We start from the raw sequence: 218,147 nt of genomic DNA, 5'->3' as shown, positions 1-218,147 counted from the left end.
CAATAAAGTATTTCCCGTTCGACTTGCATGTGTTAAGCACGCCGCCAGCGTTCATCCTGAGCCAGGATCAAACTCTCTGATAAAATGTTTGATTCACTCAAGACAACCAACTAGCTTAGTTATCTCTCGTCATTACTGTTCTAAAAAGTTCATTCTCTTCGAATGATGTTTGTAAAAGAAATTTTCGAGAATCGTATGTGTTTCACTGTTTAGTTATCAAGGTTATTTGCTGTTGTTTTCAAAACAGCTTGTTCATATTATCATATGTTCAAATGTTTGTCAACAACTTTTTTAAATTTCTTTTTCAAAGAAATTCAAAGCGGAGAAGGAGGGATTTGAACCCTCGCGCCGCTATTAACGACCTACTCCCTTTCCAGGGGAGCCCCTTCGGCCAGCTTGGGTACTTCTCCAAATTGTCCTACTTACTAAGTAGTTCTCTGTGTTGTTGTTTGCTCTCTTACGAAAGCTTGTTTAGTATAACCGATGTTTCTTAATTTGTCAAGAACTTTTTTTAATTATTTTTCAAAGTTCTTAACAAGCGGAGAGAGTGGGATTCGAACCCACGCGCCCTTGCGGACAAACGGTTTTCAAGACCGCCTCGTTATGACCACTTCGATATCTCTCCATAAATGATCAAATAAAACCGTTTCGCACATCAGGAGTTGTCCTTCACTCAAGAGGTTGTCTCTGTCAGTGCAAAACGTATTTTATCATCAAATCCTTTTGGTGTCAACAAGATTTTTTATTTTTTTCAAAAATTCGTTCAATATCGCAAAAAAGCCTCCGCAACCGCCAGATCTTCCGGGGTTGTGATCTTAATATTCTGATAAGATCCCTCCACCAGAAGGATCTTCGTTCCCGTCTCCTGCTCTACTACCATGGCGTCATCTGTCACATTACTCATGTCTTTCTTACGGATGCTTTCATAGGCTCCGCGAATCAGATCATAAGAAAATATCTGAGGAGTCTGAATATTCCATACATTTTTGCGGTCCGGGGTCTCTTTAATATAGCCTGACGGATCTGCAAGCTTCACGGTATCCTTGGATGGCATGCCCATAGCGCACGCATTTGTCCTTTTCACAGCCTCATAGCCTCTCTGGATCATCTCCTCTGTGACAAAGGGTCTGGCTCCATCATGAATATACACATAATCGGTATCCTGACAGCACAAAAGTCCCGCATACACGGAATCATAGCGCTCTTTTCCGCCTGCAGTCACTTTGCAAACCTTGGTAAAGCCATATTTCTCCACAATTTCACTCTGGCAATAGGAAATCATATCTTCTCCCGTCACCAGAATTATATCCTGGATCAGCGGGCTCTTCTGAAAACACTCCATAGAATAATACAGAATGGGTTTCCCTCCTATTTCCAGAAACTGTTTCTGTATTTTGCTGTGCATTCTTTTGCCCTGTCCTGCTGCCAGAACAATGGCTGTACATCTGCCCTGCTCCATTATCTTTCTCCCAGCTTCAGATTTGGAACCGCATTCAGATCCCAGCCGTGACGGGTTCCTTTTATATACTCATAGTAAGCCGCAACGCCGATCATTGCCGCATTGTCTGTACAGAAGATCGGGGACGGACGGTAGAATTTGTATCCTCTTTTTTCACATGCTCTGGTCATAGCCTCACGAAGGGCACCGTTGGATGCAACGCCGCCTGCAATGGCAATTTTATCCATATGATAGTCCTTGGCTGCAAGCATGGTATGCTCCACCAGTACGTCTACCACAGATTTCTGGAAGGAAGCGGCAAGATCTGCGCGGTTGATCTCCTCCCCTTTCATCTGGGCATTGTTGATATAGTTCAAAACTGCAGACTTCACGCCGCTGAAGCTGAAATCGTATGGGCAGTCCCCCAGCTTTCCTTTTGGGAAAACAATGGCATCCGGATTTCCCTCACGGGCCAGTTTATCCACCTTAGGTCCTCCCGGATAACCAAGTCCAATGGCACGGGCAACCTTGTCAAAGGCCTCTCCCGCTGCATCATCCCTGGTGCGTCCCAGAATCTCAAACTCGCCGTAGTCCTTTACGATTACAAGATGGGTATGTCCGCCAGATACGATCAGACACAGAAACGGCGGTTCCAGGTCAGGATGCTCAATATAGTTGGCGGAAACGTGTCCCTCGATGTGATGAACGCCTACAAGGGGAAGCTTCTTTGCATATGCAATTGCCTTGGCCTCTGCTACGCCTACAAGAAGGGCACCTACAAGTCCGGGACCGTAGGTAACACCGATTGCATCCAGATCATCCAGGGTGACACCCGCCTCTTTCAGTGCCTCCTTGATCACCTGGTTTATTTTCTCAATATGCTTGCGTGACGCGATTTCCGGCACAACGCCTCCATATAAGGTATGAAGTGCGATCTGGGAAGAGATCACGTTTGATAAAATGGTCCTGCCGTTTTTTACTACGGAAGCTGCAGTTTCGTCACAGGAGCTCTCTATTGCAAGAATTAATGTATCTTTCATTCTTTAATCCTCTTCAAAATTTAATTCCATTGTTTTTCCATCTTTGCCTGGATAAGCATTGGGGAAAATTCCTCTTACCATATCCATATATTCATCCGGGCGGATCAGTGACGGGCTGTAATGGGTCAGCCACATTTCCTTCACTCCGGCGTCTCTTGCAAGGGCGGCAGCCTCGCGGAAGGTCATATGCTTATAACCCTTTGCCTTCTCCAGCTTGTCATCCTCCCCGTACATTCCCTCGCAGATAAAAAGATCAGAACCCGGGGCATGCTTCACAATGGATTCTGTTGGGCGGGTATCTGTGGTGTAAGTAACCTTCAGGCCTTTTCTAGCAGGTCCTAACACCATATCCGGTGTGTATGTCACGCCGTCTGCCTCGATTACATTTCCCTTCTGCAGCGGATTCCAGTATTCCAGAGGAATTCCCTGCTCACGGGCACGCTCCGGGGAAAATTTCCCCTGACGAAGAATCTCCAGAGTATATCCGTAGCAAAGTACATTGTGGTTTACGCGAAATGCCGTGATCCGGTAGCCATTAATCTCAAAAACCTGTTCCGGACCGTTGATCTCAATAAATTTCAGTTCAAAAGGAAGCTCAGGCGCGATCACCCGAAGAGCATTTACCACTCTCTCAAGGCCTTTCGGGCCAATCAAAGTCAATGGCTCTGTGCGCTCCGCATTTCCCATTGTAAGAAGAAGTCCCGGAAGGCCGCTGATGTGGTCGCCGTGAAAATGGGTGAAGCAGATCACGTCAATGGGCTTGAAGCTCCAGCCTTTTTCCTTAATGGCAACCTGGGTTCCCTCACCGCAGTCAATGAGAAGACTGCTTCCTTTATACCGGGTCATCAGGGCAGTCAGCCACCTTCTTGGAAGTGGCATCATTCCTCCGGTTCCAACCAGACAAACATCTAACATATATTAAAATATCCTCTTTTCATTTAACATTCTCTGGGAAAGTTTAACACAAGCGGTTTACTAAAACAAGTGGCTGGACTTGTGAATCGGGAAAATATTCAGAAATTCTTCAGATTTTCCCGCCTTTTCTCTTAAGCTTTTCCCTGTAAAATCAGGCACTGTAACTTGACAAACGGCATACAATGTGTTTTGATATCAAAATTACAGTTAACAACCTGCCACAACAGCTTTAGGACTCAAGAAAGGACTTACTATGATTTTCTGCAGCAGACCTCAAAAATTCACCCGGAGAAATTTTGTTATTTTATTGCTTCTTCTATCTGCGGGAAGCTTTCTCATCTGGAGACTGATTCCGGAGGGATCCTGGTTTGGTTCCCAGACAGACTGGTACTCCCAGCATATGACCATTGCGGATTATATGAGAAAAAATTTCTATGCTACCGGACAGCTTTTTCCAGATTTCACAGGGCTCGGCGGAGGAACCAACTTCTTTTCCCTGTCCTATTACGGTTTCATGCGGCCGGATGTGCTGATTTCCTACCTTTTCCCAGGTATTGCAATGGCCTATTTCATTCAGGGATACGCCATACTGGAAATTCTTTTGGGCGGAGGACTTATTTATTACTGGCTTCACAGAAAGGGATTTTCTGATTTTACCAGCTTTGCATGCGGATTTTTTTATCTCACTGCAAACTGCTTTTTCCAGGCGCACAGACAGATTATGTTTGTAAATTATATGCCATTTCTGATCCTGGCCTTTATGTTTCTGGATCAGATCCTGGATGTGCGAAAAGCCGCAAAATACCGTTTTCGTCCCCATGTAGGGCTGGTGATTTCCCTGTTTTTCTGCATTTTGCACAGCTTTTATTTTTTCCCGTCCTGCTTTACGGCGTGCATTCTTTACATATTTCATCTGCTGCCGGATTTCCTCCAGAATGCAGAGGAAACCATCCGTAAAAAATTAAAGCATAAAATCTGGTGGAACTATATTCTCGACGTGTCCATTGCGGTATCCATGAACATGTTTCTCCTTCTGCCAACCGGACTTGCTATTTTGGGGAACAAAAAAGACACTGGAAACAGCACCTCCCTTTTAAAGATCCTGGGTGTGAACCCAACCCTTGACAGCATCCTTTACAGTCCTTACGGCTGCGGCCTTACGGTAATCTGCCTCTATGCCCTGTTTCTCTGTATCCGGGAAAAAAGGACCCGCAAGCTTGCCATTGCTATTTTTGCACTGCTGTTTTTTGACATTTTTTACTGGATCTTAAATGCAACTTTATACGTGCGGCCCAAAAGCCTGATTCCTTTCCTTCCCCTGATCCTGTATCTCACAGCCCAGGCGCTGGAAGGCCTTCATTTGAAAAAAATACGCCACAGCCTGCCCCTGACGCTGCTTTGTGCCATTCCGGTGATCGTGCAGCTTGTTTTCCTGCTTCGCAATGACCAGGTGCGTCACCTTACTATGGCTGACCTGATTTTGCTTCTTTTGGTGGTGACGATTTCCCTTTTCCTGGAAAAGAAGGAGTTTTCTCTTCCATGCAGGCCGCTTTTTGCAAACATCTGCGGACTGGTTCTTCTTTGCGCGGTCCCGGCTATGCTTTATCTTGCCAAGGGTCAGGAAGAACGGTACGCCTCCCGCTCTGATGAATCCAGGGATTATTTTTCCCAGGAGGATCTGGAAGGTTACTGTGAAAATACGCAGTCACGTTTTGACATTATTGAGCATCCTTCCAACAATACCAATTATGTGATCACCGGAGATCAGAACAAGAGTACCCTGTATTCTTCTATTACCAACAGTACCTACAACAATCTGATTTATGACATTCTGAAAATGCCCATCAGCATCCGCAACCGTGTGGCAATGACTGCCGATGAAAATCCTTTCCAGGAATACCTGATGGGCGTGCGCTACATTCAGACCAAGGCAGATAAGGTTCCTGCCGGATACACGGTGCTTCAGGAAAAAGAGGGACATGTGCTTGCGGAAAATGAAAATGTTCTGCCCTTTGCCTATGGAAGCACGGCGCTGATGACAGAGGACGATTACGACCAGCTTTCCTACCCGGAAAACCTGGATACCCTTGCAAACCGTACGATTGTTTCTGGTGCCAGTGATGATACGGCATTAAAATCCACGCCCTATGTTTCCCAGATGAAGAACTACACGCTTCCCGGAGATTTCTTCTCCAGGGAAACTTCCAAAAAGAACATCACAGTGGAGAAAAAGCTGCCCGAAACGCTGACAGCTTCCACTATTTTGCTGATTTCCTTTGATGTAGAATACGACGGGGAACGGGACGTTTCTATTATTATTGATGGCGTCCGCAACCGGCTTTCCGGTTCCCTGGCTCCTTATCCAAACAACAATCATACCTTCAGCTATATGTTATCCAGTGACCAGGATCGGGATTCCCTGAAAATCACATTTTCCAAGGGGGATTATGAAATAAAAAATGTTTCCGCTTACACCATTCCTTTGTCTGCCCTTTCCCATCCGGGAGTGGTAACGTTTCAAGAACATGACACCGCTGGAAAACAGATTGTAAACGGCACCATTACCATGCCAGAGGATGGCTATTTCGTTACCTCCTATACCTATTCTAATGGCTATAAAGCTTATGTGGACGGCACTGAAGTGACCCCGGTTCAGGTTAACAAAGCCTTCGTTGGATTTCCTTTACAAAAAGGGGCACATGAAATCGTACTTGAATTCCATGCGCCCGGTAAGTCCCTTGGTCTTATATTCAGCTGTCTTGCAGCCTTGTTCTTAATTTTGTGGAACCTTCTGTGCCTGCCTCGTCATAAGTAAAGCATCTTCCACGGGATCCGTATAATATTTTTTGCGGATCCCGTCTCTTGTAAATCCCATTCTTTCGTAAAGACGGATTGCCGTCCTGTTTCCAACACGAACCTCAAGATGGATGGTGGTAATCCCCTGCTGTTCCGCAAGGCGGATCAGGCTGTCCATGAGAAAATGCCCAATTCCCTCTCTCTGTCTGTCCGGACGCACTGCCACATTGGTAATGTCCCCTTCATCCAGAACCATAAGAAGCCCGCAGTAAGCCAGGATTTCCCCTTTCTCTTCCACCACCAGGAACATGGCGTCCTTACGTGTGAGATAGGTAAAAAATCCCTCCTTGGTCCAGGGCGGTGAAAAAAGCTCTGTCTCGATCTTCATTACCTGTTCCAGGTCATCCACCAGCATTTCCCGAAGGATCATGGCTGCACCTCGTTCTTTGCAGCCTCGCCTGCAGCTTCCTGCTCCTTCAGCTTCTGCGCACGTTCCCGTTCAGCCTGGGAAACCCTTAAATATTCCGGCACATGCTCCATGGCCGTTACCACCTTGCCCTCTTTCGCGTAGAGTGCGCCAAGAGCTGCGACTGCTGCGGCTCTCTGCTTGTTCACATGTGCAGGTGCGAAGGAATAGGGCACCTTCAGATTCTCCTGGATCATTTTCGCAAAAACAGGAACACCGTCTCCAAGGAAGATTACCTCTTCCCCTCTCTCATTCAGCTTGTCGATCATTTCCATCATAGGCACTGCCATCTGTGCTTCCACCGTCACCAGCTTATGGTCCTCAAAGCGGTAGATTCCCGTATAAACCTGGCTTCTTCTTGCATCCATGATCGGGCAGATCAAAGCCTTCGCATCATATAAATTGTACGCCAGAGCGTCCACTGTGGGGATCTCCACAAGAGGCTTCTTCAACGCAAGACCAAGTCCCTTGGCTGTGGCAGATCCGATACGAAGTCCGGTGAAGGAGCCCGGTCCTGCTGCTACTGCGATAGCATCAATGGTGTCCATGTCCAGTTCTGTCATCTTCGCCAGCTCATCCAGCATGGGAAGAAGTGTCTGGGAATGTGTCTTTTTGTAATTCACTGTATATTCGGCGATCAGGTTGTCCTCCTCCACTATGGCTACGGAAGCGACGATTCCTGAGCTGTCTAATCCTAAAATCTTCATATTTTCTCCTTGTCTGCCCCGCTTTTGGCTTTTTTCTCTGAAGCCGGAAGTCTTGTCCGGGGACTTTTATTCCGGAAGTCCGGTTACCGTGATCTTACGGTAGTCGAAACCTTTCTCCAGATTTTTCTCAATGGTGATCTCAATGATGTGTTCCGGCAGGATTTCCTCGATCAGGTTCGCCCACTCGATGAGGCAGATTCCGTTTCCGTAGAAGTAATCATCGTAGCCGATTTCCTCCATCTCTTCAATGTCCCCGATCCGGTATACATCAAAGTGGTAAAAGGGCATGCGCCCTGTCTCATATTCCTGAATAATGGTAAAGGTGGGACTGTTCACAGGCTCTGTGATGCCAAGCCCTGCGGCCACTCCCTGGGTGAAAACCGTCTTGCCTACCCCTAAATCTCCAACCAGGGTATATACCTGACCGGGAAGGGCATTTTCCCCGATCCATTTTCCAAATGAAAAGGTCTCCTCGGGGCTGAATGTTTCTTTTATCATAGCTTTGTAAAGCTCCTTTTTAACCGTTTTTCCTTGCAGAATTGTTCTTTGCATATTATAATAGAACGAATAACGAAATACAATACTTTTTGAAAAAGGAGATTAAACTATGGCAAATCCAGTTGTTACCATCACCATGGAGAATGGCGATGTGATGAAAGCAGAATTATATCCGGAAATCGCACCGAATACTGTAAATAACTTTATCAGCCTTGTGAAGAGGGGCTTTTATGACGGACTGATCTTCCACCGCGTTATCTGCGGATTTATGATCCAGGGTGGATGCCCGGACGGAACCGGAATGGGCGGCCCGGGATACAGCATTAAGGGTGAGTTCGCACAGAACGGCGTGAAGAATGACTTAAGACATACTGAGGGCGTTCTTTCCATGGCAAGAGCCATGCATCCGGATTCAGCAGGAAGCCAGTTCTTCATCATGCACAAGAATGCTCCGCATCTTGACGGCGCATACGCTGCTTTCGGCAAAGTGATCGAGGGAATGGATGTTGTGAACAAGATTGCCGAGACCGATACCGACTACAGCGACAGACCTCTTGACGAACAGAAGATCAAATCCATGACAGTGGATACCTTCGGCGTAGATTATCCGGAACCAGAGAAATGCTGATCATAAATCACATATGAGTGCACAAATGCTCAGGGAAATTCGCAGCTGCCGAATATTCCCTGAGCATTTTTATTTTTAATGGTCAAATACTATGATCTCGCCGTCCACATCCGCAAAATACAACTCTTTTTCCTTCTCCATCTTCACTCTTCCGCTGGTGGCTTCTGTGATGGTTTTCTCAATTCTTCCTGCCTGGTCATTTGGCACAAGAAGGTGCATAATCACTCTGTCCGTATATTCTGTGTCAAGAATGGGCAGCTGATTTTCCCCGGCAATGTACTGCAGCTTGCCGATGGCTGTATAATCCGCTGTAAGCGCCAGGGAAATGCCGTGATGCTTCTCAATTACCTTGCTTGCCCCAAGGCCTGCCTGCACGGCTCCGGAATAAGCCCTCACAAGACCGCCTGTGCCAAGAAGCACGCCTCCGAAGTATCTGGTGACAACCACGGCTACATTGTAGATGTCCTCTCCGAGAATCACATCCAGCATAGGCCTGCCTGCAGTTCCTGAGGGCTCGCCGTCATCACTGCATCTTGTAAATTCCCGGTGTTCCCCGATGGAATAGGCGTAACAGTTATGTCTGGCGTCCCAGTATTTCTTCTTCATTTCTTCTATAAAAGCAAGAGCGTCCTCTTCTTTTTCTACCAGACGGACAGTGGCAATAAAACGGGATTTTTTCTCTGTGATCTCTCCCTCACCGCCAGCATAGATGGTCTTATAATTTTCCAGCATACCGGAACCTCCAAGCTTGTTTCTCCACAGATGTCCATTTCCTGCCTGGACATCCGTTTTCCTATAGTTTAACATGAATTCTCCCTGGTTTCCACCCCAGGAAAATGCATTTTTCAAAAGAGCAGCCCACCATCTGCTATAATAAAGCATAGAAATTCTTTTTTCTGGAAAAAATGCCTTAAGATGGGAACGAATTTGGTAAAGAGTTCACAGAAATATTCGATTTTAGGGTTTATTTACGAATTGAGATTTGATATAATAGAACGGATTATAAAGGAGGTTTATCATGAACTACGGAAAAAAATCGGCCTCTAAGAAGCGGAATTCTCTTATTTCCCGCTCGTCCATGATGGGGAAAAGAGCTCATGTTTCGTTTATCAGAGTCCTTTTCATCGGTCTGATTGCCCTTTGCGTCGGGGTATCCAGTCTTGGAATCGGTTCCATCCGCGGAATCCTTGCCAATACACCGAATGTAGATGAAGTGGACATCATGCCCCTTGGCTATGCTACTTTCCTCTACGACTGCAATGGAAACCAGATCCGTAAGCTGGCAGCACCTAATGCCAACCGTCTTCCGGTATCCATCGACCAGATTCCCGAGGATCTGCAGCATGCAGTCGTTGCCATTGAGGATGAGCGTTTTTACGAGCATAACGGAATCGATGTGAGAGGTATTCTCCGTGCCGGTGTGAAAGCACTTACCAGCGGAGGCTTTTCAGAGGGTGCAAGTACCATTACCCAGCAGCTTCTGAAGAACAATGTCTTCACCAACTGGACCAACGAGTCCACCCAAGTTGAAAGATTTACGCGTAAGCTTCAGGAGCAGTACCTTGCCATTGAGATTGAGAAGAAGATCAATGATAAAAATGTAATCCTTGAGAATTACCTGAATACCATCAACCTTGGTGCAGGCGCTTACGGTGTGCAGGCAGCAGCCCGCCAGTATTTCAATAAGGATGTATGGGATCTGAACCTTTCTGAGTGTGCTACCATCGCAGGTATCACCCAGGCTCCTACCAAATACAATCCCATTGAGAACCCGAAAGAGAATGCCAAGAGACGTAAGGAAGTTCTGGATCACATGCTGGATCAGGGATATATCACCCAGGAGCAGTATGACGAAGCCATTAATGATGATGTCTATACCCGCATTCAGGAAGCACAGGCTTACAATACACAGTCTCAAAGCAAGACTTACTCCTATTTCGAGGATGAGCTTACCCAGCAGGTTGTCAATGACCTGATGAATATCAAGGGATATACCAAGACCCAGGCACAGAACCTTCTGTACAGCGGCGGTCTGAAGATCATGACCACCCAGGATCCTGACATTCAGAATATTCTGAATGAAGAATACGCAGATCCGTCCAACTATCCGGATTATGTGCAGTATTCCCTGGAATATGCCCTTACTGTGAAGAAGCCTGACGGCACAGAGGTCAACTACAGCAAGGAAATGCTGAAGCTCTACTTCCAGAACGAGGATTCATCCTTTGACCTTTTGTTTGACTCTCAGGATGAGGCACAGACCTATGTAGACCGTTACAAAGCGGATATCCTTTCTGACGGAAGCACAGTTGTGGCAGAGCGTGTGAATTTCATACCTCAGCCGCAGTCAGCAATGACCGTCATTGACCAGCATACCGGATATGTGAAAGCGATCATCGGAGGACGCGGTGAGAAGACAGCCAGCCTGACGCTGAACCGTGCTACAGACAGTACCCGTCAGCCTGGATCTACTTTCAAGATCGTATCCACTTATGCACCTGCTCTGAATGAGAAGGGCATGACTCTGGCTACCACTTATGAGGATGAGCCTATCACTTATGAAAATGGCGCTCCGGTCAACAACGCCAGCGGTTCCTTCAATGGTACCACTACCATCCGCACCGCGATCCGTAATTCTGTCAATACCGTTGCAGTCCAGTGTTTCGAGGATGTTACCCCGGAGCTTGGTCTGAAATATCTGGATAACTTTGGTTTCACCACTCTTGCCCATGGCACAGAGGCTGACACAGATGCCAACGGCAATGTGTTTACAGATGCCAACCTTCCTACAGCACTTGGCGGTCTGACCTACGGTGTTACCAACGTAGAGCTTTGTGCAGCATATGCAGCCATTGCAAATAACGGCAATTATATCAAGCCGGTTTACTACACCAAGATCCTTGACCACAATGGAAACGTACTCATTGAGAACAATTCAGCAGGACGTTCCGTAATCAAGGAGACCACTGCTTATCTTCTTACCAGTGCTATGGAGGACGTTGTACAGAACGGTACCGGTACTGCATGCCAGCTTGACAATATGGCAGTTGCAGGTAAGACAGGTACTACAGAGGATTACAATGATCTCTGGTTCGTAGGCTACACCCCATATTACACCTGTGCAGTATGGTCCGGTTACGACGGCAACCAGAAGATGCCGGAAGGCGATGCCCGCAACTTCCACAAGACCCTGTGGCGCAAGGTTATGAACCGTATCCATCAGGGAATGGAATACAAGGAATTCGAACAGCCGTCCGGTATTGAGCAGATCAGCATCTGTTCTGAGACAGGACTTCTTCCAAGAGCCGGCTGCCCGGTTACAGAGGAATATTTCGATGTGGGAACCATACCAACCGATTACTGTGATCAGCACTTCTATGATTATGATGAAGATGAAGAAGAAATGGAGATTTTTGACGAACAGCTCACTCCAACTCCTGATCCGGAGAACCCGGACGGTACCACTGAGAATCCGGATGACGGAGTAATCGATGTTCCGGATGACGGAAGCGGCGACGGCGGTGATAACGGCGGTGAAGATGCCGGAGCTGATAACGGTGATGATAATATTTACTATTACGATTAAGCAGAATGTCAGATCAAAACTTTTATATTTGAAATCTTAAATGCAAAATAAAATGCCCAGCGAGGAAATGTTCAGATGAACAGATCTTCGCCGGGCGTTTTTTATGTATTACATGTACAGTTAAAAGTGAGCAGCCAAATGCTTCGCACCTGCTGATTTTTGGAGCATCAGTCCTTGATCACCATACGTGCTGCACCGTAGATACCAGCATCATTTCCAAGGCTTGCAAGAATGATCGGTGTGCTCTTGCAGGACGGGAATGCATATTTCTGATAGTATTTCTGGATGCAGTCTGTAAGAGCTTTACCAGCCTTGGATACACCGCCGCCGATTACGATGGCCTCCGGGTCCGTTACGCAGGCAAACATAGCAAGTGTGCTTCCCAGAATATCTCCAACCTTCTCCATTGTCTTAACAGCCAGTGCATCTCCTTCTTTGTAGAAGTCAAGCACGTTCTTTGCGGAAAGCTTCTCCACATGACGCATTTTGCTGTCTTCCTGGCTCTCCTCCAGAATGTCATTGGCTACGCGTACAATACCGGTAGCGGACGCATACTGCTCCAGACATCCGTGATTGCCGCAGTTGCATGGACGAACCTCGTTATGATTTACACATGCATGTCCAATCTCACCGCCGGCACCATGATGGCCTGCAATAATCTTGCTGTCAATGATGATACCGCCTCCAACACCGGTTCCAAGAGTTACCATGATCACATTCTTAGAGCCTTCTGCAGCACCCTTCCATGCCTCTCCAAGAGCTGCAATATTAGCGTCATTAGCTGCCTTTGCAGGAAGTCCTGTCAGTGCGCTTAATTCGCTTGCAACGGCCTTAAAGCCCCAGTGAAGGTTTACTGCCATAGGAACCTCTCCATTCTCATTGACAGGTCCTGGAATGCCGATACCTACACCATCTACATTATCCTTGGTAATTCCTCGCTCATCCAGCTTTACCTTAATTGTGTCTGCAACATCCGGAAGAATCGAAGAACCGTTATTCTCCAATCTGGTAGGGATCTCCCACTGCTCAACCAGAGTTCCATTGGTCAGGAATAATCCGCATTTTACGGAAGTTCCGCCCACATCAATTCCAAAACAATACATACCCATTGTAAATTTCCATCCTTTCTAACTCTATGCAATTAACTGCCCGAAAAAAGCGCCGCAGGCTTCCTGGTTCCCTCTCCCTGCCGGGAAAGTCCCTGTATAAAGCTTACTCCTCACGCTTTCTGGCAATATTTGCCTGAACACGCTTGTACAGCTCCTCAGCTGCATTGTAGCCCATCTTCTTCTGTCTGTGGTTGACTGCCGCAGACTCAACGATAACCGCCAGATTACGTCCCGGACGAATAGGAAGGGAATGACACACGATCTTATTTCCAAGATACTCTGTATATTCCTCGTGAAGTCCCAGACGGTCATATTCCTTGTCGCGGTCCCACTCCTCAAGCTTGATGACCAGGTCAACAGACTGGGTATCCTTAACGCTCTCAACACCGAACAGGGTCTTCACATCAATGATGCCGATACCGCGAAGCTCAATAAAATGACGGGTGATATCCGGTGCGGAACCAACCAGTGTTACATCACTTACCTTGCGCAGCTCTACCACGTCATCACTTACAAGACGGTGACCACGCTTGATCAGCTCAAGGGCTGCCTCGCTCTTGCCGATTCCGCTCTCGCCTGTAATAAGGACACCCTCACCATAAACATCCACAAGCACACCGTGAATGGAAATGCAGGGAGCCAGCTGAACGCCAAGCCAACGGATGATCTCCGCCATAAGGCTGGATGTGGTTCTCTCTGTAACGAAGGTCGGTACATTGTACTTATAGGCAAGATCGATCATATCCTGGGACGGTCTTGTCATGGTGCTGAAGATTACGCAGGGAATCTTGCTGGAGATAAAACGCTCGTACTTAAATGCCCGCTCCTCATCACTTAACTGCATCAGATAAGTATACTCTACATATCCGATGATCTGAACACGCTCGTTTGCAAAATGCTCCAGGTATCCTGTAAGCTGCAAAGCCGGACGATTTATTTCTGCTGTCTTCACATAAATTTCTGTAAGGTCAATATCAGGCGTCAGGTTGGTCAGATTCAGTTCCTGCGCCAGCTTGGTAAGCTGTACACCTTTCATGCTTTTATCTCCTTTTTATTTGATGTTTTGACGGAAAACCGCACTCTTTTTTATTATACACAATTCTTCTTATAACTTCAATGTTGAATCTTGTGAAAAAATGCATATACAGATTCTGCACTTTGCATATTCATGGATTCTGTCTGGCTTAATTCTTCCACGGAAGCATCCCGGATATTCTCAATAGAGCGGAACCTGCGCATCAGGGCCTTGCGCCTTGTTTCCCCGATTCCAGGGATATCATCCAGAACAGAGTGCACCTGCTCCTTGCTTCTGAGGGAACGGTGATATTCGATGGCAAAACGATGAGCTTCATCCTGAATCCTTGTGACCAGATGAAAGCCCTCACTGGATGTGTCGATAGGAATCTCCACATTGTTGAAATACACCCCTCTTGTGCGGTGGTTGTCATCCTTTACCATGCCGCATACCGGAATGTCAATTCCAAGCTCGCCAAGAACCTTCAGGGCAATGTTTACCTGGCCCCGGCCTCCATCCATCAGGATCAGATCCGGAAATCTGGAAAAGCTGTCGAATTCCCCCTTGGATTCATGGGTAAAACGCCTTGTAAGCACCTCTTCCATGCTTGCGTAATCATTTGGTCCCTGCACCCATTTGATCTTGAATTTGCGGTAATCACTGCGCTTGGGCTTGCCTTTTTCATAAACCACCATGGAGCCTACTGATTCAAATCCGCTGATATTGGAAATGTCGTAGGCTTCCATACGCACAAGGTTCTTCAGTCCAAGCCATCCCTCAATTTCCTTAACTGCACCGATGGTACGGCCTTCCTCTCTTTTGATCCGCTCTCTGTCCTTGGAAAGAACCATCCAGGCATTTTCTTTGGCCAGCTCTACCAGCTTCTCCTTGGTGCCTTTCTTTGGCACCCGGATATGAACACGCTGCTTTCTTCGGGAGGACAGCCAGTCCTCAATAATATCCGCATCTTCGATTTCTTTCTGCAGCATGATTTCCGCAGGAATAAATGGGGTACCCGCATAAAACTGCTTCAGGAAACTGGACAGCACCTGTTCCTTGGTATCTCCTCTTGCAACCCGCAAAAAGAAATGGTCTCTTCCGATCAGCTTGCCGCCGCGCATGAAAAATACCTGCACCACTGCGTCCTGCTCCCGCAGATCCTCGCTTTCGTCCATGGCCACTGCAATAATGTCCCTGTCCTCTTCCCCGTAGGTGGTGATCTTCTGCCGCTCTCCAATCCGTTTGATGCTGTTGATCAGGTCACGGTATCCAGCTGCGTCCTCAAAGCGCATATCCTCTGAGGCTGCCATCATTTTCTCCGTCAGCTGGTCAATGGTTTCCTGGAAATTTCCGTTGAGAAAGTGGAGCACCTGAGCAATGTTTTTCTTATATTCTTCCTCGCTTACATTTCCCTGGCAGGGGGCTGTGCACTGCTTCATGTGATAATACAGGCAGGGGCGGTCTTTGCCGCAGTCTCTTGGCAGCGTGCGGTTGCAGGAACGGACCATGTAAATCTTCCGCACCAGCTCAATGACATCTTTGACTGCGGTGGAACTTGTGTAGGGACCGAAATATTTCGCCTTGTCCTTTTTCATAGTTCTGGAAAAAAGAACTCTGGGGTAGGGTTCATTTACAGTTACTTTGATAAAGGGGTAGGTTTTGTCATCCTTTAGCATGGTATTGTATTTTGGACGGTGCTCCTTGATCAGGTTGCACTCCAGCACCAGTGCTTCTAACTCGGAATCGGTGACAATATATTCAAACCTTGTGATGTGGGTGACCATCTGCTCAATTTTGGCACCTTTGTTGCGGCTGCTCTGGAAATACTGGCGGACGCGGTTCTTCAGGCTGACAGCCTTGCCTACATAAATAATCTCGTCCTTCTCCCCGTGCATAATGTAAACTCCCGGCTTACCGGGAAGCTTTTTTAATTCTTCTTCGATCAGGAACATACTATTTCTCCTTCTGAAAAGAACCGGGAATGCTCCCGGTTCTTATTCTGTCCTATATTGTCATCTGTATGTGAAAATTCTGAAATTTACAGATTCTGGGGGTCGGCTGAGTCTGCCGGGTTCTCGGAAGAAGCTGTAGCTTCCGCTGTATCCACTGTGGCAGCAGTCTCAGAAACAGCTTTTGCTTCATTGCTCTCTGACTCTGCACTGCCTTTCTGCTCCGCCTGACCGTCTTCGCCAGACATCTTTGCATCTGTATTGTTTTCAGCCTGCTCTTTTTTCTCTGTCAGTGCCTTCACAGCCTCATCCAGAGCCTTCAGCCCTTCTTTATCCAGCTCGTCAGAAACCTCCAGACCATGTTCTACAGCGCGGAAAATGATCATAAACTCTTTGCCGGTGATGGTCTCCTTGCGGATCAGATATGCAGCGATCTTGTCAAGAGCTTCTCTGTGGCTGCTAATCAGGCGCTTGGCTTCCTCATAAGAAACCCGAAGCAGTTCCATTACCTCATGGTCAACCTCTGTGGCTGTATCGTCGCCGCAGTTCAGCACTGCGCGGCCATTGAGGTACTGGTTCTCCTGAGTGGCAAGTCCCATAAGGCCGAATTTCTTGGACATACCATACTGGGTGATCATGGCACGGGCAACCTTGGTCGCCTGCTCAATATCATTGGACGCACCTGTGGTCACACTGTCGAATACGATTTCCTCTGCAGCGCGACCGCCCAGATAGCCTACCAGCATGGCTTCCAGCTCCTTCTGGGTATTCAGGTACTTCTCTTCCTCCGGAACCTGCATTACGTAGCCAAGTGCGCCCATAGTACGGGGCACAATGGTAATCTTCTGAACCGGCTCTGCGTCCTTCTGAAGAGCGCTTACTAACGCATGTCCAACCTCATGATAAGAAACAATGCGGCGCTCCTGTGCGCTCAGAATGCGGTCTTTCTTCTCTTTACCAACAAGCACCACCTCTACAGACTCCTGCAGGTCCTTCTGGGAAACTGCATGCCTGCCGTTCTTAACTGCCAGGATGGCTGCTTCATTAACCATATTTGCAAGGTCAGAACCAACAGCACCGGATGTGGCAAGGGCAATGGCCTCGAAATCAACGGTATCGTCAAGACGCACGTTCTTGGCGTGAACCTTCAGAATATCAATACGGCCTCTCAGATCCGGACGGTCAACGATCACACGGCGGTCAAAACGGCCTGGACGAAGAAGTGCCGGGTCCAGAACCTCCGGACGGTTGGTTGCAGCCAGGATCAGAAGACCCTTGGAAGTATCAAATCCATCCATCTCTGCAAGCAGCTGGTTCAGAGTCTGCTCACGCTCATCATTCCCGCCGCCGTAATGAGAATCACGGCTTTTACCGATGGCATCAATCTCGTCAATAAACACAATACAAGGAGCATTCTTCTTGGCTTCCTCGAAAAGATCACGGACACGGGATGCACCTACACCTACGAACATCTCCACAAATTCAGATCCTGAAAGGGAGAAGAACGGGACATGTGCTTCCCCTGCAACTGCCTTGGCAAGAAGGGTCTTACCGGTACCTGGAGGTCCTACAAGCAGAGCTCCCTTGGGAAGCTTGGCTCCGATTTCCACGTATTTGCCTGGATTATGGAGAAACTCCACAACCTCCTGCAGGGATTCCTTGGCCTCGTCCTGACCTGCCACATCCTTGAATGTGATTCCGGTCTCCTTCTGGACATAAGCCTTGGCGCGGCTTTTCCCAACGCCCATGACGCCACCGCCGCCTTTGTTCATGCGGCGCATGAAGAACATCAGAAGCACAAACAGCAGCACAGACGGCAGAAGCACGCTGAGCATCATTGCCATAAATTCGCCGAATGCATCCGGCGGCTCGGATTTGAAAATGATTCCGGTACCTTCCAGACGCTTGGTAAGTGCAGTCTCATCTTCTGTCAGATTGGTGTAATAGCTGATCTCCTGATAAGGGCTTACCTGCTTCTTCGGCACGATGGTCAGGGTATCAGACTGAAGTGTAACGGATTTCACTTCATCATTGTTCACCATGTCAATAAACTTATCATACGTAATCTCACTGGAATTATCCTGCAGCATATTGGTAAACAGGCTGAAACACACCAGAGTAACCAAAAGACATATCAGAAAAGCCAGAATGGACTGATGATTTTTCTTATTGCGGTTCGGATCCTGATTTCTTCTCGGATCCCCTTTATCAGGGCGGCGTCCGCCTTGATTGTTATCCAGATTATTATCCATTTCGTTCCTCCTTATTATCCTTTTTATTATAAAGAGAAAACCCGGATAAATCAACTGCGATATTGTGAAAACCCTCTGAATTTTTGAGAAAAAAGATGCAAAAAAATTTACATTTCCAAATCAAATAGATACTTTTTTTAACGGGAAAACTGTAGTATACTAGGAACGTGGTTTTTTTGACTTATATCACACCGCAAACTGTCTGCTTTTTGCAGGCATCATTTTATTTTAAATACAATGGATGAGGAACCAGAGAAAGAGAGAGGAAAAGCAGAATGAAAAAAATTGGATTCGATAATGACAAGTATCTGAAAATGCAGTCCGAACACATTCGTGAGCGTATCAGCAAATTTGACAACAAACTTTATCTGGAATTCGGAGGCAAATTATTTGACGACTATCACGCATCCCGTGTTCTTCCGGGATTTGAGCCGGACAGCAAACTGCGTATGCTTATGCAGCTTTCCGACCAGGCAGAGATCGTAATCGTCATCAGTGCGCCTGATATTGAGAAAAATAAGGTCCGCGGCGATCTTGGCATCACCTATGATGAGGATGTGCTCCGCCTGATGCATGAATTTACCAGCAGAGGCCTTTATGTAGGAAGCGTATGCATCACACGCTATTCCGGACAGGAAGGGGCAGATGCATTTAAGAAGCGTCTGGAGAAGCTTGGCATTAAGGTTTATGTTCTTTATAATATTCCGGGATATCCAAGCAATACTTCCCTGATCGTAAGCGATGAAGGATACGGAAAGAACGACTATATCGAAACCACCCGCCCCCTCGTTGTGATCACAGCACCAGGACCTGGAAGCGGAAAAATGGCCACCTGTCTTTCCCAGCTTTATCATGAATATAAGAGAGGCGTCAGCGCAGGCTACGCCAAATTCGAGACTTTCCCAATCTGGAATATCCCGCTGAAGCATCCGGTGAACCTTGCTTATGAGGCTGCTACAGCTGACTTAAATGACGTAAATATGATCGATCCTTTCCATCTGGATGCCTATGGCGTTACCACAGTTAACTATAACCGTGATGTTGAGATTTTCCCGGTTGTACAGGCTATGTTTGAGAAAATTATGGGTGAGTGCCCGTACAAATCACCTACAGATATGGGTGTAAATATGGCAGGAAACTGCATTATAGACGATGAAGTCTGCCAGGAGGCATCCCGTCAGGAAATTATCCGCAGATATTACAAAGGCATGGATGCTCTGATTGCAGGCACCGGCACTGAGGAGGAGGTTTACAAGATTGAGCTTCTTCTGAAGCAGGCTCATGCTGCATTGGAAGACCGCAAGGTTGTTCCGGCTTCGCTTGAACTGGAGAAGGCTGCTGGTGCTCCGGCTGCTGCTATGGAGCTTGATGACGGAAGAGTGATCACAGGAAAGACTTCTGATCTTCTTGGCGCATCTTCTGCTCTTCTTCTGAATGCTCTGAAGGAGCTTGCAGGAATCGACCATGCAGTGCATGTAATCTCTCCGGATGCCATTCATCCGATCCAGGAGCTGAAGACAAACTACCTTGGAAGCAAGAACCCAAGACTGCATATGGATGAGACTATGATCGCCCTTTCCATCAGCGCAGCTACCAACCCGGATGCCCGCCTTGCCCTCGAGCAGATTCCGAAGCTGAAAGGCTGCCAGGCACATACCTCCGTTATGCTTTCCTCCGTGGATATCCTCTCCTTCCGCAAGCTTGGCATCGAACTCACCTGCGAACCGAAATTCGAGCAGGGGAAGAAACTGCAGTAAGGCAGAGCCGCTGGCTGAGTGTAATATAGAATCAGCTTTAGAATTTTTCTTATAGAATAGTTCGTAAAAATAGAACCAGGAAACAACAGTTTTGGACTGTCATTTTCTGGTTCTATTTTTGATCGCCTTTTTATAATCTTCTCAAAATTCTTTCCGCAGCGCCTCTTCCATAACTTCCACCGGAGCTTCCTCTCCGGTCCAGAGGGTGAAGTTGAGGGCGGCTTGCTGCACCAGCATGCCAAGGCCGTTTACGGTTTTGGCGCCGTTCTTTTGGGCTGCCTTAAGGAACAGGGTATCACATGGGTTGAAAATTACATCGCATACGCACATGTTGGGGCGAATGGATGTATAATCAACATCTGGTTTCTCGGTTACATTCGGTGAAAAACCGATGGAAGTACCATTGATTAAAATGTCCGTATCTTCCGGGATTACTATATTTCTGGTCCAGGGAATATAGGCGGAATCACTTTTGGTTCTGCTCCTGATCAGGGCGGCAAGCTCCATTCCTTTTTCCTGGCTTCTGTTGATAATATGAATCTGTCTTGCCCCATTTAACGCACACTCTACCGCAATTGCTCTGGCTGCGCCTCCGGCTCCCAGTATGGTGACCGTCTTATTCTCAAGCGTTTCTCCGAATGCTTTGAGTGCTGTTACAAAACCCTTGCCGTCTGTATTTTCTCCATATAATCTGCCGTCCTTCTGAATGACAGTATTTACAGCACCAATAATCTCAGCTGCGGGACTCAGCTCGTCCAGATAGGGAATCACCTTAATCTTGTGAGGCATTGTAAGGTTAATTCCTCTCATATCAAAAATACGGACACTGTTCATTGCCGTCTCAAGGTCTTCCGGCCGCACCTTAATAGTCAGATATCTGTAATTCAGGTTCTTTGCCGCAAAAGCAGCTTCTTCCACTACGCCAGTTGGATTGTCATCCACAGGATCACCAAATACGCCAGTCAGTTCCGCTCTGTAATTTTTCATTTTCCCAATCCCTCGATTCTTTTGAACTTTCCCGTATACTATGATGTTAGGGTCAAAAATTCTTTTGCCCCTAACATGATATCCACGAATTGCTCCGCTGCAAAGCAGCTCCCGCAATTCTACTTCTTCATAAAATGTTTGATAAACAAATACATCAAAATCACAAGTGCTCCAAAATATCCCAACACGCCCAGCGCCGGAATTCCAAACATCTTCGGCATCATATCCGTAGTACAGATAATACTGGAACTGATCAGCAGCGCCATAACCCAAAGCCCCAGCACAATATTCCGGATCAGCCGGCGCATCAGCCATGCCAGATCATCGGAGGCATGCAGATCCAGATTGATCTTCGTCTCCCCCTTCATACAGCCCTGGAGAAAATCTGCTGCAAGTGTGGGAATATCAATCGCCCGAAGCACAGAACGATACAGCTTCTTGCCAGTCCCCTTCAGCTGCTTCTTCCAGTTTTCTTTCTCCAGAAGATTTCCTTTCATACGCGCAGCTGCAATCTGCACCATATTGATCTCAGGACTGATGTCGGCAAGTACACCCTCCATATGAGTCAGTCCCCTGGCAAGCATGGTAAGACCGTGGGGCATAACAATTTTGTTTTCCTTCATCACATCCATTAGGTCTGTAAAAATTTCCACAATGTCAATCTGACCCAGATCAGCGGTACCGTATTTTGCCATAAGATCCCGGATATCCGTGTAAAGACGGCTCTGATCCGGCTTGCCCTTAAACTCCCCAAGCGCCAGCACTGCATCCTGGATTTTCCCGATGTCATTCAGCGCCACGCCTTCAATTGCCTCCCCGATCAGTTCCCGGTCGCGGTCACTCAGCCGTCCCATCATTCCCATATCGATCCACACAATCTTGCCGCCCTGGATCATCACATTTCCAGGATGGGGATCTGCATGGAAAAATCCATCGTCCATTACCTGCTTAATAAAATTATCAACAAATTTGCTTCCGATCTCGTCCAGATCATAGCCTCCTGCCAGCAAAGTCTCCTTGTCGTCAATGGGAATGCCGTCAATGTATTCCATCACAAGCACGCTGGCAGTGGTGTATTCCCGATAAAGGATAGGCGTTTTCACAAATGCAACGTTCTTGTTTTTCCTGGAAAATTCCTCCATGTTGGCAGCTTCGGTAAGGAAATTCATCTCCTCCTGGGTAACCCGCCACAGCTCTTCCAGAACCAGATTCAGATCCACGGCCTCCTTAATACTCACTGGCGGCAGCAGCTTCACCGCCTTTTTCATAAGACCGATATCACGGGCCATGACCTCATAGATGCCCTTTCGCTGAACCTTCACCACCACTTCTTCCCCTGTTTTCAGGACGGCGCGGTGCACCTGGGCGATGGAGGCTGAGCCAAGGGGCTTCCTCTGGATTTCCTGAAATTCTTCCTGCCACGGACATCCGAAAGCTTCCTGCAGCACTTCTTCCACCTCGGAAAAAGGCATGGGCTCTACATCTGAGCACAGCTTCATCAGTTCGTCGCAGTAGCGTTTGGGCAAAATATCAGAACGCATGGACATGACCTGTCCCAACTTGATAAACGTAGGGCCAAGATCTGTAAGGATCAGACGCAGTTTCTCCGGGGAAACGCCTCTTGTGATGGCATGCTTGTGAAGAACCGCTGTAATCTCTTTCAGCCGTTCCTTGTAGCCGTTTTTGTCTTTGTCTGATGAATTTTTTCCAGATTCAAGAACAATTTTCTCTTTCGGGACAGTCCCGGCTTCTTTTCCGGTATTTTCTTTGTTGTGTGTCAGCTTCTCATTGGCTGTGTTTTTTGCCTCTGTCGGTTCCATATCTGTCCACCTGCTTCAAGGGCAGGACTTGGAAGATGCTGCACCGCTTTCCAACGGGCTGCAGCAAAACGCCTGGTCCTGCCCTTATTGTTTCCTTTACTTAGTTTTCTTCTGGCTCTTCTGCAGGAGCTTCTTCTGCCTCAGCTTCCTTCGCTTCTTCCGGCTCTTCTTTTGCTCCCTCTGCATCCACGTCCTTCGCCTGCATCTGTGAGATCTGCTCCTTCAGGGCTGCTAGCTGGTCTGGTGTCATTTTATTCAGCACATCTTTCAGTTCATCCGGATTGGATGGCTTCAGAGTAACGTTCACATTTTTCTTAACGCTTTCTTTGATGTTGTGCTTCAGTTCCTGATTCAGGACCTTGCCCTGTTCTACAGTGAGCTCGCCTTTCTTCACAAGTTCGTCCAGAACCTCTTTGGATTTCTCAGCGGTCACTGCTGCTGTACCGATTCCTGCAAGTAATAATTTTTTGATGCCTTCTCCAAGTTCCATAATATATGCTCCTTTCTGCTCTGTGAAAAATGCCGGACAGTTTCCGGTGTTCTGGCATAAAACTCACAGGCATCATTGCCTGTAAATCTGGAATTCTCACAAAATTCCCAGAAATGCCAGTCCTTTGGGAACGAAAATGATCAGACCTGCAATCGCCGCCATAATCGCTGCGATAAGAACTGCCCCTGCTGCCGTATCCTTGGCAATTTTCGCCAGTGGCCTGTACTCACTGGTCACAAGATCCACCACTGATTCTACCGCTGTATTCACCAGTTCCAGCGCCATCACCAGCCCGAAAAGAGCCAGACAGATACACCATTCAATGGGGGAAAGTCCCAGGATCAGTCCTGCAATCACCACAAGCACAGCCATCACGCAGTGAATCTTCATGTTCCGCTCCCTGCGGATACAGGTAAAAATTCCCTCAAATGCATAGCCAAAGCTTTTGGTAATAGGCGGTTTCTTAGGTTCTGTCATTGCGTCCACTTCCTGTCCTTTTATTTGGCACAAGTATAGCAGATTTTGTTATTAATTACTATATTTTTCTAATAATTTATATTTTTTTTAACATTTATGTCATTCTTTATAGAAATCACATTTTCTTTTTTTGCCTGCCGCTCCTGTATTTTCTTCATAACAGTGGGATAGCGCTGGAAATCCGTATGAGGCAATGCCTGTGCAGCTACCATCAGCTCCAGGAAATCTTCCACCTCCGCAAACTGGATATACACCATTTCTTCCAGAATCTGGTCAATATCTTTAAGAAGTGCCCGGTTCAAAAGCAGCTTTGCCGCTCCTTCCAGGGAAGAGTTTCCTGCATTTATAATGTGGTCCCGGTCCATATCCGGATACATGCCGATGGTAATGGCAGACTCCTTGGATACATGCTTTCCAAAAGCCCCTGCCACATAGAACCGTTCTGCCTGGTCAAGTTCCAGCCCGGATTCCCGAAGCATGATTTCCACCATGGTGTGCGCAGCAGATTTGGTACGGATAAATTCGTCAATATCCTTCTGGTAAAAATGCAGGCCAGGCGCATACTCCACGCACCACTGCCCCTCCTTTTTCTGGATCAGCGGACTTTTCTCCGGGGAAAATTTCCCTCGGATGTCAATCCAGCCCTCCAGGAAAAGCTCCGCAATCAAGTCAATAATACCGGACCCGCAGATTCCCTTTGCCTCTATTTGCAGAGGTTTTCCGCCATTCTTTAATGCCTCTTGCTTATCAGATTTATTGCCAAAATCCATTTTCTGAAATTCCCCGTCTTCATTTCCAATCACATGCACCAGGATTTTTCCGTCCCGTATTTTTACCTCATCTACAGCGCCTGTGTCTGCCCGCATTCCGGTGCTCACCACGCCGCCCTCCAGTGCAGGACCTGCTGCCCCCGCGCCGCAGAGAAGGAACTCCTTATTTCCGATTACCAGCTCTCCGTTGGTGCCGATATCAAAGAAAACGCTGATTTCCTCCTTCTTGTACAGTTCGGTATCGATCATGCCGCTGATAATATCACCGCCAAGGTAATTGGATTTGGATGGATAGCAATAGACGTACCCCTTTATCGGAATTCCCAAATCCTTCGCAGGCTGGAAGCCAGGCCTGTCCCCATGAACTGCATGAGGAGTGTAAAATACGCAGAAAGCATCCATTCCAAGGAGAAAATGAATCATGGTAGTGTTTCCCGCAACTACCATAGAAACGCAGCTGCGAGTAATACTCTCGGCATCAGAATCTTCTCGGCACGAAGCACCGCCTCGCCTTGCTCCATCCACTTCTGTATTATCGCATTCTTCTGTCTTTCTTTGTACTTTTCTATCTGCTTCTTTTGCCCTGCATTCATCCAACCACTGCGCGTCTAGCTTATCCATGCATTCCACAATGGAGTCCACCGTAGCCTGCCGCACTTCTTCCAGCTTCCTGGGATTATCCTTACAGTAAAAAATCCTGGAAAGGATATCCGTTCCCCACTGGATCTGGCGGTTAAAGCAGCTGACTTCCTTCACTACCCTGCCGGAAACACAGTCCAGAAGTCTTGCCACCACGGTAGTGCTTCCAAGATCTACCGCCAGTCCATAATGATGCCCGGTCTGATTTCCAGCCTCTATGTCTAGTATTTCCCAGTTTTCCCCATTCCAGCCAAGAGATACTGTGATTTTCCACTTTGCATTTTCAACCAGTGGGTATATCATTCGCAAAATGTGGACAGGCATATGAACCTGCTCCTCTATCCCTTCCGCACTCAATGCTTCCAGAATGCGCTGCTGGTCAGAACGGGAATCCTCTTCCGTCGGCGCGGATAACTCAAGATATATTTTTTTGCTGAGACCTTCCATATAAATTTCTCTCCTAAAAACAAACAATACAATGACAAACACGCTCTAACTGTGAAAATCCCCACCAGTTCATTCTGATGGGGATTTTTCTGCACTACTTATATAACAGCTTTTATAACTTGGCAGCGTGATTATTTCGCAACAAAGTTTACAATCTTATTCGGTACATAAATCTCTTTTACAAGAGTTTTGCCCTCTAAGAAGGAAGCAACTCTCTCATCCTTCTTAGCCAGCTCAAGAGCTTCCTCTTTGGCGCATCCGTTCGGGATTACGATGGTTCCGCGGACTTTACCGTTAACCTGTACACCAATCTCTACGGAAGCCTCTACAGTCTTGCTCTCCTCGTACTCCGGCCACTGGGAAAGGGAAAGCAATCCTTCTCCGCCGATGGTCTCCCAGATTTCCTCGCAAAGGTGAGGTGCAAATGGGCAAAGAAGCTTGATGAAGATTACAAGGTCATCTCTGCTGATCTTGCCAACTGCATAGATCTCGTTAATCAGAGTCATGAGGCACGCAATTGCAGTATTGAACTTCATAGCCTCGATATCGGAAGATACCTTCTTGATTGCCTTGTGGATCTTAACCTCCATATCCTTGGAAGCAGGCTCATCAGTCATAATATCGGTAAGTCCAGCAACTCTCTCAAGGAAACGCTTGCAGCCTCTTACAGAGCTGTCATTCCACGGAGCAGCAGCGCCGTAATCCCCCATGAACAGTACATAGGTACGAAGTGCGTCTGCACCATACTCGTCTACAATATCCAGCGGATCTACTACGTTGCCCTTGGATTTACTCATCTTATCTCCGTCAGAACCAAGGATCATACCCTGTGCAGAACGCTTCGCATATGGCTCAGGAGTATTGACGATTCCCATGTCATACAGGAAATGATGCCAGAATCTGGAGTAGATCATATGTCTGGTTACGTGCTCCATACCGCCGTTGTACCAGTCAACCGGCATCCAGTATTCCATCTTCTTGCGGTCTGCAAGAGCTTCTGTATTGTGCGGATCCACATAGCGAAGGAAATACCAGGAAGATCCAGCCCACTGAGGCATGGTATCAGTCTCTCTCTTGGCATCGCCGCCGCACTTCGGGCATTTGCAGTTTACAAAGGATTCAATTCTTGCAAGAGGTGACTGTCCATCCTCTCCTGGCTGGAAGTCCTCAATCTTCGGCAGACGAAGCGGAAGCTCCTCATATGGAACCGCTACATCACCGCATTTCGGACAGTGAACGATCGGGATTGGCTCGCCCCAGTATCTCTGGCGGTTGAATGCCCAGTCCTTCATCTTGTACTGAACACCAGCCTTGCCGATGCCCTTCTTCTCCAGTTCCTCAAGCATACGCTCGATGGAGTCCTTCTTATTGGTATATCCGTTCAGGAAATCAGAGTTGATCATCTCGCCGTCGCCTGTGTAGGCTTCCTTCTCGATGTCGCCGCCCTTGATAACCTGGATAATGTCAATGCCAAATTTCTTTGCAAAATCATAGTCTCTCTGGTCATGTGCCGGTACTGCCATAATAGCTCCGGTACCATATCCCATCATTACATAGTCTGCAATGTAAATCGGGATCTTCTTGCCGTTTACAGGGTTTACGCCCTCAAGACCCTGGATGCATACACCAGTTTTTTCTTTTACAAGCTGGGTTCTCTCGAACTCTGTCTTCTTGGCACACTCTTCACGATATGCCTTGATCTCATCCATGTTTGTGATGCGTTCAGCATATTTGTCGATCAGAGGATGCTCCGGTGCGATAACCATAAAGGTTACACCGAACAGGGTATCCGGTCTGGTGGTATAAATCTGAAGTGTCTCATCAATTCCGTCAACTGCGAAGTTCACGAAAGCACCTGTAGATTTACCGATCCAGTTCACCTGCTGCTGCTTGATGTTTGCAGGATAATCTACATCCTTCAGGCCCTCAAGAAGCTTGTCTGCATACTGGGTAATGCGCAGATACCATACGTCCTTGGATTTCTGGATAACATCACTGTGGCAGATATCGCATTTGCCTCCCTGGCTGTCCTCGTTGGAAAGAACGACCTTACAGGACGGGCAGTAGTTAACCAGTGTCTTATCACGGAAAACAAGTCCGTTCTCAAACATTTTCAGGAAGATCCACTGTGTCCATTTGTAGAAATCCTCCTGTGTGGTATCGATCACACGGCTCCAGTCAAAGGAGAATCCAACGCTCTTCAGCTGATTGGTGAATTTCTCAATGTTCTGGTCTGTGATCACACGGGGATGTGTGTTTGTCTTGATCGCATAGTTCTCAGTCGGAAGTCCGAAAGCATCGAATCCAATTGGGAACAGTACATTGTATCCCTGCATTCTTCTCTTTCTGGAAAGTACCTCGATACTGGAGTATGCTTTGATATGGCCAACGTGCATTCCGGCACCGCTTGGGTACGGGAACTCTACAAGGCCGTAAAATTTCGGTTTATCACTTCCGTCAACAGCTTTAAAAGCCTGCTGCTCTTCCCATTTTTTCTGCCATTTCGGCTCGATTTTTTTAAAATTGTGTTTCATCTATGGTTCCTCCACATTAAATCTTTTATCATTCTAATCCAACACAGTCCTTTTGTCAACGAGAAACCGCCTGTATTGCCGCCTGAAGCTGATTATCTTCCTCATGGCTAATCTCTGTCTTATTCAAAAGGCTGGCATCCAGCTTCACTTCCACATCCGGCGTGATTCCCACCTTATGGATGTCATTGCCCTTTGGAGTAAAATATTTGGCTGTGGTCAGCTTCACCGCACTTCCGTCTGACAGCTGGCGGATACTCTGGACGATTCCTTTTCCATAGGTGGTTGTTCCCACAATGGTGCCGATTTCGTAATCCTTCACCGCTCCTGCAAAAATCTCGGAAGCACTGGCGCTGTTCTCATTTACCAGCACGGCAAGAGGAATGTCGATTGGCGTATCCCCGTCACACTTCATCTCATTTCTTTCCCCGTATTTGTCCTCTGTATACACGATCAGTCCCTCGGGCAAAATCTGGCGAAGCACATCGCACACAGAAGAAAGCACACCGCCCGGATTGTCGCGAAGATCCACAATCAGCTTCTCCATGCCTTTTGCCTGAAAATCCTGGTAGGCATCCTCAAACTGCTGGGGCGTCACAAGGGTAAACTCCGTAATGCGAAGATATCCGATAGAGTCCTCCAGCATCTCATAAGAAACCGTGGGCAGCTCCACATTGCTGATGGTAACCGTAATCTCTTCCGGCTCATCTGCTTCCTGGTGATAAACCGTCAGCACAGAGGTTCCGTCCTCTTTGTTTCGGATCATTTCGGAAACCTCTGAAGGAGTCATTTCTGTCACATCTGTTCCATCCACTGCTGTAATTACGTCATTTACCTTAATTCCCGCAAGATCAGCCGGACCGCCCTCATAACAGTCCACTACCAGAATTCCGCCTTCCGAATTCTGGGTGATGCTCACGCCGATTCCGGAGTAAGAGCCTTCCGTATCGCGCATTTCCTCCTCATATTCTTCCTCTGTGTAATACCGGGAATAGGGATCTCCAATGCCATACAGAAGACCTGTATAGAGTCCCTCCTTCAGGGAATCCTCATCTACCTCATCCAGATAATTCTGATCAATGATATCCTCCAGGTATTTGATTTTCTGGGGCACTGCCACATCGGACAAAACCGTGCTTCCCGCACGCCCTGCTTTCTGCAGACCCACGTAGCCGCCTCCCAGCGCTAAAGATGCACACAGCACACCGGTTATGGCTCCCTTTATAAATTGTTTATCTGCCATTTATCGTTCTCCTCATTTTCGCTATCTAAGTTCTATTCATATACTATCATTTGCCTAAATGTATCCACCCCGAGCACACACTCTTTTTTATACAAAAGGGCTGCCGGATTTCTCCAGCAGCCCCCATATCTTTTCTCATATTCTCTGGCGGAATGCGAATAACCGCCTTTATTGTAAAACAGATTTCTCACACCTTCAAGTGTTTTCTTGTAGTAATAAAACTTCCCACAAGACCGATTCCAAGTCCTAATGCCAGCGCAATGGGAACCAGTGTCTGGTAGATCTGTCCTACCGGAATGAAATCCACAACGCCCATCAGCACGCTGAACTTGGTGTACACATAAGTTACCACACTGTTGTAGCAGAAATACAGGATCACCAGCGGAATGCCTGCACCAATCAGGCCAAGCACCATACCTTCCAGAAGAAACGGCGCACGGACAAATCCATCTGTAGCACCTATGTATTTCATGATTCCAATCTCTTCCTTACGAACTGTAATACCAACAGAAATGGTATTGCTGATCAGAAAAATGGAAATGATCAGCAGGATCACAATGACTGCCACAGATACATAGGAAACAATACGGTTGATCGAGCCAAGGGTTTTGGCCGCCTGCTCAGATTGATTGACCTCACGGACATTGTCCAGGGTCTTAATGTATGCAACCAACTCAGACTGTTTCTCAATATTGTTCATGTATACACGGTAGTTGGAAGAGTTTGCAAGAGGATTGTCATCCTTAAATCCGTCTGCTGCCTCCGCATCGTCTCCGAAGTATTCCTTCTTCATCTTCTCCCATGCTTCATCCGCAGACTCGAACTCAATCTTGGACACCTCAGGGCGCGCCTTGATCAGCTCGCCTACCGCATCCATCTGTTCCTGAGTGGTTCCTTCATTAAAAAGCACCGTGATCGGCACATCTTCCTCAACCTTATGTGCCAGGGTATTTACATTATTTACAATGGAAAAGAAAATTCCAAAAAGAAAAATACATGCTGCCATAGTGATAACAGAAGCAATGGAAAACATGAAATTCCTCTTAATGTTCTTGACACCCTGCTTCAGGGTATACCAGATCGTACTAGGCCTCATAATATTCTCCCTCTTTCTCGTCGCTGATGATCACTCCATTGTGCATGGTCAGGACACGCTTCTTCATGGAATTGACGATCTCTTTGTTGTGGGTTACTACCAGAACGGTGGTACCGCGCTCATTGATCTCCTCAAGCAGCTTCATGATTTCCTCTGAGGTCTTCGGATCCAGGTTGCCGGTAGGCTCATCTGCCAGCAGAATATCCGGGCGGTTTACAATGGCTCTGGCAAGGGCAACTCTCTGCTGCTCGCCTCCGGAGAGCTCATCCGGGTATGCCTTATATTTGCCTGCAAGTCCAACCTCCTGCAAAACCTCAGGAACACGCTTGCGGATCACTCTTGTCGGGCGGTTCACCACACGCTGTGCAAATGCCACATTCTCATAGACATCCCGGTCCTTCAGAAGACGGAAATCCTGGAATACAACCCCCAGCTTACGGCGGTACTTGGCAACACGGCGGTGCTTCATTCCCTCAAGCTTCTCACCGCTTACGATCGTAGTACCGGATGTGGAATCCAGTTCCTTGAGAAGAAGCTTGATCAAAGTGGATTTGCCGGAACCGCTGCTTCCTACTATAAACACGAATTCCCCTTTATCTACATGGAGATTGGCGTGATTCACTGCCGGCAGGCCCTGTCCATAGGACTTGCTCACATCTATCAGATCAATCATGATATCCTCCTTCATTTTTCTTCAAATAAGCATTTTGTTATTTTCTTAATTTTTATGTAACAATATTGTAATATATATCAGGTGAAAATGCAACCTTATTTTTTCACCTGCCTGTAAGCAGTAATTTATTAGTTACTATTCACTGGTAATGTTCCGCGAGGTGTTTTTTGTGAACAAAGTTCACAGAAAACCTGAGAATTAAGTTTTCGCAGCAAACGCTACTTCTTGTGCAATGCACAAGAAGGTTCGTCTTTCTGGGCATCGCGAAGCGTGTTACTAGTGTGCCGACAAGTTGATTCTTGTAACAATCTTGCAGGATAAATTTTTTATTTCAAGGCGGAGGAAGGAGGCGTAGCGGTGGCTACGGCGACCGACGACAACGCAGAAATAAGAAATTTAGACGCAAGATTGTTCTAGAAATCAACTTGTCGGTACACTAGGCACGGAGTGAACAGTAACATTTATTATACCAAAGAATAAGGAGAACGCAAGGGATTTCACAAAGGAAACACATAAAAAATGCCTGCCGCTTTCTTCAAACGACAGGCACATAAAATACTGTTGTAAAAACCAGATGCAGTCATCAAAATGCCCTGGCTGTGCATTTGGAATCCGTCTCTTAGTATTCCAGAGTCTCCATATATTTCATATAGCGTACAACCATCAGCGCAATCTTAAATGTGATGGCATCCTCGAATACGCGAAGATCCAGTCCGGTACTCTTCTGGAGTTTATCCAGACGATATACCAGAGTATTACGATGAATATAAAGCTGTCTGGATGTCTCGGATACATTCAGGCTGTTCTCAAAGAACTTGTCGATTGTGACCAGAGTCTCCTCATCAAAGTCATCCGGGGACTTGCCGCCGAAAATCTCCTTGATAAACATCTTGCACAGCGGGATCGGAAGCTGATAGATCAGACGGCCGATTCCAAGAGAACTGTAAGCGATCACATCCTTCTCCGGTGAGAAGATCTTGCCTACATCAAGAGCCATTCTGGCTTCCTTATAGGAACGGGAAACCTCCTTCAGCTCACTGACAATGGTTCCATATGCAATATGAGTATCATTCTCCCTGTCAAGTCCAAGAGTATCCAGAATGGTCTGGGCCAGCTTGTCCATCTCCTCATAGCCCTCATTCTCCTCAAGCTCCTTGACAATAATAATGCTCTTCTCGTCAACTGCTGTGATAAAGTCCTTGCTCTTGCCTCCGAACAGGCTCTTCACGCTCTCCATAGAGCTGTGCTCTCTCTCCTGCTCAAGCTCCAGGATCATAACCACGCGGCGCACATCTGCCTCAATATGAAGCTTCTTCGCACGATTATAAATATCTACCAGAAGCAGATTGTCAAGCAGCAGGTTCTTGATAAAGCTGTCCTTGTCAAAACGCTCTTTATATGCCACGATCAGGCTCTGGATCTGGAAAGCAGCAAGCTTTCCTACCATATAAGTATCTTCATCTTCTCCGTGGGCAACCAGAATGTATTCCAACTGATAATCATCACAGACCTTGAAATACTGGTAACCTTTCACAAGCTGGCTGGCAGCCTGGGATTCTACAAATGCCTGGACATCTTGCGGCTGAATCTCAAAATCACTGTAGGTGGACGCCAGTGTCTTGCCATCTGTATCAATAATGCAAAACTCCGTCCTGGATATCTCCTTGAGCCCCTCAAGTGTATTCTGCAGTACCTGATTCGATATCATTACCCTTCCATCCCTTCTTGTAAAATATATGTGTGCCGGATAAACCAGCCTAAACGGACATGCCGCATTGCGGCAATATCACCATGAATAAAAGTCATTCCGATATTCATGGAACTATTTTAATACAAATTCACCAAAAAAGAAAGAGGAAATCAGAAAAAATTTACAAATTTTTGATGTATTTTCTATTTTCTTTCTATAAAGCCTTCTCCAAGAACTTCTCTGACATCCGATACGATCACAAAAGCATCCGGATCAATGGAATCCACCAACTCCTTTAATGCAACGATCTCCTTGCGGCCAACTACACAGTAAAGCAGCAGCTTGTCCTGATCAGAATACATTCCTTTTCCATGGATTCCGGTAACGCCGCGATCCAGCTTTTCCATGATCTCACTGGAAATCTCCTGGGGCTTGCTGGTAATGATATACGCCTGCTTGGAAAATTTCAGACCCTCGATCATACTGTCCGATACCTTGGTCACGAGAAATACAGCGATGATAGCGTACAATGCCTTTTGCACGCCAAACACGTACATACCAACAAGGACAATGGCGCCGTCAATAAACTGCATGATCTGCGCGATGGAATAATGTCTTAATTTTCTCTGAAGCAGTGCCGCCATCATATCGGTACCGCCTGTGGTTCCTCTTCCCAGAAATACAAGGCCGATTCCGATTCCCTGGATCACGCCGCCGTATACGGCTGCCAGCAGCAGGTCATTTCCTGCAAGATCAAAAGCAGGCAGCACAGCCAGCCAGAAGGACAGACAGACCTCTCCCACCAGGGCTTTTTTTACAAACTGAAATCCGCCGATTTTCATTCCGATCAAAAACAGGGGAATATTCAGACTCATATTGGTGATCCACAGCGGTATTCCTCCCGGGATCACGCCCTGTGTCCACTCCTTTACCAGAATGGCGATACCGGAAAATCCTCCGGTTACCATTCCGGACATATCGAAAACACTGTTTATGGCAACTGCCATCAGCGCAGTTCCCACAATGATCATCAGATAATCCAGATACGCTGCTCTTTTGTTGTTCTGAAACATAGTCACACTCCTTCTTTTATAGTGATTCCCTCCCGCAGGAGGGTCTATCCGTTTATTCGTCATCCTCCAGCTGTTTGGTCAGATAACGTCCTACGATCTTGGAAAAGCCTGTAATATTGCGGATGTATGCAAAATCCTTTCCAAAAATCTTCTTCTCCGTTGCAAGATCCTTCTCCTCCCCTGCAAAAACACCCAGAACGCTTACGCCCTGGCTTCGCAGCTTCCGGATCTGGGCTGCAGTATCCGTGATGGCATATTTTCCATGGTAAGGCTGGGGATTTCTGGCATTTGGACGGTTTACCACCACATCATAAGGACGTCCGTCACTTAAAATGATCAGGATCTTTTTCTCCTCTTCCCGCATCAGAAGTCCATAGCCAGCTGCCCGGATGGCAAGTCCGTCCCGGTTGTTGGAAGAGGTCACATAATTAAAGATATTTTCATTGGCACTTCTTGGATCGTCATATTCCCGGAAACGATGGAGAATGGTGTAATCCCAGAAGGTGCAGTAGCTCATCACCCTGTGGGGAAGTCCTGCGTTGCTTAAGGATTCGCTGATGATATAGGCCTGCAGCGCCACCTCGCCCTGACGGCTCATCTGGGAACCGCTGGCATCGATCAGCACATCCACCACGAAATCTGAGGAATCTCCTTTTAATTCCCGCTTGAAAACCTTTGCATCGCCGCTTCTTCCAAGACGCCACAGTCTGGACGGCACAATGGTTCCACGGTCCGAAAGGATCTCCTGGCTTTCACTTTTGATCACCAGAGACTTCTTCAGCATTTCTGTGAGAAGGGCAATATTTCGCTTCACGATCCGGTGTTTGTCATGGTACAGCCAGATATTCTTATTTTTCAGCCTTTTTGCATATTCATACTGGTAATTTCGCCTTACCGGATTTTTCAGGATTCCTTCCGTAAAATACAGGCTGCAGTCACCATGGATATCACGGCACATCAGCTGGTTCATCCGCTTCTCTTCCATCTCATTCAGATAGGTTTTGCCAAAATTCAGTTCTACATAAGTATGGGCTTTTTCCAGTGCTTCCGGCGGCACCACCTTAATCTTGTGCTTTGTCTGCCGTTCTTCCTCCATCTCCTGGGTCACATTGGCATTCTCCATGCCTGCCGCGTTGGAGGTCAGCTGCTCCATGTAGCTTTCCAGAGCATCCTCGTACATTTCCTCGGAAAGATAATCCCGCCAGTCAAATTCTGTCAGATCCTCTACGGTGACAGCAAGAACCTGCTCAAGGGTTGTCTTTTGGGAAAAATCAGGATCCGCCACTTCATTATATACGGTGTCGATCATGCGGATTAAGGACATGGTGTCCTTTACATCAGCCGCACCAGCTATCATATTTATATAATGATAGATTCCTTTGGAACGGTCTGAAGCGCTTAAGGAAGCACTGTCTTCTGCAACTTTTTTCGAAACAGCAGCACCTTGTTTTCCTCTGTCAATCCTTCTTCGCAGCATATTCACCCTCAGGTATCCAAGCTTGTCTGCTGCCGACGGCATCCGCTCATATTCCTGGTCCAGAATATCCTCACAGGCTCTTCTTTGCATTTCCCAGATTCCAGGGCGCTCCTGGCAGATCCGGTCTCCAATGGCTTCCTCAATACAAAGCTGGGAGACAAAGGTAAGAGCCGTCTCATCTGCACCCATAAAAATCTTCTTCACCAGATACATTCCCAGGAAATCCTTATCAAAAAACTTCGCCAGTGCTCCCTGCTTGATCCCGTCGTAAAGGGCAATGTCCTTAGAGCGCAGAAAAAGAGAAACATCTGGCTTCATCTGCTGGGTATAGTCCCCGCTGATGGTCCACAGAAGATTTCGGATCCGGTTTTCCAGTTCTAACTGATAATCCTGAATTCTAAGTTCTTCCTTGTCATTCCACTTGGCCTGAAATTCTTCTGCATCCTCAAGATCAACTACTTTTGCCAAAAGCTTCTCAGACTCACCATCTGCCCTTTTTCCTGTGGAAGGCTTCATTTCCAGGGAAACTTTTTTCGCCTTATCTTCCATAAACATCTTCCCATGTCCAGCTTAGAGGAATTCTGGTTCTCACCACATCCTCCACGATTTCCTTTTCAAACACATCGAATGTCTTATTCACAATTCCCATGCGCACAGCCTGCCATGGGGAAAGTCCGGTGCGCACGATCTTCATGGCTGCCAGAAGTCCGCGAAGATCCAGAGGCTTTGTGGAAATCTCACTGTTCATGGATTTTTGCTGCAGGTCCATAAACACGCCGATAAACTGCTCTACAGCTTCCTTCTTTGCATCCGGGAACATCCTGTGAAAAATAAATCCAAGGGTCTCCTCGTTCTGTGCAGGCATATCGATTACCAGGAAACGGGACACCAGCGCCTCATTCAACTCCTTGGTTCCTGCATATCCGTAGTTCATAGTTCCGATAAACCTTGCCGCAGGGTGCAGGTCGATCTTATCGTATCCCGGCACATCAATGGAACGGCGGTAGTCCAATGTGGCATGAAGCACGGAAACTGCATCATTTTTCGCCATATTGATCTCATCCAGAATTCCAAATCCGCCTTCCTGGGCGCACTGGTATATGCTTCCCTTGCGAAGCTTCACCTGATTGTCCTCAAAGGTATCGGTCCCGATCAGGTCTCCGCTGTTGGTATTGACATGGAAAGATACGTTATACACCGGACGTCCGAAAATATATGCCAGATTCTCTGCCAGCACATTTTTCCCAGTTGCCTTGGGGCCGGCAAGAAGAAGATTCTCCCCTTCCAGTATAGCAGCCATTCCCATTTCCAGGGTTTCCTTTCCATAAAATGGAAGGGACGGTTTCATAAGACGGTGCTTCGCCTCTTCTGAAACACCATACTCTTTCCGGTAGTCTGCTGCTGCCTGAATCAGCCCTTCTGCAACACCCTGTTCCTCTAAAAAATCAAACTCATTCATATATTCTGAAATCTCCTGTTACTTTTGACACTTTATCCCTTTAATAGAAAAGAGGACTGTCTGTACAGTCCTCCTAAAAAACTTACGGCTCGAAAACAAGATCTCCGTAAGATGGCATCGGCCACATTTCCTTGTCAACCAGCATCTCCAGCTCGTCAACCGGCTGTCTTAATTTTTCCATTGCAGGTACCAGCTTCTCTCTGCAGAACACTGCTCTTTCACGTCCTTCCGGATGAGCCTCCACCTGATCTACCAGCTTGCTTAACTTATTCATGGCACTGTTCACTTCCTTCAGAAGCTTGCTTGCCTTTTTCAGAAGATCCATCTGTACGCTTACATCAATGGGTCCAACTGCTTTCACCTGATTGATGGATTCTGCAAGGACCGTTGTGTACTTGATCACTGCCGGAATGATCTGTTTGGTAGCCATGTCGATCATGGTCTTGGCTTCAATATTGATTGCTTTCGCATAAATCTCATACTGGATTTCCGCTCTGGATTCCAGCTCTGTTTTTGTAAATACGCCGAATTCTCCGAAAAGCTCCACTGCCTTATCGGTAGTCAGTGCCGGGATGGCATCTACCATAGACGGCAGAATTGGAAGTCCGCGGCGGCGTGCTTCTTTTTCCCACTCTGGTGCGTAGCCGTTGCCGTTAAATACGATTCTCTGATGCTCTGTTGCATATTTCTTGATCAGGTCATGGACAGCCAGATCGAAGTCCTCGGCTTTCTCCAGAATGTCGCAGGCTTCCTTGAATGCTTCCGCTGTAATGGTGTTCAGCACTACATTGCATGCGGAAATGGAATCCTTGGAGCCAACCATACGGAACTCGAATTTGTTTCCGGTAAAAGCAAATGGGGAAGTACGGTTGCGATCTGTGGCATCCTTCATAAAATCCGGAAGGGTCTTAACGCCTGTAGCAAGCTTCTCGCCAGTCTTGCTTCTTGTTGCGGTTCCGGTGCTGATCAGCTGCTCCAGCACGTCCTCAAGCTGTTCTCCAAGGAATACAGAGATAACAGCCGGCGGAGCCTCATGTCCTCCAAGACGCTGGTCGTTTCCAACATCTGCTGCGGACTCACGAAGAAGATCTGCATGCTTGTCAACTGCCTTTAAGATACAGGTAAGCACCAGAAGGAACTGGATATTCTCGTGAGGTGTCTTGCCAGGCTCCAGAAGATTGATTCCATCGTCTGTAGTAAGGGACCAGTTGTTGTGCTTGCCGGATCCGTTCAGTCCTGCAAATGGTTTCTCATGAAGAAGGCAGCGCATTCCATGACGGCTTGCTACTTTCTTCAGAATGCGCATCATGATCTGGTTGTGGTCTGCTGCGATGTTAACCGGAGCGTAGATTGGAGCCAGCTCATGCTGTGCAGGTGCTACTTCATTATGCTGTGTCTTGGCTGTCACGCCTAACTTCCAGCACTCTTCATTTACTTCTTTCATGTATGCAGAAACTCTCTGACGGATAGTTCCGAAATAATGGTCATCCATCTCCTGTCCCTTCGGCGGCATTGCGCCAAAAAGAGTACGTCCGGTGTAAACCAGATCCTTTCTCTGCATATATTTTTCTTTATCTACAAGGAAATATTCCTGCTCTGCGCCAACAGAAGGAGTTACTCTTCTGGAGGTTGTATTTCCGAAAAGTCTGAGAAGGCGTAATGCCTGTGTGTTGATTGCTTCCATAGAACGAAGAAGCGGGGTTTTCTGATCCAGCGCCTCTCCTGTGTAGGAACAGAATGCAGTAGGGATACATAAGGTTCCGCCAGCTGCGTCATGTCTTACAAATGCCGGTGAGGTACAATCCCATGTTGTATAGCCTCTCGCCTCAAAGGTTGCACGAAGCCCGCCGGATGGAAAAGATGAAGCATCTGGCTCACCTTTGATCAGCTCTTTGCCGGAAAAGCTCTGAAGAACCTTTCCATTCTCCATAGGTGCGGTGATAAATGCGTCATGCTTCTCTGCAGTTACGCCTGTAAGGGGCTGGAACCAGTGGCTGTAATGAGTAGCGCCTTTCTCAATGGCCCATTCCTTCATCTCATGGGCAACCACATCTGCGACCTCCATGGAAAGCTCCTTGCCTTCCTCAATGGTCTTCTTCAGTTCCTTGTAAACTTTCTTCGGCAAACGTTCCTGCATGACGGAATCATTGAATACATCACATCCGAATAATTCCTTCACATTAACATAATCTCCCATTGTTCCTCTCCTCTCATTCATCACACATTACTGGTTTTATTTTATCTTGGGCAACTTGCTGACCTTTCGCGCAGGTATTTTCCCTACTCTACTGTGCACTTCTCAGGCGAAGATTCAAAGCCTGCTTCAGATTCTCAATCTCCACAACCTCAGGGCTTCCGCCGTACTCACCGTCCAAGGTCCACGCAACCGCCTCATCCGCTTCAATGGTAAGCTTCCTTGCCTTGAAGGAATAGATCAGGTCAGAATTGTCTTCCATGCTAAGAAGATTCCGGATAATTTCCTGCATTTCCAAAGGATTCTTCGGCTGTACGATCAGGGTGACCTCAAAAAGGCCGTCATTCATATCCACATCCTTGGTCAGGTTCTTAAAACCGCCTACGGATCTGGAATTGGTGACCATGCCGTAGATGAAATTATCCTCGATCACGCCGCTCTCTGTCACTACTTTCATATGGTAGGATTTGATATCCAGAAGTCTCTTGGCACCCTCCAGAACATAGGCCAGATGGCCAAGAATATTCTTCAGGTCCTGGCTGGTCTCGTAGGACACATCTGTAAAAAGGCCAAAGGCAGCCACATATGCAAAGGTCTGATGATTGAATCTTCCAACATCACACTTATAGATCTCCCCGTCCATGATCATAGATGCAGCATCCAGCATATTCTTGGGCATAAAAAGACTGTTGGCAAAATCATTGGTGCTTCCGGCAGGAATGTAGCCGATCGGCACATTGCTTCCCACCTCGGTGATTCCGGTTACCACTTCATCCAGGGTACCGTCACCGCCGCTGCAGACGATCAGATCTACCTGGTCTGCATATTTTTTCACCTGTTCGTAGGCATCTCTGGGGGCCTGAGTGGCACGGATGATCACTTCATAGCCGCATTTGTTGAAGATATCTACAATCTCCATCAGAGATGTTTTGATTTTTCCTTTCCCTGCTTTGGGATTAAAAATAAATACCAGTTTTTTCTCCAACTTCATTCCTCTTTTTCATTACCTTATTTTACACATAAAATTTGATTCACATATGATACTATAAAAAAAAGAGGGCAAATTGTCAACGCTTTTGCCCTCTTTTATACTCTTTTTAGAATATTGATGCACAAAAAAATTTTTATTTGCACTTCTTATTTTTTTAGGCTTCTCTGACTGCATCCTTCATGGATTTCACATATTCCTTTACATAAGGAACACAGTTTTCCCCGTGGGCTGCGCACAGCTTCACAATAGCAGATCCTACAATAGCACCGTCAGACTGGGCTGCCATCTTCTTTGCCTGCTCCGGGGTGGAAATTCCAAAGCCAACCGCACAGGGAATATCCTTGACTGCTTTTACAAGCTTTACCATACCTCCGATATCCGTTGTGATCTGTGTTCTGGTTCCGGTTACACCAAGGGAAGATACGCAGTATACAAAGCCGTTTGCCTCTTTTGCAATCTGGGTAATGCGCTCATGGGAGGTTGGAGCGATCAGGGAGATCAGATCCAGACCATACTGTTTGCATACGGTATCGAACTCTTCTTTTTCCTCAAAAGGTACATCTGGAAGGATCAGTCCATCCATTCCCACTTCTGCTGCTTTCTTTATGAAGTGCTCTGTTCCATAGGAAAAAACAACATTGGCATAGGTCATGAACACCATAGGGATGGCTGTTTTCTGACGGATCTTTGCTACCATGTCAAAAACCTTATCTGTGGTTACGCCGCCGCTTAACGCGCGGACATTGGCTTCCTGGATCACAGGACCTTCTGCTGTGGGATCGGAAAATGGAATTCCAAGCTCGATCAGGTCTGCCCCTGCCTCTTCCATTGCGTATACAAGCTGCTCTGTGATTTCCAGTGACGGATCTCCGCAGGTAATAAACGGAATAAATGCTTTTCCTTTTGCAAACGCTTCTGTGATTTTGTTACTCATGGATATCCTCCCCTCTGTATCTTGCAATTGCCACGCAGTCTTTGTCACCGCGGCCGGAAATGGTGATGACAACGCTCTGGTCTTTTCTCATCTTTGGTACGATTTTTCTTGCATAGGCAACTGCATGGGCGCTTTCGATTGCCGGAATGATACCTTCTGTTCTGGAAAGATATTCAAACGCTTCTACCGCTTCTTCGTCGGTTACCGGCACATACTGGGCGCGTCCGGTATCATAAAGATGGGCATGCTCCGGTCCGATTCCCGGGTAATCCAGGCCTGCGGAAATAGAGTATACTGGAGCGATCTGGCCGTACTCGTCCTGACAGAAATAGGATTTCATTCCGTGGAAAATGCCAAGCTTGCCTGTGGCGATGGTGGCTGCTGTTTCTGCTGTATTGACGCCTCTTCCTGCTGCCTCACAGCCGATGAGCTGTACGTCTTTGTCTTCAATGAAATGATAGAAGGTTCCGATGGCATTGGAGCCGCCGCCTACGCATGCAAGGACTGCATCCGGGAGCTTGCCTTCTTTTTCCAGCATCTGCTCTTTGATTTCTTTGGAGATAACTGCCTGGAAATCACGGACAATAGTTGGGAAAGGATGGGGGCCCATAACAGAACCAAGTACGTAGTGGGTGTCAGCAATTCGGTTGGTCCACTCGCGCATGGTTTCGGATACGGCATCCTTCAGGGTTGCAGTTCCAGAGGTCACAGGATGGACTTTGGCACCAAGGAGACGCATTTTGTATACGTTTAAGGCCTGACGTTCGGTGTCCTCTTTTCCCATGAAAACTTCACATTCCATTCCCATGAGGGCTGCTGCGGTAGCGGTTGCTACGCCGTGCTGGCCGGCTCCGGTTTCTGCGATCACACGGGTTTTTCCCATCTTTTTGGCAAGGAGAACCTGGCCTAAGACGTTGTTGATTTTGTGGGCGCCTGTGTGGTTTAAGTCTTCTCTTTTGAGGTATACTTTGGCTCCGCCTAAGTCTTCGGTCATGTGGGCTGCGTAGTAGAGGCGGGAAGGACGGCCGGCATATTCATTTAAAAGTTCGGTAAGTTCCCGGTTGAATTCTGGGTTGTCTTTGTAGTGATTGTAGGCTTCTTCTAGTTCAATTACGGCGTTCATCAGGGTTTCGGGAATGTACTGACCGCCGTGAATTCCAAATCTTCCTTTTGACATGGTGTTGTTCCTTTCCTTTATACTTTAGGAATCTGCCTCGCGCTCTTTTTTGTAAGCTTCCAGAGTGTTGATCTGTTTCAGCATTTTAGAGAGCTGGCGGATTTTGGCTGGGTCTTTTTTGCCATCGGTTTCAAGGCTGCTGCTGATGTCTACCGCCCAGGGATGCAGCTTTGCAATGGCAGTTCGAAGGTTTTCGGGGGCGAGGCCGCCTGCCAGGAAAAAGGGACGCTTTACAGGGGGAACCAGATTCCAGTCAAAGGTTTCTCCGGTTCCGCCGGCTCCCTGATCCAGAAGGATATAGTCGGCAGGACTTCGAAGGGCACGCTTTACGTCCTCTGGAGTTTTGATGGAAAATGCCTTGATCACGGGCTTTCCGGTCATGTTCTGGATCTTTTCAATATAGTCTTCGTCCTCGTTTCCGTGAAGCTGTGCTGCCCACAGGGTTCCATCTCTTAGTAATGAGATGGGCAGTTCCGGCGGCGCATCTACGAACACGCCTATCGGAAGGGTCTCTTCATTCAGTCCCTTAACCAGGACTTTCACCTGTTCTGGTGTAACGCTCCGGCGTCTTCCCGGTACCTCTATTACGAATCCTGCAAAGTCTGGCTTCACCTCATTTACTGCTGCAACATCTGCCTCACATGTCAGTCCGCAGATTTTTAATTTTGCCATATTGTTCTATTCCTTTTCACTTTTTAAACAATGTCTTTATTCAGTTCCTCAAGCGCTGCCTTCTTATCCGGGCTTCGCATAAGGGTTTCGCCGATGAGTACGGCGTCCACTTTATTCTGGTACAAAATACGAATATCCTTAGATGTTTTAATTCCGCTTTCTGAGACAAATACTGTATTCTCCGGTGCCATCTTTCGAAGCCGCACGCTGTTTTCCATATCTACGGTAAAATCATGAAGATTCCGGTTATTGACTCCCACGATCTTCGCCTCAAGATTCAGCGCCCTGTCTACTTCCCACTCATCATGGGCTTCCACCAGGGCATCCAGTCCCAGATCCTGCGCCAGTTCTCCAAAAGCTTTCAGCTGTACATTGTCCAGAATGGCACAGATCAGAAGCACGGCTGAAGCACCAAAAGCCTTGGCCTGGTAGATCATATACTCATCTACCGTAAAGTCCTTGCGAAGCACCGGAATGTTCACATTCCCTGCAATCTCCTGCAGATACCTGTCAGATCCCTGAAAATAAAAGGGTTCTGTAAGGCAGGAAATTGCGGAAGCACCTGCTGCCTCATACTCTTTTGCAATATTCAGATAAGGAAAATCCGGCGCGATCAGCCCTTTGGAGGGGGACGCCTTTTTCACCTCGCAGATATAAGACATTCCCGGCTTTCTTAAAGCATCCAGAAAACTCTGCTTCTCCATTGCATGCTTCGCCAGTTCCGAATCCAGCTGTGACATCAGGACCCTTGTTGGAACCTTAAATTTCTCTTCTTCAATCCGTTCCCTGGTTCGTGCTGCTATTTCCGTTAAAATACTCATGATATCTCCTACTGCTGTTTTATTTTATCATTTTTGTTATAAAATCTTTCTCTATTATGTTATTCCATATTGCTCATTTCAATAAACTCTTCCAGCTTCTTCAAGGCTGCGCCGCTGTCGATCAGCTCTTCTGCCAGCTTCACTCCGGAAGCAAGATCATCTGCCTTTCCTGCAATATAAAGTGCTGCACCAGCATTCAGGCAGACTGCCTGGCGTTTTGCCCCAGTCTCCTGGCCTTCCAGAATTGCTCTTGTGATTGCGGCGTTTTCCTGTGGGGTTCCTCCCTGAAGTTCTTCTCTTTGGCAGCGCTTATATCCGAACTGCTCTGGAGTCAATACATAGGAAGTAAATTTTCCATCCTTAATTTCGCATACAGAAGTAGGTGCGCTCATAGAGATCTCATCTAAGCTGTCCTGTCCAAATACGACCATTCCTCTTGTCACGCCTAAGTTTGCCATAACCTGTGCCAGCGGCTGTACAAGAGCCTCATCATAAACACCCATCAGCTCCATATTGGCGCCAGCCGGGTTGCTGAGAGGTCCAAGAATATTAAATACGGTGCGGATTCCCAGCTCTTTACGGATCGGTGCTACATACTTCATTGCAATGTGGTAATTCTGGGCAAACAGGAAACAAATCCCGATTTTTTCCAGAAGTTCCTGGCTTTTTTCCGACGGAATGGTGATCTTTACACCAAGTGCTTCTAACACATCCGCAGCACCGGATTTGGAGGAAGCGGCACGGTTTCCGTGTTTTGCTACCGGTACGCCGCCTGCTGAGATCACCAGGGAAGCAGTTGTGGAAATATTAAAAGAATTGGATCCGTCTCCGCCTGTTCCCACGATTTCCAGCACATCCATGTCATGGAGCAGCTTAATGCAGTGTGCTCTCATGCCTGCTGCGGATGCTGTAATCTCGTCGATGGTCTCACCTTTTAATGCTAATGCAGTCAGATAAGCGGACATCTGAACCGGAGTTGCTTTTCCGCTCATAATCTCATCCATAACCTCTTCTGCTTCCTGATATGTTAAGTCCTGTTTTTTGGATAATTTGATAATGCTTTCTCTGATCATTTTTCTGCTCCTTTCAAGAAATTCTCTATCATCTTTTTTCCGTCCGGGGTCATAACAGATTCCGGATGGAATTGCACGCCGTATACCGGATAATCTTTATGTTCTACTGCCATGATTTCTCCATCCTCTGACTTGGCAGTCACGATCAGTTCCTTTGGAAGGGTTTCTTCCCTTGCCGCAAGGGAGTGATATCTGGCTGCCTGGAACCGTTCTGTCAGTCCATTTAGAAGGACACTGTCACAAGTACGGATCATCTCATCCTGCTTGCCGTGCTTTAATTCCTTTGCGTAAGAGACAACGCCGCCAAATGCTTCGCAGATGCTCTGATGGCCAAGGCACACGCCCAGAATTGGGATTTTGCCTGCAAACTCTTTTATTACAGGAATACAGATTCCTGCATCCTCCGGTCTTCCCGGTCCCGGGGAAAGCACGATGGCTTCCGGTGCCATCTTTTCAATCTCCTCAAGGGAAACCGCATCGTTTCTTACCACCTGCACATCTGGATTTACAGATCCGATCAGCTGATACAGGTTATAGGAAAAGCTGTCGTAATTATCAATTAGTAAAATCATTCCAATCCCTCCTCTGCCTGGCTGATGGCCCTTACCACTGCTCTTGCCTTATTCTGGCACTCTTCAAATTCTTTTTCCGGTATGCTGTCTGCTACGATTCCGGCGCCGGAACGGATACAGATCTCATCCTTCTTTTTGTAAACCAGGCGAATCGCAATGCACACATCCAGGTTTCCTGTGAAATCCACGTATCCAATGGCTCCGCCGTAAATTCCTCGTTTGCTTTGCTCTAATTCCTGTATGATCTGGCAGGCACGGAACTTTGGCGCTCCTGAAAGGGTTCCTGCCGGTAAAACAGCATCCACTGCATCAATGGCATCTTTTCCTTCTTTGATAACGCCTGTTACGGTAGAACCAAGATGCATCACACAGGAATATCGTTCCACGGTCAGGTATTTTTCCACCTTCACGCTGCCAAGCTTACTGATCTTTCCAATGTCATTTCTTCCAAGATCCACCAGCATATTGTGCTCTGCCAGCTCTTTTTCATCCTGAAGGAGGTCTGCCTCAAGGGCCCTATCCTCTTCTGCATTTTTTCCACGGGGTCTTGTTCCAGCAAGAGGGAAGGTGCTTAAGTTTCCATGTTCCAGCTTCACCAGTGTCTCCGGGGAAGCTCCGGCGATCTCAATATCATCGCTGGAAAAATAGAACATATAGGGGGATGGATTGGTTGCACGCAGCACTCTGTAGGTGTCAAATAAGCTTCCTTCTGCTTTCGCTCTCATAGGATTGGAAAGAACTACCTGGAAGATATCCCCCTCATGGATATAATGCTTGGCTTTTTCCACCATGTCACAGTACTTTTCCTTTGGGAACTGGGGCTTGATCTGGGACTGAAGCCTGATCGGAGGAAAGATTTTTTTCTCACCCTTTTTGATCAGCTCCGTCATTTCTTCCAGTTTTTCACTGGCCTGTTTATAGGACTTTTCCGGATCATCTGTCATCACCCCTGTGATGAGAAGAACCTTCTGGCGGTAATGGTCGAACGCGATCACATCGTTAAACAGCATCAGATCCAGATCCCGGAAATCCTGGGCTTCTTCGTCTTTTAATTCCAGCTTTGGTTCGCTGTATTTGATGTAATCATAGGAGAAATAGCCCACCAGACCACCGGTGAAGGTAGGCATGTTGTCCATCACAGGGCTTTTATACTGCTGGATGATTTTCCGGATAGCGTCACCTGGATGAGCAACCTGCATGACCGCTTCTGACTGTTTTTTTCCAATATGAAGGGCATCCGCTTTGTTCGTTTCCGCTTTTCCAGTTTCCAAAGCATCCGTTTTCTTTTCAAACAATTCATCCGTCCGTCGGATTCGCAGTGTCCCATCTGTACAGGTAATTTCCATAGAAGGGTCATATCCAAGAAAAGAATATCTGCCCCACACCTCGTTCTGACTGGCACTTTCCAGCAGATAGCAGTGATGACTGGCTTTGTGAAGGATCCGCATCATCTCCACCGGGGTGTAGCTGTCTGCGTACAACTCTTTGCAGACCGGAATTCTTTTGTAGGTTCCTGCTGCTGCCATTTCTCTGATCTCGTCAAATGTTGGATACATCTTTTAACACCTCCGTATATACTAATGTAGCAATAGAAAAGACCCGTCCTTGACAGAACTTCTATGTCTGTCAAGGACGGGTCCCATAATATACTCACCCGCGGTGCCACCTTGATTCACGATCAATCAATCGTGCTCTTAACGGAATACTATCATACTCCTGACAACTGACGTATGTCTTACGTCGCACGCTACTTGGCATCTGATGCAAAACTCTCTTGGCCATTTCTAAGTCTGCCCTGTTCTGCTTCCTGTCCGCCTTTCAATGCGCCCTCAGCGGCCCATTTGATAAACTGCATTACCATCCGGCTCTCAGCCTCCCGGACTCTCTGTGGGTGCACGATCATCTTTATCCCCGCTTCAACGGTTTAGTCTGTTAAATTAAATTTTTATATAAAATAGCACAGAAAAAATTTATTGTCAAGTATTTTTATATCTTTTACAATTTTTTGCAAATAAAAAACCTGTCCAAAGAAGCATTGAAGCTTGCCCTAGAGCGTGTTTGAAAAAGGCTTTCTGCAAGATGTGCGTCACAATTTGTGGGAGATTTTGTCCGGATGAGGGCGCCGTAGCGGGCTACGGCAACTGAATTCGGGCAAAATATACCGCAAAGTGGGGCGTGCAGATTGCAGGAATGCTTTTTCAAACACGCTCTAGGCAGGTCTTATATAAATTTACTGCTCTTTTTCGTAAAGGAATTCTTCCGGCAGGGTTACGTGGAAATCTTTGGCTACTGCCCGGAAATCATCTGGTGTGATGGTCTGCAGCTTACGTGGAGCCATGGACATTACCTTTACCAGGATCTCAGCGGACTTCTCTACTGTGTGAAGAAGACCAAAGGTCAGGTCAAAGTCCTCTCCGGAGCAGAACATTCCGTGATGTGCCCAGATGACAACATCATATTTTTTCATCAGCTCTGCAGTCTTTACTGCGATCTCTCTTCCGCCTGGCACCATCCAGCCAACAACGCCTACACCATCTGGGAAAACTACCGGGCACTCTGTCGCAGACTCCCACAGCTCTCTTGTAAATACCTTGTCATCCAGAGGAAGCACAAAGGTAAGCGCAATGGTGTTTGTGGTATGTGCGTGATAAATAACACGATGCTTTCCATTTGTCAGCTTTTTCTTTACTTCGTGGTTCATCAGGTGGGTGGGAAGCTCACTGGTTGGGCGGCCGCCTTCTACAAGGCCCCAGCGGATTCTGTAATTAACGCCCTTGTCGTCCAGCTCGATAATAGCCAGGCATGCTTCCGGGTCTACTGCTATATTTCGGAAATATTTGCCGCTTCCGGTTACCAGGAAAAACTCTCCTGCAAGTCCCGGCACCTCTGTGCCGATTGGCTGCCACTCTCCCGGTGCATTCAGACGGGGGCGGATCATTTCTACTTCCTCATTTTTCAGACGATAGCTTAAGTTTCCGCCGTTTCTCTCGTGCCAGCCCTGCTGGAAACCATCGTCTGCCATTTTAATAAAGCCCTTCATAAATTTGGAATCTAAAATCTTCATACCATCTTCTCCTTTTCTCGTATCGCCAATCTTTCCTTCTTTAGAGCCGGTTTGAAAAAACTCCGGAATCAGAAGGCTGGTCGCAATTATGGTCCCCGGCTTTTTGTGAGCCATTCTTCTTTCATGCCTGCCGCAAATTCCGGGTCATGCATGTTGTGGGACCATACGAATACTCTGTGCCAGGCAGTGCCTTTTCTTGTTTCTGACAGGTATTCGGTATGTTTTGTTTGCTTCTTTTTGTTTACAAGCACAGTATAACACTTAACTTGATTTTGAAAAGAACCTGGCTTGCCTTGTTTGCATATTCCCTTTGCAAATAAGGACCCAAAATAAAAGGCTTATTTTGTATTCGAAAAAACTTTCAAAAAAATTTCAACTTTTTTAAAAAAAGCTGTTGACAATTTGCGACAGTTGATAGTATAATAGCAAAGCGAGCTGCGGAAGAGAGATAAATCTTCACAGATTGTATATGGGGTCTTAGCTCAGCTGGGAGAGCATCTGCCTTACAAGCAGAGGGTCATAGGTTCGAGCCCTATAGGCCCCATACTTATGAAATAAATATGGCGAGATAGCTCAGTTGGCTAGAGCACGCGGTTCATACCCGCGGTGTCGAGGGTTCGAATCCCCCTCTCGCTACTTTGCTGATAGTCTTTTATACGCACAGACTTTTCAGCAAATCTTTTCTAAATTGAATATGGCGAGATAGCTCAGTTGGCTAGAGCACGCGGTTCATACCCGCGGTGTCGAGGGTTCGAATCCCCCTCTCGCTACTATAGATGTTGCGAATTGCAGCATCTATTTTTTTGCTTTATTATTAGAGCGTGTTTGAAAAAGGCTCTAACTTACAAATTATACCTGTAGTTTATACTTTCAATATATAAAGGAGTATCTGCATGAACATTGATCCATCCATACGTAAACTTCTTGATAATGAAACAACGATCCACGAAGCACAGATCCGTGCTTTGTTCCAGTCCCTTGACCGCAAGTTTGGTCTTCGGGGAGCTTCTGTACCCATTCGCTTCGGCTACGATGAAGCTTTACTTGGCTCTTATACACCGGCTTCTGCCCACGAGAAGGAAAGCTTTTATTTTTCCCTGCTGTTCATCGGCTATGCAGTAAAAAAGCCACTCTCTAAAGAAGACCGTCTGGATCTCTACAAACACGAATACGCCCATTATATGCAATACAATATGAAAATCCCTGCACAGTATAACTGGCAGTCCGGCAAGCACGGAAGTGCCTGGAAATACTGCTGTTCACTTGTAGGCGCCGCACCAACCCCTTATTATAAAATCGGAGAAAGCCTGTTAAAGCACGATTATGACAAGGCGCTAAAAAATCCAATTCACGATAAAACGGTTCAGATTCGTGACACTTACCGCCGGGAACAGGCTTACCAGAGTACCAGGCACAGCGAAATCAAATTTCAGGTCAATGATGTGGTAGCACATCCGAAATTTGGCGAAGGCATTGTGGAAGAAGTAGTTCAGCTTCCAAATTCCGTCAGGCTGCACATTCGCTTTCCTGACAATGAAGTAAGAAAAATTGATCAGAAGTGGCTGCTGCGATCAAAGCATAAATAGGACTGGCCAACTATCAGCCAGTCCCTTTTTCCTTCTCAAGCACACTCTAATCCACTATCTCACTGCTTTTCAAGACATCTGCAGCATAACCGGCTCATAGGCAATGGAATTTTCGTAATCATATGCCCGGATGCCAATTTCATCCGGCAGATCTGTTTTCTCATACATAATCTTCCATACACCCTCTTTTGTGTTTTGTGTAGTTTCAGCACTACCACCAACACTGGTCATATTCCAGAGGTTTCCATTTGCCTCTGTCACATCCAGTGCGATATTGGAAGCATCCCCCAGCACCATATAATGAATAGCTGCATATTCTCCAATTTCGGATTCTTCCACTTCCACAGACAGGATTTTCACCTTCCCATCAGCCGTAATAATGCCGTCTTCTGCATTTTTCGGCACATAAGTAACCGTTCTTTTCTGGCTCTTATCTTCCAGCTGGAAAGTAATGTTTGTCCGCATCACATCATCCACACTTTTGGCATCCGGAAGCATAGCTACTCCCACGCAGGAAACAGTAAGATTGCTGCTCTGGTTCCCTTTTACTGCGGAAGAATAAATCATCAGAACATCGTCCTCCTGGGAACGAAAATCACCGGATGCACTGCTGATTCCAAGCTTCTCCCCGAATTCAAAGTGAGCGTTCACCCTTACCACTGTAAGCCCTTTTTCTCCCGCATATTCTTCTATAGTTTGATTACTGTCAATTCCAAGATTGCTTACAGGATCGTCGTAACTGGAATCCTCTCCTACCAGGAAATATTTTCCACGCTCCTTTGCAGCTGCTTCTACCACGATCTGGACACTGTTCTTATCACACAAAGCTTCTTTGACTGTAAAGGTAAGGATGGAGTCCCCATCCTCCTGCTGTACCGGTTCATTTTCAATCAGAGCCTGGGCTTCCTTGGACAGCCTGGCACCTCCATTGCTAAAGAAGCTGGAAATCCCCATATATTTCTCAGCAGCAAAAACGGTGGCCCCAAATGCCATCACAGCTGCAAAGGAAAGGACCAGGCTGCGCTTCCAGTTTTTCCTGTTGGTTCGTCCCCCTGTGCTTCTTGTTTCTTTCTTTTTATCTTCTGTCCTTTCCAGCGTGTCCAATGTCTCATCAATTCTATCCAGTACACATTTTGGTACAGTTGTCTCTTCTGAAAAAATATCAAACAGTTTATCATCCATGAATGTACCCTCCTTCATACTCTGCGCGAAGCTGCTTTCTTGCACGTGAAAGTCTTGTCAGCACTGTATTCTGACTGATTCCCAGAAGTGCTGCAATCTCCTTTACACTAAGTGCCTTGCTGTAATACAAAAGAATCACTGTCTTGTATTTTTCGTCCAGTGACGCCAGGATTTCCTTCCACTCGCAGTCCAGATACCCTGGTTCCTCAAAGGTTCCCTCTTCCATCTCTACAGCAGGAAATACCCGTCCTTTGTGTCGCAGCATTTCATTGCAGTTATTAATAAGAATCCGGATCATCCAGGTTTTGAAATAGGAATCCTTTTTCAAAGTGGAAAGCTTTTCATAGCAATTTAAAATGGTTTCCGAAATGGCATCTGCCACATCCTCATCATTTTTCAGATAGGCCCAGGCGACCTTGTACATGCTCTGGGTGTTCATCCTGATGAGTTGGGAAAACGCATTCGAATCTCCGGATTTTGCCTTTTTCACCAAATTTTCCATAAGGTTCTTTCGCTCCTTTTTTGTGTTCTGCAGTACACGAAATTTATTGCTTTTTCCTTTTACATACATTAGATGGAAAAGGGTGGGGGAATATTTCATGGAATTAAATTTTTCGCTAAAATGGAACTTAGTTAATCAAGGCGGACGCGTTCCCCCAGGTGTGCCGGAACAGCCAATGACGAATTTCGGGATTTGGCTCCGTCGCCTATTGACAGGTGGGGAAGCAAACTCGCCCTATCGGGCTCAGACAGTGCATCCCCACCTGTCGCTTACTCACCAAATTCCCGAAATTCGCCAACCGTCTGTCCCGGCACACCTGGGGGAACGCTGGCTATTGAAAACTATTCCCGCAATCTGCACATCCGAATATTGCAACGCACAGCGGTGAATTAACGGCTAAGGGCGCACCTGAAATGACCTGCTTAGGAGTAACAGGTGTCCAGAGGCTGTGCATCGGCTGGAATTCCCCTTAATGCCAGTAAATAAGTATCAGTCTGAATTCCCTCTCAGTGCCAGTGAAGAAGTATCGTTTTAGCACATTCTCCTTACCAGTAACCAGTGAGTTCGCAATGTATATTCGTGAACAGGTCATTTCAGGAGCGCTTTTAACGTAGACGAGATCCACTGTCTACGAAGACTTAACATCGAAGGCTCTCCTGAGATGTTTAGTCGCAGTTGACAGTTAGCTCGGCGAAGTGTTGCGACGACCTGCGATGAATATACATTGCGAACTCACGTCCTGCTAACAATTGCTTCACTAAATTACGTTTAATTGAATTGAAAGGAGCCGGCACCTGTAATCTACATTACAGCTGCCAGCTCCTTTTCCCTATAACTTATTCATCTTAGAGCGTGTTTGCACATTATTTAAAGTACTCAACACCGGACTCAAAGATCTGAATATCCTGCTGTCCGTAAATATTGATAGCAACACCATTGTCACGACGCTCACTGTGAGCCATCTTACCAAGAACACGTCCATCCGGGCTTGTAATACCCTCGATGTTGTAGGTAGAACCATTGATATTGGACTCTTCAGACTGATCCAGATCTCCATTTGGATTTACATACTGTGTAGCCACCTGACCATTTGCAAGAAGCTTTGCAAGCCACTCATCATTTGCTACGAAACGTCCCTCACCGTGAGAAGCCGGGTTGCAGTATACACCGCCAAGAGCAGCTTTCTGCAGCCATGGTGATTTGTTGCTTACTACCTTGGTGTAAACCATCTTGGAAATATGGCGTCCGATGGTGTTGTAGGTCAGTGTCGGAGAATCCTCCTTCTGTCCGCAGATCTCACCGTACGGAACAAGTCCCAGCTTGATCAGTGCCTGGAATCCGTTACAGATACCAAGTGCAAGACCGTCTCTCTCATTTAACAGCTTCATAACCGCCTCTTTGATCTTTGCATTCTGGAAAGCGGTTGCAAAGAACTTAGCGGATCCATCCGGCTCATCACCGGCAGAGAAGCCGCCTGGGAACATGATCATCTGTGCCTGGTCAATAGACTTCTCAAAGATCTCCACAGAATCGCGGATATCTTCTGCACTTAAATTCTTAAATACCTTAACATCAACCTCAGCGCCTGCTCTCTCAAAAGCACGGGTGCTGTCGTATTCGCAGTTGGTTCCCGGGAATACCGGAATGAATACACGAGGTTTTGCTACTTTATGCTTGCATACGTAGATCTTCTTTGTATTGTAAACACCGTTCTCATAGGTTGCTTCTTCCTCTTCCGGTTTCACCCAAATTGCTTTCGGGCCATCGTTTGTCTCTCCTGAAACAGTCTTAAATACTTTCTCCAGAGTGCCTGTCCATGCATTGTATGCCTCTGCCAAAGTAATCTCCACATTTCCATAGGAGAATTTACCATCAGCTGTTACCTCACCGATTACAGTGTAAGTAATGGAAAGCTCTCCAACCTTTTCAGCCGGAACCTCCAGAACCAGATCACCGAAACCAGGAGCAAAGAAATCTCTCGGATCCAGATTATGCTCGATCTTTACACCCATTGCATTACCGAATGCCATTTTGCCAACAGCTGCTGCAATACCATGACGGTCAAGTGCATAAGCAGAAACAACCTTTCCTGCCTGTATGTCATTATGAAGCTTTTCATACTGATCCATAATACCTGCATAATCCGGTAAATCGTACTGATCCTTTGGTGCACGAAGCCATACCAGTTTGTTACCAGCCTTCTTCAGTTCAGGTGTAATTACATCCTGAAGCTTGGCAACATCTACAGCGAAAGAAACCAGTGTCGGCGGAACATCAATATCATTGAAGGTTCCGGACATACTGTCCTTGCCTCCGATAGATGGAAGGCCAAAGCCCATCTGTGCTGCATAGGCACCAAGAAGTGCTGCAAAAGGCTGGCTCCATCTCTTTGGATCTTCTGTCATGCGACGGAAATATTCCTGGAAGGTGAAACGGATTTTCTTATAATCGCCGCCTGCTGCCACAATTCTTGCAACAGATTCCGTCACTGCATAGGCAGCTCCATGGTATGGGCTCCAGGAGGATAAATATGGATCAAAACCATAGCTCATCATGGTTACAGTATTTGTAGTTCCGTTCTGTACAGGTACCTTGGCAACCATTGCCTGAGTCTCTGTAAGCTGGTTTTTACCGCCATAAGGCATAAGCACGCTTCCTGCACCAATAGAACTGTCGAACATCTCTACAAGGCCTTTCTGGGAGCATACATTCAGGTCTGCAAGTGTGGAAAGCCATTTTTCCTTCACATCTGCTACGTCCGGACGCTCCTCAAAAAGGTTGCCCTCTTTATTGGGAATCTCCACCTCTACGGTTGTCTCCTGATGGGCACCGTTGGTGTCAAGGAATGCACGGGAAATATTGACAACTTCTTTTCCTCTCCAGGAAAGTACCAGTCTTGGCTCTTTGGTTACCACTGCAACCGGAACCGCCTCTAAGTTCTCTTCGTTTGCAAAGCCAAGGAATTTGTCTACATCCTCTGGTGCAACCACAACAGCCATACGCTCCTGGGATTCGGAAATAGCGATCTCAGTGCCGTCAAGGCCTGCGTATTTCTTCGGAACCTTATCAAGGTCGATCTGAAGTCCGGGTGCCAGCTCTCCGATTGCTACGGATACACCGCCTGCACCAAAGTCATTACATTTCTTAATGATATGGCTAACTTCCTCACGACGGAACATACGCTGGATCTTACGCTCTGTAGGTGCGTTTCCTTTCTGTACCTCAGCACCGCAGACTTCAATAGAAGCCTCTGTATGTACCTTGGAGGAACCGGTAGCACCACCGATACCGTCACGTCCTGTACGTCCGCCAAGGAGGATGATAATATCTCCCGGATCAGAGTTCTCACGGATAACTGCGCGTCTTGGAGCAGCACCCATAACAGCACCGATTTCCATACGTTTCGCAACGTAGTTCGGATGATAGATTTCTTTTACATAGCCTGTAGCAAGACCGATCTGGTTACCATAGGAGCTGTATCCATGAGCAGCACCGCGAACCAGCTTCTTCTGAGGCAGCTTGCCCTTGAGCGTTTCTTTCACGGAAACAGTAGGATCTGCTGCTCCGGTTACACGCATTGCCTGATATACATAGGTACGTCCTGAAAGCGGATCTCGGATAGCACCGCCAAGACAGGTAGCTGCACCACCAAACGGCTCAATTTCAGTAGGATGGTTATGTGTCTCATTCTTAAAGTTGATCAGCCATTCCTCTTCTTCTCCATTTACATCAACAGGAACTACAATACTGCAGGCGTTGATCTCATCGGACTCTTCCTGATCCTGAAGCTTGCCTTCGGATTTCAGCTTTTTCATGGCCATAAGGGCAAGGTCCATCAGGCACACGAATTTATCGTCCCGTCCTTTATAAAGGACTTCTCTGTCAGCAAGATATTTGTGATAAGTATCCACGATAGGAGCTTTGTAATCGCCCTCGTCAAATTTTACATCTGTAAGTTCTGTAGAGAAAGTGGTGTGACGGCAGTGGTCGGACCAGTAGGTATCCAGCACACGGATCTCTGTCATGGACGGATCACGCTTCTCCTCGTTTTTGAAATAGTTCTGAATGTGAAGGAAATCCTTGAAGGTCATTGCAAGGTTCAGGGAACTGTAAAGCTCTTTTAAAGGAGCCTCCTCCATATCGCGGAAGCCGTCGAAGATCTTCACATCTTCCGGATCCTTGAACTCTGCAACCAGTGTCTCCGGCTTCTCAAGTCCGGTCTCACGGGAATCTACCGGGTTGATGCAGTGGCTCTTGATTGCCTCAAACTCTTCCTCTGTAATGTCACCCTCGATCACGTAGGTGGTAGCAGAGCGGATGATCGGCTGTGCGTTCTCGTCTAAGAACTGGACGCACTGTACCGCAGAATCTGCTCTCTGGTCGAACTGTCCCGGAAGGAACTCTACAGAAAAAATACGGGTGCCGTCTGCTGCCTCAAATTTCTCCAGGTAAAGATCATCTACCGGAGGCTCAGCAAATACTGTATGGCATGCTTTTTCAAATACGTCATCGGAAATATTCTCAACATCATAGCGGATCAGTTCCCGCACATTTGTTACAGTCTTAATGCCCAGATAAGAACTGATCTCATGCTTCAGTTCTTTGGCTTTTACGGCAAAGGATGGTTTCTTTTCTACGTATACTCGTCTTACGTTACTCATTGGAAAACTCCTTTCGTGAATATAAAATATCATCAGGTGCCAGAGCCCGTAAAAATCCGCTCTTGCACATCGTCACTTATTATAGTATCATAGCTTTTATCATAAGTAAAATTAATATATCTTATATTATTTATTAATTCAACTTATTATTTTTCAGTTTGCAAGGTGTACAATACCCTTTAATGGATTCGGAGATTTCATACATGGATGTCAATCTTGAATTATATAAGTGCTTTTACTACGTAGCCACTACATTAAGCTTTTCTGAGGCCTCCCGCCAGCTTTTTATTTCCCAGTCTGCAGTAAGCCAGGGAATCAAGGCTCTGGAAAAAAAACTGGGGCGGGAACTGTTTTACCGAAGTACCAAAAAAGTATCTCTTACTCCGGAAGGCGAAGTACTTTTCCAGCACGTAAAGCCAGCTTTGGAAATGATTTCCCAGGGAGAAGCGCAGCTGCTTGCAGAAGATGAGCTTCAGGGACAGCTGAGGATTGGGGCAAGCGATACCATCTGCCGTTATTTTCTAATTGATTACCTGAAACGCTTTCATCAGGATTATCCCGGTGTGCGGATCAAGGTCACAAACAGCACCTCCATCGGCTGCGTGGAGCTTCTGGAAAATCGCCAGGTAGATCTGATTGTATGTAACTTACCTAACTCACGGCTTATCCCGCATATGAAGGTTCAGGTGGTAAAGGAATTTCAGGATATTTTTGTCGCCAATCCGGACTTTTTCCCCCTTGAAGGGAAGGCTCTTGAGCTAAAAAAGCTGATGGAATATCCTCTTCTCACACTTTCATCCAAAAGCACAACAAGCGAATATCTTCATCAGTTTTTCGCAGCACACAAACAGAACCTGATTTCAGAGGTTGAGCTTAACAGCAATGATCTGCTTATTGATCTAGCCCGCATTGGCCTTGGAATTGCCTGTGTTCCCGATTATATGCTGGCTTCTTTACATGGACAGGAGGCTTCCCTGATGCAGGTTACCTTGAAGCAACAGCTTCCGCCCAGACAATTGGCACTGGTATATCACGAAAACCTGCCTTTATCACAGGCCGCCCAGAAGTTTTTCGACTATTTTTCTGCCAAAAATGCATAAATACCGTTTTTTAGCATATTTCGATAGCTAAATACTGCTATATCATGTACAATATAAATATAGTCAGGCAGATGTTCACAATCTGCTTTGCTACTTGCATATAACCAGATAACAGCTTTGCAGTTTTGGTTAAATTATTGCAACAATATGGAGGTATTTAACTTATGGATCTTTCAACTTTAGTAAAAATGTCAAACACTTACGGCAGCAATCCCGCTTATGTTCTTGCAGGAGGCGGAAATACTTCTGTAAAGAATGACACCACCCTTTATGTAAAGGGCTCCGGTACACAGCTTGCCACAATCAAGGCAGAAGAATTTGTGGAAATGAGCCGTGCACGTCTCAATGAAATCATGAAAACAGAATATCCGGGAAATGACACAGAGCGTGAAGCTGCATATCTTGCAGATGTAATGGCTGCAGTAACAGATGCGGATAAAACAAAGCGTCCAAGTGTAGAGGCCTTGCTTCACAATTTATTTGCCTACACCTATGTGCTGCATGTTCATCCTACACTTGTAAATGGTCTGACATGTGGTAAAGGCGCAAGTACACTTTCCAGGCAGCTTCTTGGAAACGAGGTTCTCTGGATCGACATCTGCAAACCGGGATACACACTTGCACGTATTTGCTATGAGAAGATGAACGCTTACAAAGAAGAATTCGGAAAAGACGTTCAGGTTCTTCTGCTTCAGAATCATGGTATTTTTGTTGCCGCCAATACAGTAGAAGAGATTGGCGTTTTATTTGACAGCGTGATCTCCAGGCTTGAAAAGCAGGTAAAAAGAACAGCCGACGTAACCGATGCTGTTACACCGGAAAAAGAAGCCGCTGCACAGAAGCTTTCCCAGTTACTTGGACATGCGGTGGAGGTTGTTCCGGCCGCTGAAGCTGATAACTTTGTAAAAAATAAGGAGACTGCTGCACCGCTTCTGAAGCCTTTCACTCCTGATCACATTGTATATTGCGGTCCATATCCTTTATTTGTTGAGAACATAGATCAGACGAAGGAAGCACTGGATGCGTTCATGACCAAAAACGATAAGGAACCAAGATTAATTCTGGTTCAGGATGTTGGTGCGTTTATTATGGAGGATGATAAAGGCAAAGCTGCCAAGGCTCAGCTTCTGGCTAAGGATGCTATCAAGCTTGCTGTATATGCCCAAAGCTTTGGCGGTCCTCTGCAGATGACAGATGATATTACATATTTCATCACACATTGGGAGGCAGAGGCTTACCGCAGTAAGAAATAAATAAAAGAAAAAGATTCTGGTAAAAACAGGAGGTTACGTCTTGTTTCTACACAGAATCTTTTTTATTTGCTATAGCTTTCGCATTTCTTTACTGAGGCATAACAGCCTCTGCTGCCTCGATGTACGGGTTATCGATCTCATCGAATGCACCTTCATCTACCTTGGCTGCATAGGCCGGGTCGATTGGCATCTTGCCAAGTACCGGAACATTTAAGGATGCTGCAATCTCATCAATGTGGCTCTCACCGAATACCTTCAGTTCCTTACCGCAATCCGGACATTTCACATAGCTGTAGTTCTCCACAAGTCCTAAAACCGGCACATTCATCATTCCAGCCATATTGTATGCCTTCTTCACGATCATGCTTACCAGATCCTGAGGAGAGGTTACGATCACGATTCCCTCAATCGGAAGGGACTGGAATACAGTCAGCGGAACATCGCCTGTTCCTGGCGGCATATCTACAAAGAGGTAGTCTACATCGCCCCAGATAACATCTGTCCAGAACTGTTTTACCATGTTTCCAAGAATCGGTCCACGCCAGATTACAGGAGTGTCCTCAGTTGGAAGAAGCAGGTTGATGGACATGACCTTGATTCCATTCTTAGTTTCCATTGGGAAAATGCCGCTGTCGTTTGCCTGGGCAGCACCTTTCAGGCCGTACATTTTCGGGATGGACGGACCGGTGATGTCTGCGTCAAGGATTCCTACCTTGTAGCCTTTCTTTGCCATTCTGTTGGCCAGGGAAGCGGTCACGAAGGATTTGCCGACGCCGCCCTTACCGCTTACAATGCCGATCACATGCTTTACATCTGACATTGGGTTCATTTCCGCCTGCATGCTCTGCGGATTTTTCTTGCTGGCACAGCCTTCACAGCTTGATTTGTCGCAAGTCTTGCTGTCACATTCTTTTGCCATTTCTCTATATCTCCTTTTTCATTATATTCATAGATCACTTCATAAATCTGTCAATTGCACGTTCCAGTTCCTTGATGGCATCCTTGTCTCCATGCTCCACTGCATCTACGATACAGTGCTCAATATGATCCTGCAGAATGATCTTGCCTGTATTATTGATGGCAGATTTCACTGCGGAAAGCTGGATCAGAACCTCGCTGCAGTCCCGGCCGTCCTCCACCATGCGCTTGATGGATTCCAGATGCCCGATTGCCCGGGAAAGGCGGTTCAGTACAGCCTTGGTCTGTGCATGACTGTGATGATGTCCGTGTTCTCCATGGGAATGGGTGACTGTGGTCCCATCATCCAGAACATGGGTGTGAATATGCGCTTCCCCATCTTCATGGGAATGGTTTGGGGTATTTTCCTCGATCATGTCATCCTCCTTTAACTGCCAGGCATTCCGCTGCCGATGCAGCCCTGTGTCCGGCTTTTTTCCTTTGAAGCACGTCCAATTATTATAACATAGTTTGGCAGATTATGCACTATTTCCTGTAAAATATACCCGGGAAAATTCCCACCAAAGCTTATCCAAAATTACGGGAATGATTTTTTGGCACGCTCTAGATTTCCGTAAAGGAACACCTCTGCTTAATCTGTGAGGTGAGAATGTCAAACACAATGGTTCCGTCTGCAAGAACCGTCTTTTCGTAGGATACTTCCTTTCCTTTGAATTTATTCTTCACATATTCTTCCGGGTCTTCAATTTCTATTTCGTCCACAAATACATCCCGCATCTGATTCCTTGGACACTTGTTAAAAATCTCCCAGATTACTTCATATTCTTTCATTCCTATTCTCCTAATCATTCAGCAAATACTCTCAACAGCATTGGTTACATCCATTATAGATATTTTGTATTTTTTTGTCAAAAATAATTGCACTTCTTCTAATAATGTCGTATCATAGAAATATTAAAATCAGTCGAAGCAAATCGAAAAGGAGAATTGAGCCATGCAGCTTTTAAAAGATCGAATTCTGAAAGATGGCGTTGTGAAGCCAGGTAATATCCTGAAAGTAGACAGCTTTCTCAATCACCAGATGGACATTGATCTGATTAATGAAATCGGAAAAGAATTTAAAGCACGTTTTTCAGATTGTCCCATTACCAAAATTCTTACTATCGAGGCTTCCGGTATCGGCATTGCCTGTATTGCAGCCCAGTATTTCCATGTTCCGGTAGTATTCGCCAAGAAGTCCCAGAGTGTGAATCTGGACGGTGAAATGTACTGTACCAAGATTGAGTCCTTCACTCATAAGAAGGTATATGATGTTATTCTTTCCAAGAAATTCCTTGGACCTGAGGATCATGTACTTCTGATTGATGATTTTCTTGCCAACGGCTGTGCACTTCTTGGTCTGATCGATATTGTGAAGAAGTCAGGCGCCACTCTTGAGGGAGCAGGAATTGTAATCGAGAAAGGTTTCCAGCAGGGCGGACAGCAGATTCGTGATATGGGCGTTCGTCTGGAATCTCTTGCCATCATCGATTCCATGACAGATGATTCCCTGACTTTCCGGGAATAAAATCTTTAGGAAAAACCTCTCTTTCTGTAATGGGAGATTCCAACGGAATTTCCTATTACGAAAAAATATCCTGTCAAATCACTTCGTCACCAAATGCGTTGTGATTTGTACAGGATATTTTTATTATAAATGTTCTTCTTTCACAGACGGAACTTCTTCGGTTGTAATCTCAGGACCATCCCCTGAAGCAGGAGCCGCGTTTTTCCCATCTGTAGTCTTCTTATTATCTGGCGCAGGACTTGCTTCTGGAACCCCCGTTACTTCTGCTGCAGGAGTAGGGCTTACTTCCTCCGGTGCAGGTGAAACTTCCGGTGTCAGCGTAGGCGAAGCTTCCGGGATCTGTGTAGGAGAAGCTTCCGGCGCAATCATCTCCGCCAGATAGAATCCATTGTCCACAAGAATCTGGTAATTGTCCTTGTCGATCAGTTTTCCGTCACAGGTCACAGTGCCGATGATCTTCACCCCGTTGTCATACTGGGAGTAATTGCTGACTTCCACGTCATCGCCCTTCAGATAAGTGTCCACAAGGGTCGCACACGCCTCTGCAAGGTCTCTTCTGTCCATCATCACAGTAAATCCCATTTTGCCCTCTGCAACGCTTTTCACGGCGTCTGCATCTGCATTTAGCCCTGTGATCAGAGGCCAGTTCTCATCTCCCGGATAAATCTCCTCATTTTCCAGAATGTCCATTGCAGCCAGGGCGAAAACATCGGAAGCAGTACAGATAATATCCGGTGTCTTTTCCAGAGAATAGAATTCACTGATCACAGAATTCAGCTGTGTCATGACATCAGCTGTATTTTCATCCGCAATTCCATTCTGGTCAAAGGTAGTTCTTCCGGAACGGCACACCAATGTGCCATCCTCCACATATTCTCCCAAAACCTCCATGATTCCGTTAAACAAAAACAGAGAAGCATCGTCATCCAGGGAGCCCATCAGAAACTCGATGGTGCGGCAGCCTCTGTCCTCCCGGACCTTATCCAGCTCTGCCTGCTTCACAATGTTTTTGCCAATCTCATTTCCAATGGCACGGGTATTAAAGGTCACATAATATTTGATCTTATCCGTATCCATGATCAGATCATCATAATCAATGACCGGAATAGACTGATCAGACGCCTCCTGAAGCACATCAGATAAAGAATAGGGATCCACAGGTGAGATCACAAGTGCCTTCAGATTCTCATCCTGCAACAGCTCCCGAATCTGGCTGATCTGGGTATCTGCATCCTCTTTGGCGAAATAAAGGGCTGCGTCATAACCATTCTCCTCAAGACGGGATTTCAGCTCTGCACGCTCCAGACTGCCGTTCATATCACTTCTCTCTTCTGGCAGCAAAATTCCAATCTTGTCCAGAACTACTTCCGGTGCCTGATCTTCTCCACTGCTTTCCTCTGTGCTGCCATCCGTTTCTTCTGCATCGGATTTTTTGTCCTGGTCTTTTCCTTCTGCTTCTGTAGATTCTCCGTTTCCTTCTTTTTCTGTTTCCACGCTCTCCTTTACTGCCTGGGTGGCCTCATTTTTGCCGCAGCCGGCAAGGAACGCACTGCAAACAAGAAGTCCGGTAAGAATTCCTGCGATTTGCCTTTTCATAAAAAGTCCTTTCTGTTATTTATATTCTTTCAAAATACCCTTCAGATAATCCCGGTATGCCTGCACAGCCTTTTTGGGCTTCACAATCACCGCATCACGTCCCAGACCTGCCAGCCAGCCGAAAAACTGCGGAGTCTCCTCTGCATAAAATGCTGCAGTAAAAGTACCGGATTCCTTCTCTTTATACTGGGCACGGTTTCCAAGAGCCTCTGTGATCTCATCTTTTCTTTTGCTGCTGTAAAGAAGCTTCACCGGCTTGTCATCCTCCGAATCGGAAAATGGGAGAAGCCAGTCCGGTCTGGAGTTCTTCTGTACCGGAGGCATCTCTGCCGCATCTGCGGCTTCTGGAATTTCTACTGCCGCAGTCTGGGAGCGCTCTTCCCGTACACCATCTGCCAGCGCTTCTGTCGCTGCTTTTTGTCCGGTTACATAATAACCTGTGGACTTTCCTCTTTTGAACTTAATGTCCATGCCAAAGCTTCTAAGCACTTCCATGTCATCATAAATACTTTTTCTTTCTGCACTTATCCCATATTCCTGGAGTCTGCCCAGGATTTCCTGCATGGTGCAGGGATGGGTCTCATCGGTTCCCTGAAGAATTTTTTCAAGATAAAGGATTTTCGCTTTCTGATTCGTTGATTTTGCCATATCGTTCCCCTTATTTCTTATCTGTGTGTATATTTCTGTCTGCTTTTTCTGAATGTTTCTGAAAAATCAGCTTTCTTTTACAAATCTGTGGTATACGTAGTCGTTTGCAGCCTTCTCTTCTGTGTCATCAAGAGGTGCAAGCTCCACTGCTTTGCCATACTTTTTCTCAAGCGCGTGAGCGATCAGCCAGTCTGCCAGCTGCGGGTTCTTGGGAAGCAGCGGGCCGTGAAGATAGGTTCCGATCACGTTCTTATAAACTACGCCCTCATAGCCTGTCTGGCCGTCGTTTCCGGAGCCGTACAGAACTTTTCCAAGGGGCTTGCAGTTGTTGATGCAGGTCCTTCCGCCGTGGTTCTCAAAGCCTACGATGGGCATGTCAAAAAGGTCGCTTTTCAGCACGATGTTGCTGATCAGGCGTCCCTCGCCCTGCTCGGTATAAAGATCCACCAGATCAAGGCCTGTGATGGTTCCCTGTTCGGTCTTGTAGTATTTGCCGAGAAGCTGATAGCCGCCGCAGATGGCGATAACTACGCCGCCGTCCTCCACATATTTCTTGAAATCCGGCTGGATCTCTTTGAGCTTCTCGCAGACCAGCATCTGCTCCCTGTCGGAGCCTCCGCCCAGAAGCACAATGTCCAGTCTGGAAAAATCAATTTTGTCGCCTAACTCAAATGCAATTGTCTCTGCCTCGATTCCGCGCCACTGGCAGCGTCTCATCAGGCACTGAATGTTTCCTCTGTCTCCGTACAGGTTCAGGAGATCCGGATATAAATGTCCGATCGTCAGCTTCATTCCTTTTCTCCCTCCATTTTCTTCAGTATATTGTGAGTACCAAACAGTGCAGTGTAGTTTACCAGCACGTATAGGTTGCCCACGCCGTCTGCAATACGCTTGCGGATGGCTGTCTCCACATCTGCCTCCAGCTGCACCGGAATGTCCACATATTTCATACGCAGGCGCATATCCTGGCAGCGGATTCCGCTGACTGTAATGGAATGGATGCTCTCATCTCCCAGAAGGTCAAAGTCCACATCCCAGAGCCAGGAAATATCGGTGCCGTCCTGGGCATTGTCGTTAATGGTAATAATAATATCCTTGGGTGATTTATCCTGCATCACTGCGGAAATATTCTGGTTAAAGCCTGCCGGGTTCTTGGCAAGGTTCAGCATAACCCCTGTGCCCTTAATGCGGAACTGCTCCATACGGCCGTTCTCCGGATTAAACCCATTTAACATATCCTGGAAATGCTCCCCGGAAAAACCAGCAGTGCGAAGTCCTGCATAGGCAGCCAGAATATTGTATACATTGTAAAAGCCCTTGTAATTGGCTGTAAGGTGCTTGTCCTCCACCTGGAAGGAAAGCTGGTCGCCTACCTTTACATCATGGGCATCATACTGGATCGCCGGTCTTGCAAAACCGCAGGACGGGCATTTATAATCCCCTAACTGGCTGTAATGGTAAAAGCTGTATTCCAGCTTGGCTCCGCACTTCTTGCAGAAACGTCCCTCACGGATCTCGTTTGCGGCACTTTTCTGGACCGGTTTGCTGATTCCATAGGTAATGTACGGATTGCCGCTGTCCATGGCAAGGTACGCGGAAAGTGCATCATCAACATTGACGATGACCTGCATCTTTGGCACTGTGCGGATCATCTCTTCCAGAATATTCATGGTAATATCGATTTCCCCGTAACGATCCAGCTGATCACGGAACAGGTTTGTAAGAAGCATGTAGTCCGGCTTCAGGCCTGGGAATACATGCCTTGTGGAAGCCTCGTCAACCTCGATGCAGGCGTAATCTGCATCCAGCCTGCCTGTAGGTCCGGCAGCAAGCACAAAAGCCGCTACAACGCCGTTCAGCATATTGGAGCCGGTATGATTGCACACTACCTTCTGGCCTTCCCTTTCCAACGCCGCACAAAGCATATTGTTGGTTGTTGTTTTTCCATTGGTTCCGCAGGTTACGAAGATTTTGCCCCGGATCTGGGAGGAAAGGTCTTCCAAAATATGGGGATTGATCTTCAGTGCGATCTTGCCTGCCCAGGTAACACCCTGGCGTCCCATTTTCCTGCAGATAAAGCCTGCAGATTTCGCCGCACATACGGCTGCCATTGTTCTTATATTCATGTGTATTCTAATCCTTTTTCAAGTGTTGTGTTCGTTGTAATAGTAATGCTATTCCAGATTTTCTGAGATCAGGGTATCTGTGCAAACGCCCTTTGCCCCTGCTTTCACATACTCTCTGGCTTTCTCTTCATCATTTATGGTATAAATATATACCAAAATGTCCCGTTCGTCAAAAATTTTCTGCACATCTTCAGACCAATACTCGCAGTACAGGCTGACAGCCTGAATTTGGTTAGCCTGACAAAAATCAGCAATGTCGTTCAGCTCCTCTATGGAATACTCCTGCCACAGAGAATAGAGATAGGCCGGGAACTTGTACACAAGCGTTGTGCCGGAATACATGGCAGAATTGTAAAGCTCCGGGATGATCTGCCCCAGCGTGTGCTCCAGCCCTGCATTAATTGCAATTTCCCGGTACTGTGCATAGTCCTCCAGGGTCCGCTGATAATTGCGCACAGAATACTGTTTGGAATCTATGGTCACAAATGCATCCGGATATTCGTCCAGGAGCTTCAGAAGGTCTTCGAAGGACATTGGCGTATATTTCCCGTAAATGGGTGTGTTCAGAAATTCTTCTGCGGAAAGTACTTTCTTTTTGTCCCCTTCCCACTGTCCCATAGGTTCCTTCCAGTTATGGCGGCATACCCATACTCCATCGCTGGTCTGGGATAAGTCCACCTCAAAAAAGCGGCAGCCCTTGTCGTAATGGTTGATAAAGCTTTCCCGGGAATTTAAATAAGTGTAGCCATCAAGGCCACCCAGCGCGTGGGTTATGATATTGTAATTTTCCCAGTTAAATTCCGGCGTATTCACAGCAATTTCTTCTTTGGCATTCCCATATGGGACAGAACCTGTAAAGAGGCAGGCTGCCAGAAGGATTTCGATCAACAGTATAATTCTTTTCACGAATGCCTCCATATAGAAAAAAAGAGATATCTACGAAACGTAAATATCTCTTTTAATATGATCAGTAATTCAGTTTCGGATTAAACCAGCTCGATGAGCACTTCCATAGCGCCATCACCTTTACGCTGTCCAATCTTAACGATTCTGGTGTATCCACCGTTACGGTTAGCGTATTTTGGTGCGATCTCCTCGAACATTTTCTTAACCATATCTACTTCTTTAGTGTTTTTCTTCTTGCCAGCGCCCTTAGCCGGAACTTCTTTAACCGGGTAGAACACTTTCATCATCTGACGACGAGCGTGAAGTCTGGAAGGAGCGTCTTTTGTGATCTGCTTCTCAACTTCGTCATATACGGTTTTCTTCTTTCCGTCTACAACTTCTTTCACTCTCTTGCCTTCAGCGTCTTTTCTTGCAACCTTAGCTGTTACAGTAACAGTCTCAAAGTTGTCTTTCTCGCGAACTGCCATAGCAACAAGACCCTCAGCGATTTTGCGGATCTCTTTTGCTTTCGCTTCTGTTGTAACAATCTTGCCGTTGTATAACAGGTTTGTTACCTGGTTTCTTAACAGAGCTTTTCTCTGGTCAGCTGTTCTGCTTAATTTTCTATATTTTGCCATTTTAATTTTCCTCCATCTGTGGGACAGCAGTCCACGCTTGTTCGGTCTTACTGGACTGCTGCTTAGCAAATCCCCACTGTAATATGCTTACGAAGTGTCTTTGCAATCACTGCGATGCAGCGGTTCTTACTCCTCTGTTGGCTGAAGCTGTAAGCCCAGCTCTTTCAACTTGGCAAGTACTTCCTCTAAAGACTTACGTCCAAGGTTACGTACTTTCATCATGTCGTCGGAAGTCTTGTTGCAAAGCTCTTCAACTGTATTGATACCAGCTCTCTTCAGACAGTTATAAGAACGTACGGAGAGCTCAAGTTCATCAATGCTCATTTCAAGAACTTTTTCTTTCTCATTGTCTTCTTTCTCGATCATAACCTCAGCGGTCTTCGCATTCTCGGAAAGGTCAATGAAAAGGCTTAAATGCTCGCTTAATACCTTAGCAGCAAGGCTTACTGCCTCATCAGGATCCAGCGTGCCGTTTGTGTATACATCAAGTGTCAGCTTATCAAAGTCAGTCACCTGTCCTACACGTGTATTCTGCACGACCATGTTGACTCTGTCAACCGGGCTGTAGATCGCATCAACTGCAATCACGCCGATCGGCATGTCATCAGATTTGCCCTTATCCGCACTCACATATCCGCGGCCTTTTGTAATGGTAAGTTCCATTGCAAGTCTGCAGTCCTTACCACCGTTTAAGGTAGCGATTACCTGATCCGGATTCATGATCTCGATATCCTGGTCAGCCTGAATATCAGCAGCTGTTACAACACCTTTGCCCTCACACTCGATGTATGCGGTCTTCGGCTCATTGTCAGCACTGTTATTCTTGATTGCAAGACTCTTCAGATTCATGATGATCTCTGTCACGTCTTCTTTCACGCCCGGGATTGAGCTGAATTCGTGAAGGACACCGTCAATCTTAACCTGGCTTACTGCTGCTCCCGGCAGGGAGGACAGCATAATTCTTCTAAGAGAATTGCCAAGTGTCGTACCGTAACCTCTCTCAAGAGGCTCTACAACGAATCTTCCAAATTTTTTATCTTCAGATATCTCGGTAATTTCGATTTTTGGTTTATTAAAATCAAACACTATAAGTTTCCCTCCTTCTGGGTATTCAACATGTTGAGGGTATTATTAGGGCTCATTATTTGGAGTACAACTCGACGATAAGCATCTCATTTACAGGAACGTCGATTTCTTCTCTTGTAGGAAGCTCTTTAACAACGCCCTTAAGGTTCTCCTGATCAGCCTCAAGCCAGTTCGGAACAAGTCTTCCGCCTGTTACTTCCAGGATTCCTTTGTATCTCTCAGAACCTTTGCATTTCTCTTTGATCTCGATGCTGTCACCAGCTTTTACAAGATAAGAAGGAATGTTTACGCATTTTCCGTTTACAAGAACATGCTTGTGGTCAACGATCTGACGAGCTTCTTTTCTTGTTCTTGCGAATCCCATACGGAAAAGAACATTGTCAAGTCTGGACTCAAGCATGATCATCAGGTTCTCACCAGTCTGACCTTTCATTCTGTCTGCTTTCTTGTAGTAGTTACGGAAAGGTTTCTCCAGAACGCCATAAATGAATTTAGCTTTCTGTTTTTCTTTTAACTGAAGACCGTACTCAGATACTTTACGGTTTGCACGTTTTAACTGTCTTGTGGATTTTTTATCAATTCCTAAATAAATTGGATCCATTCCAAGGGATCTGCATCTTTTCAGGACCGGTGTTCTATCTACTGCCATCTTGGCTTACCTCCTAATTCAATTAGACTCTTCTACGTTTTGGTGGACGGCATCCGTTGTGCGGAACCGGAGTTACGTCACGGATACTTGTTACTTCAAGACCGCATGCCTGAAGGGCACGGATAGCAGCCTCACGACCTGATCCTGGTCCTTTAACCATTACGTCTACTGTTTTTAATCCATGAATTAAAGCAGCCTTTGTTGCAGTCTCAGCTGCCATCTGTGCTGCATAAGGGGTAGATTTCCTTGAACCTCTAAATCCCAGACCGCCGGCACTTGCCCATGAAAGAGCATTTCCTTCGTTGTCAGTCAGAGTAACAATTGTGTTGTTAAAAGAAGACTGGATATGTGCCTGTCCGTGTTCAACGTTTTTCTTGACACGACGTTTTGTAGTCGCTTTCTTAGTTGTTTTTGCCATTTTAAAACTAACCTACGCTTTCCTTAATCAATTAAAATTTATAGTTAGGATACTGAATTATTTCTTCTTATTTGCTACTGTTCTCTTCGGACCTTTGCGAGTTCTTGCATTAGTCTTAGTCTTCTGACCACGAACCGGAAGTCCTTTACGATGACGGATTCCTCTGTAGCATCCGATTTCCTGCAGTCTCTTAATGTTCAGGGCGATTTCTCTACGAAGATCACCTTCTACCATCATTGTCTCATCAATGACAGCCTGAAGTCTCTTAACTTCATCATCAGTCAGGTCTCTGACACGTGTGTCAGGATTTACATTTGCCTGAGCAAGGATTTTGTCTGCACTTGGTCTTCCGATACCATAAATATAGGTAAGACCGATTTCAATTCTTTTCTCTCTTGGTAAGTCTACACCAGCTATACGAGCCATGTACTGTTTCCTCCATTTTCTTTACTGAAAGTCCTGCGTCCTGTACACCACTTGTATCAGATACAAGGTGAAATGGGGTGCATCTTAACGCACTCTTTCTTCTTTTTTAGTTCCTAATTGGGGTGCCTCGGTAAAACACCCAGCTGCTTTTGGCGATTCGCAGCCTTTCCGAAATTTGCGGCCAACGGGCCAACGTTGCCTCCGGTATTAGGCAATACATGCTTAGTTCATTATTTGTCAGATGTTACAACCCGTCCGGGTGTTCCATCTACAGCCGCATTCACAAACTAATCGGATTCATCAACCCTGACGCTGTTTGTGTTTTGGATTCTCACAGATAATTCTGATAGAACCTTTTCTCTTAATGACCTTGCATTTCTCGCAGATCGGTTTTACAGATGATCTTACTTTCACTGGAAATCCTCCTTCCGTAAAATATAGCATTAAAATCTGCAGTTTAGGCGCAGCTATACATAGGTACAGGCGCGTCCGCATTGTATTGTAGCATTATGGTCTACAAAATGCAAGCAGTTTTTTTATTTATTTGCAAATTTTTTTCATCTTTTTGGAAATCCGCTCCCATAAGATGAGAAACGAATAGAAAAACTCCTACATCCGGGAATCTGGGATTCACAGAGGCAGGAGCTTCGTTTTATAAAATCATTTTCTATTATAGAAGAATAAGCGAATAATGATTATTTATCTCTCCAGATGATTCTTCCCTTGGAAAGATCATATGGGGAAAGCTCCATTGTTACTTTGTCTCCCGGAAGAATACGGATAAAGTTCATGCGCAGCTTGCCGCTGATGTGTGCAAGTACAACATGCTTGTTCTCAAGTTCCACTTTAAACATTGCGTTTGGCAGCTTCTCTAAAACAGTGCCTTCTACTTCAAGTACATCTACTTTTGACATTTTATACCTCCTGTATCGCCTTATATAATGATGTCAGGGTCAGAATCCTTTCCCTGATTCAAGTCTGGTGCCTGAAGCATCAGAACTTTGTGAGTGTCAGAATCTCCGGTTCGCCATCTGTAATCAGTATGGTGTTCTCATAATGTGCGGAAAGGGAACCATCCATGGTCACCACTGTCCATTCGTCATCCAGCCAGCATACATCTGCCCTGCCCATATTGATCATAGGCTCAATGGCAAGCGTCATGCCTGGAAGTAATTTCACTCCCCTGCGTTTCTGAGGGAAGTTGGGAATCTGCGGATCCTCGTGGAGATGGGTACCAATCCCATGTCCCACCAGATCTCGTACAATACCATAACGGTATTTTGCCGCATACGCGCCGATTGCCTTGGAAATATCATTGAGATGATTTCCTGCTTTCGCGAATTTTATTCCTTCAAAGAAGCACTGCTTGGTTACGTCCATAAGCTGCTTGGCTTCTTTGGAAACTTCTCCGACTGCATAAGTACGGGCCGCATCAGAATGATATCCTTTGTAAATCAGACCTGCATCGATCTTTACCAGATCACCATCCTGGATAATTTTGTCCTCCGAAGGAATTCCGTGGACCACTTCATCATTCAGGCTGATGCAGAAGGAGCCAGGAAAGCCTCCATAATTCAGAAAGTTCGGAATGCATCCCATGGAGCGGATCATATCTTCACCGATACGGTCGATCTCCTTGGTGCTCATTCCCGGTTTGATATAAGGGATCAGTCCGTCATGGACCTTTTCCAGAAGATGTCCGGACTCCCTCATAAGTTCAATTTCTTGTGCTGTTTTTATTGAAACTGACATTACTTCTTATCCTCTATTCTATTCGCCAAGGATCTTAACAATATCACCAAATACCTCATCCAGGTTCTTGGTACCGTCTACAGTTTTGAGTACGCCCTGTCCGGTATAGTAATCGATAAGCGGCTGAGTCTGCTCATGATATACGTTCAGACGCTTCTGTACAGTCTCCGGCTTGTCATCATCACGCAGTACAAGCTCTTCGCCGCATGTATCGCAAACGCCCTCTGTCTTCGGAGCTGCGAATACAACGTGATAGGTTGCGCCGCATTTTACGCATGCGCGTCTTCCGCCCATACGCTTTACAATGTTCTCATCCGGAACATCAACGTCGATTGCATAGTCGATCTTGCTTCCCAGCTTGCTTAAGGCATCGGTAAGGCACTCTGCCTGCGGAATGGTTCTCGGGAAACCATCCAGTACATAGCCGTTCTTGGCATCCGGCTGCTGGATTCTGTCCACAACAAGGTCGCAGGTAAGTTCATCCGGTACAAGCAGACCCTGATCCATATAAGTTTTTGCTTTCTTTCCAAGTTCTGTGCCATTCTTGATATTGGCACGGAAAATATCGCCTGTGGAAATGTGCGGAATGCTGTATTTCTCAGCGATTTTCTTTGCCTGGGTTCCTTTGCCTGCACCTGGTGCACCTAACATGATAATTCTCATAAAAAGCCCTCCACTTTCTCATACTACGAATTAAGGCTGTGACGCATAAGCACCACAACCTTTATTCTTTTAGTTGTTCAGGAAGCCTTTATAATTGCGGACAAGCATCTGTGACTCGATCTGCTTCACAGTCTCCAGGATAACTCCAACAATAATGATGATGGAAGTACCGCCGAAGGATACGTTTGCTCCGAATACTCCATTGAAGAAGAACGGAATAACCGCAACGATAATCAGGCCTACTGCACCTATAAATATAATATAATTTAAGATTTTAGTCAAATAGTCTGACGTAGGTTTTCCTGGACGGATACCAGGAATAAAACCACCCTGCTTTTTGATATTGTCTGCTACTTCCAACGGGTTGAATGTGATGGAAGTATAGAAATATGCGAAGAATACGCATAATACAATATACAGAAGCAGTCCCCAGCTATACTGAAGCTGATTTGGATTACACCAGTTATTGGATGATAATCCTCGGATGATCTCACTGCCGATTCCAGTTCCGTTTGCTTTACCTGCAAGCTGTGCGATTACGCCCGGGAAGGACATAATTGAGGAAGCAAAGATAACCGGGATAACACCAGCAGTATTCACCTTCAACGGGATATTGGTAGTCTGACCGCCCATCAGTTTTCTGCCGACCATCTTTCTGGAATACTGAACAGGAATTCTTCTCTCAGCACCGTTGAGGATCAGTACGAATACGACCATAACAACAATGATTGCAAGAATAATAAGTCCTGCAAGCAGTCCTTTCGCAATTGTTTTACCTTTGATGAAGTTCTCATAAAGCAAAGATAAATCACTTGGGATTCTGGAAACAATATTAATAGTCAGGACGATGGAAATACCATTTCCAACACCCTTCTCAGTAATACGCTCACCAATCCACATCAGCATGGCTGAACCAGCTGTGAGACAAGCAACTACAGTTAAGCCCTTGAAGAAATTCATATTCGGGATCAAGCCCTGGCGACCGAAACCGATTGCCATAGCTACTGACTCAAACAACGCAAGACCAACAGTTACATAACGGGTAATGGCAGTAATTTTCTTTCTGCCCTCTTCTCCATCTCTCTGCATCTCTTCCAGTGCCGGAATGGCAATGGTAAGAAGCTGCATGATAATGGATGATGTAATGTATGGCGTGATGTTCAATGCAAAGATTGACATCTGGGTAAATGAGCCTCCGGTGAACGCATCAAAGAAGTTAAATGCGTCACCGGTGTTTTTTGCAAACCACTCTTTAAAGAAATCGCTGTCTACTCCCGGAACCGGAAGCTGTGATCCAATACGGATGACAAGAATCATCCATATAACATAGAGGAGTTTACGTCTCATCTCTTTTACTCTGAAAACGTTTTTGAGAGTTTCAAACATTTGATCACCTCTATTAGATCAGCTCTACTGTACCACCTGCTGCTTCGATTTTCTCTTTTGCAGTTTCACTTACAGCGTTAACCTTAACTGTAAGCTTCTTGGTAAGTTCGCCGTTTCCAAGGATCTTAACACCGTCGCCGGCTTTGGAAATAGCGCTGCTTGCGAGTAAGCTCTCAACTGTTACCTCTGCACCGTCCTCAAAACGATTCAGAACATCAACATTGATAGCAATGATCTCTTTAGAGTTTCTGTTTGTGAATCCTCTCTTAGGAAGACGTCTGTATAAAGGCATCTGTCCACCTTCAAATCCCGGTTTCTTGTGTCCGGAACGTGCTAACTGTCCTTTATGGCCTTTACCGGCTGTTTTGCCGTTTCCTGAACCATGTCCACGGCCTCTTCTGAAGTTATCGCTGTGCTTAGAACCCTCTGCTGGTCTTAAGTTTGATAATTCCATTATGGCACCTCCTTTTTGTAATTATGCTTCTTCTACTTTTACCAGGTGCTGTACCTGCTGAATCATTCCTCTTGTTGCCGCATTGTCTGGCATTTCAACTGTTTTGTGCATTTTGGTAAGACCCATTGCCTTAACAGTAAGTTTGTGCTTCGGAACTGCGCCAATCGGAGATTTTACTAAAGTAACTTTTAATGTATTTGCCATTTTAATATTCCTCCTTAAGCCAGAATCTCATCAACAGATTTTCCACGAAGTTTTGCAACTTCTTCCGGAGTTTTTAACTGTCTTAAGCCTTCGATGGTTGCAAGAACAACATTCTGCTTATTTCTGGATCCCATACATTTTGTACGGATGTTTTTGATACCAGCTAACTCGATAACGGCACGAGCCGGGCCGCCGGCGATAACTCCAGTACCTTCCGGAGCTCTCTTAAGAAGCATGGAAGCGCTTCCATAAGAACCTACGAAGTCATGTGTGATGGAACCATTCTCATCTCTTGCTACGGTTACTAATTTCTTAATAGCGTCCTCTTTTCCTTTGCGGATTGCTTCCGGAATCTCGGCTGCCTTTCCAAGTCCTGCACCAACGTGTCCATTGCCGTCACCTACAACAACTAAAGCTGTGAAACGGAAGTTACGACCACCTTTAACAACCTTGGTAACACGCTTGATTGATACTACTTTATCTTCTAACTCTAACTGACTAGCATCAATAAGATTACGTTTCATGTGTTTCGCTCCTCCTTATTAGAATTTCAGTCCAGCTTCTCTTGCTGCATCTGCCAGTGCTTTTACTTTACCGTGGTAAATGTATCCGCCTCTGTCAAAAACAACTTCCTCGATGCCGGCTTCCACTGCCTTCTTACCGATTACAGTGCCAAGATATGCTGCTGCTGCAACATCGTCGGTGTTCTCAAGCTGTGCTTTTACGTCTTTCTGAAGAGTAGAAGCAGATACTAAAGTCTTTCCAACGGTGTCATCGATAATCTGTGCATAAATGTGTTTATTGGAACGAAATACTGCAAGACGCGGAGTTGTTGCAGTGCCATTTAAATGATGACGTAATCTTCTATGCTTTTTCTCGCGAATTTCCGCTCTAGATGCTTTATTAACCATTTTCTCACTCTCCTTAATTATTTCTTACCAGTCTTACCAACTTTACGTCTGATAACCTCAGTCTCATATTTGATTCCCTTGCCCTTATATGGCTCAGGTCTTCTCTTATCTCTGATTTCAGCCGCAAACTGTCCAACTTTTTCCTTGCTGATACCGGAAACGATAATCTTGTTACCGTCAACTTTGGTCTCAATACCTTCCGGATCTTCCATTTCTACCGGGTGAGAATATCCAAGGTTTAAAGTAAGCTTCTTACCCTGCTTAGCTGCTCTGTAACCAACACCGTTAACTTCAAGTGTCTTTGTATAACCTTCGCTTACACCAACAACCATGTTGTGGATAAGGCTTCTGGTTAAGCCGTGAAGGGCTTTCATTTTCTTTAAGTCGTTTGGTCTTGCAACAACTACATGACCATCTTCAACTTTGATTTCCATTTCTGTTGGAAGCGCTCTTTCAAGTGTTCCTTTTGGTCCTTTTACGGTTACTACGTTTCCTTCTGCAACAGATACTTCAACTCCTGCCGGGATAGCAACCGGAAGTCTACCGATACGTGACATACTATGTGTCCTCCTTACTTAGATTATCGGAGAGGTTACTGGAACCTCTCTGTTTTCAGTGTTTCGTCTACTTCTTGAATATATGGGGCCAAAGGCTTACCATACAAATGCAAGAACCTCGCCGCCTACCTGAAGTTTACGAGCTTCTTTGTCGGTGATAACACCTTTATTAGTGGAAAGGATTGCGATTCCAAGTCCTCCAAGAACCTTCGGAAGCTCATCCTTGCCAGCATAAACACGAAGACCTGGTTTAGAGATTCTCTTTAAACCTGTGATGATCTTCTCGTTTTTGTCTTCGCCATATTTCAGTGTGATATGGATGTTTTTTGCAACACCATCTTCAACTAAATCATATTTTGCAATGTATCCCTCATCAACAAGGATGTTAGCAATTGCAATTTTCATTTTGGATGCCGGAACATCTACTGTGTCATGTTTTGCAGTGTTTGCATTACGGATTCTTGTAAGCATATCTGCGATTGGATCGCTCATTGTCATGTTAGTTTCCTCCTCATATTCAGACTTTACATGTCATAGTGTATATAATAAATTTATGTGTTACCTGTAATAGCGGCTTACCAGGAAGCTTTCTTAACTCCCGGGATCTGTCCTTTGTAAGCTAACTCACGGAAGCAGATTCTGCAGATTCCGTATTTTCTTAAGTATGCATGTGGACGTCCACAAATTCTGCAGCGGCTGTACTCTCTTGTGGAGAACTTAGCTGGACGCTGCTGTTTGATTTTCATTGCTGTCTTAGCCATGAATCGTTCCTCCTATATCAGATCTGCTGACCCCGGCAAGAAGCCGGCGGTCAACTTTGGAATGTTCCTCTACTTATTTCGCAAAAGGCATGTTGAACAGCTTCAGTAACTCACGAGCTTCCTCATCAGTTTTTGCTGTTGTAACGAAGATAATGTCCATACCTCTTACTTTGTCAACTTTATCGTACTCAACTTCTGGGAAGATCAGCTGCTCTTTGATACCAAGAGCATAGTTTCCTCTTCCGTCGAAAGCGTTAGGATTAACGCCGCGGAAGTCACGTACACGTGGAAGTGCCAGGTTGATCAGACGATCAGCGAACTCATACATCTTCTCGCCTCTTAATGTTACTTTACATCCGATCGGCATTCCCTCTCTGATTTTGAAGTTAGCGACAGATTTCTTTGCCTTTGTAGCAATTGCTTTCTGTCCTGTGATCAGCTCCATATCTGCGATAGCAGCGTCAAGAAGCTTAGCGTTTTCTTTGGCCTCACCAACACCCATGTTAATTACGATCTTGTCGAGTTTTGGCACTTCCATAACGTTTTTATATCCGAATTTCTTGGTCATGGCATCCATGATCTCATTAGTGTAAAGTTCTTTTAATCTACTCACTTATGTCTGCCTCCTCTCTCAATTAATCGATAACCTTACCTGTTGCCTTAGCAACGCGGACTTTTTTGTCTCCATCCATCTTAAAGCCGACTCTTGTAGCTTTTCCGTCTGCCATAAGCATTACGTTGGAGATGTGAAGCGGAGCTTCTTTTGTAACGATTCCACCATTCTGGTTTGCAGCGGATGGTTTGGTGTGTTTTGTAACCATATTAACGCTCTCTACTAATACGGTATTGTCTTTTACGTTAACGGCAAGGACTTTGCCTTCTTTGCCTTTATCTTTACCAGCGATTACTGTAACAGTATCACCTTTTTTAATCTTCATAGCTGACATTAGGCACCCTCCTATAATACTTCCGGAGCTAAGGAAACGATCTTCATGAATTTCTTCTCACGAAGCTCTCTGGCAACTGGTCCAAAGATACGTGTTCCTCTCGGAGTTAAGTCGTCTTTAATGATTACGGCAGCATTTTCATCGAAACGGATATAGGATCCGTCTTTACGACGAGCGCCTTTTTTGGATCTAACTACAACAGCCTTTACTACGTCACCTTTTTTAACAACGCCGCCTGGTGTTGCATCTTTAACAGTAGCAACGATTGTATCGCCAATGTTTGCATATCTTCTTGTAGAGCCACCCATAACACGGATACAAAGGATTTCTTTTGCACCAGTGTTGTCGGCAACTTTCAGTCTTGTTTCCTGCTGAATCATACTGGTTATCCTCCTTATTTAACTCTCTCTACAACTTCAACCAGTCTCCATCTCTTGTCCTTGGACAGCGGTCTGGTCTCCATAACCTTTACGGTATCACCGATGTTGCACTCATTGTTTTCATCATGAGCTTTTAATTTATATGTTCTCTTCACGATTTTCTTGTAAAGAGGATGTTTTACATGGTCTTCAATTGCAACTACGATGGTCTTGTCCATCTTATTGCTGACAACCTTACCCACGCGGGTTTTTCTCAGATTTCTTTCCACGATTATGTCCTCCTAAATTCACTATTTGGAAGCGTTAGCTTTCGCAGTGATCACTGTCTGGATTCTGGCAATATTTCTGCGAACCTCTTTGATTCGTCCTGTATTGTCTAATTGATTGGTTGCATTCTGAAATCTCAGATTGAAAAGTTCTTTCTTAGCAGCTACTAATTCGTCGTTTAATTCTGCAGCTGATTTTGCCTGTAAATCTTCTACGAATTTATTAATTTTCACTGTTATCACCGCCTTCTAACTCTGCACGAGAAACTATTTTACATTTACATGGTAACTTGTGCATTGCAAGACGTAATGCCTCACGAGCGATTTCTTCAGAAACGCCTGCGATCTCAAACATAACACGTCCTGGTTTAACAACTGCTACCCAGTATTCCAGGGCACCTTTTCCGGAACCCATACGAGTTTCTGCTGGTTTTGCTGTTACTGGTTTATCTGGGAAAATCTTGATCCAAACCTTACCACCACGTTTGATATAACGGGTCATAGCAACACGGGCTGCCTCGATCTGATTAGATCTGATCCAGCAAGGCTCGGTAGCAACAAGACCGAATTCACCATAATTGATCTGATTACCTCTAAGGGCTTTTCCTCTCATGGAGCCACGGAATTGTTTACGACGTTTAACTCTTTTTGGCATTAACATTATTTATCGCTCCCTTCCTTAGTTCCTTTTGTTGGAAGAATCTCACCATTGTAGATCCATGCCTTTACACCAACTTTGCCATATGTGGTGTCTGCTTCTGCGAAACCATAATCGATATCTGCACGAAGTGTCTGAAGCGGGATAGTTCCATCGCTGTAGAACTCTGTACGAGCCATATCAGCTCCGCCAAGACGTCCGGATACGGATGTTTTGATTCCCTTAGCACCGGATTTCATTGTACGCTGCATTGTAGATTTCATAGCACGTCTGAAGGAGATACGGTTCTCCAGCTGAAGAGCGATGTTCTCTGCAACAAGCTGAGCATCTCTGTCTGGTCTCTTAACTTCTTTAATATCAACGATAAGCTTCTTGTCTGTATATTTAGCAAGTTCAGCTTTTACTTTCTCGATCTCTGCGCCGCCTTTACCGATTACGATACCAGGTTTTGCTGTGTAGATGATAACTTTTACTCTGTCAGATGCTCTCTCGATCTCGATTTTGGAAACACCTGCGCTGTATAATTTCTTTTTAAGGAATGTTCTGATGTTGTAATCCTCAACCAGATAGTCTGCGAAATCGCTCTCTGCATACCATCTTGAATCCCAATCCTTGATAACACCGACTCTAAGGCCATGTGGGTTAACTTTCTGTCCCATGCTTATCCTCCTTATTTCTCATCCAGCACGATGGTAATATGGCTTGTTCTCTTCTCGATTCTGTAAGCTCTACCCTGTGCTCTTGGCTGGATTCTCTTCATTGTAGGTCCTTTATTTGCATAGCAGGCTGCAACTACGAGATTGTCTGCGTTCATTCCGTTATTGTTCTCAGCGTTAGCAATAGCTGATTCCAGTAACTTTTTGATTACGCTGGAAGCGTATCTTGGGTTGTATGTCAGGATACCAAGTGCTGTCTGCACATCTTTGCCACGGATTGCATCTAAAACGTAGCAGGCTTTCTGAACAGAAATTCTTGCATAAGATAATTTTGCAGACGGTCTTGTCTCTCTATTATTCTCATTTCTGGCTCTCTTAATCTGGCTTCTATGTCCTTTTGCCATTTTAAAGTGCCTCCTTTCGTCATATTCAATATTCAGGGAAACACCGCGCATGCCCGAACCGCTCCTTGCGGATCAGGCAGCCTGGTGAAAAATTCTAACTAGCGAACACCGGATTTCTTTTCGTCTTTTCCGTGTCCTCTGTAGGTTCTGGTAGCAACAAACTCACCAAGTTTGTGACCAACCATATCCTCAGTAATATATACCGGCACATGTTTTCTTCCGTCATGGACAGCGATTGTATGTCCAACAAAAGACGGGAAGATTGTGGAACGGCGAGACCAAGTTTTGATTACGGATTTATCATTTGCAGCGTTTAATGCGTCTACTTTTTTAAGTAAGCTCTGATCTGCAAAAGGTCCTTTTTTCAGTGAACGAGACATTCTTAATCCTCCTTATTATTTGCTTAAAGCTTTTCCATCGCGTCTTCTTACGATGAGCTTGTTGGACGCTTTGTTTTTCTTTCTTGTCTTCAGACCAAGAGCAGGTTTGCCCCAAGGTGTACACGGACCTGGACGTCCAACCGGAGCGCGGCCCTCTCCACCACCATGTGGATGGTCATTCGGGTTCATGACAGAACCGCGAACTGTAGGTCTGATTCCCATGTGACGCTTACGACCAGCTTTACCGATGTTAATCAGGTTGTGATCGCCGTTTCCGATGATACCTACTGTTGCACGGCAGATGATCGGAACCATCCTCATCTCACCAGATGGGAGACGAAGTGTAGCGTACTTGCCTTCTTTAGCCATAAGCTGAGCGCAGTTTCCTGCGGAACGAACCATCTGGCCGCCCTTTCCAGGATGAAGCTCGATGTTATGAACCATAGTACCAACCGGGATAAGCTCTAACGGTAAGCAGTTGCCTACACGGATTTCAGCTTCCGGTCCGTTCATAACTTTCTGTCCAACTTTAAGTCCTTCTGGAGCAAGAATGTATGCTTTCTCGCCGTCTGCATAGCAGATAAGAGCGATATTAGCTGTTCTGTTTGGATCGTACTCAATAGATTTCACTACTGCCGGGATTCCATCTTTTCTTCTCTTGAAGTCGATGATTCTATATTTTCTTCTGCTTCCGCCTCCGTGGTGTCTTACAGTGATCTTACCCTGGTTGTTGCGTCCAGCAGTTTTCTTTAAGGACACGGTAAGGGATTTCTCTGGTGTAGTCTTAGTGATCTCAGAGAAGTCGGAACCAGTCATATGTCTTCTAGACGGTGTATATGGGTTATAACTTTTGATTCCCATTTCTTTTCTCCTTTCAAATTTGTTCTCACGCTTTTGAATGCGTATAAAGTGCTATCAATTAAAGGCCTTCGAAGATCTCGATGTCCTTGCTGTCCTCTGTAAGGGCAACGATAGCTTTTTTGGATTTAGCAGTTTTTCCAACTACCATTCCACGGCGTTTTTTCTTACCATCAAGATTCATGGTATTTACGCTCTTAACTTTTGTTCCATCGAACATTTTCTCAACAGCTTCTTTGATCTGAGCTTTGTTTGCTTCCGGATGAACAAGGAAAGTGTATTTCTTCTCACCCATAGCAGCCATGGATTTTTCAGTGATCACTGGTCTTTTGATCACGTCATAATATTTAATATCAGCCATTATGCGTATACCTCCTCGATGGATGCTACAGCGTCTTTAGTTACTACTACAGTACCGTGGCTCATAACATCATATACGTTGATGCCGTTAGCTGCTACTGTCTGTACGTTCTCGATGTTTCTTGCGGAAAGGATTACGTTCTTATCTTCCTCTGCTGTTACGATAAGAGCTTTCTCTGCTTTCAGGTTTGTAAGAACCTTCTGCATTTCTTTTGTCTTAGCTTCAGCAATTGCAAGGCTGTCAACAACTACGAATTTATTGTCCTGAACTTTGGAAGTCAGAGCGGATTTAAGAGCTGCTCTTCTTTCTTTCTTGTTCATTTTCACTTCATAATCTCTTGGAGTCGGTGCGAAAATAATTCCGCCGCCTGTCCACTGTGCAGCACGGATGGATCCCTGTCTTGCATGACCGGTTCCTTTCTGTCTCCACGGTTTTCTTCCGCCGCCGCTTACTTCAGAGCGAGTTTTCGCTTTCTGAGTACCCTGGCGTTTGTTTGCAAGCTGACGAACAACTGCAAGATGAACAAGATGCTCATTGATCTCAACGCCAAATACTGCATCGTTCAGCTCCATTGTTCCAACTTCATTGCCTTCCATATTATAAACAGTTACGTTTGCCATTTGTGTGCTCCTCCTTTCTTATTATAAGGACTTTACTGTCTCTTTGATTGTAACCAAGGATTTCTTAGGTCCTGGAACAGCACCTTTAACTAACAGTAAGTTATTCTCTGTATCTACGCGTACGATCTCAAGATTCTGAACAGTTACCTGCTCGCTTCCCATATGACCTGGCATGTGTTTTCCTTTGAATACCTTGCTCGGATCAGAACAAGCACCATTGGAACCTGCATGACGATGATATTTGGAACCGTGAGCCATAGGTCCTCTGGACTGTCCATGTCTCTTGATTGCACCCTGGAAACCTTTACCTTTGGAAACAGCTGTTGCATCGATGTGATCGCCAGCTGCAAAGATATCAGCTTTAATTTCCTGTCCTACTTCATATTCAGCAGCGTTCTCGAAACGGAACTCTTTTACGAATCTCTTAACTGCAACGCCTGCTTTTGCAAAGTGGCCTGTTTCCGGTTTGTTCACCAGTTTCTCTCTGATGTCGCCGAAGCCAACCTGAACTGCTGTATATCCATCGTTCTCATCTGTTTTAACCTGAGTTACAACACATGGACCAGCCTGTAAAACGGTTACCGGAATTAACATTCCATCTTCGTTGAAGATCTGAGTCATTCCGACTTTGGTAGCTAAAATAGCTTTCTTCATCTTTCTTCCTCCTATAGCGGATTGCCCTCTCGGGTAATCATATAATAAATAGCTAAATGCTTATGCATTTACAAGATTAATTATTTTGCCTTCATCTTGATGTCGATATGAACACCAGCAGGCATTTCCAGTCTGGACAGAGCATCAACTGTCTTCTGGGTCGGAGCAATGATATCAATCAGTCTCTTATGTGTTCTCTGCTCGAACTGCTCTCTGGAATCTTTATATTTGTGAACAGCTCTTAAGATTGTAACAACCTCTTTCTTAGTTGGAAGCGGAACTGGACCGCTAACTGTTGCACCATTCTTCTTAACAGTATCGATGATCTTTGCAGCAGATGCATCTACTAACTGATGATCGTAAGCTTTTAATGTGATTCTCATTACCTGATTTGCCATAAAAAAAGTCTCCTCCTATTCGTACTCACTATCAGTACGACAAGCGGCGACTGTACACATCTCCGTGTGTGTCCTAAAACACCTTCGTGCTTTGGTTCTTCACACACTCCCATCCCCTAGATGGCTATTGAACTTGTACAGTGACTTGTCGTCAGTTTCCTAACTTGACATTCGCTCCACGGAAAACCTGCCTTTCTGGCAGCAACCTCACGCTTCATTGCTATCATGTCACAGCAGATATTAGTATACACAAAGTTTTTACAGATTGCAAGTGTTTTTTTCAAAAAACCCAATTATTTTTTGTACTAATTTAAGTACAATCCAGTGATCGCCATCAGGGAATAAAATAGAAAAGAAGAGGCATTCTTTTCACCGAAATACCTCTTCTTTCCTATTATAATGAATATTATAATGATTAATTAATCTTCGTCTTCGTAATAGTCCTCATCGTCATCTTCATCATCTGTAAAAATATCAGAGTAATCAAACAATGTGACCTTGGTGATCTCGTCCTTCACGATGTCAGGAGCGTCTCCCTCTTTCTTCGCCTTGGCTGCAAGCTGTGCCGGTGAATATCTGGGGATTGCCAGTTTCTTGATCTCTACTGGCTCTTCCGCCTCTTCCTCGATCACTTCCGGTACTGCTCTTTTCTTGGGCGCAGCTTTTCTGGTCTGTGCTGCTGGCTTGGCAGACCTTCTGGCTGGTCTATGGTCCTCAGCAGTGGCTGCTGCGATTTCCTTCTTCAGAAGCTCATGCGCTTCGCTTGTAGCACTCTGCACAGCTCTCTGCGGACGTTCATCCTCTTCTGTATCGAAATCATCCTCATCGATCTCATCTACAAAACCGCCGGTGCGGATCTTGCGTTTCTCTTTCTTGCTGCGTTTGCTCTCAGCCTTGATCTCACGTTCCTCGTCACGGTACTCACGCTCTCTGCGCTTCTCTTCCCGTTTCAGTTCCTTGCGGCTCTTCACATATCCAGGCTCTGTGTCATCCGGGTAATCATCATAGTCATCATCCGGATCTTTCTTCCACAGCTCTGCGATCACATAGAGAATTACCAGGAACAGGACAACAAGTCCCAGAACGATCAGTCCCTCAATGCTCTTGGTAGCCGCCATCAGATAACCGATAAATGGGATCGTAGCAACGATCTTCGGAAGGTAGCTTCCAATTGCTACGTTAATCGGCTCTCCCTGTGAAACAGTAGGGTCCATGGCAGTTCCTGTGCCATTCTCCACATCAGCACTTGCAAGTGTATAACGATATACAGCATTGTCTTCGTCATTTACAAGGATCGGTGTACCCAGAGCTGCTTCTTCTGTTTTAACCGGAATTGCATATGTAACAGATCCCATTGCAAGATTGGACTCGATTGTGGAGTCGTCCCGAATTTCGGTAGTCACTCCGAAGAACGGAGGCACCGCTAATGCAACTACGCAAAGTATGGTGCATATCACAACAAAATGTACAATAAATTTTAGAAATTTAGACATTGGTAACCATCCTCACTTTTTATAGCATCCTTTACTGGTTGCTTAAGTACTGTTCAATACTGCTCATGGCAGCATCTTCATCTTCTCCGTTAGCTGAAAGTGTAATTTCCTCACCAGCATCCAGTCCCAGTGTCATCATGCCCATGATACTCTTGGCATTGACTTTCTTCTTGCCTACTTCAACGTAAATCTCACTGTTGAACTGGCTTGCCACCTGTACAAGCTGTGCAACTGGTCTGGCTTCAAGTCCTGTGGACAGGTGAATGGTGATTGGCTTTTTGATCATAATAACTCCTCCTTGTTTTCCCTCAGATCATCCGCGAGCAGGCTTAGCTTACGAAGTCGATGATTTACTCCGGATTTCCCGACCTGTGGGTTCAACATCAATCCTAATTCTTTAAGTGTTGCTTCCGGATACTGCAGCCGCAATCTTGCGATCTCTTCAAGTCCTTCACTCAGACTCTCCAGGCCCACCTTTTCCTCAAGCAGTCTGATATCTTCGATCTGCTTCACAGCCGCATTAACCGTTTTGTTGATATTTGCAGTCTCACAGTTGACCTTTCGGTTCACAGAATTACGCATTTCCTTCAGGATGCGGATATTCTCCAGATCCATCAGGGCCACATTTGCTTCCATGATAGCCAGCATATCCACAATCTGTGCACCTTCCTTCACATAGAACACATAGGACTTCTTGCGAAGCACGATCTTGGCATCTATGTGAAAGCTCCGGACGATTTCCTGTAACTGCACGCCAATCTCCTGGCTGGGACATACAATCTCAAAATGATATCCCTTCCTTGGATCACTGATGGATCCCGCACAGAGAAAGGCTCCGCGTACAAACGCCCTTTTGCAGCAATCCCGCTGATATACAATGGAATTAGATACGAATGGCATTCCTCCGCTGATTCCCGAAATTTCCAGTTTCAGAGAGTCCAGTATTTCCTTGATCAGAGCCTGATCGGTAACGGAAATACAGGAAAGATTCCCCCTTCTGAAACAGTCGGTCCGGGAATTTGATACATCTGTCTCTATATTAAATGTTTTTTGCAATAATGTAAAGCTTTTTCTTGCAAGTGCCTCATTTTCTGTCTGGATACGGAGGAAAAATTTCCCATCTGATCCAGTGCCCAGGCTGCCGCAGAAAGTGAAAATCGCAGCCAGTTCTGCAATCTTACAGTGCCTTCCGGTGCCTATATGCCTGGAAAGTTCTTCTTTCACCATCCCTGAAAAAGACATTTCCAAAACTCCTTTTTATTTTTTCAGCAGACGATCCTTATCCACATCCCTGTGCTCCAGCCGGAAACCGTATTCCCCGTTTCGGGCAATTCTGCTGTACAGCTCTCTTGCAATGGTAACAGAACGATGCTTGCCGCCTGTACATCCAATGGCGATCACAAGACTTGTTTTGCCTTCCTGGGCATACTTGGGAATGAGAAACTCCGTCATATCCTCCAGCTTGTTTGCAAAAATCCTTGCAGTCTCATTGTCCATTACATAATTAAAAACGCTCTCATCCATACCCGTCAGCGGCCGCAGCTCATCCTCGTAATATGGATTTGGAAGAAAACGGACGTCAAACACCAGGTCTGCATCTGCCGGGATTCCGTATTTGAATCCAAAGGACAGCACCGTAACCATCATATTGCAGAACTTTTCGTCATTTACAAAAATCTTCTCGATTTCCTGACGAAGCTCTCTGGTGAGCAGATGAGTGGTATCAATGATGTAGTCCGCTCTTTTCCGAAGAAATTCCATTTTCTGGCGTTCCAGCCGGATCCCGTCATCCACTCTTCCGGAAGCGGCAAGGGGATGACTTCTTCTGGTCTCCTTGTATCTCTTTACAAGCACGGAATCCTCCGCATCCATGAAAAGAATCTCAAAATCATATCCGGCTTCCTTCATGTGATCCAGAACCTGTGCCAGTTCTTCCAAGGAGCGTCCGCTTCTTGCGTCAATTCCAAGTGCCGCATTCTGCACGCCTTCCTCATGCACCTCCAGCATCAGTGAAGCAAATTTCTCCACCAATGGAATGGGAAGATTATCCACACAGAAATAGTGGGCATCCTCCAGCATTTTCAGCACGGTAGACTTACCAGCACCGGAAACGCCTGTAACTATTACAAATCGCATATCTTATCTCCTGATGGGACAAATTTTTATTTCGTCCTGAAACATAAATTTCTGGCCTGAATTTCTCAGTCAGAATTCTCCAAGAAACTTCACTTCCGGCTCCAGTGTCACGCCAAACTTTTCTCTGACAATCCGCTGTACATCTGCCATCAGCCTGCATACATCTTCTGCGGTGGCATTTCCTGCATTGATCACAAAGCCGCAGTGCTTCTCGGAAACCTGGGCACCGCCTACCTGATATCCCCGAAGTCCGCTGTCCATGATCAGCTTGCCTGCAAAATATCCCTCCGGTCTTTTGAAGGTGCTGCCTGCACTTGGATAGGAAAGGGGCTGCTTGCTGCTTCTCATGCCTGCCAGCTCCTGCATCCGGCTGCGGATTGCTTCCGGATCTCCCTTCGCAAGAGAAAGCACGGCCTCCAGAACAATATAGCCGGCTTCCTTTACAACGCTGGTCCGATATCCCATGTGAAGCTCATCTGCCTGCAAAGTAAGAATCTCACCTTCCGGTGTCAGAACCGTCACTTCCTTCAATACATCCTTCATCTCTCCGCCGTAAGCACCTGCATTCATCACAACAGCACCGCCTAAGGTTCCCGGAATTCCGCCGGCAAACTCAAAACCGGTAAGAGATGCATCTCTTGCCGCTGCCGCAATTCCGGATAAAAGAGCACCCGCCTGGGCATGAATTTCCTCCCCGGAAACCGTAATCTTCCCAAAGCCGCGATACAGCTGTACCACTACGCCGCGGTATCCCTTATCACTTACCAGAAGATTGCTCCCGTTTCCAAGTATAAAATAAGGAGCCTTCTCTTCCCTGCAGATTTTCAGGACTTCTGCGATCTCATCCACTGACTTCGGTACCACGAACAGATCTGCCGGGCCGCCAATGCGAAATGTGGTGTGTCTGCTCATAGACTCCGCTTCCAGAACCTGCTCCTTTTCCAGAACCGTCTGAAAACGCTGTTTTATTTTTTCATTCACAGATTTACATCCTCTATCTTTCTAACTGATTTCATAAGGTTAAGAATAAATTATTCCATCTGTGCAGCAACGTGATTCTTCCCATTGCCGCATCGTTCTATTATACTATCTAACTGCCCAAATGTACAGGAAAAACGTATATTTTTCAACATTCTTTCTATACTAATAAATGTTCCACAGAAAGGAGATATCCATCATGTTTCAGCAGATTTTTCTGGCAGTCATCGGCTTCTGTGCAGGAGTCATTATCGCAGGCGGTGTAGTGGGCCTTCTCATCGGTCTTTCCATTGTGCCAAGATACGCCGGCGTTACCCACACAGGAAAACACATATTATTATATGAAGATATTACGCTGCTCGGAATTGTTTTCGGCAATCTTTTCTTTCTATATCGCTGGCCCATTCCAGGGGGCATGGTGTTTCTTGGCCTTTGCGGACTTTTCTCCGGCATTTTCCTGGGGGGATGGATCATGGCACTGGCCGAAATGGCAGATGTCTTCCCCATCTTTTCCCGAAGGATCAAGCTGACAAACGGGATCCGCCTGGTGGTGATCGCCGTAGCCCTGGGAAAAGCACTAGGCTCTTTGTATTACTTTTATCAAAGATGGTTTCCGTAAACTTTCCTATAACAAATAGGAGGGAACATTCTTGCCCTTTGCAGCTGCGCCGGACTTCTTCGGCGCTTTTTCTTCTCCCTGATCCTGATTTGCTGCCGCTACCGGGCATTCTTCGTTAATCCCCTTGTACCACTTCCGGTAATCCGCAGGGGAGCATCCCATCTCCTTGCGGAAAGTCTCGGAGAAATAGCTTGCTCCAGCGAACCCATTGGCAGATGCAATCTCGCCCATGGAGGCCGTCTTGTCGATCACTGCATCCATGCTGTTCCAGATCCTGCATTTCTGGAGATATTCAAATGGGGTCATGCTCATATGTTTCTTAAAGAACCGGCAGAAATCTCCGGTGCTTACCTGGCATGCCTCCGCCATTCCCGCAAGGGTCAGCTTCTCATTGCAGTTTGAAGCCAGGTATCCGGTCATGCGGTTTAACTTTGTGCGCTCACGGATCACTGCATTTTTGCAGGATGGGGCAAGCTGAATGAATTTTTTGTAAAGACTTCCCCACGCAGTGAACATCCAGCTCTTCATGTCCAGCTCATAGGCCAGGTCTCTTCCAGCTGCAGTCTGCGCTGCTGCCAAAAGTGCCTGCAAAAGGATATCCTCATCTGTGTCTTCCTCTTCTGATGGCACGAATCTGCAATACGCAAAAGCCTCTGCCTCTGCCACAGGTGCAAGGTATTTCTCCCGAAGGCTCTCATCTCCTGCCGCCAGATAGCCTGCTGAAACTTCAATTACATAAAACCGACATCTTTCATTCCGGCTGGAGATCAGGCGGTAAGACTGATTCGCGTTGATAAACAACGCTTCCCCTGCCTGTAAGTCTGTTCTCTCCTGGTTTATCTGGCACTGCATTTGTCCCTCTTCGGCCAGAATAAAAGTAAAAAACTCCCCCTTTATACATGGCATATGTCCAAATTCAGGAGAAAGCAGCTCCAGCTGGCGTATCCGGATCTTTTCCTCGGATTCCTCTGTCAGAAGCTGCGCCCCTTTTCCTATATAATATTTTCCCATAAGGCACCTCTTTTCTTTTGTCCATAACAATACTAACATCATATTATAATTCCGCTGAAAAAGAAAGTATATTTTACATCTTTTTTCACATACTAACTGTAAATTCCATAACAATCTTATCCGCAGCAACTTTACATTTCCGTATACACAGGAGGCAGCAATGAATCAAGAACAGCAAAAAGAACAGCAGAAAAAATATGCCGATTATGTAAAAGAGGTCACACCGACTCACAGCCTGCCGCTTAACATGGCAAAAGCCTTTCTCACAGGCGGCCTGATCTGCGTTCTGGGACAGATCATAACAAATTTCGCAAAGTCACAGGGGCTGGATCAGGAGATGGCAGGAACCTGGTGTTCTGTTACCCTGGTTTTCATCAGCGTCATTCTCACCGGATTTAATCTTTATCCCAAAATCGGCAAATTCGGCGGCGCCGGAAGTCTGGTTCCCATCACCGGATTTGCCAACTCCGTGGCAGCACCTGCCATTGAATACAAAGCCGAGGGACAGGTTTTCGGAATCGGCTGCAAGATCTTCACCATTGCAGGGCCGGTTATCCTCTACGGAATCATGAGTTCCTGGGCCGCCGGAGTGATCTACTATATTCTGAAAATCATGGAGGTGATCTCATGAACACACAATCCCCCGCCAGACTTGCCGGCTCCGCCAGCATTGCCTTTCAGACTCCGGTTTATATTTCCAGCTGCGCATCCGTCGTTGGAAAAAAAGAAGGGGAAGGTCCCCTTGGAGATAAATTTGATCTGATCTGCGAAGATCCTATGTTTGGATGCGATACCTGGGAAGCAGCGGAAAGCACCATGCAAAAAGAAGCCGCCTCACTGGCTCTTGGAAAAGCAGGCCTTGCGCCAGGCGATATCCGCATGACCTTTGCCGGAGACCTTCTTGCCCAGACCACAGCTTCTTCCTTTGGCATTGCAGGTATGGGCATTCCTTTTTACGGACTTTTTGGTGCCTGCTCTACCATGGGGGAATCCCTTTCCCTGGGAGCCATGTCCATTGCCGCCGGATATGGAGAGCATATTTTATGCGCCACCTCCAGCCATTTTGCCAGCGCGGAAAAAGAATTCCGCTTTCCTCTGGCTTACGGTAACCAGCGCCCCCTTTCTGCCACCTGGACGGTAACCGGAAGCGGTGCCTGTGTTCTCTCTGGCGCACTGCCCCAGGAAGAAATCCCCCGGAAAACAAAACCTCTTCTCTCGGACAAGGGCTGCGTGCAGATTACCGGTCTTACCACCGGAAAGCTGATCGACTACGGACTTAAGGATTCCCTGAACATGGGCGGCTGCATGGCGCCTGCTGCCTGTGATACCATCTACCGGAATCTGTGTGATTTTGACAGAACACTGGAGGATTACGATGCGATTTTCACAGGCGACCTGGGGGCTGTGGGACAGAAAATTCTGTTTGATCTTCTGATGGAAAAAGGGTACGACATCCAGTCCATTCACCAGGACTGCGGACTTCTGATTTTTGACGGGGAGACACAGGATACGCACTCGGGAGGAAGCGGCTGCGGCTGCAGTGCATCTGTTCTTGCCGCCCACATTTTGCCGGAGCTTGCCAAAGGGACCTGGAAACGGGTGTTATTTGTTCCCACCGGGGCACTGCTCTCCAAAACAAGCTTTAATGAAGGCGATTCCATTCCGGGAATTGCCCATGCAGTGGTGCTGGAACATTGTCCTGTTTAATTCTTAGAAACGGAGGTTACACTATGGATTATTTCAATGCATTCTGGGTAGGCGGGCTGATCTGCGCCCTGGTCCAGATTCTGCTGGATAAAACAAAGCTGATGCCCGGCCGGGTTATGGTACTGCTGGTGTGTACCGGTGCCATCTTAGGAGCTGTGGGCATTTACCAGCCGCTGATCGATTTTGCAGGAGCCGGAGCTTCGGTGCCTCTTCTTGGATTCGGCAATACCCTTTGGAAGGGACTGAAAAAAGCCATCGACCAGGATGGCTTTATCGGACTTTTCACCGGAGGCTTCACTGCCTGCGCAGCCGGAATTTCCGCCGCACTTATTTTTTCCTATCTGGCCAGCTGGGTATTTAAGCCTAAGATGAAAGAATAATACAACTGGAGGTACTTTTCCATGAGCGATACCCTTTACATTCAGACAGAACAAAACGTGGAGGTTCATCACCCCCACGTTTATTTACAGGACATTGCCAAACTCTCCTGCAGCAATGCCAAAATATTAAACCGCCTGCGCGTAATGCCGGTAGCCAATCTGGACCCGGATAAGCCAGGACGCTACGTGATCTGTGCCATGGACTTAATCAAGGACATCCAGCAAAAGGAACCGGACCTGGACATCACCAACATTGGAGAGCCTACCTTCATCATCACTTATCAGAAGGAAGGCAGCGTCAATGTTGTTCTCAGATGGTGCAAGGTGATCTTCGTGTGTCTCGCCACCTTTTTCGGCGCAGGCTTTTCCATTATGACCTTTAACAATGACGTAGATGTCCCGGCGCTTTTTGAGCAGATCTACACTCAGGTCACCGGGCAGGCAACAGACGGCTTTTCTGTTTTGGAGGCTTCTTATTCCATCGGGATTGGGTTTGGCGTTCTGTTCTTCTTCAATCACTTTGGAAAAATGAAACTTACAGATGACCCCACACCTATGCAGGTACAAATGCGCCTTTACGAAGATGACGTAAATACCACCATCATGGAGGACGACTCAAGAAATTCGGAAAATAAATAACTATCTTCATACTTTGCCGGATCACAGAGAACACCATACATTAAAGCAGCTCCCATGATTCTTCATCATGGGAGCCTCTTTTTAACCCTCGTGTCCCTGGGTTTCCATAATATAATCTTTGCCATCCATTGTGATGATCGTGCACACATGCCCTCCGCAAAATGCAGAGCCGAAATGGTAATAGACATCACCGTAGCCTTTTTCGTAGTCATACTGAGGACCTACAAAACGGTATCTTGCAGTAAGTCCCAAGTCTCTGGCTGCATACAGAAGCGCCTGTGCGCCTGCATTACACATCACGCCATCGGTTGTGTAGGTATAATTGTCATAAATGTATTTCTTTATGGCAGTTAATTTTTCCATCACAGTCATGCCGCTTGTCCAGGCTTTCTGCTCAAGTTCATTCATCCATTTCCGGTATTTTACCACTTTGCTGTCTGCCCCTGTTACGGTTACCTGGCAGGTTCTAAGCAACGTATTTTTGTAATAAACACTTACTGGAAAAGTACCGGCCTGCAGCTGATTGTAAATTTCAACTCTGTGTTCCAGATACATTTCCGGCTCATAAGAAGTCTTTATATAAGCAACCATGTTTTTCCAGTCTGATACATAATAATCAGATTCATATTCGGTTCCATAACCTAAATGCAGATTTGGTGTTGCCGGGGAACAAAGCTGCTGTGCATTTCCATTTGCAATTTTATAGGTAATATCTGTCGGCTTAATTGTACTTTTCGGAATAACTGACAGGCATTCCATATCATCGCCTACTATTGCTGTTTCGGGAAAATAACTCATATCAAAGGTTACGCCATGGGCTGTCACTGTGTTTGCTGACGGAGCCTGGGTTGGAATCGGAGTTGCCGTCGGCTGCGGCGTTGGCGGAACTGTTGGCTTTGCTGCAGGTTTGGCAGGCACTTTTACCGTAATGCCTTTTGCATCATAAGAGCCCCACTTTTTTGAGGAACTGTTGTAGGCTCTGACTGTGTACACATATTGGGTTCCAGCTATTAATGCGGCACTTTTGCTGCTTTTATGCACGTAGCTTCTCAGACTGCCCTTTACGTCGGTAACCCTGGTCCAGTTCTTTGCATTTGCCTTCTTGTAGTAGATTCGGTAGGAAGAGGCATTGGAAGTTTTGTTCCAGGTTACCGTTACCTTATTGTACTCATTTGCCTTTACAGAAACCAGCTTCACTTTGCCCGGCACAATGGGAACTGTCACGCCTTTTCCATTTTTATCGTATGTACCCCATTTGCGGCTTGTCTTATTGTAAGCCCTTACCGTGTATACATATTTCTTTCCGCCTGCCAGAGGATTCCTGCTATTAGAAGTATGGGTATAGCTTGTTTTCCCGGAACTCACATCTGCTATTGCTTTCCAGGACCTGGCACCAGACTGCTTATAGTAAATCCGGTACTTCGTAGCATTCGAAGCTTTTTTCCAATTAATGGTTACCTTGTTGTTTCCAATCATTTTCACACTGGTAATATTCACTTTGCCGGGTGTTTTCACTCCTGCTGCCTGTACAGACACCGCCGGAATTCCCATCAGCAGCACTGCCAGAAGCGCCAAAAACAGTGAGTAAAACGGGCAGGAAGTGACTTTCCTGCAATTTTCCTTCATACATTTTCACCTCGTTTAATAAAAATCCATTTAACGTCATTTTACACCCATTTGCTCAAATTGCCAATTGCAACAATGTCAGTAATATCAAATAATTTCCACTAACAAAAATATTCTTCAGCTGTAACTCACCATGGCTCTACTATCCGGTAAACTATCTGCTTTCATTTATTACCTCCTGAATATTTCTGTACGGTACCTGGGAAAAAATGTTCCGCAGTTCGTCTGCCATATCAAGTGCCATGGCAATTTTAGTCAGAGCCAGCAGGGAAATCTGTCCGCTGGTTTCAAAACGTTTTATGGAACCGTAGCTTACACCGCTTAAATCAGCCAGCTTCTGCTGGGAAATCTTGCGGCGTTTTCGTATTTTGCGCACTCGCAGTGCCAAATTTTTATCAAGTTCCTCAGCTGTTTCCCATATAAGCGCTTCCATCTTTTCTCTCCTTTTACAGATAATATTTTATCCAATTTAATATATTTTATGCATTAATATACAATATTTTATCTATAAAAAATCATACCACACAATGCGTGTAACGGCAACGAAAATGTCTACCCACCATTGCCAAATCCCACTAAAGATGGTACTATATTCCTATGTGATTGCTCCCTGTGAACATTTTTGCACAGGGAGCTTATTTTACCAGATGAGGAGGTACATAATGAACGATTACAGAATGGGAACAAAATGTGTGCAGGCAGGTTATAAGCCTGGAAATGGGGAGCCGAGACAGATTCCGATCATTCAGTCAACAACATTTAAATACGATACCAGCGAGGACATGGGCAAGCTGTTTGACCTTGAGGCAGAAGGATATTTTTATTCCCGCCTTCAGAATCCAACCAATGACCATGTAGCAGCCAAAATTGCAGCCATGGAAGGCGGCACAGCGGCTATGCTTACTTCTTCCGGACAAGCCGCTAACTTCATGGCTCTGTTTAATATCTGCGAATGCGGAGACCACATTGTGGCCTCTTCCTCCATTTACGGCGGAACCTTCAACCTGATTTCCGTCACTATGGCAAAGATGGGAATCACAGCAACCTTCGTTTCCCCAGACGCTACAGAAGAAGAATTAAACGCGGCATTCAAGCCGAACACCAAAGTCATGTTTGGAGAAACCATTGCCAACCCGGCACTGACAGTCCTGGATATTGAACTGTTTGCAAAGGTTGCTCATGCGCATGGGGTTCCCCTTGTAGTAGACAATACATTCCCCACACCAGTAAACTGCCGCCCGTTTGAGTGGGGTGCTGATATTGTTACCCACTCTACCACCAAGTATATGGACGGCCACGGTGCAGCACTTGGCGGTGCCATTGTAGACAGCGGTAATTTCGACTGGATGGCTCATGCTGACAAATATCCGGGACTTTGCACTCCGGATGAAAGCTATCACGGAATCACCTATGCTGAGAAATTTGGCAAAGAGGGCGCATTCATTACCAAATGTACTGCACAGCTGATGCGTGATTTTGGTTCTATGCAATCTCCCAATAATGCCTTTATCCTGAATCTTGGACTGGAGTCCTTACATGTCCGCATGCCGAAGCATGTAGAAAACGGCCAGGCCGTTGCAGAATTCCTGGAGAAGCATCCGAAGGTTGCCTATGTGAATTACCCGGGTCTTCCTTCCAACAAGTATTATAAAAGAGCTCAGAAATATCTGCCAAACGGCGGATGCGGCGTTGTTTCATTTGGCTTAAAGGGCGGACGCGAAGCAGCTTCCACTTTCATGCAGAACTTAAAGCTTGGTGCCATTGAGACACATGTCGCAGACGCAAGAACCTGCTGCCTGAACCCAGCCACCTCCACCCACAGACAGATGACCGACGAGCAGCTCATCGAAGCCGGCGTACCAGCCGAACTGATCCGCATCAGCCTTGGTCTTGAGGACAAAGAGGATTTGATTGCTGATATTTCAAATGCACTGGATGCAATTAAATAACTTTTCCATATACCAAAGGGCGGCCGGATTATTCCCGCCGCCCTTTTTTATGAAATCCCTATTTACATTTCCTTTTCCCAAAACGAAATTGCCTCGTCCATCCAGCCGTCTGCGTCTGTTCCGGCTCCGGTGCCGAAGCCGTGATATGCATGGTCGTAGGCGCGCACTTCAATGTCTTTGTCCAGATTCTTCATGATATCAATCGTCTTTTCGATATCCTTCACATTCTGTTCTCCAATAACCTTATCCTCTTTTACATAAGCAAAGAAGGTCGGCGGCTGTGTTCCATAGCATCCTGCAAAGTCCTCATCATACCAGCCGGAATATGCAAGCATTGCCGCTGCAGGAGACGGAAGCCCATACCTTTGGTAGCCATACTCATTATCCAGGCCCCATAGCTGCGAAAGCCTTCCGCCTGCCGAAAATCCCCAGACAGAATAATTCTCAGAAGACACCTGGAACTTATCCGCATGATCCAGAATATATCCCATTGCTTTTCCAAAATCCTGATTTGCAATCGCTTCCTGGCTTTTGATCAGCTCGTTCGTGGTTGTCTGTCCGGTTGCTACCCTGTATTGAAGAATAAATACATTATATCCTTCTTCATGAAGCTTTTGTGCCACCGGAAATCCCTCCCCAAAAGAACATACAGCAGTAAAGCCGCCGCCTGGTACCACAAAAGCAAAAGGTGCATTTTTTTCTCCGGGAATAAAAAATAATCCGCAAGCTTCAAGGGTCTGATCCTCTTTCATTTCTGCTTCAGAATAATAGCGGTAAAACACCTGCTGCTGATTTTCGCATACGTCTAGCATGAAATTAAACCCATTTATGATAGCTTTCGTATTATAGTGATTCATGTCACATACACTCCGAAGTGTCTGATACGGCATTACAAGACTGTTCCAACGATCCTTCCAGGGAATAATAAAATCAGAAAAATCAGAAAATGCCGGATGCTTTACAATATGTCCGAAAGAATTTTTCTCATTTATATATGCATACGTCTGGCTTCCATCTTTTGCAGTCTGATAGTAGCTGCCGTCTCTTCCGATAAAATAATTTCCTGCCGCAGCCAGTCCCCCAAGTACAATCACGCTTACTGTTATTTTCACAATTTTTCCAGCTTTCATAATACTTTTCCCTCTCAAGAATGTTGCTCTTCCTTTAATTTCTTCTCCACTGTAAAGAAAAAAATCAGAATTGCACATATAAAATAAGCCGCTGTCTCTGCTCCAATGTAGCTTACAGATATTACACTTCTCACGCCTGTATTCTGTGCTGCCGCCCCCATTGCAATATCAGCAGTCTGATCATATCCTGCCCAGTTAAGCAAAGCACTGAAAACCGCATTGCAAACAGGGGTTCCCGCAACTGCGATCGAGCTGTAAATCGACATGGTAAATCCATCTGTTCTGATAGAGTTTTTCTTCTCTATGTAATCTATAACATCAGATAACATTGCAAGAATCATATAGCATACCGGAGAGGAGCCAAGGCATTTTAAAGCCACGCCAACTGCCACCGGTATCATCTGATCTTTCCCAAGCAGTGCAATAACTCCGCCAATACCGCCAAATATCATTCCCGCCACACAAACATTTCTTTTTCCAAACTTATTGCAAAGAGGAATCACAACTACTGCCGCCATAGCCATTGGAACAGCTCCCATAATACTTAAAATTGACTGAGAAGCCCCCCACGCATCCGCTGTGCCCAAAAATGTATTATCAAGCACCCATTTACAAAAATAAGACATGGAACCATTTTTCATAGCTCCACTCCACTGAAACAGCAGATAGAACACCATGACAAGCCACCACATTTTCTCCCCTGCAGCTGCTTTTATCTGTTTTTTCACAGATATCCTCTCTTTTTCCAAATCAGAATCTTTTGCTGTTTTAAAAAGTTCTTCAGTCACTCTCTCCCGTGTATAACAATACTGCAGATAAATTGTAAATGCAGAGAAAACAGCAACTACAGCCATTGTACAGAACCATTTATACTGATTTTCTTTTAATGAAAAAGACACAAGCATTGGAAATGCCATAGAACCAATTCCCATTGCGCCAAGGCCTGCAATATTTCCAGCAGCTGCAAGTGTTCCCCTTTTCTGGCTGTTCCTTGTTGATACCGAAACCAGCACAGAATTCGCCGTACTGTAAATCGGATATGCCACACTGTAAAACAGATTATACGCAACTGCAATCCATATATATTTCATCGTCCCTTGAAATGGTACTACAAACATTAAAACAGAAGATACAGATATGGTGAATGCAGAAAGCAGGATCCACGGTCTTGCTTTCCCTGCCATACACTTCGTTCTCTCGATCAATTGGCCTACGATCAGATTTGCTGCGATAATAAAAATTGTAGACATCAGCTGCAATCCTGTCAAAAAACCAAGATTTAACCTTAATACATCTGTAAAGTAGTTCTGCAAAATACTGGTAAAAATTCCAGAAGACAGAACAGCTCCAAATGGTCCGATAAAATACCCTAATAAAATCTCCGGCATATTGACTTCTTCTCCGGTAATTTTGGATTGCGGAAGTTTACTGTCTTCAAAATTCTTATTCAAAATTTTAGCCATTTTTCAACCTCATTTTCTTGCAATAGCAGACCAGAGCATTTTCCCCAATCCAGTTAAAAGATGTCCATTCACGATTTTGACAAATCCATCCACCATTCCACTTGTAAAAATTCCATGAGTTGTATTGATCAGGCCTCTAAAAGGCATATTATAGAAAAATAATATATCCAGATTTGCTTCCCCCTTCTTTTCACTTTTTTTCATCATTTTATCAAGTATCCTATAAATGATTCTTCCAACTGTTCCCTTTGCATAATACAGCTGACAAAAAGCATCATTTTTTTCTAATTCACCATTCCATGCTCCATCTGGAATTTTATATCCAAGAAGTTTTTCATATGAATCATCTGAAACCTGCTCTACATGTCCTGTTTCGTACTCGCTAAGATGAACTTTGTATGGATTTTTGGCTCCTGTTCCTTTTTGATAAACGTTTTCCTGTAAAACACATTCTCTGGAATTTTTCGCTATCAGAATTTTATAGTTTCCTTCTTCAATTTCCCATTCTCCTGTTTGTACATTAAAATATGCAAATGTCCTTTCTTCAAATGGAATCTCAATTCTTCCTGTCTCTCCTGGCTTAAGAAATACTTTAGAAAATCCTTTCAGTTCATGCACAGGCCTGAAAACTTCCGGGGCTTCTTTCTCAATATAGAGTTGAGCAATTTCAGCGCCAGCAAAATTTCCCGTATTGGTAATACAAAAGCTTACTCCTTTTTCTGATACGCTTAAATCCGAATATGTAAAATCCGTGTAACTCAATCCGTATCCAAATGGAAAAAGAACCTCTTTTTTCACTGTATCATAGTAACGGTATCCAACGTATAAACCTTCCCTGTACTCGCTGTTTCTCTCTTTTCCCGGATAATAGGCATACGCCGGAGTATCTTCATAACAAATCGGGTAGGTTTCATTTAATTTTCCAGACGGATTTGTTTTTCCTGTAATCACATCCAACATTGCAGACGCGCCTGCCTGTCCGCCAAGGTAGCCGTGCACAACTGCTTTTACTTTTCGGATCCATGGCATTTCCACCACACTTCCGGCAGATACGATCACAACCGTTTCCGTATTCATTCCAGTAACTGCATTTATAAGTTCCAGCTGGTTTTGCGGCATTTTCATATGAACACGATCCATTCCTTCTGACTCACTTGCCTCGTCAAGCCCAACAAACAGTAATACTGTATCTGCCTCTGCTGCTGCCTTTTTTGCACACTCAAGCAGCCTGTGATCTGTCTTTTGGTTTCTGTGATATCCTGGTTCATATATTACTTTTTTAAAGGAATATCCATCTATAATGTCCATGATATTCTCTACTTTTGTTGGATTCACAAGAGAAGAGCCTGCGCCCTGATATCTTGCCTTCTCTGCAAACTCTCCTATTACCGCTACTGTTTTATTTTCGGACAAAGGTAAAATATTATCCTGATTTTTCAGAAGTACAATGCTTTGGGCAGCTGCTTTTCTTGCAAGCTTATGATGCTCTTCCGCATCAAAACTCTTTTTCCCCATTTCGACTAACTGATGAACCGGAAGCATTGTTGTCAAAATTTCATCAATACGTTTGTCCAGTATCTTTTCATCCAGTCTGCCTTTTTGCACAGCTCTTACCAGTTCTTTCGCTGTTGTTCCGGAATTTCCTGGCATTTCAAGATTACTTCCGCATCTTACGCCCTCTGTATGGTCGTTGCTTGCCCCCCAGTCAGATACCACAATTCCATGAAATCCGAATGTATCTCTTAATAATTTCTGCAATAAATCTTGGTTTTCGTTTGCATATACGCCATTTATCTGATTGTAAGAAGACATGATTGCCTTTGGGGCAGCTTTCTTCACTGTTGTCTCAAAAGCCGCTGTATATATTTCACGCAAAGTTCTTTCATCTACTACTGAATTATTTGACATTCTTCGAAGTTCCTGACTGTTAACGGCGAAATGCTTTGGGCATGCAGCCGGGCCTTTGCTCTGAATTCCTTTTACATAAGCAGCTCCCAGTTCACCTGCAAGATACGGGTCTTCACTAAAATATTCAAAATTTCTGCCGCAAAGCGGACTTCTCTTTATATTCATTCCAGGTCCCAGAATCATGTCTACTCCAAAAGAGACTGCTTCCTCTCCCAATGCTGACGCAACTTCCTCAGCCAGCTCTGGATCCCAGCTATTTGCAATTGTTGCAGCTGTTGGAAAACAAGTTGCAGCTTTACTTTTATTAATTCCCAGCCAGTCCCCCTGTCCTTCCTGGGTTCTCATACCATGAGGACCATCTGACAGAAAAAAGGCTGGTATCCCATATGCCTCAAAGTCATATGTTTTCCACATTCCCTTTCCACTTAACAGCAATGCCTTCTCTTTTAGTGTCATTTTATTTATAATATTTTTATTTTTTAATTCCACCTTATATCTCATCCTTTACCATAACATATCCAGATACAAAAGGCCTGGCAAAGATAAAACTGTATTATCATTGCCAGGTCTTTTTCGTCATTAAGCATTACCGGCTGCGTTCTCCCCGGTAATGTTTAAATTTCATTTTCCTCTACAATCCCGGTAAAACCTGCCGCAATATTTAAAATCATTGCAATTGCCACTACAGCCGCATAGATCACATACGACTGGATCTGGCTGAACTGATATAAGCCGGAAACTACATATCCAAATGCATCCAGCATAATACTGCAGCTGATAATAGCAGTAAGTGCAGTTACCACAGCATTAACAGGTCCAGCCCAGTTGAGAAGTTCTTTTGCGCCAGTCATTTTCATTCCGGCTAATACCAGTACAGCTACTATTGCCGGAATTACCGATAATCCATATACCATTCCCAACTGACTGAGAACTGTACGATAAATCAGCATACTCACCAGAGAAAGAACTGCTGCCGCCATGACCAGATAAAATCCAATCTTTTTTTCACCTGTTGTTTTTTTCATTCTGACTTCCTCCTTCTTATGCTTTCTTTAACTTTTTCGCATACACTACAATAAATAACAATGTCAGTAATGCCAGGAATGCGTCCACACCATAGAATGCCATCTGCCACCATGGAGTTACAGATTCCATTACACTTGTATTTGTAATTCCATTCATTGCATTGGATTTCACAAGATTATAAAGCCAGTATTTGATGTTCTGCTTTAAAGCTTCCTGGAAAGCTGTATCTTTTGCAATCTCTGCTTTTACATCTTCCATCAGTCCAATTTCAGAACTTGAATATGCAGAAGAGGTAAGTGCCATACCGCCGCCATTAAATACAATATCTCTCCAGTTCATATAGTCGGCACCATTGATCATATCTGTCACATAAGCGCCAGTAAAGCCCCATTCAGTTCTTGTAATTTGCTCCAAAAGACTCTTCTTGGCACCAGAATAATCAACTCCCATACGATTAAAGGCTGTCATAGCACCTCCGGCAATATTCTCTGCCATTGCTCCCTGGAAGCCTCTGAGTTCATTTTCCCTTGCAGCCTGCTCCGTAAAGAACACAGACATTCCGGAACGGTTTGTTTCCTGATGATTATAGGCAAAATGCTTTACTGCTGCTACAAGCCCCTTTGACTGGGCGCCCTTACAGATTGCTTTTCCAAGAATATTGGTAAGCATGGAATCCTCGGAATAGTACTCAAAGTTTCTTGCGCAGTATACTGCTCTGTGAAGGTTTAATCCTGGTGCATTGATAACACTGATGTTAGACCATAATCCATCTTCGCCCAGCAGTTCTCCCTCGCGTTCCAGAAGATCTGTGTTAAATGTCGCAGCTACCACTACCTCTGTTGGGAAACTTACCATGGAAGTATCTGCATTTTCATCATCCTCTGCTACATAAGTAGGCTCATCTGATAAATCCTTTGCCCATCTTGCACTATATCCTGCTACCTGATCATAAGAGAAGCCAATCGGTCCATCCTGTTCATATGTTCTCGGAAGAAATACGGAATCAATATTTTCAATGTCGTCACCGCCATACTCAATGAACTGAATGGCCTCGTCCAAAGACATCTGCTCAATAAGTTGATCCCACATAGGATCATTAAGATCAATCGCACCGGAATAATTTCCATTTTCATCGGTGATCATCATATCAATTAATTTCAGCCCGTTATCTTTATCCCAGGTTGTTCCTGAACCATTTTCCGTAAGTTCTGTTCTGCTGTTTCTAAGACCTTCCATCATCTCTTCTGTTGGAGTAATGCTTGTAACAGCGGTCCAGCCCTTGCGCCAGTCTGTTCTGGTTGTATATTCTACTGTGTCTTCAATGACTTTATTAATGTCACAATCCTGTAATGCATTCTGTACATTTGCAGAATATGTTTCCATATCTTTTGCTGCCAGATTCCATATCTGTACATTATCCGCATTGATCACAGCATCATCATTTACAGATACAAGCCCTTCCTCGGATCCTGTTTTCTTCGCAAGAACATTATTCAGTGCTTCATGGGCGCCATTTCCAAGAGCAAAATAATAGTCACCTTCATCCAGAACCCATGCACCAGCTGTTCCATCTGCTTTCACTGCGGTTTCGTCATAGCTCGCAAAATATGCAGGATTGATTTCAATTTCCACAGTTTCAGACTCTCCTGGTTCCAGAATCTGTGTTTTGGAAATTCCTGCCAGCTGAATTGCAGATTTTTCTACTCCTCCTTCTGTATAAGGAGCCTGTACATAAAGCTGTACTGCGTCTTTTCCAGCAGTATCCCCGGTATTGGTAACGGTTACAGTGGCTTTTCCCACACTTCCTGTCTGTACTTCTACTTTTTCCAGTTTCTGTTCAAAAGTAGTATAAGAAAGGCCATAGCCAAACGGATAACTTACTTCATCTGCATAATTCCATGCCTCTCCTGTGGAGGAACCTTCTGTGGTATCTGCATTTCCCTTTCCGAGAACACAATCTTCATAACGTGTTTCGTAATATTTGTATCCGTTATAAATTCCTTCTGACTCTACTTCAAACCAGTCTGCTTTATCGGTCTCGGTAAGTCCATCCTTTTCCCCGGAAACAGAACTGTTTGAATAAGTATAAATTCCAAAATTTACCATGGATGGAGCGGACAGAGAATTCACTGCATATGTATCGGAAATATGTCCGGAGGGATTCGCATCTCCGCAAAGTATATCTGCCACGCCAAGAAATCCATACATTCCAGGCAAACCGGTCCAAAGAATGGAATCAATCTCATCATCTTCCTTTAACTCTTCAATTTCAATGGGGTTATCTGAATTAATCAGCACAATGACTTTTGTACTGTGTTCCTTCGCAAGAGCGATCATCTGCCGCTCATAGTCGGATAACGCCAATGGCCGTTCAAAACTGTCGCCAGATGTTGTATTTACCATATTTGGTTCATAATCAGCTGCTTCTGAACTGTCTCGTGAAATTACAACAACAGCAGCCGTATCATCTGCACTTTTTAACAGTTCATCTGAATACTCACTTGCCGGAATCTCACCAATTGGATAATCTGTATTTACTTCATACATAGGACCAAATCCTGGTGTCAGACTATGTCCCGGCTGACCGAATCCGCCCATTCTCATATACTGTGCAGCTGTATCGCTTGAATAAAAATCAACCATATCCTGATTTACATCAAATTCTTTTTCTGCCAGAGCTTCTTCCAGTCCATAAAAGACTGCATCGTCCGGACCTGCAACAGAGGAACCAATTTCGCCTCCCAGAGTTGGCACATGGGAATTCATTCCCCACAATGTTACTTTTTCACTTGCTTTGTTAATGGGCAGCGCAGCATTGATATTTTTAAAAAGAACACTGCCCTCTTCACTGATTTCTTCGGCAAACTGTTTTTTTGCATCAATCAGATCCTGAACAGAGGAAAATTCCGAATCAAAATAAATGGAATCGCCCGTTCCATCTCCTTTTTCAACCAGCTTAAAACTGGATGTTCCAAGTTTTGAATTGATAAAATCCGCACGTGTGGATGCAACTGCTGTTGCGGCACCGCTTATTGCCAGAAGGGTAGCCGATAAGCCAGCCAGTCCGCGCATCACATTTTTCTGTTTCATAGATGAATCCTCCTTTTTCTTGTGTAAGCGGATTATATCACCTCAGAACCTGTTATATATTTTTTTGACGTAAACCATCTTTTTTTAGCGTAATCTAACATTCTATTCAATTACATTTTATTTCTCTCTATTTTTATTGTGCATTATGCGCATTTTTCTTTTTATATTTTATGCAATTTTACCATTATATTTCATCCATGCTTTCCGGTATTGGAATCAGAATACGAAGCTCGAACCAGCCATCCTTTGCTGATACGGTCAGAGACCCTTTGTATTTTTCTGCAATTTCTTTCATACTTTTCACTCCAAAGCCATGGTATCGCCGATCCTCCTTTGTGGTAACCGGCAATTGGTTTTTCATTTTCAGTTCTCCCTGAAAACTGTTTTCTATCTTAATTCTTAGAAAACCTTTTTCCCTGGAAACCATTACATGAATCAGTCTTTTCTCTGGATTTTCTATCTTTTCTGTGCTTGTAATCGCATTATCCAGAGCATTTCCAAATAATGAGCATATATCCATGGAATTTAAAAAGTTCAGGGCTTTTCCATCCGCAACGCAGGTGATCTGAATATTTTTCTCCTGGCAAAGAAGACTTTTGGTCGTAAGGATTGTATCCAGAATATTGTTCCCGGTTTTATTCTCAGCTTCATACTGCTGAATCTCTCTTTCCATTCCGCTTAAATAGGCAAGCTTGTCTTCTTCAGAAATTTCTCTTTTCAGAAATTCGATCTGATGCTTCAAATCGTGATACTTCTGATTGATCAAATCCACACTGGTTCTGGATATCTGGTAATTTGCAAACTGCATTCTGTTCAATGCTGCCATCTGTGCCATTTCCATTTTTTCATGGGACTCTTTTAAAATAATATGATATGCTGTAAGAATGCTGACTCCTGCAAGATCTACGATTGTCCTGATAATATAAATGTCGCTTGGAATTCTGCTGGAAAACGGTGTACTGGAGCTCACATAGCTTAAATTACTTGCAGCAATCATACAGATACACATTACTGCCGAAAGAATCACTTCCCTTTTTTCTATGTGAATATGTTTCTGATCACGATTTATCCTTTTTTCTGCCAGAAGAACAATCACGAACAACACAGCTACTGTTCCCACTGTAATCAGACATTGAATGGCAGCGGAGTAGGAAACTCTTCGATTCTCAAATACATAACATACAAGCTGCCATCCAAGTGCCCCTGCAAGTTCTCCGAATGTATATGCGCGCACTGCATAGTAAATTACATTCCGGCGGTTCATATCGCATACTGCATAGATCATAAGAGCAGTAAACATAAATGCTATCATAATACTTGGAATGAACAGGACTGTTGATATATCTCTGGTAAAAAAATTATAGACCAGATACATTAACCCCAAAATCAGCAGTTCCGCATATGCCCATATATTTTTGCGCCTTCTTGGATTAAAAGCCGTATAAATGATTACTCCCAGAAAATTTGCCAGCACATAAGTAAAGCCTGGCGTTTTTGATAAATCGTACTCAAAAAAATAATTATAAATGTTTTGATACATCCACAGTGTCTCCTATTATTTTGATATTTCATTCAGATAATTATTAATAGCGTCCATCAACTGCTTCCGCCTTGGCCTGGTAACTGCAACTACATATTTTCCCAGAAGCACATCATTATTCTGGACACGTTCCACATAAGCCAGATTGATCAGATAGCATTTGTTGCAGCGGAAAAAATGGAAATCCTTCAGAAGCTCTTCTGCCTCTTTCATCGATCCACGCGTCACGTATTTTTCACTTATCGTGTAATAAATTAGGTCATGATCCATTACTTCCACATATACCAGCTCCCGGATGTCAATGCGCTGAATTCCGTTTTTAATAGGAATGGTAGTATACTGGCGGTTTCTGGCAGCCATCCGCTCCATAGCCTGCAGCAGAGTTCTGGAAAAAGCATAATAAGTGATAGGCTTCAAAATGTAGTCAAATGCCTGCACCTTATAACCATCCATCACATACTGTGGCATATTGGTAATGAAAATAATGACTACTTCATGGTCCAGCTTCCGGATTTCCTCTGCGGCTTCCATTCCGTTCACAAAGCTCATCTCAATATCCATTAGAATAATGTCATAGTCCGCCCTGTAATTTTCCAGAATCCCATCCCCATCTTCAAATTCCCTGATCTGAAAGCTCTCCCCCATCTGTGCTTCCATCTGCTTCAGATAATCTCTATACTGGCTGCGATATTCCTTATCATCTTCTACAATTGCAATTGTAATCATATGGTTACTTCCTACTTTCCTCTGCTTTTCCTCTCTAACAGTAAAATTCAAACATTTATTTTCTGATGTTTTACAGAACCAAAGCTTATGCTGCTTCATTTTCAAATGGGCCGTCTTTTTCGACAGCCCATTGCTTTTTCCATCCTCTCACCAAATTTTAAATTGATGGAATCACATCCCATATTCTTTATATAATTTTCTTCTGATTTCTGCATTCGTAACAACTGACTGAATTTCGTCATTTCTTCCGTCCAGTATCAAATGATTAATCAGAATGCTTAAACGTTCCTCGCCCTCTGCTTTTCCGATTTCTTTTCCAACTACCTGCCCTTCTGCACGAAGCCTTTCTGTTTCCAGTTCGAGAACTTTTCCACCCATAACCTCACCAATTCCTTTCCTGACCACATCCTCATTCCAGTTCTTCTTATTATAGCCTTTTCCATTCTAATTCTCAATCTATTATTTTTTCTGTAAAGCGCCAACATCCCTTCTTGCATTTCCCAACAAGGTATGTTACAATTTACCCGGTTAACGGAATGCAGTGTCAGGGGGAGCGCCCTGGTGTTGCGGTCAGACTTTTTGATGACGAAAAACTGGTGCAGTGAACACGAAGTATCTGCCGCATTGACGCAGGATGATTTTCTCATATGCAAGACGGAGGAATGAGGCGTAGCGGTGGCTACGCCGATTGACGACAACGCAGCATATGAAAAATCAGGCAAGTCAATGTGGCGGTTACTTCGTGTTCGCTACACCAGATTGCGAGGGAGCCCGTAGGTCCGGGTTGAGAGGATCCCGTCAGGATCGACCGAAACCTGTTCACCTGAAATTACAGGTGGATTGTCAGCGTCTGCTCGAAAGTCATTTTCGGTACATGCTGAGAGGCATGTATTTTTTTTATTTCTTTCAGCAGAAATATATCACCCAATAAGGGCATGGAGGTATTTCATTATGAAGAAACACATTGTATCCGCACTTTCCATGGCATTGTGCCTGGGACTTACCGCAGGAAGCGCAGTCACTGTATTTGCAGATGACACAAAGACTATCGACTCTTTGAAAATCGCATTTTCTCCCTATGCGGATTCCGACACCATCACAACAGCCACAGAACCCCTTGAGGACTTACTGAAGGAAACCCTTCTCTCCAAGGGCTATGATGTAGAAAATGTGGACATGACAGTTGGCACAAGCTACACAGCTGTGGGACAGGCATTAAGTGCAGGCAGTGCAGATATCGGCTTTATTTCAGGCGGTAACTATGTACTGTTTTCTGATGACTGCGATGTTCTTCTTACCGCACTTCGCTACGCCATCAACAAGGATTCCGACGATCCCAAAGACTGGAACGACGGCACCATTGAGGAAAATACAGACGAAATGTCTACCTACTACCGTTCCATCATTCTTGCCGGACCAAGCGAGAAAGGCCAGGCTTTGCTGGAAAAAGTAAACAACGGAGAGCAGCTCACCTGGGATGATTTAAATGATGCCACATGGGCAGTGATGGGACCGACCTCTGCTTCCGGCTACATTTACCCAAGCTTATGGCTGAATGAGAAATATGGAAAAGGCATCAGCGATCTTGCAAATGCTGTGGAGTCTGATTCCTACACCACTTCTCTTGCACGTCTTGCTTCCGGACAGGCAGATGTTATGGTTTCCTACGGACACATCCGCACCAAATATGCTCCAGAATGGCAGGAAACCTTCGGCGGCACCGATGAAATGGTGAATCAGACGGGCGTAATCGGCGTTACGGACAAGATTTATAACGATATGATCGCATACAGCAAAACCTCTGATGTAATGCAGGATGAGGATTTCCGCCAGGCACTTGGGGATTCTTTCATTGAGATTGCAAACACAGACGAGGGAAAAGATATTATCAGCGTATTCAGCCAGGTTGGCTATGAGTGGGGCGATGACGCGAACTATGACGGAGAGCGTGAGGCCCAGGAGCTGCTGAAATCTATGGAATAATAAATAGAATTTTTTGAAAATCATAACTGCCGGGTCAGAGCCTTTCAGTGCGTTTGCCTCGGCAGTCATTTTTGTTATAAAATGAGGTCATTTTCATTTATGAATTTACAAATTCAGCATGTAAAAAAGGAATTTAATCATACAATGGCACTTGCAGATGTAACTTTCGCAGTCTCACAGGGGGAATTTGTCTCTGTGATCGGACCTTCCGGGGCAGGCAAAACCACTTTATTCCGTATTTTAAACGGAATGCTCCCCTGTACCAGCGGACAGATTCTTCTGGATGGAATCCCTTTCCACACTCTGCACGGCAGACAAAAGCGCCGCCTTCAAACATCCATTGCTACCATTTATCAGGATTTTTGTCTTGTGGAGAATTCCACCTGCCTGGAAAATGTGCTCACCGCCAGCCTTCCGGACCTTGGATTTTTCTCCGGTGTGCTGGGGCTTTATGGAAAAAATCGTAAAGAGGAAGCCAGGCAGTTTCTGGACCGGGTAGGACTTCTTGACAAGGCAGAGGAGCCAGTGAAAAACCTTTCCGGCGGTCAGAAACAGCGTGCTGCCATTGCAAGAGCCCTGATGCGTCACCCAGGTATTTTGCTGGCAGATGAACCGGTCGCTTCTCTGGACCCTGTGACTGGGCGGCAGATTCTTGAGCTCCTGAGAAGCATTCATGAGACAGAAGGTGTGACCATTCTGATGAACAGTCATAATCTGGAATTTTCCAGGGAGTTTTCCCAGCGACTCATTGGGCTTAGAGACGGAAAAATCGTTTTTGATGGAAAAACTGCCGAGCTGACCGAAGAAATCACAGAGCAGATTTACACCAACTCAGAAAACACAGTCAGGAAAAATGAGGTGTGATCTATGAATAAACGCAAGCTTCACCTGTTCCAAAGAGTGGCAATTCCCCTTGGTTTTCTCTGCCTTTTTTTCCTGGCTGCCAGGTTTACTGGCTGTGACCTCGCTGCCTTCTGGAAGCGCAGGAGCCATCTTACCGATCTTGTGGCAGACATGATCCCACCAGATTTTTCCTATATCCGAAAAATCCTTCTGCCCCTTTTTTATACCATACAGATGTCTGTGACTGGTACCGTACTGGGAGCGTTTTTCGCCATTGCGGCTGCTCCCTTTGCCGCGGCAAACCTGAAATTTCCGGCAGCTTTACGGCGGATTCTCCGAATCCTTATTCAGGTTCTCCGTTCATTTCCAGCCCTGATTCTGGCGCTGACTGCCACTTTTTTGTTCGGGCTTGGAACCTTTGCCGGTACTTTTGCAATTACCTTGTATACCTTTGCCATTATGACAAAGCTGACTTATGAGGACATCAGCGCAGCTGATCCAAAGCCTTACCTGGCCCTTTGCTCCATGGGAGTTTCCCGTTTCCAGGCATATGTGCATGCTGTTATTCCGGACATTGCCCCTGGATTTCTCACCAATGCACTTTATCTCCTTGAGGCCAATGTGCGCCACAGCTCCATCCTTGGATATGTGGGTGCCGGTGGAATCGGTCTGCTGCTTAATGAGAAAATCTCCTGGCTGGAATTCGACAAGGTTGGCATGATTCTCCTCATGCTGTTCCTAACCGTGTGCGCGATTGAATATTTCAGCCGTTATCTGGCTTCGCTGGTTCGCGGAGAACGAAGGATAAAAAAAGAACATGCCAGACTGCTGGTTCTGTTTCTTGCCGCTGTATTTGTTATTTGTACGGTAACTCTTTCCCCGCCGGATTTTTCCCGCACCAGCCCGCAAACTTTGAGAAATATGCTGGACGGATTCCTGCATCCGGACTGGAGCTTCTTTTTCTCCACAGGAAAAGACGGGCTTTTTTATCTGCTTTTGGAAACTGTGTGCATTGCATTTATTGGAACAGTAATTGGAGCAGTTCTCTCGATTCCGCTGGCTTTTTTGAATACCAGAAGATTTGTGCCTGCTCCGGTCTGCTTTCTTTTTAATCTGCTGATCATGGGAATCCGGTCTGTGCCATTTCTGGTATACGGACTGATTTTCATCCGCGTATCAGGCCCTGGGGCTTTTACCGGAGTCCTTACTCTGGCAGTGTGCAGCATCGGACTTCTCACCAAACGCTTTACCGAAAGCCTGGACGCCCTGGACATGCGTCCCTACCATGCGCTGCTTGCCATGGGTGTACGCCCTTTGCCAGCCATCTGCCACAGTGTGCTGCCACAGCTGAAACCGGTTTTCACCTCTATTGTGCTCTACCGTTTCGACGTGAACATCCGTGAGGCTTCCGTCCTTGGCCTTGTGGGCGCAGGCGGAATCGGCGCCCCCCTTATCTTTTCCATGAACCAATACGCTTGGTCAAAAGCCGGCGCCATCCTGCTTGGCCTGATCCTCCTGGTATGGCTCATCGACCTCTTATCATCCAAAATCGGAGAGCAGAATTAACTGCCCTCCGATTTATGCTTTATCTCTATACGCTACTATTGTTTCGTATATGGTATATCCATCCATTTCAAATTTCTTATCTTCTCTCGGAGATTTCACATTATCACAAAAACTAAGCAAATATCCTGTTTTCTGCTGTTTGATTGACAGATATGTTTTCAATTGCTCCAAAGCTTTTGTTCCTTTTCTTTGAGAATTCCATACATGGTGCCAAGATCAATTTCCGGATTATTAAACTGATACGGTATTTCTTCTCCAGTATAAAGAAGCGGAACACACGGACCAGTTATATTAAATACTCTTTCTCCCATGCAGGCTCCTTTCTGGAAATATCTTTTTACAGAAAAAAGGTTCCAAGATACCATCACTCTAACAATAAAATTATGATACCATGAAACCTGATTTCCGTAAAGGCAATCAAAAATTTTCCCTACATCATATCCCCAAACTTTTTCAGAACAATGTCACGGATCACCTCTGCGCTGTGGTCGATTCCCAGGGAGGCGCTGTTGATTGTGAAATCCATATGTTCGTAATCTCCCGGCAGATATCCGGCGTAATGTTTGTGGTATGATGCACGGGCTTTGTCTACGTCAGAAATCATTTTTTTCGCAGCGTCCGGCTTCATTTTCAATATATCTACGCAGTTTCGCATTCGCGCTTCATAAGGCGCATAAATATAAATTTTCAAAATATTATCATGATCCTGCAAAGTGTAATCTGCGCATCTGCCCACAATAATACAGTTTTCCCTGTCTGCAATATTGGTAATGATCTTCCTCTGCTCATAATAAATGTCATCATGCCTGGTAGTGTTTCCTACTCCCAGAGGAAATTTCATTGCATAAAAGGGACCTGACACTTTTTCCTCTTCTAATCGTCATAACAGACGAAAATACAGTCTGAAAGTACATATAGTTCTTGTAACCAAATACCGCAAACAACTACTAAAAGGCTCTATTGCTGATGATGTGAAACAAAAGATTCTCGATATAGCCAATACTCGTAGCTACGAAATAATTGCTATGGAAACAGACAAAGACCATATACATTTTTTGTTAAGTTATGATGCAACGGATAGAGTATGCGACATTGTTAAAATTGTAAAGCAGGAAACAACATAATACTTATGCCAAAAGTATAATTCGGTCTTATCAAAACAGTATTGGAAGAAAAAAATATTTTGGTCAGATGGTTATTTTGCTTGTAGCATTGGAGAAGTGTCATCAGCAACTATACAAAAATATATCGAGAGTCAGGGATAATAGATAACGATTTACAAGGCTCCTCCCACCGCCTAAAGGCAGTGGGAGGAGCCTATGATAAACGAAAGGATTTATTTATGAACATCTGTAAGCTTTACATTAGCCTGCAACATCTCAATAATATCTTCATAGGAATACTGGTATTTCTCTTTATCTCGTTCCAATGAACTATCTCCTAGTAGTGTCAATAGGTTCATTATTTATTTTGATACTCATATAGCAAATAATGTTGCACTAGAACGGCTTTGAAAATGGCTTTCTGCAAATTGTGACGCACATCTTGCAGAAAGCCTTTTTTTCTGAAATTTTTTCTAAAAATAAAACAGTTTGTTTTTTTAAGTAACTGGTTCTTGACAAATAATATCCCTTACATTATAATACATTTAGCAATTAGGTTAAATGTTAAATAAAGGGATGTGATGAATTTTTGGGTATACAAGATACATTAAAAGCACTGGCTGATCCAATACGACGTGAGATTTTGAACTTATTGAAGAATGGACGGCTTTCAGCCGGAGAAATCTGCGAACATTTTTCAGTAACGGGAGCATCCATATCAAGACATCTGGCAATATTGAAGGAAGCTGATTTGATCCGAAACCAAAGAGAAGGAAAGTTTATTTATTATGAATTAAACACTTCCGTATTGGAAGATGTCATGCTGTGGATAACAGATTTGAAAGGAGCATCGGACGATGAAGGAAATGATAAAAAAATATAGAGGTTCATTAATCAGCTCTATACTGGTAATTCTTGCAGGAGTCCTGGTAGGTTTTACGAGTACACACGGCAAATGGATAAATGTACTTTTTGTAGTAACGCACTGTATATTTGTAGCAATCATATTTTATGATAACAGAAGCCGACAACAGAGCCCTAAGGTTATAGGGATGGCTATATGGATGGTACCTGTTATTACATTGCTTTATAATGGCATTTCCAGATTGGTAAATACCGGGGCTGGCATGGAGAACCTGTTTATGGCATTCATGTATTATGGAACAGGCTTACTGTTCATGGTTATAGGAAATTATCTGCCAAAGGTAAAACAGAACAATACGATAGGGATCCGGGTTATATGGACATTGCAGGATGAAGAAAACTGGAATGCAACTCATAGATTCAGTGGGAAGCTATGGATGGCAGCAGGTATTCTGTGTATGCTCTGTGGTCTTTTTGAGGAAAATATGGCAGCCCTTGTTTTGTATATTATAAGCATTATGGCAGCTGCAATCATCAGCATTCTCTATTCTTATCTCTTTTATAGGAAAAAGATAGCGACCGGAGAAAAATTAAAAATTCAGTATAGCAAAAAAACAATTGTGGTGTACGGAAGCATAGCCATTTTAACCATTATATTCGTTATATGGACGTTGTTCTTGGGAAGTATTGAAATTCGTTTCGAGGATAGAGATTTTACTATTGAGGCACAAGGCTGGAGCGATTATACAGTAGACTATACGCAGATTGACAGTATCTCATATGAAGAAAATCCATCTCAGAACCGGAACGATTATAGAACCAATGGTTTAGGAAATCTTAAATATGCTATGGGAAATTTTAGAAATGATGTCTATGGAGACTATATCCGGTATACCCATTCATCCTGTCATTCATATGTAGTCATGAGCATAGATGGAAAAATATTGGTCGTAAATGGTGCAAATGATTCAGAGACAAAGGAAATCTATCAGACTATTTGCGAAAAGATGTCAAATGAATTAGAATAGCATCAGGAACGCCGGGAAAATGTTCCGACTCATCAATTGATTTAATTTTTGCCATGCCAGAATTGTCAGGCAAGATGAACTAACATGTCTTGACTGACTTTCTGGCATTTTTTTAATTTTTGTTTTTTGCAGCAAAAAGGCCATTTAACAAGATGTAGTATGTGTCAACTTTTTTCTCATCAATCAATCTTCCTTAGTCCAATCCTCTAACGCTAACCCCTCAACTCTACCGTAACCACTTAAAAGACGGATAGTATCTTACAACAGCTTTTCCCACAAGCTGGTCAAATCGCACGAATTTGTTTTTCCATGAACGTGAATCTTTCGAATCATTCCGGTTATCACCAAGCATGAAATAACAATTTTCCGGAACTGTATACGGGCCATAGCTTCCGACCATTTTCTCCGGAATGAAAGAGTCATCCAATGGAGTGGGAGAACCATCAATATAAACCTTCCCATCCTTAATTTCCACTACCTCTCCCGGCAGTCCGATCACTCTTTTGATAAAAAGACGGCTTTCATCATCTGGGTATTTAAATATTACAATATCAAAACACTCCGGATCCTTGAACTTTTCAGAGATTTTATAACCAAACAGATCAAGATTAATTCCATACGCAAGCCGAAAGCCGAAAAGACGGTCCTTCACCATAAGTGTTTTTTCCATGGAGGGTGAAGGGATTTTTGCGTTAATCAAAACAACATTATTGATAACCAGAGTAATCACCACTACTATTACAATCACTTTCACATAGCCTAACAGTTCACGCCAGATTTTCATGCTCTCCACCTACCGTTCTTCATCATTCATATATCTGAACAATCTTTTGTCGTATTTTGCTTCGCGATACCATCCAATTCCGATCATGATCACGCCTAATACAATGGTAACTGTTCTTGCCATTGTATCAGCTGAAAACAGGCAGGTGATTACAACTCCAGTTCCTGCACCTGTAAAAAAGTCAATAACGGACTTTTCCCGTTTTAATGATCCAAGCACTCTTTCTTTATCCATGGTTTTTACCATTTTGGCATCTTCCTTTATTAAGATGTCGAGAGAAATATCAAAACGGTTGCTGATGTCTATGAGAATCTGCAGATCCGGATAGCTCTTTTCATTCTCCCAATTAGACACAGTCTGTCTGGTAACATGAAATATTTTTCCAAATTCCTCCTGGGTCAGCCCCTTTTCTTTTCGTATTTTTAATATCTGCGTTCCAATGTTCATATTTGCTTGTCTCCTGTTCTTCCAATCGGTTTTGCTTTCTCACTTGGATTATATAAAAATTTCTGCCAAATGAAAAGCAATTTGCCTTTTACAGCGGGAAAAACAGGTATGCAAAGCTTCTTTGACATGGGATTTTTCTTATTCTGTAGTTTTGTACTTCATACTACATTCCCTTGGCTCAGACAACCTCGACCTGACACGCTTTCATAGCCTCCAGAGCCCGTTCATGGCTATCTGCTGTCACACCTGCACAACAGAGGGAATCCACAATAACTGGCACTTCCGGCAAAAATGCTTTCAGCAGCATGGCGTTGGAAATTACGCAGATATCCGTGCAAAGACCAACCAATGTAATACTGTCGATGGGCTCTGATTTATTAAATTCCTTTAACACTTTCCCCAAGGTTTCGCTTCCAAAGGTTGGCTTATCAATGGGAAGAGCTTCCAGAAGCTCTGCAATCTCTTCTCGGATTTCCCAGCCATAGGTGCCACGAATGCAGTGCTCTACAGGAAGCATCCTGCCCTCCTGAGTCTGAAGGTAATCTTCGCCGTGAGTATCTCTCGTTGCCAGCACAAGCCCATTAAAATTCTTTACTTTATCTACTACATTTGGAACAATAGCTTCGGCCTCTGGTGTGCCAAGTGCTCCGTCAATAAAATCGTTCTGCATATCAATCACAACTAGAATGTTTATATTTTTTCTCCGTATATTATGCTTTACTTATTTCAAAAATTTATTTCGATATGGATAGATCACATCTTGCAGTCTACAGCATTCTTTCAATCATGTCAGCTTTTTCGCTTCTGCCCATCAGCCGATAGTATTTACACCATAATTGTAGGGATTGCAAAGGAATGACTTCTGTTCCAAGCGTCATTCTTTCCACGATTTGTTCTTTGTCAAGAGAACAATCATAAACCTTCCCTTCGCTTACAATTGAAAATCCAGCCATAACATCAATATCTACAGAATCAATGATGAATTCCATAAATACCTTTGTACGATACATTGGATCAGGAGCAGAAACTGGTGCGTGAAGTTCTCCCATTTCTGATAAAATAGTCCGGACCTGTTCAGCATCATGAACAGAGACCATTAAATCAATATCATGAAATTCAGAAATAATCCCCTTAAAGTACAGCAGCATAGATGCGCCTAAAGCCCACTCTATATTTGCCTCATTAAATCGATGTGCAATTTTCTGTAGTAATTCGATTTTCTTCTGTATTTCACACATATAATAACCTCCCACTTGTATAGTTATCTGGATAAAATGTGTTTGTTACTGATTCCTACGGATCACTCTGCAGGGACTGCCTGCAGCAATCACATTGTCGGGAATATTTTTTGTTACAACACTGCCTGCTCCGATCACAACATTATCTCCGATGGTAACGCCTGGCAAAATAATAGCTCCGCCACCAACCCATACATTGTTTCCAATGATAACTGGTGCTGTTTGTGTTTTACAAAATTCAAATGATCCGTCTTCTTTAGGTATTCCAAAGCGATCTATGGCATTTGTCGGATGAAACGCCGTATAAATCTGTACGTTTGGTGCAATTAAGGCGTTATCCCCGATACGAATTACATTGTCGTCAAGAAAAGTACAGTTCATATTTACTTCACAGTTGTTTCCGAAATAAATATTGTTACCGTAGTCAACGTAAAAAGGAGCTGTTATCCATAAATTTTTGCCTTTTCCTCCAAGAAGTTCTTTCAGAATTCTTTCTTTTTCATCCGCATCTGCAGAATTTGTCTGATTATAATCTCTTACTAAATCTTTTGCCTTATGCCATTGTGTCAGCAGTTCCGCATCTCCACAATCATATAGTTCTCCTGCCAGCATTTTTTCTCTTTCTGTCATAAGTACCTCCATCTGATATCCAATGCACATAGTTTTTTAATAATACCACAAAAACAGGACTCATGCATGATTTTATACATGAATCCTGTTCTTATGAATAGTTTTTGCATCACATCGTTTTTGAAATTTCACTATCAAATTCTGTTTTCCCGATAAAAACTCTACAAATAGTCTTCTAATCGGTTTTTTCTTTGTCATAATAAATTGTAGCGGGATTTAGTGAAGCAATCGTTTGCAGGACGTGAGTTCACAATGTATATTCATCGCAGGTCGTCGCAACACTTCGCCGAGCTAACTGTCAACTGCGACTAAACATCTCAGGAGAGCCTTCGATGTTAAGTCTCCGTAGACAGTGGATCTCGTCTCCGTTAAGATCGCTCCTGGAATGACCTGCTCACGAATATACATTGCGAACTCACTGGTTACTGGTAAGGAGAATATGCTAAAACGATACTTCTTCACTGGCGTTGGGAGGGAATTCAGACAGATACACGTACTCTGAGGTTCTGCTGTTTCCAAGTGCAACCCGATGCTTATTGACTGGCATTAAAGGGAGTTTCAGCTGATGCACAGCCTCTGGACACCTGTTACTCCTAAGCAGGTCATTTCAGGTGCGTCCTTAGCCGTTAATTCACCGCTGTGCATTGCAATATTCGGATGTGCAGATCGCGGGAATAGTTTTCAATAGCCAGCGTTCCACCAGGTGTGCCGGGACAGACGATTGGCGAATTTCGGGAATTTGGCGAGTAAGCGACAGGTGGGGATGCACTGTCTGAGCCCGATAGGGCGAGTTTGCTTCCCCACCTGTCAATAGGCGACGGAGCCAAATCCCGAAATTCGTCATTGGCTGCCCCGGCACACCTGGAGGAACGCGTCCGTCTTGCTTCACTAAATTCATCTTAGGCAAACAGACTGATTACAATTGCACAGATCAGTCCTGTAAAGCCTATAATCGTTTCCATCATTGTCCATGATTTTAAGGTTGTCTTCTCATCTATCTCAAGCAGGGAGCTTACCAGCCAGAATCCGGAATCATTCACATGGCTGAATGCTGTTGCGCCTCCATTGATAGCACAGACCATAGCTGCCAGATAAACAGGAGATAATCCTGCCACTCCTGGCATAGCTGCCATAATACCGGCTGCCATTTTCATAGCCACTACTGCTGCACCTACTGATGCACGGATTAATGCTGCAATCAGAAATGCCACAAGCACCAGCGGAAGACCGCTCTTCTCCAGTGCCGGTCCGATGATGTCACACATACCACAGTCCTGCAATACCCAGCGGATAATTCCTCCACCTGTAATAACAAGCAAAATCTGTCCTGTGGGGCGCAGGGAACGGTCCATGATCTTCTTTAACTGTTCTCCGTCATAGCCATGCTTTTTGCCAAGAAAATACATGGCAGATAATACAGCTATGATCAATGCCACAAATGGTGTTCCGAGAAATTCCAGTGCAGGACGGATAGTATCAATTCCCGGAATATATGCAGAAAGTGTATTGCATAAAATTAAAACCAGCGGAACAAGGATAATACACAGCACAGTAGAGAATGCAGGAAGATTTGCTTCCTCTTCTTCCCTGACCTCCTGGATATTGAGCGGAAGTCCTGTATGAATACGGGTGCCGATAAATTTTGACCACAAAATCCCGGAAAAAATCAGAGAGAGAATACCAACCGGCACACCCACTGCAATCATAATCCCCAGATCCACATTGAGCATATTTGCAACAAGCACAGAGCCTGCTGATGGCGGAATAAATGCAAATCCTGTTGCAAGACCTGCCAATAAAGGAATCACATAATATAATGTGGATTTTTTGGTTTTTCTGGCAAGTCCGAATGCCAGTGGAATCAGAATCACAACACCTGCCTCAAAAAATACAGTTGTACCAACTACCAGTCCCGTGATTCCAAGTGCGATTCCGGCTTTCTTCTCACCAAACCTGTTTATCAGTGTCTGGGCAACACACTGTGCTCCTCCTGACACCTCCAGAATTCCTCCAAATAAAGATCCAAGTCCGATCAGCAATACGATTCCCTGCAGAGTTTCACCTGCACCCTTCTCTACTGTGCTGACCAGAGTCGGAATCGGCATGCCGGCTCCAAGCCCTATAACCAGAGCTGAGATCAGCAGGGATAATACCGGGTGAAGTTTAAACTTGATAATAAGCAGCAGTAACAATACAATACCTGCCGCTGCTGCGATCAACAGCCTTGATGGCTCAGCCGCAAATGCCGCTTCTGTCATTTTTATTTTCCTCCTGAAAATCAGTTATAGTCTCTGTCCGGCAAAAATCATCCAACATATTTGTGTATTGTTGCTCTTACAGCTCCAGGTCCTGCAAGCATCTCGCGGAACATATCCTCAATCTTCTCTCCCACACCAGCTTTATAAAGATCCGTAAAGAACAGGCGCTCATTGGAAAGAATTGGTTTTAGCTGATCTGTGAAAGTCTCAGGTTTACCTGCTGCAATATCCTTAAACTGTTCCTGAAGCTCCTCATTCATCGGATCCGGTGCAAGTTCAAATTTATTTCCTTCATCGTCTACACCAAGCATGTATCTGAGCCATCCTGCAATTCCCAGAGGTATAGCTGTCAGTCTGGAAGATTCACGGTGTTTCTGTCTGCCATATATACGCCAAAGCCTTTTTCCAGAGCCGGGCGGCCATTTGGAAAGCTGTCCTCAATTACCAGATACTGCGGTTTCTCGGCATTGACAAATGGCGCAATATATGTCTTCTTGCCTGTGATCACCGGCTGCATATTCTCAACCCCCATATTTTCAAGGTCTGCTGCAATCTGCTCACTTGGACGAGGTGTGATCTTGTCGATCATTGTCCATGGAAAAGCCACTACCTTCTCATCACTTATGTAGTTCACAAATCCCTCATCAACAAATCCTGCCTTCTTCCACTCTTCTGTCATTGTCAGAACGGACTCTCTAAGCTTTGCGCCATTTTGTGAACAGTTATCCATAGAAACCAGTGCAATCGGATATCTGCCAGCTTTATATCTTTCATAAAGCATTGCAACCAGAACTGCCATAGCACCACACGCCTTATCCGGTCCGTTCTTGATATCTGCCTCAACAAACGGGAACCATGTTCCATCCGCTTTCTGCAATGCATATCCTTTCTCTGTGATCGTAAAAGAAACCATCTGCAAGGATTTACTGGTAAAGATCTCCTTCAGCCGATTCCACTGTGCTTTATCAGAGGACTGTGCTTTCACTGCTTCTGCTAAGGCTCCAATCACTTTGTATTCACGTGTACCATCGCCATGCAGGGTTACACTTAATCCCAGATTGTCATAGGGATCATAAATCTTATCTACCACATCATAATCAAAGGTTTCCACACAGGTAATACCACGATCCAGAATTCCATCCTCCAGAAGTCCATCTGCAATCCCGCCGATAAATATGCGGAAAATATTTCCGATACCAAAATGAACCCATCCTGGTTCTTTCTTTGCTTTCTCAGAAACTGCTGCCACATCATAGCCCGGAAGGGTGATTCCTGCCTTATTCCATGCTTCCTGTTCCTTAATTCCATTCATTGATAACTTCATGTTATATCCTCCTAGTTTGTCTTCTTACTATACTTCTTTTTTGTTGTTATGTCTTTTACTTACGTTTATATCTCAATCGTAAGTTGAGTATATATCTTTTCTTTTTAAAAATCTATTGACAGAAATAATAATTTTCAAAGAACTTTTTTGTCTATTTTTACCATTTCAATGTGATTCCTTTGTATTGCTTTTTTTCGTTCTATGCTACAATAAGTTTGGAACTTAACATTATCTTATAACATAATCAGGAGAATATTATGAGCGAAAAGGGATTGACCAACATAAGTCTCAAAAAAATAAATAAATCAAAGGTTTACCAATATATTTACAGAAAAAAAACGACCTCCAAGCTGCAGATTGTTCAGGAGCTACAGATGGGTTTATCCACTGTCAGCCAAAATCTGAACCTTCTGGAGCAGGAAGGTCTTATAGAAAAAAATGGCTTTTTTGAATCCACCGGTGGAAGAAAAGCAAACGCCATTCAGATTGTGTCAGATTTCAAAATTTCCATTGGTGTCGGTATTTTAAAAGAAATGTTTCATATTACTGCTGTAGATCTGTATGGAAATGCTTTCTATACAGATACCATTTCGCATCCCTATTCTGACACACCGGATTACTATAAACAGGTTACAGACGCGATAAAGGAATTCCTTTTGTCACACCAGTATGACAATGACAAAGTACTTGGCATCTCCATTGCCACACAGGGCATCACCTCTCCGGATCATACTACTGTACTATATGGAGATATCATGAATAATGCAGGCATGAAGCTGGATGATTTTTCCAGATATCTTCCTTATCCCTATTATCTGGAGCATGATTCCAAATCGGCTGCATTCCTTGAGCTATGGAGGCATCCAGAGCTCGACAGTGCTGTTATCATCCTGCTGAACCGGAATCTGGGCGGCGGTATCATCACTAACCATCAGATTCATCAGGGACTCTCTATGCACAGCGGAACCTTTGAACATATGTGTATTAATCCTGATGGGCCACTTTGTTATTGCGGCAGCCGTGGCTGTCTGGAAACCTACTGCTCTGCCAATGCACTGGAACAGGCTGCAGGTATGCCCATCAAAGAGTTTTTCCCTCTTCTGCGCAAAAAAAAATCCCCCCAGATCATGCAGATCTGGAAAGATTTTTTAAACCATCTGGCATTTGCCATGAAGAATCTTAACCTTATTATCGATGCACCCATCATCCTCAGCGGCTATCTTGCACCTTATTTTACAGAGGAGGATATTGATTATCTGACAGAGCGTCTTCACAGGGCTGCACCATTTCATGCTGGATAAGGCACAGATACTGGTGGGTACTAATGGACAGTATACACCGGCAATCGGAGCTGCCTTGCATTATGTGGAGGAATTTGTTCAATCGATTTAAACGAAGCTGCATATAGACCATAGCTTCCGGTCATCTTTTCCCCGGAACAAACAGATGGCTCATATCCGTATGCTCCAGTTCAAGCAGCCATATTTTTTTGGCAATTCCTCCTGCATACCCTGTCAGGCTTCCATTTGTGCCTACTACGCGGTGGCAGGGAATGATAATCGAAATTTCATTATGTCCGACAGCACCGCCAACTGCCTGTGCAGACATTTTGGAAAGTCCCTGTTTTCTGGCAAGCCGGTGCGCAATTTCTCCATAGGTTGTGGTCTGTCCGTAGGGAATCTGCAGGAGGATATCCCATACAGACTGTCGAAATACAGATCCCATCGGATGCAATGGCGGAAAAAAGTCAGGTTCTTTACCAGTAAAATAAATATCCAGCCAGTGTTTCGTTTCGGAAAGAACCTGCGTTTCCTGAGACTTGTGTTCCTCTGGCAGATTGTCGGCAAAGTATTTTTCTCCTTCGAACCATAGTCCGGTCAGTCCAATTTCGTCTGCTGCCAGCAGAATCTCTCCAAGCGGCGATTTATAGCGGCAAGTATATACCATATTGCCTGTTCCTTTCAGAAAACATATTATTTGTAAGCTTGCTGCCCTATGATTTCCACCAATGTGGGCAGCAGATCATCAGCCTGGATCGGCTTTGCTATATGGCCATTCATTCCGGCAGCAGCAGCCTCTCTTTTATCTTCTTCAAATACATTCGCAGTCATTGCGACGATGGGTATACAGGCCTTATCCTGGTCTGGCAGGTGCCTGATTTCCTGTGTTGCCTGATAGCCGTCCATTTTGGGCATCTGAATATCCATGAGTATCATATCATAGGTTCCCGCAGGCATCTTTTTTATCCTGTTTACACACTGAATGCCATCTTCCACACGTTCTGCTTTAAGGCCGAAACGCTCGAGTATTGCCACTGCAATCTCTGCATTCAAATCATTGTCCTCTGCCAAAAGGATATTCTTTCCTGCAAGGATTTCACTGCCTGTTCCAGGAGTTTCAACGTGCATTTTTTTATAATAGCCTTCATCTGCTATCCGGTGTTTTAGTGTAACGGTAAATATACTGCCCTTTCCAGGCTCACTTTCCACATTTATCGTTCCGCCGAGGAGCTCCACATATTTTTTTACGATTGACATTCCAAGTCCGCTTCCTGCGATTTTGCTTTTTGTGGTGTTTTGCTCACGTGTGAATGCCTCAAAAATCCTTGTCAGATACTCCTGACTCATACCGATTCCTGTATCGCTCACACTGGTCCTCGCAATCATGTACCCAGGCTCATCGCATGGCAATTCATCTACGTTTACCGTAACAGAACCACCGGATGGGGTATATTTTATGGCATTGCTCAGGATATTGGCAAAAATTTCTTTTACCTTGGTAATATCTATGAGCACATGCTCATGCTCTACATTCACTGTGTAATGAAATGCAATATTCTTTTTCTTTGCTTCATCATCAAATATTTCCAGCAAAGTCTGCTGGATCTCTTTAATCTGACCATAGCTCTCATCAATCTCCATCTTGCCGCTCTCAATCCGGGCCATGTCAAGTACATTGTTCAGGATTGACAGAAGAAGATTTCCGGATTGCTTCAGCTTCTTCAAATGATCTAAGGTTTCAGGCAGCTCTTTTCCTTTCAGTTCATCCTCCATAAGCTGTGTATAGCCCAGAATTGCATTCATAGGAGTACGGATGTCATGGGACATGTTGTGAAGAAAGCGGGTCTTTGCAAGGCTGGCATCCTCTGCTTTTTTCAGAGCGATTTCCAGCTTGTCATTAAGCTTTTGTGTATCACTTGCCGCAAGCATTGCCACTGCTTCTGCTTTCCTTGCTTTTCTTAAAAGCATGAGGATAATGCCGATTATGCTAAGTGAAAATAATCCTGCAGTGACAAAAACAGCAAGCATATTGTCTTTTATAAAGTCATAAAATGTTACCTTATCTGCTGTACTGTCATAGATAGCAAGGGCACTTGTAAGCATGCCAGAGGGCATGGTCTTCAAAGTTTTGTTCAGTATGGATAAAAGGGGACCCTCTCCGCCTTTTACTGCAAAGCATGCCTCCATTGTTTTGGTAAGGGGAACACTTTTGAAATCTCGATTGTTATCGTATTTCAGTGCCTGACTGGTTCCCAGAAGAAAACAGTCTGCTTTTTCATGGGTGACCATATCTGCCGCATCGGCAAGCGAATCGTACTCAACCAGCTTCCAATTGGGATAACTGAAAATAATATGCTGTTTTAAGGCTTCTTTTTCCTTTGGCACAGCTACTGTATGCACTTCATTCTCATTAAAGTATTTCTCATCCGTTACTGCCATCATGCTGTAGGTCCAGGCTGTATTGGTAAGTGTATAGCCTTTTTTTTCTGCAAAATCAGGATTTCTGCTGGCATAAAAGATTGCATCAATTTCACACTTCTGTAGCGCCTGGAGCATTTCGTCATAAGCATCATATGCCTGTATATTAACTTCTAACGTCTGATTTCCCAGACAGTCCTTGGCATAAGAAATATATTCTGCCAGCGTGCCGGTAAGCTTTCCGGTCTCTTCATCCATGGAAAAAACCGCCGGAGCATTGTCCAAAAAGCCGATCCGAATGTCACCATGCTCTTTTAGCCATGACTTTTCTTTTCCTGTAAGGCTCTGACTATAATCAAGGGTAAAATACTTCTTATACAGATCAGCCTTAAAAAAAGGACTATTTTGATCCAGCTGAAGCATAGCAAAATCAAGCTCGGCCTTGATATCGCTGCGCTCTTTATTTATTGCAAAATATATGCCTGCTTTACCAATAGTGGTAACGGATGATATTCCCTGTTCAGACCAGATGGATTCCTCCAGCGATACAAAGCAATCGATCTCATGATTCGCTAATTTCTTTTCTACATCTTCATTATTATTCACATTTACATGCTCTGTATGTATGCCGTTTTTATTTTCCCATTCTGTCAGCATGATTTCAGGCTCTGTACCTAAGAGCACACCTACCCGTTTCCCGTCCATAGACTTGAAATCAGATGTTTCAATATCCGTGTGTGATAAATCCGCATAGAGGATATATTTTTCCTCACCCATAGGCTCCTCTGAAAAGAGCATCCTTTGTGCCCGTTCATCGGTGTAAGAAATATCCCCCATCACATCAATCTCACCATTTTCAAGCTTATCAAAACAGTTGGACCAGTCACATTTCACATACTCAAACTTCCATCCGGTATAGCCTGCCAGAGCCTGCATAAGTTCGTAGCCAAATCCTCTTCTGATACCATTTTCATCCACATAATCAAAGGTATCCTCAAAGGAGCCCATGCGGATAAGTTTCTGCTGCGCCACTTCCTCCTGACCTGCCATCTGTGGCTGCTTTTCATCATGATTCATTTCAGCAGCCAGGCAACATACTGACAATATCATCCACATTCCCAAGGCCAGAAATATCCCCGCGCATAGTGCGGCTGATTTTTTTCTGCTTTTATACATTGTTCTTTTCTCCATAGCTTATCGGATCATTAACCGTCACAGATTCTTTAAATTATTTTGTAATGCACAGATCAATTCCTCTATAACAATAGGCTTGGATAAAAATCCATTCATACCACATTCCAGAGCTCTTTTTCTGTCCTCATCAAAGGCATTTGCCGTCATGGCAAGGATTGTGATTTTTGCCAGTGCAGGCTCATCCAGTGCACGGATCTGCTTGGTGGCTTCATATCCGTTCATTACCGGCATCTGCACATCCATCAGCACCAGATCATAATCCCCTGGTGCTGAATTCTTAACCTTCTCCACCGCCTCTGCTCCATTTTCTGCGGTATCAACCAGAAAGCCATATTCTTTAAGGATTTCCACCGCAATTTCGCTGTTCAGTTCGTTGTCTTCCACAAGCAGTATGCATCTGCCTCTGAAATCTGAGCCTGCTGCCGGAAGGACTGCCTCTTCTGCCTCTGCCTGCATCCGACCGATAGCAGTCATTAAAGTCTCTCTGATATCTGACATAAACAAAGGCTTCGCACAAAATGCAGTTACCCCTGCTGCCCTGGCTTCTGCTTCGATATCGGACCAGTCATAAGCAGTCAGGATGATGATCGGCGTATCGTCACCAAGGCTGCGGATCTGGCGTGTGACCTCAATTCCGTTCATATCTGGCAGACGCCAGTCGATAATATAAGCATGGAATGCATCACCCAGTTCCAAAGACTGCCTTGCGCGAAGAACAGCCTCCTTGCCGGAAAGTGTCCATTCGGAACGCATTCCAACCTTTACCAGCATCTTTGTTACACTGTCACAGGTATTGAAATCGTCGTCTACAACCAAAGCCTTAAGGCCTTCCAGCTCTGCGATTTTTTCTGTATGGTGGTGCTCAGGCTGAATCCTGAATGGCAGACAGACAATAAATTCAGTACCTTTGCCCTGTTCGGTCTGAACCTCAATGGTACCACCCATCATATTCACGATATTCTTGGTAATGGCCATGCCAAGTCCTGTACCCTGAGTCCTGCTCACAGTGGAGGTCCGCTCCCTCTCAAAAGGAGAAAAAATCTTCTGTACAAATTCCTGGCTCATACCGATTCCGTTATCCTTTACCCGGATCTCATACAGCTCACTGCCTTTTCGTGTCCCCGGATACTGTTTCAGCCGGACAGAAATGGTTCCCCCTGCAGGAGTAAACTTAACCGCATTGGACAAAAGGTTCAGAAGCACCTGGTTCAGCCGCGTCTTATCACAATAGACATCCTCATTGGTAACATCCATGGCATCCATGTAAAGCTCCAGCTGCTTCGCATGGATCTGTCCGCTGATAATCGTCTTCAGATCATGAAGCACATCCGACAGGCTGACCTCCGTTTCTTCCAGCTGGATCCTTCCGCTCTCAATACGGCTCATATCCAGAATATCATTGATCAGTGAAAGCAGATGGTTGCTGGAGGAAAGGATCTTTCCAAGATAATCCCGTACCCTTTTCTGATTGTCAATGTTGCTCACAGCCAGGGTGGTAAAGCCAATAATCGCATTCATTGGGGTCCGGATATCGTGGGACATGTTGGAGAGGAAGGTACTCTTTGCCCGGCTTGCAGTCTCTGCAGCGCGAACTGCCTCAGAAAGTGCCTGATTCATTTTCCTGTCAGAGGTACGATCCGACATAACCAGGATATATTTCTTTTTTCCGTTTACCTCGCTGCACATTGCAACATTATGGAACCAACGCTGTTCCCCTGTTTTCTGATGAACGTATTCAAAATCCCCTTCCTGCTGTTCATGAACCTGGATTCTCTCCAGATAACTCTTCTCCGGAGCTTCAGATGTCCCGGAATGGAGTTTTCCCAGAATACAAATATCCTTGCGGATCTGTTCTGCAGTAATACCCAACAGCTTTTCCACATTCGGGCTGACGTAATCTGCCTTATATGTTTTTGCATCCAGCATCAGAAAAACGTCATCCACATTCATTGACAGCTTCTGAAACAGCTCATCCCTGTACAGGATCTCCGTATCCTTTTTCTTAAGATTTATCCTGCCCTTTTGAACAATAAGGCTGATAAGAAAGGCAGCAATGCAGAACACGACTGCGCCGACAAGGAGAAGCGTACTAAGCTGCAGGCTGTTCATACTGGCATTGACAATATCAGCCTTTACAAGTCCCAGAAATACCCAGTCCTGAATATCCGATTTTTCATAGACCAGATAATAGTTACTTCCATCCAGATTTACCAGCATCGCATCTGTATGTCCCTCCTTAAACTTCTCTGAAAGTTCAAGAATCTCTTTTTCGGACATATCCGAATGCTCTCTTAGAACACCCAGGAAATTATAGGCAGTTCCCCATGACTCAAGGGAATGGTCCACCACAACACGGCCGTCCGGATGAACAACATAGCTCTTTGCATTTCCATTAAAAGCGGAAATATCCAGTACATTTACAATATCCGCGTTTTCATAAGCAATGGCAATGGCATCATATTCGAAATCCTGATAGGTTCCATGAGCCTTTGGGCTGACAAAAACAAGCATCTGGGATTTTCCGGGAACAACTGCATTTGTGATCACGTCATTTCCCTGCTGGATCTTATTTTCAAAGTTTTCCTGTAATCCAAGATACCCGGCTTCACCTGATACCATCTTATAATCACCGTCAGCTGACAGAAAATAGAAATATAAAAATCCGGCATCCTCCTGTGCTTTCTCTATATAATCACGGATTTCATCTTCGCTGGAGGTATCCTTCAGATACTCCCCCCACATATGAAGATATGTCAGATTCTTATTTGCCAGTTCCCGCAGCATATTATCAGACTGATGAAAAACCTCTGTCAGATGAGAAACACTTTCCTCATAAACTGTTTCAGACACAAACTTAAAATATTGGGAAACAGTCAAAGCGATTGCGAGAAAGGCAGCTATAAAAGCAGCCAGCCTGAATCGTTTTCTCATAATAGTTTTCTTTCTGTTTGTTTTATGCTTCTTAATATTCATTCTTCTCATCTCACATTAATGTAGTCTTCAGGTTCTGCAAGAATAGCATTTTCATCTGAAACATATTCTATCCAGGTATCCTTCACAAAGGTGTCCCCTCCCTCAAATACCATATTTTCATCTGCCGGATAGGCTTCCATATGCTTTGATATTGCAAGGCAGGTTACTGTAAAAGTATCATTATCCTGAATTGATTTTCCATCCTTTGTAACCTTGCTTAATGTATAGCCATCATCTGTTTCCATGACCTCCGCAGAAATACCGCTGAACACTGGCAGAGAGCCACGGTTAAAGGGAATCAATCCACCCTGATAGCCTTCTATGAAGTTTCTGACCGTCTCTTTCAGTTCGGCTCCGCTCATTTTGCAGCTGTATGCCAAAAGACTATTTGGCATGATCATGCATCTGGCCATTTTTTCTGTATAGCCAGCTTTGAGCACGTTTCCTGTAAAGCTGTTGCCTGTTGCGATCAGCACATCCGTTCCATAAATGCCGCGCAGGGTATTTGCCATAACCGAATATGCCGCATTCCCTCCACTGCTGTGAAAACGGTTGGAATAGGATTTCTGTGATTCCAGCACAATATTCTCAGAAGTATCTTCCTTTTCAAGAAGCTGAGAATTAAATGACTGATAGGCCTGCCCGGCATCGTATTCTCCTGAAATCATCCTGGAAACCACATCCTTGGAAACAGAGAAAAAGTCATTTGACGCAATGCGGATATACATATGGTTTTCTTCGATCACAGGCTTCACATCCTTCAGATATTCCGTAAGATGGATGTTTACATTCTGGCTGTAGCTTAACAGATCCTGCCCATCATAAATGATCTGGTTCTGCGCATCCTCTGAAAGCATTGTATTCAATACCTTCATTGCCTTTTTCCTGCGAGCTTCATCCTGTGCCAGATCACGGTTTAAAGCCACCTGGAAATACGGCGTGGTCATCAGCCACTTTTCGCCGTTCTCCTGAAAGAATGGAAGAAATGTTGTGTTGATGCCCTGATCCTGGAACATTTTTACACCGGAGGAGCTGCCGAAATACATGGCAAGCTTACCACTTTGGAACATCTCAATCACAGCATCATAGTTCATATCCAGATCATCCTGGCCAAGGCCTGTATCCTTGATAAACTGTTCCATGCGCTCAAAAGCCTCCGGCCAGACTGTATCGTCCAGACCTTCTCTCTTTGTGTTATCCGGATCACTGTAAGCGGTACGCCACTTGCGTCCGGCATTAGAAGACAGCTCTGATGCAGACAGACCCTGCAGTGTTTCCATGCAGGTGTAATCATAATAATAGTCTGCCGTAAACCCACGGATTCCCACCTCTTCAAATGCCTGGCAGGCAGAAACAAAGCTCTCATAATCAGTTGGAAGAGGAATATCATATTTTTCAAAAAGATCCTTGTTCACCACAAAGCCATGGGCATCTGCGCACACAGGGAGCCAGTTTATGCTGCCATCCTCATTCATAAAATTGCTGAGATATGTATCATAGACAGCCCCTGCCGCATTGGTTGTGGAAAGATCCATCAGACTGTCTTTCAGGGGACTTGCGTCATGCAGGGAAAAACGACAGCAGGTTATAATATCCGGCAATCCGCCGTTTTCATCAAGAAACTTATAAAAATCCAGATCATTATTGCCTACTACAAATTCAACATTGATATTCGGAAGCTGTTCCTGGATGTAGGGTGCATATTTTTCATACAGGCTTGTACTCCATAAATACACCGTGATAGTTTCTGCATCTTCTTTTTCTGCACTTTTTCCGCCGCAGCCTGACAGAAGTGATATGGCTGTCACCATCACCAGAAGTACAGACAAAACTCTGTTCCATTTTTTCTTTCGCATTACGAATCCTCCCTTTTTATCTCCCGAAAATCTGATCCAGATTTTCCAGAATTGCATCTGCACTGATTGGTTTTGCAATATGGCCGTTCATACCTGCCTTGATTGCCTTTTTGCGGTCTTCCTCAAAAGCATTTGCGGTCATTGCAATGATCGGTATATTTGCGCATTTTGGATCATCCAGCGTACGAATCTCCCTGGTTGCAGTATATCCATCCATCTTCGGCATCTGAATATCCATGAAAATCAGATCGTATTTTCTGCCTTCTGCAGATGACATCATATTCACAGCATCCGTGCCATCCTCTGCGATATCCACATCCAGACCAATTTCCTCCAAGATTGCAGTTGCAATCTCGCGGTTCAGCTCATTATCCTCTACAAGAAGAGCTTTTTTGCCTTTATAGCTTCTCTTGCTTTCTACCTGAGGCTTCTGATTCTCACTCTTGATCAAATCTCCTGGCTCCGGAGCAGGCTCCTGTTTCACTGCTGCTCCTGCTATTTTGCATTCAAACGCAACTGTAAATTCCGTTCCTTTTCCCACTTCACTTTCAACCTGGATTGTACCGCCCATCATATCCACAATATTTTTGGCAATTGCCATTCCAAGGCCGCTTCCTCCGATTCCGTTCTCTGTGACGGTATGCTCTCTTGAGAAGGAATCAAACACATGCTTTCGGAACTCCTGTGACATTCCGTTTCCGTTATCCTTCACCCTGAAGATAACGGTTGCAAATCCATCTCTGTTGCATGGTTTCTCTGAAACACAAATGCTGATCCTGCCACCAGCCGGTGTAAACTTTACCGCATTGCTGCTTATATTCAGAAGTACCTGTGTCAGACGCAGCTTGTCGGTAATAATATCTTCATAGAGTATATCCTGTGTATCAATAGAAAGCTTCTGCTGCCTGGAATATGAAGAGCCCTGGATGATCGTTTTCAGGTCATTCAGAATATCCGGCAGGTGTACCGCTGCATATTCAATTTCAACAGAGCCACTCTCAATTCTGCTCATATCCAGCACATCATTGATCAGACTGAGCAGATGCTGGCCAGATGTATGGATCTTTTTCAGATAATCCAGAACAAGCTCTGTATTATCAATATGTGCTGTCGCAAGTGCTGTGAATCCGATGATCGCATTCATGGGTGTGCGGATATCATGGGACATATTATTCAGAAACACTGTTTTCGCCTTGTTCGCATGCTCCGCAGCTGCAAGTGCATTTCTCAGGTTCTTATCCTGCTCTATCTCACGCTCTTTTTCCTCTGTGGCATCACGGTTTGCAACCAGAACGGTACATAGTTTCCCGTTTTTATCATATCCCTGCGGCACAATGATCATGGTCAGCCATCTTTCATCCACTGTCTGAGCTGTAAAGCTCAGCATCTCACGTTTCTCCAGACGCTTTGCCACAGTACTCATACTGATAAATTCCCGATATGCCTTCTGAAATGGCTCTGCAATAACCTGCCTTATAAGCTCTTCCTGGTGTGCTTTGGAAAGCATATCCCCTTTCTGGTCCGGCTTCATGCTCTTTGAAGCTTTTACGATCTCGATTTCCTCTGTCTTTATATTCACAAGAGAAATCGAGGAATATGCATGACCAAGTGCATCGATCACGCGAAGTCTTTTCTGATCCTGAAGGATACTTCTCTTTTCTGTTCTGCTCCTGCTCACCCGGTAAAGTGAAAAAAGAAGCAGTGCAAGCAGCACATAAATCATACATACCGTATTCCGTGTGATGTACACCTGATACTTCGGGAAAAAGATATATGCATCGTAGTCCTTTATCTTCTCCTGACGCCCATACCAGATCCCGTTTTTTGAATGAAGGCGGACAATTCTATTCACATCTGCTTTAAATTGGTTTTTATACAGACTCTTCGCAGCTTCTATAGAGCGAGAAGTAAGCTCCTGTTTATTTGTGCTGACAACCTTGTTATCATCACAGATTACAACACTTCCATTCATCTCAAAGGGAAAATCGGAAAACAACGATGCCATGGTCAGATCACCGTTAAGCTCATTTACTTCCTCTTTCTGCGCATATGCGATCAGGATTCCTGCTGCGTCCTGCCTTGCCACTGCCGCAAAATCGTAAAGCTTTCCTTCATTTCTCAGACGGGTTGTATAGGTCTTTTCCGGATGATCAGCAATATCATGTACATAATCACATTCGATCAGCTTCTGCCACAGCGGCATGGCATCTCCATCCTTCGCTGTCTGTTCTGCCACCTTCTGGTCCTGATCCAGTACAAGGATTCCTGTCAGACGCTGTTCCCTTGCATATTCATCCAGCATCTCCTCGCTGAGATTGCCTTCCTGTGCTATGACCCGGCTTAATTCTGTTGTTTTGTCCATAAGACGTACCAGACTCTTTACCTGGTCATTAGTATTATAAATCTCATACCTTTCAATCCAGGTTTTTACAAAATCAAATGTCTCATTTAGTGTATTATTCAGTTTATTATTATCACTTGCTGTCAGCAGAAGAAAGGTCAGGATTCCGAAAAAAATCAGGATAAGCACCAGTAGACATGCATTTTTATCAAACCTCTTTTTCTGCATCTGCTTTCTTATCTTTCTGCTCATTTACTTTCCCCTTCAGGCAGAATCTCATCCGCATCCAATCCGTATTTTGAAACTATTTCTTCTGTAATGCCCTCATCCTGCATCTCTTTGAGGGTTTCTGTAAGATCAGCTGCTGCTTCCTTGTGGGTTCCTTTTTTAAAAGCAACGCCAAGCTCTGATTTATAAGGACTCTCCTTTAGCATACGGTAAGCCCCCTCACCATCCTGCACCAGGCTGCCAAGCATCGCCTCATGTCCCGCAATTGCATCTGCATAATCTTTCCTAAGTGCGGCATAAAGCTCATTTGTGGTAGAAAAGCAGTTTACCTGCTCCATCTGCGGAAGATCGGATTCAATCTTATGAAGAAAAAGATCCTCTGCTTTTGTAGTAGCCTGCACTGCAATCCTCTTCCCTTTCAGCTCCTGAAGCGTCTGGATTTCACTCTCGGCTCTTACAACCACCATCTGACGGCTGTACAGATAGGGTCCTGCCCACTGATATTTGTCTTCTCTTCCGTTCATGGAATAGCTGCTCCACAGACAGTCTATTGTCCCATCAGCCAGCAGCTCATCCTTGTCCTCCCAGACTATATTCTCAAATCTGGGCTGATATCCCAGCCTCTGAAAGGCTTCCCTGGCAAGCTCCACATCAACACCTTTGTATTCGCCGTCGCTTGTCTGATAGCTGTAAGGTTCGAAGTAATCTATTCCGATTACTATCTCCGGCAGTTTGCTGTCTGCCCCTTTTTCTTTCTTTATTATACATCCTCCCAGTATAAAACTGCCAGCCAGAAGAAATGCCGTAATGTAAATTCTATTTCTATGGGTATGGGAGCTGCTCTTTCGATTTTTTCTCATATCCAGTTCCTTTCCATTTTATCACTGTTCAGTAGTCTGCGTTTCGGTGTTTCGCCGTCTCACTATGCGAAAGCAAAGCTTTACCGTATTAATATTTAAAAAGCAAAAAGAGAACAGTCGATATATTTTCGAACTGTTCTCCTGCTTCCAAAGCCCACGCAGTATTGGCATGACTGTTTCCTGATCATTTTCGTCTATATCGTTTTTATAATATCACAGGCAGTTATGTTTGTCACTTAAAAATTTGAAGTTCAAACCCAAAAGTTCTTCACTTTTCGTCTGCATATACTAAGTACGGTCACTGATAATCCCATTAGGAAAAGCTACCTGATAATATCCGTATCGTCCTCTGTTTTTACATATGGGGTATGGCTGCTGTCCTTGCCGCCCCGGCTGGTTCTTCTGAAATCGGTGGAGTGTTCGGTGTAATTGGTGGTATCGATTCGTTTTTTAATTTGGGTTCTGCCGTTACATCCCAGATTATCCGCCCATCATAATAGCCAGATTTCAATCCACGCTCCCGCGAAGGGAGCGACCTTCCATTTCCATTATGATTTTTTCGCGTTCTGCATTTCAATCCACGCTCCCGCAAAGGGAGCGACAGATTCCGAGTGGCTGTCCTTCTCCTGTACCATTATTTCAATCCACGCTCCCGCGAAGGGAGCGACTTATCACGGTCAATTCTAATTTCCGATATAGCAATTTCAATCCACGCTCCCGCGAAGGGAGCGACTGTGAACCCCAAAAGGAGGGCAATCAATGACCAGAATTTCAATCCACGCTCCCGCGAAGGGAGCGACCCTCGCCGCAACGTTAATGTCAGTAGGGTTCAATTTATTTCAATCCACGCTCCCGCGAAGGGAGCGACTATACCAGCAACATATATGGAGGGGAGCTGGCAATTTCAATCCACGCTCCCGCGAAGGGAGCGACTACTGCGAGGATGTATGGCAGGTGGATCCAATAATTTCAATCCACGCTCCCGCGAAGGGAGCGACAAAGGAGCTGTCCGAAAAGCTTCGCAGCCATGAGATTTCAATCCACGCTCCCGCGAAGGGAGCGACCTGAAGGCACAGCAGGAGAACGAAATGTGCAAAGCATTTCAATCCACGCTCCCGCGAAGGGAGCGACTCATATCGCAAGTCTGTTGATGGTGGTATGTGTATTTCAATCCACGCTCCCGCGAAGGGAGCGACAGCAATATTTCACAAATCCTCAAGTTAATATTGTGAAACATTGACAAATGCTACTCAAATTAATTCTTTAAGCATTAATGTATAATATATTAATAAACTAAAAAATATAGTTTTAAATCATTTTTCTGGTGCGAATCACTTTATAAATTTATGTGCACTTCACATTCGCACCAGTAATTTATAGAATCAGTGGCTGATCTACCGCAATTCCATGTTCAACTCCAACATGTTCTACTTTTGTCTGGTATTTATTGCCTAAATAATAAAAGCGTAAACTATCTACATTCTCATCAATAATATCAATTAAACTTTGTTTTAACACTACACTTTGCGCCTGGTCTAAAATGCATTCAAACACCGAATTCTGAACACGTCTGCCGTAGTTTTCACATTGTTTCGCCACTTTTCTTAACCGTTTTTTTCCTGATACAGTTTCTGTATTAACATCATATGTGATAAGTACGAGCATAGCAATTTACCTCATTTCCAAAGGAATACCGGATATCCGTCTAAATCACCGCGCAAATATCTGGCAAGCAGCATAGCTTGTACATATGGCAGCATTCCCCATTCAACTTTTTCTTTTAAAAATGGATGTGTAATAACCTCTTTCTTTTTATTTTGCCATTCTACTAATACCTTTTTGCGCAAATCATCATCCATCAAAACTGCTCCATTTTCTTTTCGTGAAAAATTTTTGCCATTTACAATCTTCTTATTAATCAAGGATAATACAAAGCGATCTGCATAAACGGCTCGAAATTCTTCTATCAAATCAAAAGCCAGTGACACTCTGCCCGGTCGGTCTGTATGAAGATATCCAACATATGGATCCAGGCCAACAGTTTCCAGTGCTGAAGCAATTTGATTTGTTAATAAGGTATAAACAAACGAAAGCATCGCATTTACATTATCTAATGGCGGTCTTTTATTACGGCCACTAAAAATAAAATCTTTTTTCTGTTGCAATATCAATTCATTAAAAACACCAAAATAAATGCTGGCTGCCTCACCTTCATATCCTCGTAACTGCTCTTTTGACTCTGCATTCTGTATTAATTCCAACGCATCCTTTAGCTGCAAAGACGCTTTTTTTACGCGTTCTGAATCAATTTGCATTTCATGGTCACGTAAGGATCTTTCTAAAATCCATCTTGCATTGTATACTTTACCCAGAATACAGTTTTTCGCAATTTTCAAGCTTATATCTTCATCCTTACAACTCTTATATTGTTGTTCACGCAAAAGAACGTTTCCTCTTGTTTTTCCAGATACCCTTGCCAGAAACTTTCCTTGTGGGCTTAGATAACATATAGAAATATTCCGTTCTGCGCAAGCACCCATCAGTGCCGGACTTGTTCCCCGATATCCAAATGATACGATACCTTCCAAATTATGTAATGGCAACCGCCCAATCTCTGTTTGATTGTCATATACTACAATCGTTTCTCCTTCCAATCCCAAATAACTATTTTCAGATGTCACATATAAAGTATTTAATAATTTTTTCACCTTGCATCCTCCCTTAATGACTGCGTTATATAAGCGGTCACTGAAGTCGTCTTTTCTAACTTAGGGAGACATATTTCTTTTAATGAACAGCTATTGCATGATTTGCCTGTTTTCACCTTTGGCGTATAGCCTCTGCTATAATACTGATGCATTTCATCAAATAACTCTTTTACTTCATCTCTTAGTTCTTGTGAAAACAATACGTTTTCTCGTCTTCTTGTCTCCCCGTAGAAAATTGCCCCTTCTGATATTTCAGTCGAAAACATTTCTTCCAAACACATTGCCTGCGCTGTAAGTTGTAGTTTGTCCTCTTCTGTAATTTTGGGTTTTCCTTTTTTATACTCTACTGGAAATACTGAATATAATCCTCGATGTCCAAATAACGAAATACCATCCTCACACTTATGAAATTCTACAACATCACACTCTCCTGAAATGCCCATTTTTCTGGATGCTATTGGAAGAGCTCTTACAATAATGGTATCTTTTCGTTTTTCTTTACTCATAGGATCATGCACTTTTTTATGCATCAACTCACCAATAACTGTATGAACATTTTCAGCCCATTGCTGTTCAATATGAATTAATGCCCACTGCCTCCGGCAAAATTTAAAATGTTGTATTCCCGACAACATCAAATAGTCATCTTCTTTATATTCCATCAAATCATCCTTTTCACTTCAACTGAATCCGGAATCGCTTCTTCATGAACACACACTTTATAATCCTGGTATTTTCTCGGATACTCCACATCCTCCTTTTTTGATACTTCCACTGCATCAAACAGCTTATATGCCGGACAGTCTCCTAATTCCTTACTGTGCTTAAATACAATCAGTTCTCGTACTGCCATTTTTCCTCTTGCAGCTGAATGATCATTTTCAAACATATTAATAATAGCATCCCATAAAAGCTCCAGATCATCCTCTGAAAATCCTGTTACCTTTCTCGCCAGATTTGCAGAAATATATCCTTCTACTCGGTATAATCCATATGGAACTATACATTTTCTTCCCATCTCTGTGCTCTTATTTTCAGCATCTTTCTCTGTTGTAATCGCCACTCTTGTAATAGTCACTTCCTGACTGATGATCGGATCAATACTTCTGGCAAAGCCAATCTGCACCGGTCCTCTTACTTGTCCACAATTCAAAGCAGCTTTGACAAATGTTGTCATAACAGCACCAAATGTACGAATATCATAAAAATTCTCGCACATGTAATCTCTTAACTTAAGATCTACATTTGGATCATTTTTCTTAAGTTTTTTGAGTGCTTCTGTTACCTTTTTATCGTCGTTCTCTTCCACCCCAAGTTCTTTGCAGGCTTCCCGATCACTTCTGTTAAGCGGCGCATCTTCTTTAATATAAATTTTATACCCTTTCTCCTCTTCTTTGATTGTTTCAATATAATTACGGATTTTTCGCTTAATACAAACATCCGTAACAAGACCCAGACCACTTTCCGGATCAATTCTTGGCATATTCCCTGCATCAGGATCTCCATTTGGATTTCCGTTTTCCACATCAAATAATACTACAAACTCATACCTGTTTTTTATTGCTTCGCTCATTTACTTCTCCTCCTTCTTCTCGTACCTTTTCTGCACCTGATGATAATATCCCAGCATAAATTTCCCCTGTTCTTCCAGTGAAAAACGGCTTGGAAATCCCTGCATTTTCTCAGACAATTCTATTTTACCTATAAGTTCAGTTAACAGCTTTTCATAATACACCTTCGTTCCTGCTGATTCCCTTTCTATTTTTTTCATATGACTGTTTTTTAATTTGATTAATATAGGGAATACAGATGCCGGTGTTGCACAGGCAGAATTAAAGTACCGATCTCTGATGGTAGCATTAATTCCTGGATTCGCCTCTCTTTGAATAAATTCCAATACCGCAAACAATCTTCCAAGAACATAAGCTGTCTCTTTGCAATCCTCGTTCAATCCCATGAATTTTTCGCCTTCCTTCCAATTGTAATTCTTCATTAAAACTGCTTTTATGATCGCCGCTCTTCCACATGTAATGTTCCCCTGTTCTGAACGGATTCGAATCAATGTATCAGTATATAAGGTTGCCGGATATCTATTATTCTGAAGAACTGCATTTAACACCATTGCCGCCATACTGGGAATCGGAGTTTTATCTTTTGACTTTTGATTGACCGTTTCAAACAACATTTTTTGAATACCTAAATAGTTCAATTCCACCCAGGCAGGTTTTATAATTTCCATTCTCTGATAGTGTTTGGATAAATTCTCCAAAATATTGCCAAATGAATTTTGATAAAAAAAGCGAACTGAAAGCCTTGCTGCATTTGGTGCCAGACAAAGAATATAGAATTTTTGCTCCATGTTTAACTGGATATCTTGCACATCTACCCTTATACCTCTTTGCAGATTTCCGAACAGTTTTTTCATTTCCTCTTGATTATCCACTTGCGGATTCATCCATGACATAAAAGTTTTCTGATATTCTTCTTTTCCGGATTCTGCCCAGAATACAATCATTGAATCACCTAACGGAAAACAGTATTCTCTTTGATTGAGTAAATAGTTGAGTGCTGTTGTATATGCAAACTCTGCATATTTACCAACCGGTGCATTATAACTTTGTTCTTTGCCATAAGATTCGAAAGCCGGTGCATTAAATGAAACCAGTGCAGCTCCACTTGACTGTGCTCCCGGAACCCCTTTTATCCCTTTATGAATACGTGAAATATCCGTTCTCTGTCCGGTTACCAGACAGATTCCTTGCTGATCGTTGCTTTCTGCATTTCTCGCTTCTTCCCATAAAGCTTTTATTTCATCGTCTTCTTGCGCCTCCAAAGCTCTCATGCCAAAAATAATGTTCCCACCCTCATTCAACTCTTCCCAATATTCTCTTAAAATCGGATTCTCTTTTGCAGTTTTCGGATTCCAGTTTCTAAAATAAGCACAGATGGCTTTTGCCATTGCACCTTTTCCTTTACTTAAAATTGATAGGTGCTTATCCTTTGCTGCCAAAAAGCAATCCATTATTCTTGGTTTTGTTCCGTCCTCATCTATTCCAAGCAGATATTTCGCATTATCGCATAAGAAATTTGCAGAGATTCCAGAAGATCTTATAACCATCTCGGGAACGAATAGCATTGGAGCAATTAAGACTTTCTTTTTCCCTCTCTCCTCTTCTTGTTTCAAAGAGACTATTCCTTTTATTGTTCCGTCCCCATTCAATTCAATTACGTGTGACACTTTAGCCTGACACCATCCTGCTTTTGCCACTTTTCCTTGCTGAAGAAGATTTTCATAATACTCTTCCAAAGCCTGTAGAATCATCGAAACACCTCACAATCCGTAAGATCTAATACCCCTTTCTTCATAACTGCTCTAAAAAACATGGGCTGAATATTCTCCAGATTACTATAGTCCATATCATATAACATGAATCCCAAATCCTTCTCTGGTACTTCACTATATATAGTCGTTATGTCATTTTCCTCACATAAGCAAAACTGTGCCGGGAACTCTCTGCATCCAAAATATGGCATGTGATAGCATTCACCCCGTTTTAGTCTTCGCATTATGATATCCTTAAATTTTCCTGCGTTATCAGATTCATTTGCCTTATTGGTCAATTCAAAATGGGCTTCTATCACATAACATACATCACATAAAATCAAAGATGCTCTCTGAACAATGTCTTCCTTTGTGCTTATATAAAATGGTCTCTCATCTCCGTTATATGCCTGTAAAGCATTGCTCCTGGAAACTTTGCTCTTTACTTCATTTCTTCGAACACTTGTAAAACGAATCGGATTTTTTACATAAATCTTATCGATAATCCAACGCATTCCGGGGTGCCAGTAAATTGCTTCCAGAATTCCTCTTGCTGCGGACGGCGTCATGACATCATAAGAGCATCGTTCCACTTTAAGCTCGGGACGTGAAAACAAGGCATAATCCCCCCATACCTTTACTTTTACGCCAATCCCCATCTTATAATACCTCTCCTTTCTTATAACAAACTGCTATATAATCCCTTGGCTGATAATAAAAATCTGTATTGAAATTCGATATACATTGATCGATCCAGGAGTGATATACCTCCCACAGTCCTTCTAAAATCTCATCATCTGAATAGCTGTCTTCGATTAACCGTTCATATACTTCACCAATATCCCAATAATCCGGGATTTTATAATGGCATTCAGATACATTGTCAAAATTCCCCTCTTCTATTTTGCATTCTTCCGAAAACTCATATGCAACTTTTTCTATAGGTTCACAGTGAAAAACATCTGCATATTCATAAATCCTGGCAATTCTTTCTTTTCCAAGAAAATCTGTCACCTCTTTTCTACTTCTTTTTTGTTGACGACCAATATATTCAATCAGACTACATGTATAAAACAGTCTATTATTATTTTTTGTTCCCATATACTTCCTCACTTCCCACATACTTTAGCGTATCTAATGCAGAGATCGTATGAAAACTGATCTGATGTGTCGGATGACTGAATTTTGCCAATTCCCAGAAAGCTGCTCTTGAAATTTTTCCATCTATATAATTCTGGATATAATTATAAATAGTGTCATCTGCCATAGGTCCTTCCACAATGTCGTAAGTATGTGATTTTCCACTTCTGCAATGCACGATAAAATCAAGCCACTCCTCTGTCATTTCGTCAAAAACCAGATACTTCAACTTATTATCAGGTGTATATTCATAGCAATTCAATACTCCTGATGTTCCATAACGTGTTGCCCACCGTTTTGCCTGTTCCGGAAGTTTTGTACAATAAAAGCCAAAATAAAAATCTTTATGATACAGTGCTTTTCTGATTTCCGGAAATTCTACAACGTCCTTGCCTCCATGATATAAAACCATACAATGTCTCCTTATTAATCGCTTCTACGGTTCACTGCTATTTCTTAATCTCACTATACTACACTTCTACATATTAATCAATGCTTTTCGTGTTTGTTATATAAAATTTTAATGAAGATATAAAAAATACAATTGTAAAAACAAATTAATTCATGTATACTTAAGCTTGTCTGGGGAACCAGTGGATTGAAATATTAATATTTTTTTTAAAGCAAACAGGGTGTATGAATTTTTTTCATACACCCCATTTAATATTACATCATCAACACATCATCCACTGAAAAATCCAATCCCCACTCATCAGAATACTGTTTTTGCGACACCAGTTCATAAAAATCCTGCATATCTTCTGAGATTGGCCGAAGCATTCCGTTACTGTACAGCTTATCAAATAAACTGTTTTCGTTCCTTTCATCTCCATAAATCTGAACACAATATTGACCGGCTTCTCGAAGTCTTTCTTTCGATGCTCCCTTTGTTTTCAATTCGTTCAATAATTCTTCTGCTTTTAATTCTTTGTTGATATAAATCATCTTTGTGTTTTCTTCAATAAGCTTAAACTCTTTTGCTACTTTTGAAAAATTAAACCGCATCTGTTTAAATTCGCCCATGATGTTTTTCTTATCCAGGCTGGTTCCGCGATAATGATAAAGACGTTTAAAATAATCAGAAATCCCTGTCAAGTCATCTACTTTTTCATAGTCTTGTATAACAGATGCTGCTGTTTCAATCTGCAATTTTTGATTTGTCACTTTCTTTTCGTCAATGAAATCAAAAATATAAACTTTACTTTTCGCTAAGTCCTTCTTTCCATTCCTGTTGCACCTTCCGGCTGCCTGAATCAGAGAATCCAATCCTGCAATCTGCCTGTAAACAATGTCAAAATCCAAGTCTACACCAGCTTCTACCAGACTGGTTGAAACAACAATACATTTTTCATTATTATCCAGTCGCTCCCGAATTAATTTCAATACTCTTTTTCTATGTTTTGGATACATGTTTGTGGATAAATGATATATATTTTTTCTTTCTTCCCGCAGCTTTTTGTACAGCTCCTGTGCGGCTTTTTTCGTATTCACAATGCAAAGTATACTTTGATCTCCCTGCATTCGCATGATCAGTTCGTCTTGAGAAATTTTTCCTATTTTTTCATAAGTAACTCGCTCAAAGAAACGAAATTGTTCTTCCACACATGGACATAATTCTATCATTTTATCTTTGGATGAGAAAAACATTTCAAGCGCAGGCTGTGTTGCAGTACACAAAACAATACTTGAGGCATAATTATCGACTAATTCCTGTAAAACAGAAATACAAGGTTTTAAATAATCCATCGGCAGCATTTGTGCTTCATCAAAAATTACAACACTGTTTGCAATGTTATGGATTTTCCTGCATTTTGATGATTTGTTTCCAAATAAAGATTCAAAGAACTGCACATTTGTTGTCACAACTACAGGTTTATCCCAATTTTCACTTGCAAGCTGCATTGGATAAAATTCTTCTGAATCTTTATATTCTACATTGCAATGATTTTCCAATACATTTTCTGCACCAAGAATTTCCCGAAACACCTGGGCATTCTGTTCAATTATACTCGTATAAGGAATCACATAAATAATCCGATCCATCTGATGCTTCACTGCATGTCTTAATGCAAAGGCCAGAGAAGCAATCGTCTTCCCTCCTCCGGTTGGAACTGTCAGGCGATAAATTCCCTTTTCTCGCTTCCCCATTTCCATACAGTGAGCTAAAATCTCTGTTCTTCTTCCATTGATACTTTCCAGTTCAGCATTGCTTAACCAAGGCTCAATATATTGTTCTAATTTTTCCTCCAGAATCTGCATTGTTTTTCCCGCAACACGGCCAGTATTTTCATTTTTCATAAAAGCTTCCGTATCCAAAAAATCGGCATCTACCAAGCATGAATATAACATCCTTACAAAAACACTTAATGAAAAATCAAGATTCTTTGTTGGGTCAAACACAATTGGATCCGTATGAAGCTGTGGAATTTCTATTTCCTTTTCATAATTTTTAAAATCACAGATTTTTTTATTATATCTTCCACATAAGCTATTGCCTATTGCAGTGTTTCCATAGTCTGGAAGTCCGGCATGATGTCCGGCAATACAGTAACTTAAAATAGAATAGTAACCGCCTTTTTCATTGCAGACTTTCGCACCTGCAGTTGAATGATCTACTCTTTCACCTGTATCATTTCGAATTTTTCTTTGAAACTCTTTGGAATATTTCCCAAGGTCATGTAACATTCCACAACAATAACCCCATTCCTTCTTCCCAAATCTTTCCGCAAAAAATCCTGCTAATTCAGCTGTACCATATAAGTGTTCTTTTACTGTCTGTACTCTTTCATTATCTTTATGCGCTATATACTCCATGGTAACAACACCTCGTTTCATCCGGGACAATTTCTTCTGCCTTTGCCAGTACCGCAATTCCTGCCGGTATTGCAATTACAGTCAGTAAAATTATTTTTAATCCAATAATTTTCCTTCACGATACGACCATTCCAGATAGTCTGGATTTTGATAATATAAATCTGTATTAAAATTCGATATTTCATCACTAATAAAAGAAGAAATATTCCATAATCAATGTCATTCAGTTAAGTTCAGATTAGCGAAATAAAGTATATCACATCTTCAAAAACATAGGAAGCCTTTGTCCCACGCTATCAGAATCAGGCAATCAACTTTACCGGGGAAGATATGGGAAGTGACAAAGCTATGATGATCGTGCTTCTTTATATTGTCATAGTAATTATGGCTTTTGTCTTTAGAATTACAATCAGCAATACGATTCGAAAGGAAGCAGGTGTGATCGGAACACTGCGCGCATCCGGCTATACAAAGGGTGAACTTATCAGGCATTATATGACACTTCCTGTGATCATTACCCTGTTCGGAGCATTGATCGGAAATATTCTGGGATACACCGTAATGAAGAATGTGTGTGCCTCTATGTATTATGGAAGCTATAGCCTGCCGACTTATGTGACAATATGGAATGCAGACGCTTTTTGGATGACAACCCTTGTACCGATAGCAAAATGGCGAAATCAGCAGATTATACATCTGGTCAACATCGGTCGTGGTAGTTCTCTGGCTTTTATTAAGTTTTCCCATTGAAAAAGCAGTCATGGAGATTCTATTTAGGGAAATGATGCTGACAAGTGTTTCAGGATGGATTGCACTTTGGATCGATCCAAAGATTTATCTGGAAATGTTCGTAATAGGTATAGGAACTTATGCAGCTGTGTCACTTCTTGAATACCGCAGAATCCGTAAAATTCCAATGGATGAAGCTCTGAAAAATGTAGAATGACCCCAAAAAATATTTTATTTTTTACGAAAATTTTATTCCATTTTTTAATTTCTATGCTATAATGCTTTGTTATCAAAGTATACGGTGTATAACACGAGGTGAAGTAAGTGAAGAAAAAAACACTTGTGCCTTTTATCGTTTTTTTGCTGGGCATATGTCTTATCAGTTTCATTGTATACAAAACAAATGCCCATGAGGAAGAACAAAAACACACAACGGCACAATTAAATGCAACTACTTATGGTGAACGTATAAAAAATGAAATTACAAATGGAATGGAAATTACGGATGTTCTGAAACAGATTTTGATCAGTGAAGATGGAGAGCTTAATCAGTTTGATACGGTTGCAAAGAATATTATGTCTGACTCCATTGAAAGTATTCAGCTCGCTCCCAATGGTGTTGTGACAGATATTTATCCTGCCGAAGGAAATGAGGCAGGTAAGATTGACCTGCTCCATGATAAAGACCGCCAAGAAATTTCCTGTTATGCCAGAGATAACCATACCCTGATCACACAATGTCCCTTCGAGTTGAAGCAAGGTGGCTATGGACTTGCTGTCCGTAATCCGGTTTATCTGAAGGATGACAATGGTCAGGAATATTTCTGGGGGTTTACTATTGTTATTTTACGTGTTCCAGATATTTTTTCGGACTCGATCAGTGCACTCTCAGACTTTGGCTATGAATATAAGCTTTCAAAAACAGTCGCTCCCTGGGATAACACTTATGAAGTTGTTTATCAGTCAGATGGCTCAATAATTCATCCTGTTTCTTATGATTTTACAATAGGTGAGGAAAACTGGAAATTTGAGGTAATGCCTGAAGGTGGATGGCAAAATACTGCATTTATAGCTTTAACCAGCGGATTTTTTGCCTCTATTGTCTTACTTCTGTCAGGTCTTACCAGGGTATGGTTAGTATCTAAGGAAAACAAAAACAAATTTCAAATACTGGCACACATAGATTCTCTTACAAATATTTACAACCGCTATGGATTTGATGAATTAGCAGAGAAGATGATTTCAGAAAATCCCAAAGCGCATTTCATAGCCGCATTCCTTGATATAGATGACTTTAAATTAATTAATGATATCTATGGACATGCCTATGGAGACAAAGCATTAAAGAGTCTGGCCGATAGTATGAAAGCATTTTTTCCATCTGATGCGTTGCTGGGCAGAAACGGCGGTGATGAATTTTGCATTCTTCTGCAAAACAATGCCTGTGAAGCCGCTGCGAAGCAGCTTCAGCAATTTACCAGGATTCCAAAGACATTCTCATGCAATGGGCAAGAACATCCATTTTATATTTCTCTTGGATATGCGGAATATCCGGACTTTGCATCAAACTGTTTACAGCTCATGCGCTGTGCAGATGCGGCACTTTATGAAGTTAAGCTCCATGGAAAAAATGGATGTATGGCATACAAAGAAGGACTTCAATCAAGAGTTCGCAAGCAGCTTGGATTTGCACTTAAGGATATCTCTGAACACCTTCCGGGTGCATTTATTATTTACAAAGCGGATAAAAAAGAGGATGAGCTTTTCTATGCAAACCATGAGTTTCTCCATATGACCGGATATAAAGATATGGAAGAACTTTTTAGGCTTACAAAGAGAAGCTTCCGCAACCTGATCCGGGAAGATGAACGACAGCAGATCGAAGCAAGCATCTGGGAGCAGATTGATAATGGCAATGAAAATGACTATATTCATTTTCATCTTCGGAAAGCTGACGGATCCTATCTTTCTGTGCTTGACCATGGCAGAATCGTAGAGAATCAACAATACGGCAGAGTATTTTATGTAATGTTTATGGACTGGAAAGACATGCACATTCATTACAGCGATAAATTTTCTTACAACGATAAATTTTCAAAGCGAACAGCAGGAAATATCACAAATTGAAATAAAGTCGGTACAGGATATGAAAATCCCGCACCGACTTTATTTGTTATGTTTTGATTTATCAATGCCTTTTTTTGCAATTTATAAAATATATTCCATCTGTTTTTCTTTTGTTTTCATTCCCATCTTTTCATAGAATTTTTCTGCTGAAATATTTCCTGTCCATACATTCAAGGTTACTTCATAGCATCCCTTTTGCTTTGCCTCATTTTTTACATGTTCGAATAATCTTTCACCGATATGCTGTCCTCGTGCTTGTTGGTCCACACACAGGTCATCTATAAAAAGGGATTTAAACGGCACCATATTATTTGAAAAAGGTTGTTCCCGTAATTGACAAAATGCATATCCTACACAAATATCAGCTTCATTGGCGGCAACATATATTGGATTTTTTTCGTTTTTTAAAAGCTCAGTCAGTTCGTCTACTGTATATTTTGTAGTGCCGGGAATAAAAATATCAGGTCTTATGTCTGCATGAATCTGCAGCACCTGTCCCAACAGTTCAATAATTCTCGGAATATCTTTTTCTTCTGCTTTTCTGATGATCATTTTTTTTGCTCCTCCTAATCTCTTCCAAAAACAATTTTGCCTTCGTTTTTAATTCCTTATTTTAATCCCATTTCTGCTATTTCACAACCAAAACTCAAATCTGTTCGTTTCCATTTTTTCTCTTAATTCTTTTCATCGAAAAATCGCACAAAAACATTAGCATAAAATTGTTTAGTATATACAAAACACTTCTTGATTTTTTATAAAAAAAGTAGTAAAACATTAGATAATTAATAGAGAAAATTCTTCCTTTGTTATCACTTAGATGACAGGGGTGTTTTTAATATATTCCATATTCAAAGAAAGACGAGGAGAAAGATTATGAGTGGAATTATGATGATGGTGATTGCCATTGTAGTTCTGGGAGGCGCATATCTTCTGTATGGCCGCTATCTGCAGAACAAATGGGGAATTGATCCAAAAGCAAAAACTCCGGCATATGAGATGGAGGACGGAGTTGATTATGTACCTGCAGATACTAATGTTGTATTTGGACATCAGTTTGCCTCAATTGCAGGTGCAGGCCCGATCAACGGACCTATCCAGGCTGCAATTTTTGGTTGGCTTCCGGTTATGCTGTGGATTCTGATTGGCGGAGTATTTTTTGGCGCAGTTCAGGATTTTGCTTCCATGTATGCATCTGTAAAGAACAAAGGACGTACAATCGGATATATTATCGAAGCATATATTGGAAAATTAGGGAAAAAATTATTCCTTTTATTCTGCTGGTTATTCTGTATTCTGGTTGTTGCAGCATTTGCAGACGTAGTAGCCGGAACCTTTAATGGATTTGCCGCAAACGACGCAGGCGAAGTTACAAAGGTAGCCGCAAACGGAGCTGTCGCAACTACCTCCATGTTATTCATAATAGAAGCTGTTGGACTTGGATTTTTCCTGAAATACACAAGATTCAATAAATGGATCAATACAGCATTTGCGATTGTATTACTGGTAGCCGCAATTGCACTGGGACTTAAATTCCCGATGTATATAAGTCTTGGAACCTGGCACCTTATTATATTTGCATACATCCTGGTAGCCAGTGTTGCACCTGTATGGGCATTGCTTCAGCCACGTGATTATCTGAACAGTTATCTGCTTATTTTTATGATTGTGGGTGCGGTAATTGGTGTATTTGTTGCTAATCCTTCCTGTAATCTAAAAGCTTTTACAAGCTTTAATGTTGATGGACAGTATATGTTTCCGATTCTATTCGTAACCATTGCCTGTGGTGCGGTTTCTGGGTTCCATTCCCTGGTATCCTCAGGTACTGCATCCAAACAGATAAAAAATGAAAAGAACATGCTCCCTGTTTCATTTGGCGCAATGCTCATGGAAAGCATGCTTGCCATCATCGCACTGATTGCAGTAGCATCTTTTGCAGATGGTGAGGCGGCAGCACAGGGACTGACAACCCAGCCGCAGATTTTTGCAGGTGCGATTGCAAATTTCCTTTCTGTGATTGGTTTGTCCCATTCATTAGTATTTACATTAATTAACCTTGCTGTATCTGCATTTGCACTGACATCACTTGACTCTGTAGCACGAGTAGGACGCCTCTCTTTCCAGGAGTTTTTCCTTGATTCTGATACAGATGAAGAAAATATGAACCCGTTTTTAAAGGTGATGACTAATAAATATTTTGCAACGATTATCACACTTGTACTGGCCTATCTGCTTACAAAAGTGGGTTACGCAGAAATCTGGCCATTGTTTGGTTCTGCAAACCAGCTGTTATCTGTGCTTGCGCTTGTAGCCTGTGCAGTATTTTTAAAGAAGACAAAACGTCAGGGCTGGATGCTCTGGGTTCCAATGGTATTCATGATGGCAGTAACCTTTACAGCACTTGGCATGACAATTGTAAAGCTTTCCAAGGCATTTGTTACCACCGGTCTTGATCTTGGAAATTCTTTACAGCTGATATTTGCAGTCCTGCTGTTAATACTTGGCGTACTGGTAGCAATCCAGGGTATTAAAAAGCTTTTGGAAAAACCAGAGGTTAAAAAGCAGTAAAATCAGTAAAATCAGCATAGACTGACAGATTTCTTCAAACAAACCGCTGCAGCTATTTGCAGCGGTTTGTTTTCATTCCCCAGAATATGGCATTCATGATAATCACAATCAGCAGCACAGCAGCCATAGATACCCAGAATCCCATATTGAGTCCGAGCCATTCACAGGTTCCAAAAAGTGTCATCCATAATTCTTTCCAATTCATTCTTTCCACCTCCTAGAGCGTGTTTGAAAAAGGCTTTCTGCAAGATGTGCGTCACAATTTGTGGGAGATTTTGTCCGGATGAGAGCGCCGTAGCGGGCTACGGCAACTGAATTCGGGCAAAATATACCGCAAAGTGGGGCGTGCAGATTGTGGGAATGATTTTTCAAACACGCTCTAGAGCAGTTCGCCATAATAGCGGACATATGCTTTTTTCAAGCTTGTTGCCAGCAGATTGCATCTGCAGTAGATGAAACCAGTGAGTTCACAATGTATATTCATGAGCAGGTCATTTCAGGAGCGCTCTTAACGTAGACGAGATCCACTGTCTACGAAGACTTAACATCGAAGGCTCTCCTGAGATGTTTAGTCGTAGTTGGCAGTTAGCTCGGCGAAGTGTTGCGACGACCTGCGATGAATATACATTGCGAACTCACGTCCTGGTAACAACTGCTTCACTAAGCACCTGCTTATTTTGTTAATTTCCTGTAATTCTCCGGGTTTTCATATTCCTTATGGATTCCATCATCCTCGTACAGAAGATAGCTGCTGCCATCATAGCCAAGAAGCTGCAGCTTTGCTGTGTCAATGTCCTTTACGCACTGGGCGGCTTCAGCAACAGGGATACATTTGTGATTGCGGATAAAGAGAGGAACCTCATTTAATGCAATGTCTACATAATGAACACCTTTTTGCAGAACCTCTTCCGAAATAGTTCCATCGGCAAGGAATTTTACAAACTTCATTTCCTCAGGCAGATATACGTATCGTCCTCTTGCATTCTGCTGGTAAACAGGAGCGATCATAATCTCGTTTCCAAGAATCAGCTGATCCTCTATCCGGACCGCCATCTTGTCATCCGGGTAAACGAAGCCAAGAGGTTTAAAATACATATCATCATTTAATGCAGCCTTCATGTACTCACTGTACAGATACGGTACCAGGCGGTATCTGACATTTACAACATTGCGAAAATCCTCAATATCCTCAAACTGGTAGCATTCCTGCTCTCTTGTTCCAAGAGCTGCATGGTTTCGCATAAGAGGCGTAAACACACCAAGTGCCATATGGCGAAGCACCAGATCTCTGGTTGTATCTGCACCAAATCCTCCAAGATCCGCACCTGTATACAAAAAGCCGCACATATTCAAAGACGGAAGCATTTTCAGGTTCAGAAGAATATGTGACCACCAGGACTTGTTATCTCCCATCCAGATTCCACCGTAGCGGTGCATTCCGATATAGGAGGATCTGGAAAACATCAGGAAGCGCTTTTGCGGATCAATACGCCGGAAGGCTTCTCCGGCTGCTCTTGTCATGTTATAGCCGAAGAGATTGTGTACCTTATCATGACGGATCTTTTCACCATTTACATTGTGATAAAATCTACAGTAATCCTCTGAATTATTGGCAATCCCGTTTAGTTTGCCCTGCATTTCCCAGACATGAATCCTGCCATCCTGATCCTGTGCAAATTCTCCAGCAAGCTTTTTTGCCTCTGCCAGCCCCTCAGAGGAATAGAAAATAGCCGGCTCGTTCATGTCGTTCCAGAAGCCTTCGATGCCCTGGTCAATAAGAATACGGTATTTGTCCCCGAACCACCTTCTGGCATCCTGATTCAGAACATCTGGAAAATGGGTATCCCCAGGCCATACTGCTGCAACGAAGTCACTTCCGTCCTCTCTCTGACAGAAGTAACGGTTTTCTACACCTTCCTCGTAAACATCATAGCCCTTTTCAACCTTCACACCGGCATCAATGATAGGGATCAGATAAAGATCCTGTTCTTTCATTTCTTTTACAAATGCAGGAAAATCCGGGAAATTCTCCGGGTTTACGGTAAAGTCCTTATAAGCATCCATATAATCAATATCCATATAGATCATGTCTAATGGGATATGATTCTCACGGTACCCTGCTGCCACCTTGCGAAAATCTTCCATTGTCGTGTAGCCCCATCTGCTCTGACCGAAACCAAAAGCAAATTTCGGAGGAATGTAGCTGCGTCCGATTACATGGCGAAACTGCTTCACAATATCATAGGCAGACTCCCCTTCAAGCACATATACATCCAGGTCAGCCGCTCCACAGGAAACCTTTAAGGTATCCATTCTGGTGTATCCGATGTCAAAGGTAATTGCTGATGGATAATCGAAAAACAGACCAAATGTAGTTTTACCGCTTATAATAATAAAGTTATGCGCGCCATACAAAGAGCGCTTGTCTTCCGTATGATTGGGCTCATCTGTACAATTGCTGATATAACAATATCCTCTTTTGTTGATTCCGCGGTTCGCTTCTCCAAGCCCATAGACGATATCATCCTCATCCATTATATATGTAAAATCAAAGCCATTGTCCAGACTGACTTTTCCGTAGGGAAATTCTCCATTCGCGCTGTCAATGCTCTTAGTCAAGGCCTCTGTATCAAACGGCGTGCCATATCGGTATTTTCTGATCATCTCATTCTTCCTTTCATCTGGCTTCAGAACAAATTCTGCAGACCCTTACTTCATGGGGTCATAACAGTAATTTATCTGAAATCGCAGGCTATCTATAATTTTCACTAAGTTATGTACATAACTTATGTAAAATAAACATATCATCATGTTTGTCATTCGTCAATAGGTTATGTATATAACCTACTTAATGTATAATAGAATATTTTTGTTTTTGTGTACTTTTGACAAGCGCCAAAAGCTTTGCTATAATTTGATAAATCAATTATAGGAAGTATTTTTATGACAACAATCAAAGATATTGCAAATCGTGCTGGAGTAAGTACTACTACAGTATCAAATGTAATTCATGGAAAGACAAAGAAGGTTTCTCCTGCTACAATAGAATTAATTGAAAAGTTGATTCAAGAAATGGGATATGTGCAGAAATTAGGACTGAACGTATTAAATAACACCAGCTCCAGAATGATTGCTCTGGTCATACATGCACATAGAAAATATGAAAATTCTATAATATCTGATCCATTTTATGGGAAAATCATCGGATTTATTGAAGAAAAGCTGCAAATGCAGGGATATTATATCATGCTGTATTCCACAGATGATGTAAATAAAGTTTTCCACACTGTAATGGCATGGAATATTGATGGTGTTGTTGCCTTATCCTTTTCTCGAAATGACTGCAATAAGATCTGGTCTCTGATTCACAAGCCAGTTATTTCTATTGATGCCTATGGAAGCTCTCAGGGCAGCACTTTCGTAACTAATATTGGTTTGGATGATTTCACCGGCGGTTCCCGTATGATCGAATATATTCTGGGATGTGGCTATCATGATATCTTTGTCTGTGCAACCAGTGATTATGGTATTGATCAGACACGCTGGAACGGGGCAAGAGAAATGTTTGCCAGGCTTACAGAAAAAAACAGCAGCAAAAAAATCCGTTTTATCAATATCGGAGAAACCACTCTCACCAGAGAAAGCTTCTATCAGCAATTAATACGACGGATTCCTTTTCCTCAAAAAACTGCGGTCTTTTTTCTGTCTGATTTTTATGCAATAGAGGCTATCAGTTATCTTGCCACCAGAGGTGTTTGCATTCCTGCAGATATTGGAATTGCGGGATTTGACGATATTACATATGCCCGTCTTACAGTTCCAAGGCTTACTACCATTCACCAGGACATGGAGAAAAAAGCTGAGCTGGCTGTTTCAGAGCTTTTAAAAGCAATTGAAAATCCAGCTGCATATACAGGGAAAGAGGCTCTTCTGGATGTAATACTGATAGCCCGCGACTCCATATAGAAGATACCAGGGGCAAAAGGTCAAAAAGCCGATGCCGGACTATTATAAAATCCGGCACCAGCTTTATGATTTAGAAGGAAACCAGTCCTCCCTTTAGCATTGAATCTGTAAATTCAACAAAGCCGCCATCTGAATTCAGATTCAGATACAGGTTATCCAGGTCCGTTTCATCCACGATCCATGCCATCACCACCTGAACGGATTCTCCCGGGGCCAATGCTCCAATATAATTGCCGCCGTTTCCATAATCTTCCACCGCACTGCAATATGTCATGGAGCCTGTTTTTGCCACGCCATCTTCCATGTAATAATCGTAGCCATCACCAGGCTCTTCAGATGGGAGATAAATCCTGTACGAACCGTTTTCATGTTTGATTGTCACCAGGCTGCCATGATATAAAATATTTCTCATTTCAGCATCTGTATTGTTGGTATAGGTAACCTGTGCATAAACCAGCTTCTGATTTACAGCTGCTTCGTCTACAACTTTGTCCAATGTATTTTCTCCGTCACCGGATTTAACATAAGATAAATGGTTCTGTTTGAGCTTGCCATCACCTGTAACAGCCGTTTTCCATTCTTCCGGAATGTCTGCTCCCTCAAGTACGCTAAGGTTATCCAAAACCTGAATGCTGTCTGCACAAACCGAAATCCCATCGGAAATATCCGTATTTCCTTCTGTATCCTCATACATTGCTTCTAACGCCATGGTATCCCCAATGCCATTTATGGTGATCTGATCCTCCGCAACTTTGTTTCTGATTTCGCCTGTATCTGCCACAGGATTTACCATATCACTCCAGGTTTGCAGTCCCTTTGTTTCAATTAGGTCTTCTTTCTCTGTGATGGTCATATTTTCAGCAAATTTAATGGCATCTTCCTTTGTAACATCATCGCCAAAGTAAATAGTGAATACCCGATATTCTTCCGGATAAAACAGATATATCCGTTTATCAAAGGATTTGTCCTGTTTCAGGTCCAACAGCTTCACATATACGCCCTCATGTTCACCAAAGGTCAGTTCTTCGCTTTCAATAACCCCTTTATCGATCCATGTCTTGCCCAGATCATCCTGATCTATAAGCACAGAGGATATGGAAATACCGCCCAGGTATGGTGTGTCCGAATAACTTAGCTTGTAGTCATCCATCCATTCCATTCCCTCAGGAATATATCCGGCTGAAATTTCTATATCTTTTATTTCTTTGGGAAGCTTTGTCTTCTTTGCGCCTTCGTCCACATTAATTCCTGTGGCAACACTATATTCCCCCCTATGCTCCAAATACATGTAATACAGCTTGGTTCCTGCATAGGCTGCCGCAGATGTTCCCATTATACAAATTAACGCAACAGCTGCAGCATGTCCCATTTTCCATTTATATTTGTGTCTCTTTTTCATTGGAACCATATTCGTTATTTTTGTCTGTCTTGCAACCTCTTCCTGTATCATATTGTGAATAAAATCCGGTGTTTCCGGCAAATCATTTTTTAATCCGTCTAATCTCATGCAAATATCTCCTCTAATTGAACGACTTTTTTTAGTTTTTCCCTGGCTCTTGCAAGTCTCTTTTGTACCGCGCCTTCTGATATGTCAAGAATCTGTGCAACCTCTTTTACACTGAATTCTTCCATGTAGTACAAAATAACCGGTACTCTCAGTTCTTCCTTAAGGGTATTGACTGCTTTATAAAGCTCGCTGTAGTCATAATGTTCCTCGTGACAGGTCAGATTTTCAACATAGGACTCATCTAACTGCTCACTCATTTTCTTTTGCCTCGCAATGTTATAGCATTCGTTGATCAGTATTCGTATCAGCCATGTTTTTGCGTAACGATCCTTTTTTAATGTATGAATTTTTGTAAATGCTTTTACAATTGATTCCTGTATTGCATCGGCACAATCCTGATCATCCGCAAGGATTGTTTTTGCAGTTGCATATAGTTGTCGTTCTGAAGAAAGAATCAACTGTCCAAGTTCTTCTTTTGTCAATTCGTTACCACCTTTCATGCCGGCCAGCTTTTTTATTTACATAGATTAGACGGATAAAAACCAAAAATATCCCTGATTTCAGAAAAAAAATCCCCTTAAGCAGATTTTGGTTATTTACCTTGTCTGCTTAAGGGGAATCATATCACAGAATATCATCCGGCGAAATGGCTTTTATTAATCATACGATACCCAATTCCAATATGCGTCTGGATATATTGCATCCCATTTTTTTCCCGTTCCAGTTTTTTTCGCAGTGTTGCCATAAAAACGCGAAGGGAGGCAATGTCATTTTCGGAGCACCGTCCCCAGATCTGCTGGGTAATATAAGTGTGCGTCAGTACTTTTCCTACATTACGGGATAAAAGACAGAGCAGCTTATATTCGATGGGTGTCAGATGTAATTCTTCGTCCTTCAGATATGCACAGCCGGCGCTGTAATCTATCTTCAATTCACCATTTGTAAAAACAGAGGTTTCCGGCTGTTCACCTGTCTGCGTGATTGCAAGTCTCCTTTGTGTAACGCGAATACGCGCAAGTAATTCCTCTACGGAAAATGGTTTCGTAATATAATCGTCCGCACCTGCATCCAGAGCTTCAATTTTATCTGTATCCTCACTTCTGGCACTGATCACAATAATCGGCATGTTGGACCAGGTACGGATTTTCTTTATCACCTCTACGCCTTCCATATCAGGAAGTCCAAGATCCAGAAGAACAATATCCGGATGATGGGAGGACGCTTCCAGAATGGCCGATGAGCCGTTTTCTGCTGCCAGATATTTATAATCATGTGTCTTTAATGTAGTAATGATCAGGTTTCTTATAGGTCTGTCATCCTCAACCACCAGAATTAATGCTTTATTCATTTAAGGTCACCTCACTTAAGGGTAAAGTAAAAGTAAAATTACATCCATGAGGATCATGGTCAGTCAGTATCAGAGTTCCGTCATGGGCTTCTATAATAGAGTGGCAAAGTGCCAGGCCAAGTCCCAGACTTCGGTGACTGTCCGCAACTGTTGTTTTCCCGGTATAAAACATCTGGAAAATATGCGGCTTCATTTCGTCTGGGATTCCGGGGCCATTGTCTTTTACGCTGATCTGCGCTTTTCCATCTGTTTTTGTTCCCTGAATGCAGATGACTGTACCCGGCGGCGTATATTTTATGGCATTGTCAATTAGATTTACCAGAACCTGAATGATCAGGCGGACATCCATACGTGCAAGAACAAGCTCTTCGCAATCGGATACAATTCTATAGTCATCATGTTTCCTGCTGATATGCCGCAGGGATTCTGCAATCACCTCATCTAAAAGCTGATCTGAAAATTTAAATTTCAGTCTTCCATCATTTAGCCTGGTAATGGAAAGCAGATTCTCCACAACTCCAATCAGCCATTCAGAATCATCATAGATGTCCGTATAAATCTGGTGCTTTGTAGCTTCGTCCAGGCGTTCGCTGTTGCCAAGAAGCATATCTGCATTGCCTGAAATGGAGCAAAGGGGCGTTCGAAGATCATGGGAAATTGCCCGAAGAAGATCCGCCCGCAGCTGTTCATTTTTGGCTATCACTGCATTTTTCTCTTTTTCCATGGCATTTTGTGCGTTTTCCATTGCAAGCGCACATTCATTTATCACAGACAGCAGGATGCTGTATTCAAAAGAATCCAATGTTTCCTTTTGCAGCGGTATTCCAATTACACCGTAAACATTGTTCCCGCTTCGAATTGCCAGATATAAGCATTTGGCCTGTGGAAAATGATGTGTGGATGCACCGGCACGCTGCCTGTTTTCATAGGTCCATCTGGCTATCTGCTGCTCTTCTTTTGTCAGGAAGTCTTCTGTGTCCTCTCCTGCCCCAGAGAAAAGCTTTCCCTCTGATAAAGCGTTATTTTCTACTACATATGCTGTAATATTACGATTCAGAAGACGAAGAAGCTGTGTACAGGTAACATCAAGAATTTCTCTTTCTCCTTTTGCCTTTTGCAGCAAACGATCTGTATCAAAGAGAATCTGCGTGCGAAAGGCAAGCTGTGCGGAAAGCTTTGCATGTGTTTTCAGCTTTGCTGCAAGTGCCCCTGTAAGCACAGATGAAATAAGCATTATGAGAAAGGTCACAGGATAACCCACAGCATAGGTCTGAAAAGACATTCTTGGTTCTGTCAGGAAAAAACAGAATAAAAAAACGCTTAAGAAAGAGCCTGCCACACTGCAAAGATAGCCATCTGTCACAATGGAGGTAAGCAAAACTCCCAGAATGTATATGGTTACAATATTCGTATCCGTGAAATTCAGCTTCTGAAACAAAAGACCAATCAGGGTACACACTGCAAATATAAAAGCCGTCAGGAAATAATCCCTTACAGATGGTTTTTCCATATACCATGCAAATGGCCTTTTCTGATAGGTTTTGGTTTTGACTGCATCCGGGATAATATGGATATCAATGTCCGGTACAAGCTCAATCAGCTTTTCTGTCAGAGTCATCCTGCTTAAAAAGTGATTTCGTCTGGCATTACTTTGTCCGATCACGATTTTGGTAACATTGGACAGCCTGGCATACTCTGCAATCTGTACCGGTATGTTTTCCCCGTGAGTCATTACGATTTCTGCTCCCAGCTTTTCTGCATACCGGATATGCTCTTCCAGCCTTTCTTTATCCATGGCTTCTGCTTTTGTACCAGTTTGCACATACAGGGCGGTGAAACGCGCCTGCAGCCCTTCTGCCATTTTGGTCGCTGTATCTATTATTTTTTTATTGGAGGGTGCTGCTGACAAACAAACAAGGATATGTTCCTCTGAATTTATGTTATTCTTCTCTGTTATTAAGCTCATCCGGCCTGCTCCCTTTTTCTGCCTTTTTTGCAATTATATCATGCAACTGTATTATGGTCAAAATCCTTTTTTTCATCCCTGGACTGTGCATCAAAAATTATAATTTCAGCTTCCTTATATTCAATTTTACACTCATGAATCTCTCTTAACAATTCTTCATCCGAAAGAGTATTCAAAAACAATGTCTTTGATAAATGCTGCTTTTCTTCCGTATTTTCCTGAATTTCGCCCCAAAACTGATCTGCTTTATTTGCAATATAAAATCCAAGTCCAAACATACAAAATACAGTAATTGTCAATATTCCTTCTGCCATTGTCTTCACCTCTATAGCAACATCTTTATAACAAATGACTATATGCGGAAGCACTTCTGAAGTGCCCTGTATTCTCCTAACACCAGCAGTTTATTATGCTCTTCAAAATACGTATCCGGTGAAATTGCAATACCGAATTCTCCTTCATTTTTTACTGCCAGAATATTAATGTTGTAGCGTTTTCGGATATCCAGCTCTCCTACTGTTTTTCCAACCCATTCTTCCGGCACCTCCACCTCAAAAATTGCGTGGGAAGCATCCACCTCCATATAATCGAGGATATGGTCATCTGTGTAACGGATAGAGGCCCATTTTGCAACCTGCTTTTCCGGATAAACCACCTTGTCGGCACCGTTTCGCAAAAGGAACTTTTCCTGAACATCACGTTCAGCTCTGGATATTACCAGTTTTGCTCCCAGTTCCTTCAAAAGTGAAGTGGTTTCAAGGGAATTCTGAAAGCTTCCTCCAATGGTCACAAAGCAGATATCGTAATTTCCAATTCCAAGGGAACGCAAAAATTCAGCATTGGTACTGTCACCGATCTGCGCATTGGTCACAAATGGCAATGCTTTGTCTACCCTTTCTTCATTCCAGTCAACCGCCATGATTTCATGACCCAGCTGGCTTAACTGCATGGCAATATGTCTTCCAAATCTTCCAAGTCCAATAAGCAATACACTTTTCATAATTTTATTTTCTCCTTCTTATCCAACTGTTATTTTCTCCAGAGGCAGCTTTGCATTCCCCCTGTTTTTTCCGGAAAGTACCGCATAAATCAGGGTCAGACCACCTACACGCCCCAGATACATTAGTATAATCAGCACAATTTGTGAAAAAACATGAAGCTTTGGCGTAACTCCCAATGTAAGTCCTACTGTTCCCACAGCTGAAGCAGACTCATACAGGCAGTCTAAAAGAGGAAGCTCTTCATATATACTGATTGCAAGCCCGCCGCAAAAAAACAATACAAAATAAAGCATGGCGATTGTTGCTGCATTTTTTATCACATGATATTCCAGTCTTCGTCCAAAGGCCCCTGCATTTTCCTGACTTCGGAATGTGGCAATTGCATTTAAAACAAGAACTGTAAATGTTGTGGTTTTCATTCCACCGGCTGTAGAACCAGGCGAACCGCCGATCAGCATTAGCAATATCATAACTGCCTTTGAGGGTTCACTCATCTTTGAAATGTCAATGGTATTAAATCCGGCAGTTCTTGTAGTTACCGATTGGAACGCCGCAGCCAATAAACGGTTTCCTGTGGATAAATTTTTCAGATCGCAGGTGAAAAAGAAAACAACAGGAAACAAAATCAGGCATGCGGTAGTCATAAGAATAATCTTGCTTTGCATGCGGTAGCGTTTAAAATTCAGTTTGTTTATATAAATATCATCCCAGGTGAGAAAACCGATTCCTCCTATGACGATCAGAAGCATAATTACCACATTTACAAGGGCATTTGCAGAATACCCGGTCAGGGAAGGAAAGGGATTGGCAGCGGTTCCCAGAATATCAAATCCTGCATTGCAAAAAGCGGAGATGGAATGAAAGACGGACAGCCAGATTCCCCTTCCCCCGTAATCCGGTAAAAAAACCGGCAGCAGAAACAATGCCCCGGCAGCCTCAATCAAAAATGTTCCCTTTAAAATAAACCTTGTCAATCTGACGATTCCACCAACCTTAGGCGCAGAAATTGCATCCTGCATGGTGCTTCTTTGCATGAGGGATATTTTTTTACCGGAGAGAAGGGAAACGGATGCAGCTACAGTTACCACTCCAAGTCCGCCTATTTGTATGAGCATAAGAATAATCGTCTGGCCTGCCACCGACCAGTAGCTTCCGGTATCCTTCACAACAAGCCCTGTAACACATACCGCCGAAGTGGCTGTAAAAAGAGCCTCATGAAACGGAGTCAGTGTTCTATCAACAGATGAAAAGGGAAGCATCAGAAGAAAGCTTCCCAAAAGGATCACTCCTGCAAATCCCAGAATTATCAGCTGAAAAGATGTCAGATGTTTTTTCTTATATGATTTTTTCGGCATAAATAATCAGAACTCCTTACGAACAATTACTTTTTTGTTGCATCCCATTATATATAATTGCCCTTAAAGATGGTATAAGAGTATCTGATTTCGTATTAAGATTGTATAAAGATGTGTAAAAAATCAAATCATTAAAGTACAAATAAAAAAAGGAAGGCGCTATCTGCGCCTTCCAAGTCTTCCTTTAAAATCTGTATAATCAAAATCTGTAAGCTGCACCATAGTGTTATCGGCTTGTCTGAGCCAGATATCAGGTAATGGCATTCCGTTAAAGGTATTGTTCTTGCAGGTGGTATAAATGGCCATATCTCCAAACATAAGAAGATCTCCATATTTAGGAAGCTGACCAAATTTATAGTCTCCGATCACATCTCCTGACAGACAGGTGGGACCTCCCAGCCGGACGGTAATTCCCTCTTCCCTCTCATCAGCTCCAAGAAGCGGCGGACGATAGGGCATTTCCAGTACATCCGGCATGTGACAGGCTGCGCTGGCATCTACAATCGCAAGCTGTGTCTCTGCGTTTTTCAAAACATCCAGCACACTGGTCAGAAGAAATCCGGCATTTAATGCCCACGCTTCCCCCGGTTCCAGATAAACCTCTACATTCCATTCCTCTTTTGCCATCTGAATACATCGCTTAAGTCGTTCAATGTCATATCCCGGTCTTGTAATATGATGGCCGCCGCCAAAATTGATCCACTTCATCCGGGATACCAGATCGCCAAACTTCTTCTTTACAGAAGCAAGGGTTTTCTCCAGATCATCCGAGTCCTGTTCGCAGAGAGTGTGAAAATGAATGCCATCCAGTAAATCCAAAAGCTCCGGATTCTTTAAAATTGCTTCGTCCCACTGAGCTCTTGTGGTGCCCATGCGGCTTCCCGGTGCACAGGGATCATAAATCGCGTGTCCTTCCTGGGTAGAGCATTCCGGATTGATCCGAAGCCCCACGCTTTTCCCTGCTTTTTTCGCCATCAAGCCAAAACGAAGAAGCTGAGAGGGAGAATTAAACACAATATGATCTGCATAATGAAGCAGCTCCTCAAATTCATCAGCCCGATAGCCGGCACAAAATACATGTACCTCTTTTCCGGGCATTTCCTCTGCACCAAGCCTTGCCTCAAACAGTCCGCTGGCCTCTGTGCCTGCAAGATACGGCTCAAAAAAGCGGTAACAGTCATAATTGCTGAAGGCCTTCTGTGCCAGAAGCATCTTACAGCCTGTCTCCTTCGCCACTTTACCAAGAAGCTTTGCGTTTTTTATAAGTGCTTTTTCATCCAGGATATAGCAGGGTGTTTTTATGTTTCGGAATTCCGGCGGAATGATTCCGCCGGCTGCTGTAAATGGTGCTCTTTTATCCAATCCTTCCATCAGTCTACCAGCTTCGGATTATGGCTTTCGCTGCGTGGCAGACCATACTGATCAAGAGCCTCCAGGAACGGATCCGGATCAAATTCTTCTACTGTATATACACCTGGTTTGATCCATTTCCCGGTCAGCATCATAAGTGCGCCGCACATTGCCGGAACACCTGTTGTATAGCTGATTGCCTGGCTTCCAACCTCATGATAGCATTCCTGATGATCGCATACATTATAAATATAATAGGTTTTTTCTTTTCCATCCTTTACGCCGGTAAAGATACAGCCAATGTTTGTTTTACCCTTTGTACGTGGTCCAAGGCTTGCAGGATCCGGAAGCAGTGCCTTCAAAAACTGAATGGGGACAATTTCCTGTCCATTGTACTGGATCGGGGTTGTGGAAAGCATGCCCACATCCTCAAGACAGCGCATGTGATCCAGATAGCTCTGTCCAAAGGTCATAAAGAAACGAATCCGTTTTACACCTGGAATTGTTTTTGCAAGAGACTCAATTTCCTCATGATGGAGCAGGTACATGTCCTTGTCTCCTACCTGGTCAAAGTTATATTCTCTCTTAATTGCCATCGGCGGGATTTCCACCCAGTGTCCGTCTTCCCAGTAGCTTCCCGGTGCACTTACTTCACGGAGATTGATTTCCGGGTTAAAGTTTGTGGCAAATGCATATCCATGGTCTCCGCCGTTGCAGTCCAGAATGTCAATGGTATCAATCTGGTCAAATTCATGCTTTAATGCATGAGCGCAGTATGCCTGTGTAACGCCTGGATCAAATCCGCAGCCAAGCAGTGCGGTAAGCCCTGCATCTTCGAATTTTTTACGATATGCCCACTGCCAGGAATAGTCAAAGTAAGCGGAAAATCCCTCTTCTTTACAGCGTTTTTCATAAATGGCACGCCACTTTGGATCATCGGTATCCTCCGGCTCATAATTCGCTGTGTCCATATAATTTACGCCACAGGCCAGACATGCATCCATGATGGTCAGATCCTGATAAGGAAGTGCAATATTCATGACCAGATCCGGTTTATAACCATTGATCAGTTCGATGAGCTGATTCACATCATCTGCATCAACCTTGGCTGTAGTAAGAACAGTCTTTGTCTTTCCCTTTAATTTTTCTGCAAGTGCATCACATTTTTCCTTTGTACGGCTTGCAATACACAGCTCCGTAAATACCTCATCTGCCTGACAGCATTTCTGAATTGCTACACTGGCTACTCCTCCGCAGCCGATTACAAGTACTCTGCTCATAATCATTCTCCTTTTCATATTGATGATGTTGGGGTCAAAAGGTTTTTTGACCCCTTTGATACCAGATTGATTTATTCTGTAATTGCCAGAAGCAGCTCTCTGAGAACCTTACATGCTGTCGCAGTGGAAACACCACTTACGTCCAGCATAGGTGCCAGTTCATTAACGTCTGCCCCCACTATATTTGTCTGGGAAACCGTGCGGATCGCATCAAGAAGCGCAAGGAAGCTTACCCCTCCTGCCTCCGGTGTTCCTGTGCCCGGAAATGCTGATGGATCCAGACAGTCCAGATCAATTGTAAAATATACCGGAGCCTTTATCTCCTTCAGCTCCCTCACCGTCTCCTTCAGACCATCAAAGGCAAATGGATGAAAATCCGTATGGGATCTGGCAAACTGAAATTCTTCTCTCTCACCGCTTCTGATGCAGAATTGATGAATGCGGTTATCTCCCAAAAGGTCGTGGCATCTTCGCAGCACGCAGGCATGGCTTAGCCTTGCCCCCAGATAATCATCTCTTAAATCTGCATGTGCGTCAAAATGAATAATATGAAGATCCGGATATTTCTCAAAGACAGCCCGTACCGCCCCTAAGGTCACCAGATGCTCCCCTCCCAGCAGCAGCGGGAGCTTATCTGCTTTTAATATTTCCTTTGCTCTCTTTTCTATATCCAAAAGAGCCATTTCACTGCTTCCAAAGCAAAGCTCCAGATCTCCGCTGTCAAATACCCGGATATCCATAAGGTCTCTGTCCTGATAGGGACTGTAGGTCTCAAGGCCAAAGCTTTCATGGCGCATGGCTGACGGACCAAATCTGGCACCCGGTCGAAAGCTTGTTGTAGAATCAAACGGTGCCCCGTAAAGAACTACAGATGCTTCCTCAAAGCTGCTTTCACAGCCGATAAAGGTTTCTACGTTAGGTCGGATCATATGTTATTCCTCCACTTCTTTTAGCATCTCCTCCAGAAATGCAGGAAGATAAAATGCTCCTTTATGAAGTCTTGTTGTATAGTAACGTGTGCGAAGATTTAATGCATTCCATGCCTCAGGATCCAGGTCATCTACCGGATGATATTTTTTGCTTGCAAATCCAAACAACCAGTAGCCTGCAGCAAATGTGGGGATATGTGCCTGATAAACACGGCTGATCTGGAAGGTACTGGCAATTTTCTTGTGGCTGCGCTGCATGGCATGTGCATCCTCGGTATAGAAGGGACTTCCCTGCTGATTTACCATAATTCCGTCGTCCTTTAGTGCATTGTAACAGTTCCCATAAAATTCACGGGTAAAAAGTCCTTCAGAGGGTCCAAAGGGATCGGAGGAATCTACAATAATAAGGTCGTATTTTCCCTCACACCTTCTGATAAATTTCAGTGCATTTTCGTAATGAAGGTGTACTCTTCTGTCATCCAGTCTGCATGCATTTCCGGGAAGATATGCGCGGCAGGCTTCCACAACCATAGGGTCCATTTCTACCAGGTCAATGCGTCTGACTCTGTCATATCTGGTCAGTTCACGGACAACACCGCCGTCTCCTGCACCAATTACAAGGATATCCTTGGCCTCCTTATGGATTGCCATGGGCACATGGGTGATCATCTCATCATAAATAAATTCGTCTCTTTCTGTGAGCATTACATTGCCATCCAAAGTCAGCACACGGCCAAATTCCGGTGTCTCAAAAATATCAATTCTCTGATAATCACTCTGTTTCGAATAAAGCTGACGGTTTACCCGGATGCTATGCTTCACATCCGGTGTATGAAATTCTGAAAACCACATTTCCATTGCCTTTACCTCCCTTTCAGAACATTCAGTTTCAAAATATCCGGATCCTCCGGTCCTGTCATATTGCAGCCCTTTGCTTTCGCATATTCAATATAATCCAGGATCTCTGCTGTAATCCTCTCTCCAGGTGCAAGAATAGGAATTCCAGGCGGATAGCACATGACAAATTCACTGCAGACCTTTCCTTCTGTTTCCCGAAGAGGCAGGCTGCATTTGTCCGCATAAAAAGCCTCCTGTGGACTGGTTATTACCTGCGGGTCAATATACTCCTGGCTCAAAAGCCCGGAGCCGTCAGTCTGGAAACGTCTGCGGATTTCTGCAAGTGCACTTACAAGCCGTTCCACCTCCTGGGCACGGTCACCAATGGAAAGATAGGCAAGTATGTTTCCGATGTCACCGAATTCTATCTGGATATCATATTCATCCCGCAAAATATCATAAACCTCAATTCCCGCAAGTCCGATGTCCAGTGTATGTACACTTAATTTGGTAATGTCAAAATCAAAAACTGAATTTCCGTTTACCAGTTCTTTTCCAAATGCATAATAGCCGCCGATTGCATTAATTTCCTCTCTGGCATATTCTGCCATATCGGCTACCTGATGAAAGATCTGACGGCCGCGCTGGGCAAGGTTTCTTCTTGAAATATCAAGACTTGACATCAGAAGATAGCTTCCTGAGGTGGTCTGAGTCAGGTTAATGATCTGGCGCACATAGCCTGCGTGTACCCCCGGGCCTGTAAGGAGAAGACTTGACTGTGTAAGACTTCCTCCGCTCTTATGCATGGATACAGATGCCATGTCTGCACCTGCTGCCATGGCAGAAACCGGAAGCCCGCCGCCAAAATAAAAATGGGTTCCATGTGCTTCATCTGCCAGACACAGCATTCCTGCGTCATGGGCCATCTTCACAATGGCACGAAGATCGCTGCAGATTCCATAATAGGTCGGGTTATTTACCAGCACTGCAACTGCCTTGGGATGCTCTTTTATGGCCTTCTCAACCTGTTCCCTGCGCATTCCCAGGGATATTCCAAGTCTTTGATCCACTTCCGGATTTACATAAACAGGGATTGCGCCGCACAGAACAAGGGCATTTAAAACGCTTCTGTGAACATTACGCGGCAGTATGATTTCATCTCCACGCTTACAGGCAGTCAATACCATTGTCTGAACAGAGCTTGTTGTACCCCCTACCATCAGAAATGCATGTGCTGCGCCAAAAGCATCTGCTGCCAGCTCTTCTGCTTCCCGTATTACGGAGACCGGATGACAAAGGTTGTCCAGAGGCTTCATACTGTTAACATCCACCCCTACACATTTTTGTCCAAGAAACTCTGTCAGCTCCGGATTACCTCTTCCACGCTTATGTCCTGGAACATCAAATGGCACAACTCTCATTCGTCTAAAGGTCTCCAGAGCTTCATGTATAGGTGCATGATTCTGGTTCAGTTTAAAACGACTTCCTATCATCATTCCTCCATTTCCGGTTTCCTTTGCTTAATCCCTCAATCAGCAATCCTGCAGTCTATTCCATAAAACAATTCTCATTACATAAAAAAAGCGCAGGCAAGGGCACTAAACCACAAACCTGCGTTTTGATCGGTATTTATCTGCTTTATTTACAACATAAAAAGAAAAGGATGTACTTTTCGTTTTCATAAATAATGCTTCTGGATCATGGGTGTCAGAGTCTATATAGCAATTATACTTTTACTACTCTTATTGACCGTTTCACAAGTCTGCGCTTCTGGCGCATCGCGGTTATCAAAGGAACCTACTTATAAAATTTGAGCTTTTAACTCAATCAATAAGGTAACCAAAGTTACCATAATCGGCAGTGGACCCGGCTGTCCGTATGGCCTTAACCCTGATCGGGTGGTCCAAAACAATTGCTTTGAAAAGACTCTGTCTGTTACTCTGTATCTTCGTCTTCCAAAATCTAATTTATCATATCATGCAGAAAATAAACTGTCAATAACAAATATTTATTGATGAATACAACAATGGAGCGTGTTTAAAAACCATTCCCGCAAAGTGTGACGCACATCTTGCAGAAAATCTTTTTCAAACACGCTCCAGAGCCTGCTTTATTTATAGAGCACGAATGCCTCATAAGGCTTCAGCACAATTTTTCCCTCAAAGCTCTTTCTTTCAAGGTTCGAGATCAGACATCTGGCTTTCGTAAATTCCTCCGGAATTTCCATTTCTGCCGGATGCTCACTGAAATTGCAGACAGTAAGAAGTCTTTCTTCCCCAAGCCTTCTTATATATGCAAAAATCTGGTCGTCCTCACGGTACAGCGGCTCAAACTCGCCATATACCACAATATCCTTTTCCTTACGAATGCGGATCAGCTTCTGATAATAGTGGAAAATGGAATCCGGATCTGCCAGCTGGCTTTTTGCATTGATCTCTTTATAATTAGGATTTACCTTGATCCAGGGCTGACCCTTGGTAAATCCGGCCTGCTCAGAATCATTCCACTGCATAGGAGTTCTGGCATTGTCACGGCTTCTGAGCATGAGACATTTCATCATGTAATCCGGATCCATAAGTCCGGAATCTGTCAGCTCTGTGTAATACTGAATGCTCTCTATGTCGCGGTAATCTTCAAGCTTGTCAAAATAGACATTGGTCATTCCAAGCTCTTCCCCCTGATATACGTAAGGGGTACCCTGCATCATATGCAGACAGGTTGCCAGCATTTTCGCAGAGGTCTCTCTGTAGGCAGGATTGTCATTTCCGAATCTGGATACGCTTCGGGGCTGGTCATGGTTTCCAAGAAACAGGCTGTTCCATGCTTTTCCCTGAAGCTGCTCCTGCCACTTGATCATGGTCTTTTTGAATGCCTTGAAATCATATCTGGCTGTAGTCCATTTGCCAAACTCCACATGCTGGGAAGCGTCCTCCACATGCTCGAACTGGAAAACCATGTTTAGCTCACCGCTGTTTTCTCCTGCATATTTCTGTGCCTCTTCTATGGTGACACCGGATGTTTCCCCAACTGTCATGATATCATATTTGGAAAGAACTTCACGGTTCATTTCCTTAAGAAATTCGTGAACCCTTGGTCCATGAACACAGTACGGACCGAAATCTCCATAAAGACCGCTGCCAACCTTTCCCTCCGGGAAGGACTGGTCCTTGGAAATCATGCTGATCACGTCCATGCGGAAGCCATCGATTCCCTTGTCGCACCAGAATTTCATCATATCATAGACTTCCTGGCGGACCTTTTCATTTTCCCAGTTCAGATCAGGCTGTTTTTTGGAAAAAAGATGGAGATAATACATCTGTGTCTCATCATCATATTCCCATGCAGAACCTCCGAAAACACCGCCCCAGTTGTTAGGCTCTTTTCCGTTTACCGGATTTTTCCAGATGTAGTAGTCGCGGTATGGATTGTCTTTGGATTTTTTGCTTTCCAGGAACCACTGGTGCTCATCAGAGGTATGGTTTACCACCAGATCCATAAGCACCTTGATTTCACGCCTGTGCGCTTCCTCAAGAAGCTTTTCATAGTCTTCCATAGTTCCGTAGTCCTTGTAAATTCTGCGGTAATCGGAAATGTCGTAGCCATTGTCATCCTGAGGAGACTCCAGCATAGGGGAAATCCACAAAACATTAACGCCAAGCTCTTTCAAGTAATCCAGTTTTTCTATAATTCCGTTGATATCTCCGATTCCGTCCCCGTTGCTGTCGTTAAAGCTTTTGGGATAGATCTGATATACAACGCTTTCTTTCCACCAGTTTTTTTTCATACAAAGCAATTCCTTTCTGTCTTATTTTTCAGCATTCAAGTGTTCACATACGATGATTATTTCACTGCTCCGGCAACAACGCCATTCATGATCCATTTCTGGCAGAAGATGTACACGATCAGTACAGGAAGCAGTACAAGCAGATAGGAGGCAAATGCCAGATTGTAATCTACGGAAAACTGTTTCTTAAACACATACTGTGCAAGCTGCAGGGTCTGCTGGCTCTCATCGCTTAAAAGCACCAACGGCATAGTGAAGTCGTTCCAGGTCCACATAAAGGAAAGAATCGCTACCGTTGCAGTGGTTGGTTTTAATACCGGAAAAATAATTCTGCTGAAAATCTGGATGGGGTTTGCACCATCAATCATTGCAGCTTCGTCCAGTGCCTCCGGAATTGCTTTTACAGCACCTGTATACAGGAAGGTATTCATAGGAAGACCAAAAATAATATACAGGAAAGTGATTCCGAAAATATTATCCAGGTGGAAGGTATTTGCCTGTACAACCAATGGCAGCATAATTACCTGGAAGGGAATAAACATGGCACTGATAAAATAGTAATACATAAGGGAGAAGAATTTGCTCTTCTTACGGTTTCTTGTAATTGCATAAGCTGCAAAGGAGTTTGTGATCAGGGTGAAAATCAGGTTGATCACAGTGATAAATGCAGTGTTAAAAAACTTTCGCGGAAAATCTGTCATTACCCATGCATCCACAAAGTTCTGAAGACGGATTTTCTTTGGAAGTGCCAGAATATTGTTCATATCAGATGGGTCTTTGATGGCAATCATAAGTGCCATATAAAGAGGCAGGAGAATGACTACTACAATTCCAATGATCAGAAGAATCGTAACAGGCCAGTTATAACGCTCTTTTACTTTTACTGTATTGTGTTTCATCCTAATTTTTCCTCCCTCTTCTCAAGTACACGCAGCTGGAATACAGAAATCAGCACAACTACTATAAAAAGCATAACAGCATTGGCAGACTGGTAAGCAAACTGTCCGCCGCCAAAGCCTTTCTTATAAATTAACACGGCAATAGAGGTAGTGCTGGTTCCAGGACCTCCTTCTGTCATGGCCATGATCTGGTCATAAACCATCAGATAGCCTTTTGCAGAAAGAACCATGTTGATAGTAAAGGACGGAGCCAGAAGGGGGAAGGTAATCTTGCTGAATCGACGGAACCCGGTTGCACCATCCAGGTCAGCTGCTTCATACACATCTGTATCAATAGACTGAAGTCCTGCAATATAAATCAATGTATTAAATGCACATCCGATCCAGAGGGATACGGCAATGATGCCCCAGATGGCATTGTTGGTTCCAAGAATATTTACGCTTAAGGCCTTGATGCCAAGTCCTTTTCCCAGCTGAGGAATGAGATTTGCGAAAATATAGTTAAAAATAAATCCAACAATCAGACTTCCAAGCATGTATGGAAGGAAGTAGAATGCTTTGATGGTATTTTTAAATTTGATTTTTGCATTTAAGGCACAGGCAAGAATCAGGCTGATTACGTTGACCAGGATAGTCGTGATCACTGCAAACTTAAATGTAAATAAATATGCATTTCCGGTATCTGCATCGGAAAACATGTGGATATAATTCCGAAGTCCTACAAAGTTCCAGTCTCCGTAGCCTCTCCAGTCTGTAAAGCTGTACATAACACCCTTCAGAAATGGGATTGTATGGAATGTAAAAAACAGGATTGCAAGGATTCCTACGTAAATGTAGTAGATCCGGTTTACTGCCGGTCTTTTCCGTGATGTTTTTTTCTTCATGAGATCCTCTCCTCATCTATATCAGGTTTCTTTAGCCTCTGTCGGATTTATATACATTTATCCTGCAGAGGCTAAAGAGGGCTTCTCTTGCTTTGATCAGCAGATCAATCTACATTTGCAATATCATATTTCTCGTCGCACTGTGCAAGGAACTGGTTCATATTTTCCTCATTGTCCATTCCGTTTGTGTAGTTCAGGCACATCTCGGAAATCAGAGCGGAAAGATCAAAGCCTGATGGATAGTAGTGGTCCGGGAAGTTGGCAACCTTGCCGTTTGCAATGTCTTCTTTTACACCTGCAACGGTTTCGTTTTCCTGCTCTACGCCTTTTACAGCAGAGAAAGCGAACTGGTCTTCAATATACGTTTTTGCGTTTTCCGGTTCCAGCATAAAGGATACGAATTCCTTTGCCATCTCTTCGTTTGCACTGTCCTTGCATACGCCAAGGAGTACATCAACACCGGAGGTCACATAATTCTGTGCTTCGTCATTGGATGCCGGGAATGCAAACATATTAACCTTCAGGTCTGAATTAGAATTCAGATACTGGTTGATTGCCCAGTTACCATTGACGATCATGGCTGCTTCGCCGTTTGCGAATGCTTTATTTCCATCGTCATAGGTAAGTCCCATGAAATCGTCCTGTGCATAGTCAAGAAGCTTCAGGTATTTCTCTACGATTTCTTCGTGAGTTCCCACAAATGTAGTCTTGCCTGCTTTACGGTCATCATTAAATGTAGTCGGTGCAAGGTCCGGTGCCATACTGTTCCATGGGCACAGGCTGGTCCATGCATCCTTGTAGGTCATAAGAAGCGGCTGCTCTCCTGCATCCTGAAGCTTCTCGATCACAGCGATGAATTCGTCCCAGGTTTTTGGAATTTCAATACCGTATTCTTCAAACTTGTCTACATTGTAAATGACACCGGAAGCATTTGTTGCATATGGAACGCCGTATGCTTTTTCTTCTTTGTCCTTGTTTACATCATAAACCATCTGCAGGTAGGATTCCTGAACTGTGGAAATGTAATCCTCACCACTTAAGTCTACCAGCATTCCTGCGCTTTCCACTTCTGTGTAGTTATTATCACCGCCCATTGCAACAATGTCCGGCATATCGTTCTTCGCCATTCTGGTTTTCAATACAGTTCCTGCATCTGCCGGAGCTGTGATCTTGATTGTCACGTCCTCATGTGTCTCGTTAAATTTGTCCACCAGCTTCTGAAGAATGTCTTTGTTTTCTGCCTTTGTAGAGAAAAGCTCCAGCTCTGTTCCTTTGGAGCCTTTTGCTGAAGAGCCGCCTTCAGAGGAGCCTCCACAGCCTGTAAGCATACCTGCCAGTAAGGTACCAACCATCAATGTGCAAACGATTTTCTTATTCATTTTTTATTCCTCCATTTTTCCTTTATGAAGGCTGCGCAGCATTTGTTTTTGTGAAAGCATTTCCTGAACACGTCTGTCCTGCTTCCCTTTTGGTGGCTCTATCATATCGCGTGATTGCAGTAAAATCAACAGGTTTCTCGAGAAACTTAAATAACTGCTGAATTTCGCATCTTGATTTTATGCACATTTGACAAATTTTAAAGCCTAACTGTCACCTTTGCAGCTTATAATTAGTATTTCCCAACTCAAGAACAATTCATTCATAACGCAGCAACAGCCCGGCTCTGCATACCTGCAGCCGGGCTGTTGGTCAAGCGGATATTCCAGATCCGCTTCGCTACTTACTTGATTCGGTCAAAAACTCCTTTCGTTTTCTTTTACAGATTCTCTTCGCACAAGGTGTACCGGACTTTTTACATTCATCTCCTTTAGCTGTTCTCCCCCTATCATTCGAAGAAGACGGCTAAAAGCAAGATACGCTTTCTGACTTACATCCTGATGAACCGTAGTCAGCTTAGGACGCACCATCTGGGCATAAATGCTGTCATCATAGCCTGTAATGGAGATCTGATCCGGAACCTTGATCCCCTGATCCTGAAAAAAATTCATAGCTTCAATAGCATTATAGTCAGAAGAAAAGGCCAAAGCTTTTACCTGCAAAAACCTGGGCAAAAGCTCCTGATATTTCTGCAGACGATATTTTTTCTCAGCCGGCACTACCACAAGACGAGTCCGGCTACAGAATTTTCCTTCCTTTTCCATAGCCTGCTTAAAGCCGGTCCAGCGGCTGTAATCACTGTCAATGTCCGTCTCCGCCAGGAAAAGTGCTTTTTCATACCCACAGGAATGCAAGTACTGTCCAATCTGGTATCCTCCTGAATAATCATCTACCCCTACATTTTGAAAAAAATATTCACCAGCCGGATAGGTATCGATCAAAACCATTTTTTTGTTTAGCTTCCGGGACAGCTGTTTGTATTTTTCATCATTGTATCCCAGAATAATCAGTCCTTCCACATTCCACCTGGAGGCAATGTCCACCACATTTTGAATGTTTTCTCCACCTATCAGCATAACATAATAGCCTTTTCTTTCTGCCTCACTCTGAACGGTTCCTACAAGCTCGCCCACAAAGGAATCTCGCAGAGACTGCATTCCATGCGTCTGATTAAAGCCAAGAACCATTCCTATGATCCTGGAACCATGACCGGACAGCATCACAGAGCCCATATGTGGAACGTAATTCTGCTCTTTAAGGATTGCCGTTATTTTATCAATGGTTTCCTGAGAAACCCGTTTCGTATTTCCATTAATTACATTCGATACTGTGGTTCTGCTGACCCCAGCCATATCTGCAATATCCTGAAGACGAATCATAGGTGTGCCGCTCCTTTCCCTGGAAAATGGAATCTTCCCAAATTAAAGCTTACGGCTCATATCGTGCCACTCTTCGCCTCCCCAGACGGAACCGGAGATGCCATCGTCGGTGTAGCCCATTTTTTTGTACATTTCCACCTTCTGGTCCAGGCAGGTGAGGTACAGGCATTTGCGGCCTTTGGCCTGCTCACGGGCTGCGTAGTGGGTCATGATCTCACGGGCAAGACCCTGGTGACGGTACTCCGGGAGCACATCAAGGCCAAGGAGCATAATGTTTTTTCCTTTTGGATCATGAAGGGTGATGTCCGTAAAAAATTCATCGCGGAACACTTCTTCATCTGTTGCGACGCCGTTTAAAAATCCCGCAATTTTACCAGTTGCCTTATCTACTGCCACCAGGAATGTCTCAGATGCATGCTCGGTACGCTTTCTCATGCTTTTGGGAGAGCAGGCTTCGTTGGGAGGAAAACAGATCTGCTCGATTTCCACTGCCTGTTCTGCCTCATCTGGACGAATATTTCTAAATTCAAATTTCTCTGTCATTTTCTTTATACCCCTCTTTCTATTTTATCCCAGAATTTTTCCCAGCATATTCAGAAGCTTTGGAATCTCCACAGCCGATGCACCGTCAGACACAGCGTCCACGGCAAAACATATGTTTCTGGGTGCGCTCCTGCACACTGCCTTCTCCCACAGAAGCCAAAATTCCAACACCAAGATAAAAGGCCATGAAAAGATATGCGGAAGCATGAACCAGCCACCGCTTATTTTTCACCACTGCATTGCCCACAGCAAGAATTCCGAATATAAAAATTGCTGCAATAAATACAATTTTGTTGGTATATGGCACCTCCGAATAGCTAAGGCACAGGCGTGCCGCAAAACTTTTGTTCTTTTCATTATAAGGCATCCCACTGTCCTGTGTCAATTTCCAACAGTGCAGACCAAAGAAAGGCGCCCGCATAAGCGAACGCCTTTTCCATTTTCCATATTTTTACGCATCAAGACCTGCGTGATATCCCATGTAAATTGCGTTTGTGATGTTGCTTGGGCGGACACAGTCTCCAATCTCGCGTACCACAGGTGCACAATTTCGAAGTGCATTTACTGCATCACGGTTGGCTCTCTGGCCAACTGCGCAGATTACGGATTTTCCAGGTACCAAAACCTCATTTCCATCTGCGTCCTTGCAAAGTACGCCGTCCGGTGTCACTTCCATTCCCTGGTAACAGGTATGTGCTTCCACATACTTGTCGATCATCTGCATCAGGATCGGACGGTGGCGGATGTTTGCGTCCGGTGCAAGCTCAGGTCTCATCTCTACCAGATGCACCTTTTTGCCCTCCTGTGCAAGGTGGATGGCAGCTTCACAGCCTGCCAAACCGCCGCCAAGAACTACAACGGAATCGCCTACCTTTTCTTTTTCCAGGTAATAGTTGTTAACGACAACCACGTTGTCTTGGTCCATACCTTTGAGCGGGGGAACAATCGGATTGGAGCCAACTGCCAGGATCATCACATCTGCATTCTGTGCCTCTGCATATTCCGGAGTCACCTCTGTGTTGCAGCGGATCTCAACGCCAGCTTCTTTTGCCTGTGCTTCCAGGGAAAGACCAAGCTGGTACATTTCCTGCTTGAAATCAATCGCCTGCTCGCACTTTAAAATTCCACCCACCTTGTCGCTCTTCTCGCAAAGCACAACCCTGTGACCGCGAAGGGCTGCTGTCACAGCTGCCTTCAGTCCAGCTACGCCGCCGCCAACTACAAGCACTTTCTTCTTCACAGCTGCAGGAAGTACCTCTGTACCTTCAATCTCACGTCCGATCAGCGGGTTGACGGTACATCTTCTGGTCTGTGTGGTAGGTCTTTCTGCCATACATGCAAAGCAGCGCAGACATTTCACGATCTTGTCATCATTTCCGGACACAACCTTCTGGGGCAGGTATGGATCTGCCAGAAGGGCACGTCCCATGTAAACCACATCAGCTTTTCCGGACGCAATGATCTCTTCCATCTGTGCCGGATCATTTAAGGCACCGATGGTGGCAACCGGTTTGCTTACGTGCTTTTTGATTTCTTCTGCAAGGTACACATTCACGCCATGCTCTGCAAACATAGACGGATGAGTTCTGAAAAATCCGAACTGGTAGGATCCTGCGGATACATGGATCAGGTCTACATAAGGCTCCACTGCCTGTGCGATCCGAACACCCTCGTCCAGGTCATAACCGCCCTCGAACAGCTCAGAACCGCTCATACGAAACTCGATCGGGAACATAGGGCCAACTGCATTTCGCACTTCCTTCAGCACTTCGATGGTGAAGCGCATTCTGTTCTCGAAGCTTCCGCCGTACTCATCCGTTCTGTGGTTGAAATAAGGGGAAATAAACTGGTTTAGAAGCCAGGTGTGTCCGCCGTGGATCATGATCATCTCAAAGCCTGCACGTTTTGCAAGAATGGCGGTCTCGCCGTAGCGCTTCACAATGTCTGCAATCTGCTCTTTGGTAAGGGCAGTTACCTTCATTCCATCCGGACGGACGCCATCGCTTGGTCCGTACTGGGTCAGGCCCTGCTTTTTGTTCTTATCTGCCATGTAAGTACCTGCATACTGGCCGGAATGGGAAAATTCCACGCTTGGCACTGCACCGTGTCTCTTGATTGCATCTGCTGTGAAGGTGAAAGCAGCCAGGGAGCCAACTGTGGCAAGGTCAAGATGAAGCATGTGGGAACCGTCTGTCTCCGGGTGAACTACAAGCTCACTCATGGTTACAGCTGCGGCTCCGCCTTTGGCACGAAGCTCGTAGAAGGCACGGGTTCTCTCGCCTGGTACGCAGTCCTTGTCAATATCGGTTGCTCCGATCGGGGATGCAAACATGCGGTTGCGGAAGGTTACGTTTCCTAAAGTGATAGGCTGACATAAATGCGGGTATTTTCTTTCCATTGTGAAGGTCCTTTCTATGTGTTTTTATAACAATTTTTATATAATCAATATGTTTCTTTATTTATAGTGCAATTATTTAAACAATATTTTCATTTCGTGTTTTTCACGCCTTTTTCTTTGCGAAAAAGCGGTACACAAATGTAAGTGCCAGTCCGGCTGCTGCAAATGCACAGGCAACCAGAAATGCGCCATGGTAGGTTCCCTCTGCCATGTAGATTTTTCTCATTGCAGAAGGTCCGAAGTATCCGGCACCTGCAAGGCCGATAAACATGATTCCATAGTTTACACTGTTATTCTTTGCTCCAAACTGGTCTGCTGTAAAGCCAGGATATACACCCATGAAAGAACCGAAGCTTAAGCCGATTCCTGCAATTCCAATGTAGAATGTAGCGTATCCCCCCTGACCAGTCATATATAAAAGTAAAAGACCGATGATTCCAAGCACGCTTGCCACAGACAGGGTGTTAATCCTTCCGATCCTGTCAGACAAAAGTCCTGCCAGAATACGTCCTGCAGCATTGAAAACAGCCAGAACGGAAACGGCTGTACTTGCCATAATAGCGGTCATTCCCACCATATTGGCAGCAACTGCAGATGCCTGTGAAATTACCATCATTCCGCTGAATGCACCGCAGGTAAACAGAAGAAGCATAACGTAGAATACCGGAGTTTTCAGCATTTCTTTCCAGTTTTTGTTCTCTGCTTTATTTCCTGCTGCCACTGCCGGCGGTGTCCATCCATCTGGCACAAAATCTGCCGGACACTGCTCCATAAAGAAGGAACATCCGCAAATGATGATCAGGAATGCGACGCCTACGATTTTAAAAGCTGCGGCCGCATCTGTCACTGCTACTATCTCTGTTACGATTGGCGGCAGGATAACGGATCCAAGTCCGTAAATTGCGGTGGTGATTCCGCCGATCAGGCCTCTTTTATCAGGGAAAAATTTCATACATGTGCTGACCGCTGTACCGTAGGTCATTCCAAGTCCAAGTCCGAAGATCAGTCCGTATGTCACGATCAGGGCTCCTACGCTTGTGGCAAACCCGGAAGCGATCATTCCGATTCCAACCATAAGTCCGCCTGTAAGAATCACCTTCTTCGGGCCAAACTTATCGTTAAAGCTTCCTCCTGTGATCATGGTAATCGGTCCTACGGAATTGGCAATGGTATACACAATTGCAAGATCCGCTGTGGTTAAGGCAACACCATTTCTGGTGCTTAAGAACTCAGCCATGGAAGCTGCGAATACACTCCATACATAAATGGACCCAAGGCATAAATTGATGAAACAGCATGCGATTAAGGTTCTCCACCGTTTTCTGGTTAAGTTCATCTTGTCTCTCCTTTTCTCTGTTTGTTATTTTTCTATCAAAGCCAGTTTATCTTAGCACATTTTGTTTTATATGTAAATATAGACATATAAATTATTACATGTAATTATTAACAATATTTCCATGGATTTTTTGTAGAATATTGAGAAATTGAGGAAAAAGAGTTGGAAAATTCTGCTGGTGTGCTATGATATGAAATATGCCGCATTGAAAACTAAAGCATGTTTGAATCCCTAAATACGAAAGAGAAATCATATGAGAACATTAAAATACGCCATTCTTGGCCTTTTAAATCAAAAAAAAATGACCGGATACGATCTGATGAAGCAGTTTGAATCCGCATTGTGCGAGTTCTGGTCTGCCAAGCACAGCCAGATCTATCCGGAACTGAAGAAGCTTACAGAGGAAGGCTGCGTTGCCTACAGGCAGGAAGCCTCCGACAATGGCCTGGAGAAAAAGCTGTACCATATTACCGAAAAGGGACGGACAGATTTCATGTCCTGGCTCTCCTCAGAAACGCCGGCCCAGCCCACCCCTAAGGACATCTCCCGACTGAAGATTTTTTTCTGCAGCTGCCTGCCCAAAGAAGAACGGAAATTTATGCTGGAAGAACAGGTCTACAGGCACACCGCCCGCCTGAAGCACCTTCAGAACAACCAGCAGAAATTCTCCCAGGTTCCAGACAGTGATTCCAATGAATTCGGCGACTATCTGGTACTCATGGGCGCTATTATGCGGGAAGAAATGATGATTGAGTGGCTGAAGAAATCCATTAGTCTGTTAAACTAAGCAACTCGATGTTCACTCCCTGCTTCGTTCCGCCCGGTACTGGGACGGAGTTTTTCCCACGTATTTCTTAAAGATCCGGTTAAAATAACTTACGTTGTCATATCCTGCACATCTGGCAATGTAAGTTATTTTCTCAGAGGTTTCCCGAAGCATTTTGCAGGCATTATTCAGACGATACTGCATCAGGTATTCCACTGGAGAAATTCCTATATTTTCCTGAAAATAACGCAAAGCAGTATTTTTGCTGATATTAGCTGCCCCTGCAATATCGGCAAGGGTAATTGGCCTTTCAAAATGCATCTGGATGTACTGAATCATAGCCTGCAGCATTTTCCTGGAATGGGCGGAACCATTGACCATTTTCGGGGCAAGCTGTTCGCTGTTCAACTGTAAAAACATAAGAAGCCATATTTCGCTTAGCTGATTTCGAATAGATAATTCATTCCATTCAGCAGTTTTCAGGTTAGAAAACAGTTCCTGTAAAAGAGACAACATCTGCTTTTTCCATACTTCTTCTTTTCTTAACACAATACATGGCATCTCAGCCTTTTCCAGCGGCATCACATATTTTCTGTAAATAAGGCTCTCTTTGGCAGCCAGAAAAGCCGGCAGAAATATCACATTCGTTATAATCCCGTATTTTTCCGAGGTAAAACGGTGCAGCACACTGCTGTTAATAAAAATACCCTCCCCTGGCTGAAGTTCATATACACTCTGATTAATATGACAGGCAACACATCCTTCTATAATATAGACCAGTTCAAATTCCTCATGCCAATGCCAGTTAATATCATTCTTGTAATAATCCCGTGTATCATCTGTATTAAATTCCAGGGGAAAGTCAGGACTGCCGTGTCTTCTTGTTTCCTGAAGGTTAAGATTGGTGCTGACACTCTGCATAAATTCCCACATCCTTTTCAATAGTGATATTGTACTATATAATTGTGAGATTATGCAATATTTTTTCTTTTTTTGATGATATAATACAAATCGTTTTGATTACACATATGGAAGTGTGATTGTACGAATACGTATCAGAAAAAATGTAAGAAACAGCAGGCTATTATGAACCGTTCGCAAAAAAAGGATTTAACAAGCGAGAATCCATTTTGGTGTCTGCTGAAATTTGCGGCTCCTGTTATTATCGGAAATCTATTCCAGCTGTTTTACACGCTGGCAGATTCTGTGATTGTGGGAAAAACACTTGGCACGAATTCACTTGCAGCAGTTGGTTCCACCAGTATTATTATTTACTTTGTGTTATGCGAAAAAGCATTGCAGCATCTGCTGTCTTAAGTATTTTCTTCTCTGTTTTGCTGACTTTGATCTGCTGCCTGCTGGCGCACCAGCTTATAACCATTATGAAAATACCGGAAGACATTTCCAAAGAGGCCTATGACTATATGTTTGTTGTTCTTCTTGGAACCAGTGCAACCGTCTTTTATAACCTGATTTCCAATATGCTTCGTGCCCTGGGAGACAGCAATATGCCTCTGTATTTTCTGGTGTTTTCTTCTATATTGAATATTTTTTTAGATCTGCTTTTTATTGTTCCGTTCCATATGGGCGTTGCAGGTGCAGCCTGGGCTACTGTTATTTCCCAGCTCCTTTCCGCATTCTTCTGTCTGCTGGTCGGGCTGAAAAAATATCAGGTTTTGCATATCAGCCGACAGGATTTCGACCAGCTGAAAAGTCCGCTTTTTTCCCATTTAAAAATTGGATTTCAGATGGGATTTCAAATGTCTGTTATGTGTATCGGGCAGCTTGCCATGCAGGCAGTTGTCAATTCCCTGGGAACTTATGCAGTTGCAGGATACACAGCTGCCTCCAAAGCAGACCAGGTATCCGTGCTTGTAAATAATGCCATGATCGCTGCAATTTCTGCTTATGTATCACAAAATTTTGGTGCTGGCAATAAGAAACGGATTCGTCTGAGCGTGCGTGCATGCCTGATACAGACAGAAGCCTTGAATCTGATCATGTGCCTTGGAATTCTTTTTCTGCGCCATCCTATTGTAGAGCTTTTTCTTTCCAATCCAACTGCAGAAATTTATTCCTACTCAGACCAGTACTTAACCTTTGTCGCTCCCTGTTACTTTCTTTTGGGATTACTGTCCATTTACCGGGCATCTGTACAAAGTATGGGAAATGGCTGGGCTCCATTTACTGCCTGTATGATCGAACTTGTTATGCGCATCGCAACAACACTGGGACTTTCTGCAGTTCTTGGATATTTCTCCGTCTGCATCGCCAGCCCCCTTGCATGGTTCGGAGCCTGCGCACTGCTGATTTCCTGCTACTACCGGATGATGAAAAAACAGGTTTGCTGAAAGTCAGCGTGTCAGGTCCTTCACCCATTTGTATTTCTGGAAATGATGGAGTACCCAGGGGAGCTTGCCCACCTCGTCGATGCAGGTGCAGGCGTATACTACCACAACGGGCCAGTGGAAGTAGTAGGTTCCGGCGGCTGCCAGGGGAATGGCCAAGCACCACATGCACACTGCCAGGCTGTACATATCAAACATGGTATCTCCTCCTGCGCCGAAGATTCCATTGATGGTCACATCATTGATGGCACGGCCGATCATATGGATATAAAATCCTGATTTCCAATGGAAATTACTGATTTCATGAGTTTGTTTTCCTTTCTGATTGAATCAACAATGCCTGTATGGAATTTCTTTTCCAAATTCAAATACCTATCATAATGAAAACAGATACAGAGCATATCGGTTAACATGGCTGCTTCAAGTATTACTCATAATTTTGTCGTATCCAATCCCAATAGCGTAAAACGTTTTGTTGCAGCAATTGACGAAGCTGATCATGACCGCACACCAAAGCAGACACTTCCCGGACGTCAATTAACAAACCCACAGGAGATTTTAGCCTTAATGTCAAAAAGGAAGAAACACAGTTTTACACCACAGTAGCTCACCTGATTGCCCAATTAGGTAATAACTATTCTCTTCCAAAAGAAAACGGATTCCTGGGAACACTCGAGTATCTACTTCCTTGTCCTTTCACACAAAAAAATAAACCTGCTGCCATCTGCAGATCTCTCCACAGACAACAACAGGTTTCCCCTGATGCATTTATTTACTTTACCATCCGTTCAATACCATCGGTCATACGGATTCCTACGCACCTTCTTTGTCTCTGATGCCTTCTCAATACTCTTTTCAGCTTCTTCCCTCGTTGCAAACAGCCTGTGAGCCTTCACCTGTATTCCGCCGCCCGTATCTGTAAAACGGACCAGAAACATCCTTCATCCGCACCAGAACCGGAAGCACCTGCCCCGCAGCAAATCTCCCAGATCTTCCAGAAGTTTAATATACCGGCTTTTATCCGGATCATTCAATAAAAGGACAGACCGGATTGCCTGTATTTTGCCAGTATTCGTCAATCTTATTCACCGCCTTGCTTTAATCGAATATATGTTCTATTATGATACCATATTCCTTACCGCACTTCAAGCAATCTTTCACTATAAAAAATATAAGAAAAGATTCTGACACACACCTTTCAGTGTGTGTGCACCGCTTATTTAACATTACCCTATCAATTATTTCACCAATTTATGAATTACTTTTAACAGTAATTCCACATCAACAGGCTTAGCAATATGTTCATCCATCCCAGCTTCTTTTGCCCTTATTCTGTCCTCCGTGAACGCATTTGCTGTCATTGCAATGATCGGTATTGTCTTTGCATCCTCTCTGTCCAGAGACCTGAGCATCTTTGTAGCTTCATAGCCATTCATTACCGGCATCATAATGTCCATAAGAATGACATCAAATTCACCAGGTTCACTTTTTTTGAATACTTCGATCGCTTCCTGTCCATTCCATGCTTTTGACACGTGAGCGCCTTCATTCTGAAGCATAAATTCGGCGATTTCCATATTCAGCTCATTATCTTCTGCCAGAAGAATATTCAACCCCTTTATAGATTTTTCTGATGCATCCGTCTGTTCTTCATGTTTATCCGCATCCAGATCTATTTTAAATGGAACCCGGATCACAAATGTCGTCCCTACGCCTTTTTCACTTTCAAAAGTAATGGTTCCATCCATTTTCTCGACCAGCTTCCTTGAAATGGCCATTCCCAGTCCGGTTCCGGCAAACTTTGTGCGGCTTCCCGTATGTTCCTGTGCAAATGGTTCAAACACACATTTCTGGAACTCCTCAGTCATTCCGATTCCTGTATCCTGGCAGACAAATTCCATTGTCGTCATTTCTGGCTGTTCGGATGGAATTTCAATGCAGCTGATATAGATATGTCCGTTTTCTCTGTTATATTTCACCGCATTGGACAGAATATTCATCATCACACGTTTCACATATCCCGGACTTCCAATAAGAGCACAGTGCGTGATTTCTTTCTTCTCCCATTTGATCCGGATATTCTGTTCTGCTGCCATCTGCTCGATCACAACAAATACTTCCATGAAAATTTTGTTCAGATTAAATGGAATCTTTTCCAGAACGATTTCACCTGACTCAAGCTTACTCATGTCCAGAACATCATTTACCAGTTCCAGCAGCAGATTGGATGCCTCTTTCACCTTTGTTCTGTATTCTGTCTGCTTTTCTATATCATCTGCATAATGATCTGCCATATTTACCATGCCACAGATTCCATTGATTGGAGTCCGGATATCATGACTCATTCGCTGTAGAAGCTCTGTTTTTGTCTCATTGGCTGCTTCTGCCTTTTTTGCTGCTATCAGAAGTTCTGCTTTATATTTTTCATCTTTTTCCTGTTCCTGTTTCCGGTGTGCCAGATTGGTTCTGTATGTCCAGAACCAGAATATACTAAACATCAGAAAATAAAGAAAAATAACGCTTATCACACTTAATGGAAGATTATGGAACACTTCTGTATCCGGAAGATACGCATAGATATAATAATCTCTCTGCTTAAGCATGATTCCGTAACATCCGATTCCTTCATTTTTCAAATGGTAAATGTGTTGACTATCTGTATGCCTCTTCATTGCCTGAACAACTTCGTTGTCAGCCGTATTCTGCCCCAGCAAGCTCTCATCATTGCTGGCAACAACGATCCCCTCGTCTGCAACAATAATCGTTCCATCTTTCTGGATACTATAACCATTTAAAAGTCCCTGTATCGTCAGTGTATAATTTCTGGCAAATTCAGGAGGTGTGTAATAGTAGATTGCCACAATACCCGGTGCATCTTTTCTGGCACAGGCTGCAACATCAATATAGGATCCGTCTTCCCTGGCAAACCGTTCTGAATAAGATCTTTCTTCATATCCGGCAAAATCCATAATAATATCTTTTTGCAGATATGCCGTAATTTCATTGGCCAGAGATTCATCCGTGCTGTATTCACAGTCTATCTTTCCCTCTGTATCCAGTACAATGATACCATCCACCCAGAGAGTCTGCAGATTTTCTTTCAGGAACTCCTGACTTAGCTGACCATCATTTTCTGTTTCCATGTCGATATTTGTACTCATCTGTCTGGCACTTTCAATGGCACGGAGAAGACTTTTGGATTCTGAAGATTCATTATAATGGGTGTAGGTGGAGCACTGCACTTTCACATAGTTTACAATCTCCACCATTCTTTTCTCTGCTTCCTCTTTTTCTGCGTGAAAGAAATAAAACAGAGAGGCTACAGCCACACAGATTCCAATCAGACCGCCGAGCAGCTGGATTCGTTTTTCTTTTTTCTTAATATCCAAGATCATCCACCTCCAGATACTTCTGGGGATCATCCAGATATTTTTCAATAATTTTCAAGGATGTGCCATCCTGACGCATTTCTTCCAGTGTCTGGCTCATCTGTTCACAGATTCCTCTGTCATCATCTTTTGCAAAAGCAACACCTATTCCAGTGATCATCAAAGGCTCTTCCAGAATACGGAAGCTTGCATCATAATCTTTCATATACTGAACAATAGATTCCTCATGTGCGGCGACTGCATCTACATATCCTTTTCCCAGAAACGTATAGATCAGCTCCCTGTGTCCCAGGCTGATCAGATTGCCCAGCTTTGGGATTCTCTCATCCGTCCGGTTCAGAAAGATGCCTTCCGGTTTGGTTGTGGACTGAACAGCCAGGTTCTTTCCCTCCAGGTCACTCAGTGTATAGATATCACTATTCTCATTTACCGCAACCACCTGACGGCTTGCTATATATGGTCCCGCCCAGCGGTAATCATCAAGACGCCCTTCCATGGAAAAGCAGCCCATGATACAGTCAATCTCTCCGCTTTCCACCATTTCTTTTTTCTTCTCCCAGTTGATCTGGACAACCTCCACCTGATATCCCATTCTTTTGAAAGCTTCTGTAGCCAGTTCTACATCAATTCCCGTCGGTACACCATCCTCATTCAGATAATTGTATGGTGGATAGTTGTCGCTGCCGAGGGTAATAACAGGCTTTTCGGTTTCTTCCTTCGTGTTATCTGTGTTTTTACACCCTGCCAGGGTGACTGCTAAAATTCCCGCAAGCAGTATGCCTGCAATCACTCTTTTTCCTTTCATTTTCTATCTATTCCTAACTATCCTTTTCGATTTTTTTATGTCTGGTTACTTTTCATTTGTCACTGTTCAGTGACCTGCGGTTCGATACCCCCACGAATTTTATGCTTCTGATTGTCTTTTCCAGTACCTTCATCTCAACCGGTTTTGAAATATGTACGTTCATACCAGCCGCAAAGGAATACTGGATATCCTCCGAAAATGCATTGGCAGTCATGGCAATGATTGGAATCGTCTTATTGATTGTTTCCAGTTTTGTGTTATTTTCTCTTTCAACTTCAATTGCTTCACTCTGTTTTTTTCTAAGCACTGTTACGATAGCTGTAATTACACAAACTGCCGCAACAACTGCAAACAGAATGATAAAGCACATGAATTGTACCTGGACATAATCCCATTTTGTGCCCATAACATCTTCCAGATTTAAAAACATCTGATGGGTCACTTCATCCATCTGATTCAGCCGTTCTTCATAAATAAGCTTTTTTATTCGTACAGCCCGTAAGACATAACAGCACAGTTACAACAGATACACCAAATATTTTTTTCAATTTCATAATTTTCCTTTCATCTTCTGTTGATAAGTCATTCCGCAAAAAAGCACTGTCAAACAGACAGTGCATCTCATTTCATGCAACTGGCTGCCATTTTACAGGCCCTGTAGCTTTGCGTCCCAGATTTTCATCTGGTTTGCCGATTTCCTTATTATGGCTTTTAAACTTATGCAAAAAACTGGTTTTATTATACTCTAATGTTCTACTATACACAAGATAAACATTACCGTTTTAACGTTCGAAAATAAAAAAAGAACAGCCGATACATATACTCGAACTGTTCTTCTACTTTTCTTACATACGTCTGAACAACCTCAGCTCCGTCTCTGTCACCTGTATAGGTAACCGAAGCTTTGATTCCATCCCACTTTCATCCTTATTCAGCATTCTTTCTTTTCTTATATCCTCTGATTACCAGTACTTCCATTCCTGCCATGAAAAGTGCTATTACAATGTCGATACCAATTCCTGCTTTTTTCCAGTTTTCCATACCTGTTTCTTCATGTTCTCCATCATAAGCCCAGCTGCTTACAACTGTATACATGACATTTTTGCAGGCATTCCTCATCTGAAGTACAGATGTTGGATGCTCCGGATTGGCTACATTGTTCTCTTCTCCGTTGAATGTGGACAACATTGCATCTACTCCATTCGCCAAAGCTGCATCTGCATTCATAAATCCATGACCATTGTTTCGGAAGAAGTCTGTAAGCGCCATTCCCCTGAATCCCCATTCATCTCTGAGAACTGTATTCATAAGGTTACTGCTTTCTCCAGTCCATTTATCTCCAAGGAAGCTCCAGGAAACCATAACCGCATTTGCGCCACCCTGTTTTACAGAAATTTCAAATGGTTTCAGATAGATTTCCCGGATTGCCTGCTCATTTGACCAGACACTTACCATCTTTGCATTTCCCTCATACAGAGCAAAATGTTTGATATAAGAATAAACTCCATATTTTCTTGCTCCTTCTACTGCTTTTGCTCCCATATTTCCTGCAAGAACTCCATCTTCTGAAAAGTATTCATAGTTTCTTGCTCCAAATGCAGTTCTATGAGTATTCATACCTGGTGCATACCAGCCCTCTGCACCCATTTCCTGACTGATCTTGCCCATGTATTCACCCCAGGCCTGTGCAAGTTCCTTATTCCATGTGGAAGCAACCACAACTTCAATTGGAAATCCAATAGAACCAACTCCTGTAAAGTTGTTATTAATTGCTGCTGGTCCATCGAAATCAAGTGTAGCCACTTTTCCCACAGAATCCATGGCTGCTGTCTGATAACCAGCCATTGCAATCATATTTGTCATTTCGTCAACAGTAAGCTGATCCAGAAGTTTTTCCCAACGAGGATCGTCATAATCAGCATCACGCATATCAGCTAATGTAAGTCCATTATCTGCTCCCGTTGTCGGCATTACATCCTCATCATTGAGGTATGTAGTCTTATCAAAGTTGCTGTTCAGATGATATTCAGAAACATATGGCTCACCCAGCTCTGCAGATGCCGGTGCTGCTGTAGCCTCTTCATAATTTGCAAAATGATCTGCTCGTGATAAATATGTCACATCGCCTTTTGCATCTTCAAATACATTTGTTGCTGCAGTATCATCTGATGCTCTTTTATTTTCTCCCTTATATACTACATCTTTATCTGCAGTATAAGTTTTCTGATCCAGCACAGTATGTGAATCGCTGTTGATAGAAATCACATAATCGCCTTTTTCAAGAACATATGCTTTTGCAGTATTCTCATCATAAGAGGCCATATCTTCTATACTGAATGTAGCTGTAACAATCTGAGATTCTCCCGGCTGAAGCAGATCTGTTTTTGCAAACTCGATCAGATTTGCAGATGCTTTCTCAATTCCGCCATTTGTATATGGCGGTTTATAATACACTTCTACTACATCTTTTCCGGCAACATCTCCGGTGTTGGTTACTTCTACATCTACAGAAATCTGTCCGTCTTTTTCCTCCAGTTCACCCATTTTCTGTTCAAATTCCGTGTAACTCAGACCATATCCAAATGGATACTGTACAGTCTTATCGTAATCAATCGCACCTTCCTGTGCAGCTGTTTCATAGTACTTGTATCCTACATAAATGCCTTCCACATAATTGGTAAATGCCGGAGCATACACCTGCGCAGTTCCTGCGTTCATTCCTTCAACGGCCATATCTGCCAGATTTGTATACTCCGTTTTTTCTGCATTATTCCACCACGGAGCAGTTGTCATATCATAAATAAATGTATCCGGTGTTTTTCCGGAAGGATTGACTTCACCTGAAAATACTTTACCAAGTGCATTAAATCCCACATTTCCCGTTCCGGGGCACCATACAACAGATTTAATCTGAGGATATTCATCTGCGAAACCAAGTTCAAACTGATTTGCTCCATTATAAATCACAATCACATTATCAAAGTTTGAGCAAACCATATCCACCATATCTCTCTCAGTTTGTGAAAGCTGTAAATAATGCTCTCCCTCAGGAAAATCATCATATTCATCTGAATTATTATCATATGCTGCTTTTCTTACATCCATAGGAATATCATTATGACCTTCACCTGCTTTTCTGGAAAGAACCACAGCTGCCACATCAGAATATTCTTTCGCGCTTTTAATAAGCTCATCACTGTAAGTATCTACAGGTGGCTCCGGTAATGTCCAGCTCTGTTTCTGGATAGACATTTCCGGATTATCTGCACCATAATTGTTATAAAAATCAACCAGTTCCTGGTTAATAGAAAATCCGGCATTTTCAAGTCCCTGATTCAGACTGACAATATCATACAGATCACTAATACCACCGGAACCAGCTCCTCCGTAAGCCGGATTAATAGATTCCCAGCCAAAAATATTCAGTTTTTTTGTTTCATTTAAAGGAAGCAGGCTTTCATTCTTCAGAAGAACAATTCCGTCTTCCATAATTTTTTCTGCCACTTCCGCAGCTTCTTCATTTGTTTCATCGCTTAAAGTTCCATTTCCCGTTGCCAGTCCAATCAACGTAGCCATTGGTCCAAAACAGATCATATTCACGCAGACAACGACTGCAAGAGCCATTGCAATCGCAGCTTCTCCCCTTATCAGAAATCTTTTTCCCCTGGACATTCTGCGGCATGCGATCATAATTACGATTCCAATTACAAGTGCAGCAATAATACCGATAATATACGGTTTGCATAATTGTAATACTGCCAGAACATCTTCCATTTCAACACTGATCATTCTCTTTTTTCCTCCATTTCGCATTAAATAGAAAGTAGAAATTCTGTTAAGTTTTCAATAGCATCTGGTTTTTCTGATAGTTCTTTTCCTATCAGTCCCTCTCCCATAATACTAGGATCCGCACTAAGAGATACAGCGACTCGACTTGAATTCCATACAGATTCATACATCATTTCCTGATTCTCTTTTGTTACTTTATTGAGAACGTAATAAAATGGTTTTCGAATACTTTCCGATAATTCCCCGATTTTTTTGGAAAGCTGTAGGGATTCATAGGATGGATCTATGATTATCAATATCAAATCTACACCGTTATCAATTCCACGTCCAAAGTGTTCAACACCAGCCTCCATATCCATTAGCGCAAATTGATCTTCTGTAAGCCTAAGATTTTGGATAAATTGAGTCATAACAGTTCCCATAGCACAAGAACACCCTTCATTTGCTTGATGAATTTTTCCACTGGTCATCAGTTTTACACCGTCCTTCAGACTATAATAATCTTCCGGTATATCATTTATAGTCCAGGTTTCTTCAAAAAACTGATGAGTAAATTTTGATAACATCATGTCATTTAAAACATTTTGCTTACCACCGAAATAGTCTGTAAAATCTCTGGGAAGCTTCATACCTAGCTGTCGGTGTAGACCATAATTAGATTCATCGGAATCAATTACCAAAATTTCTTTTCCTCGTCTGGCTAAAGCCTTAGCCAAAAGACTGGTTACTGTACTTTTTCCACATCCACCTTTTCCAGTTACAGCAATTTTCATCTGTTATCTCCTTAAATACTTCTTACTCCACTTCCTCCAGTTCTGTTCCTTCCGGAAGAATATATCCGCAGTTATCACATACTCCGTCCTCTGCAAGTATCCCGTCTTTCACAAAGGCTTCAATGCCTCCCGGTTCATGACAGCGTGGACAATCTAATTCCCGTATCTTTTTCTGATTTCTTACATCCTGGCAATTGGCAAATTCAATTTTACCCATAGTGATTCCTCCATTTTCATTCCATATCAATTTGTCTTCGCAAAAAAGTTCCTACCATACGGGAAAAATTGCTGATATTACGAATATAGGCAAAGTCTTTTCCATAGATTCTCTTTTCCACGGAGAGTTCTTCTTCATTCCCTACAAAAATACCAATCACGAAAATTCCCTGATTTCTGGCCCGACGCACCTCATAAGCAGTATCTTTCACAGCTCCTTCTCCGTCATAGATCCTGGGCTGGCGGGTTCCTGGTCGTTGTATGCTCATATCACAGGGTTTTCCATCACTTAATACGATTAAAATCTTATTTTTTTCCGGTCGCTCCATGAGAGAGGAAGAGACTGTTTTCAGTGCAAGCCCATCTCTGTTGTTGGCATATGCCCGAAATTGAAAGATTCTTTCATTTGTTTCCCTTGGATCTTCATAATCCCGAAATCTCTGAAGTACTGTATATCCCCAGAAAGCACAGTATCCTGTTACCCGATGAGGAATTCCTGCCTGGCTTAATGCTTCACTGATAATATATCCCTGCGCCGCTACCTGAGCCTGTCTGCCAGCTTGAGAACCACTGGAATCAATCAGGACGTCTATTACAAACTCTGAATCTTCTGATCTCTTTTTTCTATTAAATAACTTGTCATCGTCTGTTCTTCCAATTTTCCATAACCTCTCAGGAACAAGCTGCCCTGCATCAGATCTGCTGACAAAATCATCCTTTCGGATTATAAATGCCCGTTTCAGTGACTCTGCCAACATAGAAATATTTCTTTTGATGATCCAGTGATTATTTCCATAATAGGCTTTATTTTTTTCAAACTGCAGCTGAGAAAAACGGTATTGATTATTTTTTATCACAGGGTTCTGTAAAATTCCATCTGTAAGATACAGGATACAGTTTTTGTGGATTCCTGTACAAAATTTCCGATTGACTCTGGCCTGCTCCGATTCACTTAGATACGATTTTCCGTAATTCAGTTCCACATATTCCCGTATCCGTCGCACTGCCTGTGGATTTATATTCTCCGAGCTTTCCGGAACTTCTTCATTTTCCGGAGAGAAATAAAATCTTTTTTTCTTTTTGTTTCTGATATCCAGACTTATCATCTTTTTTTTGAGATTAGAAAGATATTTTTGAATGATGTCTTCCATCTGTTCATCTGTCATGCATTCCTGCCACGCGTCATTGGCCAATGCCATATCCGGTAAATTCAAAATTTTCTCCAGATTTCCATTCCTTTTTTCAAAAGATGGATCCAGAACATGATTATAAATCTCATCTATCACGTTTATGACATCTTCCGTATTTTCCGCATCCTTCAGAGAAAGAATCTTGTACAATGCAATCTTTGCCTGTGGATCCATTCCCTTATCGTCTGTGTTCTCCAGAACATGCCTTATATACAGAAGCCTGATCCTGTGAATCAGGTCTGTTCCAGCTTTGTCTGATACCTGCTCTTCCTCGGCTTTTTCCAATTTTCTGAACGCCTGTTCTCTGATTTCCTTTGTTCCCAAACGTTCTCGAATGATAAAACAATTCACTGCAGCATCCATGCATAATCCAGCAAGAGGCAAAAGCATATCTTCTCCAGCAGAAAAATGTAATTTTTTCATCAAATACATGCCAAGTTTCTTCTGATCAAAATATCGTGCAAAGGCACCCTGCTTCACTGCCTCATATAGAACCGTTTGTTGTGAATAAACATATTTTTCTGTGTCCGGTTCAAATTCTATATCATAATCACCACTGACTGTCCAAAAAAGATTTCTGATACGATTGCTGATCTCCAGACGATGTTCTTCCAGTTGTTTCGCCGGCCATCTGACATCCTCCATACAAGTTTACCCCCATATGTCTTTTCCGGTCCAGGAAGATGGGATTCTGGTAGAAACCACATCTTCTACGATCTCTTTTTCAAATACATCAAAACTTTTATTTATGATCCCCATCTGGATTGCATCAATTGGAGAAAGTCCGCTTCTTGTTGCTTTTACAGCAGAAACCAATCCTCTCAGGTCAAGAGATTTTGTTGAGATTTCTCCATGATAAGCTTTGATCTGCAAATCCAGAAACAGCCCTGCAAAAGCTTTCAGTGCACTTTTTTCCCCATCTGGAAAATGTTGTCTTAATACAAAAAGGACACTATCCTCATCCATTTCAGGCATATCAATTACCATAAACCTTGAAACTAATGCTTCATTTAGCTCTCTGGTACCTGCATAACCATAATTCATCGTGCCGATAAATCGTGTTGCCGGATGAAGTAAAATCCTGTTATATCCTGGAATATCGATTCTGCGCCGATGATCCAGTGTGGCATGCAGTACAGAAACTGCATCATTTTTTGCCATATTGATTTCGTCCAGGATTCCAAATCCTCCAAATTCCGCGCATTGGTAGATGGGACCTTTCCGAAGGCGAACCTCATTATTTATAAAGGTATCCGTTCCAATCAGATCGGCACTGTCTGTATTTACATGAAAAGAAATGTCGTATTCCGGTCTTCCGAATATCCATGCCAGTGTCTCACATAGTACATTTTTCCCTGTAGCTTTTGCACCGGAAAGTAACAGGTTATCTCCCTGAAGAAGCGCTGCTATTGACATTTCCAGAATCTTTTTCCCATAAAATAGGATATCCGGTTTTTCTACCCGTTCCTTTACCTGATCCTCTACCTCATAACGCATGTGAAAATCTCTCAATTCTCCAATCAGTTCCTGCGCTATCTTCTGGTCTTCTAAATATTTTTCTATTTCTGTCCAATGATTTCCCATGAAGATTTTCCTTTCTTTGCAATTGGTTATACCAAATCAGATAATATTTCTGTTTACTCAATCTTCAAACTTTCAACCCTCCAACTCACAATCCTAACTTCTTTACAATTTCTCCCAGTGCACTTCTTACAGGAGAATCTTTCGGAAGCCGTATGATCGGCTTTCCATCACAGTCATACTGATATACCTGGTCATCATGTGGTACAACCCCTAACAGCTCCAGTCCCTGATTTCGGATTTCTTCCAGAGTTCCGGCATCCAATTTTCCATCCGGAACACGATTCACAATTAATCCTGTCTTTTGTGGCTTAAAGTTTAATTCCTTCATCAGCTTTGCAATACGTCCGGCTGCCTGAACACCTCTTCTGGAACAGTCACTTACAAGAATCGCAACTTCCATCATTGGCAGGATTCCTCTGCTGATGTGTTCCATACCCGCTTCATTATCAACCACAATATATGAATAATGGCTTTGCAGTTTCTGAACCTGGGTCTGTACAAGACCATTTACAAAACAATAACAGCCCTGTCCCTGGGTTCGCCCCATTACCATCAGATCATAATCATCTTCTTCTGCAATTGCATCGGAAAGACGCATTTCCAGATATGCCTGTTTTGTCATACCGGAGGGAATCTGATATCGTGGGTCGACACCTGCCCGCTCAATTTCTTCTCTCAGCTCTCCAAGTGTGATCTCCGGCTCCACACCAAGCACTTCATTTAAATTGGCATTCGCATCTGCATCCACGGCCAGAACCGGACATTTCCCACTTTCACACAAATACTGGATCAACAATCCACAAAGAGTTGTTTTTCCTACACCGCCTTTTCCTGATACTGCAATTACATGTCCCATGTTTTCCTCCTAAAATTATGAATAATTTGTTGACTTTTTCTTTAAACCCCATTATAGTTGTTACTATATAAATTACAATAATCAATCTATGAGATTTGTATGGCTGCTCAACACATCAGAAAAATTGTTGAGGAATCATATGATACCAAATAATACAGGAGTATATAATGTCAGAAAAAACGAGAAAACAGAATCGCCGTACCCGCTATACTAGGCAAACCATAAAAGATACGTTCTTAGAATTGTTAAAGCAGAAAAGTTTTACGAAAATTACAGTTACAGAGATCTGCAAAAATGCTGAAATCAACCGTGGCACTTTTTATCTTCATTACTACGATGTCCATGATGTATTATCCGATATTTTTAATGATATGACTCAGGATATGTTAACAACTGTAGATCATTTATTCTGTCTAAATCAAAAAAGCTGTTCCTATCCGTTCTGTCAGAAAATACAGATGGAATCACAATACAGGGCACTGTTTCTGGATGATGCAATTGCCCCTATTCTTCTGGAAAAAATAGCAGAAAATACAAAAGAAGGCTATGTGACCTGGCTTATGTCACACAGCCTCCTAACCTTTGAACAGGCAGAATCGGTTTTTTATTTTCAAATGAATGGCTGCCTTTCCATCAACAGACTGATGCTCCGCAATCACTGTAATGACTGGAAACAGATTCAGACAGTAATCGACAAATTTATCAAAGCCGGACTGGAAAGTTTTCTGATTCATGATCAGAGGGAAGAAAATACTTCCGATAATTTTTGCAGTAAAATTTCTCCAACTGTTACCGCATCTTCTACACTCAGATAATGATCGGCATGATCTTGAAGAAATAGTTTTCCCGATGCAGGAAATTCTTCATCCGCAAACCATATCTTTAAAGTTACCGGATATCTTGGCAGAACTGGAAAAACAGCACTCAGATCCGCCTTTGTCTCTGTGAATTCTGCACCCAGACTTGTACATGCTTTCTGAATTTTCTCAGGATCTTTATCCTGCAAAAGTTTTTCCAGTTTCTGCTCTGCAGTCCGGTCAAACTTGGTTCCCCGAATCAATCCATCTTTCAGGTTACCAAAAGTAATGAGCTTCTGTGAGCCTTCTATTCCATCGGCCATATCCAGATAATGCAGCAATATCAGATAATGCCATTCATCCATATTTGAGTTAATACGAAACTCAGGGAGTTGAATTTCAATCGTTTCATAAAAACTCAGTACTTCAAGCACATTTCGGCTGCTATGAAAAACAGCTCCACTTTTTGCAGCAAGATCCTCTCCGGAACGATTTTGCAGCCGTTTTACTGCTGCCTGCAACATTTCCTGAAATGCACGATTTTCTGTTTGATTTTTGTATTCCATAAGCTCTCCTTTGTAAATATTTCATCGCATCATATAATAATCAATGTTTATGCAAGGATTTTGGTGATTTCATTCCTGTGTTGACGTTTCCTTCAAATTTCATTATAGTTATAATTATATTATTTACAATCGTCAAAATAAAAAATATGTACAAGTTCTCAACACATTAAAAAGAACTGTTGAGACCTTGAGATGTTTTTGACAAACCAGAAATATTTTTTCTCAAAAATGTGAAAACAAAATCATTATATCATACTACAAGGAGTTTCTTATCATGAAATACTCAACGAAATTAAGCGATACTGTTCATGTGATGGTTCTGATTGCTATCAACCAGGAAAAATCTCTCTCCAGTGCCTCAATTGCAGAAAGTGTCCATACAAATCCCGGCTTTGTACGCCAGCTTATGTTAAAACTAAAAAAAGCCGGACTTATGACCAGTGTAGCCGGACATGCCCGTCCTTCTCTTTCAAAACCAGCAGACCAGATTACATTGCTGGATATTTATAAAGCAGTTGAAGGTGATAAACCATTGCTTCATTTAGATACTCATACCAATCCAGATTGCGGCGTTGGCATTAATATTCAGTTGTCTTTGCAGGGATTCTATAATGAAATCCAAAAAACTGCTGAAGAAAAAATGAATACGATTACTTTACATGATATCATAAATACCTATTATCAGCGAACATCCATGCAAAATAATTTGCAAAACATTATATGACAGGAGAAATAAGCAGGAAACATTTTGTGATAATTTTGGAAAACTCACTCCAAGAGTTCTCCTGTATCACTTGCTGCATACTCCCTTCAGATTTGACTAATAGATTTTCAGATAAAAAGAAAAAGCCGCTGACACGTTATCTTCTAACGCATCAACAGCTTCTATCCTGCTTTAATTCAGTGTATTATTCGGTTTTGTAAAGGTTTATTTGCTTTCAGCATTCTCCCTGATACGGTAATAATCATCCATATCAATGCCTATTTTTACCTTGGCATCTGGTTTTCGTTTGTCAAAAGGCAACATGTCTCCACGGTGCTTTCGTTGTCCCAACAAAGTTCCTGTGTCTCCCTGTCTCCAAAATACACCGGGAAACGGAACTTTATGTGCTTCAGGAATCTGCCATCTGGCTGCTCCTGCTCATAAATGTCCACCTGTTCTACAAAACTGTTAAGAAATTCTTTCTTCTCCAGGTCGGTGAACTTATCATATAGTTTATCAAAATATAAAAGGAATTGATAGACGTTTTCTTCTGATATTTTCTGTTGCTGAATATTCAGCAGGCGGTTCTTGACTTCTTCTATACTGTTCTCCACGCCTTCAATCTCATCATACAAACGGTATAACCTTGTCTCCATATCCTGATATTTCTTCTCATAAAATTTATCCATGATATCCAGACTGTCCATCTGCTGTCCAAGTCTTGCCTTTGCTCCGGTCAACTGCCTGTGCTGCTTTTCCAATCCTTCAATCTCTTTTTCTATTTCTTCTGTATCTATTCTTGAACCGATTTTATTCAGTATTGCTTCCTCAAACTTTGGATTCTTCACCAGCTTCCGAATAACTTCTTCTACTGCATTGTTAATCTTCTCCTCACTCCATTGTTTACGATATCCACATTTATGACCATCTACCAGGCGACGATGTTTGCAGGCATAATAGAAATAATCCTTATATAAAGTTCCGTCTTTCTTTTTCTTTCGATTCACGTTTCCATACATACCGCTTCCACATAACGGGCATCTCAATATTCCAGATAAAATATGCTCATGATCGAGACTATGTGTCTTTTCATATTTCACACCTGTTTTTTCTCGTTTTTGATGAGCCAGCTCCCAGTCTGTTTCTGAAATAATCCCTTCATGGATGCCATCATGCAGCATATAATTTTCCTGTTTTACAATGCGATATTCATTTCTTGTTCCAGAAACTTTCTCGTTCTTCCTTCGTCCATAAGCCAGTTTTCCACAGTATACCGGATTATCCAGAACACCTTTTATAAAGGAAGTGGCAAATGCGTCCAGTGTATTATTCTGTCGTTTTTTCTTTTTATATCCATGCTGGTTCAGCCATGCAGCAATCGCAGCGATTCCCATATTGGTATGAATAAATTTGTCATAAATCAGGCGAATAATTTCTGCTTCGTCCTCTGCAATCTCCAATTCTCCATTTACCAATTCATAACCATATGGGGCAAATCCACCGTTCCATTTCCCTTCTCTGGCTTTCTGCTTACGTCCTTCCCTTGTCTGAACAAGAATATTTTCTCGTTCAATCTCTGCCACCGCAGATAGAACAGAAATCATCAGCTTTCCACTATCTTTAGAACTGTCAATTCCGTCTTCAACACAGATCAGATTCACTCCAAAGTCCTGCATTCTTTGCAAAGAGTTTAATACATCTGCCGCATTACGACCGAATCTGGAAAGTTTGAACACCAATACAAACTGCACCTCATCTTTTCCATTCTCAATATTTTCCAGCATTCTTTGGAATTCTGGTCTGCCCTCTACACTTTTTCCAGTTTTGCCTTCGTCTGAATACTCATTTACGATTTCCATGTTCTGAAACTCCGCATATCTCTTGAGTTTTTCTTTCTGAGCGTCCAAACTGTATCCATCTACCTGCATGGTTGTAGATACTCTGGTATATATATCGCATTTAATCTTCTTATTCTTCATAATCTTCCTCGCAATATAGCTCCGTTTTTTGTCCCAACTTTATTTTAGTACTTGTTCCAACTATTTTCAATACTTCTTTTTATTTTTTATTGACATATTTTCGTTACAACCATATAATAATGATAGAGACAGGATTTCTGTCATCGAAAATATTGTTCGCCCACCGTTGGCGGCTTATAAGTGATCGGCTCGAAAATATTGTTCGCTCACCGGAAGCGTCTAATAAATGTCCGGCTCGAAAATTTCGGTCCTGCCGCATGGCAGGGCTTATTTTATAGGTGATGAACATGATATACCAAGAAGGATACGTTTACCATATTAAAGATGAATACTTTGAAAAAGTACGTGATTCCAACTTAATGCAGAACAAAGAAGGTGGTACATACCGTCCTACTTTTTACTGTCTGCGTGACAATAAAACTTCTCTGTTATGGATGGTTCCACTCAGTTCTCGTGTAGAAAAGTTTAAAGCAATACACGATAAACAGGTGACTAAATACGGAAAGTGCCTAACGATTGTTTTAGGTGAATTTGATGGAAAAGAAGCTGCTTTTCTTCTCCAGAATATGTTTCCAATCAGAGATTATTATCTTGACCATATACATACTCGAAATAATAATCCGGTTCCTGTTAAGCATTCCATTCACAAGGAAGTAACAACACGTATGAAAAAAATTCGTCAACTTCATTCCAGAGGAAAAAAAGTGGTATTTCCAGATATTGACCGACTTGAGCAGATTATGCTTGCAGAAGTAAAAGATAACGCAGCCGAATAATTTCACAAAAAAGCGACAGTCTGATTTACATTTTGTATTTCAGGAAACTGCCGCTTCTTTTTCTTCTTTATCCTGTTTTTCTTCCTCCAACTCACGGAGGACTTCATCGCCGTACTTATCGATCATCCGTACCAGAAAATCAATGCACCGCTCAAATTTAATATTCTGTTGCATAAGCTCCTCCCGTCATTGTTTTGACCTGAGCTTATTTTACAGAACATACCCTCAAACAGCATTGAATCGAAATTGACTCCAAATTGAGAAAAACACTAATAAAACATATTTCATTTTCTTGAATCGAATGTATGTTCATGGTATGATATCTTTATTCAAGAAAACTTATTCACCAGTTATATTTTACGGAAAGGAGGAAATGCCCATTGGATCGATGTGATTTTAGTTCTATTATGACAATTTTACGAAGCTACGTGCGGGAAAACAATCAGTTGAATCAGTCTGAATTTTTATATGAAGTATTTGATGACTTTCTTTCCAGTCCGGAAGGTGCAGATTTTTCTTTTGATAATGGACTTGTATGCCGTTGGATGAGCGGACAGGCAAAAGTCAGTCCCAAACTTATCAACTACTATTCTGCCAAAAGTTCTCAGCTAAAACTTTCAGATACTCTGGAACATATGATTCTACCTATGATGTTTGACCCGGATAAGGCTTTATCTGATGTATATCTGCTTTGGAATGGAACGTACCTTTATCAAGCGTGATACAAAGAATCAAAAGCTTCTTGCCGGAGACTCCTTGTCTCCTGTTGTTCTTGGCTATATTGCTGACAGTGAAGTCCCAAAACCCTGCCGGCATTTTGTTGGCAGAAAATCCGAAATAGAAAATCTTCATGAATGTCTGGAAAACAATTCCAAAGTATTTCTTTATGGCATACCAGGCATTGGAAAAAGTGAATTGGCTAAAGCATATGCCAGAAAGCATAAAAAATATTATACCAACATCCTTTATATTGAATACACCGGAGATCTGCACCAGTCTATCACCAGCTCAATTATTAAGAAAATTACAGGAAGAAAAAACAGCGTTAGAAAATGAAGACGACATTCGGATTATTAAAGACGGTCAAAGTAGTAAAGCAAGAATTTTTGCAAAATGGATGCATCTATCAAATTTGAATGAAATCAATAATCTGATAGAAACTGGCTTTATCCAGACTAATACTCGCCACACTATTTCCCTGCATCCGATGATTCAGGAAATTGCCCTTTCAGAGACAAAGCCATCTGTAAGTAGCTGCCACACATTACTGGATTCTTTACAGCAAATATGTTTAATGCATGGAATTGAGGTTGATTATTACAAGAAGCAGTTTCAGATAATAGGAAATATCATAGAATTGATTCAAAAGGATGACATGCCAAAATATCTGCTTTTTCTGGAAAATTCTTTTCCATATATGCAAAAATATGATTATCAGAAAGGCATGAAAGCACTACTTCAGGAATTGAAATGTCTTTTAAAATCAAAAGATATTGGCACTGATTCCTTCCTTTTGCAATGTCTTCTTTAAAAATTTACCATGCATATCGTTTCCAACTTTTTCAATAAAAGATGTATGATACCCAAAGTGGCTTGCAACGGTTAGAAGATTTGCCGGAGCACCGCCGGGATTCTGTTCGAACAATTTTCTCCCATCCTGACTGTGTCCTGCTTCCGTAAAATCGATCAGCAATTCTCCCAATGCCACGATATCAACTTTTTCTTCCATTTTTCAGTTCCTCCACAATCTCGTTGTAACGTTTTTTATTTAACCGGTAGAAAAACAATACAACCGCAGTCACAATCCAAAGTGCACCTGGAATCGTCGTAAACGCATGTTTCATAATTGAAAGTACAGTTGTATTTTGTGTCTGATTTGCAATATAACCATATTTTCCAAGTAATCCTGCTAAAAGTGCTGTTCCAACTGCCATTCCGATTTTATTTCCAAGTGAAATAAATGCATACTGAAAACCGTCATTTCTAAGTCCGGTTTTCCACTCCCCATATTCCACGCAGTCTGGAATAATTGCATAGATTGCTGTATTAAATCCAGAGAAGAAAAACTGTGTCAGACCAGATAAAGCATAAAAAATGGCTGGTGATTCTTTGGCATTAAAGAAAAACATAGTCAGCATGGAAATTCCTGTAAATAAAGCAAAGAGAGAGGCTGTTCTTCCTTTGTTATTCAGCTTGCGGAATACTGGTTGAAAACAGGCTGCCCCTATGATAGAAGGAATAATGATGCACATCGAATAAGTTGTGTAGTAGGAGGCATTCCTTTCCACATATGTAAAATAATACAGAATATCTGCGTTTCTACCATATAATGTAAATCCAAATAATATCTGTCCTACCAATGCAAGAAGATATGGTCTGTTCTGCATGACTGCTTTCAACTGAACCTTTACAGAAATTTTTTCTTTTTCCGGAGTAATCACTGCCTCTTTCGTCTTCGCAAAGCAGAAGAAATGACAGGCTGTAAAAATACATCCATATATGACCGCAACCGTCAAATATCCTGTCTTTGCACTGTGACTGCCGAATTTGCTGATCAGCGGAACTGTGATAATATTTAACACACCAATTGCAATCATCGCTGCAACCGAACGGGATGTATTTATTTTTGCACGTTCATCAATATCCTGTGTCATAGCACCACACAAGGTTCCATATGGAATATTCACACAGGTATACCCCAAAACCAGCAGACAGTATGTAATTACCATATAAATAATCTTTCCATTCTGCGGCCAGTCAGGTCTTGCCCAGAATGTCATGACAAGAAGAATCGCTGTAATTGGTGCCGCTACTAACAGCCATGGACGGTACCGTCCCCATCTCGATTTTGTTTTATCCGTAAGTCCCCCGACGATTGGATCATTGATTGCATCCCAGAATCTTGAAAAAAGCATAAGTGCTGACACCGCCGCCATACTGATTCCGAACACGTCTGTATAAAATATCATCAGAAAATTACTGACGAACATCCAGCTGAAATTACATCCAACATCACCAAACCCATATGCGATCTTACTGATCAGCGGTACTTTTCCATTTTTGTTTTCGCTTCCCATATGTCTCTCCTGTTTTTATCAGAGTTTCTGACAGAACTCTATTTTTTCCTCATTTGGTCCCTTAATCATAAAAAACTTCACACCATTTTCCCCAAATGGCAATTCTTCGATTCCGTCTGTAATAACTGTATATTTTTCATGTGAACTCCTTACTTTTCACTTACATTGATAATTACTTTCATCGTTGTCTCACGGTTATCATCAATATACTGGTATGCCTTCAGATAATCTTTAAAAGCAAATGTCTTTGAGATAAGCGGTTTCAAATGAACTTTGCCCTCATTTACCAGTCTGATTCCATCTATATAATCATCATGGCGGTACATCATCGTGCTCTTAATGTCAAGTTCGTGGTCATTTGCCACCGCAAGATCTATCTCTGCCATTCCAGCAAAAACAGCCACCAATACGATTGTACTTCCTTTTCTTGCATACTTGATTGCCTGCCCCATTGTGATATTGTTTCCAGCACAGTCGTAGATTACATCCGCCTTATCCGGTCCAAAGGCTTCGATCATTGCCTCACCGAAGTCTTTATTTTTGGTATTCACACACACATCAATTCCACATTCTTTTGCCTTTGCCAGTCTAAGATCACTGATATCTGTGATCATCACTTTCGCTGCCCCCATTCCTTTTGCTGCCTGTGCCACGAGATTTCCGATCGGTCCTGCGCCAAGGACTGCAATATTCATACCAGCCACATCGCCCATCTGTTTTACACCATGAACTGCCACCGCAAGAGGTTCGATCATAGCTCCTTCTTCATAGGACATATCTTCTGGAATCGGTGTTACTTTCGATGCATCCACTGCAAAATACTCAGATGCTGTTCCTGTCGTCTGAAATCCCATTACTTTTAATTCCTCACAAAGATTATACTTTCCATGACGGCATGGATAGCAGTGTCCACAATATACCTGCGGCTCTATCGTCACCTTCTGTCCAACCTGAAACTCTGTGACATTTTTTCCAAGTTCTGTGATCTCACCGGAAACCTCATGTCCCTGTGTTACCGGATATTTTGTAAACGGATGTTTTCCATGATAAACATGAATATCTGATCCACAAACACCAATATTCATAATCTTTACCAACACCTGATTTTCTTTTACCTCCGGAACCGGAACCTCTCTAAAAATAATTTCTCCTGGATTTGTCATTACCTGCTGTAACATAATTGTTTCCTCCTTTTTTATATTGTTTTATTTTATGTTTTGTAAAATGTTTTATTAAAGTAATTACATTATTACCCTGTAAACACGATTTGTCAATATGTTTTTCATAATTTTATATATTTCATAATTTCAAAATACATTTTTTGTGTGTTTTTCACAATCAACACGCAAAAACGGAAAGGAAACCGTAGTTACTGTTTTCTTTCCGTTTTTTACTATAATATCTTTTTCTAATTTTAGACAACTTCTCGTTTTTCACGCATATAAAGCGGACATCTGCATTCGCTTTGCAACCTGTCAGTGGGAGTTTTTAACTCCAACAGACTAAACATCCCCTTGCCCTACGCATCAGATGCGGTGGACTGCTTATCTGCGTTCAAAAAATTTACAATTCTACCATATGTTTTGTAAAAAAGTATTTCGCGGCTCCAACAGCCGACGCTTCTTTCTTATACGAACAATTTTTCAAGTATGAAACATCATGCTCAAAGCCATTATATGCCATCACTTTTTCTCCCAGTGGTATCATATAATCTGACAATACCCCTCCCACATCACCTCCTAGTATGATATCCATATCATATGCCATCCGCAGATTTGATATCAAAACAGCAAGATGATCCAGATACTCATTCCATGTCTGAAAAGTTTTTTCATCACCACTTTCAATTTTTTCCATAAATGCATCCAGTGACTGCCTGTTATCTTGTGTCAGTACACTTGCAGCACAATATGCATCCGCACATCCTGATTTACCACAATAACACTTTCTTCCACCGGGAACGAGTATCATGTGACCAAACTCCCCTGCTTTCTGGTTCTGCCCTCGAAACAGCTTTCCATCTATGCAGAATGCGCCTCCTAAGGTATGGTTCAAAGACAGATATATCGCATTTGGATACTTTTGCTTTTTTTCTGCAAGCATTGCAGCATTAGCATCATTTTCAAAATATACTGGAATTTCCAGAGCCTGCTCTAAAAAGCGCAGACTATAATTCTCTATGCCTAAAGCATGAGATTTTAAAACGATCCGTTCTTTCTGATCAATGATTCCTGGAATCGCCACTCCAATCCCAAGTAGCGTATCCTTCGCTAATTCGCCTTCAAGAAAAGTTTTGACCTTTTGTGCCACCTCTGTACAATAGGATAATTCTGCCGTAAATTTTAAACGGATGCGATCTTTTTTTATAATCTCATCTCCAAGATTTACTAATACCATTTCTATATGATTCGCTGTAATCAAAATTCCCATTGCATGACAGTATGACTTATTAATTCCTATACTTTTTGCCTTCCGGCCACCAGTCGAAGCATATTCCCCAGTTTCTTCCAACACCATTTTTTCTAACAAGTCATTCACATTTGCTAACACAGTCGGCATACTCAAGTTTAACTCTTTTGCAATTTCCGCCTTGGATGTAACATGATTGTTCAGCACATAATTAATTATTTTTTTTCTTGTTATATTTCTTTTATCTTTATTTTCCGTTTTCTCATCCTCTTTTATTAAATATTTTATTAAAGAATTATATACTTTTTTATTCTTCTTGTAAAGTAATGTTTTATAATAAAAATTTGCTGCATTTAGAAATGCTACTTTTAAGAATCAAATTTGCCGGATACCCAATCACTATATTTTTCATTCACGTTATCTCATCACAATTACTGTGGTAATTCTTTGCCAAAATGGAAATTCAATTTTACAACTTTCCAAACATTCACTCAATTCCAGCTCAATTTCCCCTCAATGCCTTTTTCCTCCGATTTTCGTATGCTTACCCCACAGCAAAGCAGTACCACACCGGTACGACCTGCTGAATCAATCAATACGAAAACGGAGGTATTTTTTATGTAATCGCCGGAACTGTCTCATATTTATAACCGCTCTGTCCACAAACCTTCATGTTTCTTACATTTTTCTTTGCCATAGAATTGACTCCTTTCAGACTTGACTAATAGATTTTTAGATAAAAAGAAAAAGCCGCTGACACGTTATCTTCTAACGCATCAACAGCTTCTGTTTTGCTTTGTTTCAGTGTATTATGAGTTTTACCGTGGTATCTGGTTTTCGGTTGCTCAAGAGGCACACAGTTTCAACGGTACTTTCTTTGTCCCAACAAAGTTCCTGTGTCTCCCCGCCTCCAAAATACACAGGGAAACGGAACTTTATGTGCTTCAGGAATCTGCCATCCGGCTGCTCCTGCTCGTAAATGTCCACCTGTTCTACAAAACTGTTAAGAAATTCTTTCTTCTCCAGGTCGGTGAACTTATCATATAGTTTATCAAAATATAAAAGAAATTGATAGACGTTTTCTTCTGATATTTTCTGTTGCCGGATATTCAGCAGGCGATTCTTGACTTCTTCTATACTGTTCTCCACGCCTTCAATTTCATCATACAGACGGTATAACCTTGTCTCCATATCCTGATATTTCTTCTCGTAAAATTTATCCATGATGTCCAGGCTATCCATCTGCTGTCCAAGTCTTCCTTTTGCTCCGGTCAGCTGCCTGTGCTGTTTTTCCAGTCCTTCAATCTCTTTTTCTATTTCTTCTGTATCTATTCTTGAACCGATTTTATTCAGAATTGCTTCTTCGAATTTAGGATTCTTCACCAGCTTCCGAATAACCTCTTCCACTGCATTGTTAATCTTCTCCTCGCTCCATTGTTTACGATATCCACATTTATGACCATCTACCAGGCGACGATGTTTGCAGGCATAATAGAAATAATCCTTATATAAGGTTCCGTCTTTCTTTTTCTTTCGATTCACGTTTCCATACATACCGCTTCCACATAACGGGCATCTCAATATTCCGGATAAGATATGCTCATGATCGAGACTATGTGTCTTTTCATATTTCACACCTGTTTTTTCCCGTTTTTGATGAGCCAGCTCCCAGTCTGTTTCCGAAATAATCCCTTCATGGATACCATCGTGCAGCATATAATTTTCCTGCTTTACAATGCGATATTCATTTCTTGTACCAGAAACTTTCTCGTTTTTCCTTCGTCCATAAGCCAGCTTTCCACAGTATACCGGATTATCCAGAACGCCTTTTATAAATGATGCGGCAAATGCGTCCAGTGTATTATTCTGTCGTTTTTTCTTTTTATATCCATGCTGGTTCAGCCATGCAGCAATCGCAGAGATTCCCATATTGGTATGAATAAATTTATCATAGATCAGACGAATAATCTCTGCTTCGTCCTCTGCGATCTGCAATTCTCCATTTACCAATTCATAGCCATATGGAGCAAACCCGCCGTTCCATTTTCCTTCCCTTGCTTTCTGCTTACGTCCTTCCATTGTCTGAACAAGGATATTCTCCCGTTCAATCTCTGCCACCGCAGACAGAACAGAAATCATCAGCTTTCCACTATCTTTTGAGCTGTCAATCCCATCTTCAACACAGATCAGATTCACTCCAAAATCCTGCATCCTCTGCAAAGAGTTTAATACATCTGCCGCATTACGACCGAATCTGGAAAGCTTGAACACCAGTACAAACTGCACCTCATCTGTGCCATTCTCAATATTATCCAACATTCTCTGAAATTCCGGTCTGCCCTCTACGCTCTTTCCAGATTTACCTTCATCGGAATACTCATTTACGATTTCCATGTTCTGAAATTCCGCATATCTCTTGAGTTTTTCTTTCTGAGCATCCAGACTGTAGCCATCTACCTGCATGGTTGTGGATACTCTGGTATAGGTATCACATTTTATCTTTTTATTCACTTTTCCTCCTCTCCTCAGAATATCCCAAAGCAATTTCCAACAATTCCGTTGCAACTTGTGAATTTCTGATACGCATTAAGTTATCCCAGACATCAGCTTTTCCAAGTAGATTCATCCCGCCATGCCATACTATTTCATCATCAATAACGGCAAAACATTCTTCTACTTCTGTTCTTGTTATCACATTTATTCCTACCAATTGCATTGCTCTGATTAATTCATAACATACATCTGACTTTCCGTAAGTAATATCTTCCGGATCTGTTGTAATAACAGTGACCTTTACCCCTACTTCCTGTCTCTTCTTGATTAGTAATAAAAATCTGTCAATTTTATCCTGTCTGATATCTGGACTGGAAATTACCACCATTTTTTCTGACTCTACAATATCTTGCTCGAATTTTTCGGTATAATTTACAGAATCAAATATTGCATTTATTATTTGTTTAGGTTGCAACTCTTGTGTCCAGATTGAAAATCCTGTCTTCCTGTACGTTCTCAATCTTTTTGCATACATTTTATCAAAATAACGCACATGCGAATCAATATAATCATACACATAAACAGCTTCTTTTCCGACATAATCTCTGTTTAATCTACCTACATACTGTTCCAGGCGTCCTTCAAAAGATACAGGTGCTGCAAGCATTAATACATCCAGTCTTGGGAAATCAAACCCTTCTCCTATTTTCTGACCAGTTGCCACCAAAATAAGCGATTCATTTTCAGGTATCTGCTTTAATTTTACTCTTATTTCAGCATTTTCCTTATCCGAATTATCCCCATATAAAAGGAATACATGATCTGCTTTTTCCTTTAAGGCATCATGTAAAAATTTTGCATGTTCCTTAAATCTTGTTAAAATTACAGGAGTTTGTTTTCTTGCAACACAAGTTATAACATCATCTATAATCATTTCATTGCGCACCTTACTGGTACTAATCAAATTATATGCTTTATTAATATTTTCCTTGCTTTCTGCAGTATCAACTACTCTTGTGTATCTTGGGACAAAATAATTTCCAATCCCTTGCTCCTTAGCCCTCTCCAACGCAGTAAATCTATGTCTCAAAGGTCCCAGCAGCATATAGATAATCCGATCAAGACTGTCACCACGTTTAGGTGTAGCAGAAACACCATATACATATTTTGCATTTATTTTCTGCAATAATTCCATAGATGTGTTAGAAGCTGCGTGATGACATTCATCCATAATTACCATTCCGTAAGAATTAATCCGTTCATTAAATTTTCCTCTGCTGTACATTGAACCAACCATTGCAACATCTATAATCCCTGTCAATGTATTTTTATTTCCGTGCAAAACGCCTATCACACTATTTCTTTTTTTCTTTCTTCCTGTTTTTGTTTCATATTCCGGTGGTTCTTCTCTTATCTCTAAGAAATGATTCAATTCATCAACCCACTGATTAAGCAAATCTTTACTTTGCAGCAAAATGAGCGTATTTACTTTTCGCTCTGCAATAAGGTAACTACATACTACAGTCTTTCCAAATGCAGTTGCCGCACTCAGAACCCCATCTGAATGTGATAATAATTTTTCTGCCGCTAATTCCTGTTGCATTCGCAAATCACCTTTAAAAGATACTCTGATAGGTTGTCCTGTTTCTCTTTGATCTGAAACATCAACTGAAATGCCTGCTTTTTCACATTCCTGTATAATATTTTCCCGCAGTCCTCTCGGAATCTGTATATATCCATCTATATCCTTACCTAAATATACAGCACTGAAATTATAATAATTAGAATATCCCAGCCTTTTATTTTTGTAAAATTCCGGATTATCAAATGCCGCCAAACTACGAATCTGATTTTGTATTCTTGGCATAAGATTCAGAGTATCAACATAAACTCCATTGCCCAATACCATGTGAAGCTTGCCCACAACATCTAACTTACAAAACTCACATTTCTTCTTCCATGGTTTCGGTCTGACATTCTTCTCAATATTAGTAAGCGTTCCTCGGACTTCTGCTAATTCTCCCTGCCATTTTGCCATGCATTGTTCAACATCTTCTATTCCCAGCTTTCTTGTTTTATTGAAAAGAGCATCCCATTGATCAGGATAAGCATTCCAATTTTCATCTACAAAAGCACTATTTCCATTTTTAAGAGCCTGCCCCTGTAATGGCAATGCAATCAAATTACCTATGCTGCTTGCCACATCCTGCGAAGGATACATTCTATCATAATAATGAAACGATTTCAGATTGATGGAAGTTGAACCCTTGTCTAATAGGAGAAATCCAAAATTCCTTGCTGTTGCCGCAGGTATTGCCTTTTTAAAGAAAATCCATACATGGGCACCTTTTCCAGATCGAGACCTCTCAACTAAAGGTCTGATACCATTAAGCTCACACATTTTTCTAAGCGCATCCACTTCTTTATGCCACTCATTATCCGTATTTGCAAAGTCCGTAACCTCTGCTCCTTTTTCGTGATTATCAAAATCAAATACTATAAATCTGCATGTACCATTTGGCAGTAAAGGATATACACCTATTACATCTGATCCATCTTCTTTTGTGCCTAACAAATGAGCAATTATTTTTTTAACATCCAAACTAATCCATTGGGTATTTTCACATTCATCACAAAATATCTTCTCTTTACGTTGTTTAGGACAAAGCCGGTCATTCCAACGATTTGCACATTGTGGAAAATACCCCCCGTTCTTTCCCCGTCTAGCATATACATCTTCTCTTCCCCAAAACATCGAAAAGAAACGTATTGCCATTTTCTCTGTAATATATGGCGGATTTACAATACGACTCCCTTGATCCAGGTCATATTCTTCTGCACTTTCTATTTTTTCTTCAAAAGGATTCACCTCTTCATATGAAATGCCTGCTTTCTTCAATTTATCTTTTAATATCTTGTTCTCATATTCAAGCAACCTAACCATTTTTCTCAATGAATCAGCATCATATGCTTCTATGTTCAAACCTTCCACCTACAATTCTTATTATCTCGTAACATAACTTCCATTCAATGTCCCAACTTAATTTTAGTACTTGTTCCAACTATTTTCAATACTTATTTTTCATATTGACGCATTTCTCTGCCAATCGTATAATTAATACACAAAAAAAGCCACAAAAACTGGGAGGTGTCCGTATGGCTACTTCAAGTATTACTCATAATTTTCTCATATCCAATCCAAATAGCGTAAAACGTTTTGTCACAGCAATTGACGAAGCCGACCGTGACCGCACACCAAAGCAGACACTTCCCGGACGTCAGTAAACGAACCCACAGGAAATCTTAGCTTTAATGTCAAAAAGAAAAAAACAAACTCTTAAATATTAAAATTCTTCAATAAAAAATCCTCTAAGACAATAGGTATTTCACTATCTCTTAGAGGATTTTTCTTCAAAACTTGTTCCTGTCTTTTATTCCCTTTTCATCACTGATCCAGGAAACCTGATCGCTAAAAAAAGAAATTTTTTCAATATTATCTACTATTGTTTCCGATATTTCTCCCCACGGAAGATCATCAACAAAATAGTTTACACGCTTAAAACGATTCCACATTTCTTCGAGTCCAGAATCATCTTTAATCTTGTCTAAGGTTTCTCTCACTTCCTCCTCACCAAAAGAAGTTTCACGCTTCATGCAAGTAGCCGCAAATGCCTTTTTCAAAACATCAAAGCTTATCTGATCAGCCTTTGAATTCATAATCTCATATACATCATAAAAATCCCTCATTCTGGTATTCGCAAGTCCTCTTGCCAAAATCGTCTGCATCTTTTCCGCAAGAAGAGTTTCAAGATTATACGACAAAACTGAAATTGATCTGTCTTCAAACATAAGCTTGTATTTATACTCTACTGCACCTGGCGTGATTGCATCATCCGTAGAAATATCGATCTTAAAAGGTTGCCTCATTCGTTCCAGATTAGCTTCTATCATCATCCTAACGCCAGGATAATCAAATTCTTCCATGATTTCTTTTACTGACGTAATCTTAAAGGTTACCCCATCTTCAAGCTGAAGCTCACCGATTCTCTCAATGATTGCTCTAGCATCCTTCTCATTAAGAGGTAATGCTTTCACAGTTGTATCGATATCCATTGTAGCTCTCATGTCTACACCAACAATAGAAGCAACAAGCATTCCGCCTTTCAAAATAAAATTATTCCTGTATTCAGAAACAGAAACTCTTTCTAAGAACCTTTCCATAAAATATGTTCTAATTAATGCTTGCGCAACTTCACCATTCCCGCCTGACATGTTTTTTACTTTGTCTTTAAGTTGTTTCGCTGTATGAATCATACCATTACCTCCACATACATCATCACTTCATCCCTTACTCCAAGTTTAACCGCATACTCAATCAATCTTGAAAGATTCTTTTCCTTCGAAGACATATATTCCTTAATTGCTGTCTGATATAACTGAATTTCATATTTCTTTCGATCTTTAATCAAATCACAAATACATCTTTCCTTGTCATATACTTTAACCAAGTTACCGCTACTTGACGGGATCTCACAAGTCCCCATATCAAGAATCTCTGGGTTTGCATAACGAACTTCTTTGTTTTTCTTTTTGATATGTGTTGCATTATACCCGATAGGAACAGTGAAACAAATATGACTGTATTCTCTGTCGGTAAGACCATGCAAATAAAGGGCGGTCTCGCCCGAATAAATAATATTCTTATTTCGTTGCTGGAGGACAAACAACTCATCTGGCCACACATTATCTAAGATATAAATGCCATGTGCCACTTTTTCCATATCATGCTCTCTGACGTATTTTGAGACAGATGGCTTTGATACACCTGATTCAACGGCCTTCGATGTAATCAAATATCCATTATCTTTTTCAATTAGCGATTCCAAAATATCTGATGTTGACATAGTTGTCCTCCTTATCCTTGATATTTGCTTTTGTGCTTAAATTATATTATATTTAAGCGTAAAAGTAAATATAATTCTTATATGCTTGCAGAAGTAAAAGATAACGCAACCGAATAATTTCACAAAAAAGCGACAGTCTGATTTACATTTTGTATTTCAGGAAACTGCCGCTTCTTTTTCTTCCTTATTCTGTTTTTCTTCCTCCAACTCCCGGAGGACTTCTTCGCCGTACTTATCAATCATCCGTACCAGAAAATCAATGCACCGCTCAAATTCAATATTCTGTTGCATAAGCTCCTCCCGTTATTGTTTTGATCTGAGCTTATTTTACAGAACTTGCCGGAAAACCACATTGAATAGAAATTGATTGTAAATTGACACAATCAATTTAAAAATATCCGCATTTTCTTGAATCGAATATATGTTCGTGTTATGATAGATATACTTAATCTTAACTACGAAAGGGGAATTTCTATTGAATCGATGCGATTTTTCTTCTATTAGCACTTGCTTAAAAAATCATATCAGCGAAAGTAATCAAATGAGTCAGCCTGATTTTTTATACGAATTATTTGAAGATTTTATGGATGATCCGGCAAATCAGGATTTTTCTATGGATAATGGTCTGGTTTGTCGTTGGCTGACCGGTCAAGCAAAGATCAGTCCCAAAATATCTGCCTACTATTCCAAACCCAGTAATCAGAAAAAGCTGGCAGAAACCATTCACCAGAATCTGCTTCCATTGATGTCTGACTGCAATATGGCTATGCAGGATATATACACATTATTTATACAAGATGACACCATCTCCGATGCCAAAAAGAAAGATCTGGCTTCTCTGTACAAACCAGCCAGCTCACGTCTGCTTTTTCTTGCAAAGCTGATTTCTTTTGGCATGGAGCGACAATTTATCAAACGTGATACTAAAAATCAAAAATTAATTGCCGGAGGTGCCCTGTCACCCATTGTGCTGGATTATATTATGGACAGTGAGGTTCCGAAACCATGCCGTCATTTTATCGGAAGAGATAAAGAACTGGAAGAATTATATACCATGCTTGAGGAAAACCGGCATGTTTTTCTTTGCGGAATCGCCGGTATTGGTAAAAGCGAACTTGCCAAAGCCTACGCAAAACATTACAAAAAGCATTACACTAACATTCTATATGTAGAATATACAGGTAATCTTCATCAGGATATTACTGACATGGATTTTATTGACGATCTTCCGGAAAGCACTGAACAGGAACGGTTTCAAAGACATAACCGTTTTCTGCGTTCCCTGAAATCCGATACTCTGCTTATCATAGATAATTTTAATGTCACTGCCACACAAGACAGCTTTCTGTCAGTAGTATTAAAATATCGCTGCCAGATTTTGTTTACAACCAGAAGCAAACTGGATGAATACTGTACTCTACCATTAAAAGAAATAGAGGATATGAACGCTCTCTTCCAGCTGACATCGGTATTCTATTCAGAGGCAGACACGTACCGGGCAACAGTTGAAAAGATCATCGAAACTGTTCACTCTCATACTTTTGCCGTGGAACTGGCAGCAAAACTTCTGGAAAATGGAATCTCAACTCCAGACCAGTTATTAACAAGACTTCAGGTGGAAAAAGCATCTTTCCATAACGAAGATAAAATTAAAATAATCAAAGATGGACAAAGCAGCAAAGCCACCTATTACAGTCATATCCATACGCTGTTTTCTTTATACACTTTATCTCTTGAACAGCAGGATATCATGTGTAATATGTGCTTTCTTCCTTCCACCGATATTTCTGCCCGTATGTTTGCCAAATGGCTGGAACTGCCCACACTAAATGAGATCAACGATTTAATTGAGACTGGTTTCGTTCAGACAACAACACGTCGCACTATCTCTCTGCATCCGATGATTCAGGAAATCACCCTTTCAGAGACAAAACCATCTGTAACTCGCTGCCACATATTACTGGATTCTTTACAGAAAATATGTTTAATGCATGGAATGGAAGTAGATTATTACAAAAAGCTATTTCAAACAATCGGAAATATCATAGAATTGATTGAAAAGGATGATATACCAAAGTATCTGCTTTTTCTGGAAAATGCATTTCCATACATGGATAACTATAACTACCACAAAGGTATGAATGGAATCATTCAGGAACTGACGGGGCTGTTAAAGACAAAAAACATTGGAACCGACTCTGACCGGGCATTATTACTAGATTTTCAGGCAACTCTTGAAACCAAACCTGAAAAAGCAATAAAACTGGAAAAGGATGCACTTGCCCAGATAGAAACTATCACTGCTGACAATGCTCGCCTTGTTTCCAACCTTCATGCCAATCTCGGTGGACTTTACCGCATGAACGCTTATCCCGATCTTGCAAGAGAACACATGGAAAAAAGTATCTCACTGCTTGACCAATTTAACCTGCTTCATATAAATGACAGCATACCTCAGATTGCCAATTATGCAATGTTCCTGACAGAACAGCAGGAACCCGAAAGAGGAATCTCCGAATTGCAAAAATTATCCGGCATCATCAAGGAATACCATTCCGATGAATGTCTGGATTATGCCAAAGTACAGGAAACCCTTGCAACCATTTATCTGATGACCGCCAATCTTTCACACGCCAAAACACATTTTAAAAAAGCTTTCAAAATATATGAAAAGATCTGGGCTGATGAGCCTGAAATGATTGAAGCAAAATATCTGGAGATTCAGGAGTTATATCCACAGATTGGATTTTCCATTGGAAAAACTCTATCCGGTCTTTTAACAAAATAAGTACAATTTACGGCGGGCAACTTGCCCGCCGTTATATTCAACTATTCGTCAAATAAATATATGCATCTTCCAAAGTGATATCATTATCCAGGACACAATTCTCATTTGGCTTTCCTTTGCTTAATATTTTCATATGAATTCCATTTTCTACATACTGCTTAGATGAAATAGAATAATTGGCTTCTAACAAACGGGCCTCTTCTGCATTTTGTACCGTACAATTCCAAACACAGCCCTTTGCATTTTCCAGCAATCCACTCACGCTTCCGGAATATAAAAAACTTCCTTTTTTCATAATGGCAAGCTGTGTACAGGTTGCTGCTAAATCTTCTACTACATGAGTGGAAAACAGCACCGTTCTATCCTTTGAAAAATCAACCAGAAGATTGCGGATCCTGATTCTTTCTTCCGGATCTAACCCAGTTGTTGGTTCGTCAATAATCAAAAAATCCGGATTATTAAGAAGTGCCTGTATGAGTCCGACACGTCTCTTCATACCACCAGATAATTGCCGCATTTTTTTATTCTGATGCTCTGTAAGAGAAGTCTTTTCCAGATAATAGGTAATTCTTTGTTCGAGGTCATTTCTGGATACTCCTGACAGTCCCCCCATATATACAAGACATTCTTTCACCGTAAGATTCGGATATAAGTCGATTTCCTGTGGAAGATAACCAATCTTTTTCTGTATTTTCTCATAATTTCCCTCGTTATATAGAATTCCATCAAGGGAAACCATTCCTTCCGTTTGTTTTAAAACAGTTGTAAGAACCCTCATCAAAGTGGTTTTTCCAGCACCATTCTCTCCCAAAAGTCCGTAAATTCCCTTAGGTATTTCAAGAGATGCCTTATTTACTGCAACTACACCATTTTTAAATCTAACTGTTAAATCATTTATTCTAATACTCATAATCTATCCCCTTTTCTTTAAAGCCATTGGTAATACTGCAAATAAAAGCAGACCCACTATAAAAGACACAAGCGTTCCATAAATCCAACTCTCGGACATTAATTGAGTAGGTTCACAAAAGCTGAAAGAAAACAATCCCAGATTTCCGAAAAATGAACTTCCCGCTTTTGATATAAGTCCAATGACAATTCCAAATAAACATCCTATACCTGCCCACATATTTCCAAGCAATGTACACAAAATCACAGAGCATATACTCCAAAGCCAGATGGTTCCGAACATTGCAATGGAAAATAAAAGGAATATCTGAGTGCCCGAAACGCCTTCGTTTACACTGCCCGGTTTTTGCCAGAAAAACAAAACATATCCAACACAGGAAAGTATTAATAAATATAATATTTGAACGCACACTCTCTGTGATATTACTTTTAACTGCTTTTTTTGATCATACAAATGAAATACATCGGCACGCTTACTTTTTACTTCCATCAAATATGTGTCACTACAAAAAATAATTGTTAAAAATGCTATTGGAGACTGAATCGCTGAACCGATTTCTTCATAGTATATAATCGGATGAATAGCACACAATATCAGTATAAATGCACATGAATAAAAAATCTTATATAACGACAGGCAGTTTTTTAGTTCCGTTTTCAATGAACCCTCCTCCTTTTCCAGATTGTAACAGAAATACATACTAATATAACTGATGAAATTACAAGAATAATCTGATTTATGTTTGACATTTTGGCTGCATGTGTTTCAAAAAATCTGCCAGGGAATCGCACCATAATAGAGAACGGTCTCATATAATAAATATCATTCTTCATGGTCAGCATATTTGAATATATAATGTGTAAAAACAAGATTGGTGCTGCCGGAAGCGGATTTTTAAATATTAATGCTGTAATTGTATAGACACAACATATCATCAAAAGATTCGGAACAATATAGATCAGAGAATTCACGCAAAAATCAATTGGTGTTACTGGAAAGCCCGATTCTAAAGACGTTTTCAAACACAGCATAAAGAATATAACATTCAAAATCACTAATACTCCCAGCATACTAATGAATCCGCTTATTACTTTCCCACATATATATTGGATTGCCGTAACAGGCTTTGTATGTAATAATTCATAGGTACTTTTTCGTGTATCCTGAATAAATAAAAATGATAGCAAGACTGTTGCAAAAAAGGCCATATGCAATCCTGCAAAATCCGTAAATTTTTTGGCAAAGTACCAGGAAAAAGAATGTTCGGATAATTTCCGCTCGATATAATGATTGATTTCTTCTGCTGTCCCCTTATGAATTTCAAGGTCCTCATAAGCATATATTGCATTATAATAGCCATATTGGGATTCCAAAAACTCAGAAGCAGTCTTTACATCCATATTCTGAATTTCTTTCATTACATGATCTGCTTCCTGCCTGCTAAATCCAAAACCATTTTTGGAGGTGTCCATTAACGTCTCTTTGATCGTATCTTCCCACTCCCTTCTTCTTTCTTTATCATCAGATGTGGGAATGTACCCATCCATGACATCAGCATCTTCCAATGCTACGTCATTTTGTGTGATCTGTTCATTCTGTTTGATATAATGAATTTGCAAATACGATGACAGACATTGATACATACTGGCAACTATAATAATCAAGCCAATCCACAAAACAGGGTTCTTTAAATAATCAAGTATACTTCTTTTTATGATTGTTTTCATTGTATCTCTTCCTTTCTTTATTTCTTTAACAACATCATACAAATCAATTCTCAATAAATTCACAATAAAAAAGACTAAAACCACTTTATTTGTGATTTCAGCCTTATAAAGTATTTTTATTCAGCTTTGAAAAGAGCTTCTACATGAGCACCGCCTTGTCTGGCATTATATATTTTCAAATTTCCTCCATGCTTTTCACAGAAAATACGAGAAATATACATACCAAGGCCAAAATGCTTTAAATCATCTTGTGGATTCTTATGATAAAATGGTTCTGTTACTTTTTCCTCAGTATCCACAAATCCTATTCCATCATCTTCAACAGAAATTATAAGAAAACCATCCTTTTTCTTTATCTGCAAAACAATACTTTTTTGTGCATATCGAACCGCATTTTCCAGTAAGTTGTCTGCCACTTCCATGACAAGTTCCTCATCCACTTTCACAATGTTTTGTTCCTGCACTCTTTCTACCTTACATAATTTACTTTCCTTCTTGGACAGCATGGCAGCTTCTGCCTCAATCTTTTTTGCCAGTTCCGATAATTCTATCTCTGAGCATTGCAGTTCCCTCTGTTCTAAATGGGACATTTTTCTCATGTTTTCCGTGAAATGCTCTATACGGTCAATCTGATACATGCCTGTTTGTAAGATATCAATAACATCCTCTGTTTTTATACTCTCAGCAGAAACAAACTCTAAGAGCATTTCCTGATACCCACGCAATATGGAAAGTGGAGAACGTATATCATGTGCAATTGCATTCCGCAAAACCTTCTCGTCATCAATCATTCGCCACATCTTTCTGTTGTTATCTGCTAAATCACTTCGCATCATTTCAAATTCTTTACACAAAGTTCCCATCTCATCTTTATTTTCATAGGACACATGAAAATCCAGTTCATTATCTGCAATCATTTGTGAGGCATCTTTTAGTTCCTGTAGAGGTGTCTTTAACTTATTTTTATAAAAAAAGAATACCGCAGCAACACTCCCAACAATCGAAAAAATCAGTACCGAATATGTTTCCATAAAGTCACACATTTCCGAAAGATGATGGTCCAAACGATTCATCTGCGATTGATTAGGTCTTGATATCTCAATCTCGTATTTCTTTCCATATTGCTGAAACACGTCCGTATAATCTGCATAATCAATATATTTTTCCCATATTTTATTCTGCATATTTCTTGCAAAATGAACTGTAAATCCAGATAACAGAAATGCTGCCGTTAAGCTGATCACAAAATAAAGCAGAATTGTTTTTTTCAGTGACAAGTTTCTTATTTTTTCCATCGGTATCCAATCCCCCATACAGTTTCTATGTATTCTTTTTCTGAATAATCCGCTATTTTTTTCCTTATACGCCGTACTAATTCCGTTATCGTTCTACTGTCCCCTTCCGCATCATATCCACAGACTTGTGCATATATACGTTCTTTATCAAACACCTGCCCTGGATGCATGGATAAGAATTCAATAATCTGATATTCAATTTTTGTGAACTCCATCCTGTGTCCAGCTATAGCTACTATTTTTTCAGAATAATCAATCAGCATTTCATCCATGAAGCGGTATTCTGTTTTTTGTTGATGCCTTTCTTCTCTCTTTATGTTTGTGACAATCCTTGCTTCCAACTCCCGAAGACTAAATGGTTTCGTAATATAATCATCCCCACCCGAAAGCAACCCATTAATTTTATCATCTTCGTCAACTCTTGCTGTTAGAAATAAAATTGGACATAACACTTTACTGCGTATCAGACGACATACTTCAATCCCATCCATGCGTGGCATATTGATATCCAACAAAATAATATCCGGTTTCATTTCTATTTTATTTAATGCTTCCATTCCATCTGTAGCCGTAATGGTTTCATATTGTTTCATATTAAAATAACTACAAAGCATTTTCACCAATTCTTTATCATCATCGACAACTAAAATCTTGTATTTCATCCAAACCGTCGAGTAGACTTTGTCTCGACTTTTTCACATCCTTTCATCATATATTGTTTTGCGATGAGAGGTTCAAGTCTCAAAAGCCCCTCACAGAACCGCACGTGCCCTATTAAGGCATACGG

The 218,147-nt window shown here is 43.2% G+C and carries 201 protein-coding genes, 5 tRNA genes, 1 rRNA gene, 9 pseudogenes, 1 CRISPR repeat array and 1 riboswitch; of the genes and pseudogenes, 42 read left to right on the top strand and 174 right to left on the bottom strand.

The features are described 5' to 3' along the window. The 6 genes from H8S54_RS05100 to H8S54_RS05075 form a co-directional block, all read right to left on the bottom strand. Positions 1-83: ribosomal RNA gene (locus H8S54_RS05100) — 16S ribosomal RNA — on the bottom strand; the annotation flags it as partial. A 237-nt stretch (positions 84-320) separates the two neighbouring features. Further along, positions 321-410 (bottom strand) — tRNA-Ser (locus tag H8S54_RS05095). Positions 411-539: 129 nt separating this feature from the next. Next, a tRNA-Ser gene (locus H8S54_RS05090) sits at positions 540-625 on the bottom strand. Between the two features lie 138 nt (positions 626-763). Continuing rightward, positions 764-1,459 (bottom strand): 2-C-methyl-D-erythritol 4-phosphate cytidylyltransferase, encoded by a 696-nt coding sequence (gene ispD, locus H8S54_RS05085; protein WP_186901044.1) that lies wholly within the window; start codon positions 1,457-1,459, stop codon positions 764-766. Next, a complete protein-coding gene (gene tsaD / locus H8S54_RS05080; protein WP_021925664.1) occupies positions 1,459-2,478 on the bottom strand; it encodes a tRNA (adenosine(37)-N6)-threonylcarbamoyltransferase complex transferase subunit TsaD in 1,020 nt (339 codons plus the stop codon). Before tsaD ends, ispD begins: the two co-directional genes overlap by 1 nt. 3 nt (positions 2,479-2,481) lie before the next feature. Further along, on the bottom strand, positions 2,482-3,393 hold the full coding sequence (locus tag H8S54_RS05075) for a ribonuclease Z (protein ID WP_021925663.1): 912 nt from the start codon (positions 3,391-3,393) through the stop codon (positions 2,482-2,484). Between the two features lie 253 nt (positions 3,394-3,646). Between H8S54_RS05075 and H8S54_RS05070 the strand changes: the two genes are divergently transcribed. Continuing rightward, on the top strand, positions 3,647-6,208 hold the full coding sequence (locus tag H8S54_RS05070; protein WP_186901043.1) for a YfhO family protein: 2,562 nt from the start codon (positions 3,647-3,649) through the stop codon (positions 6,206-6,208). Here the strand turns inward: H8S54_RS05070 and rimI are convergent. The 3 genes from rimI to tsaE form a co-directional block, all read right to left on the bottom strand. Continuing rightward, complete coding sequence (gene rimI, locus H8S54_RS05065) at positions 6,167-6,619, bottom strand: ribosomal protein S18-alanine N-acetyltransferase (protein WP_117852650.1); 453 nt, start codon at positions 6,617-6,619, stop codon at positions 6,167-6,169. The genes H8S54_RS05070 and rimI overlap by 42 nt on opposite strands. After that, complete coding sequence (gene tsaB, locus H8S54_RS05060) at positions 6,616-7,362, bottom strand: tRNA (adenosine(37)-N6)-threonylcarbamoyltransferase complex dimerization subunit type 1 TsaB (RefSeq protein ID WP_021925660.1); 747 nt, start codon at positions 7,360-7,362, stop codon at positions 6,616-6,618. The genes rimI and tsaB overlap by 4 nt, the downstream gene beginning before the upstream one ends. 66 nt (positions 7,363-7,428) lie before the next feature. Then, complete coding sequence (tsaE, locus tag H8S54_RS05055; protein WP_117852648.1) at positions 7,429-7,860, bottom strand: tRNA (adenosine(37)-N6)-threonylcarbamoyltransferase complex ATPase subunit type 1 TsaE; 432 nt, start codon at positions 7,858-7,860, stop codon at positions 7,429-7,431. Between the two features lie 109 nt (positions 7,861-7,969). On the opposite strand from tsaE, the gene H8S54_RS05050 reads away from it, so the two are divergent. Beyond that, positions 7,970-8,488, top strand: a complete 519-nt coding sequence (locus tag H8S54_RS05050) for a peptidylprolyl isomerase (protein WP_117852646.1) — start codon at positions 7,970-7,972, stop codon at positions 8,486-8,488. 75 nt (positions 8,489-8,563) lie between these two features. On the opposite strand, the gene H8S54_RS05045 is transcribed toward H8S54_RS05050, so the two are convergent. Continuing rightward, on the bottom strand, positions 8,564-9,220 hold the full coding sequence (locus tag H8S54_RS05045) for a YigZ family protein (protein ID WP_117852672.1): 657 nt from the start codon (positions 9,218-9,220) through the stop codon (positions 8,564-8,566). Positions 9,221-9,506: 286 nt separating this feature from the next. Here H8S54_RS05045 and H8S54_RS05040 point away from each other — a divergent pair, with 286 nt between their 5' ends. After that, positions 9,507-12,074: a transglycosylase domain-containing protein gene (locus H8S54_RS05040; RefSeq protein ID WP_186901042.1), complete on the top strand. Its 2,568-nt coding sequence runs from the start codon at positions 9,507-9,509 to the stop codon at positions 12,072-12,074. 167 nt (positions 12,075-12,241) lie between these two features. On the opposite strand, the gene H8S54_RS05035 is transcribed toward H8S54_RS05040, so the two are convergent. The 4 genes from H8S54_RS05035 to ftsH form a co-directional block, all read right to left on the bottom strand. Continuing rightward, positions 12,242-13,183 (bottom strand): ROK family glucokinase, encoded by a 942-nt coding sequence (locus H8S54_RS05035; RefSeq protein ID WP_186901041.1) that lies wholly within the window; start codon positions 13,181-13,183, stop codon positions 12,242-12,244. A gap of 103 nt (positions 13,184-13,286) precedes the next feature. Continuing rightward, a complete protein-coding gene (gene hprK / locus H8S54_RS05030; RefSeq protein WP_021925653.1) occupies positions 13,287-14,219 on the bottom strand; it encodes an HPr(Ser) kinase/phosphatase in 933 nt (310 codons plus the stop codon). A gap of 77 nt (positions 14,220-14,296) precedes the next feature. Beyond that, positions 14,297-16,150: an excinuclease ABC subunit UvrC gene (uvrC, locus tag H8S54_RS05025; protein ID WP_186901040.1), complete on the bottom strand. Its 1,854-nt coding sequence runs from the start codon at positions 16,148-16,150 to the stop codon at positions 14,297-14,299. 86 nt (positions 16,151-16,236) lie between these two features. Then, a complete protein-coding gene (gene ftsH / locus H8S54_RS05020; RefSeq protein WP_173767644.1) occupies positions 16,237-18,399 on the bottom strand; it encodes an ATP-dependent zinc metalloprotease FtsH in 2,163 nt (720 codons plus the stop codon). A 275-nt stretch (positions 18,400-18,674) separates the two neighbouring features. Between ftsH and H8S54_RS05015 the strand changes: the two genes are divergently transcribed. Then, the gene (locus tag H8S54_RS05015; protein WP_021925650.1) at positions 18,675-20,156 is read left to right on the top strand and encodes a DUF1846 domain-containing protein; all 1,482 of its coding nucleotides are present in this window, start codon (positions 18,675-18,677) and stop codon (positions 20,154-20,156) included. Positions 20,157-20,297: 141 nt separating this feature from the next. Here H8S54_RS05015 and aroE read toward each other — a convergent pair whose 3' ends face one another. The 24 genes and pseudogenes from aroE to H8S54_RS18810 form a co-directional block, all read right to left on the bottom strand. Continuing rightward, positions 20,298-21,143: a shikimate dehydrogenase gene (gene aroE, locus H8S54_RS05010; protein ID WP_173767648.1), complete on the bottom strand. Its 846-nt coding sequence runs from the start codon at positions 21,141-21,143 to the stop codon at positions 20,298-20,300. Between the two features lie 119 nt (positions 21,144-21,262). Further along, a complete protein-coding gene (locus tag H8S54_RS05005) occupies positions 21,263-22,963 on the bottom strand; it encodes an ABC1 kinase family protein (RefSeq protein WP_186901039.1) in 1,701 nt (566 codons plus the stop codon). Positions 22,964-23,063: 100 nt separating this feature from the next. Then, positions 23,064-23,453 carry a phasin family protein gene (locus H8S54_RS05000; protein ID WP_021925647.1) on the bottom strand — a complete coding sequence of 130 codons (390 nt, stop codon included), beginning with the start codon at positions 23,451-23,453 and terminating at the stop codon, positions 23,064-23,066. A 96-nt stretch (positions 23,454-23,549) separates the two neighbouring features. After that, positions 23,550-23,930 carry a diacylglycerol kinase family protein gene (locus H8S54_RS04995; protein ID WP_021925646.1) on the bottom strand — a complete coding sequence of 127 codons (381 nt, stop codon included), beginning with the start codon at positions 23,928-23,930 and terminating at the stop codon, positions 23,550-23,552. A 68-nt stretch (positions 23,931-23,998) separates the two neighbouring features. After that, a complete protein-coding gene (locus H8S54_RS04990) occupies positions 23,999-25,786 on the bottom strand; it encodes an ASKHA domain-containing protein (RefSeq protein ID WP_243176651.1) in 1,788 nt (595 codons plus the stop codon). A gap of 131 nt (positions 25,787-25,917) precedes the next feature. Then, positions 25,918-28,320: a leucine--tRNA ligase gene (leuS, locus tag H8S54_RS04980; RefSeq protein ID WP_186901038.1), complete on the bottom strand. Its 2,403-nt coding sequence runs from the start codon at positions 28,318-28,320 to the stop codon at positions 25,918-25,920. 55 nt (positions 28,321-28,375) lie between these two features. Then, entirely contained in the window at positions 28,376-29,560 is a 1,185-nt protein-coding gene (locus tag H8S54_RS04975; protein ID WP_186901037.1) for a S41 family peptidase, read from the bottom strand. A 187-nt stretch (positions 29,561-29,747) separates the two neighbouring features. Further along, positions 29,748-30,656 carry a permease-like cell division protein FtsX gene (gene ftsX, locus H8S54_RS04970; protein ID WP_021924287.1) on the bottom strand — a complete coding sequence of 303 codons (909 nt, stop codon included), beginning with the start codon at positions 30,654-30,656 and terminating at the stop codon, positions 29,748-29,750. After that, positions 30,646-31,329, bottom strand: coding sequence for a cell division ATP-binding protein FtsE (ftsE, locus tag H8S54_RS04965; protein WP_021924288.1), 684 nt, complete (start codon positions 31,327-31,329; stop codon positions 30,646-30,648). The genes ftsX and ftsE overlap by 11 nt, the downstream gene beginning before the upstream one ends. A 619-nt stretch (positions 31,330-31,948) precedes the next feature. Then, on the bottom strand, positions 31,949-33,037 hold the full coding sequence (locus H8S54_RS04960; protein ID WP_117852624.1) for a PucR family transcriptional regulator: 1,089 nt from the start codon (positions 33,035-33,037) through the stop codon (positions 31,949-31,951). 185 nt (positions 33,038-33,222) lie between these two features. Beyond that, entirely contained in the window at positions 33,223-34,092 is an 870-nt protein-coding gene (locus H8S54_RS04955) for a YitT family protein (protein WP_021924816.1), read from the bottom strand. A 52-nt stretch (positions 34,093-34,144) separates the two neighbouring features. Continuing rightward, positions 34,145-36,118, bottom strand: a complete 1,974-nt coding sequence (locus tag H8S54_RS04950; protein WP_243176649.1) for a vWA domain-containing protein — start codon at positions 36,116-36,118, stop codon at positions 34,145-34,147. Further along, positions 36,108-37,028 (bottom strand): AAA family ATPase, encoded by a 921-nt coding sequence (locus H8S54_RS04945; protein ID WP_117852621.1) that lies wholly within the window; start codon positions 37,026-37,028, stop codon positions 36,108-36,110. Before H8S54_RS04945 ends, H8S54_RS04950 begins: the two co-directional genes overlap by 11 nt. A gap of 82 nt (positions 37,029-37,110) precedes the next feature. Next, positions 37,111-39,225, bottom strand: coding sequence for a glutamine synthetase III family protein (locus H8S54_RS04940; protein ID WP_178105316.1), 2,115 nt, complete (start codon positions 39,223-39,225; stop codon positions 37,111-37,113). An 88-nt stretch (positions 39,226-39,313) separates the two neighbouring features. Then, the gene (locus H8S54_RS04935) at positions 39,314-40,207 is read right to left on the bottom strand and encodes a diacylglycerol/lipid kinase family protein (RefSeq protein ID WP_117852615.1); all 894 of its coding nucleotides are present in this window, start codon (positions 40,205-40,207) and stop codon (positions 39,314-39,316) included. 160 nt (positions 40,208-40,367) lie between these two features. Then, the gene (trpA, locus tag H8S54_RS04930; RefSeq protein ID WP_186901036.1) at positions 40,368-41,147 is read right to left on the bottom strand and encodes a tryptophan synthase subunit alpha; all 780 of its coding nucleotides are present in this window, start codon (positions 41,145-41,147) and stop codon (positions 40,368-40,370) included. Beyond that, complete coding sequence (gene trpB, locus H8S54_RS04925) at positions 41,140-42,324, bottom strand: tryptophan synthase subunit beta (RefSeq protein ID WP_186901035.1); 1,185 nt, start codon at positions 42,322-42,324, stop codon at positions 41,140-41,142. Before trpB ends, trpA begins: the two co-directional genes overlap by 8 nt. 24 nt (positions 42,325-42,348) lie before the next feature. Then, on the bottom strand, positions 42,349-42,996 hold the full coding sequence (locus H8S54_RS04920) for a phosphoribosylanthranilate isomerase (RefSeq protein WP_186901034.1): 648 nt from the start codon (positions 42,994-42,996) through the stop codon (positions 42,349-42,351). Between the two features lie 23 nt (positions 42,997-43,019). Next, on the bottom strand, positions 43,020-43,817 hold the full coding sequence (gene trpC / locus H8S54_RS04915; RefSeq protein WP_117852605.1) for an indole-3-glycerol phosphate synthase TrpC: 798 nt from the start codon (positions 43,815-43,817) through the stop codon (positions 43,020-43,022). Between the two features lie 59 nt (positions 43,818-43,876). Continuing rightward, positions 43,877-44,890 (bottom strand): anthranilate phosphoribosyltransferase, encoded by a 1,014-nt coding sequence (gene trpD / locus H8S54_RS04910; protein WP_186901033.1) that lies wholly within the window; start codon positions 44,888-44,890, stop codon positions 43,877-43,879. Further along, positions 44,887-45,462 carry an anthranilate synthase component II gene (locus tag H8S54_RS04905; protein WP_186901032.1) on the bottom strand — a complete coding sequence of 192 codons (576 nt, stop codon included), beginning with the start codon at positions 45,460-45,462 and terminating at the stop codon, positions 44,887-44,889. Before H8S54_RS04905 ends, trpD begins: the two co-directional genes overlap by 4 nt. Next, the gene (locus H8S54_RS04900; RefSeq protein WP_186901031.1) at positions 45,459-47,018 is read right to left on the bottom strand and encodes an anthranilate synthase component I family protein; all 1,560 of its coding nucleotides are present in this window, start codon (positions 47,016-47,018) and stop codon (positions 45,459-45,461) included. The genes H8S54_RS04905 and H8S54_RS04900 overlap by 4 nt, the downstream gene beginning before the upstream one ends. 191 nt (positions 47,019-47,209) lie before the next feature. Continuing rightward, entirely contained in the window at positions 47,210-47,365 is a 156-nt protein-coding gene (locus H8S54_RS04895) for a hypothetical protein (protein ID WP_021924804.1), read from the bottom strand. 92 nt (positions 47,366-47,457) lie between these two features. Beyond that, positions 47,458-47,604 (bottom strand): annotated as a pseudogene (locus H8S54_RS18810) (DUF6783 domain-containing protein); the annotation flags it as partial. On the opposite strand from H8S54_RS18810, the pseudogene H8S54_RS18805 reads away from it, so the two are divergent. Next, positions 47,542-47,775 (top strand): annotated as a pseudogene (locus tag H8S54_RS18805) (DUF6783 domain-containing protein). The pseudogenes H8S54_RS18810 and H8S54_RS18805 overlap by 63 nt on opposite strands. Here H8S54_RS18805 and rhaD read toward each other — a convergent pair. Beyond that, positions 47,693-48,526, bottom strand: coding sequence for a rhamnulose-1-phosphate aldolase (gene rhaD / locus H8S54_RS04890; RefSeq protein WP_117852666.1), 834 nt, complete (start codon positions 48,524-48,526; stop codon positions 47,693-47,695). The pseudogene H8S54_RS18805 and the gene rhaD sit on opposite strands and share 83 nt — an antisense overlap. Before the next feature lie 471 nt (positions 48,527-48,997). Here rhaD and H8S54_RS04885 point away from each other — a divergent pair. From H8S54_RS04885 to H8S54_RS04870, 4 genes are all read left to right on the top strand, one after another. After that, a tRNA-Val gene (locus H8S54_RS04885) sits at positions 48,998-49,070 on the top strand. Between the two features lie 18 nt (positions 49,071-49,088). Beyond that, a tRNA-Met gene (locus tag H8S54_RS04880) sits at positions 49,089-49,162 on the top strand. A 60-nt stretch (positions 49,163-49,222) separates the two neighbouring features. Further along, positions 49,223-49,296 (top strand) — tRNA-Met (locus H8S54_RS04875). Between the two features lie 123 nt (positions 49,297-49,419). Further along, on the top strand, positions 49,420-50,112 hold the full coding sequence (locus H8S54_RS04870; RefSeq protein WP_021924473.1) for a hypothetical protein: 693 nt from the start codon (positions 49,420-49,422) through the stop codon (positions 50,110-50,112). A gap of 69 nt (positions 50,113-50,181) precedes the next feature. Here the strand turns inward: H8S54_RS04870 and H8S54_RS04865 are convergent, their stop codons facing one another. The 3 genes from H8S54_RS04865 to H8S54_RS04855 all read right to left on the bottom strand — a co-directional run bounded on the left by H8S54_RS04865 (position 50,182) and on the right by H8S54_RS04855 (position 56,457). Then, the gene (locus H8S54_RS04865; protein WP_186901030.1) at positions 50,182-51,294 is read right to left on the bottom strand and encodes a hypothetical protein; all 1,113 of its coding nucleotides are present in this window, start codon (positions 51,292-51,294) and stop codon (positions 50,182-50,184) included. Next, positions 51,287-51,796: an RNA polymerase sigma factor gene (locus tag H8S54_RS04860; protein ID WP_021924471.1), complete on the bottom strand. Its 510-nt coding sequence runs from the start codon at positions 51,794-51,796 to the stop codon at positions 51,287-51,289. Before H8S54_RS04860 ends, H8S54_RS04865 begins: the two co-directional genes overlap by 8 nt. Positions 51,797-52,659: 863 nt before the next feature. Beyond that, entirely contained in the window at positions 52,660-56,457 is a 3,798-nt protein-coding gene (locus H8S54_RS04855; protein WP_173767663.1) for a phosphoribosylformylglycinamidine synthase, read from the bottom strand. Positions 56,458-56,660: 203 nt separating this feature from the next. Between H8S54_RS04855 and H8S54_RS04850 the strand changes: the two genes are divergently transcribed. Further along, a complete protein-coding gene (locus tag H8S54_RS04850; protein ID WP_186901029.1) occupies positions 56,661-57,557 on the top strand; it encodes a LysR family transcriptional regulator in 897 nt (298 codons plus the stop codon). Positions 57,558-57,721: 164 nt separating this feature from the next. Further along, positions 57,722-58,810: a class II aldolase/adducin family protein gene (locus H8S54_RS04845; RefSeq protein ID WP_186901028.1), complete on the top strand. Its 1,089-nt coding sequence runs from the start codon at positions 57,722-57,724 to the stop codon at positions 58,808-58,810. 88 nt (positions 58,811-58,898) lie between these two features. On the opposite strand, the gene H8S54_RS04840 is transcribed toward H8S54_RS04845, so the two are convergent. The 3 genes from H8S54_RS04840 to H8S54_RS04830 all read right to left on the bottom strand — a co-directional run bounded on the left by H8S54_RS04840 (position 58,899) and on the right by H8S54_RS04830 (position 60,559). Then, a complete protein-coding gene (locus H8S54_RS04840; RefSeq protein ID WP_117852587.1) occupies positions 58,899-59,729 on the bottom strand; it encodes an Mrp/NBP35 family ATP-binding protein in 831 nt (276 codons plus the stop codon). Positions 59,730-59,763: 34 nt separating this feature from the next. Further along, entirely contained in the window at positions 59,764-60,144 is a 381-nt protein-coding gene (locus tag H8S54_RS04835; protein ID WP_021924652.1) for a metal-sensing transcriptional repressor, read from the bottom strand. A gap of 187 nt (positions 60,145-60,331) precedes the next feature. Beyond that, entirely contained in the window at positions 60,332-60,559 is a 228-nt protein-coding gene (locus H8S54_RS04830; RefSeq protein ID WP_021924653.1) for a hypothetical protein, read from the bottom strand. A 163-nt stretch (positions 60,560-60,722) separates the two neighbouring features. On the opposite strand from H8S54_RS04830, the gene H8S54_RS04825 reads away from it, so the two are divergent. Next, positions 60,723-61,295, top strand: a complete 573-nt coding sequence (locus H8S54_RS04825; protein ID WP_021924654.1) for a xanthine phosphoribosyltransferase — start codon at positions 60,723-60,725, stop codon at positions 61,293-61,295. A gap of 123 nt (positions 61,296-61,418) precedes the next feature. Here H8S54_RS04825 and H8S54_RS04820 read toward each other — a convergent pair whose 3' ends face one another. The 41 genes from H8S54_RS04820 to murB form a co-directional block, all read right to left on the bottom strand. After that, on the bottom strand, positions 61,419-62,891 hold the full coding sequence (locus tag H8S54_RS04820; RefSeq protein ID WP_186901027.1) for a substrate-binding domain-containing protein: 1,473 nt from the start codon (positions 62,889-62,891) through the stop codon (positions 61,419-61,421). Between the two features lie 15 nt (positions 62,892-62,906). Then, the gene (locus tag H8S54_RS04815) at positions 62,907-63,539 is read right to left on the bottom strand and encodes a WYL domain-containing transcriptional regulator (RefSeq protein WP_117852583.1); all 633 of its coding nucleotides are present in this window, start codon (positions 63,537-63,539) and stop codon (positions 62,907-62,909) included. 66 nt (positions 63,540-63,605) lie between these two features. Beyond that, entirely contained in the window at positions 63,606-64,331 is a 726-nt protein-coding gene (locus H8S54_RS04810) for a type 1 glutamine amidotransferase (RefSeq protein ID WP_021924657.1), read from the bottom strand. Next, positions 64,328-65,665: a MurT ligase domain-containing protein gene (locus H8S54_RS04805; protein WP_117852581.1), complete on the bottom strand. Its 1,338-nt coding sequence runs from the start codon at positions 65,663-65,665 to the stop codon at positions 64,328-64,330. Before H8S54_RS04805 ends, H8S54_RS04810 begins: the two co-directional genes overlap by 4 nt. A gap of 48 nt (positions 65,666-65,713) precedes the next feature. Further along, positions 65,714-66,571 (bottom strand): phosphatidylinositol-specific phospholipase C/glycerophosphodiester phosphodiesterase family protein, encoded by an 858-nt coding sequence (locus H8S54_RS04800; protein WP_243000234.1) that lies wholly within the window; start codon positions 66,569-66,571, stop codon positions 65,714-65,716. A gap of 80 nt (positions 66,572-66,651) precedes the next feature. Continuing rightward, positions 66,652-67,188: a bL17 family ribosomal protein gene (locus tag H8S54_RS04795; protein ID WP_117852577.1), complete on the bottom strand. Its 537-nt coding sequence runs from the start codon at positions 67,186-67,188 to the stop codon at positions 66,652-66,654. 126 nt (positions 67,189-67,314) lie between these two features. After that, positions 67,315-68,274, bottom strand: coding sequence for a DNA-directed RNA polymerase subunit alpha (locus H8S54_RS04790; protein ID WP_173767410.1), 960 nt, complete (start codon positions 68,272-68,274; stop codon positions 67,315-67,317). 55 nt (positions 68,275-68,329) lie between these two features. Then, positions 68,330-68,923, bottom strand: a complete 594-nt coding sequence (rpsD, locus tag H8S54_RS04785) for a 30S ribosomal protein S4 (protein ID WP_117852573.1) — start codon at positions 68,921-68,923, stop codon at positions 68,330-68,332. 22 nt (positions 68,924-68,945) lie between these two features. Next, positions 68,946-69,341: a 30S ribosomal protein S11 gene (gene rpsK / locus H8S54_RS04780; protein WP_117852570.1), complete on the bottom strand. Its 396-nt coding sequence runs from the start codon at positions 69,339-69,341 to the stop codon at positions 68,946-68,948. Between the two features lie 57 nt (positions 69,342-69,398). After that, positions 69,399-69,767 carry a 30S ribosomal protein S13 gene (gene rpsM / locus H8S54_RS04775; RefSeq protein ID WP_117852568.1) on the bottom strand — a complete coding sequence of 123 codons (369 nt, stop codon included), beginning with the start codon at positions 69,765-69,767 and terminating at the stop codon, positions 69,399-69,401. A gap of 300 nt (positions 69,768-70,067) precedes the next feature. Beyond that, positions 70,068-70,181: a 50S ribosomal protein L36 gene (gene rpmJ, locus H8S54_RS04770; RefSeq protein WP_003022746.1), complete on the bottom strand. Its 114-nt coding sequence runs from the start codon at positions 70,179-70,181 to the stop codon at positions 70,068-70,070. 281 nt (positions 70,182-70,462) lie between these two features. After that, positions 70,463-70,681: a translation initiation factor IF-1 gene (gene infA, locus H8S54_RS04765; RefSeq protein ID WP_117852566.1), complete on the bottom strand. Its 219-nt coding sequence runs from the start codon at positions 70,679-70,681 to the stop codon at positions 70,463-70,465. Between the two features lie 79 nt (positions 70,682-70,760). Continuing rightward, entirely contained in the window at positions 70,761-71,519 is a 759-nt protein-coding gene (gene map, locus H8S54_RS04760) for a type I methionyl aminopeptidase (protein ID WP_117852563.1), read from the bottom strand. An 18-nt stretch (positions 71,520-71,537) separates the two neighbouring features. Then, complete coding sequence (locus H8S54_RS04755; RefSeq protein WP_117852561.1) at positions 71,538-72,182, bottom strand: adenylate kinase; 645 nt, start codon at positions 72,180-72,182, stop codon at positions 71,538-71,540. A gap of 69 nt (positions 72,183-72,251) precedes the next feature. Beyond that, positions 72,252-73,568: a preprotein translocase subunit SecY gene (secY, locus tag H8S54_RS04750; protein ID WP_117852559.1), complete on the bottom strand. Its 1,317-nt coding sequence runs from the start codon at positions 73,566-73,568 to the stop codon at positions 72,252-72,254. Between the two features lie 13 nt (positions 73,569-73,581). After that, positions 73,582-74,022 carry a 50S ribosomal protein L15 gene (rplO, locus tag H8S54_RS04745; RefSeq protein ID WP_117852557.1) on the bottom strand — a complete coding sequence of 147 codons (441 nt, stop codon included), beginning with the start codon at positions 74,020-74,022 and terminating at the stop codon, positions 73,582-73,584. Positions 74,023-74,043: 21 nt separating this feature from the next. Then, complete coding sequence (gene rpmD / locus H8S54_RS04740; protein ID WP_117852555.1) at positions 74,044-74,226, bottom strand: 50S ribosomal protein L30; 183 nt, start codon at positions 74,224-74,226, stop codon at positions 74,044-74,046. A 14-nt stretch (positions 74,227-74,240) separates the two neighbouring features. After that, complete coding sequence (gene rpsE / locus H8S54_RS04735; RefSeq protein WP_117852552.1) at positions 74,241-74,750, bottom strand: 30S ribosomal protein S5; 510 nt, start codon at positions 74,748-74,750, stop codon at positions 74,241-74,243. Between the two features lie 18 nt (positions 74,751-74,768). Further along, positions 74,769-75,137 carry a 50S ribosomal protein L18 gene (rplR, locus tag H8S54_RS04730; RefSeq protein ID WP_117852550.1) on the bottom strand — a complete coding sequence of 123 codons (369 nt, stop codon included), beginning with the start codon at positions 75,135-75,137 and terminating at the stop codon, positions 74,769-74,771. 17 nt (positions 75,138-75,154) lie between these two features. Further along, positions 75,155-75,694 carry a 50S ribosomal protein L6 gene (rplF, locus tag H8S54_RS04725; protein WP_117852547.1) on the bottom strand — a complete coding sequence of 180 codons (540 nt, stop codon included), beginning with the start codon at positions 75,692-75,694 and terminating at the stop codon, positions 75,155-75,157. Positions 75,695-75,790: 96 nt separating this feature from the next. Then, positions 75,791-76,192, bottom strand: coding sequence for a 30S ribosomal protein S8 (gene rpsH / locus H8S54_RS04720; RefSeq protein WP_117852545.1), 402 nt, complete (start codon positions 76,190-76,192; stop codon positions 75,791-75,793). Between the two features lie 77 nt (positions 76,193-76,269). Then, positions 76,270-76,455, bottom strand: coding sequence for a type Z 30S ribosomal protein S14 (locus H8S54_RS04715; protein ID WP_117852543.1), 186 nt, complete (start codon positions 76,453-76,455; stop codon positions 76,270-76,272). A gap of 73 nt (positions 76,456-76,528) precedes the next feature. Next, positions 76,529-77,068 (bottom strand): 50S ribosomal protein L5, encoded by a 540-nt coding sequence (rplE, locus tag H8S54_RS04710; RefSeq protein WP_117852540.1) that lies wholly within the window; start codon positions 77,066-77,068, stop codon positions 76,529-76,531. Positions 77,069-77,090: 22 nt separating this feature from the next. After that, entirely contained in the window at positions 77,091-77,402 is a 312-nt protein-coding gene (gene rplX / locus H8S54_RS04705; protein WP_243176646.1) for a 50S ribosomal protein L24, read from the bottom strand. Positions 77,403-77,413: 11 nt separating this feature from the next. Beyond that, positions 77,414-77,782, bottom strand: a complete 369-nt coding sequence (rplN, locus tag H8S54_RS04700) for a 50S ribosomal protein L14 (RefSeq protein ID WP_022067326.1) — start codon at positions 77,780-77,782, stop codon at positions 77,414-77,416. A 14-nt stretch (positions 77,783-77,796) separates the two neighbouring features. Continuing rightward, positions 77,797-78,051, bottom strand: coding sequence for a 30S ribosomal protein S17 (gene rpsQ, locus H8S54_RS04695; RefSeq protein ID WP_302672207.1), 255 nt, complete (start codon positions 78,049-78,051; stop codon positions 77,797-77,799). 21 nt (positions 78,052-78,072) lie between these two features. Next, on the bottom strand, positions 78,073-78,282 hold the full coding sequence (rpmC, locus tag H8S54_RS04690; protein ID WP_117852533.1) for a 50S ribosomal protein L29: 210 nt from the start codon (positions 78,280-78,282) through the stop codon (positions 78,073-78,075). Further along, complete coding sequence (gene rplP, locus H8S54_RS04685; RefSeq protein WP_117852531.1) at positions 78,272-78,709, bottom strand: 50S ribosomal protein L16; 438 nt, start codon at positions 78,707-78,709, stop codon at positions 78,272-78,274. Before rplP ends, rpmC begins: the two co-directional genes overlap by 11 nt. Beyond that, a complete protein-coding gene (gene rpsC / locus H8S54_RS04680) occupies positions 78,709-79,365 on the bottom strand; it encodes a 30S ribosomal protein S3 (protein ID WP_117852529.1) in 657 nt (218 codons plus the stop codon). The genes rplP and rpsC overlap by 1 nt, the downstream gene beginning before the upstream one ends. Before the next feature lie 11 nt (positions 79,366-79,376). Then, positions 79,377-79,766 carry a 50S ribosomal protein L22 gene (gene rplV, locus H8S54_RS04675; RefSeq protein ID WP_117852663.1) on the bottom strand — a complete coding sequence of 130 codons (390 nt, stop codon included), beginning with the start codon at positions 79,764-79,766 and terminating at the stop codon, positions 79,377-79,379. Positions 79,767-79,864: 98 nt separating this feature from the next. After that, positions 79,865-80,146, bottom strand: a complete 282-nt coding sequence (gene rpsS / locus H8S54_RS04670; protein WP_015526921.1) for a 30S ribosomal protein S19 — start codon at positions 80,144-80,146, stop codon at positions 79,865-79,867. 15 nt (positions 80,147-80,161) lie between these two features. Continuing rightward, complete coding sequence (rplB, locus tag H8S54_RS04665; protein WP_186901026.1) at positions 80,162-81,007, bottom strand: 50S ribosomal protein L2; 846 nt, start codon at positions 81,005-81,007, stop codon at positions 80,162-80,164. A gap of 58 nt (positions 81,008-81,065) precedes the next feature. Beyond that, positions 81,066-81,365: a 50S ribosomal protein L23 gene (gene rplW / locus H8S54_RS04660; protein WP_117852524.1), complete on the bottom strand. Its 300-nt coding sequence runs from the start codon at positions 81,363-81,365 to the stop codon at positions 81,066-81,068. Then, positions 81,365-81,985 (bottom strand): 50S ribosomal protein L4, encoded by a 621-nt coding sequence (gene rplD / locus H8S54_RS04655; protein ID WP_117852522.1) that lies wholly within the window; start codon positions 81,983-81,985, stop codon positions 81,365-81,367. The genes rplW and rplD overlap by 1 nt, the downstream gene beginning before the upstream one ends. Before the next feature lie 21 nt (positions 81,986-82,006). Next, positions 82,007-82,639: a 50S ribosomal protein L3 gene (rplC, locus tag H8S54_RS04650; RefSeq protein WP_117852520.1), complete on the bottom strand. Its 633-nt coding sequence runs from the start codon at positions 82,637-82,639 to the stop codon at positions 82,007-82,009. Between the two features lie 80 nt (positions 82,640-82,719). After that, positions 82,720-83,037: a 30S ribosomal protein S10 gene (gene rpsJ, locus H8S54_RS04645; protein ID WP_117852518.1), complete on the bottom strand. Its 318-nt coding sequence runs from the start codon at positions 83,035-83,037 to the stop codon at positions 82,720-82,722. 419 nt (positions 83,038-83,456) lie between these two features. Next, the gene (locus H8S54_RS04640) at positions 83,457-84,530 is read right to left on the bottom strand and encodes a hypothetical protein (protein WP_021924590.1); all 1,074 of its coding nucleotides are present in this window, start codon (positions 84,528-84,530) and stop codon (positions 83,457-83,459) included. A gap of 31 nt (positions 84,531-84,561) precedes the next feature. After that, the gene (locus tag H8S54_RS04635; RefSeq protein ID WP_021924589.1) at positions 84,562-84,816 is read right to left on the bottom strand and encodes an HPr family phosphocarrier protein; all 255 of its coding nucleotides are present in this window, start codon (positions 84,814-84,816) and stop codon (positions 84,562-84,564) included. Then, the gene (whiA, locus tag H8S54_RS04630) at positions 84,813-85,772 is read right to left on the bottom strand and encodes a DNA-binding protein WhiA (protein ID WP_173767373.1); all 960 of its coding nucleotides are present in this window, start codon (positions 85,770-85,772) and stop codon (positions 84,813-84,815) included. The genes H8S54_RS04635 and whiA overlap by 4 nt, the downstream gene beginning before the upstream one ends. Before the next feature lie 15 nt (positions 85,773-85,787). Beyond that, positions 85,788-86,666: an RNase adapter RapZ gene (gene rapZ / locus H8S54_RS04625; RefSeq protein WP_117852482.1), complete on the bottom strand. Its 879-nt coding sequence runs from the start codon at positions 86,664-86,666 to the stop codon at positions 85,788-85,790. A 69-nt stretch (positions 86,667-86,735) separates the two neighbouring features. Continuing rightward, a complete protein-coding gene (murB, locus tag H8S54_RS04620) occupies positions 86,736-87,647 on the bottom strand; it encodes a UDP-N-acetylmuramate dehydrogenase (protein WP_021924586.1) in 912 nt (303 codons plus the stop codon). 196 nt (positions 87,648-87,843) lie between these two features. Between murB and H8S54_RS04615 the strand changes: the two genes are divergently transcribed. Next, positions 87,844-88,263 (top strand): stage V sporulation protein AB, encoded by a 420-nt coding sequence (locus tag H8S54_RS04615; RefSeq protein ID WP_021924585.1) that lies wholly within the window; start codon positions 87,844-87,846, stop codon positions 88,261-88,263. A gap of 6 nt (positions 88,264-88,269) precedes the next feature. Here H8S54_RS04615 and H8S54_RS04610 read toward each other — a convergent pair whose 3' ends face one another. Next, positions 88,270-89,274, bottom strand: coding sequence for an AraC family transcriptional regulator (locus H8S54_RS04610; protein ID WP_186901025.1), 1,005 nt, complete (start codon positions 89,272-89,274; stop codon positions 88,270-88,272). A gap of 160 nt (positions 89,275-89,434) precedes the next feature. Here H8S54_RS04610 and H8S54_RS04605 point away from each other — a divergent pair, with 160 nt between their 5' ends. From H8S54_RS04605 to H8S54_RS04590, 4 genes are read left to right on the top strand one after another with little or no spacing between them, the layout of a single operon-like run. Continuing rightward, on the top strand, positions 89,435-89,905 hold the full coding sequence (locus tag H8S54_RS04605) for a SpoVA/SpoVAEb family sporulation membrane protein (RefSeq protein ID WP_021924583.1): 471 nt from the start codon (positions 89,435-89,437) through the stop codon (positions 89,903-89,905). Beyond that, entirely contained in the window at positions 89,902-90,981 is a 1,080-nt protein-coding gene (locus tag H8S54_RS04600; RefSeq protein WP_117852477.1) for a stage V sporulation protein AD, read from the top strand. Before H8S54_RS04605 ends, H8S54_RS04600 begins: the two co-directional genes overlap by 4 nt. A gap of 23 nt (positions 90,982-91,004) precedes the next feature. After that, complete coding sequence (spoVAE, locus tag H8S54_RS04595; RefSeq protein ID WP_117852474.1) at positions 91,005-91,361, top strand: stage V sporulation protein AE; 357 nt, start codon at positions 91,005-91,007, stop codon at positions 91,359-91,361. A gap of 21 nt (positions 91,362-91,382) precedes the next feature. After that, complete coding sequence (locus H8S54_RS04590) at positions 91,383-92,000, top strand: stage V sporulation protein AA (RefSeq protein ID WP_117852471.1); 618 nt, start codon at positions 91,383-91,385, stop codon at positions 91,998-92,000. An 81-nt stretch (positions 92,001-92,081) separates the two neighbouring features. On the opposite strand, the gene H8S54_RS04585 is transcribed toward H8S54_RS04590, so the two are convergent. Beyond that, positions 92,082-93,626: a fibronectin type III domain-containing protein gene (locus tag H8S54_RS04585; protein WP_186901024.1), complete on the bottom strand. Its 1,545-nt coding sequence runs from the start codon at positions 93,624-93,626 to the stop codon at positions 92,082-92,084. A gap of 154 nt (positions 93,627-93,780) precedes the next feature. Next, positions 93,781-94,059, bottom strand: coding sequence for a helix-turn-helix domain-containing protein (locus H8S54_RS04580; RefSeq protein ID WP_021924578.1), 279 nt, complete (start codon positions 94,057-94,059; stop codon positions 93,781-93,783). Between the two features lie 229 nt (positions 94,060-94,288). Between H8S54_RS04580 and H8S54_RS04575 the strand changes: the two genes are divergently transcribed. Next, positions 94,289-95,575: an O-acetylhomoserine aminocarboxypropyltransferase/cysteine synthase family protein gene (locus H8S54_RS04575; protein ID WP_186901023.1), complete on the top strand. Its 1,287-nt coding sequence runs from the start codon at positions 94,289-94,291 to the stop codon at positions 95,573-95,575. A 62-nt stretch (positions 95,576-95,637) separates the two neighbouring features. Here H8S54_RS04575 and H8S54_RS04570 read toward each other — a convergent pair whose 3' ends face one another. The 8 genes from H8S54_RS04570 to H8S54_RS04535 all read right to left on the bottom strand — a co-directional run bounded on the left by H8S54_RS04570 (position 95,638) and on the right by H8S54_RS04535 (position 106,836). Then, a complete protein-coding gene (locus H8S54_RS04570) occupies positions 95,638-96,705 on the bottom strand; it encodes an alpha/beta hydrolase (protein ID WP_173767361.1) in 1,068 nt (355 codons plus the stop codon). 14 nt (positions 96,706-96,719) lie between these two features. After that, positions 96,720-98,168, bottom strand: a complete 1,449-nt coding sequence (locus H8S54_RS04565) for an MFS transporter (RefSeq protein WP_186901022.1) — start codon at positions 98,166-98,168, stop codon at positions 96,720-96,722. 9 nt (positions 98,169-98,177) lie between these two features. Further along, on the bottom strand, positions 98,178-100,565 hold the full coding sequence (locus H8S54_RS04560; RefSeq protein WP_330600100.1) for a beta-glucosidase family protein: 2,388 nt from the start codon (positions 100,563-100,565) through the stop codon (positions 98,178-98,180). A gap of 125 nt (positions 100,566-100,690) precedes the next feature. Then, positions 100,691-101,101, bottom strand: a complete 411-nt coding sequence (locus tag H8S54_RS04555; RefSeq protein WP_186901020.1) for a hypothetical protein — start codon at positions 101,099-101,101, stop codon at positions 100,691-100,693. Positions 101,102-101,117: 16 nt separating this feature from the next. After that, positions 101,118-104,192, bottom strand: a complete 3,075-nt coding sequence (locus H8S54_RS04550) for a glycoside hydrolase family 3 C-terminal domain-containing protein (RefSeq protein ID WP_021924572.1) — start codon at positions 104,190-104,192, stop codon at positions 101,118-101,120. 184 nt (positions 104,193-104,376) lie between these two features. Further along, positions 104,377-105,732 (bottom strand): ATP-binding protein, encoded by a 1,356-nt coding sequence (locus tag H8S54_RS04545; RefSeq protein ID WP_021924571.1) that lies wholly within the window; start codon positions 105,730-105,732, stop codon positions 104,377-104,379. A gap of 15 nt (positions 105,733-105,747) precedes the next feature. Beyond that, complete coding sequence (locus tag H8S54_RS04540) at positions 105,748-106,458, bottom strand: LytR/AlgR family response regulator transcription factor (protein ID WP_021924570.1); 711 nt, start codon at positions 106,456-106,458, stop codon at positions 105,748-105,750. A gap of 171 nt (positions 106,459-106,629) precedes the next feature. After that, a complete protein-coding gene (locus tag H8S54_RS04535) occupies positions 106,630-106,836 on the bottom strand; it encodes a hypothetical protein (protein WP_117852454.1) in 207 nt (68 codons plus the stop codon). 573 nt (positions 106,837-107,409) lie between these two features. Between H8S54_RS04535 and H8S54_RS04530 the strand changes: the two genes are divergently transcribed. The 3 genes from H8S54_RS04530 to phnE all read left to right on the top strand — a co-directional run bounded on the left by H8S54_RS04530 (position 107,410) and on the right by phnE (position 110,850). Further along, the gene (locus H8S54_RS04530; protein ID WP_186901019.1) at positions 107,410-108,441 is read left to right on the top strand and encodes a phosphate/phosphite/phosphonate ABC transporter substrate-binding protein; all 1,032 of its coding nucleotides are present in this window, start codon (positions 107,410-107,412) and stop codon (positions 108,439-108,441) included. Positions 108,442-108,540: 99 nt separating this feature from the next. Beyond that, positions 108,541-109,305 (top strand): phosphonate ABC transporter ATP-binding protein, encoded by a 765-nt coding sequence (locus tag H8S54_RS04525; RefSeq protein WP_186901018.1) that lies wholly within the window; start codon positions 108,541-108,543, stop codon positions 109,303-109,305. Between the two features lie 3 nt (positions 109,306-109,308). After that, on the top strand, positions 109,309-110,850 hold the full coding sequence (phnE, locus tag H8S54_RS04520) for a phosphonate ABC transporter, permease protein PhnE (protein ID WP_186901017.1): 1,542 nt from the start codon (positions 109,309-109,311) through the stop codon (positions 110,848-110,850). 158 nt (positions 110,851-111,008) lie between these two features. Here phnE and H8S54_RS04515 read toward each other — a convergent pair whose 3' ends face one another. Next, positions 111,009-111,161 (bottom strand): hypothetical protein, encoded by a 153-nt coding sequence (locus H8S54_RS04515; protein WP_021924565.1) that lies wholly within the window; start codon positions 111,159-111,161, stop codon positions 111,009-111,011. A 119-nt stretch (positions 111,162-111,280) separates the two neighbouring features. After that, positions 111,281-111,712 carry a cytidylate kinase-like family protein gene (locus H8S54_RS04510; RefSeq protein WP_021924564.1) on the bottom strand — a complete coding sequence of 144 codons (432 nt, stop codon included), beginning with the start codon at positions 111,710-111,712 and terminating at the stop codon, positions 111,281-111,283. Between the two features lie 13 nt (positions 111,713-111,725). On the opposite strand from H8S54_RS04510, the pseudogene tnpA reads away from it, so the two are divergent. The 3 genes and pseudogenes from tnpA to H8S54_RS04495 all read left to right on the top strand — a co-directional run. After that, a pseudogene (tnpA, locus tag H8S54_RS18800) lies at positions 111,726-112,115 on the top strand (IS200/IS605 family transposase); the annotation flags it as partial. Between the two features lie 427 nt (positions 112,116-112,542). Further along, positions 112,543-112,836, top strand: a complete 294-nt coding sequence (locus tag H8S54_RS04500) for an autorepressor SdpR family transcription factor (RefSeq protein WP_147343004.1) — start codon at positions 112,543-112,545, stop codon at positions 112,834-112,836. Beyond that, on the top strand, positions 112,811-113,845 hold the full coding sequence (locus H8S54_RS04495; RefSeq protein WP_117852439.1) for an SdpI family protein: 1,035 nt from the start codon (positions 112,811-112,813) through the stop codon (positions 113,843-113,845). Before H8S54_RS04500 ends, H8S54_RS04495 begins: the two co-directional genes overlap by 26 nt. 226 nt (positions 113,846-114,071) lie before the next feature. Here the strand turns inward: H8S54_RS04495 and lepB are convergent, their stop codons facing one another. The 7 genes and pseudogenes from lepB to H8S54_RS04460 all read right to left on the bottom strand — a co-directional run bounded on the left by lepB (position 114,072) and on the right by H8S54_RS04460 (position 120,526). Beyond that, positions 114,072-114,629: a signal peptidase I gene (gene lepB / locus H8S54_RS04490; protein WP_186901016.1), complete on the bottom strand. Its 558-nt coding sequence runs from the start codon at positions 114,627-114,629 to the stop codon at positions 114,072-114,074. A gap of 9 nt (positions 114,630-114,638) precedes the next feature. Beyond that, a complete protein-coding gene (locus H8S54_RS04485; RefSeq protein ID WP_117852436.1) occupies positions 114,639-115,076 on the bottom strand; it encodes a helix-turn-helix domain-containing protein in 438 nt (145 codons plus the stop codon). 178 nt (positions 115,077-115,254) lie between these two features. Further along, positions 115,255-115,770, bottom strand: a complete 516-nt coding sequence (locus H8S54_RS04480) for a cysteine hydrolase family protein (protein WP_186901046.1) — start codon at positions 115,768-115,770, stop codon at positions 115,255-115,257. A 73-nt stretch (positions 115,771-115,843) separates the two neighbouring features. Further along, positions 115,844-116,314 (bottom strand): nucleotidyltransferase domain-containing protein, encoded by a 471-nt coding sequence (locus H8S54_RS04475; RefSeq protein ID WP_117852434.1) that lies wholly within the window; start codon positions 116,312-116,314, stop codon positions 115,844-115,846. 45 nt (positions 116,315-116,359) lie between these two features. Next, positions 116,360-116,944 carry a sugar O-acetyltransferase gene (locus H8S54_RS04470; protein WP_186901015.1) on the bottom strand — a complete coding sequence of 195 codons (585 nt, stop codon included), beginning with the start codon at positions 116,942-116,944 and terminating at the stop codon, positions 116,360-116,362. Between the two features lie 899 nt (positions 116,945-117,843). Next, a complete protein-coding gene (locus tag H8S54_RS04465) occupies positions 117,844-119,202 on the bottom strand; it encodes a GntP family permease (protein WP_186901014.1) in 1,359 nt (452 codons plus the stop codon). Between the two features lie 47 nt (positions 119,203-119,249). After that, a pseudogene (locus H8S54_RS04460) lies at positions 119,250-120,526 on the bottom strand (mannitol dehydrogenase family protein). A gap of 374 nt (positions 120,527-120,900) precedes the next feature. On the opposite strand from H8S54_RS04460, the gene H8S54_RS04455 reads away from it, so the two are divergent. After that, positions 120,901-121,827, top strand: coding sequence for an ROK family protein (locus H8S54_RS04455; protein ID WP_243176645.1), 927 nt, complete (start codon positions 120,901-120,903; stop codon positions 121,825-121,827). 121 nt (positions 121,828-121,948) lie between these two features. Here H8S54_RS04455 and H8S54_RS04450 read toward each other — a convergent pair whose 3' ends face one another. From H8S54_RS04450 to cas3, 15 genes are all read right to left on the bottom strand, one after another. Continuing rightward, positions 121,949-122,473, bottom strand: coding sequence for a methylated-DNA--[protein]-cysteine S-methyltransferase (locus H8S54_RS04450; protein ID WP_186901013.1), 525 nt, complete (start codon positions 122,471-122,473; stop codon positions 121,949-121,951). Between the two features lie 26 nt (positions 122,474-122,499). After that, the gene (locus H8S54_RS04445; RefSeq protein WP_243176643.1) at positions 122,500-125,301 is read right to left on the bottom strand and encodes an ATP-binding protein; all 2,802 of its coding nucleotides are present in this window, start codon (positions 125,299-125,301) and stop codon (positions 122,500-122,502) included. A gap of 135 nt (positions 125,302-125,436) precedes the next feature. Continuing rightward, positions 125,437-128,349 carry a hybrid sensor histidine kinase/response regulator gene (locus H8S54_RS04440; protein ID WP_330600094.1) on the bottom strand — a complete coding sequence of 971 codons (2,913 nt, stop codon included), beginning with the start codon at positions 128,347-128,349 and terminating at the stop codon, positions 125,437-125,439. A gap of 47 nt (positions 128,350-128,396) precedes the next feature. Next, a complete protein-coding gene (locus H8S54_RS04435; protein WP_186901010.1) occupies positions 128,397-130,247 on the bottom strand; it encodes an ABC transporter substrate-binding protein in 1,851 nt (616 codons plus the stop codon). A gap of 16 nt (positions 130,248-130,263) precedes the next feature. Then, the gene (locus tag H8S54_RS04430) at positions 130,264-132,840 is read right to left on the bottom strand and encodes an ATP-binding protein (protein ID WP_186901009.1); all 2,577 of its coding nucleotides are present in this window, start codon (positions 132,838-132,840) and stop codon (positions 130,264-130,266) included. Continuing rightward, positions 132,837-133,676, bottom strand: coding sequence for a substrate-binding periplasmic protein (locus H8S54_RS04425; RefSeq protein ID WP_186901008.1), 840 nt, complete (start codon positions 133,674-133,676; stop codon positions 132,837-132,839). Before H8S54_RS04425 ends, H8S54_RS04430 begins: the two co-directional genes overlap by 4 nt. A 504-nt stretch (positions 133,677-134,180) precedes the next feature. After that, positions 134,181-134,872: a CRISPR direct-repeat array (repeat unit 32 nt; unit sequence ATTTCAATCCACGCTCCCGCGAAGGGAGCGAC). 178 nt (positions 134,873-135,050) lie between these two features. Next, positions 135,051-135,341: a CRISPR-associated endonuclease Cas2 gene (gene cas2, locus H8S54_RS04420; RefSeq protein WP_173766759.1), complete on the bottom strand. Its 291-nt coding sequence runs from the start codon at positions 135,339-135,341 to the stop codon at positions 135,051-135,053. Positions 135,342-135,352: 11 nt separating this feature from the next. Continuing rightward, entirely contained in the window at positions 135,353-136,384 is a 1,032-nt protein-coding gene (gene cas1c / locus H8S54_RS04415) for a type I-C CRISPR-associated endonuclease Cas1c (RefSeq protein WP_186901007.1), read from the bottom strand. Next, positions 136,381-137,046, bottom strand: a complete 666-nt coding sequence (gene cas4, locus H8S54_RS04410) for a CRISPR-associated protein Cas4 (RefSeq protein WP_021926687.1) — start codon at positions 137,044-137,046, stop codon at positions 136,381-136,383. The genes cas1c and cas4 overlap by 4 nt, the downstream gene beginning before the upstream one ends. Next, a complete protein-coding gene (gene cas7c / locus H8S54_RS04405; protein ID WP_021926688.1) occupies positions 137,046-137,957 on the bottom strand; it encodes a type I-C CRISPR-associated protein Cas7/Csd2 in 912 nt (303 codons plus the stop codon). Before cas7c ends, cas4 begins: the two co-directional genes overlap by 1 nt. Continuing rightward, positions 137,958-139,706, bottom strand: a complete 1,749-nt coding sequence (gene cas8c, locus H8S54_RS04400; RefSeq protein ID WP_186901006.1) for a type I-C CRISPR-associated protein Cas8c/Csd1 — start codon at positions 139,704-139,706, stop codon at positions 137,958-137,960. Beyond that, a complete protein-coding gene (gene cas5c / locus H8S54_RS04395) occupies positions 139,703-140,365 on the bottom strand; it encodes a type I-C CRISPR-associated protein Cas5c (RefSeq protein WP_021926689.1) in 663 nt (220 codons plus the stop codon). The genes cas8c and cas5c overlap by 4 nt, the downstream gene beginning before the upstream one ends. 1 nt (position 140,366) lies before the next feature. Continuing rightward, positions 140,367-140,807, bottom strand: coding sequence for a hypothetical protein (locus H8S54_RS04390; protein ID WP_117852401.1), 441 nt, complete (start codon positions 140,805-140,807; stop codon positions 140,367-140,369). Then, positions 140,791-141,258, bottom strand: a complete 468-nt coding sequence (locus tag H8S54_RS04385) for a DUF3990 domain-containing protein (RefSeq protein WP_186901005.1) — start codon at positions 141,256-141,258, stop codon at positions 140,791-140,793. The genes H8S54_RS04390 and H8S54_RS04385 overlap by 17 nt, the downstream gene beginning before the upstream one ends. A gap of 254 nt (positions 141,259-141,512) precedes the next feature. After that, positions 141,513-143,660 carry a CRISPR-associated helicase Cas3' gene (cas3, locus tag H8S54_RS04380; protein ID WP_186901045.1) on the bottom strand — a complete coding sequence of 716 codons (2,148 nt, stop codon included), beginning with the start codon at positions 143,658-143,660 and terminating at the stop codon, positions 141,513-141,515. A 276-nt stretch (positions 143,661-143,936) separates the two neighbouring features. Between cas3 and H8S54_RS18135 the strand changes: the two are divergent. The 3 genes and pseudogenes from H8S54_RS18135 to H8S54_RS04370 all read left to right on the top strand — a co-directional run. Continuing rightward, positions 143,937-144,326: pseudogene (locus H8S54_RS18135) on the top strand (FtsX-like permease family protein); the annotation flags it as partial. A 115-nt stretch (positions 144,327-144,441) separates the two neighbouring features. Beyond that, positions 144,442-144,606 carry a hypothetical protein gene (locus H8S54_RS18130; RefSeq protein ID WP_243176641.1) on the top strand — a complete coding sequence of 55 codons (165 nt, stop codon included), beginning with the start codon at positions 144,442-144,444 and terminating at the stop codon, positions 144,604-144,606. Positions 144,607-144,713: 107 nt separating this feature from the next. Continuing rightward, positions 144,714-146,516, top strand: coding sequence for a diguanylate cyclase domain-containing protein (locus tag H8S54_RS04370; protein WP_186901004.1), 1,803 nt, complete (start codon positions 144,714-144,716; stop codon positions 146,514-146,516). Positions 146,517-146,597: 81 nt separating this feature from the next. Here the strand turns inward: H8S54_RS04370 and H8S54_RS04365 are convergent, their stop codons facing one another. Then, positions 146,598-147,068 (bottom strand): GNAT family N-acetyltransferase, encoded by a 471-nt coding sequence (locus H8S54_RS04365; protein WP_186901003.1) that lies wholly within the window; start codon positions 147,066-147,068, stop codon positions 146,598-146,600. A 321-nt stretch (positions 147,069-147,389) separates the two neighbouring features. Here H8S54_RS04365 and H8S54_RS04360 point away from each other — a divergent pair, with 321 nt between their 5' ends. After that, positions 147,390-149,081, top strand: coding sequence for a carbon starvation CstA family protein (locus H8S54_RS04360; protein ID WP_117852393.1), 1,692 nt, complete (start codon positions 147,390-147,392; stop codon positions 149,079-149,081). Between the two features lie 52 nt (positions 149,082-149,133). Here H8S54_RS04360 and H8S54_RS04355 read toward each other — a convergent pair whose 3' ends face one another. Together H8S54_RS04355 and H8S54_RS18795 are read right to left on the bottom strand one after the other, a co-directional pair. Then, complete coding sequence (locus tag H8S54_RS04355; protein ID WP_021924475.1) at positions 149,134-149,286, bottom strand: hypothetical protein; 153 nt, start codon at positions 149,284-149,286, stop codon at positions 149,134-149,136. Continuing rightward, positions 149,283-149,393, bottom strand: a pseudogene (locus H8S54_RS18795) (DUF6783 domain-containing protein); the annotation flags it as partial. The gene H8S54_RS04355 and the pseudogene H8S54_RS18795, both read right to left, overlap by 4 nt. Between H8S54_RS18795 and H8S54_RS18790 the strand changes: the two are divergent. Beyond that, positions 149,343-149,537 (top strand): annotated as a pseudogene (locus H8S54_RS18790) (DUF6783 domain-containing protein). The pseudogenes H8S54_RS18795 and H8S54_RS18790 overlap by 51 nt on opposite strands. Positions 149,538-149,753: 216 nt before the next feature. On the opposite strand, the gene H8S54_RS04350 reads toward H8S54_RS18790, so the two are convergent. Further along, complete coding sequence (locus tag H8S54_RS04350) at positions 149,754-151,745, bottom strand: glycoside hydrolase family 31 protein (RefSeq protein ID WP_186901002.1); 1,992 nt, start codon at positions 151,743-151,745, stop codon at positions 149,754-149,756. A gap of 279 nt (positions 151,746-152,024) precedes the next feature. On the opposite strand from H8S54_RS04350, the gene H8S54_RS04345 reads away from it, so the two are divergent. Next, positions 152,025-153,047: a LacI family DNA-binding transcriptional regulator gene (locus H8S54_RS04345; protein ID WP_186901001.1), complete on the top strand. Its 1,023-nt coding sequence runs from the start codon at positions 152,025-152,027 to the stop codon at positions 153,045-153,047. A 70-nt stretch (positions 153,048-153,117) separates the two neighbouring features. Here H8S54_RS04345 and H8S54_RS04340 read toward each other — a convergent pair whose 3' ends face one another. The 12 genes from H8S54_RS04340 to H8S54_RS04285 all read right to left on the bottom strand — a co-directional run bounded on the left by H8S54_RS04340 (position 153,118) and on the right by H8S54_RS04285 (position 166,116). Further along, the gene (locus H8S54_RS04340) at positions 153,118-154,554 is read right to left on the bottom strand and encodes a DUF4367 domain-containing protein (RefSeq protein WP_117852384.1); all 1,437 of its coding nucleotides are present in this window, start codon (positions 154,552-154,554) and stop codon (positions 153,118-153,120) included. Continuing rightward, entirely contained in the window at positions 154,551-155,036 is a 486-nt protein-coding gene (locus H8S54_RS04335) for an RNA polymerase sigma factor (protein WP_173766775.1), read from the bottom strand. The genes H8S54_RS04340 and H8S54_RS04335 overlap by 4 nt, the downstream gene beginning before the upstream one ends. 152 nt (positions 155,037-155,188) lie before the next feature. After that, entirely contained in the window at positions 155,189-155,902 is a 714-nt protein-coding gene (locus H8S54_RS04330) for a response regulator (protein WP_021926747.1), read from the bottom strand. Then, complete coding sequence (locus tag H8S54_RS04325) at positions 155,895-157,868, bottom strand: ATP-binding protein (protein WP_186901000.1); 1,974 nt, start codon at positions 157,866-157,868, stop codon at positions 155,895-155,897. The genes H8S54_RS04330 and H8S54_RS04325 overlap by 8 nt, the downstream gene beginning before the upstream one ends. Positions 157,869-157,906: 38 nt before the next feature. Further along, entirely contained in the window at positions 157,907-158,182 is a 276-nt protein-coding gene (locus H8S54_RS04320) for a hypothetical protein (protein WP_186900999.1), read from the bottom strand. 38 nt (positions 158,183-158,220) lie between these two features. Then, positions 158,221-158,868 carry a potassium channel family protein gene (locus H8S54_RS04315; protein WP_021926744.1) on the bottom strand — a complete coding sequence of 216 codons (648 nt, stop codon included), beginning with the start codon at positions 158,866-158,868 and terminating at the stop codon, positions 158,221-158,223. A gap of 18 nt (positions 158,869-158,886) precedes the next feature. After that, positions 158,887-160,224 carry a TrkH family potassium uptake protein gene (locus H8S54_RS04310; RefSeq protein ID WP_186900998.1) on the bottom strand — a complete coding sequence of 446 codons (1,338 nt, stop codon included), beginning with the start codon at positions 160,222-160,224 and terminating at the stop codon, positions 158,887-158,889. A gap of 159 nt (positions 160,225-160,383) precedes the next feature. After that, positions 160,384-161,595: a carboxynorspermidine decarboxylase gene (locus tag H8S54_RS04305; RefSeq protein WP_186900997.1), complete on the bottom strand. Its 1,212-nt coding sequence runs from the start codon at positions 161,593-161,595 to the stop codon at positions 160,384-160,386. Beyond that, positions 161,595-162,854 carry a saccharopine dehydrogenase family protein gene (locus tag H8S54_RS04300; RefSeq protein WP_186900996.1) on the bottom strand — a complete coding sequence of 420 codons (1,260 nt, stop codon included), beginning with the start codon at positions 162,852-162,854 and terminating at the stop codon, positions 161,595-161,597. Before H8S54_RS04300 ends, H8S54_RS04305 begins: the two co-directional genes overlap by 1 nt. A 71-nt stretch (positions 162,855-162,925) precedes the next feature. After that, positions 162,926-163,783 (bottom strand): agmatinase, encoded by an 858-nt coding sequence (speB, locus tag H8S54_RS04295; RefSeq protein WP_186900995.1) that lies wholly within the window; start codon positions 163,781-163,783, stop codon positions 162,926-162,928. Positions 163,784-163,786: 3 nt separating this feature from the next. Further along, positions 163,787-164,641: a polyamine aminopropyltransferase gene (gene speE / locus H8S54_RS04290; protein ID WP_021926739.1), complete on the bottom strand. Its 855-nt coding sequence runs from the start codon at positions 164,639-164,641 to the stop codon at positions 163,787-163,789. Between the two features lie 5 nt (positions 164,642-164,646). Next, on the bottom strand, positions 164,647-166,116 hold the full coding sequence (locus H8S54_RS04285; RefSeq protein ID WP_186900994.1) for an aminotransferase class I/II-fold pyridoxal phosphate-dependent enzyme: 1,470 nt from the start codon (positions 166,114-166,116) through the stop codon (positions 164,647-164,649). A 508-nt stretch (positions 166,117-166,624) separates the two neighbouring features. Between H8S54_RS04285 and H8S54_RS19300 the strand changes: the two genes are divergently transcribed. Beyond that, positions 166,625-166,828 carry a DUF6783 domain-containing protein gene (locus H8S54_RS19300; protein ID WP_408610256.1) on the top strand — a complete coding sequence of 68 codons (204 nt, stop codon included), beginning with the start codon at positions 166,625-166,627 and terminating at the stop codon, positions 166,826-166,828. Here H8S54_RS19300 and H8S54_RS04280 read toward each other — a convergent pair. The 9 genes from H8S54_RS04280 to H8S54_RS04240 all read right to left on the bottom strand — a co-directional run bounded on the left by H8S54_RS04280 (position 166,731) and on the right by H8S54_RS04240 (position 177,220). After that, on the bottom strand, positions 166,731-168,404 hold the full coding sequence (locus tag H8S54_RS04280; RefSeq protein ID WP_186900993.1) for a glycoside hydrolase family 13 protein: 1,674 nt from the start codon (positions 168,402-168,404) through the stop codon (positions 166,731-166,733). The two genes, H8S54_RS19300 and H8S54_RS04280, sit on opposite strands and share 98 nt — an antisense overlap. Before the next feature lie 56 nt (positions 168,405-168,460). After that, positions 168,461-169,303 (bottom strand): carbohydrate ABC transporter permease, encoded by an 843-nt coding sequence (locus tag H8S54_RS04275; RefSeq protein ID WP_186900992.1) that lies wholly within the window; start codon positions 169,301-169,303, stop codon positions 168,461-168,463. Beyond that, positions 169,300-170,187, bottom strand: coding sequence for a carbohydrate ABC transporter permease (locus tag H8S54_RS04270; RefSeq protein ID WP_186900991.1), 888 nt, complete (start codon positions 170,185-170,187; stop codon positions 169,300-169,302). Before H8S54_RS04270 ends, H8S54_RS04275 begins: the two co-directional genes overlap by 4 nt. A 104-nt stretch (positions 170,188-170,291) precedes the next feature. Then, on the bottom strand, positions 170,292-171,566 hold the full coding sequence (locus H8S54_RS04265; protein ID WP_186900990.1) for an ABC transporter substrate-binding protein: 1,275 nt from the start codon (positions 171,564-171,566) through the stop codon (positions 170,292-170,294). A gap of 354 nt (positions 171,567-171,920) precedes the next feature. After that, on the bottom strand, positions 171,921-172,943 hold the full coding sequence (locus H8S54_RS04260) for a LacI family DNA-binding transcriptional regulator (RefSeq protein WP_186900989.1): 1,023 nt from the start codon (positions 172,941-172,943) through the stop codon (positions 171,921-171,923). A 42-nt stretch (positions 172,944-172,985) separates the two neighbouring features. Continuing rightward, a complete protein-coding gene (locus H8S54_RS04255; RefSeq protein WP_186900988.1) occupies positions 172,986-173,486 on the bottom strand; it encodes a GNAT family N-acetyltransferase in 501 nt (166 codons plus the stop codon). An 85-nt stretch (positions 173,487-173,571) separates the two neighbouring features. Further along, positions 173,572-173,853: a hypothetical protein gene (locus H8S54_RS04250; RefSeq protein WP_186900987.1), complete on the bottom strand. Its 282-nt coding sequence runs from the start codon at positions 173,851-173,853 to the stop codon at positions 173,572-173,574. 84 nt (positions 173,854-173,937) lie between these two features. After that, positions 173,938-175,884, bottom strand: a complete 1,947-nt coding sequence (locus tag H8S54_RS04245) for an oxidoreductase (RefSeq protein ID WP_186900986.1) — start codon at positions 175,882-175,884, stop codon at positions 173,938-173,940. A gap of 103 nt (positions 175,885-175,987) precedes the next feature. Further along, complete coding sequence (locus H8S54_RS04240) at positions 175,988-177,220, bottom strand: L-lactate MFS transporter (protein WP_186900985.1); 1,233 nt, start codon at positions 177,218-177,220, stop codon at positions 175,988-175,990. A gap of 253 nt (positions 177,221-177,473) precedes the next feature. On the opposite strand from H8S54_RS04240, the gene H8S54_RS04235 reads away from it, so the two are divergent. Continuing rightward, a complete protein-coding gene (locus H8S54_RS04235; protein ID WP_021926726.1) occupies positions 177,474-178,007 on the top strand; it encodes a PadR family transcriptional regulator in 534 nt (177 codons plus the stop codon). A gap of 12 nt (positions 178,008-178,019) precedes the next feature. On the opposite strand, the gene H8S54_RS04230 is transcribed toward H8S54_RS04235, so the two are convergent. Then, on the bottom strand, positions 178,020-178,907 hold the full coding sequence (locus H8S54_RS04230; protein WP_186900984.1) for an AraC family transcriptional regulator: 888 nt from the start codon (positions 178,905-178,907) through the stop codon (positions 178,020-178,022). Positions 178,908-179,072: 165 nt separating this feature from the next. Here H8S54_RS04230 and H8S54_RS18125 point away from each other — a divergent pair, with 165 nt between their 5' ends. Then, positions 179,073-179,303: an MATE family efflux transporter gene (locus tag H8S54_RS18125; protein WP_243176639.1), complete on the top strand. Its 231-nt coding sequence runs from the start codon at positions 179,073-179,075 to the stop codon at positions 179,301-179,303. Beyond that, the gene (locus tag H8S54_RS04225) at positions 179,270-180,337 is read left to right on the top strand and encodes an MATE family efflux transporter (protein ID WP_243176637.1); all 1,068 of its coding nucleotides are present in this window, start codon (positions 179,270-179,272) and stop codon (positions 180,335-180,337) included. Before H8S54_RS18125 ends, H8S54_RS04225 begins: the two co-directional genes overlap by 34 nt. A 3-nt stretch (positions 180,338-180,340) precedes the next feature. Here H8S54_RS04225 and H8S54_RS04220 read toward each other — a convergent pair. The 10 genes and pseudogenes from H8S54_RS04220 to H8S54_RS04175 all read right to left on the bottom strand — a co-directional run. Then, positions 180,341-180,598, bottom strand: a pseudogene (locus H8S54_RS04220) (MATE family efflux transporter); the annotation flags it as partial. Between the two features lie 974 nt (positions 180,599-181,572). Next, positions 181,573-183,729, bottom strand: a complete 2,157-nt coding sequence (locus H8S54_RS04215; RefSeq protein WP_186900983.1) for an ATP-binding protein — start codon at positions 183,727-183,729, stop codon at positions 181,573-181,575. Next, on the bottom strand, positions 183,713-184,528 hold the full coding sequence (locus H8S54_RS04210; RefSeq protein ID WP_186900982.1) for a substrate-binding periplasmic protein: 816 nt from the start codon (positions 184,526-184,528) through the stop codon (positions 183,713-183,715). The genes H8S54_RS04215 and H8S54_RS04210 overlap by 17 nt, the downstream gene beginning before the upstream one ends. Positions 184,529-184,580: 52 nt before the next feature. Continuing rightward, complete coding sequence (locus tag H8S54_RS19295) at positions 184,581-184,979, bottom strand: response regulator (RefSeq protein ID WP_021925539.1); 399 nt, start codon at positions 184,977-184,979, stop codon at positions 184,581-184,583. A gap of 175 nt (positions 184,980-185,154) precedes the next feature. Then, a riboswitch (cyclic di-GMP riboswitch) is annotated at positions 185,155-185,230 on the bottom strand. Between the two features lie 225 nt (positions 185,231-185,455). After that, positions 185,456-188,317: a glycoside hydrolase family 3 N-terminal domain-containing protein gene (locus H8S54_RS04200; protein ID WP_186900981.1), complete on the bottom strand. Its 2,862-nt coding sequence runs from the start codon at positions 188,315-188,317 to the stop codon at positions 185,456-185,458. A 23-nt stretch (positions 188,318-188,340) separates the two neighbouring features. Next, positions 188,341-189,090 carry an ATP-binding protein gene (locus tag H8S54_RS04195; protein WP_117852337.1) on the bottom strand — a complete coding sequence of 250 codons (750 nt, stop codon included), beginning with the start codon at positions 189,088-189,090 and terminating at the stop codon, positions 188,341-188,343. Between the two features lie 22 nt (positions 189,091-189,112). Further along, positions 189,113-189,307, bottom strand: coding sequence for a hypothetical protein (locus H8S54_RS04190; RefSeq protein ID WP_117448277.1), 195 nt, complete (start codon positions 189,305-189,307; stop codon positions 189,113-189,115). Between the two features lie 16 nt (positions 189,308-189,323). After that, entirely contained in the window at positions 189,324-191,141 is a 1,818-nt protein-coding gene (locus tag H8S54_RS04185) for a cobaltochelatase CobT-related protein (RefSeq protein ID WP_186900980.1), read from the bottom strand. Positions 191,142-191,147: 6 nt separating this feature from the next. Next, positions 191,148-192,080 carry an AAA family ATPase gene (locus H8S54_RS04180; RefSeq protein ID WP_186900979.1) on the bottom strand — a complete coding sequence of 311 codons (933 nt, stop codon included), beginning with the start codon at positions 192,078-192,080 and terminating at the stop codon, positions 191,148-191,150. Positions 192,081-192,165: 85 nt separating this feature from the next. Then, the gene (locus tag H8S54_RS04175; RefSeq protein ID WP_186900978.1) at positions 192,166-192,936 is read right to left on the bottom strand and encodes an ATP-binding protein; all 771 of its coding nucleotides are present in this window, start codon (positions 192,934-192,936) and stop codon (positions 192,166-192,168) included. Positions 192,937-193,103: 167 nt separating this feature from the next. On the opposite strand from H8S54_RS04175, the gene H8S54_RS04170 reads away from it, so the two are divergent. Further along, the gene (locus H8S54_RS04170) at positions 193,104-193,751 is read left to right on the top strand and encodes a TetR/AcrR family transcriptional regulator (protein ID WP_186900977.1); all 648 of its coding nucleotides are present in this window, start codon (positions 193,104-193,106) and stop codon (positions 193,749-193,751) included. Here the strand turns inward: H8S54_RS04170 and H8S54_RS04165 are convergent. Beyond that, complete coding sequence (locus H8S54_RS04165) at positions 193,673-194,299, bottom strand: DUF3786 domain-containing protein (RefSeq protein WP_186900976.1); 627 nt, start codon at positions 194,297-194,299, stop codon at positions 193,673-193,675. The genes H8S54_RS04170 and H8S54_RS04165 overlap by 79 nt on opposite strands. 274 nt (positions 194,300-194,573) lie before the next feature. Between H8S54_RS04165 and H8S54_RS04160 the strand changes: the two genes are divergently transcribed. Next, positions 194,574-195,023 carry an Rrf2 family transcriptional regulator gene (locus tag H8S54_RS04160; protein ID WP_173766812.1) on the top strand — a complete coding sequence of 150 codons (450 nt, stop codon included), beginning with the start codon at positions 194,574-194,576 and terminating at the stop codon, positions 195,021-195,023. Positions 195,024-195,286: 263 nt separating this feature from the next. On the opposite strand, the gene H8S54_RS04155 is transcribed toward H8S54_RS04160, so the two are convergent. Continuing rightward, positions 195,287-196,981 carry a recombinase family protein gene (locus H8S54_RS04155; protein ID WP_186900975.1) on the bottom strand — a complete coding sequence of 565 codons (1,695 nt, stop codon included), beginning with the start codon at positions 196,979-196,981 and terminating at the stop codon, positions 195,287-195,289. A 287-nt stretch (positions 196,982-197,268) separates the two neighbouring features. Between H8S54_RS04155 and cptIN the strand changes: the two genes are divergently transcribed. Further along, entirely contained in the window at positions 197,269-197,757 is a 489-nt protein-coding gene (cptIN, locus tag H8S54_RS04150) for a type III toxin-antitoxin system CptIN family toxin (protein WP_117852658.1), read from the top strand. Between the two features lie 39 nt (positions 197,758-197,796). Here the strand turns inward: cptIN and H8S54_RS18435 are convergent, their stop codons facing one another. Further along, positions 197,797-197,931, bottom strand: coding sequence for a hypothetical protein (locus H8S54_RS18435; RefSeq protein ID WP_262579252.1), 135 nt, complete (start codon positions 197,929-197,931; stop codon positions 197,797-197,799). Positions 197,932-198,137: 206 nt separating this feature from the next. Here H8S54_RS18435 and H8S54_RS19290 point away from each other — a divergent pair, with 206 nt between their 5' ends. Further along, entirely contained in the window at positions 198,138-198,479 is a 342-nt protein-coding gene (locus H8S54_RS19290) for a hypothetical protein (protein ID WP_243000226.1), read from the top strand. Positions 198,480-198,607: 128 nt separating this feature from the next. Continuing rightward, a complete protein-coding gene (locus H8S54_RS19285) occupies positions 198,608-199,288 on the top strand; it encodes a hypothetical protein (protein ID WP_243176635.1) in 681 nt (226 codons plus the stop codon). Here H8S54_RS19285 and H8S54_RS04140 read toward each other — a convergent pair. The 6 genes and pseudogenes from H8S54_RS04140 to H8S54_RS04115 all read right to left on the bottom strand — a co-directional run. Further along, positions 199,250-199,486, bottom strand: a pseudogene (locus tag H8S54_RS04140) (PfkB family carbohydrate kinase); the annotation flags it as partial. The gene H8S54_RS19285 and the pseudogene H8S54_RS04140 overlap by 39 nt on opposite strands. Further along, entirely contained in the window at positions 199,470-200,834 is a 1,365-nt protein-coding gene (locus H8S54_RS04135) for an MFS transporter (protein ID WP_186900974.1), read from the bottom strand. The pseudogene H8S54_RS04140 and the gene H8S54_RS04135, both read right to left, overlap by 17 nt. A 149-nt stretch (positions 200,835-200,983) precedes the next feature. Further along, the gene (locus tag H8S54_RS04130; protein WP_117852301.1) at positions 200,984-202,012 is read right to left on the bottom strand and encodes a zinc-dependent alcohol dehydrogenase; all 1,029 of its coding nucleotides are present in this window, start codon (positions 202,010-202,012) and stop codon (positions 200,984-200,986) included. A gap of 385 nt (positions 202,013-202,397) precedes the next feature. Continuing rightward, positions 202,398-203,477 (bottom strand): ROK family transcriptional regulator, encoded by a 1,080-nt coding sequence (locus tag H8S54_RS04125; RefSeq protein WP_330600107.1) that lies wholly within the window; start codon positions 203,475-203,477, stop codon positions 202,398-202,400. Between the two features lie 567 nt (positions 203,478-204,044). Beyond that, a complete protein-coding gene (locus tag H8S54_RS04120) occupies positions 204,045-205,754 on the bottom strand; it encodes a recombinase family protein (RefSeq protein WP_262579258.1) in 1,710 nt (569 codons plus the stop codon). After that, complete coding sequence (locus tag H8S54_RS04115; protein WP_173766818.1) at positions 205,747-208,719, bottom strand: TOTE conflict system archaeo-eukaryotic primase domain-containing protein; 2,973 nt, start codon at positions 208,717-208,719, stop codon at positions 205,747-205,749. Before H8S54_RS04115 ends, H8S54_RS04120 begins: the two co-directional genes overlap by 8 nt. Positions 208,720-208,892: 173 nt before the next feature. On the opposite strand from H8S54_RS04115, the gene H8S54_RS18430 reads away from it, so the two are divergent. Next, positions 208,893-209,021, top strand: a complete 129-nt coding sequence (locus H8S54_RS18430) for a hypothetical protein (RefSeq protein WP_262579260.1) — start codon at positions 208,893-208,895, stop codon at positions 209,019-209,021. A 126-nt stretch (positions 209,022-209,147) separates the two neighbouring features. On the opposite strand, the gene H8S54_RS04110 is transcribed toward H8S54_RS18430, so the two are convergent. The 3 genes from H8S54_RS04110 to H8S54_RS18425 all read right to left on the bottom strand — a co-directional run bounded on the left by H8S54_RS04110 (position 209,148) and on the right by H8S54_RS18425 (position 210,931). Next, entirely contained in the window at positions 209,148-210,050 is a 903-nt protein-coding gene (locus H8S54_RS04110; protein WP_243000223.1) for a nucleotidyl transferase AbiEii/AbiGii toxin family protein, read from the bottom strand. After that, complete coding sequence (locus H8S54_RS04105) at positions 210,047-210,640, bottom strand: type IV toxin-antitoxin system AbiEi family antitoxin domain-containing protein (RefSeq protein WP_117852288.1); 594 nt, start codon at positions 210,638-210,640, stop codon at positions 210,047-210,049. Before H8S54_RS04105 ends, H8S54_RS04110 begins: the two co-directional genes overlap by 4 nt. 156 nt (positions 210,641-210,796) lie before the next feature. Next, positions 210,797-210,931 (bottom strand): hypothetical protein, encoded by a 135-nt coding sequence (locus H8S54_RS18425; protein WP_004844681.1) that lies wholly within the window; start codon positions 210,929-210,931, stop codon positions 210,797-210,799. A gap of 250 nt (positions 210,932-211,181) precedes the next feature. On the opposite strand from H8S54_RS18425, the gene H8S54_RS04100 reads away from it, so the two are divergent. After that, complete coding sequence (locus H8S54_RS04100; protein ID WP_186900973.1) at positions 211,182-213,428, top strand: tetratricopeptide repeat protein; 2,247 nt, start codon at positions 211,182-211,184, stop codon at positions 213,426-213,428. Positions 213,429-213,465: 37 nt separating this feature from the next. On the opposite strand, the gene H8S54_RS04095 is transcribed toward H8S54_RS04100, so the two are convergent. From H8S54_RS04095 to H8S54_RS04075, 5 genes are all read right to left on the bottom strand, one after another. After that, the gene (locus tag H8S54_RS04095) at positions 213,466-214,338 is read right to left on the bottom strand and encodes an ATP-binding cassette domain-containing protein (protein ID WP_118199225.1); all 873 of its coding nucleotides are present in this window, start codon (positions 214,336-214,338) and stop codon (positions 213,466-213,468) included. A 3-nt stretch (positions 214,339-214,341) separates the two neighbouring features. Further along, positions 214,342-214,998 carry a hypothetical protein gene (locus H8S54_RS04090; protein ID WP_009265789.1) on the bottom strand — a complete coding sequence of 219 codons (657 nt, stop codon included), beginning with the start codon at positions 214,996-214,998 and terminating at the stop codon, positions 214,342-214,344. After that, positions 214,995-216,065 (bottom strand): ABC transporter permease subunit, encoded by a 1,071-nt coding sequence (locus tag H8S54_RS04085; protein WP_173688852.1) that lies wholly within the window; start codon positions 216,063-216,065, stop codon positions 214,995-214,997. Before H8S54_RS04085 ends, H8S54_RS04090 begins: the two co-directional genes overlap by 4 nt. A gap of 116 nt (positions 216,066-216,181) precedes the next feature. After that, on the bottom strand, positions 216,182-217,360 hold the full coding sequence (locus tag H8S54_RS04080; RefSeq protein ID WP_186900972.1) for a sensor histidine kinase: 1,179 nt from the start codon (positions 217,358-217,360) through the stop codon (positions 216,182-216,184). Then, positions 217,348-218,022, bottom strand: coding sequence for a response regulator transcription factor (locus tag H8S54_RS04075; protein WP_009265792.1), 675 nt, complete (start codon positions 218,020-218,022; stop codon positions 217,348-217,350). The genes H8S54_RS04080 and H8S54_RS04075 overlap by 13 nt, the downstream gene beginning before the upstream one ends. Positions 218,023-218,147: the final 125 nt, after the last annotated feature.

The organism is Blautia segnis, assembly GCF_014287535.1.
GTDB lineage: Bacteria > Bacillota > Clostridia > Lachnospirales > Lachnospiraceae > Blautia_A > Blautia_A acetigignens.
The sequence above is the reverse complement of the archived record's forward strand: the minus strand, read 5'-3'. Positions and strand labels throughout refer to the sequence as shown.

Excerpts from the sequence above, each read along its gene's own strand:
- ispD (WP_186901044.1), bottom strand. The coding sequence starts at position 1,459 with ATGGAGCAGGGCAGATGTACAGCCATTGTTCTGGCAGCAGGACAGGGC.
- tsaD (WP_021925664.1), bottom strand. The coding sequence starts at position 2,478 with ATGAAAGATACATTAATTCTTGCAATAGAGAGCTCCTGTGACGAAACT.
- H8S54_RS05075 (WP_021925663.1), bottom strand. The coding sequence starts at position 3,393 with ATGTTAGATGTTTGTCTGGTTGGAACCGGAGGAATGATGCCACTTCCA.
- H8S54_RS05070 (WP_186901043.1), top strand. The coding sequence starts at position 3,647 with ATGATTTTCTGCAGCAGACCTCAAAAATTCACCCGGAGAAATTTTGTT.
- rimI (WP_117852650.1), bottom strand. The coding sequence starts at position 6,619 with ATGATCCTTCGGGAAATGCTGGTGGATGACCTGGAACAGGTAATGAAG.
- tsaB (WP_021925660.1), bottom strand. The coding sequence starts at position 7,362 with ATGAAGATTTTAGGATTAGACAGCTCAGGAATCGTCGCTTCCGTAGCC.
- tsaE (WP_117852648.1), bottom strand. The coding sequence starts at position 7,860 with ATGATAAAAGAAACATTCAGCCCCGAGGAGACCTTTTCATTTGGAAAA.
- H8S54_RS05050 (WP_117852646.1), top strand. The coding sequence starts at position 7,970 with ATGGCAAATCCAGTTGTTACCATCACCATGGAGAATGGCGATGTGATG.
- H8S54_RS05045 (WP_117852672.1), bottom strand. The coding sequence starts at position 9,220 with ATGCTGGAAAATTATAAGACCATCTATGCTGGCGGTGAGGGAGAGATC.
- H8S54_RS05040 (WP_186901042.1), top strand. The coding sequence starts at position 9,507 with ATGAACTACGGAAAAAAATCGGCCTCTAAGAAGCGGAATTCTCTTATT.
- H8S54_RS05035 (WP_186901041.1), bottom strand. The coding sequence starts at position 13,183 with ATGGGTATGTATTGTTTTGGAATTGATGTGGGCGGAACTTCCGTAAAA.
- hprK (WP_021925653.1), bottom strand. The coding sequence starts at position 14,219 with ATGAAAGGTGTACAGCTTACCAAGCTGGCGCAGGAACTGAATCTGACC.
- uvrC (WP_186901040.1), bottom strand. The coding sequence starts at position 16,150 with ATGTTCCTGATCGAAGAAGAATTAAAAAAGCTTCCCGGTAAGCCGGGA.
- ftsH (WP_173767644.1), bottom strand. The coding sequence starts at position 18,399 with ATGGATAATAATCTGGATAACAATCAAGGCGGACGCCGCCCTGATAAA.
- H8S54_RS05015 (WP_021925650.1), top strand. The coding sequence starts at position 18,675 with ATGAAAAAAATTGGATTCGATAATGACAAGTATCTGAAAATGCAGTCC.
- aroE (WP_173767648.1), bottom strand. The coding sequence starts at position 21,143 with ATGAAAAATTACAGAGCGGAACTGACTGGCGTATTTGGTGATCCTGTG.
- H8S54_RS05005 (WP_186901039.1), bottom strand. The coding sequence starts at position 22,963 with ATGGAACCGACAGAGGCAAAAAACACAGCCAATGAGAAGCTGACACAC.
- H8S54_RS05000 (WP_021925647.1), bottom strand. The coding sequence starts at position 23,453 with ATGGAACTTGGAGAAGGCATCAAAAAATTATTACTTGCAGGAATCGGT.
- H8S54_RS04995 (WP_021925646.1), bottom strand. The coding sequence starts at position 23,930 with ATGACAGAACCTAAGAAACCGCCTATTACCAAAAGCTTTGGCTATGCA.
- H8S54_RS04990 (WP_243176651.1), bottom strand. The coding sequence starts at position 25,786 with ATGGAAGGTCTCAGCAAAAAAATATATCTTGAGTTATCCGCGCCGACG.
- leuS (WP_186901038.1), bottom strand. The coding sequence starts at position 28,320 with ATGAAACACAATTTTAAAAAAATCGAGCCGAAATGGCAGAAAAAATGG.
- H8S54_RS04975 (WP_186901037.1), bottom strand. The coding sequence starts at position 29,560 with ATGGCAGATAAACAATTTATAAAGGGAGCCATAACCGGTGTGCTGTGT.
- ftsX (WP_021924287.1), bottom strand. The coding sequence starts at position 30,656 with ATGAGGCCTAGTACGATCTGGTATACCCTGAAGCAGGGTGTCAAGAAC.
- ftsE (WP_021924288.1), bottom strand. The coding sequence starts at position 31,329 with ATGATTGATCTGATAGATGTGAGCAAGTCCTATGGACAGGGCCTGCCG.
- H8S54_RS04960 (WP_117852624.1), bottom strand. The coding sequence starts at position 33,037 with ATGATATCGAATCAGGTACTGCAGAATACACTTGAGGGGCTCAAGGAG.
- H8S54_RS04955 (WP_021924816.1), bottom strand. The coding sequence starts at position 34,092 with ATGTTTCAGAACAACAAAAGAGCAGCGTATCTGGATTATCTGATGATC.
- H8S54_RS04950 (WP_243176649.1), bottom strand. The coding sequence starts at position 36,118 with ATGGAAGATAAGGCGAAAAAAGTTTCCCTGGAAATGAAGCCTTCCACA.
- H8S54_RS04945 (WP_117852621.1), bottom strand. The coding sequence starts at position 37,028 with ATGAATGAGTTTGATTTTTTAGAGGAACAGGGTGTTGCAGAAGGGCTG.
- H8S54_RS04940 (WP_178105316.1), bottom strand. The coding sequence starts at position 39,225 with ATGGGAGATTATGTTAATGTGAAGGAATTATTCGGATGTGATGTATTC.
- trpA (WP_186901036.1), bottom strand. The coding sequence starts at position 41,147 with ATGAGTAACAAAATCACAGAAGCGTTTGCAAAAGGAAAAGCATTTATT.
- trpB (WP_186901035.1), bottom strand. The coding sequence starts at position 42,324 with ATGTCAAAAGGAAGATTTGGAATTCACGGCGGTCAGTACATTCCCGAA.
- H8S54_RS04920 (WP_186901034.1), bottom strand. The coding sequence starts at position 42,996 with ATGGCAAAATTAAAAATCTGCGGACTGACATGTGAGGCAGATGTTGCA.
- trpC (WP_117852605.1), bottom strand. The coding sequence starts at position 43,817 with ATGAGTATTTTAACGGAAATAGCAGCACGAACCAGGGAACGGATTGAA.
- trpD (WP_186901033.1), bottom strand. The coding sequence starts at position 44,890 with ATGATCAGAGAAAGCATTATCAAATTATCCAAAAAACAGGACTTAACA.
- H8S54_RS04905 (WP_186901032.1), bottom strand. The coding sequence starts at position 45,462 with ATGATTTTACTAATTGATAATTACGACAGCTTTTCCTATAACCTGTAT.
- H8S54_RS04900 (WP_186901031.1), bottom strand. The coding sequence starts at position 47,018 with ATGTATCCAACATTTGACGAGATCAGAGAAATGGCAGCAGCAGGAACC.
- H8S54_RS04895 (WP_021924804.1), bottom strand. The coding sequence starts at position 47,365 with ATGATCGTGCACCCACAGAGAGTCCGGGAGGCTGAGAGCCGGATGGTA.
- rhaD (WP_117852666.1), bottom strand. The coding sequence starts at position 48,526 with ATGAAGATTTTAGATTCCAAATTTATGAAGGGCTTTATTAAAATGGCA.
- H8S54_RS04870 (WP_021924473.1), top strand. The coding sequence starts at position 49,420 with ATGAACATTGATCCATCCATACGTAAACTTCTTGATAATGAAACAACG.
- H8S54_RS04865 (WP_186901030.1), bottom strand. The coding sequence starts at position 51,294 with ATGGATGATAAACTGTTTGATATTTTTTCAGAAGAGACAACTGTACCA.
- H8S54_RS04860 (WP_021924471.1), bottom strand. The coding sequence starts at position 51,796 with ATGGAAAATTTGGTGAAAAAGGCAAAATCCGGAGATTCGAATGCGTTT.
- H8S54_RS04855 (WP_173767663.1), bottom strand. The coding sequence starts at position 56,457 with ATGAGTAACGTAAGACGAGTATACGTAGAAAAGAAACCATCCTTTGCC.
- H8S54_RS04850 (WP_186901029.1), top strand. The coding sequence starts at position 56,661 with ATGGATGTCAATCTTGAATTATATAAGTGCTTTTACTACGTAGCCACT.
- H8S54_RS04845 (WP_186901028.1), top strand. The coding sequence starts at position 57,722 with ATGGATCTTTCAACTTTAGTAAAAATGTCAAACACTTACGGCAGCAAT.
- H8S54_RS04840 (WP_117852587.1), bottom strand. The coding sequence starts at position 59,729 with ATGGCAAAAGAATGTGACAGCAAGACTTGCGACAAATCAAGCTGTGAA.
- H8S54_RS04835 (WP_021924652.1), bottom strand. The coding sequence starts at position 60,144 with ATGATCGAGGAAAATACCCCAAACCATTCCCATGAAGATGGGGAAGCG.
- H8S54_RS04830 (WP_021924653.1), bottom strand. The coding sequence starts at position 60,559 with ATGAAAGAATATGAAGTAATCTGGGAGATTTTTAACAAGTGTCCAAGG.
- H8S54_RS04825 (WP_021924654.1), top strand. The coding sequence starts at position 60,723 with ATGCAGCTTTTAAAAGATCGAATTCTGAAAGATGGCGTTGTGAAGCCA.
- H8S54_RS04820 (WP_186901027.1), bottom strand. The coding sequence starts at position 62,891 with ATGAAAAGGCAAATCGCAGGAATTCTTACCGGACTTCTTGTTTGCAGT.
- H8S54_RS04815 (WP_117852583.1), bottom strand. The coding sequence starts at position 63,539 with ATGGCAAAATCAACGAATCAGAAAGCGAAAATCCTTTATCTTGAAAAA.
- H8S54_RS04810 (WP_021924657.1), bottom strand. The coding sequence starts at position 64,331 with ATGAAGCTGACGATCGGACATTTATATCCGGATCTCCTGAACCTGTAC.
- H8S54_RS04805 (WP_117852581.1), bottom strand. The coding sequence starts at position 65,665 with ATGAATATAAGAACAATGGCAGCCGTATGTGCGGCGAAATCTGCAGGC.
- H8S54_RS04795 (WP_117852577.1), bottom strand. The coding sequence starts at position 67,188 with ATGGCAAAATATAGAAAATTAAGCAGAACAGCTGACCAGAGAAAAGCT.
- rpsD (WP_117852573.1), bottom strand. The coding sequence starts at position 68,923 with ATGGCAGTAGATAGAACACCGGTCCTGAAAAGATGCAGATCCCTTGGA.
- rpsK (WP_117852570.1), bottom strand. The coding sequence starts at position 69,341 with ATGGCAAAAACAACTAAGAAAGCGACTACAAAACGTCGTGTCAAGAAA.
- rpsM (WP_117852568.1), bottom strand. The coding sequence starts at position 69,767 with ATGGCTCGTATAGCTGGTGTAGACTTACCAAGAGAGAAAAGAATTGAA.
- infA (WP_117852566.1), bottom strand. The coding sequence starts at position 70,681 with ATGTCAAAAGTAGATGTACTTGAAGTAGAAGGCACTGTTTTAGAGAAG.
- map (WP_117852563.1), bottom strand. The coding sequence starts at position 71,519 with ATGTCAGTTTCAATAAAAACAGCACAAGAAATTGAACTTATGAGGGAG.
- H8S54_RS04755 (WP_117852561.1), bottom strand. The coding sequence starts at position 72,182 with ATGAGAATTATCATGTTAGGTGCACCAGGTGCAGGCAAAGGAACCCAG.
- secY (WP_117852559.1), bottom strand. The coding sequence starts at position 73,568 with ATGTTTGAAACTCTCAAAAACGTTTTCAGAGTAAAAGAGATGAGACGT.
- rplO (WP_117852557.1), bottom strand. The coding sequence starts at position 74,022 with ATGGAATTATCAAACTTAAGACCAGCAGAGGGTTCTAAGCACAGCGAT.
- rpmD (WP_117852555.1), bottom strand. The coding sequence starts at position 74,226 with ATGGCAAATACATTAAAAGTTACTTTAGTAAAATCTCCGATTGGCGCA.
- rpsE (WP_117852552.1), bottom strand. The coding sequence starts at position 74,750 with ATGAAACGTAATCTTATTGATGCTAGTCAGTTAGAGTTAGAAGATAAA.
- rplR (WP_117852550.1), bottom strand. The coding sequence starts at position 75,137 with ATGGTTAATAAAGCATCTAGAGCGGAAATTCGCGAGAAAAAGCATAGA.
- rplF (WP_117852547.1), bottom strand. The coding sequence starts at position 75,694 with ATGTCACGTATCGGTAGACTTCCGGTTGCTATCCCGGCAGGAGTTGAA.
- rpsH (WP_117852545.1), bottom strand. The coding sequence starts at position 76,192 with ATGACAATGAGCGATCCAATCGCAGATATGCTTACAAGAATCCGTAAT.
- H8S54_RS04715 (WP_117852543.1), bottom strand. The coding sequence starts at position 76,455 with ATGGCTAAGACAGCAATGAAAATCAAACAGCAGCGTCCAGCTAAGTTC.
- rplX (WP_243176646.1), bottom strand. The coding sequence starts at position 77,402 with ATGTCAGCTATGAAGATTAAAAAAGGTGATACTGTTACAGTAATCGCT.
- rplN (WP_022067326.1), bottom strand. The coding sequence starts at position 77,782 with ATGATTCAGCAGGAAACAAGACTGAAAGTTGCCGACAACACTGGTGCA.
- rplP (WP_117852531.1), bottom strand. The coding sequence starts at position 78,709 with ATGTTAATGCCAAAAAGAGTTAAACGTCGTAAACAATTCCGTGGCTCC.
- rpsC (WP_117852529.1), bottom strand. The coding sequence starts at position 79,365 with ATGGGACAGAAAGTTAACCCACATGGCCTTAGAGTCGGTGTTATCAAG.
- rplV (WP_117852663.1), bottom strand. The coding sequence starts at position 79,766 with ATGGCAAAAGGACATAGAAGCCAGATTAAGAGAGCCAGAAATGAGAAT.
- rpsS (WP_015526921.1), bottom strand. The coding sequence starts at position 80,146 with ATGTCTCGTTCACTGAAAAAAGGACCTTTTGCAGATCAGAGCTTACTT.
- rplB (WP_186901026.1), bottom strand. The coding sequence starts at position 81,007 with ATGGGAATCAAAAGTTATAACCCATATACACCGTCTAGAAGACATATG.
- rplW (WP_117852524.1), bottom strand. The coding sequence starts at position 81,365 with ATGGCTGATATTAAATATTATGACGTGATCAAAAGACCAGTGATCACT.
- rplD (WP_117852522.1), bottom strand. The coding sequence starts at position 81,985 with ATGGCAAACGTAACTGTTTATAATATGGAAGGCAATGAAGTTGGAACA.
- rplC (WP_117852520.1), bottom strand. The coding sequence starts at position 82,639 with ATGAAGAAAGCTATTTTAGCTACCAAAGTCGGAATGACTCAGATCTTC.
- rpsJ (WP_117852518.1), bottom strand. The coding sequence starts at position 83,037 with ATGGCAAATCAGGTAATGAGAATCACATTAAAAGCTTACGATCATCAG.
- H8S54_RS04640 (WP_021924590.1), bottom strand. The coding sequence starts at position 84,530 with ATGTCTAAATTTCTAAAATTTATTGTACATTTTGTTGTGATATGCACC.
- H8S54_RS04635 (WP_021924589.1), bottom strand. The coding sequence starts at position 84,816 with ATGATCAAAAAGCCAATCACCATTCACCTGTCCACAGGACTTGAAGCC.
- whiA (WP_173767373.1), bottom strand. The coding sequence starts at position 85,772 with ATGTCTTTTTCAGGGATGGTGAAAGAAGAACTTTCCAGGCATATAGGC.
- rapZ (WP_117852482.1), bottom strand. The coding sequence starts at position 86,666 with ATGCGATTTGTAATAGTTACAGGCGTTTCCGGTGCTGGTAAGTCTACC.
- H8S54_RS04615 (WP_021924585.1), top strand. The coding sequence starts at position 87,844 with ATGTTTCAGCAGATTTTTCTGGCAGTCATCGGCTTCTGTGCAGGAGTC.
- H8S54_RS04610 (WP_186901025.1), bottom strand. The coding sequence starts at position 89,274 with ATGGGAAAATATTATATAGGAAAAGGGGCGCAGCTTCTGACAGAGGAA.
- H8S54_RS04605 (WP_021924583.1), top strand. The coding sequence starts at position 89,435 with ATGAATCAAGAACAGCAAAAAGAACAGCAGAAAAAATATGCCGATTAT.
- H8S54_RS04600 (WP_117852477.1), top strand. The coding sequence starts at position 89,902 with ATGAACACACAATCCCCCGCCAGACTTGCCGGCTCCGCCAGCATTGCC.
- spoVAE (WP_117852474.1), top strand. The coding sequence starts at position 91,005 with ATGGATTATTTCAATGCATTCTGGGTAGGCGGGCTGATCTGCGCCCTG.
- H8S54_RS04590 (WP_117852471.1), top strand. The coding sequence starts at position 91,383 with ATGAGCGATACCCTTTACATTCAGACAGAACAAAACGTGGAGGTTCAT.
- H8S54_RS04585 (WP_186901024.1), bottom strand. The coding sequence starts at position 93,626 with ATGAAGGAAAATTGCAGGAAAGTCACTTCCTGCCCGTTTTACTCACTG.
- H8S54_RS04580 (WP_021924578.1), bottom strand. The coding sequence starts at position 94,059 with ATGGAAGCGCTTATATGGGAAACAGCTGAGGAACTTGATAAAAATTTG.
- H8S54_RS04575 (WP_186901023.1), top strand. The coding sequence starts at position 94,289 with ATGAACGATTACAGAATGGGAACAAAATGTGTGCAGGCAGGTTATAAG.
- H8S54_RS04570 (WP_173767361.1), bottom strand. The coding sequence starts at position 96,705 with ATGAAAGCTGGAAAAATTGTGAAAATAACAGTAAGCGTGATTGTACTT.
- H8S54_RS04565 (WP_186901022.1), bottom strand. The coding sequence starts at position 98,168 with ATGGCTAAAATTTTGAATAAGAATTTTGAAGACAGTAAACTTCCGCAA.
- H8S54_RS04555 (WP_186901020.1), bottom strand. The coding sequence starts at position 101,101 with ATGAAAAAAACAACAGGTGAAAAAAAGATTGGATTTTATCTGGTCATG.
- H8S54_RS04550 (WP_021924572.1), bottom strand. The coding sequence starts at position 104,192 with ATGAAACAGAAAAATGTGATGCGCGGACTGGCTGGCTTATCGGCTACC.
- H8S54_RS04545 (WP_021924571.1), bottom strand. The coding sequence starts at position 105,732 with ATGTATCAAAACATTTATAATTATTTTTTTGAGTACGATTTATCAAAA.
- H8S54_RS04540 (WP_021924570.1), bottom strand. The coding sequence starts at position 106,458 with ATGATTACAATTGCAATTGTAGAAGATGATAAGGAATATCGCAGCCAG.
- H8S54_RS04535 (WP_117852454.1), bottom strand. The coding sequence starts at position 106,836 with ATGGGTGGAAAAGTTCTCGAACTGGAAACAGAAAGGCTTCGTGCAGAA.
- H8S54_RS04530 (WP_186901019.1), top strand. The coding sequence starts at position 107,410 with ATGAAGAAACACATTGTATCCGCACTTTCCATGGCATTGTGCCTGGGA.
- H8S54_RS04525 (WP_186901018.1), top strand. The coding sequence starts at position 108,541 with ATGAATTTACAAATTCAGCATGTAAAAAAGGAATTTAATCATACAATG.
- phnE (WP_186901017.1), top strand. The coding sequence starts at position 109,309 with ATGAATAAACGCAAGCTTCACCTGTTCCAAAGAGTGGCAATTCCCCTT.
- H8S54_RS04515 (WP_021924565.1), bottom strand. The coding sequence starts at position 111,161 with ATGGGAGAAAGAGTATTTAATATAACTGGTCCGTGTGTTCCGCTTCTT.
- H8S54_RS04495 (WP_117852439.1), top strand. The coding sequence starts at position 112,811 with ATGAAGGAAATGATAAAAAAATATAGAGGTTCATTAATCAGCTCTATA.
- lepB (WP_186901016.1), bottom strand. The coding sequence starts at position 114,629 with ATGAAAATCTGGCGTGAACTGTTAGGCTATGTGAAAGTGATTGTAATA.
- H8S54_RS04485 (WP_117852436.1), bottom strand. The coding sequence starts at position 115,076 with ATGAACATTGGAACGCAGATATTAAAAATACGAAAAGAAAAGGGGCTG.
- H8S54_RS04475 (WP_117852434.1), bottom strand. The coding sequence starts at position 116,314 with ATGTGTGAAATACAGAAGAAAATCGAATTACTACAGAAAATTGCACAT.
- H8S54_RS04470 (WP_186901015.1), bottom strand. The coding sequence starts at position 116,944 with ATGACAGAAAGAGAAAAAATGCTGGCAGGAGAACTATATGATTGTGGA.
- H8S54_RS04465 (WP_186901014.1), bottom strand. The coding sequence starts at position 119,202 with ATGACAGAAGCGGCATTTGCGGCTGAGCCATCAAGGCTGTTGATCGCA.
- H8S54_RS04455 (WP_243176645.1), top strand. The coding sequence starts at position 120,901 with ATGGGTTTATCCACTGTCAGCCAAAATCTGAACCTTCTGGAGCAGGAA.
- H8S54_RS04450 (WP_186901013.1), bottom strand. The coding sequence starts at position 122,473 with ATGGTATATACTTGCCGCTATAAATCGCCGCTTGGAGAGATTCTGCTG.
- H8S54_RS04445 (WP_243176643.1), bottom strand. The coding sequence starts at position 125,301 with ATGAATCATGATGAAAAGCAGCCACAGATGGCAGGTCAGGAGGAAGTG.
- H8S54_RS04440 (WP_330600094.1), bottom strand. The coding sequence starts at position 128,349 with ATGAGAAAACGATTCAGGCTGGCTGCTTTTATAGCTGCCTTTCTCGCA.
- H8S54_RS04435 (WP_186901010.1), bottom strand. The coding sequence starts at position 130,247 with ATGCGAAAGAAAAAATGGAACAGAGTTTTGTCTGTACTTCTGGTGATG.
- H8S54_RS04430 (WP_186901009.1), bottom strand. The coding sequence starts at position 132,840 with ATGAGCAGAAAGATAAGAAAGCAGATGCAGAAAAAGAGGTTTGATAAA.
- H8S54_RS04425 (WP_186901008.1), bottom strand. The coding sequence starts at position 133,676 with ATGAGAAAAAATCGAAAGAGCAGCTCCCATACCCATAGAAATAGAATT.
- cas2 (WP_173766759.1), bottom strand. The coding sequence starts at position 135,341 with ATGCTCGTACTTATCACATATGATGTTAATACAGAAACTGTATCAGGA.
- cas4 (WP_021926687.1), bottom strand. The coding sequence starts at position 137,046 with ATGGAATATAAAGAAGATGACTATTTGATGTTGTCGGGAATACAACAT.
- cas7c (WP_021926688.1), bottom strand. The coding sequence starts at position 137,957 with ATGAGCGAAGCAATAAAAAACAGGTATGAGTTTGTAGTATTATTTGAT.
- cas8c (WP_186901006.1), bottom strand. The coding sequence starts at position 139,706 with ATGATTCTACAGGCTTTGGAAGAGTATTATGAAAATCTTCTTCAGCAA.
- cas5c (WP_021926689.1), bottom strand. The coding sequence starts at position 140,365 with ATGGGGATTGGCGTAAAAGTAAAGGTATGGGGGGATTATGCCTTGTTT.
- H8S54_RS04390 (WP_117852401.1), bottom strand. The coding sequence starts at position 140,807 with ATGGGAACAAAAAATAATAATAGACTGTTTTATACATGTAGTCTGATT.
- H8S54_RS04385 (WP_186901005.1), bottom strand. The coding sequence starts at position 141,258 with ATGGTTTTATATCATGGAGGCAAGGACGTTGTAGAATTTCCGGAAATC.
- cas3 (WP_186901045.1), bottom strand. The coding sequence starts at position 143,660 with ATGGAGTATATAGCGCATAAAGATAATGAAAGAGTACAGACAGTAAAA.
- H8S54_RS18130 (WP_243176641.1), top strand. The coding sequence starts at position 144,442 with ATGATGCTGACAAGTGTTTCAGGATGGATTGCACTTTGGATCGATCCA.
- H8S54_RS04365 (WP_186901003.1), bottom strand. The coding sequence starts at position 147,068 with ATGATCATCAGAAAAGCAGAAGAAAAAGATATTCCGAGAATTATTGAA.
- H8S54_RS04360 (WP_117852393.1), top strand. The coding sequence starts at position 147,390 with ATGAGTGGAATTATGATGATGGTGATTGCCATTGTAGTTCTGGGAGGC.
- H8S54_RS04355 (WP_021924475.1), bottom strand. The coding sequence starts at position 149,286 with ATGAATTGGAAAGAATTATGGATGACACTTTTTGGAACCTGTGAATGG.
- H8S54_RS04350 (WP_186901002.1), bottom strand. The coding sequence starts at position 151,745 with ATGATCAGAAAATACCGATATGGCACGCCGTTTGATACAGAGGCCTTG.
- H8S54_RS04345 (WP_186901001.1), top strand. The coding sequence starts at position 152,025 with ATGACAACAATCAAAGATATTGCAAATCGTGCTGGAGTAAGTACTACT.
- H8S54_RS04340 (WP_117852384.1), bottom strand. The coding sequence starts at position 154,554 with ATGAGATTAGACGGATTAAAAAATGATTTGCCGGAAACACCGGATTTT.
- H8S54_RS04330 (WP_021926747.1), bottom strand. The coding sequence starts at position 155,902 with ATGAATAAAGCATTAATTCTGGTGGTTGAGGATGACAGACCTATAAGA.
- H8S54_RS04325 (WP_186901000.1), bottom strand. The coding sequence starts at position 157,868 with ATGAGCTTAATAACAGAGAAGAATAACATAAATTCAGAGGAACATATC.
- H8S54_RS04320 (WP_186900999.1), bottom strand. The coding sequence starts at position 158,182 with ATGGCAGAAGGAATATTGACAATTACTGTATTTTGTATGTTTGGACTT.
- H8S54_RS04315 (WP_021926744.1), bottom strand. The coding sequence starts at position 158,868 with ATGAAAAGTGTATTGCTTATTGGACTTGGAAGATTTGGAAGACATATT.
- H8S54_RS04310 (WP_186900998.1), bottom strand. The coding sequence starts at position 160,224 with ATGCCGAAAAAATCATATAAGAAAAAACATCTGACATCTTTTCAGCTG.
- H8S54_RS04305 (WP_186900997.1), bottom strand. The coding sequence starts at position 161,595 with ATGGAAGGATTGGATAAAAGAGCACCATTTACAGCAGCCGGCGGAATC.
- H8S54_RS04300 (WP_186900996.1), bottom strand. The coding sequence starts at position 162,854 with ATGAGCAGAGTACTTGTAATCGGCTGCGGAGGAGTAGCCAGTGTAGCA.
- speB (WP_186900995.1), bottom strand. The coding sequence starts at position 163,783 with ATGATCCGACCTAACGTAGAAACCTTTATCGGCTGTGAAAGCAGCTTT.
- speE (WP_021926739.1), bottom strand. The coding sequence starts at position 164,641 with ATGGAAATGTGGTTTTCAGAATTTCATACACCGGATGTGAAGCATAGC.
- H8S54_RS04285 (WP_186900994.1), bottom strand. The coding sequence starts at position 166,116 with ATGATGATAGGAAGTCGTTTTAAACTGAACCAGAATCATGCACCTATA.
- H8S54_RS04280 (WP_186900993.1), bottom strand. The coding sequence starts at position 168,404 with ATGAAAAAAAACTGGTGGAAAGAAAGCGTTGTATATCAGATCTATCCC.
- H8S54_RS04275 (WP_186900992.1), bottom strand. The coding sequence starts at position 169,303 with ATGAAACACAATACAGTAAAAGTAAAAGAGCGTTATAACTGGCCTGTT.
- H8S54_RS04270 (WP_186900991.1), bottom strand. The coding sequence starts at position 170,187 with ATGAAGAAAAAAACATCACGGAAAAGACCGGCAGTAAACCGGATCTAC.
- H8S54_RS04265 (WP_186900990.1), bottom strand. The coding sequence starts at position 171,566 with ATGAATAAGAAAATCGTTTGCACATTGATGGTTGGTACCTTACTGGCA.
- H8S54_RS04260 (WP_186900989.1), bottom strand. The coding sequence starts at position 172,943 with ATGATTCGTCTTCAGGATATTGCAGATATGGCTGGGGTCAGCAGAACC.
- H8S54_RS04255 (WP_186900988.1), bottom strand. The coding sequence starts at position 173,486 with ATGACAGAGAAATTTGAATTTAGAAATATTCGTCCAGATGAGGCAGAA.
- H8S54_RS04250 (WP_186900987.1), bottom strand. The coding sequence starts at position 173,853 with ATGCCTTATAATGAAAAGAACAAAAGTTTTGCGGCACGCCTGTGCCTT.
- H8S54_RS04245 (WP_186900986.1), bottom strand. The coding sequence starts at position 175,884 with ATGGAAAGAAAATACCCGCATTTATGTCAGCCTATCACTTTAGGAAAC.
- H8S54_RS04240 (WP_186900985.1), bottom strand. The coding sequence starts at position 177,220 with ATGAACTTAACCAGAAAACGGTGGAGAACCTTAATCGCATGCTGTTTC.
- H8S54_RS04235 (WP_021926726.1), top strand. The coding sequence starts at position 177,474 with ATGAGAACATTAAAATACGCCATTCTTGGCCTTTTAAATCAAAAAAAA.
- H8S54_RS04230 (WP_186900984.1), bottom strand. The coding sequence starts at position 178,907 with ATGCAGAGTGTCAGCACCAATCTTAACCTTCAGGAAACAAGAAGACAC.
- H8S54_RS18125 (WP_243176639.1), top strand. The coding sequence starts at position 179,073 with ATGAACCGTTCGCAAAAAAAGGATTTAACAAGCGAGAATCCATTTTGG.
- H8S54_RS04225 (WP_243176637.1), top strand. The coding sequence starts at position 179,270 with ATGCGAAAAAGCATTGCAGCATCTGCTGTCTTAAGTATTTTCTTCTCT.
- H8S54_RS04215 (WP_186900983.1), bottom strand. The coding sequence starts at position 183,729 with ATGATCTTGGATATTAAGAAAAAAGAAAAACGAATCCAGCTGCTCGGC.
- H8S54_RS04210 (WP_186900982.1), bottom strand. The coding sequence starts at position 184,528 with ATGAAAGGAAAAAGAGTGATTGCAGGCATACTGCTTGCGGGAATTTTA.
- H8S54_RS19295 (WP_021925539.1), bottom strand. The coding sequence starts at position 184,979 with ATGGATGAAGTGACCCATCAGATGTTTTTAAATCTGGAAGATGTTATG.
- H8S54_RS04200 (WP_186900981.1), bottom strand. The coding sequence starts at position 188,317 with ATGATCAGTGTTGAAATGGAAGATGTTCTGGCAGTATTACAATTATGC.
- H8S54_RS04195 (WP_117852337.1), bottom strand. The coding sequence starts at position 189,090 with ATGAAAATTGCTGTAACTGGAAAAGGTGGATGTGGAAAAAGTACAGTA.
- H8S54_RS04190 (WP_117448277.1), bottom strand. The coding sequence starts at position 189,307 with ATGGGTAAAATTGAATTTGCCAATTGCCAGGATGTAAGAAATCAGAAA.
- H8S54_RS04185 (WP_186900980.1), bottom strand. The coding sequence starts at position 191,141 with ATGGAGGATGTCAGATGGCCGGCGAAACAACTGGAAGAACATCGTCTG.
- H8S54_RS04180 (WP_186900979.1), bottom strand. The coding sequence starts at position 192,080 with ATGGGAAATCATTGGACAGAAATAGAAAAATATTTAGAAGACCAGAAG.
- H8S54_RS04175 (WP_186900978.1), bottom strand. The coding sequence starts at position 192,936 with ATGGGACATGTAATTGCAGTATCAGGAAAAGGCGGTGTAGGAAAAACA.
- H8S54_RS04170 (WP_186900977.1), top strand. The coding sequence starts at position 193,104 with ATGTCAGAAAAAACGAGAAAACAGAATCGCCGTACCCGCTATACTAGG.
- H8S54_RS04165 (WP_186900976.1), bottom strand. The coding sequence starts at position 194,299 with ATGGAATACAAAAATCAAACAGAAAATCGTGCATTTCAGGAAATGTTG.
- H8S54_RS04160 (WP_173766812.1), top strand. The coding sequence starts at position 194,574 with ATGAAATACTCAACGAAATTAAGCGATACTGTTCATGTGATGGTTCTG.
- H8S54_RS04155 (WP_186900975.1), bottom strand. The coding sequence starts at position 196,981 with ATGAAGAATAAGAAGATTAAATGCGATATATATACCAGAGTATCTACA.
- cptIN (WP_117852658.1), top strand. The coding sequence starts at position 197,269 with ATGATATACCAAGAAGGATACGTTTACCATATTAAAGATGAATACTTT.
- H8S54_RS18435 (WP_262579252.1), bottom strand. The coding sequence starts at position 197,931 with ATGCAACAGAATATTAAATTTGAGCGGTGCATTGATTTTCTGGTACGG.
- H8S54_RS19285 (WP_243176635.1), top strand. The coding sequence starts at position 198,608 with ATGAATGTCTGGAAAACAATTCCAAAGTATTTCTTTATGGCATACCAG.
- H8S54_RS04135 (WP_186900974.1), bottom strand. The coding sequence starts at position 200,834 with ATGGGAAGCGAAAACAAAAATGGAAAAGTACCGCTGATCAGTAAGATC.
- H8S54_RS04130 (WP_117852301.1), bottom strand. The coding sequence starts at position 202,012 with ATGTTACAGCAGGTAATGACAAATCCAGGAGAAATTATTTTTAGAGAG.
- H8S54_RS18430 (WP_262579260.1), top strand. The coding sequence starts at position 208,893 with ATGGCTACTTCAAGTATTACTCATAATTTTCTCATATCCAATCCAAAT.
- H8S54_RS04110 (WP_243000223.1), bottom strand. The coding sequence starts at position 210,050 with ATGATTCATACAGCGAAACAACTTAAAGACAAAGTAAAAAACATGTCA.
- H8S54_RS04105 (WP_117852288.1), bottom strand. The coding sequence starts at position 210,640 with ATGTCAACATCAGATATTTTGGAATCGCTAATTGAAAAAGATAATGGA.
- H8S54_RS18425 (WP_004844681.1), bottom strand. The coding sequence starts at position 210,931 with ATGCAACAGAATATTGAATTTGAGCGGTGCATTGATTTTCTGGTACGG.
- H8S54_RS04100 (WP_186900973.1), top strand. The coding sequence starts at position 211,182 with ATGAGTCAGCCTGATTTTTTATACGAATTATTTGAAGATTTTATGGAT.
- H8S54_RS04095 (WP_118199225.1), bottom strand. The coding sequence starts at position 214,338 with ATGAGTATTAGAATAAATGATTTAACAGTTAGATTTAAAAATGGTGTA.
- H8S54_RS04085 (WP_173688852.1), bottom strand. The coding sequence starts at position 216,065 with ATGAAAACAATCATAAAAAGAAGTATACTTGATTATTTAAAGAACCCT.
- H8S54_RS04080 (WP_186900972.1), bottom strand. The coding sequence starts at position 217,360 with ATGGAAAAAATAAGAAACTTGTCACTGAAAAAAACAATTCTGCTTTAT.
- H8S54_RS04075 (WP_009265792.1), bottom strand. The coding sequence starts at position 218,022 with ATGAAATACAAGATTTTAGTTGTCGATGATGATAAAGAATTGGTGAAA.